206 protein-coding genes, 4 tRNA genes and 5 pseudogenes (2 of these 215 only partly in view) are annotated in these 221,017 nt (G+C 66.8%); 88 read left to right on the top strand and 127 right to left on the bottom strand.

From position 1 onward, the window contains the following. The 8 genes from ACEOAB_RS07475 to mnhG all read left to right on the top strand — a co-directional run. Window positions 1-832, top strand: partial view of a TRAP transporter large permease gene (locus ACEOAB_RS07475; protein ID WP_413748034.1) — the 3' portion only. It extends 470 nt beyond the left edge of the window; 832 of the gene's 1,302 nt are visible here — the last part of the coding sequence; the start codon falls outside the window, past its left edge; it ends in the stop codon at window positions 830-832. Window positions 833-863: 31 nt separating this feature from the next. After that, a complete protein-coding gene (crcB, locus tag ACEOAB_RS07470) occupies window positions 864-1,244 on the top strand; it encodes a fluoride efflux transporter CrcB (protein WP_056510364.1) in 381 nt (126 codons plus the stop codon). A 75-nt stretch (window positions 1,245-1,319) separates the two neighbouring features. After that, entirely contained in the window at window positions 1,320-4,259 is a 2,940-nt protein-coding gene (locus tag ACEOAB_RS07465) for a monovalent cation/H+ antiporter subunit A (protein ID WP_495653565.1), read from the top strand. After that, complete coding sequence (locus tag ACEOAB_RS07460) at window positions 4,259-4,609, top strand: Na+/H+ antiporter subunit C (protein ID WP_007829346.1); 351 nt, start codon at window positions 4,259-4,261, stop codon at window positions 4,607-4,609. The genes ACEOAB_RS07465 and ACEOAB_RS07460 overlap by 1 nt, the downstream gene beginning before the upstream one ends. A 41-nt stretch (window positions 4,610-4,650) precedes the next feature. After that, window positions 4,651-6,309, top strand: coding sequence for a monovalent cation/H+ antiporter subunit D (locus ACEOAB_RS07455; RefSeq protein ID WP_413748746.1), 1,659 nt, complete (start codon window positions 4,651-4,653; stop codon window positions 6,307-6,309). Beyond that, window positions 6,306-6,797 (top strand): Na+/H+ antiporter subunit E, encoded by a 492-nt coding sequence (locus ACEOAB_RS07450; RefSeq protein ID WP_056587230.1) that lies wholly within the window; start codon window positions 6,306-6,308, stop codon window positions 6,795-6,797. The genes ACEOAB_RS07455 and ACEOAB_RS07450 overlap by 4 nt, the downstream gene beginning before the upstream one ends. Next, window positions 6,794-7,072: a K+/H+ antiporter subunit F gene (locus tag ACEOAB_RS07445; RefSeq protein ID WP_007829342.1), complete on the top strand. Its 279-nt coding sequence runs from the start codon at window positions 6,794-6,796 to the stop codon at window positions 7,070-7,072. The genes ACEOAB_RS07450 and ACEOAB_RS07445 overlap by 4 nt, the downstream gene beginning before the upstream one ends. Continuing rightward, window positions 7,069-7,425 carry a monovalent cation/H(+) antiporter subunit G gene (gene mnhG / locus ACEOAB_RS07440; RefSeq protein WP_413748730.1) on the top strand — a complete coding sequence of 119 codons (357 nt, stop codon included), beginning with the start codon at window positions 7,069-7,071 and terminating at the stop codon, window positions 7,423-7,425. The genes ACEOAB_RS07445 and mnhG overlap by 4 nt, the downstream gene beginning before the upstream one ends. A gap of 166 nt (window positions 7,426-7,591) precedes the next feature. On the opposite strand, the gene ACEOAB_RS07435 is transcribed toward mnhG, so the two are convergent. The 7 genes from ACEOAB_RS07435 to ACEOAB_RS07405 all read right to left on the bottom strand — a co-directional run bounded on the left by ACEOAB_RS07435 (window position 7,592) and on the right by ACEOAB_RS07405 (window position 15,256). Continuing rightward, the gene (locus ACEOAB_RS07435; protein ID WP_056587226.1) at window positions 7,592-8,605 is read right to left on the bottom strand and encodes an XdhC family protein; all 1,014 of its coding nucleotides are present in this window, start codon (window positions 8,603-8,605) and stop codon (window positions 7,592-7,594) included. 16 nt (window positions 8,606-8,621) lie between these two features. After that, complete coding sequence (locus tag ACEOAB_RS07430; protein ID WP_413748731.1) at window positions 8,622-9,230, bottom strand: SRPBCC family protein; 609 nt, start codon at window positions 9,228-9,230, stop codon at window positions 8,622-8,624. A gap of 33 nt (window positions 9,231-9,263) precedes the next feature. Next, on the bottom strand, window positions 9,264-10,478 hold the full coding sequence (locus tag ACEOAB_RS07425) for a vWA domain-containing protein (protein WP_413748732.1): 1,215 nt from the start codon (window positions 10,476-10,478) through the stop codon (window positions 9,264-9,266). A gap of 30 nt (window positions 10,479-10,508) precedes the next feature. After that, window positions 10,509-11,411: an AAA family ATPase gene (locus tag ACEOAB_RS07420; RefSeq protein ID WP_007829333.1), complete on the bottom strand. Its 903-nt coding sequence runs from the start codon at window positions 11,409-11,411 to the stop codon at window positions 10,509-10,511. Between the two features lie 67 nt (window positions 11,412-11,478). After that, window positions 11,479-12,270 (bottom strand): FAD binding domain-containing protein, encoded by a 792-nt coding sequence (locus tag ACEOAB_RS07415; RefSeq protein WP_056587215.1) that lies wholly within the window; start codon window positions 12,268-12,270, stop codon window positions 11,479-11,481. Between the two features lie 24 nt (window positions 12,271-12,294). Next, the gene (locus tag ACEOAB_RS07410) at window positions 12,295-14,745 is read right to left on the bottom strand and encodes a xanthine dehydrogenase family protein molybdopterin-binding subunit (RefSeq protein WP_413748733.1); all 2,451 of its coding nucleotides are present in this window, start codon (window positions 14,743-14,745) and stop codon (window positions 12,295-12,297) included. Window positions 14,746-14,758: 13 nt separating this feature from the next. Next, entirely contained in the window at window positions 14,759-15,256 is a 498-nt protein-coding gene (locus ACEOAB_RS07405; protein ID WP_056587209.1) for a (2Fe-2S)-binding protein, read from the bottom strand. Window positions 15,257-15,435: 179 nt separating this feature from the next. On the opposite strand from ACEOAB_RS07405, the gene ACEOAB_RS07400 reads away from it, so the two are divergent. After that, window positions 15,436-16,575, top strand: coding sequence for a helix-turn-helix domain-containing protein (locus ACEOAB_RS07400; protein ID WP_495653564.1), 1,140 nt, complete (start codon window positions 15,436-15,438; stop codon window positions 16,573-16,575). A 39-nt stretch (window positions 16,576-16,614) separates the two neighbouring features. On the opposite strand, the gene ACEOAB_RS07395 is transcribed toward ACEOAB_RS07400, so the two are convergent. The 8 genes from ACEOAB_RS07395 to ACEOAB_RS07360 all read right to left on the bottom strand — a co-directional run bounded on the left by ACEOAB_RS07395 (window position 16,615) and on the right by ACEOAB_RS07360 (window position 24,569). Next, window positions 16,615-16,992, bottom strand: a complete 378-nt coding sequence (locus tag ACEOAB_RS07395; RefSeq protein ID WP_056587203.1) for a nuclear transport factor 2 family protein — start codon at window positions 16,990-16,992, stop codon at window positions 16,615-16,617. 92 nt (window positions 16,993-17,084) lie between these two features. Continuing rightward, window positions 17,085-18,581, bottom strand: coding sequence for a M81 family metallopeptidase (locus tag ACEOAB_RS07390; RefSeq protein WP_413748735.1), 1,497 nt, complete (start codon window positions 18,579-18,581; stop codon window positions 17,085-17,087). Beyond that, complete coding sequence (locus ACEOAB_RS07385; RefSeq protein ID WP_413748736.1) at window positions 18,578-19,834, bottom strand: Zn-dependent hydrolase; 1,257 nt, start codon at window positions 19,832-19,834, stop codon at window positions 18,578-18,580. Before ACEOAB_RS07385 ends, ACEOAB_RS07390 begins: the two co-directional genes overlap by 4 nt. Before the next feature lie 34 nt (window positions 19,835-19,868). After that, window positions 19,869-20,579 (bottom strand): ABC transporter ATP-binding protein, encoded by a 711-nt coding sequence (locus ACEOAB_RS07380; RefSeq protein ID WP_413748737.1) that lies wholly within the window; start codon window positions 20,577-20,579, stop codon window positions 19,869-19,871. A gap of 172 nt (window positions 20,580-20,751) precedes the next feature. After that, entirely contained in the window at window positions 20,752-21,519 is a 768-nt protein-coding gene (locus tag ACEOAB_RS07375) for an ABC transporter ATP-binding protein (protein ID WP_413748738.1), read from the bottom strand. Continuing rightward, the gene (locus ACEOAB_RS07370; RefSeq protein WP_413748739.1) at window positions 21,516-22,475 is read right to left on the bottom strand and encodes a branched-chain amino acid ABC transporter permease; all 960 of its coding nucleotides are present in this window, start codon (window positions 22,473-22,475) and stop codon (window positions 21,516-21,518) included. The genes ACEOAB_RS07375 and ACEOAB_RS07370 overlap by 4 nt, the downstream gene beginning before the upstream one ends. Window positions 22,476-22,480: 5 nt before the next feature. Further along, window positions 22,481-23,341, bottom strand: coding sequence for a branched-chain amino acid ABC transporter permease (locus tag ACEOAB_RS07365; RefSeq protein WP_007829315.1), 861 nt, complete (start codon window positions 23,339-23,341; stop codon window positions 22,481-22,483). A gap of 22 nt (window positions 23,342-23,363) precedes the next feature. Further along, on the bottom strand, window positions 23,364-24,569 hold the full coding sequence (locus tag ACEOAB_RS07360; protein WP_413748740.1) for an ABC transporter substrate-binding protein: 1,206 nt from the start codon (window positions 24,567-24,569) through the stop codon (window positions 23,364-23,366). A 209-nt stretch (window positions 24,570-24,778) separates the two neighbouring features. Between ACEOAB_RS07360 and ACEOAB_RS07355 the strand changes: the two genes are divergently transcribed. Then, on the top strand, window positions 24,779-25,543 hold the full coding sequence (locus ACEOAB_RS07355; protein WP_413748741.1) for a FadR/GntR family transcriptional regulator: 765 nt from the start codon (window positions 24,779-24,781) through the stop codon (window positions 25,541-25,543). 260 nt (window positions 25,544-25,803) lie between these two features. Here the strand turns inward: ACEOAB_RS07355 and ACEOAB_RS07350 are convergent, their stop codons facing one another. Beyond that, on the bottom strand, window positions 25,804-26,760 hold the full coding sequence (locus tag ACEOAB_RS07350) for a LysR family transcriptional regulator (RefSeq protein ID WP_413748742.1): 957 nt from the start codon (window positions 26,758-26,760) through the stop codon (window positions 25,804-25,806). 107 nt (window positions 26,761-26,867) lie between these two features. On the opposite strand from ACEOAB_RS07350, the gene aptA reads away from it, so the two are divergent. Beyond that, a complete protein-coding gene (gene aptA / locus ACEOAB_RS07345) occupies window positions 26,868-28,223 on the top strand; it encodes an omega-aminotransferase AptA (protein WP_413748743.1) in 1,356 nt (451 codons plus the stop codon). Window positions 28,224-28,257: 34 nt separating this feature from the next. On the opposite strand, the gene ACEOAB_RS07340 is transcribed toward aptA, so the two are convergent. Beyond that, window positions 28,258-29,118: a hypothetical protein gene (locus tag ACEOAB_RS07340; RefSeq protein WP_413748744.1), complete on the bottom strand. Its 861-nt coding sequence runs from the start codon at window positions 29,116-29,118 to the stop codon at window positions 28,258-28,260. A gap of 108 nt (window positions 29,119-29,226) precedes the next feature. Here ACEOAB_RS07340 and ACEOAB_RS07335 point away from each other — a divergent pair, with 108 nt between their 5' ends. Next, on the top strand, window positions 29,227-30,666 hold the full coding sequence (locus ACEOAB_RS07335; protein ID WP_413748745.1) for an MFS transporter: 1,440 nt from the start codon (window positions 29,227-29,229) through the stop codon (window positions 30,664-30,666). 10 nt (window positions 30,667-30,676) lie between these two features. Here the strand turns inward: ACEOAB_RS07335 and ACEOAB_RS07330 are convergent, their stop codons facing one another. After that, window positions 30,677-31,963, bottom strand: coding sequence for an SUMF1/EgtB/PvdO family nonheme iron enzyme (locus tag ACEOAB_RS07330; protein WP_495653563.1), 1,287 nt, complete (start codon window positions 31,961-31,963; stop codon window positions 30,677-30,679). 164 nt (window positions 31,964-32,127) lie between these two features. On the opposite strand from ACEOAB_RS07330, the gene ACEOAB_RS07325 reads away from it, so the two are divergent. Together ACEOAB_RS07325 and ACEOAB_RS07320 are read left to right on the top strand one after the other, a co-directional pair. Next, on the top strand, window positions 32,128-32,742 hold the full coding sequence (locus ACEOAB_RS07325; RefSeq protein WP_056587170.1) for a TRAP transporter small permease subunit: 615 nt from the start codon (window positions 32,128-32,130) through the stop codon (window positions 32,740-32,742). Between the two features lie 21 nt (window positions 32,743-32,763). Continuing rightward, window positions 32,764-34,596, top strand: coding sequence for a TRAP transporter large permease (locus tag ACEOAB_RS07320; RefSeq protein ID WP_413749257.1), 1,833 nt, complete (start codon window positions 32,764-32,766; stop codon window positions 34,594-34,596). A gap of 116 nt (window positions 34,597-34,712) precedes the next feature. On the opposite strand, the gene ACEOAB_RS07315 is transcribed toward ACEOAB_RS07320, so the two are convergent. From ACEOAB_RS07315 to xseB, 4 genes are all read right to left on the bottom strand, one after another. Further along, window positions 34,713-35,795: a TRAP transporter substrate-binding protein gene (locus ACEOAB_RS07315; RefSeq protein ID WP_056587164.1), complete on the bottom strand. Its 1,083-nt coding sequence runs from the start codon at window positions 35,793-35,795 to the stop codon at window positions 34,713-34,715. Window positions 35,796-35,905: 110 nt separating this feature from the next. Then, the gene (gene dxs / locus ACEOAB_RS07310; protein WP_413749258.1) at window positions 35,906-37,765 is read right to left on the bottom strand and encodes a 1-deoxy-D-xylulose-5-phosphate synthase; all 1,860 of its coding nucleotides are present in this window, start codon (window positions 37,763-37,765) and stop codon (window positions 35,906-35,908) included. 180 nt (window positions 37,766-37,945) lie between these two features. After that, a complete protein-coding gene (locus tag ACEOAB_RS07305; protein ID WP_056587157.1) occupies window positions 37,946-38,866 on the bottom strand; it encodes a polyprenyl synthetase family protein in 921 nt (306 codons plus the stop codon). Further along, window positions 38,863-39,129 carry an exodeoxyribonuclease VII small subunit gene (gene xseB / locus ACEOAB_RS07300; protein WP_413749259.1) on the bottom strand — a complete coding sequence of 89 codons (267 nt, stop codon included), beginning with the start codon at window positions 39,127-39,129 and terminating at the stop codon, window positions 38,863-38,865. The genes ACEOAB_RS07305 and xseB overlap by 4 nt, the downstream gene beginning before the upstream one ends. A 275-nt stretch (window positions 39,130-39,404) precedes the next feature. Between xseB and ACEOAB_RS07295 the strand changes: the two genes are divergently transcribed. From ACEOAB_RS07295 to ACEOAB_RS07260, 8 genes are all read left to right on the top strand, one after another. Further along, window positions 39,405-40,544, top strand: a complete 1,140-nt coding sequence (locus ACEOAB_RS07295; protein ID WP_056510304.1) for an aromatic ring-hydroxylating oxygenase subunit alpha — start codon at window positions 39,405-39,407, stop codon at window positions 40,542-40,544. A 22-nt stretch (window positions 40,545-40,566) separates the two neighbouring features. Beyond that, entirely contained in the window at window positions 40,567-41,484 is a 918-nt protein-coding gene (locus ACEOAB_RS07290; RefSeq protein WP_413749267.1) for a DMT family transporter, read from the top strand. Between the two features lie 40 nt (window positions 41,485-41,524). Beyond that, window positions 41,525-42,433: a sulfurtransferase gene (locus tag ACEOAB_RS07285; RefSeq protein WP_413749260.1), complete on the top strand. Its 909-nt coding sequence runs from the start codon at window positions 41,525-41,527 to the stop codon at window positions 42,431-42,433. Further along, window positions 42,430-43,029 (top strand): DUF2796 domain-containing protein, encoded by a 600-nt coding sequence (locus ACEOAB_RS07280; RefSeq protein WP_413749261.1) that lies wholly within the window; start codon window positions 42,430-42,432, stop codon window positions 43,027-43,029. Before ACEOAB_RS07285 ends, ACEOAB_RS07280 begins: the two co-directional genes overlap by 4 nt. Before the next feature lie 4 nt (window positions 43,030-43,033). Continuing rightward, complete coding sequence (locus tag ACEOAB_RS07275) at window positions 43,034-43,780, top strand: ABC transporter ATP-binding protein (protein ID WP_413749262.1); 747 nt, start codon at window positions 43,034-43,036, stop codon at window positions 43,778-43,780. A 55-nt stretch (window positions 43,781-43,835) separates the two neighbouring features. Then, on the top strand, window positions 43,836-45,098 hold the full coding sequence (locus tag ACEOAB_RS07270; protein WP_413749263.1) for an ABC transporter permease: 1,263 nt from the start codon (window positions 43,836-43,838) through the stop codon (window positions 45,096-45,098). Between the two features lie 6 nt (window positions 45,099-45,104). Beyond that, window positions 45,105-45,740 (top strand): DUF3299 domain-containing protein, encoded by a 636-nt coding sequence (locus ACEOAB_RS07265; RefSeq protein ID WP_413749268.1) that lies wholly within the window; start codon window positions 45,105-45,107, stop codon window positions 45,738-45,740. Window positions 45,741-45,907: 167 nt separating this feature from the next. Then, window positions 45,908-47,977, top strand: a complete 2,070-nt coding sequence (locus tag ACEOAB_RS07260) for a DUF3300 domain-containing protein (protein ID WP_413749264.1) — start codon at window positions 45,908-45,910, stop codon at window positions 47,975-47,977. 42 nt (window positions 47,978-48,019) lie between these two features. On the opposite strand, the gene ACEOAB_RS07255 is transcribed toward ACEOAB_RS07260, so the two are convergent. Further along, on the bottom strand, window positions 48,020-49,279 hold the full coding sequence (locus ACEOAB_RS07255) for a M20/M25/M40 family metallo-hydrolase (protein WP_056587143.1): 1,260 nt from the start codon (window positions 49,277-49,279) through the stop codon (window positions 48,020-48,022). A 100-nt stretch (window positions 49,280-49,379) separates the two neighbouring features. Then, window positions 49,380-50,093, bottom strand: coding sequence for a helix-turn-helix domain-containing protein (locus tag ACEOAB_RS07250; RefSeq protein WP_413749265.1), 714 nt, complete (start codon window positions 50,091-50,093; stop codon window positions 49,380-49,382). Between the two features lie 202 nt (window positions 50,094-50,295). Here ACEOAB_RS07250 and ACEOAB_RS07245 point away from each other — a divergent pair, with 202 nt between their 5' ends. The 8 genes from ACEOAB_RS07245 to ACEOAB_RS07210 all read left to right on the top strand — a co-directional run bounded on the left by ACEOAB_RS07245 (window position 50,296) and on the right by ACEOAB_RS07210 (window position 60,272). Beyond that, window positions 50,296-51,453, top strand: coding sequence for an NAD(P)/FAD-dependent oxidoreductase (locus tag ACEOAB_RS07245; RefSeq protein WP_495653562.1), 1,158 nt, complete (start codon window positions 50,296-50,298; stop codon window positions 51,451-51,453). A gap of 48 nt (window positions 51,454-51,501) precedes the next feature. Further along, window positions 51,502-52,953, top strand: a complete 1,452-nt coding sequence (locus tag ACEOAB_RS07240) for a M81 family metallopeptidase (protein ID WP_056587134.1) — start codon at window positions 51,502-51,504, stop codon at window positions 52,951-52,953. A gap of 48 nt (window positions 52,954-53,001) precedes the next feature. Further along, window positions 53,002-54,594, top strand: coding sequence for an ABC transporter substrate-binding protein (locus ACEOAB_RS07235; RefSeq protein ID WP_413748606.1), 1,593 nt, complete (start codon window positions 53,002-53,004; stop codon window positions 54,592-54,594). Window positions 54,595-54,612: 18 nt separating this feature from the next. Next, entirely contained in the window at window positions 54,613-55,548 is a 936-nt protein-coding gene (locus tag ACEOAB_RS07230) for an ABC transporter permease (protein WP_007831166.1), read from the top strand. 24 nt (window positions 55,549-55,572) lie between these two features. Continuing rightward, a complete protein-coding gene (locus tag ACEOAB_RS07225) occupies window positions 55,573-56,466 on the top strand; it encodes an ABC transporter permease (RefSeq protein ID WP_413748607.1) in 894 nt (297 codons plus the stop codon). A 10-nt stretch (window positions 56,467-56,476) separates the two neighbouring features. After that, a complete protein-coding gene (locus ACEOAB_RS07220) occupies window positions 56,477-57,517 on the top strand; it encodes an ABC transporter ATP-binding protein (RefSeq protein WP_413748605.1) in 1,041 nt (346 codons plus the stop codon). Continuing rightward, window positions 57,514-58,509, top strand: coding sequence for an ABC transporter ATP-binding protein (locus tag ACEOAB_RS07215; protein WP_413748604.1), 996 nt, complete (start codon window positions 57,514-57,516; stop codon window positions 58,507-58,509). The genes ACEOAB_RS07220 and ACEOAB_RS07215 overlap by 4 nt, the downstream gene beginning before the upstream one ends. A 308-nt stretch (window positions 58,510-58,817) precedes the next feature. Next, the gene (locus ACEOAB_RS07210) at window positions 58,818-60,272 is read left to right on the top strand and encodes an N-acyl-D-amino-acid deacylase family protein (RefSeq protein WP_413748603.1); all 1,455 of its coding nucleotides are present in this window, start codon (window positions 58,818-58,820) and stop codon (window positions 60,270-60,272) included. Between the two features lie 10 nt (window positions 60,273-60,282). Here the strand turns inward: ACEOAB_RS07210 and ACEOAB_RS07205 are convergent, their stop codons facing one another. From ACEOAB_RS07205 to ACEOAB_RS07185, 5 genes are all read right to left on the bottom strand, one after another. After that, window positions 60,283-60,495, bottom strand: a complete 213-nt coding sequence (locus tag ACEOAB_RS07205) for a hypothetical protein (protein ID WP_056587114.1) — start codon at window positions 60,493-60,495, stop codon at window positions 60,283-60,285. 118 nt (window positions 60,496-60,613) lie between these two features. Continuing rightward, window positions 60,614-61,504, bottom strand: a complete 891-nt coding sequence (locus tag ACEOAB_RS07200) for a ZIP family metal transporter (RefSeq protein ID WP_413748602.1) — start codon at window positions 61,502-61,504, stop codon at window positions 60,614-60,616. A 108-nt stretch (window positions 61,505-61,612) separates the two neighbouring features. After that, the gene (locus tag ACEOAB_RS07195; protein WP_413748601.1) at window positions 61,613-62,509 is read right to left on the bottom strand and encodes a dienelactone hydrolase family protein; all 897 of its coding nucleotides are present in this window, start codon (window positions 62,507-62,509) and stop codon (window positions 61,613-61,615) included. Between the two features lie 103 nt (window positions 62,510-62,612). Further along, complete coding sequence (locus ACEOAB_RS07190) at window positions 62,613-63,362, bottom strand: aspartate/glutamate racemase family protein (protein WP_056587102.1); 750 nt, start codon at window positions 63,360-63,362, stop codon at window positions 62,613-62,615. 112 nt (window positions 63,363-63,474) lie between these two features. After that, entirely contained in the window at window positions 63,475-64,365 is an 891-nt protein-coding gene (locus tag ACEOAB_RS07185) for a transporter substrate-binding domain-containing protein (protein WP_413748600.1), read from the bottom strand. Window positions 64,366-64,551: 186 nt separating this feature from the next. Between ACEOAB_RS07185 and ACEOAB_RS07180 the strand changes: the two genes are divergently transcribed. Continuing rightward, window positions 64,552-65,763, top strand: a complete 1,212-nt coding sequence (locus tag ACEOAB_RS07180; RefSeq protein WP_413748599.1) for a D-amino acid dehydrogenase — start codon at window positions 64,552-64,554, stop codon at window positions 65,761-65,763. 1 nt (window position 65,764) lies between these two features. On the opposite strand, the gene ACEOAB_RS07175 is transcribed toward ACEOAB_RS07180, so the two are convergent. The 3 genes from ACEOAB_RS07175 to polA form a co-directional block, all read right to left on the bottom strand. Beyond that, window positions 65,765-66,667 carry a LysR family transcriptional regulator gene (locus ACEOAB_RS07175; RefSeq protein WP_007831195.1) on the bottom strand — a complete coding sequence of 301 codons (903 nt, stop codon included), beginning with the start codon at window positions 66,665-66,667 and terminating at the stop codon, window positions 65,765-65,767. A gap of 125 nt (window positions 66,668-66,792) precedes the next feature. Next, window positions 66,793-68,070, bottom strand: a complete 1,278-nt coding sequence (locus tag ACEOAB_RS07170) for a M20/M25/M40 family metallo-hydrolase (protein WP_413748598.1) — start codon at window positions 68,068-68,070, stop codon at window positions 66,793-66,795. Between the two features lie 37 nt (window positions 68,071-68,107). Continuing rightward, window positions 68,108-70,924 carry a DNA polymerase I gene (polA, locus tag ACEOAB_RS07165; RefSeq protein WP_413748597.1) on the bottom strand — a complete coding sequence of 939 codons (2,817 nt, stop codon included), beginning with the start codon at window positions 70,922-70,924 and terminating at the stop codon, window positions 68,108-68,110. 97 nt (window positions 70,925-71,021) lie between these two features. Between polA and ACEOAB_RS07160 the strand changes: the two genes are divergently transcribed. The 3 genes from ACEOAB_RS07160 to ACEOAB_RS07150 all read left to right on the top strand — a co-directional run bounded on the left by ACEOAB_RS07160 (window position 71,022) and on the right by ACEOAB_RS07150 (window position 73,359). Beyond that, complete coding sequence (locus ACEOAB_RS07160) at window positions 71,022-71,393, top strand: hypothetical protein (RefSeq protein WP_413748596.1); 372 nt, start codon at window positions 71,022-71,024, stop codon at window positions 71,391-71,393. A gap of 64 nt (window positions 71,394-71,457) precedes the next feature. Continuing rightward, the gene (locus tag ACEOAB_RS07155) at window positions 71,458-72,516 is read left to right on the top strand and encodes a homoserine kinase (protein WP_413748595.1); all 1,059 of its coding nucleotides are present in this window, start codon (window positions 71,458-71,460) and stop codon (window positions 72,514-72,516) included. A gap of 9 nt (window positions 72,517-72,525) precedes the next feature. Then, window positions 72,526-73,359 (top strand): BPSS1780 family membrane protein, encoded by an 834-nt coding sequence (locus tag ACEOAB_RS07150; protein ID WP_413748594.1) that lies wholly within the window; start codon window positions 72,526-72,528, stop codon window positions 73,357-73,359. 36 nt (window positions 73,360-73,395) lie between these two features. Here ACEOAB_RS07150 and ACEOAB_RS07145 read toward each other — a convergent pair whose 3' ends face one another. Continuing rightward, window positions 73,396-75,810 carry a UvrD-helicase domain-containing protein gene (locus ACEOAB_RS07145; RefSeq protein WP_413748593.1) on the bottom strand — a complete coding sequence of 805 codons (2,415 nt, stop codon included), beginning with the start codon at window positions 75,808-75,810 and terminating at the stop codon, window positions 73,396-73,398. Between the two features lie 206 nt (window positions 75,811-76,016). Here ACEOAB_RS07145 and ACEOAB_RS07140 point away from each other — a divergent pair, with 206 nt between their 5' ends. Then, window positions 76,017-76,994, top strand: a complete 978-nt coding sequence (locus ACEOAB_RS07140; RefSeq protein ID WP_413748592.1) for a GMP reductase — start codon at window positions 76,017-76,019, stop codon at window positions 76,992-76,994. A gap of 16 nt (window positions 76,995-77,010) precedes the next feature. Here ACEOAB_RS07140 and ACEOAB_RS07135 read toward each other — a convergent pair whose 3' ends face one another. Further along, window positions 77,011-77,877: an alpha/beta hydrolase gene (locus ACEOAB_RS07135; protein WP_413748591.1), complete on the bottom strand. Its 867-nt coding sequence runs from the start codon at window positions 77,875-77,877 to the stop codon at window positions 77,011-77,013. A gap of 88 nt (window positions 77,878-77,965) precedes the next feature. Here ACEOAB_RS07135 and ACEOAB_RS07130 point away from each other — a divergent pair. Then, window positions 77,966-78,041: transfer RNA gene (locus tag ACEOAB_RS07130), tRNA-Ala, on the top strand. Between the two features lie 52 nt (window positions 78,042-78,093). On the opposite strand, the gene ACEOAB_RS07125 is transcribed toward ACEOAB_RS07130, so the two are convergent. Continuing rightward, window positions 78,094-78,801 carry an SDR family NAD(P)-dependent oxidoreductase gene (locus ACEOAB_RS07125; RefSeq protein ID WP_413748590.1) on the bottom strand — a complete coding sequence of 236 codons (708 nt, stop codon included), beginning with the start codon at window positions 78,799-78,801 and terminating at the stop codon, window positions 78,094-78,096. A 139-nt stretch (window positions 78,802-78,940) separates the two neighbouring features. Between ACEOAB_RS07125 and ACEOAB_RS07120 the strand changes: the two genes are divergently transcribed. Beyond that, window positions 78,941-79,016: transfer RNA gene (locus ACEOAB_RS07120), tRNA-Lys, on the top strand. Between the two features lie 465 nt (window positions 79,017-79,481). Beyond that, window positions 79,482-79,652: a hypothetical protein gene (locus ACEOAB_RS07115; protein ID WP_157609921.1), complete on the top strand. Its 171-nt coding sequence runs from the start codon at window positions 79,482-79,484 to the stop codon at window positions 79,650-79,652. 92 nt (window positions 79,653-79,744) lie between these two features. Here ACEOAB_RS07115 and ACEOAB_RS07110 read toward each other — a convergent pair whose 3' ends face one another. From ACEOAB_RS07110 to ACEOAB_RS07095, 4 genes are all read right to left on the bottom strand, one after another. Further along, window positions 79,745-80,308, bottom strand: a complete 564-nt coding sequence (locus tag ACEOAB_RS07110; RefSeq protein ID WP_413748589.1) for an HNH endonuclease — start codon at window positions 80,306-80,308, stop codon at window positions 79,745-79,747. 51 nt (window positions 80,309-80,359) lie between these two features. Then, window positions 80,360-80,433 (bottom strand) — tRNA-His (locus ACEOAB_RS07105). Between the two features lie 28 nt (window positions 80,434-80,461). Then, the gene (locus tag ACEOAB_RS07100) at window positions 80,462-80,668 is read right to left on the bottom strand and encodes a short-chain dehydrogenase (RefSeq protein ID WP_413748588.1); all 207 of its coding nucleotides are present in this window, start codon (window positions 80,666-80,668) and stop codon (window positions 80,462-80,464) included. Window positions 80,669-80,709: 41 nt separating this feature from the next. Further along, window positions 80,710-80,786 (bottom strand) — tRNA-Arg (locus tag ACEOAB_RS07095). 479 nt (window positions 80,787-81,265) lie between these two features. Between ACEOAB_RS07095 and ACEOAB_RS07090 the strand changes: the two genes are divergently transcribed. After that, window positions 81,266-81,430: a hypothetical protein gene (locus ACEOAB_RS07090; protein WP_413748587.1), complete on the top strand. Its 165-nt coding sequence runs from the start codon at window positions 81,266-81,268 to the stop codon at window positions 81,428-81,430. Window positions 81,431-81,507: 77 nt separating this feature from the next. After that, window positions 81,508-81,900, top strand: a complete 393-nt coding sequence (locus ACEOAB_RS07085) for a hypothetical protein (RefSeq protein ID WP_413748586.1) — start codon at window positions 81,508-81,510, stop codon at window positions 81,898-81,900. A gap of 5 nt (window positions 81,901-81,905) precedes the next feature. Here the strand turns inward: ACEOAB_RS07085 and ACEOAB_RS07080 are convergent, their stop codons facing one another. The 22 genes and pseudogenes from ACEOAB_RS07080 to ACEOAB_RS06975 form a co-directional block, all read right to left on the bottom strand. After that, complete coding sequence (locus ACEOAB_RS07080) at window positions 81,906-82,367, bottom strand: acyl-CoA thioesterase (RefSeq protein ID WP_056587063.1); 462 nt, start codon at window positions 82,365-82,367, stop codon at window positions 81,906-81,908. 2 nt (window positions 82,368-82,369) lie between these two features. Continuing rightward, the gene (locus ACEOAB_RS07075) at window positions 82,370-82,903 is read right to left on the bottom strand and encodes a MarR family winged helix-turn-helix transcriptional regulator (protein WP_007831218.1); all 534 of its coding nucleotides are present in this window, start codon (window positions 82,901-82,903) and stop codon (window positions 82,370-82,372) included. Continuing rightward, window positions 82,900-83,676: an SDR family NAD(P)-dependent oxidoreductase gene (locus ACEOAB_RS07070; protein ID WP_413748585.1), complete on the bottom strand. Its 777-nt coding sequence runs from the start codon at window positions 83,674-83,676 to the stop codon at window positions 82,900-82,902. The genes ACEOAB_RS07075 and ACEOAB_RS07070 overlap by 4 nt, the downstream gene beginning before the upstream one ends. A 104-nt stretch (window positions 83,677-83,780) precedes the next feature. After that, window positions 83,781-85,370, bottom strand: a complete 1,590-nt coding sequence (locus ACEOAB_RS07065) for an ATP-dependent acyl-CoA ligase (RefSeq protein ID WP_413748584.1) — start codon at window positions 85,368-85,370, stop codon at window positions 83,781-83,783. Continuing rightward, a complete protein-coding gene (locus ACEOAB_RS07060; RefSeq protein ID WP_007831224.1) occupies window positions 85,360-86,091 on the bottom strand; it encodes an ABC transporter ATP-binding protein in 732 nt (243 codons plus the stop codon). Before ACEOAB_RS07060 ends, ACEOAB_RS07065 begins: the two co-directional genes overlap by 11 nt. Then, on the bottom strand, window positions 86,088-87,875 hold the full coding sequence (locus tag ACEOAB_RS07055; protein WP_495653561.1) for a branched-chain amino acid ABC transporter ATP-binding protein/permease: 1,788 nt from the start codon (window positions 87,873-87,875) through the stop codon (window positions 86,088-86,090). Before ACEOAB_RS07055 ends, ACEOAB_RS07060 begins: the two co-directional genes overlap by 4 nt. Continuing rightward, window positions 87,872-88,927: a branched-chain amino acid ABC transporter permease gene (locus ACEOAB_RS07050; RefSeq protein WP_413750784.1), complete on the bottom strand. Its 1,056-nt coding sequence runs from the start codon at window positions 88,925-88,927 to the stop codon at window positions 87,872-87,874. Before ACEOAB_RS07050 ends, ACEOAB_RS07055 begins: the two co-directional genes overlap by 4 nt. A gap of 34 nt (window positions 88,928-88,961) precedes the next feature. Next, window positions 88,962-90,125 (bottom strand): ABC transporter substrate-binding protein, encoded by a 1,164-nt coding sequence (locus ACEOAB_RS07045; protein WP_413750783.1) that lies wholly within the window; start codon window positions 90,123-90,125, stop codon window positions 88,962-88,964. Window positions 90,126-90,165: 40 nt separating this feature from the next. Then, window positions 90,166-90,630: an aromatic-ring-hydroxylating dioxygenase subunit beta gene (locus tag ACEOAB_RS07040; RefSeq protein ID WP_413750782.1), complete on the bottom strand. Its 465-nt coding sequence runs from the start codon at window positions 90,628-90,630 to the stop codon at window positions 90,166-90,168. Then, window positions 90,627-91,946: an aromatic ring-hydroxylating dioxygenase subunit alpha gene (locus ACEOAB_RS07035; RefSeq protein WP_413750781.1), complete on the bottom strand. Its 1,320-nt coding sequence runs from the start codon at window positions 91,944-91,946 to the stop codon at window positions 90,627-90,629. Before ACEOAB_RS07035 ends, ACEOAB_RS07040 begins: the two co-directional genes overlap by 4 nt. 22 nt (window positions 91,947-91,968) lie before the next feature. After that, window positions 91,969-93,114, bottom strand: a complete 1,146-nt coding sequence (locus ACEOAB_RS07030; RefSeq protein ID WP_413750780.1) for an ABC transporter substrate-binding protein — start codon at window positions 93,112-93,114, stop codon at window positions 91,969-91,971. A gap of 351 nt (window positions 93,115-93,465) precedes the next feature. Next, entirely contained in the window at window positions 93,466-94,632 is a 1,167-nt protein-coding gene (locus tag ACEOAB_RS07025) for an ABC transporter substrate-binding protein (protein WP_413748558.1), read from the bottom strand. A gap of 161 nt (window positions 94,633-94,793) precedes the next feature. Further along, window positions 94,794-95,528 (bottom strand): SDR family oxidoreductase, encoded by a 735-nt coding sequence (locus tag ACEOAB_RS07020; RefSeq protein ID WP_413748557.1) that lies wholly within the window; start codon window positions 95,526-95,528, stop codon window positions 94,794-94,796. Between the two features lie 139 nt (window positions 95,529-95,667). Next, complete coding sequence (locus tag ACEOAB_RS07015; RefSeq protein WP_413748556.1) at window positions 95,668-96,483, bottom strand: cyclase family protein; 816 nt, start codon at window positions 96,481-96,483, stop codon at window positions 95,668-95,670. A 16-nt stretch (window positions 96,484-96,499) separates the two neighbouring features. Then, window positions 96,500-97,752: pseudogene (locus tag ACEOAB_RS07010) on the bottom strand (SDR family NAD(P)-dependent oxidoreductase). Beyond that, window positions 97,749-98,921, bottom strand: a complete 1,173-nt coding sequence (locus ACEOAB_RS07005) for a thiolase family protein (RefSeq protein WP_495653560.1) — start codon at window positions 98,919-98,921, stop codon at window positions 97,749-97,751. The pseudogene ACEOAB_RS07010 and the gene ACEOAB_RS07005 overlap by 4 nt, the downstream one beginning before the upstream one ends. Next, window positions 98,918-100,543 (bottom strand): AMP-binding protein, encoded by a 1,626-nt coding sequence (locus ACEOAB_RS07000; protein WP_413748553.1) that lies wholly within the window; start codon window positions 100,541-100,543, stop codon window positions 98,918-98,920. The genes ACEOAB_RS07005 and ACEOAB_RS07000 overlap by 4 nt, the downstream gene beginning before the upstream one ends. A 7-nt stretch (window positions 100,544-100,550) precedes the next feature. Continuing rightward, on the bottom strand, window positions 100,551-101,033 hold the full coding sequence (locus tag ACEOAB_RS06995) for an aromatic-ring-hydroxylating dioxygenase subunit beta (RefSeq protein ID WP_413748552.1): 483 nt from the start codon (window positions 101,031-101,033) through the stop codon (window positions 100,551-100,553). Window positions 101,034-101,152: 119 nt separating this feature from the next. After that, on the bottom strand, window positions 101,153-102,466 hold the full coding sequence (locus ACEOAB_RS06990; RefSeq protein ID WP_413748551.1) for an aromatic ring-hydroxylating dioxygenase subunit alpha: 1,314 nt from the start codon (window positions 102,464-102,466) through the stop codon (window positions 101,153-101,155). 16 nt (window positions 102,467-102,482) lie between these two features. Beyond that, the gene (locus tag ACEOAB_RS06985; RefSeq protein ID WP_413748550.1) at window positions 102,483-103,475 is read right to left on the bottom strand and encodes a PDR/VanB family oxidoreductase; all 993 of its coding nucleotides are present in this window, start codon (window positions 103,473-103,475) and stop codon (window positions 102,483-102,485) included. A gap of 16 nt (window positions 103,476-103,491) precedes the next feature. After that, the gene (locus tag ACEOAB_RS06980; RefSeq protein WP_413748549.1) at window positions 103,492-104,988 is read right to left on the bottom strand and encodes an indolepyruvate oxidoreductase subunit beta family protein; all 1,497 of its coding nucleotides are present in this window, start codon (window positions 104,986-104,988) and stop codon (window positions 103,492-103,494) included. A gap of 4 nt (window positions 104,989-104,992) precedes the next feature. Continuing rightward, entirely contained in the window at window positions 104,993-107,185 is a 2,193-nt protein-coding gene (locus tag ACEOAB_RS06975) for a thiamine pyrophosphate-dependent enzyme (RefSeq protein WP_413748548.1), read from the bottom strand. A gap of 144 nt (window positions 107,186-107,329) precedes the next feature. On the opposite strand from ACEOAB_RS06975, the gene ACEOAB_RS06970 reads away from it, so the two are divergent. Continuing rightward, window positions 107,330-107,812, top strand: a complete 483-nt coding sequence (locus tag ACEOAB_RS06970) for a MarR family winged helix-turn-helix transcriptional regulator (protein WP_007831268.1) — start codon at window positions 107,330-107,332, stop codon at window positions 107,810-107,812. A gap of 18 nt (window positions 107,813-107,830) precedes the next feature. Here ACEOAB_RS06970 and ACEOAB_RS06965 read toward each other — a convergent pair whose 3' ends face one another. From ACEOAB_RS06965 to orn, 6 genes are all read right to left on the bottom strand, one after another. After that, window positions 107,831-108,715: a quinone oxidoreductase family protein gene (locus ACEOAB_RS06965; RefSeq protein ID WP_413748547.1), complete on the bottom strand. Its 885-nt coding sequence runs from the start codon at window positions 108,713-108,715 to the stop codon at window positions 107,831-107,833. Further along, complete coding sequence (locus tag ACEOAB_RS06960; RefSeq protein WP_413748546.1) at window positions 108,712-109,509, bottom strand: alpha/beta fold hydrolase; 798 nt, start codon at window positions 109,507-109,509, stop codon at window positions 108,712-108,714. The genes ACEOAB_RS06965 and ACEOAB_RS06960 overlap by 4 nt, the downstream gene beginning before the upstream one ends. Continuing rightward, window positions 109,506-110,510 (bottom strand): 3-hydroxybutyryl-CoA dehydrogenase, encoded by a 1,005-nt coding sequence (locus ACEOAB_RS06955; protein ID WP_495653559.1) that lies wholly within the window; start codon window positions 110,508-110,510, stop codon window positions 109,506-109,508. The genes ACEOAB_RS06960 and ACEOAB_RS06955 overlap by 4 nt, the downstream gene beginning before the upstream one ends. After that, the gene (locus ACEOAB_RS06950) at window positions 110,500-111,573 is read right to left on the bottom strand and encodes an NAD/NADP octopine/nopaline dehydrogenase family protein (RefSeq protein ID WP_495653558.1); all 1,074 of its coding nucleotides are present in this window, start codon (window positions 111,571-111,573) and stop codon (window positions 110,500-110,502) included. Before ACEOAB_RS06950 ends, ACEOAB_RS06955 begins: the two co-directional genes overlap by 11 nt. Window positions 111,574-111,785: 212 nt before the next feature. Then, on the bottom strand, window positions 111,786-113,699 hold the full coding sequence (locus ACEOAB_RS06945; RefSeq protein ID WP_056586992.1) for a DEAD/DEAH box helicase: 1,914 nt from the start codon (window positions 113,697-113,699) through the stop codon (window positions 111,786-111,788). A 253-nt stretch (window positions 113,700-113,952) separates the two neighbouring features. Continuing rightward, window positions 113,953-114,549 (bottom strand): oligoribonuclease, encoded by a 597-nt coding sequence (orn, locus tag ACEOAB_RS06940; protein ID WP_413748542.1) that lies wholly within the window; start codon window positions 114,547-114,549, stop codon window positions 113,953-113,955. Window positions 114,550-114,608: 59 nt separating this feature from the next. On the opposite strand from orn, the gene ACEOAB_RS06935 reads away from it, so the two are divergent. The 3 genes from ACEOAB_RS06935 (at window position 114,609) to rsgA (ending at window position 117,285) form a co-directional block, all read left to right on the top strand. Further along, window positions 114,609-115,862 (top strand): M48 family metallopeptidase, encoded by a 1,254-nt coding sequence (locus tag ACEOAB_RS06935; RefSeq protein ID WP_413748541.1) that lies wholly within the window; start codon window positions 114,609-114,611, stop codon window positions 115,860-115,862. A 106-nt stretch (window positions 115,863-115,968) separates the two neighbouring features. Then, window positions 115,969-116,322: a 4a-hydroxytetrahydrobiopterin dehydratase gene (locus tag ACEOAB_RS06930; RefSeq protein WP_413748540.1), complete on the top strand. Its 354-nt coding sequence runs from the start codon at window positions 115,969-115,971 to the stop codon at window positions 116,320-116,322. 12 nt (window positions 116,323-116,334) lie between these two features. Next, window positions 116,335-117,285 (top strand): ribosome small subunit-dependent GTPase A, encoded by a 951-nt coding sequence (gene rsgA, locus ACEOAB_RS06925; RefSeq protein ID WP_413748539.1) that lies wholly within the window; start codon window positions 116,335-116,337, stop codon window positions 117,283-117,285. Between the two features lie 12 nt (window positions 117,286-117,297). Here the strand turns inward: rsgA and ACEOAB_RS06920 are convergent, their stop codons facing one another. The 8 genes from ACEOAB_RS06920 to rpsP all read right to left on the bottom strand — a co-directional run bounded on the left by ACEOAB_RS06920 (window position 117,298) and on the right by rpsP (window position 123,431). Then, window positions 117,298-118,323: a hypothetical protein gene (locus ACEOAB_RS06920; protein ID WP_413748538.1), complete on the bottom strand. Its 1,026-nt coding sequence runs from the start codon at window positions 118,321-118,323 to the stop codon at window positions 117,298-117,300. 13 nt (window positions 118,324-118,336) lie between these two features. Beyond that, a complete protein-coding gene (hisC, locus tag ACEOAB_RS06915) occupies window positions 118,337-119,428 on the bottom strand; it encodes a histidinol-phosphate transaminase (RefSeq protein WP_413748537.1) in 1,092 nt (363 codons plus the stop codon). 9 nt (window positions 119,429-119,437) lie between these two features. Beyond that, window positions 119,438-120,439 (bottom strand): CobD/CbiB family protein, encoded by a 1,002-nt coding sequence (locus ACEOAB_RS06910; protein ID WP_007831297.1) that lies wholly within the window; start codon window positions 120,437-120,439, stop codon window positions 119,438-119,440. A gap of 41 nt (window positions 120,440-120,480) precedes the next feature. Next, window positions 120,481-121,221, bottom strand: coding sequence for a CoA pyrophosphatase (locus ACEOAB_RS06905; RefSeq protein ID WP_056586972.1), 741 nt, complete (start codon window positions 121,219-121,221; stop codon window positions 120,481-120,483). Between the two features lie 124 nt (window positions 121,222-121,345). Further along, a complete protein-coding gene (gene rplS, locus ACEOAB_RS06900; RefSeq protein WP_413748536.1) occupies window positions 121,346-121,723 on the bottom strand; it encodes a 50S ribosomal protein L19 in 378 nt (125 codons plus the stop codon). 110 nt (window positions 121,724-121,833) lie between these two features. Beyond that, window positions 121,834-122,580: a tRNA (guanosine(37)-N1)-methyltransferase TrmD gene (gene trmD / locus ACEOAB_RS06895; RefSeq protein WP_413313476.1), complete on the bottom strand. Its 747-nt coding sequence runs from the start codon at window positions 122,578-122,580 to the stop codon at window positions 121,834-121,836. A gap of 16 nt (window positions 122,581-122,596) precedes the next feature. Beyond that, window positions 122,597-123,151, bottom strand: a complete 555-nt coding sequence (gene rimM / locus ACEOAB_RS06890) for a ribosome maturation factor RimM (protein WP_056586966.1) — start codon at window positions 123,149-123,151, stop codon at window positions 122,597-122,599. Window positions 123,152-123,167: 16 nt separating this feature from the next. Further along, a complete protein-coding gene (gene rpsP / locus ACEOAB_RS06885) occupies window positions 123,168-123,431 on the bottom strand; it encodes a 30S ribosomal protein S16 (RefSeq protein ID WP_007831311.1) in 264 nt (87 codons plus the stop codon). A 180-nt stretch (window positions 123,432-123,611) separates the two neighbouring features. On the opposite strand from rpsP, the gene ACEOAB_RS06880 reads away from it, so the two are divergent. After that, on the top strand, window positions 123,612-124,136 hold the full coding sequence (locus ACEOAB_RS06880) for a GNAT family N-acetyltransferase (protein WP_007831312.1): 525 nt from the start codon (window positions 123,612-123,614) through the stop codon (window positions 124,134-124,136). Between the two features lie 7 nt (window positions 124,137-124,143). Next, window positions 124,144-124,590 (top strand): TM2 domain-containing protein, encoded by a 447-nt coding sequence (locus ACEOAB_RS06875; RefSeq protein ID WP_413748535.1) that lies wholly within the window; start codon window positions 124,144-124,146, stop codon window positions 124,588-124,590. A 3-nt stretch (window positions 124,591-124,593) separates the two neighbouring features. Here the strand turns inward: ACEOAB_RS06875 and ACEOAB_RS06870 are convergent, their stop codons facing one another. The 6 genes from ACEOAB_RS06870 to hda form a co-directional block, all read right to left on the bottom strand. After that, window positions 124,594-125,604 carry an inorganic phosphate transporter gene (locus ACEOAB_RS06870; protein ID WP_056586956.1) on the bottom strand — a complete coding sequence of 337 codons (1,011 nt, stop codon included), beginning with the start codon at window positions 125,602-125,604 and terminating at the stop codon, window positions 124,594-124,596. A 14-nt stretch (window positions 125,605-125,618) separates the two neighbouring features. Continuing rightward, the gene (locus ACEOAB_RS06865; RefSeq protein ID WP_007831315.1) at window positions 125,619-126,263 is read right to left on the bottom strand and encodes a DUF47 domain-containing protein; all 645 of its coding nucleotides are present in this window, start codon (window positions 126,261-126,263) and stop codon (window positions 125,619-125,621) included. 125 nt (window positions 126,264-126,388) lie between these two features. Further along, window positions 126,389-126,997, bottom strand: a complete 609-nt coding sequence (locus tag ACEOAB_RS06860) for a trimeric intracellular cation channel family protein (protein WP_413748534.1) — start codon at window positions 126,995-126,997, stop codon at window positions 126,389-126,391. 13 nt (window positions 126,998-127,010) lie between these two features. Next, on the bottom strand, window positions 127,011-127,667 hold the full coding sequence (folK, locus tag ACEOAB_RS06855) for a 2-amino-4-hydroxy-6-hydroxymethyldihydropteridine diphosphokinase (RefSeq protein WP_413748533.1): 657 nt from the start codon (window positions 127,665-127,667) through the stop codon (window positions 127,011-127,013). Further along, a complete protein-coding gene (gene pcnB, locus ACEOAB_RS06850; RefSeq protein ID WP_413748532.1) occupies window positions 127,664-129,289 on the bottom strand; it encodes a polynucleotide adenylyltransferase PcnB in 1,626 nt (541 codons plus the stop codon). Before pcnB ends, folK begins: the two co-directional genes overlap by 4 nt. 26 nt (window positions 129,290-129,315) lie before the next feature. Beyond that, window positions 129,316-130,002, bottom strand: coding sequence for a DnaA regulatory inactivator Hda (gene hda, locus ACEOAB_RS06845; protein WP_235505650.1), 687 nt, complete (start codon window positions 130,000-130,002; stop codon window positions 129,316-129,318). Window positions 130,003-130,142: 140 nt separating this feature from the next. Here hda and purM point away from each other — a divergent pair, with 140 nt between their 5' ends. The 5 genes from purM (at window position 130,143) to ACEOAB_RS06820 (ending at window position 134,597) form a co-directional block, all read left to right on the top strand. Continuing rightward, entirely contained in the window at window positions 130,143-131,183 is a 1,041-nt protein-coding gene (gene purM, locus ACEOAB_RS06840) for a phosphoribosylformylglycinamidine cyclo-ligase (RefSeq protein WP_413750610.1), read from the top strand. Between the two features lie 50 nt (window positions 131,184-131,233). Further along, window positions 131,234-132,319 (top strand): AI-2E family transporter, encoded by a 1,086-nt coding sequence (locus ACEOAB_RS06835; RefSeq protein WP_413750611.1) that lies wholly within the window; start codon window positions 131,234-131,236, stop codon window positions 132,317-132,319. Between the two features lie 120 nt (window positions 132,320-132,439). Next, complete coding sequence (locus tag ACEOAB_RS06830; RefSeq protein ID WP_413750612.1) at window positions 132,440-133,012, top strand: cysteine hydrolase family protein; 573 nt, start codon at window positions 132,440-132,442, stop codon at window positions 133,010-133,012. After that, window positions 133,009-133,632: a DJ-1/PfpI family protein gene (locus ACEOAB_RS06825; protein WP_413750613.1), complete on the top strand. Its 624-nt coding sequence runs from the start codon at window positions 133,009-133,011 to the stop codon at window positions 133,630-133,632. The genes ACEOAB_RS06830 and ACEOAB_RS06825 overlap by 4 nt, the downstream gene beginning before the upstream one ends. After that, window positions 133,593-134,597 carry a GlxA family transcriptional regulator gene (locus ACEOAB_RS06820; RefSeq protein ID WP_413750614.1) on the top strand — a complete coding sequence of 335 codons (1,005 nt, stop codon included), beginning with the start codon at window positions 133,593-133,595 and terminating at the stop codon, window positions 134,595-134,597. The genes ACEOAB_RS06825 and ACEOAB_RS06820 overlap by 40 nt, the downstream gene beginning before the upstream one ends. Window positions 134,598-134,624: 27 nt before the next feature. Here ACEOAB_RS06820 and ACEOAB_RS06815 read toward each other — a convergent pair whose 3' ends face one another. The 7 genes from ACEOAB_RS06815 to murJ all read right to left on the bottom strand — a co-directional run bounded on the left by ACEOAB_RS06815 (window position 134,625) and on the right by murJ (window position 141,516). Beyond that, complete coding sequence (locus ACEOAB_RS06815) at window positions 134,625-136,232, bottom strand: M14 family metallopeptidase (RefSeq protein ID WP_495653557.1); 1,608 nt, start codon at window positions 136,230-136,232, stop codon at window positions 134,625-134,627. Between the two features lie 47 nt (window positions 136,233-136,279). Continuing rightward, window positions 136,280-137,578 carry an RNA polymerase sigma factor gene (locus ACEOAB_RS06810; protein WP_495653556.1) on the bottom strand — a complete coding sequence of 433 codons (1,299 nt, stop codon included), beginning with the start codon at window positions 137,576-137,578 and terminating at the stop codon, window positions 136,280-136,282. Then, a complete protein-coding gene (locus ACEOAB_RS06805; RefSeq protein WP_413749761.1) occupies window positions 137,575-138,000 on the bottom strand; it encodes a YciI family protein in 426 nt (141 codons plus the stop codon). Before ACEOAB_RS06805 ends, ACEOAB_RS06810 begins: the two co-directional genes overlap by 4 nt. A gap of 32 nt (window positions 138,001-138,032) precedes the next feature. Beyond that, a complete protein-coding gene (locus tag ACEOAB_RS06800; protein WP_413749762.1) occupies window positions 138,033-138,464 on the bottom strand; it encodes a YciI family protein in 432 nt (143 codons plus the stop codon). Window positions 138,465-138,606: 142 nt separating this feature from the next. Continuing rightward, on the bottom strand, window positions 138,607-139,035 hold the full coding sequence (locus ACEOAB_RS06795; RefSeq protein ID WP_413749763.1) for a bleomycin resistance protein: 429 nt from the start codon (window positions 139,033-139,035) through the stop codon (window positions 138,607-138,609). A gap of 1 nt (window position 139,036) precedes the next feature. Next, the gene (locus ACEOAB_RS06790; RefSeq protein ID WP_413749764.1) at window positions 139,037-139,888 is read right to left on the bottom strand and encodes a SirB1 family protein; all 852 of its coding nucleotides are present in this window, start codon (window positions 139,886-139,888) and stop codon (window positions 139,037-139,039) included. 74 nt (window positions 139,889-139,962) lie between these two features. Further along, window positions 139,963-141,516, bottom strand: a complete 1,554-nt coding sequence (murJ, locus tag ACEOAB_RS06785) for a murein biosynthesis integral membrane protein MurJ (RefSeq protein ID WP_413749765.1) — start codon at window positions 141,514-141,516, stop codon at window positions 139,963-139,965. A gap of 119 nt (window positions 141,517-141,635) precedes the next feature. Between murJ and rpsT the strand changes: the two genes are divergently transcribed. Further along, entirely contained in the window at window positions 141,636-141,950 is a 315-nt protein-coding gene (gene rpsT, locus ACEOAB_RS06780) for a 30S ribosomal protein S20 (RefSeq protein ID WP_007831346.1), read from the top strand. A gap of 146 nt (window positions 141,951-142,096) precedes the next feature. On the opposite strand, the gene ACEOAB_RS06775 is transcribed toward rpsT, so the two are convergent. Then, on the bottom strand, window positions 142,097-142,420 hold the full coding sequence (locus ACEOAB_RS06775) for a DUF3579 domain-containing protein (protein ID WP_413749766.1): 324 nt from the start codon (window positions 142,418-142,420) through the stop codon (window positions 142,097-142,099). Window positions 142,421-142,581: 161 nt separating this feature from the next. Here ACEOAB_RS06775 and ACEOAB_RS06770 point away from each other — a divergent pair, with 161 nt between their 5' ends. The 8 genes from ACEOAB_RS06770 (at window position 142,582) to ACEOAB_RS06735 (ending at window position 149,901) form a co-directional block, all read left to right on the top strand. Further along, window positions 142,582-143,790, top strand: a complete 1,209-nt coding sequence (locus ACEOAB_RS06770) for an aspartate aminotransferase family protein (RefSeq protein ID WP_413749767.1) — start codon at window positions 142,582-142,584, stop codon at window positions 143,788-143,790. Continuing rightward, the gene (argF, locus tag ACEOAB_RS06765) at window positions 143,787-144,752 is read left to right on the top strand and encodes an ornithine carbamoyltransferase (RefSeq protein WP_007831352.1); all 966 of its coding nucleotides are present in this window, start codon (window positions 143,787-143,789) and stop codon (window positions 144,750-144,752) included. Before ACEOAB_RS06770 ends, argF begins: the two co-directional genes overlap by 4 nt. Before the next feature lie 124 nt (window positions 144,753-144,876). Continuing rightward, window positions 144,877-145,191, top strand: a complete 315-nt coding sequence (locus ACEOAB_RS06760) for a YkgJ family cysteine cluster protein (protein ID WP_413749768.1) — start codon at window positions 144,877-144,879, stop codon at window positions 145,189-145,191. Between the two features lie 78 nt (window positions 145,192-145,269). Further along, window positions 145,270-145,920, top strand: coding sequence for an arylformamidase (gene kynB / locus ACEOAB_RS06755; RefSeq protein ID WP_413749769.1), 651 nt, complete (start codon window positions 145,270-145,272; stop codon window positions 145,918-145,920). 10 nt (window positions 145,921-145,930) lie between these two features. After that, window positions 145,931-147,217, top strand: a complete 1,287-nt coding sequence (kynU, locus tag ACEOAB_RS06750) for a kynureninase (protein ID WP_413749770.1) — start codon at window positions 145,931-145,933, stop codon at window positions 147,215-147,217. 13 nt (window positions 147,218-147,230) lie between these two features. After that, entirely contained in the window at window positions 147,231-147,716 is a 486-nt protein-coding gene (locus ACEOAB_RS06745) for a hypothetical protein (protein ID WP_056510128.1), read from the top strand. A gap of 19 nt (window positions 147,717-147,735) precedes the next feature. Next, window positions 147,736-148,572 (top strand): tryptophan 2,3-dioxygenase, encoded by an 837-nt coding sequence (kynA, locus tag ACEOAB_RS06740; protein WP_413749771.1) that lies wholly within the window; start codon window positions 147,736-147,738, stop codon window positions 148,570-148,572. Between the two features lie 90 nt (window positions 148,573-148,662). Then, on the top strand, window positions 148,663-149,901 hold the full coding sequence (locus ACEOAB_RS06735) for an SMI1/KNR4 family protein (protein ID WP_495653555.1): 1,239 nt from the start codon (window positions 148,663-148,665) through the stop codon (window positions 149,899-149,901). A gap of 183 nt (window positions 149,902-150,084) precedes the next feature. Here the strand turns inward: ACEOAB_RS06735 and ACEOAB_RS06730 are convergent. The 7 genes and pseudogenes from ACEOAB_RS06730 to ACEOAB_RS06700 all read right to left on the bottom strand — a co-directional run bounded on the left by ACEOAB_RS06730 (window position 150,085) and on the right by ACEOAB_RS06700 (window position 157,885). After that, window positions 150,085-151,268, bottom strand: a pseudogene (locus tag ACEOAB_RS06730) (FAD-dependent monooxygenase). A 4-nt stretch (window positions 151,269-151,272) separates the two neighbouring features. Continuing rightward, window positions 151,273-151,563: a DUF6587 family protein gene (locus tag ACEOAB_RS06725; protein ID WP_056586862.1), complete on the bottom strand. Its 291-nt coding sequence runs from the start codon at window positions 151,561-151,563 to the stop codon at window positions 151,273-151,275. 28 nt (window positions 151,564-151,591) lie between these two features. Then, complete coding sequence (gene feoB / locus ACEOAB_RS06720; RefSeq protein WP_413748275.1) at window positions 151,592-153,487, bottom strand: ferrous iron transporter B; 1,896 nt, start codon at window positions 153,485-153,487, stop codon at window positions 151,592-151,594. Then, on the bottom strand, window positions 153,480-153,782 hold the full coding sequence (locus tag ACEOAB_RS06715; protein WP_413748276.1) for a FeoA family protein: 303 nt from the start codon (window positions 153,780-153,782) through the stop codon (window positions 153,480-153,482). Before ACEOAB_RS06715 ends, feoB begins: the two co-directional genes overlap by 8 nt. Window positions 153,783-153,932: 150 nt before the next feature. Beyond that, window positions 153,933-154,394: a metallophosphoesterase family protein gene (locus ACEOAB_RS06710; protein ID WP_413748277.1), complete on the bottom strand. Its 462-nt coding sequence runs from the start codon at window positions 154,392-154,394 to the stop codon at window positions 153,933-153,935. A gap of 37 nt (window positions 154,395-154,431) precedes the next feature. Further along, window positions 154,432-157,296: an aconitate hydratase gene (locus ACEOAB_RS06705; protein ID WP_413748278.1), complete on the bottom strand. Its 2,865-nt coding sequence runs from the start codon at window positions 157,294-157,296 to the stop codon at window positions 154,432-154,434. A gap of 154 nt (window positions 157,297-157,450) precedes the next feature. Further along, window positions 157,451-157,885: a hypothetical protein gene (locus ACEOAB_RS06700; protein WP_413748279.1), complete on the bottom strand. Its 435-nt coding sequence runs from the start codon at window positions 157,883-157,885 to the stop codon at window positions 157,451-157,453. A gap of 134 nt (window positions 157,886-158,019) precedes the next feature. On the opposite strand from ACEOAB_RS06700, the gene ACEOAB_RS06695 reads away from it, so the two are divergent. Continuing rightward, on the top strand, window positions 158,020-158,865 hold the full coding sequence (locus tag ACEOAB_RS06695; protein ID WP_056586842.1) for a helix-turn-helix domain-containing protein: 846 nt from the start codon (window positions 158,020-158,022) through the stop codon (window positions 158,863-158,865). A gap of 18 nt (window positions 158,866-158,883) precedes the next feature. Here ACEOAB_RS06695 and ACEOAB_RS06690 read toward each other — a convergent pair whose 3' ends face one another. The 4 genes and pseudogenes from ACEOAB_RS06690 to ACEOAB_RS06675 all read right to left on the bottom strand — a co-directional run. Beyond that, window positions 158,884-159,498 (bottom strand): hypothetical protein, encoded by a 615-nt coding sequence (locus ACEOAB_RS06690; protein WP_413748280.1) that lies wholly within the window; start codon window positions 159,496-159,498, stop codon window positions 158,884-158,886. 8 nt (window positions 159,499-159,506) lie between these two features. Then, window positions 159,507-160,655 (bottom strand): DUF2827 domain-containing protein, encoded by a 1,149-nt coding sequence (locus ACEOAB_RS06685; RefSeq protein ID WP_413748281.1) that lies wholly within the window; start codon window positions 160,653-160,655, stop codon window positions 159,507-159,509. Then, window positions 160,652-161,803, bottom strand: a complete 1,152-nt coding sequence (locus tag ACEOAB_RS06680; protein ID WP_413748282.1) for a DUF2827 family protein — start codon at window positions 161,801-161,803, stop codon at window positions 160,652-160,654. The genes ACEOAB_RS06685 and ACEOAB_RS06680 overlap by 4 nt, the downstream gene beginning before the upstream one ends. A gap of 84 nt (window positions 161,804-161,887) precedes the next feature. Continuing rightward, window positions 161,888-162,379 (bottom strand): annotated as a pseudogene (locus tag ACEOAB_RS06675) (YadA-like family protein); the annotation flags it as partial. Between ACEOAB_RS06675 and ACEOAB_RS06670 the strand changes: the two are divergent. Both ACEOAB_RS06670 and ACEOAB_RS06665 read left to right on the top strand, forming a co-directional pair. Beyond that, window positions 162,324-162,497 (top strand): hypothetical protein, encoded by a 174-nt coding sequence (locus ACEOAB_RS06670; protein ID WP_495653554.1) that lies wholly within the window; start codon window positions 162,324-162,326, stop codon window positions 162,495-162,497. The pseudogene ACEOAB_RS06675 and the gene ACEOAB_RS06670 overlap by 56 nt on opposite strands. 18 nt (window positions 162,498-162,515) lie before the next feature. Next, window positions 162,516-162,932, top strand: coding sequence for a hypothetical protein (locus tag ACEOAB_RS06665; protein ID WP_478178568.1), 417 nt, complete (start codon window positions 162,516-162,518; stop codon window positions 162,930-162,932). Here the strand turns inward: ACEOAB_RS06665 and ACEOAB_RS06660 are convergent. Together ACEOAB_RS06660 and ACEOAB_RS06655 are read right to left on the bottom strand one after the other, a co-directional pair. Beyond that, window positions 162,890-169,195 (bottom strand): annotated as a pseudogene (locus ACEOAB_RS06660) (beta strand repeat-containing protein); the annotation flags it as partial. The gene ACEOAB_RS06665 and the pseudogene ACEOAB_RS06660 overlap by 43 nt on opposite strands. Window positions 169,196-170,209: 1,014 nt before the next feature. Next, a pseudogene (locus ACEOAB_RS06655) lies at window positions 170,210-170,341 on the bottom strand (ESPR domain-containing protein); the annotation flags it as partial. A 470-nt stretch (window positions 170,342-170,811) separates the two neighbouring features. On the opposite strand from ACEOAB_RS06655, the gene ACEOAB_RS06650 reads away from it, so the two are divergent. Together ACEOAB_RS06650 and ACEOAB_RS06645 are read left to right on the top strand one after the other, a co-directional pair. Further along, the gene (locus ACEOAB_RS06650) at window positions 170,812-171,948 is read left to right on the top strand and encodes a DUF2827 domain-containing protein (RefSeq protein ID WP_413748283.1); all 1,137 of its coding nucleotides are present in this window, start codon (window positions 170,812-170,814) and stop codon (window positions 171,946-171,948) included. Between the two features lie 18 nt (window positions 171,949-171,966). Next, on the top strand, window positions 171,967-172,827 hold the full coding sequence (locus ACEOAB_RS06645; RefSeq protein ID WP_413748284.1) for a hypothetical protein: 861 nt from the start codon (window positions 171,967-171,969) through the stop codon (window positions 172,825-172,827). A 68-nt stretch (window positions 172,828-172,895) separates the two neighbouring features. Here ACEOAB_RS06645 and ACEOAB_RS06640 read toward each other — a convergent pair whose 3' ends face one another. The 5 genes from ACEOAB_RS06640 to ACEOAB_RS06620 all read right to left on the bottom strand — a co-directional run bounded on the left by ACEOAB_RS06640 (window position 172,896) and on the right by ACEOAB_RS06620 (window position 178,926). Next, on the bottom strand, window positions 172,896-175,481 hold the full coding sequence (locus ACEOAB_RS06640; protein ID WP_495653553.1) for a bifunctional aconitate hydratase 2/2-methylisocitrate dehydratase: 2,586 nt from the start codon (window positions 175,479-175,481) through the stop codon (window positions 172,896-172,898). 76 nt (window positions 175,482-175,557) lie between these two features. Next, entirely contained in the window at window positions 175,558-176,106 is a 549-nt protein-coding gene (locus ACEOAB_RS06635; RefSeq protein WP_056586807.1) for a hypothetical protein, read from the bottom strand. A gap of 35 nt (window positions 176,107-176,141) precedes the next feature. Continuing rightward, window positions 176,142-177,140: an HpcH/HpaI aldolase/citrate lyase family protein gene (locus ACEOAB_RS06630; protein WP_413748286.1), complete on the bottom strand. Its 999-nt coding sequence runs from the start codon at window positions 177,138-177,140 to the stop codon at window positions 176,142-176,144. Continuing rightward, complete coding sequence (tam, locus tag ACEOAB_RS06625) at window positions 177,137-177,925, bottom strand: trans-aconitate 2-methyltransferase (protein WP_413748287.1); 789 nt, start codon at window positions 177,923-177,925, stop codon at window positions 177,137-177,139. Before tam ends, ACEOAB_RS06630 begins: the two co-directional genes overlap by 4 nt. 14 nt (window positions 177,926-177,939) lie before the next feature. Beyond that, a complete protein-coding gene (locus ACEOAB_RS06620) occupies window positions 177,940-178,926 on the bottom strand; it encodes a malate dehydrogenase (RefSeq protein WP_413748288.1) in 987 nt (328 codons plus the stop codon). 181 nt (window positions 178,927-179,107) lie between these two features. On the opposite strand from ACEOAB_RS06620, the gene ACEOAB_RS06615 reads away from it, so the two are divergent. The 19 genes from ACEOAB_RS06615 to accD all read left to right on the top strand — a co-directional run bounded on the left by ACEOAB_RS06615 (window position 179,108) and on the right by accD (window position 198,605). Further along, window positions 179,108-179,866, top strand: a complete 759-nt coding sequence (locus tag ACEOAB_RS06615; protein WP_413748289.1) for a GntR family transcriptional regulator — start codon at window positions 179,108-179,110, stop codon at window positions 179,864-179,866. A gap of 233 nt (window positions 179,867-180,099) precedes the next feature. Next, complete coding sequence (sdhC, locus tag ACEOAB_RS06610) at window positions 180,100-180,546, top strand: succinate dehydrogenase, cytochrome b556 subunit (RefSeq protein ID WP_413748290.1); 447 nt, start codon at window positions 180,100-180,102, stop codon at window positions 180,544-180,546. 13 nt (window positions 180,547-180,559) lie between these two features. Beyond that, complete coding sequence (gene sdhD / locus ACEOAB_RS06605) at window positions 180,560-180,925, top strand: succinate dehydrogenase, hydrophobic membrane anchor protein (RefSeq protein ID WP_007830510.1); 366 nt, start codon at window positions 180,560-180,562, stop codon at window positions 180,923-180,925. A gap of 7 nt (window positions 180,926-180,932) precedes the next feature. Beyond that, window positions 180,933-182,741 carry a succinate dehydrogenase flavoprotein subunit gene (gene sdhA / locus ACEOAB_RS06600; protein WP_413748291.1) on the top strand — a complete coding sequence of 603 codons (1,809 nt, stop codon included), beginning with the start codon at window positions 180,933-180,935 and terminating at the stop codon, window positions 182,739-182,741. Window positions 182,742-182,757: 16 nt separating this feature from the next. Next, window positions 182,758-183,459: a succinate dehydrogenase iron-sulfur subunit gene (locus ACEOAB_RS06595; protein WP_056510083.1), complete on the top strand. Its 702-nt coding sequence runs from the start codon at window positions 182,758-182,760 to the stop codon at window positions 183,457-183,459. 23 nt (window positions 183,460-183,482) lie between these two features. Next, window positions 183,483-183,797 carry an FAD assembly factor SdhE gene (locus ACEOAB_RS06590; protein WP_007830507.1) on the top strand — a complete coding sequence of 105 codons (315 nt, stop codon included), beginning with the start codon at window positions 183,483-183,485 and terminating at the stop codon, window positions 183,795-183,797. 24 nt (window positions 183,798-183,821) lie between these two features. Further along, window positions 183,822-185,132: a citrate synthase gene (gene gltA, locus ACEOAB_RS06585; RefSeq protein WP_056586793.1), complete on the top strand. Its 1,311-nt coding sequence runs from the start codon at window positions 183,822-183,824 to the stop codon at window positions 185,130-185,132. A 121-nt stretch (window positions 185,133-185,253) separates the two neighbouring features. After that, window positions 185,254-185,394: an entericidin A/B family lipoprotein gene (locus ACEOAB_RS06580; protein ID WP_056586789.1), complete on the top strand. Its 141-nt coding sequence runs from the start codon at window positions 185,254-185,256 to the stop codon at window positions 185,392-185,394. Between the two features lie 116 nt (window positions 185,395-185,510). Beyond that, window positions 185,511-186,464 carry a LysR family transcriptional regulator gene (locus tag ACEOAB_RS06575; protein ID WP_413748292.1) on the top strand — a complete coding sequence of 318 codons (954 nt, stop codon included), beginning with the start codon at window positions 185,511-185,513 and terminating at the stop codon, window positions 186,462-186,464. A 45-nt stretch (window positions 186,465-186,509) separates the two neighbouring features. Then, on the top strand, window positions 186,510-187,931 hold the full coding sequence (gene leuC / locus ACEOAB_RS06570) for a 3-isopropylmalate dehydratase large subunit (RefSeq protein WP_413748293.1): 1,422 nt from the start codon (window positions 186,510-186,512) through the stop codon (window positions 187,929-187,931). Between the two features lie 16 nt (window positions 187,932-187,947). Then, the gene (leuD, locus tag ACEOAB_RS06565) at window positions 187,948-188,598 is read left to right on the top strand and encodes a 3-isopropylmalate dehydratase small subunit (protein WP_056586781.1); all 651 of its coding nucleotides are present in this window, start codon (window positions 187,948-187,950) and stop codon (window positions 188,596-188,598) included. A gap of 43 nt (window positions 188,599-188,641) precedes the next feature. Then, entirely contained in the window at window positions 188,642-189,730 is a 1,089-nt protein-coding gene (gene leuB / locus ACEOAB_RS06560) for a 3-isopropylmalate dehydrogenase (RefSeq protein ID WP_007830501.1), read from the top strand. 88 nt (window positions 189,731-189,818) lie between these two features. Beyond that, window positions 189,819-190,961, top strand: a complete 1,143-nt coding sequence (gene asd / locus ACEOAB_RS06555; RefSeq protein WP_056586775.1) for an aspartate-semialdehyde dehydrogenase — start codon at window positions 189,819-189,821, stop codon at window positions 190,959-190,961. Window positions 190,962-191,130: 169 nt separating this feature from the next. After that, window positions 191,131-193,956, top strand: a complete 2,826-nt coding sequence (locus tag ACEOAB_RS06550; RefSeq protein ID WP_495653552.1) for a FimV/HubP family polar landmark protein — start codon at window positions 191,131-191,133, stop codon at window positions 193,954-193,956. Between the two features lie 29 nt (window positions 193,957-193,985). Continuing rightward, window positions 193,986-194,807 carry a tRNA pseudouridine(38-40) synthase TruA gene (truA, locus tag ACEOAB_RS06545; RefSeq protein ID WP_413748693.1) on the top strand — a complete coding sequence of 274 codons (822 nt, stop codon included), beginning with the start codon at window positions 193,986-193,988 and terminating at the stop codon, window positions 194,805-194,807. Further along, window positions 194,804-195,496 (top strand): phosphoribosylanthranilate isomerase, encoded by a 693-nt coding sequence (locus tag ACEOAB_RS06540; RefSeq protein ID WP_413748692.1) that lies wholly within the window; start codon window positions 194,804-194,806, stop codon window positions 195,494-195,496. The genes truA and ACEOAB_RS06540 overlap by 4 nt, the downstream gene beginning before the upstream one ends. A 47-nt stretch (window positions 195,497-195,543) precedes the next feature. Beyond that, window positions 195,544-196,821, top strand: a complete 1,278-nt coding sequence (gene trpB, locus ACEOAB_RS06535; RefSeq protein WP_413748691.1) for a tryptophan synthase subunit beta — start codon at window positions 195,544-195,546, stop codon at window positions 196,819-196,821. Beyond that, window positions 196,821-197,666 (top strand): tryptophan synthase subunit alpha, encoded by an 846-nt coding sequence (trpA, locus tag ACEOAB_RS06530; protein WP_413748690.1) that lies wholly within the window; start codon window positions 196,821-196,823, stop codon window positions 197,664-197,666. The genes trpB and trpA overlap by 1 nt, the downstream gene beginning before the upstream one ends. A gap of 66 nt (window positions 197,667-197,732) precedes the next feature. After that, the gene (gene accD, locus ACEOAB_RS06525; RefSeq protein ID WP_007830494.1) at window positions 197,733-198,605 is read left to right on the top strand and encodes an acetyl-CoA carboxylase, carboxyltransferase subunit beta; all 873 of its coding nucleotides are present in this window, start codon (window positions 197,733-197,735) and stop codon (window positions 198,603-198,605) included. A gap of 64 nt (window positions 198,606-198,669) precedes the next feature. On the opposite strand, the gene ACEOAB_RS06520 is transcribed toward accD, so the two are convergent. After that, entirely contained in the window at window positions 198,670-199,230 is a 561-nt protein-coding gene (locus tag ACEOAB_RS06520; protein ID WP_007830493.1) for a YggT family protein, read from the bottom strand. 49 nt (window positions 199,231-199,279) lie between these two features. Between ACEOAB_RS06520 and ACEOAB_RS06515 the strand changes: the two genes are divergently transcribed. From ACEOAB_RS06515 to ACEOAB_RS06500, 4 genes are all read left to right on the top strand, one after another. After that, entirely contained in the window at window positions 199,280-199,924 is a 645-nt protein-coding gene (locus ACEOAB_RS06515) for an LON peptidase substrate-binding domain-containing protein (RefSeq protein WP_413748689.1), read from the top strand. A 123-nt stretch (window positions 199,925-200,047) separates the two neighbouring features. Next, a complete protein-coding gene (gene lysS / locus ACEOAB_RS06510) occupies window positions 200,048-201,610 on the top strand; it encodes a lysine--tRNA ligase (RefSeq protein WP_413748688.1) in 1,563 nt (520 codons plus the stop codon). Between the two features lie 2 nt (window positions 201,611-201,612). Next, window positions 201,613-202,884: an Hsp70 family protein gene (locus ACEOAB_RS06505; protein WP_413748687.1), complete on the top strand. Its 1,272-nt coding sequence runs from the start codon at window positions 201,613-201,615 to the stop codon at window positions 202,882-202,884. After that, window positions 202,881-203,402, top strand: a complete 522-nt coding sequence (locus ACEOAB_RS06500; RefSeq protein ID WP_413748686.1) for a M48 metallopeptidase family protein — start codon at window positions 202,881-202,883, stop codon at window positions 203,400-203,402. Before ACEOAB_RS06505 ends, ACEOAB_RS06500 begins: the two co-directional genes overlap by 4 nt. A 113-nt stretch (window positions 203,403-203,515) precedes the next feature. On the opposite strand, the gene ACEOAB_RS06495 is transcribed toward ACEOAB_RS06500, so the two are convergent. The 19 genes from ACEOAB_RS06495 to fabG form a co-directional block, all read right to left on the bottom strand. Beyond that, window positions 203,516-204,382, bottom strand: coding sequence for a DUF7164 domain-containing protein (locus ACEOAB_RS06495; protein ID WP_413748685.1), 867 nt, complete (start codon window positions 204,380-204,382; stop codon window positions 203,516-203,518). A gap of 21 nt (window positions 204,383-204,403) precedes the next feature. After that, window positions 204,404-205,750: a glycosyltransferase family protein gene (locus ACEOAB_RS06490; protein WP_413748684.1), complete on the bottom strand. Its 1,347-nt coding sequence runs from the start codon at window positions 205,748-205,750 to the stop codon at window positions 204,404-204,406. Between the two features lie 3 nt (window positions 205,751-205,753). Further along, window positions 205,754-206,848 carry a beta-N-acetylhexosaminidase gene (nagZ, locus tag ACEOAB_RS06485; protein WP_413748683.1) on the bottom strand — a complete coding sequence of 365 codons (1,095 nt, stop codon included), beginning with the start codon at window positions 206,846-206,848 and terminating at the stop codon, window positions 205,754-205,756. Continuing rightward, entirely contained in the window at window positions 206,845-207,237 is a 393-nt protein-coding gene (acpS, locus tag ACEOAB_RS06480) for a holo-ACP synthase (protein ID WP_413748682.1), read from the bottom strand. The genes nagZ and acpS overlap by 4 nt, the downstream gene beginning before the upstream one ends. A 13-nt stretch (window positions 207,238-207,250) precedes the next feature. Continuing rightward, a complete protein-coding gene (locus tag ACEOAB_RS06475; protein ID WP_413748681.1) occupies window positions 207,251-208,027 on the bottom strand; it encodes a pyridoxine 5'-phosphate synthase in 777 nt (258 codons plus the stop codon). Next, window positions 208,024-208,797 carry a DNA repair protein RecO gene (gene recO, locus ACEOAB_RS06470; protein ID WP_413748680.1) on the bottom strand — a complete coding sequence of 258 codons (774 nt, stop codon included), beginning with the start codon at window positions 208,795-208,797 and terminating at the stop codon, window positions 208,024-208,026. The genes ACEOAB_RS06475 and recO overlap by 4 nt, the downstream gene beginning before the upstream one ends. A gap of 1 nt (window position 208,798) precedes the next feature. Next, on the bottom strand, window positions 208,799-209,764 hold the full coding sequence (gene era, locus ACEOAB_RS06465) for a GTPase Era (RefSeq protein ID WP_413748679.1): 966 nt from the start codon (window positions 209,762-209,764) through the stop codon (window positions 208,799-208,801). A gap of 7 nt (window positions 209,765-209,771) precedes the next feature. Next, on the bottom strand, window positions 209,772-210,458 hold the full coding sequence (rnc, locus tag ACEOAB_RS06460) for a ribonuclease III (protein WP_007830481.1): 687 nt from the start codon (window positions 210,456-210,458) through the stop codon (window positions 209,772-209,774). 17 nt (window positions 210,459-210,475) lie between these two features. Then, window positions 210,476-210,844 carry a DUF4845 domain-containing protein gene (locus ACEOAB_RS06455; protein WP_413748678.1) on the bottom strand — a complete coding sequence of 123 codons (369 nt, stop codon included), beginning with the start codon at window positions 210,842-210,844 and terminating at the stop codon, window positions 210,476-210,478. Between the two features lie 34 nt (window positions 210,845-210,878). Then, a complete protein-coding gene (lepB, locus tag ACEOAB_RS06450; protein WP_056586727.1) occupies window positions 210,879-211,844 on the bottom strand; it encodes a signal peptidase I in 966 nt (321 codons plus the stop codon). Between the two features lie 6 nt (window positions 211,845-211,850). Continuing rightward, the gene (gene lepA / locus ACEOAB_RS06445; RefSeq protein WP_007830478.1) at window positions 211,851-213,662 is read right to left on the bottom strand and encodes a translation elongation factor 4; all 1,812 of its coding nucleotides are present in this window, start codon (window positions 213,660-213,662) and stop codon (window positions 211,851-211,853) included. Between the two features lie 521 nt (window positions 213,663-214,183). Further along, window positions 214,184-215,665 carry a DegQ family serine endoprotease gene (locus ACEOAB_RS06440; protein WP_413748677.1) on the bottom strand — a complete coding sequence of 494 codons (1,482 nt, stop codon included), beginning with the start codon at window positions 215,663-215,665 and terminating at the stop codon, window positions 214,184-214,186. 94 nt (window positions 215,666-215,759) lie between these two features. Continuing rightward, entirely contained in the window at window positions 215,760-216,842 is a 1,083-nt protein-coding gene (locus tag ACEOAB_RS06435; protein WP_413748676.1) for a MucB/RseB C-terminal domain-containing protein, read from the bottom strand. Between the two features lie 29 nt (window positions 216,843-216,871). Then, on the bottom strand, window positions 216,872-217,546 hold the full coding sequence (locus tag ACEOAB_RS06430; RefSeq protein ID WP_413748675.1) for a sigma-E factor negative regulatory protein: 675 nt from the start codon (window positions 217,544-217,546) through the stop codon (window positions 216,872-216,874). Between the two features lie 17 nt (window positions 217,547-217,563). Continuing rightward, on the bottom strand, window positions 217,564-218,238 hold the full coding sequence (gene rpoE, locus ACEOAB_RS06425) for an RNA polymerase sigma factor RpoE (RefSeq protein WP_413314991.1): 675 nt from the start codon (window positions 218,236-218,238) through the stop codon (window positions 217,564-217,566). 10 nt (window positions 218,239-218,248) lie between these two features. Further along, window positions 218,249-218,590, bottom strand: coding sequence for a hypothetical protein (locus tag ACEOAB_RS06420; RefSeq protein ID WP_235507828.1), 342 nt, complete (start codon window positions 218,588-218,590; stop codon window positions 218,249-218,251). 157 nt (window positions 218,591-218,747) lie between these two features. Continuing rightward, window positions 218,748-219,992, bottom strand: a complete 1,245-nt coding sequence (gene fabF / locus ACEOAB_RS06415; RefSeq protein WP_007830472.1) for a beta-ketoacyl-ACP synthase II — start codon at window positions 219,990-219,992, stop codon at window positions 218,748-218,750. Window positions 219,993-220,091: 99 nt separating this feature from the next. Further along, window positions 220,092-220,331 carry an acyl carrier protein gene (acpP, locus tag ACEOAB_RS06410; RefSeq protein ID WP_007830471.1) on the bottom strand — a complete coding sequence of 80 codons (240 nt, stop codon included), beginning with the start codon at window positions 220,329-220,331 and terminating at the stop codon, window positions 220,092-220,094. A gap of 98 nt (window positions 220,332-220,429) precedes the next feature. Continuing rightward, on the bottom strand, window positions 220,430-221,017 hold the 3' portion of the coding sequence (gene fabG, locus ACEOAB_RS06405; protein ID WP_056510018.1) for a 3-oxoacyl-ACP reductase FabG. Its footprint extends 156 nt past the window's final position; only the last 588 of its 744 coding nucleotides appear in the window; its start codon lies beyond the right edge, outside the window; its stop codon occupies window positions 220,430-220,432.

Raw genomic sequence — 221,017 nt, 5'->3', positions numbered from 1 at the left:
GTCGATCATCATGATCGTCTACGGGGTGAGCGCGGATGTGTCGATCGCTCGGCTGTTCATCGCGGGCGTCATCCCGGGCATCATGCTTGCACTGCTGTTCTCGGGCTACATCGTGTTCTGGGCGCTGCGCCATCCCGACCGCGTCCCGCCGGCCGACGCGAAGCTTCCTTTCATGGAAAAGCTCAAGGCCTCGATGTCGCTGATCCCGGTGGCCCTGCTCATCCTGTCGGTGCTCGGCTCCATCTATGCGGGCATCGCCACCGCGACCGAAGCTGCGGCGGTGGGCGTGGTCGGCGCGATGATCATCTCGGGCGCGCAGGGCTCGCTCACCTGGCAAAGCTTCAGGGACGCGCTGCTGGGAGCCACGCGGCTGTACTGCATGATGGCGCTGATCCTCGCGGGCGCGGCCTTCCTCACGCTGGCCATGGGCTACATCGGCCTGCCGCGGCACCTGGCCGAATGGATCGGCTCACTGGGCCTGTCGAAGTTCCAGCTCATCCTGGCGCTCGCTGCCTTCTACGTCGTGCTGGGCTGCTTCCTCGACGGTATCTCGATGGTGGTGCTGACCATGGGCGTGATCATGCCGACCGTTACGGCGGCCGGCATCGATCCGGTCTGGTTCGGCATCTTCGTCGTGCTGGTGGTCGAGATGGCGCAGATCACGCCACCCGTGGGCTTCAACCTGTTCGTGCTGCAAGGCATGACCGGCAAGGACCTGCTCTACATCGCGCGCGTCACCTTGCCGATGTTCTTCCTGATGGTCGCGGCCGTGCTGATCATCTACTTCGTGCCGCAGCTGGTGACCTGGCTGCCCCAACAGATGGCGCCCTGATACCGCGGGGCGACGCGCCGACAATAGACGCATGCTTCTTCTCCCGATTCTTGCCATCTGCATCGGCGCCTCGATCGGCGCCCTGGCCCGCTGGGGCCTCGCCCTCTGGTTGGGCATGGGCGGCCTCATGCCCTGGGGCACGCTGGCTGCCAACCTGATCGGCGGCTACCTCATCGGCGTGGCCGTTGCCACCTTCCAGCTGCTGCCAGACCTGGATCCGGTCTGGCGGCTCGCGCTGATCACCGGCTTCCTCGGCGGCCTCACCACCTTCTCGAGCTTCTCCGTCGAGGTCACCACCATGCTGCTCGAAGGCCGGCTGGGCGTGGCCATGGTGACGGCCTCGGCCCATCTGGGCGGCTCGCTCTTCTTCACCTGGCTCGGCATCCGCACCGTGCGGATCTTCTCGGCTTGAACGGGCAAAAAGCGCCTTATGTCTTGCGGTTATAGATAGGGCTTCCCAAAGGGTCGATCGATAGAATCGGCCCCAATGCCCCTGGTCTTTCTCGTCGCACTCCCCTTCATTGCCAGCGTGCTGGCCGCGTTGATGCCATCGAACGCGCGCAACAGGGAGTCGACGCTCGCGGGGCTGGTCGCACTGGGCTGTGCGATACAGACCGCATGGTTCTTTCCGCGGGTCGCACACGGCAATGTGCTGCGGCAAGAGATCGAATGGCTCCCGGCCCTCGGCCTCAACCTCGTGTTCCGCATGGACGGCTTCGCCTGGCTGTTCTGCATGCTGGTGCTGGGCATCGGCGCGCTGGTGGTGCTCTATGCGCGCTACTACATGTCGGCCTCCGACCCGGTGCCGCGCTTCTTCTCGTTCTTCCTCGCGTTCATGGGCGCGATGATGGGCGTGGTGCTCTCGGGCAACCTGATCCAGATGGTGCTGTTCTGGGAACTCACCAGCCTCTTCTCCTTCTTGCTCATCGGCTACTGGCACCACCGCCGCGATGCGCGGCGCGGCGCGCGCATGGCGCTCACCGTCACCGGCGCGGGCGGGCTGTGCCTGCTGGCTGGCGTGCTGGTGCTGGGCCGCATCGTCGGAAGCTACGAGCTCGACGTGGTGCTGGCCTCGGGCGACCTCATCCGCGCGCACGCGCTCTACCCGGCCGTACTGGTGCTGGTGCTGCTCGGCGCCTTTACCAAGAGCGCGCAGTTCCCGTTCCACTTCTGGCTGCCGCGCGCCATGGCCGCGCCCACGCCGGTGTCGGCCTACCTGCACTCGGCCACCATGGTGAAGCTCGGCGTGTTCCTGATGGCACGGCTGTGGCCCGTGCTCTCGGGCACCGAGCAGTGGTTCTGGATGGTGGGCGGCGCGGGCGCGGTCACGCTGCTGCTCGGCGGCTTCATTGCCATGTTCCAGCGCGACCTGAAGGCACTGCTGGCCTACTCGACCATCTCGCATCTCGGGCTCATCACGCTGCTGCTGGGCCTGAACAGCCCGTTGGCGGCAGTGGCGGCGGTGTTCCACGTGATGAACCACGCGACCTTCAAGGCATCGCTGTTCATGGCGGCCGGCATCATCGACCACGAGAGCGGCACGCGCGACATCCGCAAGCTCAGCGGCCTGCTGCGGCTGATGCCGATCACCGGCACGCTGGCCATCATCGCCAGCGCCTCGATGGCCGGCGTGCCGCTGCTCAACGGATTCCTGTCGAAGGAGATGTTCTTCGCCGAGACGGTGTTCATCCAGTCCACGCCATGGATCGACTGGAGCCTGCCGATCATCGCCACCGTCGCGGGCGTCTTCACCGTGGCCTACTCCGCCCGCTTCGTGTTCGACGTGTTCTTCGGTCCGCCCTGCGGCCCCGACGTGCCCAGGCAGCCGCATGAGCCGCCGCACTGGATGCGCGTGCCGGTCGAATTGCTGGTGCTGCTGTGCCTGGTCGTGGGCGTGGCGCCGGCCTGGTCCATCGGCCCGCTGCTGGCGGCGGCCGCGACGCCCGTGGTGGGCGGCACGTTGCCCGAGTACAGCCTGGCCGTATGGCACGGCTTCAACCTGCCGCTCGCGATGAGCTTCGTGGCGCTGGCGGGCGGCGCCGCGCTCTACCTGCTGCAGCGCAGCCGGCGCGCGGACGGCGGTCTCGCACACACGCCACTGCTGCACCGCTTCGACGGCCAGGCCATCTTCGAGCACCTGCTCGCGCTGCTGAGCGAGGCGGGTCGGCGCAGCCGCCGCCTGCTCGGCACGCGCCGCATGCAGTGGCAGTTGCTGCTGCTGGTCGTGGTGGCCGTCGCGGGCGCCGCGGCCTCGCTGTGGGCCACGCCCGCCGCGCCCGGCACGCGCGAGCTGCTGCCCTTCTCGCCGATGTTCGCCATGACCTGGATCATCGGCGGCACCTGCGCGCTGGCCGCCGCGTGGCAGGCCAAGTTCCACCGGCTCGCGGCGCTGATGCTGGCCTCGGGCGCCGGGCTGGTCTCGTGCGTGACCTACATCTGGTTCTCCGCGCCCGACCTCGCGCTGACGCAACTGGTGGTCGAGGCCGTGACCACCGTGCTGATCCTGCTGGGACTGCGCTGGCTGCCGATGCGCAGCAAGGACGCCGTGCAGCCCGCGCGCGCACGGCTGCGGCCCTGGGGCCGGCGCGGGCGCGACCTGCTGGTGGCCACTGTTTCCGGCGGCGGCATGGCGATGCTGGCCTGGGCCATGATGACGCGCGAGTTCCCGCAGAGCATCTCGCCCTTCTTCCTCGAACGCGCGCTCACCGAAGGCGGCGGCACCAACGTGGTCAACGTGATGCTGGTCGACTTCCGGGGCTTCGACACCTTCGGCGAGATCACGGTGCTCGGCGTGGTGGCGCTCACCGTGTATGCCCTGCTGCGGCGCTTCCGCCCCGCGATCGAGTCGATGGCCCTGCCGATACAGCAGCGCCTGCAGGTCGACGACGGCAGCAGCGACCTGCTGAACCCGCGCCGCGCCAAGGACACCGCCGTCGGCTACCTGATGGTGCCGGCCGTGCTGGTGCGGCTGCTGCTGCCGCTGGCGGTGCTGGTGTCGGTCTACTTCTTCATGCGCGGCCACAACGCGCCGGGCGGCGGCTTCGTCGCGGGGCTGGTGATGTCGGTGGCGCTGGTGCTGCAGTTCATCGTCTCGGGTACCGAATGGGTCGAAGAGCATCTGCGCATCTATCCGCGCCGCTGGATCGCCATCGGCCTGCTGTTCGCGCTCGCCACCGGCAGCGGGGCGGTGTTCTTCGGCTACCCCTTTCTGACCACGCACACCGCGCACGTTCACCTGCCGCTGCTGGGCGAGGTGCATGTGCCCAGCGCCCTCTTCTTCGACATCGGCGTGTTCGCGCTGGTGCTCGGCGCCACCATGCTGATCCTCACCGGGCTGGCCCACCAGTCGATACGCAGCCACCGCTGGGCCGACGAGCAGGCAGAGAGAGAGGCCGAAGCCAAGGCCGCCGCAGAGGGAGCTCGCTGATGGAAATCGTGCTCGCACTGGCCATCGGCGTGCTCACCGGCTCGGGCGTGTACATGCTGCTGCGCCCACGCACCTTCCAGGTCATCATGGGCCTGACGCTGATCTCGTACGCGGTCAATCTCTTCATCTTCAGCATGGGCCGGCTCAAGGTCGACAGCGAGCCGGTGCTCGTCCAGGGCTTCACCGCCACGCTGGCCAACACGGCCGACCCGATGCCGCAGGCCCTGGTGCTGACGGCCATCGTGATCGGCTTTGCGATGACGGCGCTGTTCCTCGTGGTGATGCTCGCCTCGCGCGGCCTCACCGGCACCGACCATGTGGACGGTGAAGAGCGGCAGGAGGCAGAGTGAAGGAATTCTTCCACCTGCTCGACCAGTTTCTCGAGTTCAGCATGCCGCACCTGGTGGCGGTGCCGATCCTCGTGCCCATGCTCACGGCTGCGCTCATGCTGCTGCTGGGCGAGCGCCGACGGCGCACCAAGTCGGCATTGAGCGTGATCTCGGGCCTCGTCGGCCTGCTCGCCGCACTCGCACTGCTGCGCTGGGTCAACGCGGCCGACACCGGCGGCGGCCCCGGCTCCATCGGCGTCTACCTGCCGGGCAACTGGCGCGCGCCCTTCGGCATCGTGCTGGTGGCCGACCGGCTCTCGACCATGATGGTCGCGCTCACCGGCGTCATCGCCTTTGCCGCTTCGATCTACTCGACCTCGCGCTGGGACCGCGCTGGCGTGCATTTCCATCCGCTGCTGCAGCTGCAGCTCATGGGCCTGAACGGCGCCTTCCTCACGGGCGACCTGTTCAACCTGTTCGTCTTCTTCGAGGTCATGCTCGCGGCTTCGTACGGCCTGCTGCTGCATGGTTCGGGCCGGCTGCGCGTGCAGGCGGGACTGCAGTACGTCGCGATCAACCTCGCGGCCTCGTCGCTGTTCCTGATCGGCGCGGCCATCCTCTACGGCGTGACCGGCACGCTCAACATGGCCGACCTCGGCGTGCGCATCGCCGAACTCGCGCCGGGCGACCGCGGGCTGGTGCATGCGGCGGCGGCCATCCTCGCGACCGCCTTCTTCGCCAAGGCCGGCGCGTGGCCGCTCAACTTCTGGCTGGTGCCGGCCTACAGCGCGGCGGTGTCGCCCGTGGGCGCGGTGTTCGCGCTGCTGACCAAGCTCGGCATCTACACGATCCTGCGGCTGTGGACCGTGCTCTTCGCGCCCGACACCGGTGACTCGGCGGCCTTCGGGCAGGCCGCGCTGGTGGGCACCGGGCTGGCCACGCTGTTCGTCGGCGCCCTCGGCATCGTCGGCACCCAGCGGCTATCGAACCTCGCGGGCTTCAGCGTGCTGGTGTCGGCCGGCACCTTGCTCGCGGCGCTCGGACTTGGACGGCCGGCCGTGTGGGCGGGCGCGCTGTACTACCTGCTGAGTTCCACGCTCGCGGTCAGCGCCTTCTTCCTGCTGACCGACATGATCGAGCGCTGGCGCAACGCCGGCATGAGCGTCGCGCCGCATGAAGCGGCCGGCAACGCCCCCTTCCTCGCCGAAGACCTGCGCACGCTCGACAACGTGAACCTCGACGACGAAGCACAGGCGCTCTACGGCCGCGCGATTCCCGCCGGCGTGGCCTTCCTCGGCCTGAGCTTCGTGGGCTGCACGCTGCTGCTCGCGGGCCTGCCGCCACTGTCGGGCTTCATCGGCAAGTTCGCGATGCTCTCGGGCTTGCTCGGCGCAAAGGCGCTCGGCACCGCCAGCTGGATCTTCCTCGCGCTGCTGATCGTCTCCGGTTTTCTCTCGTTGATCGCCCTGAGCCGCACCGGCATCCGCCATTTCTGGACGCAGCTCCACCCCACCATGCCTTCGCTGCCCGCGCTCGAAGTGCTGCCAGTGGCCGGACTTCTCGCGGCCTGCGTGGCGCTGACCGTGTGGGCCGAGCCCGTGATGCAGCACGCCAGGGCCACGGCGGAAGGCCTGAAGACCCCCACGGCGTACCGCAACGCGGTGCTGGGCGCCAGGCAGATACCGAACCCGGTGAAGAAGAAGGAAGGCACGGCCCCATGAAGCGCCTTCTGCCTTCCCCGCCGCTGTCGTTCGCGCTGTTCGTCGTCTGGCTGCTGCTCAACCAATCGCTCGACGCGGCCACGCTGCTGGCAGCCCTGATCCTCGCCATCGCCGTACCGTTGCTCACCGAGGGCCTGCGCCCGGCGGCGGTGCGCATGCGCCGGCCTGGCGTCGCGCTGCGGCTGTCCTTCGTCGTGACCTTCGACATGCTGAAGTCGGCGTACGACGTGGCCCGCCTGCTGCTCACGCGACGCACCTCGCGCATCGGCTCGAAGTTCGTGCAGATTCCGCTCGACATGCGCGACCCCAACGGGCTCGCGGTGCTGGCGATGATCATGTGCCTCACGCCCGGCACGGCCTGGGGCGAAGTGTCGTTCGACCGCAGCACGCTGCTGATCCACGTGTTCGACCTCGACGACGATGCCGCCTTCATCGCGTTGATCAAGCAGCGCTACGAACGCCCCCTGATGGAGATCTTCGAGTCATGACACCCATCCTCTTCTGGGCCCTGAAATTCGCGCTCTTCCTGCTGGCCGTGGCCATGCTGTGCGCGCTCTCCCGGCTGCTGATCGGCCCGAGCGCCCAGGACCGCGTGATGGCGCTCGACTGCCTCTACATCAACGGCATGCTGATGATGCTGGTGCTCGGCATCGTCTACGCGAGCAACGTCTACTTCGAGGCGGCGATGCTGATCGCGCTGTTCGGCTTCGTGGGTTCCACGGCGATGGCCAAGTTCCTGCTGCGCGGGGAGGTGATCGAATGACGGACTTCATCGTAGGCCCGCTGCCGCTGTGGGCCGAGATCGTCACTGCCGTGTTCGCCGTGCTGGGTGCGGCTTTCGCAGCCATCGGCTCGTTCGGCCTGATCCGGCTGCCCACCTTCTTCCGTCGCATCCATGCGCCCACATTGGGCGCGACGGTAGGCGTGTGGTGCATGACCGTGGCCACCATCGTGTACTTCTCGGTGCAGGGCTTCAGCCTGTTCCTGCACGCGGTGCTGATCGTGCTGTTCATCGCACTCACGGCGCCGATCACCACCATCTTCCTGATGCGCGCGGCGCTGTTCCGCGAGCGGCAGAAGGGTGCCGATGTGCCGCCTGAGGCGAAGTCGGGATGACGTGCCGTCGATCGGCTGTACACCAGCAGCGCGTCCAGTGCACAGGGCACCGGGTGCTCCCCGCAGCGAAATAAAGGAGGAGGCCGAAGGCCGGGGGACATTCGCGGAGGGGAGTACCCGGTGCCCTGAGCACGCACCCCGAATCCCCCAAAAGACATCAGCCAGGCTACAACTGCTGCATCTCCTTGGCCCGAGCCACTTCGACCTCACGCGGCAGAGTCACCGCATTCTTCACTGCAAGAATTTCCGCCATCACGCTCACCGCAATCTCCGGCGGTGTCTTGCTGCCGATGTAGATGCCGATGGGCCCGCGCAGCCGCGCGAGCGACTCCTCGGTCTGGTCGAAGTGCTCGATCATGCGGTCGCGCCGTGCGTCGGCATTGCGGCGCGAGCCGATGGCGCCGACGTAGAAGGCCTCGCTCTGCAGCGCCTCGAGCAACGCCAGGTCGTCGAGCTTCGGGTCGTGCGTGAGCGCGACCACGCAGCTGCGGCGGTCGGGCTTGAAGGCCAGCACCGCGTCGTCCGGCATCTCGGTCGTGATGTGCACGCCAGACAGCGACCACGCCGTTCGGTATTCGGCGCGCGGATCGCACAGCGTCACCGCGAAGCCGCTGAACTTGGCCATCGTGGCGAGGTACTCGGCGAGCTGGCCGGCACCGATCAGCAGCATGCGGTATTCGGGGCCGAAGGTGTTGGTGAGTTCGGCGTCGTTCACCGTGAGCTCGTCGGGCGCCGTCGCTTCGGCGAGCCGCACCGCGCCCGTGGCGAGCGTCACCGTGCGCTGCATGAGCTTGCCCTGCTCCAGCTGCGCGACCAGCAGGTCGAGTGACCCGGCGTCGGGCGCGTATTCGAGCAGCAGCTCCAGCGTGCCGCCGCAAGGCAGCCCGAAGCGATGCGCCTCGTCGGCGGTGATGCCGTACTTCACGAGCGCGGGCGGCGCGCCCAGCGGCACATCCTCGCCCTTGCCGTGGGCGTGGCTGTAGCGCGCGATCAAGTCGTCCTCGATGCAGCCGCCGGAGACCGATCCCACCACAGCACCGTCTTCGGCCAGGGCCATGATCGAACCCACCGGCCGGGGCGACGAGCCCCAGGTGCGCACGACGGTTGTCAGCAGCGCGCGTTTGCCGGCACGCCGCCAGTCACGCAGCGTGCGCAGCACCATGACGTCGAGATTTTCCATAGCGCGGTTCGCCCCCTCAGCCGGCGTCGCCGGTCGCGGCGGTGTCGTCTTTCTTGCCGAGGCCGATCTTCTTCATGAGGCCGGACATCATGCCGGCCTTCTCGGCCGGCGCCTCGGCGCTGGCGGCCTCCTCGGCCGGTGCAGGCGGGGGGCCATAGCGGCTCTGCATCTCGGCCTCGAAGCGCTTGAAGAAATCGTCTGCGGTCGACTTGGCAGCGCCGTCGATCAGGCGCTGGCCCAGTTGGGCAATCTTGCCGCCGACCTGTGCCTGCACGGTGTAGTCGAGCTCGCAGCCGGCAACCGGCGGCGTCGCGGCCTCCGCTTCGGCCACCGGCTTGAGCGTGACGCTCGACGAGCCCTTGGCAAAGCCCGCCACACCGCCCTGCCCCTCGAAGGTGAGCTTGTAGCCATCGGGCGCGACGATGTCCGACAGCACCACCTTGCCGTTGAACTTGGCCGAGACCGGACCGATCTTGAGCGCGAGCGCAACGCTGTACTGGTTGTCGCCCGTGAGCTCGAACTTGTCGCAGCCGGGGATGCATTTCTTCAGCGTCTCGGGATCGTTGAGCGCGTCCCATGCCTGTTGTTGGGTGATGCCGAGGCGGCGGTTTCCGAGCATTTCCATGGTGGGTTTCCTTTTGCTTCTTCCTGGGCAACGCTAACGGCCGGACCGCATCAAGGCGGCCAGGCTCGCGGCGAGCTGTTCGAGTGCGCTGAGATTGTGAACCGCCAGCATCGCATCTGCTTGCCGGTGCAGCACGCCGGCCCCACGCGCCAGAGGGGCGTAGCCCTCGAAGCGCAGCAAGGGGTTGAGCCACAGCAGGCGGCGCGAATGGCGCTTGAGCCACAGCACCTCCTGCTCCAGCAGCGATGGCTCGCCGGTGTCGAGCCCGTCGCTGATCACCAGCACCAGCGTGCGGCGCCCGGTCAGGCGGCGGGCGTGGGCGCGGCGCAGTTCGGTCAGGGAGCTGCCGAGCCGGGTGCCGCCTGCGAAGTCGTCGATGGCGAGGCTGGCCGCATCGAGCATGGCATCGGTGTCGGCGAGCCGGAAGGCGGGGGTCAGGTCGGTCAGGCGGGTACCGAAGGCGAACACGTCGCGGCGCCCCGCCCGGCGCGTCGCCGCATGAAGGAACGCCAGAAGCAGCCGTGCATAGCGCTCCATCGAGCCCGACACATCGACCAGCACCAGCAGCGGCAGGGGCTGCTGGCGCCGCGCAAGCCTGGGCAGCCGCAGGATCTCGCCACCGGTGCGCGCCGCCTCGTGCAGCACGCCCGGCCAATGCATGCGCGCATGCTGCTGGCCCGCATCGCCGGCCACGCGCAGGCGGCGTGACGGCAGTTCGGGAATCGGCAACCGGATGTCGCGCGCCAGCCGTTCGACGAGGCGGTATTCGGACGCGCCGAGCGCGTTGAAGTCCGCATGCTGCAGGCGCTGGCGATCGCTCGACGTCATGGCGGCGTCGAACTCGATCTCGCGGTCGGGCTTTGCCGGCTCGGCTGGCCTGGCAGGGCTGCGCGGTGCGGTAAGCGCTTCGCGCACGCGCGGCCGGCGCTTCGAGGGCTCGGCCTTACCTTCGGCACTCGGCAGCATCTGCGCGAGCAGCTTGTTGGCCAGTTCCGGGTCGCGGAACCAGGCGTCGAAGAGTTCGCGGAACACCATGCGGTCCTGCTCGCGGCTCACCATCACGGCTTCCATCGCGGCGCCCAGGTCGAGCCTGTCGTCCACGCCCACCAGCGTGGCCGCCTCGGCCGCCAGCGCGATGCGCATGGCATCGGTACGCACGCCGGCACGGCGCAGGGCACGGCCAAAGGCGGCGATGTTGCCGGCGAGCTTTCCGCCGCGGACATCGCCGAGTTGCTGGATGCCGGCCATGCGAAATCGCTGTCTGGAACGGGGACGCGCTCAGCGCGCGACCGGCTCCTCGGGTTTGAGCAGGTCCGAAGCCAGCTCCCGCGTGAGCGCCGCCACGTCGTCGCGCTGCTTGAACAGGATGCCGGCGGTGTCCACCACCACTTCGGGATCGAGCTCGACGGTGTCGAGCGCGATCAGCGCCCTCGCCCACTCGACGCTCTCCGCAATGCCGGGCGCACGCTGGAAAGCGTTGACGAAGGGCGCATCGCGCAGCCGTGCAACGAAGGCCGCCACCTGCGCCGACAGCTTCTCGCCGGCCTGCGGCACCTGCGCGCGCACGATGGCCAGCTCGCGCTCGCGCTCCGGGTAGTCGAGCCAGTGATACAGGCAGCGGCGCTTGACCGCGTCGTTGAGCTCGCGCGTGCGGTTGCTCGTGAGGATGGTCACGGGCGGCACCACGGCGCGCACCGTGCCCAGTTCGGGAATGCTCACCTGGTACTCGCCGAGGTATTCGAGCAGAAAGGCCTCGAAGGGCTCATCGGCGCGATCCACCTCGTCGATCAGCAGCACGGCGCCGGGCAGCGGCGTCTGCAGCGCCTGCAGCAGCGGGCGGCGGATCAGGTAGTGCGGCTGGTAGACCTCAGCCTCCACGTCGCGCGCCGCGCCGGTGGCCTCGGCGGCGCGCATGTGCAGCAGCTGGGCGGCGTAGTTCCATTCGTAGAGCGCCTCGCGCTGCTCCAGGCCGTCGTAGCACTGCAGGCGCAGCAGCTCGCGGCTCAGCGCAGTCGACAACGCCTTCGCCAGCTCGGTCTTGCCGACGCCGGGCTCTCCTTCGAGCAGCAGCGGGCGCTGCAACTTGAGCGCTAGGAAAACGGCCGTGGCCAGCCGGCGGTCGGCAAAGTAGCCGGCCTGCATCAAACCTTCGGAGAGGGAATCGATGGTGGGGAAGATCATGGCGAAGCGTAGCGGAAGACGCGAGGCTGTCGCGTCTTCCGTTGGGGGAACAACAACCCCGGCTTCTTCAGCCCAGGGCCTTGGTGACTGCGCGCTGCGTCAGCACGCTGATCAGGTTCGCGCGATACGCGGCCGAGGCGTGCAGGTCGCTGTTGAGATCGCTCGCGTCGATCTTCACGGCTGCGGCAGCGGCCGCCGTGAAGCTCTTGTTGAGCGCGTCCTCGAGCCCTGCATGGCGGAACACGCCGTTGCCCGCGCCGGTGATCGCCACGCGCACGCCGCTGTCGTATTGCGCGAGGAACACGCCGACCAGCGGGAAGTTCGACGCCTTCTGGCGCAGCTTTTCGTAGACCGCGCGCTTGGGAATGGGAAAGCGGATCGCGGTGATCAGTTCGTCTTCTTCAAGTGCCGTGGTGAACAGGCCCTGGAAGAAATCGTCCGCTGCGATCTCACGCTTCGAGGTGATGACCGTCGCGCCGGAGCCCAGCACCGCGCTGGGATAGCAGGCTGCGGGGTCGTTGTTGGCCACGGAGCCGCCGATGGTGCCCATCGCGCGCACTTGCCGGTCGCCGATGCGCGCGGCCAGGTCGGCCAGCGCCGGGAAGGCGGCCTTCACGTCGGCGTTGTTCGCCACATCGAGATGGCGCGACATGGCTCCGATGGTGATGGCGTTGCCGTTTTTCGCGATGCCGGTGAGTTCCTTGATGCCGCTCAGGTCCACCAGCTGATCGGGGGCCGAGAGCCGCAGCTTCATCGAAGCCAGCAGAGTCTGGCCGCCCGCCAGCGGCTTGGCGCCTGCGGCAACGAGTTTGGCCGCATCGGCCACGGAAGTGGGCCGTTCGAGTGTGAAGGCGTACATGGTGTGTGGTTCCTTCTTTGTTGTTCAGGGGGCCGGACGGCCTTGGGTGCTTGCAGCAAGCGAAGGCTCCTGCGGCATCGCGTCTTTCGCGGCGCTGCCGCTGCCCTTCTGCATCGCTTCCCAGACGCGGCTGGGCGAGGCGGGCATGTCGAAGTCCTTGACGCCCAGCGGCGCCAGCGCGTCGAGCACGGCATTGATCACGGCCGGCGGCGAGCCGATGGCTCCCGCCTCGCCGCAGCCCTTGGTGCCCAGCGGGTTGTGCGTGCACGGCGTGCACACGGTGTCGAGCTTGAACTGCGGGAAGTCGCCGGCGCGCGGCATGGCGTAGTCCATGAAGCTGCCGGTGAGCAGCTGGCCGGTTTCGTTGTCGTAGACGCAGTTCTCGAGCAGCGCCTGGCCGATGCCCTGCACCAGCCCGCCGTGCACCTGGCCCTCGACGATCATCGGGTTGATGATGGTGCCGAAGTCGTCCACCGCGGTGAAGCGGTCGACCTTGACCTCGCCGGTCTGCTTGTCGACCTCGACCTCGCAGATATAGGTACCGCCCGGGAAGGTGAAGTTGGTCGGATCGTAGAAGGCGGTTTCGTTCAGGCCCGGCTCCAGCTTGTCGAGCGGGTAGTTGTGCGGCACGTAGGCCGTGAGCGCCACCTGGCCGAACGGGATCTTCTTGTCTGTGCCCTTGACCGTGAACTCGCCGTTGGCGAACTCGATGTCGGCGTCGCTTGCCTCCATCAGGTGCGCGGCGATCTTCTTGGCCTTGGTCTCGATCTTGTCGAGCGCCTTCATGATGGCCGCCCCGCCCACCGAGATGGAGCGCGAGCCGTAGGTGCCCATGCCGAAGGGCACGCGGCCGGTGTCGCCGTGCACCACGTCGACGTTCTCGACCGGAATGCCCAGCCGCGCCGCCACGACTTGCGCGAAGGTGGTCTCATGCCCCTGGCCGTGGCTGTGCGAGCCGGTGAACACCGTCACGCTGCCGGTCGGGTGCACGCGGATCTCGCCGCATTCGAACAGGCCGGCCCGCGCACCGAGCGCGCCCGCGATGTTCGACGGCGCGATGCCGCAGGCCTCGATGTAGCTCGAATACCCGATGCCGCGCAGCTTGCCCTTGGCCTCGGTCGCCGCCTTGCGCGCGGCGAAGCCGTCGACCTCGGCCAGCACGCGGGCCTTGTCCATGCAGGCGTGGAAGTCGCCCGTGTCGTACTGCAGCGCGACCGGTGTCTGATAGGGAAAGGCGGTGATGAAGTTGCGCTTGCGGATCTCGTCCTGGCCCAGGTTCATTTCCCAGGCGCAGCGCGACACGAGGCGTTCCAGCAGGTAGGTGGCCTCGGGCCGCCCCGCGCCGCGGTACGCGTCGACCGGCGCGGTGTTGGTGAACCAGGCATCCACCTCGACGTAGATCTGCGGCGTCGTGTACTGCCCTGCCAGCAGCGTGGCGTAGAGGATGGTCGGCACCGCGGTCGAGAAGGTCGACAGGTAGGCGCCGAGGTTGGCGTCGGTGTGCACGCGCAGCGCGAGGAACTTGCCTTGGCTGTCCATCGCCATCTCGGCGTGGCTCACGTGGTCGCGGCCGTGCGCGTCCGACAGAAAGCATTCAGAACGGTCGGCCGTCCACTTGATGTTGCGGTTGAGTTGCTTGGCGGCCCAGGTCAGGCACACGTCTTCGGCGTACAGGAAGATCTTGGAGCCGAAGCCGCCGCCCACGTCGGGCGCGATCACGCGCACCTTGTGCTCGGGCAGGCCGAGCACGAAGGCCGTCATCAGCAGGCGCTCGACGTGCGGGTTCTGGTTGGAGACGTAGAGGGTGTAGTCGTCGGTGCCGCGGCTGTAGCTGCCGATGGCCACGCGCGGCTCGATCGGGTTGGGCACCAGCCGGTTGTTGACCAGGTCGAGCTTGGTGACGTGCGCGGCATTGGCAAACACCGCATCGACCGCCGCCTTGTCGCCCAGTGCCCACTTGTAGCACTGGTTGTCGGGCGCCTCGTCGTGCAGCGTGACGCCGCTCGCCTTCTTCGCCGCATCGGCCACGCTCACGAGCGCGGGCAGCACCTCGTAGTCGACCACCACCGCCTCGGCGGCATTCCGGGCCTGCTCGACCGTCTCGGCCACCACCATCGCGACGTGGTCGCCGACGTAGCGCACCTTCTTGATCGCGAGGATCGGGTGCATCGGCTCCTTCATGGGGGTGCCGTCGGGGTTGTTGATGAGCCAGCCGCAGGGCAGCCCGCCCATCTTTCCTTCGATGTCCTTGCCGCTGAAGATGCCGACCACGCCGGGCATCTTCAGCGCCTCGGCAATGTCGATCGACTTGATGGCGGCATGGGCATGCGGCGAGCGCACGAAGACCGCATGGCTCTGGTTGGCCAGCGTGATGTCGTCCGTGTAGTTGCCGGCGCCGGTCAGGAAGCGATAGTCTTCCTTGCGCCGCAGGGCCTCGCCGATGTGCGGCAGATTCGAGAAGTCGGAAGCACCCATGATGTTGCTCCTTTCACGCCGTGACGGTTGTCTTGACCGGCGTGCCCGAGGCCATGGCCTCGCCGCCCATCTTCACGGCCTTCACGATGTTCTGGTAGCCGGTGCAGCGGCACAGGTTGCCCTCGAGCAGCTCCCGGATTTCCGACTCGCTCGACTTGGGGTGGTGGGTGCAAAGGTCGATGGCGCTCATGACCATGCCCGGGGTGCAGAAGCCGCACTGCAGGCCGTGGCACTCCTTGAACGCAGCCTGCATCGGATGCATGGTGCCGTCGGCCTCGGCGATGCCCTCGATGGTGGTGATGTCCGCGCCTGTGGCCTGCGCGACCAGGATGTTGCACGACTTGACTGCCCTGCCGTTGAGGTGGACGGTGCAGGCGCCGCACTGGGCGGTGTCGCAGCCGACGTGGGTTCCGGTGAGGTGGAGGTGCTCGCGGATGGCGTGGACGAGGAAAGTATTGGGAGGAGCGTCGACCGTGACCTGACGGCCGTTGACCTTGAAAGCGACCTGCATTTGGCTGTCTCCGTGAAAGGTGATGGCTGGTTCAGCAAAAAGCATCTTGGATGCCCACCTTTCGCACTATCCTAGGCAAAACCCTCGACTCTTGCACAGAGCGAACGAAATTCTCAAAATGAAACAGCTTGCCGTCCGGCGAGCCGGGAAAAGCCGCCCCACACGCGCGAAAAACCACGATGCCCGCCACTGTCGTTTCGCCACCGCCTGAGCGTTCCCTGGCCATTGCCCAAGCCCGCCGCGAACTGATCGAGGGCGAGTCGTCGCCCCGTGCGCGCGGTGCCGCGTGCGTCGATTCGTGGATCACCCGTTCCTGGCAGCGCTGCATCGAGGCCGGCCGCCGGCCGCAGCAGCGAGTCAGCTTCGATCCGGTGAGCCGGGCTGCCGGCTGCGATGTCGCCGAACGCAACCGGGCGCTGGTTTCGGCGGCCCGGCCGGTGATCGACCGACTTTCGCGCGCCATCGCCGATACCCGCTATTTCGCCATCCTGACCAATGCCGACGGCGTCGTGATCGACGTGGGCAACCTGCCCGGCGGCGTCGACGCCGCCAGCCGCCATGCGCGCGACATCGCGCGCGTCGGCGTCGACCTGTCGGAACGCGCCATCGGCACCAGCGCGATCGGCACCGCGCTGGCCGAGCAGGAATCGGTGTGGCTGCACCGCGGCGAGCATTTCTTCGACGACACCAGCGTCTACAGCTGCGCCGGCGCCCCGCTCTTCGGCCCCCGGGGCGACTGCATCGGCATGCTCGACCTGACCGGCGTGCAGGTGGTCGAGCGCCCGGAGCTGCGCCACCTGGCTACCCTGTCCGCGCGCAGCATCGAGAACATGCTGCTGATCCGCGAGCCCTGCGAGCTGCTGTTGCATCTGGCCTGGCCGGGCAGCCCGAGCAGCGAAGCCACCGAAGGACTGTTGTGCATCGACGCTGGCGGCGGCATCACGGGCGCCAATGCGGCGGCCCGGCAGATGCTGCACCAGCCGCTGGCACGCTGCGAGCACGCATTGAATTTCAACGACCTGTTCGCGCTGCCCCTGCACATGATGTTCGACGCGGCCCGGCGCGGCGACGCGGTGCTCGAAGTGCCGCTCTGGTCGGGCCTGCGGGTGCAGGCGCGGCCCCGGCGCGGCGGCAGCCCCGAGGGTGCTTCCGCATCCAGCACCCGCCCGCGATTGCGCGACGTCGAAACCGAGCTGATCCGCAAGGCGGTGGCCGACGCGCGCGGCAACGTGGCGGAAGCCGCGCGGGCCCTGGGCATCAGCCGTGCCACCGTCTATCGCAAGCTGTGGCGCGGCCGCTCGGCCGGCATGCCGGACTGAGCGCACGGCGTTCAGCTTTCATTCAGCCTTCCCGCTGCTTCAGGCCCCCACGGGCACCTTGTCCAGGAAGCCCGTGACCGAACGGAGCTTGCCGGCATCCAGCTGGGCGAAGTCGGTGCCCTGGATCAGGTCTTCCGCCCCGCTCGGCCCCAGCGTCCACGAGAAGCGCAGGTGGTCGCCATGCGCGTCCGCCTTGCCCAGCAGGTTGAAGCGGAAGCCCGGGTAGCGCTGGTGCACCGCGCCGACCAGCGCGCTGATCTGCTCATGCCCTCTGGCCTGCGCCATCGGGTCCACGTAGTGCGCGTTGGCGGCCCACCCGGCTTCGATCAGCGCGGCGCGGCGCGCGGCGTCGGTTTCGTTCCAGACGGCGATGTAGCGTTGGGCAATCGCAGTGGCATCGTGTGCGGCGGTGTTCATGATGACGATTCCTTTCGAGGGGTTCGACCCGCAACATCGCGGGGTGAAGGAATGGTCGCGCCGCACGCGATTCGCGTCGATGACCTGGCAGGTTATGCGGCAAGGTCCATCGAGGCGTTCGCATCCAGCGGAAACACCGGCCGGCGCACCTTGCTGAACGGGAACAGGCCGTAGTCCGAACTGGTCACGCCCGGGCTGTCGCACTCCACCAGCGCGGCCGACAGCGGCTCGAACACCGGCCGGCAATACATGCGCGACTTGAGCAGCAGGAAGCGTTCCCTGCGCGGATCGAGCCCCGCGCACTCGAAGACGCCGATGTCCCACGGCTCCTGCGTGCGCTCGGTCACCACGATGCGCGCGGCGCCAATGTCGAACAGCACCGTGCGGCCCATGCTGCTGCGCTGACCGGTGTAGGTGGGGCCAGTGATCACGTACTCGCCGTTGCCGATGGTGCGCACGGTGCCCGTCAGGCGCACCGGCGTTTTCTTCAACCCGATGCCTTCCAGCGAGACCTTGTTGCCAAGTGCGACGGTCGCCTCCGCGCCCTCCCCCGCCGCAATCAGTTCAGCCACCGCTTCGGGGTCGCACAGCGGCCCCACGCCGATGCCGTGCAGCCCTTGCGCCAGCGCTTCCTGCAGCACGTCCATGGTGTCGCAGCTGCCGCCCGACATGCAGTTGTCGCCGTGGTCGAGCAGCAGCACCGGGCGCGTGGCGCCTTGGGCGATGAGCTTTGCGCGGGCCACCGACTGCGTGAGCGGCTCGCTGCGGTAGATGAAGGCTTCGCGCTCGCTCCACATCTGCATCGCGATGCGGTCGGCCGTGGCCTGCGCGCGTTCGGGCGATTGCGCGTCGACCGCGATCACGCTCATGCACGGCGCCTCGATGTCCGACAGCGAGAAGCCCGCCAGGATCGACACCGCGAGCGACTCCGACGATTTCTCGGCTTCCCGCGCAGCCTCGATGGCGCGCTGCATGGCACCGGTGAACGAGGCGCTGCGCAGCGTGTGCGCCATCAGCGGCAGCTGGCGCCAGCGCATCGCCGGCCTGCTGCGCCCGGCCAGCAGGTCGAACAGCAGGCGGCCGGCATGCTCGCCGGTTTCGTACATGTCGATGTGCGGATAGGTCTTGAAGCCGACGATCACGTCCGCGTTGCCGACCATCGCGGGTGTGACGTTGGCATGCAGGTCGAGCGCCACGCCGATGGGCACGCCCGGCGCCGCCGCGCGCAGGCGCACGAGCAGGTCGCCTTCGCCGTCGGCACTGTTCTGCGCGACCATCGCGCCGTGCAGGTCGAGCAGGATGGCGTCGCAGCCCGGCGCCGCATCGACGATGCACTGCGTGAGCGTGGTGTAGGCCTGCGCGTCGACCGGCCCGCTCGGGTTGGCCGAGGCCGACACCGGCGTGACCAGCGTGGCGCCGGCCTGCTCCGCCAGGTCGATGAAGGCCGACATCGCCGTGCGCATGCCCTTGTTGTCCCGGTAGGCCTGCTCGCCGAAGGTCGGGCCGTCGGGTCCGAAAGCCGCGAGCGGCGTGGGCACGGGCGAGAAGGTGTTGGTCTCGTGGTTGAGACGTGCGATCAGCACCTTCATGACGACGCCACTCCCGCGCTTTGCAGCATCGCCTGCAGCAGCACGTTGCAACCGGCTTCGAGGTGGTCGGGCTGCGCGTCCTCGATCTCGTTGTGGCTGATGCCGTCGAGGCAGGGCACGAAGATCATGGCCGTGGGACACACGCGTGCGAGATACACCGCGTCGTGGCCGGCACCGCTGATCACGTTCATCCAGCTCATGCCCTGCGCCTGTGCGGCCTCGCGCACGGCGGACACGAGCTTGGGCGTGAAAGGCTGCGGCGGGAAGTAGACGACCTGCTCCACCGACATCTCGACCTTGCCCTTCGTCGCGATGCGCCGCACCACCTCTTTCAGCTCGGCATCCATGGCCGACAGCACCACGTCGTCGGCCGCGCGCAGGTCGACGCTCATCTTCACGCGGCCCGGGATCACGTTGCGCGAGTTCGGATAGTTGTCGATCCAGCCGACCGTGCCGCGCGCATGCGGCGCGTGCGCCAGCGCGATGCGGTTGACCTCGATCACGAGCTCGGAGGCGGCCAGCAGCGCGTCCTTGCGCAGCTCCATTGGCGTGGGGCCGGCATGCGCCTCCATGCCCTGCACCACCACGTCGTACCAGCGCTGGCCCAGCGCCCCTTCAACCACGCCGATCACGCGCTCGTTGGCTTCGAGCACCGGGCCCTGTTCGATGTGCGCCTCGAAGTACGCGCCCACCGGCGATGCGGCCACCGAAGCAGCCGTGCTGCCTGCATAGCCGATGGCGGCAAGCGCGTCGGACACGCTCACGCCATCGTTGTCGCGCTGCGCCAGCGCATGCTCCAACGTGAAGGCACCGACGAACACGCCGGAGCCCATCATCACGGGCACGAAGCGCGAGCCCTCCTCGTTGGTCCACACGGCCACTTCGAGCGGTGCTTCGGTTTCGATCTTCGCGTCGTTGAGGCTGCGGATCACCTCCAGCCCCGCGAGCACGCCATAGTTGCCGTCGAACTTGCCGCCCGTGGGCTGCGTGTCGATGTGGCTGCCGGTGGTGATGGGCGGCAGCGCATTGTTGCGGCCGGCGCGGCGCGCGAAGATGTTGCCGATGGCGTCCACGCGCACTTCGCAACCCGCCTCGCGCATCCAGCGCGTGAACAGGTCGCGACCCTGGCGGTCGAGGTCGGTCAGCGCGATGCGGCAGACGCCGCCTTTCTCGGTGGCGCCGAGCTGCGCCAGTTCCATCAGCGAGTTCCAGAGCCGCTGGCCGTCGATGCGGAGTTCGGTGTGTGAGTTCATGGCTTTGCGATAAGGAAGGGTGTTGCGGGGAGCCTCAAGCAAGGCCCACGCCCAGATAGCGATCTTTCACTTCATGGTCGGCCATGAAGTCGTCGTTGCCGGCCTCGTGCACGATCACGCCCTGCTCCACGATGTAGTGGCGGTCGGCCAGCTGCACGCAGACTTCGAGGTTCTGCTCGACCAGCAGGATGGCCACGCCAGCCGCCTTGATGGTCTTGAGCTGCGCGACGATCTCCTCGACGATCACCGGCGCCAGGCCTTCGACCGGCTCGTCGAGGATCAGCAGGCGCGGATGGTTCATGAGCGCGCGGCCGATGGCCAGCATCTGCTGCTCGCCGCCCGAAAGCTGCCCGCCGCCGTTGCGCCGCCGCTCCTTCAGCCGCGGAAAGATGCGGTAGATGTCGGCCAACTGCCAGGGCGATTCGCGTCGCAGGCCGAGCAGCAGGTTTTCTTCCACCGTGAGCAGCTTGAAGACGCCGCGGTGCTCGGGCACCAGGCACACGCCGCGTGCGGCGATGCGGTGCGGCGGCAGGCCCGCGATGTCCGCGCCCTGGAAGCGCACGCGCCCACCCGTGGGCGTGACCGCGCCGGCAATGCTCTTGAGCGTGGTCGACTTGCCCGCGCCGTTGCGGCCCAGCAGCGTGACCAGTTCGGCATCGCCAACGCGCATCGAAACGCCCTGCAGCACATGGCTCTTGCCGTAGTGGGCGTGCAGCCCCTCGACTTCGAGGATGGAATGGGTCATTGGCGAACCTCTGTTCTTGAATGGCCGCTCGCGGTGCGGCTTTTGCTCCCTCTCCCCTCGGGGAGAGAGCTGGGGTGAGGGCCGACGGCGATGGCAAAGGCAGCACATCTGCGAAGGCCCATGCCCTCACCCCCACCCTCTCCCCAGGGGGAGAGGGAGCAAGAGACGGCGCTCATGCTTTTCCTCCAGTGATCATGTTGCCCAGGTAGGCCGTGCGCACGCGCGCATCGGAGCGGATGTCGCCCGGCAGCCCTTCGGCAAGCACGCGGCCCAGCTGCATCACGGTCACGGTGTCGGAGATGTCCATCACGATGTTCATGTTGTGCTCGATCAGCACCACGGTGTGCTGGTCGCGCAGGCCGCGGATCAGCTGCTTCATGTCGTCGAGGTCGTCGATGCCCATGCCCGAGGTCGGCTCGTCGAGAAAGATCGCCTTCGGCCTGGCGGCCAGCGCCATGCCCACTTCGAGGCGGCGCTGCTGGCCGTGCGACAACTCGCTGACCGGCGTGTTCGCCAGCCGTTCGAGCCCCACGCGCTGCAGCACCTCGTCCACCGTCCGCGCGCAGGCGAGTTCGCCGACCGGCGCGCGCCAGCAGTTCATGGCCTGGCGCGGCGAAACGCCCTGCGCCGCCACCCGCAGGTTCTCGCGCACCGAAAGGCTCGCGAATAGTGCCGTGACCTGGAACGAGCGCGCCATGCCGCGCTGCACGCGTTGGTGGTCGGGCTCGCGCGTCACGTCGTGGCCGTCGAACAGGATGCGGCCGCCCGTGGTGGTTCCGGTGCCGGTGAGCATGTGGAACAGCGTGGTCTTGCCCGCGCCGTTCGGGCCGATCACCGAGTGCACGGTATTGCGCCTGATCTTCAGGTCGACGCCGCCGAGCGCGGCGAACTTGCCGTAGTGCTTGGTGACGCCGACGGCTTCGATGAGGATGTCCGTCATGCTTTTTCTCCCAGGGCCGCGGGCACTTTGGCGTCGGGCGATGTCTTGCGGAAGATGCGGCGCCAGGCGCCCTCGCCCAGCCCCCAGAGCCCGCGCTGCATGCCGATGCTCACGCCGATCAGCAGCAAGCCCAGCAGCAACAGCCAGCGCGGCCACAGCGTGGACAGCCAATCGGCAAGCAGCACGTAGAAGGCCGGGCCCAGCACCGAGGCGAACAGGTTGCCGGTGCCGCCGATCACGGTGATGACCAGGATCATCTCGCTCGTGTGGTACTCGGCGTTCGACAGCGGTGCGATGCCGGTCATCATCGCGTGCAGCCCGCCCGCGAGGCCGGTGACGGCGCCCGAGATAACGAAAGCCAGCAGCTTGAAGCGCTTGAGGTCGTAGCCCACGGCGGCGGCCCGGTCCTCGTTGTCGCGGATGGCCAGCAGCGTGCGACCGAAGATCGAATCGGTCACGCGCAGCAGCAGCCCAAATGCGATCAGGAAGATCACCGCGACGAAGGCGTAGTACTTCCACGGCGTGTCCATGAAACCGGGGCGCGGCACGTCGAGCAGGCCGTTGTCGCCACCTGTGAGGTCGGTGGCGGTGTAGGCGATGAAATAGAACATCTGCGCGAAGGCCAGCGTGAGCATCACGAAGTAGGTGCCGCGCTGGCGGATGGCGACCCAGCCGACCAGCGCCGCGCCGAGCGCGCCCATGGCCACGGCCGCGAGCAAGGCGAGCGGCATCGGCAGGTGCAGGCGCGTGAGCAGGATCGCGATGGTGTAGCTGCCCAGCCCGAAGAAGATGCCCTGACCGAAGGACAGCAGCCCCGTGTAGCCCAGCAGCAGGTTGCAGCCCAGGGCCGCGAGTGCATAGATCAGCACCTCGCTCGCGAGCGAGCCCGAGCGCAGCACCAGCGGCAGGCCCAGCGCGGCGATCAGTGCCAGAAGGAAAGTGATTTTTCTCGGCATGGCGTTCATCCTTTTCGGCCGAGCAGGCCATGCGGGCGCAGCAGCAGCACGGCCGCCATCGCGATGTAGATCATCAGGCTCGCCCCCGGCGGCCAGATGGTGCTCATGAGGCTCTGCACGATGCCGATGAGCAGCCCGCCCACGAGCGCGCCGCCGAAGCTGCCGAGCCCGCCGATCACCACCACCACGAAGGCGACGCTCAGCGCCTCGACGCCCATGAAGGGTTCGGCGCCGCGGATCGGCGCGGCCAGCACGCCGGCCAGCGCTGCCGTGGCCGCACCCAGCGCGAACACCAGGCTGAACACCCGGAACACGTTGATGCCGAGCAGCGACACCATCTCGGTCGATTCGCTGCCCGCGCGCACCGCGCTGCCCAGGCGCGTGCCTTCGAGCACCCACCACAGCAGCACCGCGAGCACGGCGGTGAAGCCGATCACGAACAGCCGGTACTTGGGATAGACGAAGGCGCCCCACATGACCACGCCCTGCAGCAGGTCGGGCGTGGCCACGCTGTTGCCCAGCGGGCCCCAGAACACGATCACGATCTCCTGCACCGCAAGCGCGAGGCCCACCGTCACGAGGATGTGGAACTCGTGTGCCTTGGCGTACACGCGGCGCAGCAGCAGCTTCTCGGCCAGCCAGCCCAGTGCGCCCACGGCGAGCGGCACCACGACCAGCGCGACCCAGAAGTCCAGGCCCCACTGCATGGCCTGGTAGCAGAGATAGGCGCCCAGCAGATAGAAAGCGCCGTGCGCGAAGTTCACGAAGCGAAGCAGGCCGAACACGATGGACAAGCCAACGGCCAGCAGGAAATACAGCATGCCGATGCCGATTCCGTTGATGGTCTGGAGCAGGTAGACGGTCATGGGCTCGTTGGCTTGCGTTGCGTCAGGCCAGCTTGCAGCCGCTCTTGTCGATCGGGAGGAACGACTTGCCGGAACTGACCACGTCGACGTAGTCGGCCGCGTTCGCCATCTTCGACTTGGCCTTGCCCTTGAGCAGGTAGTAGTCCTTGATGACCTGGTGGTCGGCCTTGCGGATTTCTTCCGTGCCCGTGAGGCCCTCGAACTTCATGCCTTCGAGCGCGGCGATCACCGCCTTCTGGTCCACCGAGCCCGCCTTCACGATGCCGTCGATCAGGATCTTGGTGCAGATGTACGAGCCCGCGAGGCTGTAGTTGGGCACGATCTTGAGCTTGTCGGCCGTGCGCTTCACGAGGTCCTTGTTGAGTGCGGTGTCGGCCGTGTGCCAGTACTGCGCACCGAAGTACACGCCGTCGCACAGGTCGGCGCCCAGCTCGTCGAACTGCTCGAGCCCCGAGGCCCAGGCGATGAGGATCGTCATGTTCTTGTGCATGCCGAAACTCACTGCCTGGCGCAGCGCGGCCGAAGACTGCGCGCCGAAGTTCAGCAGCAGCAGCACGTCGGGCTTGGCCGCCATGGCGTTGGTGAGATAGCCGCTGAACTCCTTCTCGTTGAGCGAGTGATAGCTGTTGCCCACGTGCTCGATGCCCTTCTCTTGGAAGATGTTCTTGGCCGCGCCGAGCAGGCCCTCGCCGAACACGTACTGCGGCGTGATCGTGTACCAGCGCTTGGCCTTGGGCATCGACGCGATCAGCGGGCGCACCGTCTGCTCGATGGCGCCGAAGGTGGGCACCGACCAGCGGAAGGTGGCGGGGTTGCAGTCCTTGCCGGTGATCTCGTCGGCGCCCGCGGTGGTGATGAACAGGCCGCCGGCCTTCTCGGCCTCTTTGCCCATGGCCAGCGCTTCGGACGACAGGATGCCGCCCGCGAAGAACTTCGCGCCCTGCTGCTGCGAGGCTTCCTGCACCTTGCGCACGGCGGTCGCCGGCTTGCCTTCGGTGTCGAGCACCGTGTAGGCCAGCGGACGCTTCAGCACGCTGCCGTATTGCTCGATGGCCAGCTTCATGCCCAGGTCGGCGAACTTCCCATTGGCAGCGAACGCGCCCGACATGGGCACCGGGCAGCCGAAGCGGATCGCATCGGCCGATTGGGCGAAGGCGGCGCGACCGGCCAGGAGCGAGGCGGGAGCGGCCGAGAGGGCGGCGAGTTGAAGAAGTTGTCTGCGTTGCATGGAGGAACTCCGGTCGTAATGAGGGGTAGGAAAAGAAGCGGCGGGGACAAGCGCCGGCAAATTTAAGCGGATAAATAGGATTAATATGCTGGTAAAAACCCGCTAGCAAGCCCTGTGCCCAAAACCAGACCAACCTCCTGCATCACGCCGTTTAAGATCGCGCGCTGTTGCGCATCCCGCGCATCTCCCGATGGGCATGGAGCGTTTCAATGAGAGTGGGAGAGAACCGTCCCAAGCGGCAGAAGCTCTCGGACGTCATCGTCGAAGACGTCAAGCGCTGGATCGTGGCGGAGCGCAAGCAGCCCGGCGACCGGCTACCGAACGAGAAGGAACTGATCGAGCTCTTCGGCTATTCGAAGAGCACGGTGCGCGAGGCACTGAAGGCGCTGGAGGTGCGCGGGCTCATCGCCATCCGCACCGGCCCCGGCGGCGGCGCGTACCTGCAGCAGGTGTCGGTCGAGCATGCCTCGGAGCCGCTGCGCAACTTCCTGCACTTCCATCACCTCGACGGGCATCACATCTACCAGCTGCGCAAGGTGCTGGAGCCTGAGCTGGCAGTGAGCGTGATCGGCAAGCTGACGCCCGCGCAGTTCGAACGGCTCGAAGAAAACGTGCGCCTCTGCACCATCGAGCCCACCAACGAGGACGAATTGCGCACGCAGCGCGAAGCCGAACTGGCCTTTCACACCATGCTGGCCGAGGCTTGCCCCAACCCGGTGCTGTCCTTCATGTGCCGCTTCCTGAACGACCTGCTGCGCGACCTCGTGGTCTACAAGAAGGCGCTGGACCATCACCACTTCGGCGAGACGAACGTCGACTACCACACGCAGCTGCTCGCGGCCTATCGCAAGGAAGATGCAAACGAAGTGCGTCGGCTGATGGCGGAGCACATGGTCGATGCCGAGCAGCACATGCACGAGATGGAGGCGCACATCGGGGCGAAGCATCTGTTGCTGCCAAGCGGGCAGCGTTAGATTTTTCAGGGCGCGTGCACAGGCCACCGGGTACTCCCCTCCGCGAATGTCCCCCGGCCTTCGGCCTCCTCCTTTATTTCGCTGCGGGAAGCACCCGATGCCCTGTGCACGATGGGCGCAGCGCTTGTGCTGGCCGATCAACCAGTGCTCTGAACGATCCCGCCGATGCGGGGGCCTTTTTCGCGAAATAAAGGAGGAGGCCGCAGGCCGGGGGACATTCGCGAAAAAGGTCACCGCGTCGACGGGATCACACCGCCGTTTCAGGCATGGGCCTTTTCCAGACACGCCTGAAACGCCAATACCGCCCGTGACGGTTTCGGCGACCGCCGCAGCAGGCTCACGAACCGGCACGCGTAATTGAAGCGCGCCGGCAGCACCGCCTTCATGAGCCCGCGCTGCTCGAAAACCTGCGCATAGTGGTCGGGCAGAAAGCCGAGGAAGCGCCCCGAGAGGATCAGCGTCGCAATCGCCTCCTGATCGAAGCCGGTCGCCTTGCGCGACAGCTTGGCGCGGTGGCTCAGCTCCATGTTGGGCGAGTGGTAGCCCAGCCCCGCGAAATGATGCGCGCCAAGCTTCGACCAGGTGAGCTTGGCATGCGGGCTGTCGAACAGCGGATGGCCCCTGCCGCAGTAAAGCAGCATCGTCTCGTCGAACAGGTCCGCATACACGAGGCTCTTCGAAGTGCGGTGCGCCGGGATGATGCCGATCTGGAAGTTGCCCTCCAGCACGCCCTGCTCGATCGCGTTGATCGAGCCGACATGCACCGCCAGGCTCACCTCCGGTGCGATCTCGGTGAAGCGCGCAATCGCCTCGCCGATGCGCGCCTTCGGGTTGGTCGCGGTCTTGTCGAACAGGGCCACGTCCAGCTGTCCGCCCATGCGGTTGTGGATGTCGTCGATGCTGCCGCGGAAGGCGTCGACCGAGGCAAGCAGCCGCAGCGTCTCGTCGTACACGCGCTGCCCCTCGGCCGTGAGCGCGAAGCCCGCCCGGCCGCGCCGGCACAGCACCAGGCCGAGCCGCGTCTCCAGGTCTTTCACATGGCGGCTCACGGTGGAGGTGCCGATGTTCAGCTCCAGCTCGGCCGCCGCCATCCCGCCGCAGTCGACCACGCTCTTGAACACCTTGAGCAGGCGCAGGTCCATGTCGCTGAGCTGCCCCAGAACGGCGCGGCTGCGGGTGCTCTGGGCACTGTTCCGGGTCTTCTCTTTTACTTGCATGAACTGTCAAGTGAACATTGATATTGCGCCATTCTCCACACTGAAGGCTCTGCGAACAATCGGCACATCCCATCACCCCCCGGAGCCCGCCCCGTGCGGGAAGCGCCATGACCCTCGCCACGCCCGCCATCGAACCGACGCCCGCCCTGCGCACCGACGCCGCCTGGCTCGACGCGCACTGGATGCCCTACACCGGCAACCGCAACTTCAAGGCCGATCCGCGGATCATCGTGGAGGCCAAGGGCGCCTACTTCACCGACGCCGACGGCCGCAAGATCTTCGACGGCCTCTCGGGCCTGTGGTGCTCGGGCCTCGGTCACGGCCGCCCCGAGATCACCGAGGCGGTGAGCCGCCAGATCGCGAAGCTCGACTACTCGCCGGCCTTCCAGTTCGGCCACCCGCTCTCGTTCGAGCTGGCCAACAAGATCAAGGAACTGACGCCCGCAGGCCTCGACTACGTGTTCTTCACCGGCTCGGGCTCCGAAGCCGCCGACACCTCGCTGAAGATGGCGCGTGCCTACTGGCGCACCAAGGGCCAGGCGAGCAAGACGCGCCTGATCGGCCGCGAGAAGGGCTACCACGGCGTCAACTACGGCGGCATTTCGGTCGGCGGCATCGCGGCCAACCGCAAGCTCTTCGGCCAGGGCGTCGAGGCCGACCACCTGCCGCACACGCAGCTCGCATCGAACGCCTTCACGCGCGGCATGGCCGAGAACGGCGCCGAGCTGGCCGACCGCCTGCTCGACCTGATCGCGCTGCACGACGCCTCGAACATCGCGGCCGTGATCGTCGAGCCCTTCGCGGGCTCGGCCGGCGTGGTGATTCCGCCGAAGGGCTACCTGAAACGCCTGCGCGACATCTGCACCGCGAACAACATCCTGCTGATCTTCGACGAGGTCATCACCGGCTTCGGCCGCTGCGGCGCGCTCACGGGTGCCGAAGCCTTCGGCGTGACGCCCGACATCATGAACATCGCCAAGCAGGTCACCAACGGCGCGCAGCCGATGGGCGCCGTGGTCGCGAACAAGGACATCTACGACACCTTCATGGCCGCCGGCGGCCCCGACTACATGCTCGAGTTCCCGCACGGCTATACCTACGGCGCACACCCGGTGGCCTGCGCCGCCGGCATCGCCGCGCTCGACGTGCTGCAGAAGGAAGACATGATCGGCCGCGTACAGGCGCTGGCACCGCACTTCGAGAACGCTGTGCACAGCCTCAAGGGCAGCAAGCACGTCGCCGACATCCGCAACTACGGCCTCGCCGCGGGCATCACCATTGCCGCACTGCCGGGCGAACCCGCGCGCCGTCCGTACGAGATCGCGATGAACTGCTGGAAGAAGGGCTTCTACGTGCGCTACGGCGGCGACACGATCCAGCTCGCTCCACCTTTCATTGCGGAGAAAGCGGAGATCGATCGCATGGTCAACGCACTGGCCGACGCACTGGCCGAGACGGCCTGATCGAAGACAAGGGGAGATCTGGCGGAGCAGCCCCTCAGATCCGCCCCGACTTGATCTTGATGTTGGACGCGCGCACTGCGTAGATGCCGTCGAAAGTCCTGAACCACACCAGATCTTCCGACCGTGCGATGAAGCGCCCGCGCATTTGGATCTCGAAACGCGGCGTCAGCAGATCCGAGACATAGGTGAATTCCTTTTCCGGCGCGGTCTTCCCCGGTCCATCTTTTGGCTGCCCTTCCTTCGCCATGAAGGCCGCAAGCTCCGAGAAGCCTCGTGCGGCCTCCGTACTCAGCTGACGCTGGATCTCCTCGGTAGGCTTGGCCAGATCGTCCAGCGAGTAGGAAAGTGGCAGTTGGTACAAGTAGAGGCCGGCCCACTGGTCGGCACCGGTGCCCTGCTCCAATCGGACCGCCACGGCTGTGAGCAACCGTCCGTTGCTGGCCTTGCTGATGTGCAGATAGGGCGTTGCGCCGGTTTGCCCCGCCGCACCCGCGCTGGCCACATCCAGCCCCTGGCGAATCGCGGCATCGAGGAACAGTTGCCGGGGCTCCAGCGTGAGCTTACCTTTCAGGCGCTGCGCGTCTAGCTCGGTTCTGTTGTCGATCATGCCGGCATTGGCCGCCGCGCCCAATGGACCGAACAGCAGCCCGACCGCAACGCCGCCCCCGCCCTCGGATTGCGTATAGACAACGCTCCTGGCTTCATCCAGGTGACGCATCGCATGCCGCGGCTCCTCTACCGCCTTTGCATGCGCTAACGCAAAAGTCCCGGGCGAATCCCCGGAAACCGGACGATTCTTGTAGGTGGGCGGCGCGCCGCAGCCCGCCAAGCTGGCGATTGCCAGAAATGCACAAAGCCAGAACGCGCGGCGATGCGCGCCATCGAGACCAGTCATGTTTCCCCTCGCTGCATTGATGTAGTCGCCGCTCCCTCGCGGCGCGCGGATCATAGACCGGCACGGTCCTACAGGCGGCGCGCCGGCCGCCTTCCAATAATCGGCGCAATGACGGCATTGCGCAGCGACATCCCCGCCCGCCTCGACCGCCTGCCATGGTCCCGCTGGCACTGGCGCGTGGTGATCGCACTGGGCGTTGCCTGGGTGCTCGACGGGCTCGAAGTCACGCTCGTGGGCTCCATCGGCGCCGTGCTCGAGCGGCCCGACACGCTTGGACTCACGGCCGGCGAGATCGGCCTCTCGGGTTCGGTGTACGTGGCGGGTGCGGTGCTCGGCGCCCTGCTCTTCGGGCGGCTCACCGACCGGCTCGGACGCAAGAAGCTGTTTCTCGTCACGCTGGTGGTCTACACCATCGGCACGCTGGCCACCGCGTTCTCTCCCGACTTCGCCTTCTTCGCGCTGTGCCGCTTCGTCACGGGGCTGGGCATCGGCGGCGAGTACGCGGCCATCAACTCTGCCATCGACGAACTCATTCCGGCGCGCGTGCGCGGGCGCGTCAACCTCGCGATCAACGGCAGCTTCTGGATCGGTGCTGCGCTGGGCGCGGCGCTGAGCCTCGTGCTGCTCGACGCGCGCGTGATCGGCCCGGTGTGGGGTTGGCGCGCGGGCTTCGCGCTGGGCGCGGTGCTGGCGGTGGCAATCCTGCTGGTGCGGCGTCACGTACCCGAGAGCCCGCGCTGGCTCGTTGCGCACGGGCGGGCCGATGAAGCCAGGCGCATCGTCGAGCAGATCGAGGCCGAGGTCGAGGCGCAGCACGGACCGATGCCCGCGCCGCAAGGCCACGTGAACTACACGGCCGCGCGCCCCAACAGCCCGCCGATGCGGGAAGTGGCGCGCGTGCTGCTCAGGCGCTACCCGCAGCGCAGCGTGGTCGCGCTGGCGCTGATGATCTCGCAGGCCTTCTTCTACAACGCGATCTTCTTCACCTATGCGCTGGTGCTCACGCGCTTCTATGGCGTGCCCGAAGGCGACGTGGCGCTCTACATCTTTCCGTTCGCGCTGGGCAACGTGCTCGGGCCGCTGCTGCTGGGGCCGCTGTTCGACAGCGTGGGACGGCGACGGATGATCGCGCTGACCTATGTGCTCGCGGGCGTCGGCCTCGCGCTCACGGGCTGGGCTTTCATGATGGGCTGGCTCGATGCGCGCAGCCAGGCGCTGTGCTGGTCGGCGGTGTTCTTCCTGGCTTCGGCGGCGGCGAGCTCGGCGTACCTCACGGTCAGCGAGGTGTTTCCGCTCGAGATGCGGGCCATCGCCATCGCGATCTTCTATGCGGTCGGCATGGGCGCGGGCGGCTTCGCTGCGCCGCTGCTGTTCGGCCTGCTGATCGAGACCGGCAGCCGGGGTGCGGTGATGGTGGGCTACGGCATCGGGGCGGCGCTGGTCATCGTCGCGGGGCTGCTGGCCCTGCGCCATGCGGTCGACGCGGAGCGCAAGCCGCTGGAGGAGGTGGCGCCGCCGCTGTCGTCCGAAGCCGGCGGCGAGCGCTGACCATCAGTCTCTACAGCGCGCAGGTGCGAAAACCGAAGAAACCGTCGTCGCGATGAGGCAGCGCAAAGCCGCGGCGGCGCGGCGAACGCAGGCGCGCACGCGTCGCGAACGACGCTCCGCGCAGCACGCGCGCGCGGCCGAAGGCTGCCGCGGGATCGAATTCGCCTCCCGCGCTCCATGGGTCGGGCCGGTAGCCCGGCCACGGCTGCAGCGTGCCCGCCGTCCATTCATGCACGTCGGCCCAGCGGAAGCCGCGCCGCGCGGCCGTGTGCGCCGCGATCTCCCACTCGACCTCGGTCGCGATGCGACGTCCGGCCCAGCGTGCCCAGGCATCGGCCTCCCACCAGCTCAGGTGCACCGCGCTGTGATGGCCGGCCGCGCGCACCGTCGCGCCGAAGCGCTGCTGCAGCACCGAACCGCCGGTGCCGCTGCGCGCCCCGCCGATCTGCTCGACATAGCGCGGCCCGCGACGGCCCTCGACTTGCGCGGCCAACCAGCGCCAGCCTTCGCCGTGCCACAGCTCCTCGCGGTCGTAGCCGCCGTCGTCGACGAATTCGGTGTACTGGTTCCAGGTGACGGGCTGCGCGTCGATCTCGAACTCGGGCACGTCGACGCGATGCGCCGCGCGTTCCTGCGCGAAAGCGAAGCCGCCCTCGGGCATGCCCAGTTCCCAGCGCGTGGCCGGCAGCAGCAGCGGCTCGCGCGTGACGGCGATGGGCGCCTGCTCGAAGCCCAGCGGCAGCCCCAGCGTCTGCGCCATCACCACGAACTGCTCGCCGCGCAGGTCTTCGTGGAACAGCGCGAGGCGATAGAAATACAGGCCGGCATCGGTCTCGGCCGCGTTGTCGAGCAGCTCGAGCGTGCTCTCCAGCGTTTCGAGCAGATAGGCCTTGGTCTGCGCGAGGTCCGGCAGGTCGGGCGTCCAGCGCCGGTTCGGCGCACTCTGCGCGGGATTCCACCAGCCGTCGGCACCAGGGTCGATGGCCGCAAGGCGCGTGGGCCGCACCGGGCAGTCGGCCCCGAAAGCGCGCTGGGTGTTGCGTCCGATCCACCATTCGGCGAACCAGCCGATGTGGCCGGCCAGCCAGACCGGCGGCACGACATCCGGCGCGGAGGGCACCGGCATGCCCTCGCCGAGCGCCTGCTCATAGAGCGACAGCAGGTGCAGGGTATGGTTGCGCGCATCGATCAGTGCCAGCGAAAGCAGGTCGCGGCCCGCCCGGCAGATGTCGGGAGAATCGATCGACTGAGACGTCGCCTCGGCGGGGGCTGGCGGTGGGCGCGGTGTCTGGGCCATCGGCCATTATGGCCACTCGCCAGGCCCCGGGTACGCCCCGAAAGACACTTTCCATTACATCGATAGAATTCGTTCCGCCTCCCGCACCCGACCCGCTGGCACACAAGGCCAGTGCGTCGGGTGCCGTCGTATCGGGGGGCATCCAATACAAAAATGGAGATGAAATGCAAGGCTTGCTCAAGCTGTCCCGGGCCATCGACTGGCTCAATGCCCAGGTGGGCAAATACGCCATCTGGCTGATCCTGGCCGCCACGGTGATCAGCGCCATCAACGCGATCGTGCGCAAGGTGTTCAACACCAGTTCCAACGCATTCCTCGAAGTGCAGTGGTACCTGTTCGCGTGGTCGTTCCTGATCGCCGCAGGCTTCACGCTGCTGAACCGCGAGCACGTGCGCATCGACGTGCTCAACAGCCGCCTGTCTAAGCGCAAGCAGGTGTGGATCGACATCATCGGCTTCGCCTTCTTCCTGACGCCGCTTTGCATCGCGGTGCTCTGGCTGTCGACGCCCGTGGTGATCCAGATGTATCAGTCGGGCGAGATGTCCGGCAACTCGGGCGGGCTGATCCGCTGGCCCGTGTGGGCGGCGCTGCCGGTGGGCTTCGTGCTGCTGTTGCTGCAGGGCTGGTCGGAACTGATCAAGCGCATCGCATTCCTGCGCGGGGAAGGGCCTGACCCGATGGGCCGGCTGACGGACAAGACAGCCGAGGCCGAACTCATCGAAGCCCTGCGCCTGCAAGCCGAGGCGGATGCCGCCAAGGCCGCAAAACCGCAACACTGAACGGCCAAGCAGACAAACACCATGGAATTCATTGTTGCCAATTTCGCCCCGATCATGTTCGCGGGGCTGATCTGCTTCCTGCTGCTTGGCTTCCCCGTGGCATTCAGCCTCGGGGCCTGCGGCCTGTTCTTCGGTCTCGTCGGCATCGAGCTCGGCGTGTTCCAGTCGTCGGTGATGGCATGGCTGCCCCAGCGGCTGATCGGCATCATGGCCAACGACACGCTGCTGGCGGTGCCCTTCTTCACGCTGATGGGGCTCGTCCTCGAGCGAAGCGGCATGGCCGAAGACCTGCTCGACACGGTCGGCCAGGTGTTCGGCCCGATGCGCGGCGGCCTGGCGCTGGCGGTGATCTTCGTCGGCGCGCTGCTGGCGGCCACCACCGGCGTGGTCGCGGCCTCGGTCATCTCGATGGGCCTGATCTCGCTGCCGATCATGCTGCGCTATGGCTACGACCGGCGGCTTTCCAGCGGCGTCATCGCGGCCTCGGGCACCCTGGCGCAGATCATCCCCCCCTCGCTGGTGCTGATCATCATGGCCGACCAGCTCGGCCGCAGCGTCGGCGACATGTACAAGGGCGCCTTCCTTCCCGGCTTCATGCTGATGGGGCTGTACGTGCTCTACGTCGTGTTCCTCGCGATCTTCAAGCCGGCGCAAGTGCCCGCGCTGCCGGCCGAGGCGCGCACCTTCCGCGAACCCAACGGCAGTGGCGGCTACACGTCGCTCGTGGCCCTCACCGCCCTGTCGGCCCTGGTGGCCGCCTGGCTGGCGCGCAACATGGAAGCGGTGCACACCTGGTTCCAGGGCGAGCCCGTGACCTTCGTGGCCACCGACGAGAAAGTGGTGGTCGCCATGTGCGGCGGCGTGTTCGTGGCGCTGGTGATCGCACTGATCAACAAGGGCTTGAAGCTCAACCTGCTGTCGCGGCTGGCCGAACGGGTGACCTTCGTGCTGATCCCGCCGCTGCTGCTGATCTTCCTGGTGCTGGGCACCATCTTCCTGGGCGTGGCAACGCCCACCGAAGGCGGCGCCATGGGCGCCATGGGCGCGCTGGTCATGGCCTGGGTGCGCCGGCGCATGAGCCTGTCGCTGCTGAAGCAGGCGCTGGCCTCGACCACCAAGCTGTCGAGCTTCGTGATGTTCATCCTCATCGGTGCCACGGTGTTCAGCCTGGTGTTCCAGGCCGCCGACGGCCCGATCTGGGTCGAGCACCTGCTCTCGTCGCTGCCGGGCGGACCGGTGGGCTTCCTGATCGCGGTGAACGTGCTGGTGTTCTTCCTGGCGTTCTTTCTGGACTACTTCGAGCTGTCGTTCATCGTGGTGCCGCTGCTGGCGCCGGTGGCACACAAGCTCGGCATCGACCTGATCTGGTTCGGCGTGCTGCTCGCGGTGAACATGCAGACCTCGTTCATGCACCCGCCGTTCGGCTTCGCGCTGTTCTTCCTGCGCTCGGTGGCGCCTGAAAAACAGTACGTCGATCGCGTGACCCAGAAGGTCATGGAGCCGGTGACGACGATGCAGATCTACAGGGGCGCGATCCCGTTCGTGCTGATCCAGCTCACGATGGTCGGCGTACTCATCGCCTTCCCGCAGATCGTGACGGGCAGCCTCGACAAGGAAGTCAAGGTCAACCTCGACGACATCGGCGCGCAGATGCGCGACAGTCTCAAGCCGGAAGGCGACGCCACGCCCGCCGATCCCTACGGCACGCCGGAAGAATCCGCACCGAAGGTCGAGCCTGGCGCACCAGGTGCGAGCGCCGGTACGGCGCCGGCCACGCCGGAGCCGCCAGCCGAAGGCGGCGAAAGCGATCCCATGAAGGCCATGCAGGACGCGCTGAAGCCGCAGAAGCCCTGAGGTGGCGCGAAACCGGGGCTCGCCCAGCCCCGGAAGGCCCATGAAAAAAGGCCGGCCTGCGAAAGCAGACCGGCCTTTTTACTGGCTGGCCGCGAAGGGCGGCCCGGAGCGGATGCTCAGATCTTGACCGAGTTCATGTACTGGTTGAACGGGTACTCCGAGAAGCGATTCCACAGGATCTGGTCGCGCTGGAACGCACGCATGTCCTGGTGGATCTTCTTGAAGTCGGCCGACTTGGCTTCATGCTCGGCGAACACTTCCATCGAAGCCTTGAAGCCCGCGTCCATCACGGCCTTGGGGAACGGCTTCAACTGGGTCTTGGCGGCCACGAGGCGCTTGAGCGCGACCGGGTTGAACGCGTCGTACTTGGCGATCATGTCGCGCGCGGCAACCTTCGTCGCCGCATCGAGGATGGCCTTGTTCTCGTCCGACAGCTTGGCAAACGCCTTGTTGTTGATGAAGAACTCGAGGTCGGCGCCGCCTTCCCACCAGCCGGGGTAGTAGTAGTAAGGGGCGACCTTGTTGAAGCCCAGCTTCTCATCGTCGTAGGGGCCGACGAACTCCGCCGCGTCCAGCGTGCCCTTTTCGAGTGCCTGGTACACGTCGCCCGCGGGCATGTTCTGCGACACCACGCCCAGCTTGGCCATGGCCTCGCCGAACACGCCGCCGCCCATGCGCATCTTCAGGCCCTTGAGGTCTTCGACCGTCTTGATTTCCTTGCGGTACCAACCGCCCATTTGCGTGCCGGTGTTGCCGGCGCTGGCGGTGCGGAAGTTGTATTGCGCAAAGAAGGCGTCGAGCAGCTTGCGGCCGTTGCCGTACTCCTTCCAGGAGTCGGTCTGGCGCGCGGTCAGGCCGAACGGCACTGCGCAGCTGAAAGCGAAGATCGGGTCCTTGCCGGTGAAATAGTAGGCCGCCGTCTGCGCCATCTCGAGGGTGTCGGCCTGCAGCGCATCGACCACGCCGAACGCGGGCATCAGTTCACCTGCGGGATGGACCGAGATCTCGAACTTGCCGCCCGACAGCGCCTTGACCGTCTTCGAGAGCATTTCGGCGCTGCCGAAGATGGTGTCCAGGGACCGGGGAAAGCTCGACGCCAGGCGCCAGCGAATCGCGGCTTGCGCGTGAACGGCCGGCGCAATGCCAGCGGCCAGAACGCCCGCGATGCCGGCGTTTTTGATGAGGGAACGACGATCCATTGATAGCTCTCCGAGTTCTTGGAATAAAACAAAACGCGGCTTGTGGCCGCGTTGGGGACTGTGTAAGTCTTCTTGATTGTAAAAACGCGCTTACAGGGCCCGGCGGGGGTTTACCCTGCGCGCGAAACGAAGCGCTCGCGGATCGAGGCTTCGATGCCGGGCGCGTCGAGCCCGATGCTCGCCAGCAGCTTCGCCGGATCGCCGTGTTCGATGAAGCGGTCGGGCAGGCCGAGCTGCAGCACCGGCTTCTGGATGTTGGCAGCCTGCAGCGCTTCGAGCACCGCACTGCCCGCGCCGCCCATGGTGGCGCCCTCTTCCAGCGTGACGATGGCGTCGTGCGTGCCCGCGACCTTCAGCAGCAGCTCGACATCGAGCGGCTTGGCCCAGCGCATGTTGACCACCGTGGCATCGAGCGGCTCGGCCGCGGTGAGCGCGGGATACAGCAGCGTGCCGAACGCGAGGATGGCGATGCGCCTGCCTTCGCGGCGGATCTCGCCCTTGCCGAAGGGCAAGGCCTCGAGCGTGAGGTTCGGCGCGACGCCGGCGCCCGCGCCGCGCGGATAGCGTACGGCCACCGGGTGGTTCTGCTCGTAGGCGCTGGTCAGCAGCTGGCGGCATTCGCGCTCGTCGGCCGGACAGGCGATGCTCATGTTCGGAATGCAGCGCAGGAACGGAATGTCGTACGCACCCGCGTGCGTGGCGCCATCCGCACCCACGAGGCCCGCGCGGTCGAGCGCGAACACCACCGGCAGGTTCTGGATCGCCACGTCGTGGATCAGCTGGTCGTACGCGCGCTGTAGGAAGGTCGAGTAGATCGCGACCACCGGCTTGAGCCCCTCGCAGGCCAGGCCGGCCGCGAAGGTCACAGCGTGCTGTTCGGCGATGCCGACGTCGTAGTAGCGGTCGGGGAAGCGCTTCTCGAACTCCACGAGTCCCGAGCCTTCGCGCATCGCGGGCGTGATGCCCACCAGCCGGCCATCGGCGGCGGCGGTATCGCACAGCCACTGGCCGAACACCTGGGTGAATGTCTGCTTCGCCACCGCAGCGGGCTTGACCAGCCCGACCTGCGGATCGAACTTGCCGGGGCCGTGGTAGGCGACCGGATCGGCCTCTGCGAGCTTGTAGCCCTGCCCCTTCTTCGTGACCACGTGCAGGAACTGCGGGCCCTCGAGGTGCTTGAGGTTCTCGAGCGTGGGCACCAGCGAATCGAGGTCATGGCCGTCGATCGGGCCCACGTAGTTGAAGCCGAACTGCTCGAACAGCGTGGCCGGCACGACCATGCCCTTGGCATGCTGCTCCAGCCGCTTGGCCAGCTCGAACAGCGGCGGCGCGTTGCGCAGCACGCTCTTGCCGACGCTCTTGGCGGCGGCGTAGAAATTGCCGCTCATCAGCTGCGCGAGATAGCGGTTGAGCGCGCCCACGGGCGGGCTGATCGACATGTCGTTGTCGTTCAGGATGACGAGCAGCTTGCAGTCGCACACGCCCGCGTTGTTCAGCGCCTCGAAGGCCATGCCGGCCGTGAGCGCGCCGTCGCCGATGATGGCCACGGCATGGCGGTCTTCGCCCTTCTGCTTGGCGGCCATGGCCATGCCGAGCGCGGCCGAGATGCTGGTCGACGAATGGGCGGTGCCGAAGGTGTCGTACTCGCTCTCGGTGCGCTGCGGAAAGCCCGAGATGCCGCCGATCTGCCTGAGCGTGGGCATGCGCTCGCGCCGGCCCGTGAGGATCTTGTGCGGATAGGTCTGGTGGCCCACGTCCCACACCAGCCGGTCGTGCGGCGTGTTGAACACGTGGTGCAGCGCGACGGTGAGTTCGACCGTGCCGAGGTTGGAGCTCAGGTGGCCGCCGGTGCGCGAGACGTTGTCGAGCACGCAGGCGCGCACCTCGTCGGACAGTTGGCGCAGCTGGGCCCGGTCGTATTTGCGGATCGGCGAGGGGTCGTGGAGTGTGGGAAGCAGCGGAGCAGCCATGGGAGGTATTTTCTTTTCTCAGTGTTCGATCACGCTTCGTGTGGCCCGCGACACACGAAACTGCCGCGATTCAGTCGGGAGACACCGCGGAACCGGCTTTGCCGGGCCGCTGGTGTCGCCCCCTGGAAGGGGGTTGGCGAAGCGACACGAAGTGCGCGAAGACTGGGGGCAAGTTTCATCCTAGCGATCGCGATCGACCACCATGTGGGCCAAAGCGCGCAGCGCCGCGGTGTCGGGCAGGCCGCTGCGTGCCAGCGCGGCCAGCGCGTCGGCCAACAGCTGGCGGGCCTGGGCGCGCGCGCCGTCGAGGCCCAGAAGGGACACGTAGGTGGGCTTGTCGGCCGCGGCATCCTTGCCGGCGGTCTTGCCCAGAGTGTCCGAGTCGGCCGTGACGTCGAGGATGTCGTCGATCACCTGGAACGCCAGGCCGATGGCCGCGCCATAGTCGCGCAGCGCGGCCAGTGCCGGCCCGGCAAGGGAACCGCAGGCAGCGCCCATCTCGACGCTGCCCTGCAACAGCGCGCCGGTCTTCAGGCGGTGCATTTCGCGCAGCTGTGCTTCATTCAATGCAATGCCGACGCTGGCCAGGTCGATGGCTTGGCCGCCGGCCATGCCCTGGCTGCCCGCGGCCCGGGCAAGCAGCCGGCACAGCTGGGCCTGCGTGGCAGCAGGAATCTCGTCGCCGTCGGGCGTGAGCAGTTCGAAGGCCAGGGCCTGCAGCGCGTCGCCGGCCAGCAGGGCGTCGGCCTCGCCGAATTTCACGTGCACGGTGGGCTTGCCGCGGCGCAGCACGTCGTTGTCCATGCACGGCAGGTCGTCGTGCACCAGCGAATAGGCGTGGATCAGCTCGGTGGCGCAGGCCGCGCGCAGGGCGGCGGCCTGGTTGCCGCCGACGGCCTCGCTGGCCGCGAGCACCAGCAACGGCCGCAGGCGCTTGCCGCCATCGAGCACGGCGTAGCGCATGGCATCGCCCAGCAGCACGGGCGCATCGACGCCGACCCAGCGCGACAAGGCCGCTTCGACGTTCGCCAGATGGGGGTCGCTCCAGCCGGCGAGCGTGCGGGCGTCCCAATGGCTGGAATTCAGCGCGGCGGCGCTCATTCAGGCGTCCAGATCTTGAGGCTGCCCGAATCGAGCACCTTGATCTGGTCTTCGACCGCCTGCAGCTTGTCGCGGCAGAAGGCGAGCAGCGCCGCACCGCGCTGGTAGCTCACGAGCAGTTGGTCGAGGGGCAGCTGGCCCGATTCGAGTTCCGCCACCAGCTGCTCCAGTTCCTGGAGTCCGGCTTCGTAACTGGCAGGCAGCGGGCCCGTATCGGGCGTTGCCGCCGGGCTGGACGAGGAAGGGGGAGGCACCTTGGGCATGCAAGCGAAACGTGGGTGAAACCGGGCATTTTAGGACTGGGAGCAGAACAACCGGGCGGCCGTCCCTCCGGACGAGTCGCCACCGCCTCGAGCGGCGCCCGATTGCACGCAGCCAAGCCGGGTGAAGAGCCAGGGGACAAAAGATGCCCCCCGGGTACAATGCGAACTTCTCTCGTTGGCGACGTCAACACACTCTTCGGGCCGTCGAGCCTCCCGGACGGCGCCTTTCCGTTCTTTTCTTTTTTCTCCCTGTGGGGAGCTTGGTCAGGTCCTCCATGTCTGATTTAAGTCTTCAACTGCAGCAGGCCGCGAGCCAACTTCCAGTTTCCGCGTATTTCGACGAGGCACTCTATGCCCGCGAAATGCAGAACCTTTTTTCGCGAGGGCCCCGCTATGTCGGCCATCGCCTGGCCGTGCCCGAAATGGGCGACTTCCACACCCTGCCGCAGGAGCACCAGGGCCGTGCGCTGGTTCACACGCCCAAGGGCGTGGAGCTGATCTCCAACGTCTGCCGCCACCGCCAGGCCCTGATCCTGCAAGGCCGGGGCCAGCTCGACAACCAGGCCGGCGGCAACATCGTCTGCCCGCTGCACCGCTGGACCTACGCCGCAAGCGATTCGCGCACCACCGGCACGCTGATCGGCGCCCCGCATTTCGAGCAGGACCCCTGCCTGAACCTGCACAACTACCCGCTGACCGAATGGAACGGCCTTCTGTTCGAGAAGAATCCGGATGGCTCGGGCCCCGACGTGGCGGCCGACATGGCCGGCCTCGGGCCGCAGGCCGATCTCGATTTCAGCGGCTACGCGCTCGACCGCGTCGAGCTGCACGAGTGCAACTACAACTGGAAGACCTTCATCGAGGTCTACCTCGAGGACTACCACGTCGGCCCGTTCCATCCGGGACTGGGCAGCTTCGTCACCTGCGACGACCTGCGTTGGGAGTTCAAGCCCCGCTATTCGGTGCAGACGGTGGGCGTGGCCAACCGCCTGGGCCGCGCGGGCAGCCCGATCTACCAGAAGTGGCAGGAGCAGCTGCTCAAGTACCGCGACGGCAAGCCGCCGAAGTACGGCGCCATCTGGCTCACCTACTACCCGCATGTGATGGTCGAGTGGTATCCGCACGTGCTCACGGTGTCTACCCTGCACCCGGTGAGCCCGACGAAGACGCTCAACATGGTCGAATTCTTCTATCCCGAGGAGATCGTCGCGTTCGAGCGCGAGTTCGTCGAAGCCCAGCAGGCCGCCTACATGGAAACCTGCGTGGAAGACGACGAGATCGCCGAGCGCATGGACGCCGGGCGCCGCGCGCTGATGCTACGCGGCGACAACGAAACGGGCCCCTACCAGAGCCCGATGGAAGACGGCATGCAGCAGTTCCACGAGTGGTATCGCAGCGCGATGCAGAACGCCTGAGTCGATAGTGCAAGCGCTCTGGATGGTGCTCGGCGCCTTCTTGTTCGCCACGATGAGCGTGGTCGTCAAGGTGGCCTCGGCGTGGTTCAACAGCGGCGAGATGGTGCTGGGCCGCGGCCTCATCGGCATCGTCTTCCTCTGGCTCCTGGCCCGCAACCGCGGCGTCTCCCTCGCCACCCGCTACCCCGGCATGCATGCCTGGCGCAGCACCATCGGCGTGGTCTCGCTGGGCGCGTGGTTCTATGCCATTGCCCACATGCCGCTGGCCACAGCCGTCACGCTCAACTACATGAGCAGCGTGTGGGTCGCGGCCTTCCTCGTCGGCGGTTCGCTGCTGGCGTGGGTGCCGGTGCCCGGGCGCGACGGCCGCGTGGAACGCCCGCCGCTGCAGGGCGCGCTGGTGCTGACCGTGCTGGCGGGTTTCGCGGGCGTGGTGCTGATGCTCAAGCCCAGCGTCAACGCCAACGAAGGCTTCGCGGGCATGCTGGGCCTGCTGTCGGGCCTCACGGCCGCCTTTGCCTACATGCAGGTGGTGGCGCTGTCGCGCATCGGCGAACCCGAACTTCGCACGGTCTTCTACTTCGCGGTCGGCTCGGCCGTGGCCGGCGGCATTGCCACGGCGACCACCGGGTTTTCGGACGGCGGTGCATGGACGTGGCAGCATGCGCTGTGGCTGCTGCCCATCGGCCTGCTGGCTGCCCTCGGACAACTCTGCATGACCCGCGCCTACGCCACCGCCAAGACCGCTGCCGGTACGCTGGTGGTAGCCAACCTGCAGTATTCGGGCATCGTGTTCGCTGCGTTCTACAGCGTGGTGCTGTTCAACGACCGCATCGATGGCACTGGCTGGGCCGGGATGGCGCTCATCATCGCGAGCGGCATTGCCGCAACCGTGTTGCGACAGCGGGCGGTGCCCAAGGCGCCGGCCGAAGAGCACTGAACGACACAACGACATTCTCGATTTCGAAGGAGCACACGCCATGTACACCACCCTCATCTCCGTCGAACAACTCCAGCAATTGCAAGCGGGCGACACGCCCTTGATGGTGTTCGACTGCAGCTTCGACCTCATGAAGCCTGAAGCGGGCGCGCAGCAGTACGCCGCCGCGCACATTCCGGGCGCCCTGTACGCCAACCTCGACACCGACCTCAGCGCCAGGCACGGCGCCCCGGGCGCACACGGCGAGGTGGTGGTGGCGCAGGAAGACGGCGTGCCCGCATCGGGCGGGCGCCACCCGCTGCCCAGCCGCGAAAAGTTCGCGGCGTGGCTGTCGAGCATCGGCTTCGCCAACGGCATGCAGGCCGTGGTGTACGACCGCAACGGCGCCAACTACTGTGGCCGCCTGTGGTGGATGCTCAAGTGGATGGGCCACGAGGCCGTGGCCGTGCTCGACGGCGGCCTGCAGGCCTGGCAGGCCGCGGGCGGCGAAGTCACCGACCGCGAGGAGCCCGCGCGCTTCCAGTCGAACTTCGTCGCGGGCGAGCCCATCGCGAAGCTCGTGACCACCGACACCGTGGTGCGCCGGCTCGGCCAGCCTGACCAGAACCTGATCGATGCGCGCGCCGGCGCACGTTACCGCGGCGAGGTGGAACCTCTGGACCCGATTGCCGGTCACATCCCCGGGGCCCTCAACCGGCCCTTCGCCGACAACCTCGGCCCCGACGGCAAATTCAAGCCGGCATCGCGATTGCGTGCCGAGTTCGAAGCGCTGCTCGCGGGACGCGACGCGGCGACTGTCGTCCACCATTGCGGCAGCGGCGTGAGCGCCGTGCCGAATCTGCTCGCCATGCAGATCGCGGGGTTCGGGACGACCGCGCTCTATGCCGGCAGCTGGAGCGAATGGAGCAACACGCCGGGGCTGCCGACCCGGCAAGGCACTGAACCATGACATTGATGACGACGAGTCGACGTTTGAGGAGCTTCCAACGCACCACGGGACTCGCAATCGCCGCCGCGCTCTTCGCGGCAGCCCCGTTCCTCGCCGCGCAGGCCCAGCAGCAGCACGCCCACGTGCACGGCCAGCTCAAGCTCGACGTGGCCGTCGACGGCCCCACGGTGGTGATCGACATGGAGTCCCCGCTCGACAACATCGTCGGCTTCGAACGCGCACCCAGGACCGATGCCGAGAAGAAGCTCGTCGAAGAGGCCGTCGCCCAGCTGCGCGCGGCCGACAAGCTCTTCATCGTCGACCCCGCCGCCAACTGCAAGCTCGGCCCGGTCGACCTGCGCTCCGGCGCGCTGGGCCTGGGCAATCCCGACCCCGCCGAGCCCGTCGGCCACGCCGACCTCGACGCCACCTTCTCCTTCAACTGCACCAACGCGACTGCCGCGAAGTTCATCGACCTCAACCTGTTCGGTGCATTCAAGGGCCTGCGCCAGATCGACTCGCAGATTGCCACGGCCCAGGGGCAGTTCAAGCGCCAGCTGAAGCGCCCTGCCGGTGCGCAAGCCACGCAGCCCGTTCGCCTGAGCTGGGGCAAGTAAGGCTGTGAGTACCTCCCTGCAAGCCGAGCCGTCGGCCTTGCGCGTCGTGCTCGCAGCCGAAGCATTGCGCTTCGCATGGCCCAGCGTGAAGAAACCGTGCATCGACATCGAGGCCTTTCGCATCACGGCCGGCGAATCGGTGTTCCTGCACGGCCCGAGCGGCTGCGGCAAGAGCACGCTGCTGTCGCTGCTGGCCGGCGTGCTGGTGGCCGACGAAGGCCGGGTCACGCTGCTCGGGCACGACTGGTCGAAGCTCTCGGGCGCCGCACGCGACCGCAGCCGCGTGGCCCATGTGGGCTACATCTTCCAGCAGTTCAACCTGCTGCCGTACCTGAGCGTGATCGACAACGTGCTGCTGCCCTGCCGCTTCTCGCAGCGGCGCGAGGCGAATGCATCGCGCAACGGCAGCTCGCGCGACGAGGCCGAGCACCTGCTCGGCCAGATGGGCCTCGACCGCAACCTGTGGAAGCGCCAGGCCGTTCAGCTGTCGGTCGGGCAGCAGCAGCGCGTGGCCGCCGCGCGCGCACTCATCGGCCAGCCCGAGGTGGTGATTGCCGACGAGCCCACCTCCGCCCTCGACGAAGACCGGCGCGAAGCCTTCCTCGACGTGCTGCTGACGGCCTGTGCCGAGCACCACAGCGCGCTCGTGTTCGTGAGCCACGACCAGCGCATCGCGCAGCGCTTCGCGCGGCATGTGCTGCTGCCCGAGATCAACCGTGCGGCCACCAGCGCGATGGCGGCGGACGCATGAGCCGCCGGGCCGCTCCCAAGGCGAATACCGTTGCGCGACGCGCGGAGGTTTGCCAATGAAGGCGCTTTTCTCCATTGCATGGCACAGCGCCTGGAACCGGCGCTTCACGCTCGCGCTCACCGTGTTCTCGATCGCGCTGTCGACCTTTCTTCTTCTGGGTGTCGAACGCATCCGCACCGAGCTGCGCGAGAACTTCTCGTCGTCCGTCTCCGGCACCGACCTGATCGTGGGCGCACGCACCGGCTCGACGCAGCTGCTGCTGTACTCGGTGTTCCGCATCGGCGCGGCCACCAACAACATCTCGTGGAAGAGCGTGCAGGCGCTGTCCGCGCACCCGGGTGTCGACTGGGTGGTGCCGCTGTCGCTCGGCGATTCGCACCGCGGCTTCGCGGTGCTGGCCACGTCCACCGACTACTTCACGCACTTCCGCTACGGCGACAGGCAGACGCTGAAGCTGCGCGAGGGCAAGCCCTTCAGCGAGCTGTTCGATGCGGTGGTGGGCGCCGAAGTGGCCGACAAGCTCGGCTACCGCGTGGGCCAGAAGATCACGTTGGCGCACGGCAGCGGCGAACTCAACGTGGCCGAGCATGCGGACAAGCCCTTCACCGTGGTGGGCGTGCTCGCGCGCACCGGCACACCGGTCGACCGCACGGTGCACATCGGCCTCGCGGCGATGGAGGCCATCCATCTCGAGTGGGTAGGCGGCGCGCCGATGCCGGGCGTGCACATTCCGGCCGAGCAGGTGCGCAAGTTCGACCTCACGCCCAAGAACGTGACGGCCGCGCTGGTGGGCCTGAAGAACCGCGCCGCCGTGTTCGGCGTGCAGCGATGGATCTCGACCTACACCGGCGAACCGCTGATGGCCATCCTGCCCGGCGTGGCACTCGACGAGTTGTGGAGCGTGATCGGCATCGGCGAGAACGCGCTGCTGCTGATGTCCGCGCTGGTCGCGCTGGTCAGCCTCGCAGGGCTGGTCTCGGTGGTGATGGCCGGCCTCAACGAACGCCGCCGCGAACTCGCCGTGCTGCGCGCCGTGGGCGCTGGCCTGCGCCATGTGCTGGCGCTGCTCGCGCTCGAAGGCGCGATGGTCACCGTGCTCGGCGTGGCCTTCGGGGTGGTGATGGCTGTGCTCGGCATTACCCTGCTCTCGCCATGGCTGCAGTCGCAGTTCGGACTGACACTGAGCCTCTCGGAACCTACACTGAACGAATGGCTGCTGATGGCAAGCCTGCTGGCGGCCGGATGGCTGGCAAGCCTCTTGCCCGGCATCCGCGCCTACCGCCTCTCCCTTGCCGACGGCCTCTCACCGAGAATTTGAATCATGATGCCCATCGCACACACGACGTCCAAGAGCAAAGCTTTCATCCGGCTTTCGATGCTGCTCGCAGGCACCGGCCTTGCCGCCGCCGCCTGGGCCGCGGAGCCCGCGCCAAAGGACACCACCGCCACCAACCCGCTGGGCGGCAAGGCGACGCCGGCCGCGCCCAAGGCCGTGCCGGGCCAGCCGCGCCAGATCACCTGGGAAGAACTGGTGCCCAAGGATTGGGACCCGGCGAAGGAGTTCAAGGGCATGGACCTGAGCGCGCTCGACGACGGCGACCCGCGCGCCAACGAGATGCTCATGAAGATGCAGGAGGTGTCGAACAACGCGCCGACCAATCCCGCGATGAACGGCACCGAAGTCAGGATCCCCGGCTTCATCGTGCCGCTCGAAGAGGCCAAGGGCGAAGTCACCGAGTTCCTGCTGGTGCCCTACTTCGGCGCCTGCATCCACACGCCGCCGCCGCCTGCCAACCAGATCCTGCACGTGGTGCCGCAGAAGGGCGCCAAGTTCCGCGCCATGGACACAGTGTGGGTCACCGGCAAGCTGCAGACCCTGCGCAACGATTCGATGATGGGCGTGAGCGGCTATCACGTGAGTGCCACCAGCGTCACCAAGTACACGGGCGGCGCCAAGTAGCCGCAGCAAGGCAGCGGCCTCCTGGCCGTGTGGTTCTGCGCCGACAGGCTTGACCGCGCAGAACCGACACAGACCGTTGCATCCGGGGCGCAGGCTTTGTCATCGCCTGCCGCCGCGCACCGTTGAAAGAGTTCCGGGCCGACGCCGGCGCCCACATGGAACTCCAGATGACAAAAACCCATCGCCCAACGGTCCCGCGGCTCCTGACGATTTCGGTGTGCATCGGCGCACTCGCCATTGCAGGCTGCGACAAGCCAACCAGCACGCCGACCGCTGCCATCGACCCCGCCGCATCGTCCATTCCTGCGCCGTCGGTGCCGCAGAACAACGCGCCTGCGGCCGTGCCAGTGGCCTATGTGCCACCCTCGGCCGACCAGCTCTACCAGATGGTCGCGCCCATTGCGCTGTACCCCGACAAGCTGGTCGCGCAGATCCTGGCCGGCGCCACCTACCCCGAGCAGATCACCGCCGCGCACGACTGGCTCGCGCAGAACCGCGGCCTCAAGGCCGGCCCGCTGGCCGATGCGGCCAACCAGCAGCCCTGGGACCCTAGCGTGAAGTCGCTCACCGCCTTTCGCAGCGTGGTCGACCAGATGGCCGGCAACATCCCGTGGACCGAGTCGCTGGGCAAGGCCTACTACAACGACCCGACCGACGTGATGAACGCGATCCAGGTCATGCGGCAACGCGCGGCCAAGGCCGGCCGGCTCAAGAACAACGACAAGCTGCGCGTGGTCAGCGCGGCGACGCCCCAGAACTACGCGCCCGCGCCCGATTCACAAGCCGCGTACTACAGCGGCCCCGCAGTGATCGAACCGCCGCCGCAGTACATCACCATCGAGCCCGTGCAGCCCGACGTGGTGTATGTGCCGGCCTATGACCCGCAGGTGATCTACGGCACGCCGCAGCCGGTGTACCCCGGCTATGCGTATGCGCCGCCGGTCGAGGTGGCGCCGGGCTACAGCCAGGGCCAGATGATTACGGCCGGCGTGCTCGCGTTCGGCGCTGGCGTGGTGGTCGGTGCGGCGCTGGAGCGGCACGACTGGGGCTGGCATTCGTGGAACGTGAACTGGGGCGCACCGGGTTGGCGCGCCCGAGACCGCGGCGCACCGCCGCCCCCGGCCTACCGCCCGGCCGTGGTCTACAACAACAACACCTACATCTCGCGCTCGACCACGGTGGTCAACAACGTGAACAACGTGCGCACCGTCTACAACAACAATGGCGGCGCACCGCGCGGGCTGCCGGCCGGCGCCGCGGCACCCAACTTCGCGACCGCTCCGGGCTTCGCGCCGCAGCAGCAACAGCAGATGCAGCAGCAAGCCGCGCTGGCCCAGCAGCAGCAGCAACAGCAGGCCCGCCAGCAGGAGGCCCTGCTTCGCCAGCAGCAGATGCAGCAACAGGTGCAGCAGCGCTCGCAGCAGCAGGCGCAACAACAACAGGCGCAGCAGCTTCACGCGCAGCAACTGCAGCAGCAACTGCAGCAGCAGGGGCGGCAAGCACAGCTCCAGCAGCAACAGCAACAGCAGCAGGACCAATTGCGTCGACAACAAGCGCAGCAGGCAGAACAACAGGCGCATCAGCAGCAGCACCCGCCGGCGCGCCTCGCGGGCCAACCGCCGGGAGCACAGCAGCCGCAGCCGCAGCAACAGGCGCAACTGGAGCAGTCAAGACGCCAGCAGATGCAGCAACAACAGCAGGCACAGCAGCAAGCGCGAGCGCAGCAGCAGGCCCAGTTGCAGCAACAGCAACAACAGGCGCAGGTCCAGCACCAACGGGAACAGCAGCAACAACAGGTGCAGAACCAGGCGCGCCAGCAGCAACAGGCACAGATGGAGCAAATGCGCCAGCAACAGGCGCAGAACCAAGCGCGCCAGCAACAGCAGGCGCAACAGCAAGCCGCGCACCAGCAACAGCTGCAACAGCAGCAACAACAGGCCCAGATCCAGCACCAACGGGAACAGCAGCAACAGGCGCAGAACCAAGCGCGCCAGCAGCAGCAGGCACAGATGGAGCAGATGCGCCAACAGCAGGCGCAACAGCAAGCCGCGCATCAGCAACAGCAGCAACAGGCGATGCAGATGCAACAGCAACGCCAACAACAACTGGCGCAGCAGCACGCCCAGCAACAGGCGCAACAGCAACAACAGCGCGTGGCCGCGGCAGCAGCGGCTGCGGCAGCGGCCCATCGCCCACCCCGTCACGGCGAACCAGGGCAGCCGCAAGAGCGTCCCTGAGCGGCGAGCCGGCTAACGCATGCCGGCTCTTTTCAGAACCTGTCAGTTCTTGCCGATTTCGGTCAGCAGCCGCGTGACGAGGTAGATGCGCGGCACGATCGAATCGACTTCGATGTACTCGTCGCGTGCGTGATAGCCGAAGCCCGCGAGGCCGAAGCTCTCGACCACCGTGGCCTTGCCCGAGCGGCCCGCGTAGCCCGCATCGGTGCCGCCGCCGGTCATCGGCGTCAGCGCGAGGTCGCGGTCGATTTCCTTGTAGATGGCCTGCGCCGTCTCGGCCAGCGCGCGGCCCTTGTCGCCCGCGATGAAAGCCGGGCGGCCCACTTCCACCTTCACCGTGGTCTCGGTGTCGGGGATCAGCTTGCCGGCGGCGATCTTGGCCTGCAGCGCTTCGTTGAGCTTCTTCTCGGCGCCCGGCTGCGTGATGCGGATGTCGCCCAGCGCCTGCGCCTTCTCGGTGATCTGGTTGATGGGGCCGGTGGCGCGTGCCACGGTCCAGTTGAGCGTCACGCCGGGAATGTCCTTGGCGAGGTCCTTGGTCTGCAGCATCTGGTACGACAGTTCGTACAGCGCGTTGCGGCCCAGTTCGGGCGCGGCGCCGGCGTGCGCGGCGCGGCCTTTCACCTCCATCGTTGCCTGTGCGATGCCGGCCGCGCCCAGGAGCAGCGACTCGCCCTTGACCACCGACTTCGCCACCGTGGGCTCGAACGACAGCACCGTGTCGTGCTGGTCGGCCATGGTGGCGATCAGCTCGCCCGAGCCGACCGAGCCCACTTCCTCGTCGGGGTTCATCAGCACCGTGAGCGTGTCGTAGTCGCGCCAGCCGGCGTCGGCCAGGATCTTCAGCGAGGCCAGCATCACCGCGAGGCCGCCCTTGTCGTCGGCGATGCCGGGGCCGTAGATGCGGTTGCCGTCAACCTTGTAGGGCTGGCTGTTGAGGATGCCGGGCGCGTACACCGTGTCCATGTGGCCCTGCAGCATGATCCTGCGCTTGCCCGCGCCCTTGATGGTGCCGATGACGAGATCGGCGCCCGCGCCGGCCGTGGCCTTGCGGCGCTCGGTCTTGAAGCCGGCGGCCTTCAACCGCCCTTCCACCACGTCAGCCATCTTGAGCAGGCCGTCGACGTTGAGGCTGCCCGATTCGATCAGCACCATCTCCTTGAGGTTGTCGATCACGGCGGGCTGCGCCTTCTCGGCGGCGGCGAGCAGCTTGGCATCGGGTGCGGCGTGCGCAGCGCCGAGCGCGAGGCTGCAAGCCACGGCAATCGAGCAACGGGTGAAGAAGGAAGAACGCATGGTCATGATGATTCGGTCTCCGAGTGAATGGCGGCGGCAAGCATAGCGGGGCAAGGCGCCGGCCGCGCGCAAATCGGAGACACCCGGCGCCGTGCGGGAACGGTGCTCAGCGCTTGGCGCGAGCCGCGGTCTTCTTCGCGGCCCCGGTCTTGCGAGGCGCCTTCAACGCAGGCGCCTCGCGCGCAGATTGCATGTGCCCGCTCTCGCCGATGGTCATGCCCACGATGCGCGCGAGCTGCCGGCTCACGCTGATGTAAGCGTGGCCCAGGCGGCTGTCGAAATACAGCGAGTCGCCGCGCGCCATGCGCACCACTTCGCCGTTGTCGAAGTGCACCTCGATCTCGCCCGAGAGCACATAGGCGAACTCCTCGCCGCCATGCCGCACGAAGTCTTCCGGACCGTGGATCTTCCGCGCGTGCACCGTGCCGACGATGGGGCTCATCTGCTTGCCCGCGGCGGTGGTGCCGAGGAACTCGTAGGCGATGGAAAGGCCCTTGTATACGACGCCCTTGCCGGCGCGCGTGACCACCGGCCCGTCGAGCTGCGCGGGCTTGACGCCGGCGCCCGCGAACATGGCGTTCATGTCCATCTCCAGCGCGTGGCCCAGCGCGGTGAAGTTCTCGTAGCCCAGCGCGAGCTGGCCACGCTCCGCGCGCGAGATGGTGGTGATCGACACGCCCGAGCGCTCCGCGAGCTGCGCCAGCGTCCAGCCGAAGCGCTTGCGCGCGGTGCGCAGGCGGTTGCCGAAAGTGGCGCGATCCAGCGTGGGTGGCTCGTCCCCGGGCTTCGTTCGCGTCTTGGTCCCTGTGTGTGGATTCACGCTTGGCTTTCTCCTGTGGTGCCGAGGATTCTGCCAGCCGGGGCGCGCGCCATCCATGCCAACCCGCGTGACCCGGGCGCGGAAGTTGCGTATACGCAAATTGCGCGAACGCAAATTTCACCACCTCGGGGCATCATGGTTTCCCCTTGGAACCCTTGAATAAATTTGCGTATCCGCAAAATTGTTCCTACACTTTTCATCAATGACCTCCAGCACTGCAGAGCCCATCGTGGCTGACTTCCTCGTGATCGGTGGCGGTATCGCCGGGGCCTCGGTGGCCCATTGGCTCGCGCCGCACGCACGCGTGATCCTTCTCGAACGCGAATCGCAACCCGGCTACCACTCCACCGGCCGCTCCGCCGCCCTCTTCATGGAAAGCTACGGCACCGCGCAGGTGCGCGCCCTCACCATGGCGAGCCGGGCCTTCCTCGAACATCCGCCCGAAGGCTTCAGCGAGCATCCGCTGCTCACGCCGCGCGGCGCGATGATGGTCGCGGGCGCCGACCACATGGCCGAGCTCGAAGCCCACTGGCAGGTGCTGCGCGACATGAACACCGGCGCCTCGCGCCTGAGCGGCGAAGAGGCGCGCGAGATGGTGCCGGCGCTGCGCCCCGATCAGGTGCTGGGCGCCGTCTACGAGCCCGATGCCGCCGACATGGACGTGCACGCCATCCACCAGGGCTATCTGCGCGGCATGCGGCGCGCGGGCGGCCAGCTGGTGTGCGATGCGGGCGTGACGGCCATCGAGCGCACGGGCGAACGCTGGCGCGTGGAAGCCGGCGGCACGGTGTACGAAGCGCCGGTGGTGCTCAACGCAGCCGGCGCATGGGTCGACACCATCGCGCGCATGGCCGGCGTGCCGTCACTGGGCATCGAGCCGCGCCGGCGCTCGGCATTCATCTTCGCGCCGCCCGAGGGCCAGAGCGTGGCGCGCTGGCCCATGGTTTTCGGCGCCGACGAAGGCTGGTACATCAAGCCCGACGCCGGCATGCTGCTCGGCTCGCCGGCCAATGCCGACCCGGTTGAGCCGCAGGACGTGCAGCCCGAGGAGATGGACATCGCCATCGCCATGCACCGCATCGAGGAAGCGACCACGCTGGCCATCCGACGCCCCACGCGCACCTGGGCCGGCCTGCGCTCCTTCGTGGCCGACGGCGACCTTGTCGGCGGCTTCGAGCCCGGCGTGCCCGGCTTCTTCTGGGTGGCGGCGCAAGGCGGCTACGGCATCCAGACATCGGCCGCCATGGGCGAAGCCTGCGCCGCGCTGGCGCGCGGGCTGCCGCTGCCCGAACGCATCGCCGCCTTCGGACTCACGGCGGAAATGCTGGGCCCGCAGCGGCTGCGCGCGGCGGCCGGCTGAACCCGGCCTGCCCCACAACGAACACAACCCACCCCACGAGGTCTGACCATGCGCGTCTTCAGTGCTTCCCTTGCCACCGAAACCAACACCTTCGGCCCGATGCCGACGGGCCTCGCCTCCTTCAAGGACCGTGGCTACTTCCCCGCCGGCAAGCACCCCGACGCGATGACGCTGTTCTCGGGCCCACTGTGGGCTGCGCGCATGCGCGGCGCCGACAAGGGCTGGACGCTGTTCGAGGGCATGGTGGCCGGCGCGCAGCCCAGCGGCACCACCACGCGCCACGCCTACGAGACGCTGCGCGACGAGTTGCTGGCCGACCTGCGCGCAGTGCTGCCCGTGGACATGGTGCTGCTCGGCCTGCACGGTGCGATGGTGGCCGACGGCTACGACGACTGCGAAGGCGACCTGCTGGCACGCGTTCGGCAGATCGTCGGGCCCGACGTGGTGGTCGGCGCCGAGCTCGATCCGCACAACCACCTCACGCCGGAGATGATCTCCAACGCCAACGTGATGGTCTCCTTCAAGGAATACCCGCACACCGACGTGCTCGAACGCGGCCTCGAGCTGGTCGACATCTGCGCCGCCACGGTCGAGGGCAAGCTCAAGCCCGTGCCCGCGGTGGTCGACTGCGACATGATCGTCACCGTGCACACCTCGCGCCAGCCGGCACGCGGCTTCGTCGAGCGCATGCAGTCGCTCGAGGGCAAGAACGGCGTGCTTTCCATCTCGCTCACGCACGGCTTCTCGTGGGGCGACGTGCCCGAGATGGGCACCAAGGTGCTGGTCTACACCGACGGCGACAAGGCCCAGGCCGACCTGCTGGCGCGCCAGCTCGCCGACGAGGTCATCGCCATGCGCGACGGCCTCACCGTGAACTACCCCGGCATCGATGCGTCACTCGACGAGGCACTGGCCTTCGACGGCGGCCCCGTGGTGATCTCCGACGGCGCCGACAATCCCGGCGGTGGCGCGGCCAGCGATTCGACCTTCATCCTGCGCCGCATGGTTGAGCGCGGCATCACCAACGCGGCGCTGGGCCCGCTGTGGGACCCGATCGCGGTGCGCATCGCCTTCGACGCGGGCGTGGGCGCAAAGCTGCCGATGCGCATCGGCGGCAAGATCAGCCCGCTGTCGGGCGACCCGCTCGATGTCGAGTGCACCGTGAAGGCGCTCAAGCACGACCTGGTGATGACCGGCCTGGCGGGCACGCCCACGCTGATGGGCGACAGCGCGCTGGTCGAGGCCAACGGCATCGAGATCGTGCTGATCACGCTGCGCAACCAGGCGATGGGCACCGACCTCTTCACGCAGCTGGGCTGCGACCTCGCGACGAAGAAGATCATCGTCGTGAAGTCGTCGCAGCATTTCTACGCGTCGTACTCCAAGGTTGCGAAGCACGTCATCTACGCGGGCGCGCCGGGCGCCGTCACGCTCGACCTGAACACGCTGCCGTATCGCAAGGCCCGCCTGCCCAAGTGGCCGATCGGCGTCGCGGCCTGAGCTTTTCCTTCCTTCTTTTTGCTGCCTTCCCTCACCGGAGAACCGACGATGAAACGACGGACGCTTGGCGCTCTCGCCGCCCTGGCCCTTTCCACCGCCTTCGCGGCGAGCCTTCCCGCGCACGCTCAGACGCCGCAGCCCAAGACGCTGAAGGTGGTGGCGCACGCCGACCTGAAGATCCTCGACCCGACCTTCACTACCGCCTACATCTCGCGCAACTTCGGCTACATGGTGTACGACACGCTCTTCGCGCAGGACGCGAACGGCAAGCCGCAGCCGCAGATGGTGGAGAAGTACACCGCCTCGAAGGACGGCAAGCAGTGGAGCTTCACGCTGCGCCCGGGTCTCAAGTTCTCCGACGGCAGCGCCGTCACCTCGGCCGACGCCGTCGCCTCGCTGCAGCGCTGGGCCGCGCGCGACAGCCTGGGCCGCGCGATGACAGCCAGCGGCGCCGAGTGGAAGGCCACCGACGCGCGCAGCTTCACGCTCACGCTCAACGAGCCCTTCGGCATGGTGCTCGACGCGCTGGCCAAGCCCTCGGGCTTTCCGCCGGTGGTCCTGCCCGAGCGGCTGGCGAAGATGCCGGCCACCGCGCCACTGACCGAGGTGCTGGGCTCCGGCCCCTTCATCTTCAAGCGCGACGAATGGGTGCCGGGCAACAAGGCGGTGTTCGTGCGCAACCCCAACTACGCGGCGCGCAGCGAGCCGCCGAGCGGGCTGGCCGGCAGCAAGAAGAGCAACTTCGATCGCGTCGAATGGCTCTACCTGCCCGACGCCAACAGCGCCGTGGCGGCGCTGAAGCGCGGCGAGGTCGACATCATCGAGCAGCTGCCGCCCGACTACATCGCGCCGCTGCGCACCGACACGGGCGTGAAGATCGGCTCGGGCGGCGCCTACCAGGGCTTCCTGGTGATGAACCAGCTGCATGCGCCCCTCAACAACCCGAAGGTGCGCCAGGCGCTGCTGCAGGCCGTGAGCCAGGAGCGCTTCATGGCCGCCATGGGCTTCCCGCTGGACATGCGCATGGCCTACTGCGCCACCTACTTCATCTGCGGCAGCCCCAACGACACCGCGGCCGGCGCCGAGCCCTACCGCAAGGCCGACGTCGCCAAGGCGAAGAAGATGCTCGCCGACGCCGGCTACAAAGGCGAGAAGGTGGTGCTGCTGGTGCCCAGCGACGTGCCCTACCTGAACGCCGAGGCGCTGATGGCCGCGCAGACGATGAAGAGCATCGGCCTGAACGTCGACGCCCAGACCATGGACTGGGCTTCCATCGGCGCGCGCCGCGCCAAGCGCGACGCACCGGATGCCGGCGGCTGGAACATGTACGTCACCGTGGCCGGCGAGTTCGATGCCAACTCGCCCATCAGCAACGCCTACCTGAGCGCGGCCTGCGGCAACACCCTGCCCGGCTGGCCCTGCGACAAGCCGCTGGACGAGCTGCGCACCGCATGGCTGAAGGAAACCGTGCCCGCCAAGCGCAAGGAGCTGCTCGACGCATTCCAGGCCCGCGCCTACGAGGCCGTGCCGTACATCAACGCGGGCCAATACTCGGCAGCCTTCGCGGCGCGCACCAGCCTGAAGGGGCTCGACAAGCTCTGGTCCGGCATGCCGACGGTCTGGGCGCTCGACAGGCAATAGGGACTCAAGGGCATCGCCATGGGCTACATCGTTCGACGCTTCATCGCGACCCTGCCCGTCATGGCGGTGGTGGCCGTGGTGGTGTTCCTGCTGATCCACCTGTCGCCGGGCGACCCGGCAGCGCTCATCGCGGGCGACCTCGCCACCACCGAGGACATCGAGAAGCTGCGCGCCGCCCTGGGCCTGAACCTGCCGCTGTGGCAGCAGTTCGGGCTGTGGATCGGCAAGCTCTTCACCGGCGACCTGGGCACTTCGATCTTCACGCAGATGCCCGTCACGCAGCTGCTGGGTCAGCGGCTGGAGCCCACGGTGTCGATCGCGGCGCTGACCATGCTCATCACGCTGGTGGTGTCGGTGCCGCTGGGCACGCTCGCGGCCTACCGCGCGGGCAGCTGGATCGATAGGCTGGTGATGCTGTTCGCGGTGCTGGCCTTCTCGGTGCCGGTTTTCCTGGTGGGCTACCTGCTGGTCTACAGCTTCGCGATCCAGTTGCCGTGGTTTCCGGTGCAGGGCTACGTGCGCTTCGCCGAAGGCCCGGGCGAGTGGCTGCGCTCGCTGGTACTGCCCTGCGTGAACCTCGCGCTGGTCTACATCGCGCTGGTGACACGCATGACGCGCGCCACCGTGCTCGAAGTGCTGCACGAGGACTACATCCGCACCGCGCGCGCCAAGGGCCTGGGCGTGCTGCCGGTGCTGGGCCATGCGCTGCGCAACGCGGCCATTCCCATCGCCACCACCGTGGGCGCGGGCATCGCGCTGCTGATCGGCGGCGTGGTGGTCACCGAGACGGTGTTCGCCATTCCCGGCGTGGGCCGGCTGGTGATCGACTCGGTGCAGCGGCACGACTACCCGGTGATCCAGAGCGTGCTGCTGCTGTCGGCGGGGGTGTACGTGCTGATCAACCTGCTGATCGACCTGAGCTACCGCTTGTTCGATCCGCGCATCCAGTACTGAACAAACATGTCCACGGTCCTCCCCATGAGCGAGATCGACGCGCCCGCCCCCACGGTGCCGGATGCACACGACGACACCCCCTTCGTGCCGCCACGCAGGCGCTGGGCGCGCAAGCCCCCGACGCTGATCATCGGCGCGCTGCTGCTGATCCTGATGGCGGCCCTCTCCATTGGCGCCCCGTGGGTCGCCACGCACGACCCGCAGGACATCGACCCGCTGATGCGCATGCAGCCGCCGTCGGGCGAGCACTGGTTCGGCACCGACTCGCTCGGCCGCGACGTGTTCAGCCGCGCCGTGTGGGGCGGGCAGGTGTCGATGATCGTGGGTGCCACGGTCGCGGTGCTGGCCACTTTCTTCGGTGTCGTGCTCGGGCTGGTGTCGGGCTTCGTGCGCTGGGCGGACGGCCCGATCATGCGGGTGATGGACGGGCTCATGGCCATCCCCGGCATCCTGCTGGCCATCGCGCTGATGGCCGTGACGCGCGCCAGCCTGACGACGGTGATCGTCGCCATCACCGTGCCCGAGATCCCGCGCGTGGTGCGGCTGGTGCGTTCGCTCGCGCTCACGCTGCGCGAACAGCTGTATGTGGAGGCCGCGCACGCGGTCGGTACGCGGCTGCCGATGATCCTGCTGCGCCACGTGCTGCCGAACATCGTGGCGCCGCTGGTGGTGCAGGCCACCTTCGTGGCGGCGGCGGCGGTGCTGACCGAGGCGGCGCTGTCGTTCCTCGGCGTGGGCGTGCCTTCGCAGACGCCGAGCTGGGGCAACATGATGGCCGAGGGCCGCAACTTCGTGGCGGTGGCGTTCCACATCATCCTGTACCCGGGGCTGCTGCTGGCGGCCACGGTGCTGGCCATCAACCTGCTCGGCGACGGCCTGCGCGATGCGCTGGACCCTCGCCTGGCGCGGCAACTGTGAAGGGCATGCCATGACGATCACCATGTCCCACACCACGCTCGCTCCGGGCGAGCCGCTGCTCGAAGTCGACAACCTGCGCACCCACTTCCACACGCTGGCAGGCGTGGTGCGCTCGGTCGACGGCGTCTCATACACCGTGCGCGCGGGCCGCACGCTCGGCGTGGTCGGCGAATCAGGTTGCGGCAAGAGCGTGACCGCGCTGTCCATCCTGCGGCTGGTGCCCACGCCGCCGGGCCGCCACATGGGCGCCGTGCGGCTGCGCGGCACCGACCTGATGCAGCTCAGCGAACGCGAGATGCGGCAGATCCGCGGCAACCGCATCTCGATGATTTTCCAGGAGCCGATGACATCGCTCAACCCGGTGCTCACGGTGGGCCGGCAGATCGCCGAGACGGTGCAGCTGCACCAGAAGGCCAGCCGCGCCGACGCGCTGAAGCGCGCGGTCGACATGCTGCGCGTGGTGCAGATCCCCGAGCCCGAGCGCCGCGTGAACGAGTACCCGCACCAGCTCTCGGGCGGCATGCGCCAGCGCGTGATGATCGCGCTGGCCCTGGCCTGCAACCCCGAGGTGCTGATCGCCGACGAGCCGACGACTGCCCTGGACGTGACCATCCAGGCGCAGATCCTCGACCTCATCAAGCGGCTGCAGAAGGAGCTGGGCATGGGCGTGGTGATGATCACGCACGACCTCGGCGTGGTGGCCGAGAGCTGCGACCGCGTGGTGGTCATGTACGCCGGGAAGAAGGTGGAGGAAGCCGACGTGATCGACCTGTTCGACCGCCCGCTGCATCCCTACACGCGCGCGCTGATGGCCTCGATGCCCGCGATGAACACCGCGAGCACGCGACTCACCGAGATTCCGGGACTGGTGCCGGCCGCGCACGAGCTTGGGCGCGGCTGCGCCTTCGCCGCGCGCTGCAGCCATGCGCGCGAACGCTGCCGCGTCGAAACGCCACGGCTCGTGCCGCAGGGAGGCGACCACGTGGTGGCCTGCTTCGCCGTCGAGGAACACTGGGAACAACCGGCCGGCGCCGAGGAGATGGCCGCATGACGACAGCAGCAACAACGACCGCACCGCTGCTGCAGGTGCGCAACCTGCGCAAGCACTACACCACGCCCAAGCGCTGGCTGCGGCCGGCCCGGCCGGCGATCCAGGCGGTGGATGGCGTTTCGTTCGACGTCGCTCGCGGCGAAACGCTATCGCTGGTGGGCGAATCGGGCTGCGGCAAGACGACCACGGCCAAATCGGTGCTGCGGCTGGTGGAGCCCAGCGCGGGCTCGGTGCAGCTCGAGGGCGAGGAACTGTTATCGCTCTCGGCCGAAGACATGCGCATGCGCCGACGCAACCTGCAGATCATTTTTCAAGATCCCTACGCTTCGCTGAACCCGCGCCTCACGGCCGGCGACATCGTGGCCGAGCCGCTGCGCAATTTCGGCATGGGCGCGGCGGCCGAGCGGCGCGAGCGGGTGCAGTGGCTGTTCTCGCGCGTGGGGCTGCGGCCGGAAGCGGCGAAGAAGTTTCCGCATGAGTTCTCGGGCGGGCAGCGCCAGCGCCTGGGCATCGCGCGGGCGCTGGCGCTGAACCCGAAGCTCATCGTGTGCGACGAGCCGGTGTCGGCGCTCGACGTGTCGGTGCAGGCGCAGGTGGTCAACCTGCTGATGGACCTGCAGGCCGAGTTCGGCATCGCCTACCTGTTCGTGGCGCACGACCTCGCGGTGGTGCACCACATCAGCCACCGCGTGGCGGTGATGTACCTGGGCCACATCGTGGAGATCGCCGACCGCGACACGCTGTTCTCGGCGCCGCTGCATCCGTACACCGAGATCCTTCTCTCGGCCGTGCCCGTGCCCAACCCGCGCACGCCCGCGCGCCGCATGTTGTTGCAGGGCGACCCGCCGAGCCCCGCCAACCCGCCCTCCGGTTGCCGCTTCCACACGCGCTGTCCGATGGCGCAGGCCGTGTGCAAGGAGAAGGCGCCTGAGTTGAGCGAGCGGCCGGCCTCTTCCAACGGCAGCCATTTGGTTGCTTGCCATTTCCGTTGAGATGGTGGAGCGCAGCGGTTCAGGGTGCGCTCACGTCGACGGGGTACCTTGCTCCGCGAATGTCCCCCGGCCTGCCGCCTCCTCCTTTATTTCGCTGCGCAAGGCACCCCATCGACGTGATCGTTCAGCAGAGTGGTTGAACTGCCGGCATAAGCAGAGCGCCCATCGTGCACAGGGCACCGGGTGCTCCCCGCAGCGAAATAAAGGAGGAGGCCGAAGGCCGGGGGACATTCGCGGAGGGGAGTACCCGGTGGCCTGTGCACACGCCCTGAACACAACCGCCCAAGACAACACATGAAAGGACCGAAATGAACAACGCCCCCCACTACGATCTCCTGATCCAAGGCGGCACCGTCATCGACGGCACCAAGGCCCCGCGCTTCAACGCCGACGTCGGCATTGTGGGCGACCGCATCTCCGCCATCGGCAACCTCGCGGGCCACACGGCAGAACAGACGCTCGACGCCACCGGCCGCATCGTCGCGCCCGGCTTCATCGACTCCCACACGCACGACGACCAGGCCGTGCTTTCGCAGGCGCAGATGCCCTTCAAGGTGTCGCAAGGCGTGACCACCGTGGTCGCGGGCAACTGCGGCATCAGCGCTGCGCCACTGCGCGTGGACATGGACCTGCCCATGCCGCTGAGCCTGCTCGAGTCGCCCGCGGAAGGCCGCTTCACGAGCTTCGCGGCGTACCTCGACGCGCTGCGCGCCACGCCGTCGTCGGTTAACGTGGCCGCGATGGTCGGCCACTCGACCCTGCGAGCCGTGGTCATGGCCGACCTCGACCGCCCCGCGAACGACAGCGAGATCGCGGCCATGCAGGCGCTGGTCGAAGAAGCGATGCAGGCCGGCGCCATCGGAATGTCGACCGGCACCTTCTACCCGCCCGCCGTGAAGGCGACGACCGAGGAAATCATCGAGGTCGGCCGCCCGCTCACCGCGCGCAAGGCGCTGTACGTGACCCACATGCGCGACGAGAGCGACCGCGTGATGGAGTCGCTCGAAGAGACTTTCCACATCGGCCGCGCGCTCGACGTCCCGGTGGTGGTGTCGCACCACAAGGTGCAGAACACGCACAACTTCGGCAAGACGAAAGCCACGCTGCCCTTCATCAAGGAGGCGATGCAGCACCAGTGCATCGGGCTCGACTGCTATCCGTACACGGCAGGCTCCACCATGATCCGCACCGACCGCGGGATGATGGAAGGCCGCGTGCTTATCGCGTCGAGCGTGCCGCATCCCGAGTGCGCGGGCCGCGACCTGAAGGACATTGCCGCCGAATGGGGCGTGTCGGGCGAAGAGGCAGCGAAGCGGCTGCAGCCCGGCAGCGCCATCTACTTCATGATGGACGAGGACGATGTGCAGCGCGTCCTCGCGTTCGACGACACCATGATCGGCTCGGACGGCATTCCTTTGGGCGACAAACCGCATCCGCGCCTGTGGGGCACCTTCCCCCGCGTGCTGGGCCACTACAGCCGCGATGTCGGCCTGTTTCCGCTGGAGACGGCGGTGTGGAAGATGACCGGGCTCACGGCCCGCAACTTCGGCCTGCACGAGCGCGGCACGCTGAAGCCGGGGCACCACGCCGACGTGGTGATCTTCAACGCCGCGACGGTGCGCGACACGGCGAACTACGAAACGCCGACGCGGGCGGCCGAAGGCATCGATGCGGTGATCGTGAACGGCGCCGTGACCTGGCGCGCTGGCGTGCACAGCGGGGCACGCAACGGACAGGTGATCACGCGGCGCGACGCAGCCTGAGCGAGCGAGGTCAGTCGGGCGCGTTCATGACGCGATCGAATTCCTCGTCGGCCGGCACGTTGTCTGCATCGAGCTCGCTCGCATCGGTGAGGTCGATACCCGTTTCCTCCGACAGGTCGTCGGACACGTCGGCATCCTGCTCCTCGAAGTCATCGGCGGGCGTGTCGTCCTCCTCGTCTTCGGCGGGCGCAGCGGATCGCGCGGTGGCGTCGATGGTGTTCATGATCGGTTCCTAGGCAGATTTCTGACAGCCCCCCTATGGTGCGCCTGTTTCGACCGTTGCGGTTCATCCGGCGCGCAGCATCGGTGTCGGGAAGTTTCCTGCAGGATCTGGCGGACCGTCAGTCCTTGTGCACGTGGCCGTGCTCCCCGTGGCCCGGGTCGTCGTGGCCATGTTCGTGCCCATGCTCGCCGTGTGCCAGCCGGCTCACGAGCGTGACCAGCACGATGCCCGCGGCCAGCCACAGGATCTGCGCGGCGGTCTGGCGCGCCGGCAGGCGCTTTTGCAGTTGCGGAATCAGGTCGGCCAGTGCCACGTATACAAAACTACTACCAGCCAGCACCAGGAAGTACGGCAGCCAGCTGTGCAGTTGATCGACCAGCCACCAGCCCGCGATGCCGCCCAGCGCGGTCATGGTGCCGGCGAGCGACACCTTCACCAGCGCCGCGCGCTGGTTGGCCGAGCTCTGGCGCAGCACGACAAGGTCGCCGATGTGATGCGGAACTTCGTGCGCCAGCACCGCGATGGCGGCGACCAGGCCCAGGCGCAGGTCGGCGGTGAAGGCCGAGGCGATCAGGATGCCGTCGCCGAAGCAGTGCACGCTGTCCCCGGTGAGCACGGCCCAGCCGCCGGTGCGGGGCCCGTGGTCGTGTGCATGAGCGTGCGAGTGCGCGTGGCCATGGTCGTGCCCGTCGTGCCCGCCCTTCTCCTCGCCATGGTGATGCTCGTGCCCGTGGTGCCACAGCTCGGCCTTGTCGAGCAGAAAGAAGAACACCAGCCCGAACAGCAGCACGGCGAACAGCAGCGCCGGCTCGATGCGGCTTTCGAAGGCTTCGGGCAGCAGGTGCATGAACGCGGTAGCCAGCAGCGCGCCGGCCGCCAGGCTCAGCAGGTGCTGCGGGTTCACGCCGCCCGACCCGCTGCGCACGCCCACCTTCAACAACAGGGCCGCGAGCCAGACGCTCCCGATACCGGCAACCAGGGTCGCCGCGATGATGACTATCAAATTCATAGCTGGGCTTGCGCAAGAAGAGCGGCCGTCAGGGCCGCATACCGTTCATAAAAAGAGAAAGGCCGTCACGCGGACGGCCTTCGGCGGGGTGGCTACAAGGCGCCGTCTTCAGGCGACGCCATTGGCTTTGAACCAGGCCGTGGCGCGTTGCCAGCCGTCTTCCGCCGCGCTCTTGACATAGCTCGGGCGGTAGTCGGCATGGAATGCATGGCCTGCTTCGGGATACACGACGAAGCTCGACGCCTTGGCCGCCGGGGTTCCGGTGGCCAGAGCCGCTTTCATCTTATCAACCGTGTCAAGAGGGATGCCCTGGTCTTTTCCGCCATACAGGCCGAGCACCGGCGCCTGCAGGCCGGCGGCGATGTCGATCGGATGCTTCGGCGTCAGTGCGCTGGCCTGCCCGACCAGCCGGCCGTACCAGGCCACGCCCGCCTTGACCTTGCCGGTGGCTGCATAGAGCCAGACGATGCGCCCGCCCCAGCAGAAGCCGGTGATGCCGGCCTTGTCGGTGTCGCCGCCGTTGGCCTTGGCATAGGCCAGTGCGCCGTCGAGGTCGGCCATGACCTGCGCGTCGGGCACCTTGCTGACAACGTCGGCCTGCAGCTTCGGAATGTCGGTGTAGCCGCGCGGGTCGCCCTGGCGCGCATACAGCTCGGGAGCGATGGCCATGTAGCCAAGTTGGGCGAAACGGCGGCAGGTGTCGGCGATGTACTCGTGCACGCCGAAGATTTCCTGGATCACCAGGACCACCGGCAGGCCGGTCTTGCCTTCGGGCGCGGCCGCGTAGGCGGGCACCTCGAAGCCATTGACGGTGTACTTGATGGGGCCGGCCTTCAGGCCTTCGGCCGTGGTGCTGATGGCGGTCTGCGCCATCACCGGCAACACGGCGGCCGCGTAGCCCATGCCGATGGCGGCCTTGAGCGCGGTGCGGCGCGTGGCGCCCTGCCCGGTGCTCTCACCGGGGCGAAGCGAATCGAAGTCGGAACGGCTGTCGTCGAGGGACATTGGAAGGGCTCCAGTTGAATCGTCGAACAATGGGGCGTGGCGCCATGGAAAACGCACGCCGCAATGTAGGCGAAATCAGCCCTGCCCCTCCAAGCCCTGAAATTCAGTGGGGTTGGTGCGACGCGTACGCCCGGCGCGCCAGCGCAGCGGCCAGCACCTGCGCGGGATCGACCAGGTCCAGCCCGGCCACGGCCGCAGAGCCCTGCAGCCCCAGCGGCACCTCGGTGCAGCCCATGATGATGGTGACGGGGCCGTGGCGTTCGGCGAGCTTCAGGGCCACCTCGGAGAAGCACTGCTCGGCGAGCGGCATGTTGCCGGCCTTCACGCCGTCGAAGATGCCCCGCATGATGGTCCGGCGCTCCTCGGGCAGCGGCACGTGGCAGCCCAGGCCCGCGTCGGCCAGCGCCTGTTCGTAGAGCCGCACGCGGTAGGTGCCTTCGGTGGCCATCAGCGCCACGCCGGCCGCGCCCTGCTCGGCCACGTGGCGCGCCGTCTCGCGCGCCATGTGCAGCAGCTCGACCTGCGGAAAACGCTCCTGCAGGTTGGCGTGCCAGGCATGCGCGGTGTTGCATGCAATGGCGACGGCCCTGCTGCCCAGCGCGGCCAGCCGGCCCAGCGCCTGCAGCATCGGTTCGAGCGGCTGATGCGCGCCCTGCTCGGCCGAAGCCAGTGCGTCGGTGCGGTCGGGCACCGGCACCTGCGCGAGCCAGTGCTCGGGAAAGGACTGGTCGCGCACCGGCTCGCCGCGCAAGCGCATCTGCTGCGCGCAGGCCTGCACGAAGAGCCGCACGAAGTCGGCGCCCGCCGCGGGGCCCATGCCCCCCAAGATGCCTACAACGTTCGTCGAAGCCATGATCTTTCTCTTTTCAGGAATACCGCGGAACCGGCTTTGCCGGGCCGCTGGTATTGCCCCCGGTAGGGGGTTGGCGTGCGCGACCCGAAGTGCGCGCAGCCTGGGGGCGAGCTCAAGTAGCGGGCTTGTCGCTGAGGGCCTTCAGGTTTTCCTTCAGCTGCGGGCTCATCGGCAGGTTCAGCGGCGCGTTCTTCGGCGGGATCGGCTGCATGAACCACTTGTTGTAGAGCTTCTCGAACTCGCCGCTCTTCATCATGCCGGCGAAGGTGTCGTCGACCAGCTTCTTGAAGGCCGGGTCGTCCTTGGGCAGCATGCAGGCATAGGGCTCGACCTGCAGCGGCTCGCCCACCACCTCGAAGTCGGCCGGCGTCTTGGAATTGGCGATCAGGCCGAACAGCAGGATGTCGTCCATGGCGAAGGCCACGGCGCGGTCGCTTTCCACCAGCAGGAACGAATCGGCATGGTCCTTGCCGAGCACGATGTCCATGCCCAGGTTCTTCTCGGTGTTGTACTTGCGCATGACCAGCGCGTTGGTGGTGCCGGTGGTGCTCGCCACGGTCTTCTTCGCGAGGTCGGCGTAGTCCTTGATCTTCGAGGACTTCTTCACCAGCAGGCGCGTACCGGTATAGAAGTGATTGATGGCAAAGGCCACGTCCTTGCCGCGTGCGGAGTTGTTGGTGGTGGAGCCGCACTCCAGGTCGACGGTGCCGTTGGTGATCAGCGGAATGCGGTTTTGCGAAGTGACGGGCATCAGCGCGACCTGCAGGTTGGGCTTGTTCAGCTTCTTCTTCACCGCCTCGACCACAGCGTTGGAGAGCTCCACCGAGAACCCGATCGGCTTGCCGGGGCCGTCGAGATAGCTGAAGGGCACCGACGACTCGCGGTAGGCGAGCGTCATCTTGCCGGACTCGGCGATCTTGGCGAGCGTGTCGGCGGCCTGTGCGCCCGTGGCGGTGAAAAGCACCGCGGCGGCCATCGAAGCCATCAGGACGGAAAGTTTCATTCGAGCCCTCATTCGGTTGGATTGAACAGGCGGCCAGTGTAGGAAGGAGTGACGCAAAACGACAATTCCAATAGAAATCCGACCCATGCCCAAAGGTTATGGGCGAGGCTTCTTTTGGCATTTCCGGCCGGGGCCGCGTGCTCCTACAGTCTTGGCTCTGATCTCAACCTCCGGAAAGTTGCCTCCATGCATGTGTGTGTGCTCGGTGCCGGCATCGTGGGCCTGGCCACCGCCTGGCAGCTCGAACGCCAGGGCCATCAGGTCACCGTGATCGACCGTGCCGGCCCCGGCGCAGGTGCAAGCGGCGGCAATGGCGCGCAGCTCAGCTATTCGTACGTGCAGCCGCTGGCCGATCCGTCGATCTGGAAGCAGTTGCCCAAGCTGCTGCTGTCGCCCACCTCGCCGCTGAAGCTGCGACCGCAGCTCGATCCGCTGCAGTGGCGCTGGGGCATGGCCTTTCTTGCCGCCTGCAACACGCAGACTTCGCGCGACACGACGGCCAGGCTGCTGGCGCTGGCCGCATCGAGCCGCACCGGGTTCGAGGCGATGCAGGCCGACATCGCGCCCGACTGCGATTTCTCGGCCACTGGGAAACTGGTGCTGTATGGCAGCTCGGCGTCGCTCGAGGGTGCGCGCGCACAGCTCGAACTGCAGCGCGCCATGGGCAGCGAACAGCGGTTGGTGACGCCCGACGAATGCATCGCCATCGAGCCCGCGCTCGCCGGCTACCGCGGCCAGATGGCGGGCGCCGTCTACACGCCGAGCGAATGTGCGGCCGACTGCCTCAAGGTGTGCGCCGAACTGATGCGCGCACTGAGTGCGCGCGGCGTGCGCTTCATGCTCGGCGCCGACGTGAATGGCTTTGCGCGCAGCGAAAACCGCATCGCCGCGGCACGGACCAGCAACGGCGACGTGGAAGCCGATGCTTTCGTGATGGCGCTGGGCTCGGCCTCGCACAAGCTCGGCCGCGCACTCGGCGCCTACCTGCCGGTGTACCCGCTCAAGGGTTACAGCATCACGGTCGACGTCGATCCAACGCCCGGCGCCGCCCCGCATGTGAACGTGACCGACAGCGCGCGCAAGGTGGTGTTCGCACGCATCGGATCGCGCCTGCGCGTGGCGGGCATGGCCGAGCTCGTGGGACACGACGCGAGCATTCCGGCCACGCGCATCGAGACGCTGGCGGCGGCGACCCGCGCCCTTTTTCCGCATGCGAGCCGGCTGGAAGAACTGAATCCCTGGACGGGCATGCGGCCCGCCACGCCGACGGGGCTGCCGATCATCGGGCGGCTGCCGAGCGCACCGTCGAACATGCTGTTCAACACGGGCCATGGCGCGCTGGGGTTCACGCTGGCGTTCGGCTCAGCGCTGCAGGTCGCACAGGACTTGCAGGCCTGAGCTAGATGTTTTCCTGAATCGCCTGCTGCATGCAGCGGGTGATGCCGCGCACCGCCACCGAATCGGGCCGTGCCGCGAAGCGCAGCGCGCGGATCGGCACCGGAATATGCGGCTCCAGCGTCAGCACGTCGACCTTCTCGCGGTCCGCCGAGCGCGCCGTGCAGCCGTCGACCAGCGCCACGCCGATGCCGTGGTGCGCCATGGCCAGCGCCGCGTGATAGGTCTGCACCGTGACCACCGCCTGCTGGAAACCCACGCCCGCCTGCCGGCAGGCCTGGCTCAGGCTGGTGCCGACGGGGTCGCGGCTGTCGAGACCGATCACCGGGCGGTTGACAAGGTCGTGCAGCGCCACCGACCCGTTGCGCACCAGCGCACGCGGCAGCATGCCCTTGGGCGCGACGCACACCATGCGGCTGTCGGCCAGCGTCTCCTGCGTGAGCGAGGGATGCACCGCGGGGCTGAAGGCGAAGCCCACGTCGGCCTCCTGCAGCAGCAGCGCCGACATGATCTGCGGCGAGTGCAGCGACTCGACGGTGATCGCATAGCCCGGATGCTTTTCGCGAAACGCCTTGAGCGCGCGCGGCAGGATGTCGTAGCTCAGCGCCAGCACGCTGAGGATGCGCAGCTCGCCCGTGTCGCCCGCGGTGCGCAGGTTGGCGGCCAGCCGCTGCACCTCGTCGAGCTGCGCGAACAGCCGCTCGATGTGCGGGTACAGCGTGAGCGCCTCGGTGGTCGGCGTGAGCCGGCCCTTGGCGCGCTGGAACAGCGGAAAGCCCAGTTGCAGCTCGGCATGCTGCAGCGTGCGGCTCACCGCCGGCTGCGTGATGTTGATGAGCCGCGCCGCCGCGCTCACGCTGCCCGTGAGCATGATCGCGTTGAAGACCTCGATGTGACGCAGGCGCATGATGAATCAGCGGCTCGATGACTTCTTCGCGGAACACCGTGGAACCGGCTTCGCCGGGCCACCGGTGTTGCCCCCGGCAGGGGGTTGGCGAAGCGACACGAAGTGCGCGAAGACTGGGGGCGAGTTCATTTCGCGCGCGCGATGTCCATGACCATGCGCGTGCCGAGGTAGAGGCGCGGTTCGATCGAGTCGATCAGCACGTATTCGGCATCGGCCGAGTGCGCGCCGAAGCCCTGCAGGCCGAAGCGCTCGATGACGGGCGCCTTGGTCTTCAGCGCCGCAAAGGCCGCGTCGGTGCCGCCGCCGGCGGCCTTGTCGTCGGCGCCCAGCGGCCGGCCGAGCTCGTCCTTGTAGATCTGCTGCGCATGGCGGGCCAGGGCTCGCGAGGCGTCGGTGGCTTCCAGCGGCGGACGGCGGCGCTCGAACTTCATCTCGACCTTGGCCTCGGGAATGAGCTGCTTCTTCACGCGCTCGTTCACCTGCTGCTCGATGCGGTCGTAGTCGCTGACCTTGAGCACGCGCACATCGGCACCCGCAGTGGCGCTGGCCGGAATCACATTGCGGTTGCTGCCCGACTTGGAGATGGTCCAGTTCATCTTCAGTCCCGTGGCCGGATCGGACAGGTCGCGCATCTGCAGGATCTGGTGCGACAGCTCGTACAGCGCGTTCACGCCCAGCTCGGGTGCCGAGCCCGCGTGCGAGGCCTTGCCCGTGACGTGCAGCGTGACCGAGGCGATGCCCGCCGTGGCGAGCGAAAGCTTGTCTTCCTTCACATAGGCGCCTTCGAAGGACAGCACCGCATCGTGCTCGCCGCCCATGCGCGTGATGAGAGCGCGCGCGCCGGGCGAACTGATTTCCTCGTCGCCGTTGATCAGCACGGTGAGCGTGCCGTACTCCTTGAATTTCATCGCCTGCAGCATCGACACGACGTGCGTGATGACCGCCACGCCCTGCTTGTCGTCGGCAATGCCCAGGCCGTAGGCCTTGTCGCCTTCGATGCGGAACGGCTGCTTGTCGAGCATGCCCACGGTGTAGACCGTGTCCATGTGCGCGATCAGCAGGATCTTCTTCTTACCCGTGCCCTTGAAGGTGGCGCGCACCACGCGGCCGATCTTCTCGGGCGTGTCTTCCATGCGGTAGGCCTCGGCGCTCGGATCGATCAGTTCAACCTCGCCGCCCAGCGCCTTGAACTTCGCGGCGACGAGGTTGGAGATCTTCTCGAGCCCGTCGAGGTCGCGACTGCCCGATTCGATGGAGACCAGCTCCTTGAGCGTGTCGAGCAGCGCGGGCTTTTCCTTGGCGGCAAGCGATGCGACGGCGGCATCCGGGGCGGCAAAGGCGGTGCCGAAGCAGGCCGCGCTGACGACGGCGAGCAGGACTCTGCGGTGTGGAAATCCGATCATGTGCGTGCGTTCTTCCCGAGTGATTGTTTCGTCTTCTTCAATGCGCCTTGTCCCAGTTGGGACCGACGCCGATCTCGGCCAGCAGCGGCACCTTCAGCGCGGCCACGCCGGCCATGAGACGCGGGATTTCGGTGCGTACCCATTCGATCTCCGCCTCGGGCACTTCGAACACCAGTTCGTCGTGCACCTGCATGATCATCCTGGTGCCGCGCTTCTCTTCGTCAAGCACGTTCTGTACCTTGACCATGCTCAGCTTGATCAGGTCGGCCGCCGTGCCCTGCATCGGCGCATTGATGGCCGCGCGCTCGGCGCCGCCGCGGCGCGGGCCGTTGGGCGAATTGATCTCGGGCAGGTACAGGCGGCGGCCGAACACGGTTTCCACATAGCCCTGCTCCTTGGCGAGCGCCTTGGTCTCGTCCATGTAGGCCTTCACGCCCGGGTAGCGCGCGAAGTAGCGCTCGATGTACGAAGCCGCGGCCTTGGTCTCGATGCCGAGGTTCTTTGCCAGGCCGAAGCTGCTCATGCCGTAGATCAGCCCGAAGTTGATGACCTTGGCGTAGCGGCGCTGCTCGCTCGACACCTGGTCTGGCGTGGAGCCGAACACCTCCGCGGCCGTGGCGCGGTGCACGTCGATGCCTTCGGTGAAGGCGCGCAGCAGCGATTCGTCGCCGCTGATGTGGGCCATGATGCGCAGCTCGATCTGCGAATAGTCGGCGCTCGCGATCACACTGCCGGCGGGCGCCACGAAGGCCTCGCGCACACGGCGGCCTTCGGGCGTGCGGATCGGGATGTTCTGCAGATTCGGGTCGTTGCTGCTCAGGCGCCCCGTGACGGCCACGGCCTGCGCATAGTGCGTGTGCACGCGGCCGGTGCGCGGGTTGGCGAGCTGGCCGAGCTTGTCGGTGTAGGTGCCCTTGAGCTTCGACAGGCCCCGGTGCTCGAGGATCTTGGCCGGCAGCGGGTAATCCTCGGCCAGTTTCTCGAGCACTTCCTCGTCGGTGCTGGGTGCGCCGCTCGGTGTCTTCTTGACCACGGGCAGGCCGAGCTTGGTGAAGAAGATCTCGCCAATCTGCTTGGGCGAACCGAGGTTGAAGGGCTGGCCCGCGATGTCGTAGGCCTCCTGCTCGAGCGCCATGATGCGCGTGCCGAGTTCGTGGCTCTGCGCGGCGAGCGTGGGTGCGTCGATCAGCACGCCATTGCGCTCGACGCGGTAGAGCGCCTCGCTCGAATCCATTTCGAGCTGGTAGACGAAGCGCAGCTTTTCGTTCTTCTCCAGCTGGGGCCACAGCGTGTTGTGCACGTCGAGCGTCTGATCGCTGTCCTCGCACGAATACTCGGCGGCCTTGGCGATGTCGACCTGGCTGAACGGGATCTGGTGCGCGCCCTTGCCGCACAGGTCTTCGTACGAGATGCCGCTGCGGCCCAGGTGGCGCTCGGCCAGGCTGGAGAGGCCGTGCGGCTTGTGCACTTCGAGCACGTAGCTCTGCAGCATGGTGTCGTGCGCATAGCCCTGCACCTCGATGCCGTGGTTGGCGAACACATGGCGGTCGTACTTGATGTGCTGGCCCAGCTTCTTCTTCGCGCCGTTCTCGAGCCAGGGCTTGAGCCTGGCGAGTACCTCGTCGATGGGCAACTGCTCGGGCGCATCGGGGTAGTTGTGGGTCAGCGGGATGTAGGCCGCTTCGCCAGGCGTGACGCTGAAGCTCACGCCGACGATCTGCGCGACCATTTCGTCGAGCGAGGTGGTTTCGGTGTCGATGGCCGCGAGTTCGGCGGCTTCGAGCTTCGCGAGCCAGGCGTCGAACTGCGCCCAGGTCGTGATCGTGTCGTACTTGAGGTTGCTTGCGGGGGAAGCGGCCTCCAGCGCTTCGATCTCGGAGGGCTCATCAAACAGGCCGCCCTGGTCGCTATCGGCGCGGGAGGCGGCCTTCTTCTTGAGGCTCTCCTCGATCAGCTCGGGCGGCACTTCCTGCGCTTCGAGCGCCTTGACCAGGCTCTTGAAGCCAAACCTCTCGTAGAAGGGCTTGAGCTCGGCGGTCTGCGGCGCACCGACGGGCAGCCCGTCCAGCGACGGCAGGCCGACAACGTGGCCATCGAGGTCGCAGTCGGTGCGGATGGTGACGAGGCGCCTGCTCAGCGGCAGCTTGTCGAGCGCCTTGCGCAGGTTTTCACCGGCCGCGCCCTTGACCTCGGCGGACCGTTCGACCAGCGCATCGAGCGAGCCGTATTCGAGCAGCCATTTGGCTGCTGTCTTGGGGCCGACCTTCTCGACGCCGGGCACGTTGTCGACCGAATCGCCGACCAGCGTCTGGTAGTCGATCATCAGGTTCGGCGGCACGCCGAACTCCGCCGTCACGCCCGCCACGTCTCGCTTCTTGCCGTTCATCGTGTCGATGATGGTGATGTGCTCGTCGACCAGCTGGCTCAGGTCCTTGTCGCCGCTGGACACGATCACCTCGACACCCTGCGCGGCGGCGATCTTGGCGAGCGTGCCGATGACGTCGTCGGCCTCCACGTCGGGCACGCTGAGCACGGGCCAGCCGAGCAGCTTCACCACTTCGTGGATGGGGTCGATCTGGCTGCGCAGGTCGTCGGGCATCGGCGAGCGATTGGCCTTGTACTCGGGGTACCAGTCGTCGCGGAAAGTCTTGCCGGGCGCATCGAAGATGCAGGCCGCGTAGTCCGCGCGCACCTCGCGGCGCAGCGCGGTCATCATGTTGATCATTCCCCGGATGGCGCCGGTCGCCGGGCTCTTGGAGTCGCCGGGCACGGCCCGCAGATCGGGCATGGCGTGGAAGGCGCGGTAGAGATAGCTCGAGCCATCGACGAGCAGCAGCGTTTTCTTGTCGGTCATCGGGCCATTTTGCCGTGCCCGCAGCAGCGCTCCGAACCACGACGGCACGAGGCGCCAACCGACGCCCAAGGATCGGGGGCGCGCCTACAATCGATGCATGCCTAGCTCCACACTCCTGGTCGCCCGCCGCATCCTGCTGGCGCTGGCTTTCGCAGCCCCCTTTGCCGCCGTGCAGGCGCAGCAGCCCGCGTCTGCCCCTGCGGCGGCTCCGGCCGATTCGCTACAAAACCAGGAGCAGGCCAAAGCCGAGGGGCGACGCAACCAGAAGGTCGAGAACATCCACACCGAGGACAGCGGCGCGTCGGTCGACGAAGTCCGCTACGGCGGCCGCACGCAAAGCATCAACGTCAAGCCCAAGTCGAACGTGCCGGGCTACGAAGTGCTGCCCGCCGACGCCGCCACGGGGCGCCAGGGCTCCTCTGAAACGGGCGCCAACGGCCCCCGCGTCTGGAACGTGATGAAGTTCTGACCGTGCTGCGCTCTTCCCTTTCCCTTTCCGTTTTCGAACCAGCAACCCGGCGCTGAGTACCGCCATGGCAGTTTTCACCGAAGTGGGTTTCGGCGAGGCAGACGCGCTCGTCCAACGCCTGGGCCTGGGCCCGCTGCGCGAACTGCGCGGCATCGAAGGCGGCATCGAAAACACCAACTACTTCGCGACCACCGAGTCCGGCGAGTTCGTGCTGACGCTGTTCGAACGCCTGAGCGCCGAGCAGCTCCCTTACTACCTTTGCCTGATGCAGCACCTGGCGGCCGCCGGCCTGCCGGTTCCTGCGCCAGTGGCGGCGGCAGAGCCCGTCGCCGCCGAGAAGCCCAGGAAAAGCCAGCCTCCCGTACCCGCCGAAGCCTCGTGCGACCTGCTGCACATCGTCGCCGGCAAGCCTGCGGCGGTGGTGCAGAAGCTCTCGGGCCGCAGCGAACTCGCGCCCGGTGCGGCGCATTGCGCCGAACTGGGTGCGATGCTGGCACGCATGCACCTCGCGGGGCGCGACTACCCCCGCATCCAGCCGAACCTGCGCGGCCTGCCCTGGTGGAACGAAACGGTGCCGGTGGTGCTGCCGTACATCGAGGAGCCGCAGGCTGCCCTGCTGCGCGCCGAACTGGCCTACCAGAACCACGTCGCCGAATCGTCGGCCTATGCGGCCCTGCCGCGCGGCCCGGTGCATGCCGACATGTTTCGCGACAACGTGATGTTCGCGACCGACGGCGACGCCGGTGCCGCGCCGCGCCTGACCGGCGTGTTCGACTTCTACTTCGCCGGCACCGACACCTGGCTGTTCGACCTGGCCGTATGCCTGAACGACTGGGCCATCGACCTGCCGACCGGCCGGCACGATGCCGAACGCGCCGATGCGCTGCTCTCGGCCTACGAAACCGTGCGAACACTGAACGCCGCCGAACGCGCCCTGCTGCCCGCAATGCTGCGCGCCGCGGCGCTGCGCTTTTGGATTTCCCGGCTCTGGGACTTCCATCTGCCGCGCGAGGCGAGCATGCTCAAGCCCCATGACCCCGCGCACTTCGAACGCGTGCTGCGCGACCGCGCCACCTACCCGCATGCCATGGCACAGGCCCTCGAGCCGCTGCTGGCTGCCTGATCCACACACATGAAACTCAACCTCGTGCCGGCGCGAACCGGCGTCGAATGGGTCCGCCTCGGGCTCCGGAATTTCTGGCGGCAGCCGCTGGCCTTCGTCTCGCTGTTTCTTCTGTTCATGGCAGTGATTTCCAGCGTGTCGCAACTGCCGCTGGTCGGCAGGTTCCTTCCGCTCATGCTGCTGCCGTTTTCCACGCTCGCCTTCATGGTCGCGGCGTCGGTGGCCGATTCCGCACCTGGCAACGGCAACGGCAATGCCACGGGCGACGTGAAAAAACCGACCGGCGCGCTCATGTTTCTGGCAGTGGCGCGCGCCATGCGGACGGAATGGCGTTCGCTGGTGGTGCTCGGCCTGATTTCCGCGGTGTATTTCTTCCTGACGGTGCTCGCGACAGCCGTCGTCGATGGCGGCCAGTTCGTGCGCAGCTACTTCCTCGGCGAAGCGCCTGCGAAGGAAGTGCTGGAAAGCAGCCGCTTCCAGGTGGCCAATATGCTTCAGCTGTGCCTCACGCTGCCGCTGGTCGCGGCGATGTGGCATGCCCCCGCGCTCGTTCACTGGCACAAGGTGGAGCCGGTGAAGAGCATCTTCTTCAGCCTGGTGGCGATGTTCCGGAATTTCAGCGCCTACGCGCTGTTCTGGCTCGTGTGGTGCGGCGTGGTCCTGATCAGCCTTGCCTGTGTAGCGCTGATCGCCACCGTCGTGATCGGGGTGGGCTCCCTGGGCTCGGATGCCGGCGCAATGGCCGTCGGCAACGTGCTGATGGTCGGCACGCTGCTGGCGCTCGCCGCCATGGCGCAGGCGTCGAACTGGTTCACCTTCCGCGACACCTTCAAGCCCGACTGAGCGCCGCAAGCGGCCGCTGCACCCGTGGCGGCCGGCTCAGATCGGCGTGAGCTTGGCCACCGACAGCGCCAGCCACTTCACGCCATGCCGCGCGAACTTGACCTGCGCACGCGCATCGTCGCCCGTGCCTTCGAGCGCGGTCACCGTGCCTTCGCCGAACTTGTTGTGGAACACCTGCATACCTGAACGCAGGCCGTGCGACGGCGCGGTCTTCTGTGGCGGCACGGGTGGGCTGGCGAAAGTTTCCTTGTCGCGGCTGTTGCTGCCGCCGCCATAACCACCGCCGTAGCCGCCACCACCGCCGCGCGTGCTCGCGTAGCCGCCGCCATAGCCGAAGGCCGACGGCGTGAAGCCCTGGTTCTTGGGCGTGAGCCACTTGAGCGCGCCCTCGGGCAGCTCATCGAAGAAGCGGCTCTTGACGTTGTAGCGGGTCTGGCCGTGCAGCATGCGCGTCTGCGAATGGCTCAGATACAGGCGCTTGCGGGCACGCGTGATCGCCACGTACATCAGGCGGCGCTCTTCCTCGAGGCTCTCGAAGTCGCTCATCGAGTTCTCGTGCGGGAACAGGCCCTCTTCCATGCCGGTGATGAACACGCAGTCGAACTCCAGGCCCTTGGCGGCATGCACGGTCATGAGCTGCACCGCGTCCTGCCCGGCCTGCGCCTGGTTGTCGCCTGATTCGAGCGCGGCGTGCGTAAGGAAAGCGGCCAGCGGGCTCAGGGTTTCGCCGGTCTCGGCGTCGGGCGCGAGCGGCTCATCGACCACCGGGCGGGTCAGGTCGATGCCCTGGCTCGCGGGCGACTGGCGCAGCTCGTCGACCGGCAGCGCCACGGCGTCGCGACCGAAGCCCTCCTGCGTGACGAAGCTCTCGGCCGCGTTCACGAGTTCTTCCAGATTCTCGATGCGGTCGGCGCCTTCGCGGTCGGCCTTGTAGTGCTCGACGAGGCCGCTGTGGTCGAGCACCAGCTCGATGATCTCGCGCAGGCTCACGCCCTGGGTCTGCTCGCGCAATACGTCGATCTTGGCGACGAAGCCCGTGAGGTTCGCGCCGGCCTTGCCGCCTACCACGCTCACTGCATCGTGCAGCGAACGGCCGGCCGCGCGCGCCGCATCCTGCAGGGTTTCGAGCGTGCGCGCGCCGATGCCGCGCGGCGGAAAGTTGACGACGCGCAGGAAGCTGGTGTCGTCGTCCTTGTTCTCGAGCAGGCGCAGGTAGGCCAGCGCATGCTTGATTTCGGCGCGCTCGAAGAAGCGCAGGCCGCCGTACACGCGGTAAGGCACCGATGCATTGAAGAGCGCCGTTTCGATCACCCGGCTCTGCGCATTGCTGCGGTAGAGCACGGCCATCTCTTTTCGATCGAAGCCATCGCGCACGAGCTGGCGCATTTCCTCGACCATCCATTGGGCCTCGGCAAGGTCTGTGGGCGATTCGTACACGCGCACCGGCTCGCCCGGACCCTGGTCCGTGCGCAGGTTCTTGCCGAGGCGCTTCTTGTTGTGGCTGATGAGTTCGTTGGCCGAGTCGAGGATGTTGCTGTAGCTGCGGTAGTTCTGCTCCAGCTTGATCTGATGCGTGACGTTGAACTCGCGCACGAAGTCGGTCATGTTGCCCACGCGCGCACCGCGAAAAGCGTAGATGCTCTGGTCGTCGTCGCCCACGGCGATCACGCTGTTGCGGCCCGGCTCGAACTGGCCCGCGGCGGTGTTGCCCGCGAGCATCTTGATCCACGCGTACTGCAGGCGGTTGGTGTCCTGGAACTCGTCGATCAGGATGTGGCGGAAGCGCCGCTGGTAGTGCTCGCGCACCGGGTCGTTGTCGCGCAGCAGCTCGTAGCTGCGCAGCATGAGCTCGCCGAAGTCGACCACGCCTTCGCGCTGGCATTGCTCTTCATAGAGGCGATAGAGCTCGACCTTCTTGCGGTCGTCGTCGTTGCGGACTTCGACAGCGTCGGGGCGCAGGCCGTCTTCCTTGGCGCCGGCGATGAACCATTGCGTCTGCTTGGCCGGGAAGCGCTCGTCGTCGACATTGAACTGCTTCATCAGGCGCTTGATGGCCGAGAGCTGGTCCTGCGTGTCGAGGATCTGGAAAGTCGATGGCAGGTTGGCCAGCTTCCAGTGCGCGCGCAGCAGGCGGTTGCACAGGCCGTGGAAAGTGCCGATCCACATGCCGCGCACATTGACGGGCAGCATCGCCGTCAGGCGCGTCATCATTTCCTTGGCGGCCTTGTTGGTGAAGGTCACGGCGAGGATGCCGCCGGCGGAGACCTGCCCCGTCTGCAGCAGCCAGGCGATGCGGGTGGTGAGCACGCGCGTCTTGCCGGAGCCGGCGCCGGCCAGGATCAGCGCGTTGCCCTCGGGCAGCGTGACCGCGGCGAGTTGCTCCGCGTTCAGGTTCTGGAGCAGCGGCAGCGCTGGAGGGTGGGCGTCAGCCGCAGGATCGTGAAACAACATCCTCCGATTGTAGAAACCACTGCGTATGCGGGTTATATGAAGAATCGGAAGACCTGCCTTTGCGAGGCGGCGTAAAATCAATCACCGGGCCCAAGATTCTTGCGCCCGGTTTTTTGTGGGCGTTTTCTTTGCGATACGCACCGCGAAAGCCGGCCGGACCAAGCGCTCATTCGTTTCTTTCAACGATTCCTTTCAGGAGCCTGGTCATGCAGATTTTCGACTACGACAACATTCTTCTCCTCCCGCGCAAGTGCCGCGTGGAGAGCCGCTCCGAGTGCGACACCAGCGTGACGCTGGGCGAGCGCAGCTTCCGCCTGCCGGTGGTGCCCGCCAATATGAAGACGGTGGTCGACGAATCGATCTGCCTGTGGCTGGCGCAGAACGGCTACTTCTACGTGATGCACCGCTTCGACCTCGACAACGTCAAGTTCGTCAAGGACATGCAGGGCAAGGGCGTGTTCGCATCGATCTCGCTGGGCGTGAAGAAGGCCGACTACGGCACCGTCGACCAGATGGTGGCGCAGGGCCTGGTGCCCGAGTACGTCACGATCGACATCGCGCACGGCCACGCCGACAGCGTGAAGAACATGATCGGCTACCTCAAGCAAAAGCTGCCGAAGGCCTTCGTGATTGCCGGCAACGTCGGCACGCCAGAGGCCGTGATCGACCTCGAGAACTGGGGCGCGGACGCGACCAAGGTCGGCATCGGCCCGGGCAAGGTCTGCATCACCAAGCTCAAGACCGGCTTCGGCACGGGCGGCTGGCAGCTGTCGGCGCTCAAGTGGTGCGCGCGCGTGGCGACCAAGCCGATCATTGCGGACGGCGGTATCCGCGACCATGGCGACATCGCCAAGAGCGTGCGCTTCGGCGCGTCGATGGTCATGATCGGCTCGCTGTTCGCGGGGCACGAGGAGTCGCCCGGCAAGACGGTCGAGGTCGATGGCGCGCTGTTCAAGGAGTACTACGGCTCCGCCAGCGACTTCAACAAGGGCGAGTACAAGCACGTCGAGGGCAAGCGCATCCTCGAACCCATCAAGGGCAAGCTGGCCGACACGCTGGTCGAGATGGAGCAGGACGTGCAGAGCTCGATCAGCTACGCGGGCGGGCGCACGCTGCTGGACATCCGCAAGGTCAACTACGTCACCCTGGGCGGAGACAACGCGGGCGAACATCTGTTGATGTAAGCCCGGGCATTGCCGGTCAGGCCTCGAGCAACTGCACCGCGTGCCGGTGCAGCGTGTGGGCCGGATCGGCGAGCGCATCGACCACGCCGAAATGGTCGAGCCCTGGAAGCACCTCGCACACCGGCACGGTGTTGCGCCCCCACGCCTCGCGGATCATCTCGTTGTGGCGGATGAACTCCTCGCTCTCCTCGCCGCCTGCAACTGCGTAGAGCTGCCCACGTTTTGGTGCTGGCCACAGGGCGGGGCTGGCGCGCAGGGCGTCCGCGTCGGTCAGCTTCAGTGTGTTTTCGAGGAACGGCGTGCGCTGCAGCGGGCGAAGGTCATAGAGGCCCGAGATCGACAGCGCATTGCGCACGAGCTGCGCAGGCAGGTCGGAGGCGACCGTTTTCCAGTCGCAGGCCAACAGCGCCGCCGCCATGTGCCCACCAGCCGAATGGCCAGCGACGGTGATCCGCGACGGATTGCCGCCGTGGGCCGCGATGTGGCGCCATGTCCACTCGAGCGCGCGCACCATCTGCAGCAGGATGCCGGGCACCGTGACGGGCCGCTGCGGCGTGCCGGGACACAACGCGTAGTTCGGCTGGACCACGCAGATGCCGCGGTCATTGAACGCGGGCGCGATGAATGAATGGTCTTTCTTGTCCATGGCGCGCCAGTAGCCGCCGTGGATGAAAACCAGCACGGGGGCGTCGGGCACGGGTGCCGGGAAGATGTCGAGCGTTTCGTTCACGCCCTGGCCATATGGCACGTCGATCCGCGCGGGCAAGGCCTCGCGCACTGCGGCGGATTCACGTGCCCAGCGCTCGAAGTAGGCGGGGTGGTCCTTGACCCGTGCGAGGTTGTTGTACATGCCCTCCAGCCAGGCGGGATCGAACGAGGCCATGCGCTTTTTCTCCGTGTTTTGCGAGGCGCGCATCTTGGCACGCCAGCGTGCGCCGAGACGGAGTTTTGGTTAAAATTCGACCTGTGTTGGGGGGGTAGCTCAGCTGGGAGAGCGCCGCGTTCGCAATGCGGAGGTCGGGAGTTCGATCCTCCTCCTCTCCACCAACCGACACAGAAAAGGCCTTGGCATCTGCCAGGGCCTTTTCTTTTTTCAAGCTCAGGTATCGAGTGTCAGATGCTGTCCATGCAGCGCCGAGGCCGCCGGCGACGCGAGGAAGCCAATGGTCTGCGCCGCGACCGAGGTGGACACCCAGTCGGCCGGGTTCGCATCGGGCATCGCCTGCCGGTTGGCTGGCGTGTCGAGCACGCTCGGAGCCACGCTGTTGATATTGACGCCATGAGGCGACGCCTCGGCTGCCATGGCTTCCACCAGGCGCTGCAGCGCACTCTTCGAAGCGATGTACGCGGCCATGGCCGGCACGCCGCGTGCCGCAACCTTCGCCGTCACGGCGATGACGCTGCCGGAGCGGCGCGCGATCATCGAGGGCAGCACCGCCTGCGTCACGGCGACGAACGACCATGCGTTGAGATTCATCATCCGGTCCCAGCTCGCGCGCGTGAGCGCATGCGTCGCTTCGCCCATTTCGAATCCGCCTGCGATGTGGACCAGCGTGTCGATGCGGCCGAAGGACTTGAGCGCCTGCTCCGCGAGGGCGGCCATCTCGGAGGTGGAAGTCACGTCACCCGCCAGCAGGAGATGCTGCGAGTTGTCCAGGCCCGGAAAGACTTCCGCAAGACGGCCCGCATGGTGATCGACCAGCGCCAGGCGCGCGCCCTGGTCGATGAAATGCCGAGCCACGGCGCGGCCCAGTGCGCCAGCGGCGCCGGTGATCAAGACATGGGGCGTGGTGTTCGCATCGCTCATCGAAATTCTCCTGGTTGAAGGGCCCTGCCCTCTCGGGCGTGGTGAATCCTAACGCTGCGGCCACAAAAATTTTGGCCATGCAGAAATTCTGGGATATACTCGTGGTCTTGCCAGAAAACGCCAAAGGTTTTCAACGCAAGGGCTCTTAGCTCAGTTGGTAGAGCAGCGGACTCTTAATCCGTAGGTCGAGTGTTCGAGTCACTCAGGGCCCACCACCAACACCGAAAATAGCGCGTTCTTCGCGCTATTTTTTTGTCAAAGCCTCCTCACGGTCCACGCGAGGAGGCTTTTTTTTTGGCTCGCTGGCCACCCGATTGATGCACTGCCAGAGCTGCGTTGCAGAAGCACTGCGAACCCAGCCCTCAAGTGCACACGTCAAACCTTCGAGGATGATTTCCCTTCTCATGCGGGAATATTTCACGATTTGTGCGCCACTTACAAGCTGCTCTGGACCCAACCTGCAAAAGGTCCCCATCCGGCATGGCATCTTGTACTGGCTGTCACGCAGCACAACAACAATGACACAGGGAAATCAACTTCGAAGCCATAAAGCTCGTTCAACCCGCTCAGGCGGGTATTTTTTTGTCCAGCCGCAGCCAAGGTCGAGAACGATGCTCAGAGGCCACAGGATGCGACCAGGCCCCGGACCGCGCCTTCACGCGTGAGCTATATTTCCTCCCATGGAAAAGGCGTCCGACATAGGCAAACCCACCGTCCCCATCGACCTGATCGGGCCGGACCACTGGCCCCGCTCGAAACGCGGTTCGGGTCGTGCCACCAAGGTGATCCTCGCCATCGCGAGTGGCTTGGCGGCCGCCGGCCTGATCGCCTACCGCTTCTTCGGACGCTGAACACCGGCGCCTCACAGTTACAAAAGCCCGCCGCCTGGGAGACAGGCAGCGGGCTTTTTTCATGGACGAAGACCAGGGTCACGGCCCTGCCCTCACTGAAGCCGCGAGCCCTTGGGCAGCCGCTTCGCCAGCCACTCGTGCACATCCGCGCGGATGTTGCGTCCTTCGAGCAGGAAGTTCTCGTAGCGGCTCGGCACATAGGGCAGATAGACCAGCGGCATGCCCGCCTCCTCCGGCGTGCGTGCTGCCTTGCGGTTGTTGCAGACCCCGCATGCGCTCACGAGGTTGGTCCAGGTCCACGGACCTCCGCGGGATTCGGGCAGCACGTGTTCGCACTGCAGTTCGCGCTCGTGGAACACCTCGCCGCAGTAGGCGCAGGTGTGGCGGTCGCGGCGCAGCAGTTTGCTCTTGGTGACGCTCGGAATCACGTCGAAGAGGTTGATCTTCGACGCACCGCGCAGTGCAACGATCGGCGCCACGTCGATGCGCGACTGCATGCCGCGCGCCACGTTGAAGCCACCACGCAGCGTGGCGAGCGGCAGGCCGCCGTCTTCCCATGCGACCGAGCCGGTCGCGTAGTGCAACACCGCCTGCTCCAGCGAAATCCAGGCTTGCGGCGTGCCCTGAATATCGAGTTGCAGGACGTGAGGATGCATGTCTCGCCTCCTTTTGCGGCGATGGTTGTGATGAGGTCGAATGAAACGAAGTGGGGTGCACGAACGGGATCGAACCGTCGTCAGCGGGACCACAACCCGCGGCTCTGCCATTGAGCTACGCGCACCATGAAAAACAAGGAACAGGCGGCCGGCCTACCATTCGCCGACTGCGCGAACGCGCTGGTCGGGGTCGAGCCCCTCCGGCAGCGGCTCGCGCCCCAGGGAGTCCGCCGCGCATTCGCCTGTGCGACGCGCATCGACAGCAATGCCGAACCTGCGGGCCAGGGCCATCACCATGCGGCTGCGTGGCTGTGCCGGACGCACGGTGATCATCCGGATCGGGGTGTTGCGCTTGCGCATGGTGGCTCCTTGGTTGGCGTGACAGCTCGAACAAACAAAAATGGCCCCACGTGCACGACTCGAACGTGCAACCCCTTGCTTCGTAGGCAAGTGCTCTGATCCATTGAGCTAACGCGGGTCGAAAACAAAAAGTGTCCGGTTACGGGTTCCGGCGCCGCCCAATCTTTGCGGCCGGTTTCCGCGGGAGGGCCATCTGCATGGCCCGGTCCCGCTCGGGTTCGGTGTGGTTCGAAAAACGGTGGCCCGCTTTCCATTTCGGTTGTGTCCTCACGCGACGGACAGCGCGCTGGGCGCTGTCCCGTACGACGTCGCTGCACAGGAGTGATCGGTTCCTGCACATCCCGCCAGACCGTCTACGCGGTGGGCTCTGGCGGTGTGGTGAAGGCACACCCGAAATGGCAAACAAGCACGACAGACAAAAAAAAGGCCCGGAACCTTGCGGTTTCCGGGCCTCTGCATGAGAGAGCTTGGGAGGTGTGCGCCTATGCGCAACCTCCACCCGGTAGCACCTGATCCTCGACTTTTCCAACGCGCAGGCTGGCTGCGGCTTTCGTGGAATACACGTGGCTCTGGTGCTGATTCGGTCGGAGCGACGGCATGCTGTCGAAACCACCGCACGACCAGACGCGCACGAGCGATCGGCCCGAGGCGGGTCGAATGCTGGTGAGGTTCAAGGCGGTGTTCACGATGGTTCCTGAGTCAAAAATTGCCGCTGTCGGCTGTAAGGGGTTGGAAAAAAGGGACGGCCTGGGCCGCGAATGAAGGCAACTGTAAATAGTGTTTACGACGGCGTCAACAACCGGGACAATCTTTTCTTGTCTTGTTGTTGTTTTTGAACAGTGCCCAATATCACCGTCGCGCGCCGCCGCAATGCCCTTGCGTTGCACCGCCGCTTTCTCGAAGAGGCCGTCGCCGCGGGCCTGCCAGCCAAGGGGCTGGACCAGGCGTTCGCGAAGAAGCTCGAAATCTCTCCGAGCATGTGGAGCCAGATCAAGAGCTCGCGGCCCATCGGCGACAACCTGGCACGGCAGATCGAACGGCATTGCAACGTCGAGCCCGGCTGGCTCGACGAAGAAGACCGCCCCAGCGAAGTACCCGATGCAGCGGAAGAGCGCTTCATTGCGGCCGCGCGCAACGCATGGCGCACCGCCAATGCCAAGGGAAAGAAGGAGCTCGGCGGCTGGCTGAAGAAGCGCGCGCAGGACGCGGCGGGCAGCGAGCCCACCCCCTAGGATGCTCAGCCCAGCTCGGGCGCGTTGCGCAGGATAGCTGCGCGCATGTCGTCCGGAATGGCGACGGCGCGATGGGTTTCGAGCGACGTGGTCACGAGCACCTGCTGCATCTGCATGCGCAGTTCGCCGGTCGCCGGATCGAAGCAGCGCACAAGCAGCGTCATCGAGCGCGACCCCAGCCGCTGCACGGTGAGGCCGAGCGCGACCTGGTCGCCCATGCGGCTCACCGCGCGGAAGTCGGCTTCGAGCTTCACGGTGGGCAGGCCGATGCGCCGCACGGCCACCAGCCCGTGGTAGCTGAGCCCCAGGCCTTCGTTGACCCAGTCTTCGACGAGCCCGTTGAGCATCACGAAGTACTGCGGGTAGAAAACAATGCCCGCCGGGTCGCAGTCCGAGAAGCGGATCAGCCGCGCGCGGCGGAACTCGCTGCCCTGGGCCGGGAGATCGACAGGGGTGCCCACGCTCATGCTCAGCCCTCCTCGGCCGGCGGCTCGCCGCGCATCACGTGCACACGCAGCAGGCCCAGTTGGGTGTGCATCTGCTTGACGGTCTTCATGTCGAGCCCCGAGAACATCTCGAGGATCCATTGTTCGTGCTCGCTCGCCATCGTCTCGAAGGTGCGGCGCCCTGTCGGCGTGAGGCTCACGATCCATGCGCGGCGGTCGTCGGGGCTGGGCGCGCGCGCCACCATGCCTTCGCGCTCGAGCTCGTCGGTCAGGCCTGTGACGTTGCCGCCGGTCACCATCAGGTAGCGCGAGAGCACGCGCATCTTGAGCCCGTCCTTGTAGCGATGGAGCTGCGCCATGTAGTCGAAGCGCGCGAGCGAAATGCCGAAGCGCTCGCGCAGCCGGCGCCGGATCTCGGCCTCGATCTGCGTGGTGCTGGCCAGCATGCGCAGCCAGAGCTTGAGCATCGCGTGGTCCTCGTGGCCCGCGCGGGCTTCGTGGCCCAGTTCTTCCGCATCGCTCAGGACGGCGTGCGAGGCATCGTTGTCGCGCGTCATGTCACCTCTCCCCCTGAAACCGAGATCGACTGGCCGGTGACCGACGCAGCGCCCGCGCCGCACAGCCAGCGCACCGCATCGGCGACTTCGGCCGGCTGCACGATGCGCCGCTGCGGATTGACGCTGGAGAATTCGGCCAGCGCGTCGGCCTCGCTGCGCCCGGTCTTGCCGACCACGTTGGCGACGCTGTTGCGCAGGATGTCGGTGTCGGTGTAGCCCGGGCACACGGCATTCACCGTGATGCCCTTGCGCGCCACTTCGAGTGCCAGCGAACGCGTGAGCCCGACCACGCCATGCTTAGCCGCGGTGTAGGCCGCCACGTAGGCGTAGCCCTTCTGTCCCGCCGTGCTGGCGATGTTGACGATGCGGCCCCAGCCGGCATCGAGCATGTCGGGCAGCGCAGCCTGTGCGCACAGGAAGCTGCCGGTGAGGTTCACCGACAACATGCGCTGCCAGAGCTCGAACGAGGTCTTGAGGAAGGGCGCGCTCTCAGCGGCACCCGCATTGTTGACGAGCACGGCGACAGGGCCGCGCGCCGCTCGGGCCTCCGCGAAGGCCGCCTGCACCGCCTGCGGATTCGCCACATCGGCAGCGGCCACGCCGTGACCGCTGCCCGCGAGCGAATCGGCCACACGCTTCAGCGCTTCGCGGTCACGCCCCAGCAGTGTCAGAACGGCGCCTTCGTCGGCCAGGGTGCGCGCGATCTCGGCGCCGATGCCGCGCGCCGCGCCCGTGACGAGTGCATGGCGGCCGGTCAGTGAATTTGATTGCATACCTGAATGTTTTAGTTCTGAATCATTTTAGCGAAGTGTACCGACGAAGCTGTCAGCGCATGAAACAGCCGGAAAGAAGGAGCGCGTTGTGTCTGCCGGGAGCCTCAGGCCCTCACAGGCCGGCCGTCCCAGGTCTGCGGACTCACGCCGCGCTCGCGCAGCTTGAACTTCTGCACCTTGCCGTTCTCGGTGCGCGGCAGGTCGGCCAGCACGTCGATGTAGCGCGGCACGGCGAAGTAAGGCAGCCGGCTTTCACAGAAGCGCACGAGTTCGGCCGGGTCGATCGGCACGCCGTCGCGCGCCACCAGCGCGGCCATCACCTCGTCCTCGGCCAGTTCGGATTGCACCGGGTACACCGCGCACGAAGCCACGCCCGGATGGCTCAGCAGCACCTGCTCGACCTCGAACGACGAGATGTTCTCGCCGCGCCGACGAATCGCGTCCTTGATGCGGTCGACGAAGCGGAACGCACCGTCGGCGTCCTGCACCACGCGGTCGCCGGTGTGGAACCAGAGATTGCGCCAGGCCTCGACCGTCTTCTCCGGCATGTTGAAGTAGCCGCTTGCGAAGGCATGGGGCTCGTCCGCGCGCAGCAGCAGTTCGCCGGCGTCGCCGGGCGGCAGGGCCGCGTCGTCTTCATCGGCCACGCGCGCCTGGAAGCCTGGGCGCAGCCAGCCCATGACACCGCCGCGCGGCGAATTCGGCGCGGTGGCGATGGCGAAATTGGTCTCGGTCGAGCCGTAGCCTTCGAGCAGTTGCACGCCGGTGCGCGCCTTGAACGCCGCACACGCGGCGGACGGCACGCCCGGACCGAGGCCGATGCGCACCCGGTGATCGCGCTCGCCGGGCCCTTCGGGCTGCGCGAGCAGGATCGGCACCATCGCGCCCAGCAGATAGACCACCGTCGCCCCGCTCGCGCGCATCGCCGGCCAGAAGCCCGAGGCCGAGAAGCGCGGCGCGAACACCGCCTCTGCGCCCGTCAATGCGGCCTGCGCGAAGGTATTGAGCGCATTGATGTGAAAGAGCGGCAGTGTGGTGCACAGCACGTCGTCGGCGCCGACATCGAGCACCTCCGCACTGTTCACGCCCCACCAGAAATACTGCGCATGCGGACAGACGACGCCCTTGGCTGGCCCCGTCGTACCGGAGGTGTACAGAATCGCGAGCGGGTCGCCGGGTTGCACCGCCGCAGGCATCAGCGCCTCTCCGCTCTCGGGGTAAGCCGTTACGCGCACGCCCTGGGGCGCCTGCCAGCCGGAGGACTCCGCCTCGCCCACCACCCAGACCTCGCGCAACGCGGTGTGCGCCAGATCCGCCGTCGCGAGCCGCTCAAGAAAGCCCGCCTCGATCACCAGCAGCTTCGCCTCGCTGTTCGCGAGGAAGTACTCGATCTGCGGCCCCATCGACGCGGTGTTGACCGGCACCATCGATGCGCCCAGCCAACCCGCGCCGAGGAAGCTTTCGAGAAACTCGATGCGGTTGCCACACATCACGGCAACGCGGTCGCCACGCACCACGCCGGCCGCGGCCAGCGCACCGGCGCGAACGGCTGCAGCCTGCGCAGCGTCGCGATGCGTCCACTCGTCGCCACCGATCCGAAGCAACGGACGCGAGCCGAACGGCCCGGCCTGCCGCTGCAGCATCGCCGGCAACGTGCGCTGCACGGGCGGCACAGCCCGCGGGTCACTCGTCATCGTGCGTGCCCCCGCCGAGATAGGTCGCCTGCACGCGCGGATCGCTCGCCAGCTCGGCCGAGGCACCCGACAGCGCGATCTCGCCGGTCTCCAGAACATAGCCTTCGTCCGAGCTTTCGAGCGCCGCACGCGCGTTCTGCTCGACCAGCAGGATCGAGACACCGTCTTCGCGCAGCTTGCGCACGATGGTGAGGATGTCGCGCACGATCAGCGGCGCGAGGCCGAGGCTCGGCTCATCGAGCATCAGCAGACGCGGCGCCGACATCAGCGCGCGCCCCACCGCCAGCATCTGCCGCTCGCCGCCCGAGAGCGTGTCGGCGCGCTGCGAACGCCGTTCGGCCAACCGCGGAAAGCGGTCGTACACCGACTGCAGCCGCTTCTTCATCGCATCGCCGCGCAGCCGCTTGGCATAAGCGCCGAGCTGAAGGTTGTCGAGCACGGTGAGTTCGCCGAACAGCTCGCGCTTCTCGGGCACGAGGCACAGGCCGCGCTCCACGCGCGCTTCCACGTCGAGCCCCTGCAGGTCTTCGCCCTCGAAGCGCAGCGTGCCCTTGCAAGGCAGCAGGCCCATCGCGGCCGCCAGCAGCGTGGTCTTGCCTGCGCCATTGGGACCGATCACCGAAATGATCTGCCCCGGCTGCAGGTCGAGCGACACGCCGCGCACAGCCTCCACCTGCCCGTAGGACACATGCAGGTCGCCAATTTCCAGCATCGCGGTCATACAACGCTCCCCAGATACGCCGCCTGCACGCGCTCGTCCGCGCGCACCGCCGACGGCACACCCTCCACGAGCTTGGAGCCGAAGTTCATCACCACCAGCCGGTCCACCAGTTTCATCACGAAGTCCATGTCGTGTTCGACGATGAGGATGGTCACGCCCTCCTCGCGCAGCTTGCGCAGCAGGTCGCCGAGCGCCATCTTTTCCTTGCGGCGCAGGCCGGCGGCGGGCTCGTCGAGCACCAGCAGCACCGGGTCGGCGGCCAGCGCGCGCGCGATTTCCAGAATGCGCTGCGTGCCCAGCGGCAGGCTGCCCGCGAGCTCGTGCGCGCGGTCGCCCAGGCCGATGCGGTCGAGCTGCCGCTGCGCCTCCTGCAGGATCTGGCTTTCCTCCATGCGGTCGAGCCGCAGCCCCGCCTTCAGGATGCCCGAGCGGGTGCGCGAATGCGCGCCCAGCGCCACGTTGTCGAGCAGGCTCATGTGCGGGCGCAGCTTCACGTGCTGGAAGGTGCGCGCCAGCCCCAGCCGCGCCACCTCGCGCTGCGGCTTGCCGGCGATGTCGTGCGCCAGGAAGCGCACCTGGCCCGCGCTCATCGGCAGCGTGCAGGTCAGCAGGTTGAACATGGTCGACTTGCCCGCGCCGTTGGGCCCGATCAGCCCGACGATCTCGCCGGCCTTCACGTCGAAGCTCACATCGTTGACGGCCACCAGCCCGCCGAAGCGCTTGACCGCGCCGTTCACCGACAGCACCTGCGAGCCACGCTCGGGCAGCATGCGGTGAGGCAACGGATCGACCGGCGGGGCCTCGTGGCGCGAAGGCTCCTGCGAGCCGCCGCGCCGGTGCGTCCAGCGGCGCAGCAGGCCCATCACGCCGCCGCGCGCGAAGTGCAGCAACAGAATGAAGAGCGCGGCGAAAGCCACGGCCTCGAGCTGGCCGGCGCGCTGTGTGAGCATCGGCAGCACGTCCTGCAGCCCGTTCTTCAGCACCAGCACCAGCGCGGCGCCCACCAGTGCGCCCGCCAGCTGGCCGAGCCCGCCGGCCACAGCCATCAGCAGGTACTCGATGCTCGCGCGCACGTCGAAGGGCGACGGGCTCACGAAGCGGTTCATGTGCGCGTAGAGCCAGCCCGCCAGTCCCGCGAACAGCGCTGCCGTGACGAACAGCGACAGCCGCACACGGTAGGCATCCGCCCCCACGCTCGCCAGCAGCGTGGCACCGCCGCGAAGCCCGCGAATCGCGCGCCCCGGCCGTGACTGCAGCAGGTTGTGGCTGAACAGGCAGGCCAGCCCGACCACCACCCAGATCAGGTAGTACATCGAACGCGGATCGGCCAGCGACCAGCCCGCGACCTGCAGCGGTGGAATGTTCGACAGCCCCGTGTGCCGCCCAAGCGCATCGACATTGCCGAACAGCATTGCGATCGACAGTCCCCAGGCGATCGTGCTGAGCGGCAGGAAGTGCCCGCCAAGGCGCAGCGTGAGCATGCCGATGGCCAGCGCCGAGAGGCCGGTGAGCAGCAGCGCGAACAGCAGTCCGATCCACGGCGACATGCCCTGCGTGGTCGTGAGCCACGCCGTGGCGTAGGCCGCGATGCCCACGAAGGCCGCCTGCCCGAACGAGGTCGCGCCGCCCACGCCGGTGAGCAGCACGAGGCCCAGCGCCACCAGCGCGCCGATGCCGATGTCGTTGAGCAGCGAGACCGTGAAGCTCCCCGCCACCACCGGCACCAGGGCCAGCACGACCACCACCGCGGCGATCCACGTCATGCGTTTGCGGTTGGCGCTCATTGGTCCACCTCGTCTTCTTCCTCTTCGGCATGCGTGGCCATGAAGGAGCGCAGCATGAGCACGGGGATCAGCAGGCTGAACACGATCACGTCCTTCAGCGCACCGCTCCAGAACGAGGCGAAGCTTTCCACCACGCCGACTGCGAGTGCGCCCACCGCAGTCATCGGGTAGCTCACGAGCCCGCCGATGATCGCGGCCACGAAGGCCTTCAGGCCGATGATGAAACCCGAGTCGTAGTACATGGTCGTCACCGGTGCGATCAGCACGCCGATCAGCCCCGCCAGCAGCGAGGCGCACCCGTAGGCCAGCAGTGCGGTGCGCACCGGCCGGATGCCGACCAGCCGCGCGCCCACGCGGTTGACCGCCGTGGCGCGCAGCGCCTTGCCGGCCACCGTGCGTTCGAACACCAGGAAGAACAGCCCGCTCAGCACGATGGCCGCGCCCACCATCAGCACCACCTGGCCGCTGACGGTGAAGCCGTCGCCCAGCGTGAACATTGCGCTGGTGAGCGGCGTGGTGCGCGAGCCTTCAGGTCCGAAGAACAGCAGGCCCAGGCCCGACAGCAGGAAGTGCAGCGCCAGCGACACGATCAGCAGCACCAGCACCGAGGCGTCGGCGATGGGCTGGAACACCACGCGCGCCAGCAGCGGTGCGATGGGCACCACCAGCAGCACGGCCACCGCGATGTGCACCGCGACCGGCACACCGGGCCGTGCCGCGAGCCACGCGAGCACGCAGGGAATCGCGGGCAGCACGCCCCACATCAGCACCGCCTTGGGAATGCGTGCGGCCTCGCCGCGCCGTAACAGGCTGCCGATTTCCGTTGCCAGCGCCAGGGCAGCGAGCACGGCGACCATGCCGATGGTCGGCGGGACGCGGCCGGTTTCGAAGGCCGCGAGCGACAGCGCCGCAAAGGCCGCGATGTCGCCGAAGGGCACGAACACCACGCGCGTGACGGAAAAGATCAACACCAGCCCCAGGCCGGCCAGCAGGTAGACGGCACCGTTGGCCAGGCCGTCGGTGAGGAGGATGAGCGCCACGTCCCAGGTCATCGCGCGGCCCTCCGGAAAATCAAAGGCGAGCGGTTCAAGGTGCGAGCTTCCATTGGCCGTTGTCGAGCTTGACGATCACGCGGGCGCGTTCGTCCACGCCGTAGAGGCTGCCGGGCTTGAAGGTGTAGACGCCGTGCGTGCCCACCACTTCCTTGGTGCTGAAGATGGCGTCGCGCAGCGCCACACGGAACTCGGGCGTGCCCGGCTCGGCCTTCTTCATGGCGCGCGATGCGGCGTCCGCAAACACCAGCCAGCCGTCGAACGAATAGGCCGAGTAGGCGTCGCCAGTCGGCGCGTTGTTCGCCTTCTGGAACACGGCGCGGAACTCGGTCGCGATCTTCTTGGTCGGGTAGTTGTCGGGCAGTTGCTCGGCCACGATCACCGGGCCGGTGGGCATCAGCGCGTTCTGGCCGGCCGCGCCGACCACGCGCACGAAGTCGGGGTTGATCAAGCCGTGCTGGCCGTACACGCCCCCCTTGAAGCCGCGCTCCTGCAATGCGAGGAACGGCAGTGCGCCCGGCGTGCCGGCGCCGCCGGTCATCACCGCGTCGGGCCGCAGCGCCACGATCTTCAGCACCTGCCCCGTCACCGAGGCGTCGGCGCGCGCATAGCGCTCGTTGCTCAGCACCTTGATGCCGGCCTCGGGCGCGGCCTTCATCAGTGCGTTGTAGACCAGATCGCCCCAGGCATCGGAGAAGCCGATGTAGCCCACCGTCTTCACGTTGTTGCGCTTCATGCGCTCGACGACTGCATCGATCATCAATTGCGTGGGCTGGGCCACGGTCATGACCCAGGGGTTCTCGTTCGCGTCGAGCAAGATGGGCGTGAGGCCGATCATCGGCGTCTTCGCTTCCTTGCCCACCTGCGCCATCGCGATGGCGGCGGGCACGCCCGAGGTGCCCATGAGCACGTCGACCTTGTCCTCCTCGATCAGCTTGCGCGCGTTGCGCCCGGCCGTGGTCGGGTCGGAGCCGTCGTCCAGCACGATGAGCTGGACCTTGCGGCCGTTCACCTCCGGCTTGTACGCCAGCGCGGCCTGCATGCCCTTGGCATAAGGCACGCCCAGCGAGGAATTCGGCCCTGAGAGCGACACGCTGAGACCGACCTTGAGGTCGGCCGCCAGCGCGCTCCCAACACCACAGGCAATCAGCGCCGCGGCGAGCGCACCGCGCGTCAAGGTCTGCATCAGGCTCTTCATGTCGTAGCTCCGGTGAGGATGGTTGGAATGGACAGGTAACTCAGATGAACAACTGGATGGCCGGCAACGCACGCGTGGCGTTGAGCAGGTCGATGCGTTTCTCGCGGATGCGCCAGCCGGCCGGCGTGCGAACGAGGTGATGGCGCGCGGTGCCGCTCAGCAGGATCTGGGATTCGCCTCGCGCTTCGACGTACAGGAATGGCGTGCGCAAGCGCACTTCATCGGCGTTCTCGTGCTCGATGCGCGAGGGCTGCAGCACGTGCTGGCTGTGGCTGGCCGGATGCTGCGAATGCGCGCGCGGGTTCTTGAGGCGCTCCACGCGCAGCTGCAGCAGCAGCCGATCTTCGTAGGCCAGCGAGTTGTGCGAGAACGGATCGGCCTGCGCAGCGCCGAGCAGCGGCACCCAGTAGTGGCCGTCGCCGGCAAAGAGCGCCAGCCAGTCGTCGAAGCGCCGCTCGTCGAGCAGGGCCGCTTCGTGGGCGGCGAAATCGCGCGGATCGGTCATGGCGCGGCCTCCACGGCCATCGACTTCGCCCAGGCGCGGAACTGATTGCGCATGAGCAGCTCGTTGGTGCCGTTGGTGGTGATGGTCGACTGCGCGAGCTCGGCCGCATCGAAGTTGCGGTGCAGGCTCACCCATTCGTTGCCGCCCGCGCGCAGGCCCTGCTGGATGCTCTCGAACAGGTGCACGTCGTCGTGTGCCACCACCGACATCGGTGAGAACACGAGCCGGTTGTAGCTCATGGCGCGCTCGAACAGCAGCGCGGGTGCGCCGGCCGCGCGGAAGCTCCACGCCTCGATCAGCGTGCGGTCGGCGGCCAGCGGACGGATCACGCGGATGGCCTGCGGCGAGCCCTTGACCGACAGGCTCGGATAAAAAACGGAGTTCTGCGGCGATCGCTGCAGAATTTCGGTGGCGCGCCCAATGCCGTGCGCCGCCTGCATCGCTGCCTCGTACTCCGGCAGCTGCGCATAGTTGGAGTGGATGCTGAAGTTCACGCCCAGCACGCTGTGGCCATTGGCGAACACGCGCCCGCCCATCTTGTCGAAGAACTCGTAGCCCGAGCCGAAGGGCAGGATCTGCTCCATCGCCATGGGCTTGGGGTCGGTGGGCGCATGGCCTTCCCACAGCGCTTCGGCCGCCTTGGTGGCCGACTCGTGCGTGGACATCGGGTGCACCGTGTCGTTGATGTTCTCGAGGTACATCTTCCAGTTGCAATGGACGATGTTGCGCAGCACGCCGCCGCCCACGGTGAGCTTGCCCTCGGGCGAGCGGTCGACCATGTTGTCGATGGCGCCCAGCACCTCGCCGAAGTAGTCCTCGAACGATGGCCCCGTGTCGGAGAGGCGCACGAACACGAAGTCGCGGTACACCTTCACGTGCCTCACCACCGACAGCCCCTGCCCCGACTCGCACGCCTTGAGCTGCGTGCCCTCGTAGCCGTTCTTCAACGGTACGCCGAGCGGCGCGCCGTCGAGCTTGTAGGTCCACGCGTGATACGGGCAGCGGAAGAAGCGGCCGGTGTTGCCGCTCTCGTCCGTCACCAGTTGCGTGCCCTTGTGGGCGCAGCGGTTGTAGAGCACATGCACCGCGCCGTCGGGCTGCCGCACCATCAGCAGCGGCCGGCCCGCGATGTCCTGCGCCACGAAGTCGCCGGGCTCGGGCACCTGGCTCGCATGGCCGAGGAAGACCCAGGTGTTCGCGAACAGGCGCTCCTGCTCGAGCGCGAAGATCTCCTCGCTCAGGTACAGGTCGCGGTGCACGCGGTCGTGCTGCACGAGGGCGGCGACGCGTTCGGGATGATGGCGGTAACTGGTCATCGACGTGGGCCCGGGTCTTTTTTCAGGGAACCAGCTTCCACTGCCCCTTGTTCATCTGCACGATCACCACGCCGCGCCGGTCGGAGCCATAGCTATCGCCGGGCTTGAAGGTGTAGATGCCGTGCGTACCCACCAGCTCCTTGGTGCTCACGATGGCGTCGCGCAGGGCGGTGCGGTATTGCGGCGTGCCGGGCTCGCCCTTGGCGCGCGAGGCGGCATCGGCCAGCAGCAGGTAGGCGTCGTAGGTGTAGGACGAGAAGGCGTCGGTCGGCACCGCGCCGTTCACTTTCTGGTAGGCGTTGCGAAAGCCCATCGACACCTTCTTGATCGGGTTGCTGTCGGGCAACTGGTCGGCCACCAGCACCGGGCCGCTGGGCACCTGCAGGCCTTCGACGGAGACGCCGCCCACGCGCACGAAGTCGGCGTTGATGAGGCCGTGCGTGCCGTAGATCTTTCCCTTGTAGCCGCGCTCGGCCAGTGCGATGTAGGGCAATGCGCCGGGCGTGCCGGAATTGCCCGCGAACACGGCGTCGGGCCGAGCCGCGACGATCTTCAGCACCTGCCCGGCCACCGAGGAATCGCTGCGCGCATAACGCTCGTTGGCCACCACCTTGATGCCGGCGGCATCGGCGCTCTTCACGAGCGAGTCGTAGGCCAGGTCGCCCAGTGCGTCCGAGAAGCCGATGAAGGCGACCGTCTTCACGCCGGACTTCTGCATGCGGTCGACCACGCCCGCGACCATGAGCGGGAATGGCTGCGACACCGTCACCGTCCACGCGCCCTCGGGGCCGGCGATGGTCACCGGCGTGGGCGAGATCAGCGGGGTGTTGAGTTCCTTGGCCACCGCGGCGATGGCCATGGCGCCGGGCACGCCCGAGGTGCCGATGAGCACGTCGACCTTGTCCTCGGTCACGAGCTTGCGCGCGTTGCGTCCGGCAGTCGTAGGGTCCGAAGCATCGTCGAGCACGATCAGCTGGACCTTGCGGCCGGCAATTTCCGGGTGCTCGGCAATGGCGGCGCGGATGCCCTTTTCGTAAGGAATTCCGAGTGCTGCCACGGGGCCCGAGAGCGAACTGATGAAGCCGATCTTCAGGTCGGCTGCGGTGGCTTGCACGGTTGCCAAAGTGAGCGCGGTGGCGCCGAGGATGTGGGTCAGTTTGTTCTTCATCTCAGGTTTCCAATGCTGGGTGCTCTTGTTTCGGAGGTGCTTTGAGGACGCATGCTTTCGGGGGGCGTGCACAGGCCACCGGGTACTCCCCTCCGCGAATGTCCCCCGCCTTCGGCTCCTCCTTTATTTCGCTGCGGGGAGCACCCGATGCCCTGTGCACAACGAGCGCTGCTCTTGTGCTGGCCGATCAACAAGTGCTCTGATCGATCACGCCGGCGGGGTGCCTTGCGCAGCGAAATAAAGGAGGAGGCCGCAGGCCGGGGGACATTCGCGGAGCAAGGCACCCCGTCGGCGTGAGCGCGTCCCGAACAATGCCCCCCGCGCATCGAAGTGAGAAAACAGCGCGTCATCTCAAGGCACCAACTTCCACTGCCCCTTTTCGAGCTTCACGACAACGCGCGAGCGATCGTCCGACCCATATCGGTCTGTCGGCTTGAAGTTGTAGACAGAGTGCGTACCCACCAGCTCCTTGGTGCTCACGATGGCATCGCGCAGCGCCACGCGAAACTGCGGCGTGCCCGGCTCAGCCTTGCTCGCCAGCGCGCGCTGCGCTGCATCGAGGTAGATCAGCCAGGCGTCGAAGCTGTAGGCCGAGAAGGTGTCGGTCGGCGCCGCGCCGTTGGCCTTCTGGTAGGCGGCGCGGAAGTCCATTGCGGTCTTCTTCATCGGATTGCTTTCGGGCAACTGCTCGGCCACCACGACCGGGCCCGTAGGCGCCAGCAGGCCTTCGACCGACGGACCACCGACACGGATGAAGTCGGGGTTGATCAGCGAGTGCATGCCGTAGATCTTTCCCTTGTAGCCGCGCTCGGTCAGCGCAAGGTAGGGCAACGCGCCGGGCGTGCCCGAGGCGCCGGTAATGACCGCATCAGGCCGCAGCGCCACGATCTTCAGCACCTGCCCGGCCACCGATGAATCGCTGCGCGCATAACGCTCGTTCGACACCACCTTGATGCCGGCCGTGGGCGCCGACTTCATGAGCGCGTCGTACACCAGGTCGCCCCAGGCGTCGGAGTAGCCGATGTAGGCCACCGTCTTCACGCCGGCCTGCTTCATCTTCTCGACCATCGCGCCCATCATCAACGGTGCGGGTTGCGGCAGCGTCACCATCCAGGCGCCGTCTTCGCCGGCCAGGTCGGCATTGGCGATGGAGATCAGCGGCGTTTTCGTCTCACGCGCCACGCCGGCAATGGCCAGCGAGCCGGGTGCGCCGGCCGTGCCGATGATGACGTCGACCTTGTCTTCCTCGATCAGCTTGCGCGCATTGCGCGCGGCCGTGGACGGGTCGGACGCATCGTCGAGCTGGATCACCTGCACCTTGCGGCCGCCGACTTCCGACTTGTAGGCCAGCGCGGCCTTCATGCCCTTGTCGTAGGGAATGCCGAGCGACGACACCGGCCCCGACATCGAGGTGATGAAACCGACCTTGAGATCGGCGGCCCATGCGCCCGCGGCGCTCAGGGCACCGAGGCCCGCGGCGATGGCCGCAAGCGTGCGAATTCGGTTCAGGACTTTCATGGCGATGCTCCAGAGGTTGTCAAAGGGACGACGAAAAGGAAAACGAGGCTGCGATGCCACTTCGCGGAACACCGCGGAACCGGCTTTGCCGGGCCGCTGGTGTTGCCCCCTGGAAGGGGGTTGGCGTAGCGACACGAAGTGCGCGAAGACTGGGGGTCATTTCAAAGTGCCAGGCTGCCGACGCTGGTACCGCCGCACACGTACAGCACCTGGCCGGTGACGAAGCTGTTGTCGGCATCGGCAAAGAAGCGCACGGCGCGTGCCACGTCGGCCGATTCGCCGAGGCGTCTGACGGGCACCGAGGCAGCGAGCGCACGTTCCTTCTCGCTGCCGGCCTCGACCACGTCGTAGAACATGTCGGTGCGAATAGGCCCTGGGGCCACCACGTTCACCGTGATGCCGTCGGCCGCAAGCTCCAGTGCCCAGGTGCGCGCCATGCCCAGCATGCCGGCCTTGGTGGCCGAATAGCTGGTGCGCGTGGCCAGGCCCAGCGCGGCGCGCGACGACAGCAGCACCACGCGGCCGAAGCGCTGTGCGCGCATCGCGGGCAGTGCGGCTTGCACGAGCTGGATCGCACAGCCGAGGTGCAGGTCGACCAGCGCATCGAGGTCGTCGAGCTTCACGTCGGGCAGCAGCGCGGCGCGGATGACGCCGGCGTTGTGGACGATGGTGGTCGGCGCAAAGCGTTCGACCAGTTCGCGCACCGCTGCGCCCGTGGCGGCGCGGTCGCTCAGGTCGACCTCGAGGCTGTGCAGCTTCGGATGGTCGATCTCGGCCTTGCGGCGCGCGAGCGACACCACCTCGTAGCCCTGTGCCAGCAGGTCTTCGCAGATGGCCTTGCCGATGCCGGCGCTGCCGCCCGTGACGGCAGCGACCTTGGGTGCTCCGCTGCTCATGCCCGGCCTCCGCGTCTTGCTCCCTCTCCCGCGCGCGGGAGAGGGTTGGGGTGAGGGTGCGCGCAAGGCGAAGAGCCCTCATCCCCCGCCTTCTCCCGCGAGCGGGAGAAGGAGCCAAAGCCAATGCGGGAACAGCGAGTCATAGCGACGCTCCCACCAATGCCAGCACGCGCAGCGGACTGCCGCTGCCCTTCTCGATCTTCAGCGGCGGGCAGATCAGCACCGCACCCGCCGGCGGCAGCAGGTCGAGGTTGCTCAGGCACTGCAGCCCATAGCGCCCCGCGCCGTGCATGTAGTAGTGGCACGGGTACGGCGGGCGCAGGTGATAGCCCTGCCCGGCATCGGTGCCGATGGCCTCGGAGCCGAAGCCCAGCACGTCGCGCTGCTCGACCAGGAAGCGCACGGCCTCGGTGCTCGGGCCGGGCGTGTGCTGGCCCGTTTCGTCGAAGTTCTGGTACGCCTCGGGGTCGGTGCGCTTGGACCAGTCGGTGCGCATCAGCACCCACGCGCCCTTCGGGATGCGGCCGTGCGCCGCCTCGTAGGCCTCGATGTCCTCCAGGGTCAGCAGATAGTCGGGGTCGTCCTTGACCTGCGGCGAACAGTCGATCACGCAGGCCGGCGCCACGAAGTGCTGCACCGGGATCGTGTCGACCGAGTTGTTCGGCAGGTCGCGGCCCGAGATCCAGTGGATCGGCGCATCGAAGTGCGTTCCGGTGTGCTCGCCGCAGGAAAAATTGTTCCAGTACCAGCCCGGGCCGCGCTCGTCGTACTTCGACACTTCCTCGATGCGAAAAGGCCAGCACTGCCCCATCTCGGGCGGCAGCGCGATCTGCGGAAACTCGGGCGTGAGCGTCTGCGTGAGGTCGATCACGCGGATGCGGCCGCTGGCCATCGCGGTCACGAGGCTGCCGAGGATTTCGGCGGCGGGCATCAGTTCGGTTGTGCTTGTGGTCATCGTGTGGCTCCTGATCTCAGCCGCCTGCGGCCAGCTCTCGTTCGAGCACCTTGGGGTTGTCGCGCCAGCGCTCCAGCCACTCCTGCGCCACGTCGCCGGGGTACACGTCTTCCACGCCGTCGCGCAGCGCCTTCACGATGGCGTTGGCCAGCGCGGTGGGCGCCAGCTTGGGCGGCGGCGTGTGCTGATTCCATTCATCGTCGATGGGGCCGGGGAACACGTTGATCACGCGGATGCCTGCGGGCCGCATTTCAGCGCGCAGGCATTGCGCGAGCGAATGCGCAGCAGCCTTCGAGGCGCTGAAGGTGCCGTGCGGCGGGAAGTTGCTGAGCGCGTAGATCGACAGCAGGTTGACCCACGCCGTCGCGCCGGTCGCGCCGTCGGCCGATCGGCCCTTGAGCGCGGGACCGAACTCCTGCGCCAAGCGCAACAGGCCGAAGTAGTTGATGTCCATCTCGGCCTTGGCCACGTCGGTGCCGCGGCGCGCGCCGATACCGAAGGTGCGGTGCACTTCGGCGTTGTTGATCACGATGTCGACCTTGCCGCCGATGGAGCCCGCGAGCTCGGTCACCTGGCGGCCGTTGGTCAGGTCCAGCGGCACCAGCGTGACCTGCGGCAGCGCCGAGATGTCGTCGAGCCCGTCGCCCATCTTCTTCCAGGGCTCGGCGTGGCCGACCCAGACGATGTCGGCCCCGGCCTTCACCAGCGCACGCACGATGGCCTGCCCGGTCTCGGTTTTGCCGTCGGTCACCAGCGCCTTGCGGAACTTGGGGTCGCTGGTCATTTCTCGCAGCATCTTGTCGTCGGCCATGTGGGCACTCCCTTCATTCGGAAAACCAATGAGAACGGCTTGTCCGGCGCGGTCGAGCCGGGCGCAGACACGCACGCGCTGCGGTGCGTCGCCGACTTCGCCATGCAGGTGGACCATGAGCGTCGGGCCGGCATCCAGGTGCACCAGGCCCAACCGCCACGGCAGCCGCTCGCGGAAGAGCAGGTCGTTGCTGTGGTGCAGCGTGGTGCTGCCGAGCAGCTCGCCCTCGCCGCTCTGCTGGCGCCAGCGCAGCGCGGCCGACAGGCACTTGTGGCAGACCTCGCGCGGCGGGTACTGCACCGTGCCGCAGTCCTCACAGGTCTGCAGCTCGAAGCGGCCTTCGGCGGCTGCAGCCGTGAGACCGAGCGCCACGCGGCCGCGCGCGCCGGGCGGCAGGTTCATCTGCCGGGTGCGCAGCACCGGGTTCTTGCGCGGGGGCGCATCAGGGGCATCGTCATGCCGGTCTCCCCAGTATGACCGCGCCGGTACAGAGGCAGCGGTCGTAAGTCACCATTCCGACGCCGGCGACGAGGCCCATCTGGGCGTTGGGCACGGCGCGCGCGCCGGCCTGGTTCGTCAGCTGCCGGATCGCCTCGACCATGCCGAGAAAGCCACCCGCCGCGCCGGCTTGCCCGGCCGAGAGTTGCCCGCCGCTCGTGTTGTTCGGGAAGCTGCCGTTGAAGGTCATGGTGTGCGACTGCACGAAGGCCGAGCCTTCGCCTTTCTCGCAGAAGCCCAGGTCCTCGAACTGCATCATCACGATGACCGGGTAGTCGTCGTAGGTCTGCACGAAATCGAGCGCGGCGGGTTGCACGCCGGCCTGCGCATAGAGGTCGTCGCGGTCCTTGCGCCAGCCGCCCTGCACCATCACCGGGTCTTCGGCATAGGCGTTGTGGCGCTCGATGGCACCGCGGATCACCACGTGCGCCAGGCCCAGGTCGCGTGCGCGCTCCTCGCTCATCACGAGGAAGGCGTCTGCGCCGGCGCAGGGCATCACACAGTCGAACAGGTGGATCGGGTCGGAGATGGGCCGCGCGGCCATGTACTCGTCGAGCGTCAGCGCCTTCTTGAACATCGCGTTCGGATTGCCGAGCGCGTTGGTGCGCTGGTCCACGCAGATGCGGCCGAAGTCTTCGCGCTTCGCGCCGTAGGTGCGCATGTAGTTGGCGGTGATGAAGGCGAAGATCGAGTTCGGTCCGCCCGAGCCGTAGGGGTAGCTCGCATCGCGCGCGAAGTTGCTGAAGCTGCCGAGCGTCTGGCGGAAGGAGTCGACGTGGTTGGTGTCGGCACCCACGCAGGCCACGATGTCGGCATCGCCCGCCTGCACCGCCCGCGCGGCGCGGCGCAGGCACATCACGCCCGAAGCGCCGCCGGTGGGCACGTGGTCGAGCCAGCGCGGCGACAGACCCAGGTGCTGCGTGACGCCCACGGCCGTGTCTGGCGCGAGCGAGAAGCTGCTGAGGCACAGGCCGTCGATCTGTTCCTTGGCAACGCCGCTGGCCTGGACCAGCGCCTCGACGGCCTGGCCGATGAACCAGTGCGCGGTGCGCGTGGAGTAGCGCACGTAAGGCACGGTGACGGGCACCGCGACCGCGACGCCTTCGTAGGAAAGCCGTCGCTTCGTCATGCTTGCCTCTTCTTCATGGCGCGCGTGTCGATGCAGTGGCCCTGCCCCGGCAACGACTGCGCCATCTCGCGCAATTGCCCGCGCTGGATCTTCTGCGACGGCGTGAGCGGCAGGGCATCAACGAATGCCACGTAGCCGGGCGCCTTGTAGTACGCCAGCTGGTCCAGCGCATGCGCGACGATGCTGGCTGCGATCTGTTCACGCTGCGATGCGTCGGCGCCTTCGCGCATCACGATGCAGGCCAGCACCTCGTCGCCGCGCACCGCATCGGGTGTGGCGGCCACGGCCGAGGTCTTCACGGCCGGATGCTGGTTGAGCACGCTCTCGACCTCGACGGCCGAGATGTTCTCGCCGCTGCGGCGGATCACGTTCTTCTTGCGGTCGACGAAGAAGAAGTTGCCTTCAGCATCGCGCCGCACCAGGTCGCCGGTGTGAAACCAGCCGTCGGCCCAGGCTTCGCGCGTGGCTTCCTCGTCTTTCAGGTAGCCGGAGAAGAAGTAGCGCTTCGGGTCGTCGCCGGCCGAACGCACGAGCAGTTCGCCCGGCGCATCGACGCCGACATCGTTGCCGTCTTCGCCCATGAGGCGGATCTGCACGAAGTCTTCCTGCCGCCCGAAGCAGCTGGTGCCGACGAGGCGCGGTTCGCGGTTGGCCATGATGCAGGCGGCCGCGCCGGTCTCGGTCATGGCCCAGGCCTCGACCAGCGGGAAGCCGAAGCGCTCTTCGAAAGGTGCGTGGTTCTTGCGGTCCACACCGGCGCCGAAGCCCCAGCGGATTGCATGGTCCCTGTCGGCCGCAGACGCGTTGGCCGACAGCAGCATCGCCGGCATCACGCCGAGGTAATGCACGATGGTCGCGCCGCTTTCGCGCGCGCTGGCCAGCCAGGTCTTCGGATGGAAGCGGTCCAGCTGCACCAGGCAGCCGCCCGCCACCAGCACCACCATGGTGGAGAACGCCATCGCATTCATGTGGTTGAGCGGCAGCGGCGTGATGACGCGCTCGGCGTCGGGCCGGATGCTGCAGACGCCGTCGAGCGCGGCGTACCACTCGCCGGCACGCAGGAAGTAGGCATTGCTCAGGATGCAGCCCTTGGGTCGCCCCGTGGTGCCCGAGGTGTAGAGCAGGCCGCACTCGGTATCGATGCCGATGGGCTCATGGGCGCACGGTGCAACTGTCTTCGCGCTGGGCACCGCGTCGTCGGGCCCCATCGTCTCGAAGGCCACGCCGGCCTGCGCAGCCGCAGCGCGCAGGTCACCCGCACGCTCGGGCAGCGTCACGGCCAGGCCGATTTCGCTGTGGCCGATCAGGTAGACCAGTTCGGCCGAGCGCATCTCGGCGTTGATCGGCACCACGCTCACGCCCAGGGCGTTCAACGCGAGCCAGTGGAAGATGAATGCCGGCCGGTTCTCCAGCAGCAGGCCGACCCGGTGGCCGTGCCCATAGCCGGCTTGCGCGTAGGCCGCGCGCAGGCGCTCGACCTGTTCGGCGGCTTCGCCCCAGCGGATCGCGCCGGGCGCGATGCCATAGGCGGCGGCCGTCACCGATTCGGTGAACAGGAACTCGGCCTGCGGCGTGCGCGCCGCGGTGGCCGCGAAGACTTGATGGACGGTCGCGTATGTCATCGCGTCCCTAGATGAAAAGCTGCACGGCCGGCAGCGCCGCGTCGCAGTTGAGCAGGTTGACGCGCTTGAGCGTCATGCGCAGCGCGCCGTCCTGCACCGTGAGGTGGTGGAAGAAGGTGCCGACGTAGAACTGCAGTTCGTCGCCCTGCGACTCCGTGTAGTGGAACCCGGTGCGCACCACGTAGCGGTTCGCCTCGTCGTCGAATTGCTCGACCACCGGCATCTGCAGCAGATGGTGGCAGCGGCTCGGCGGCTGCTGCGAGAAGGCGCGCGGACTCTTGAGACGCTCGATGCGCAGGTCGCGCAGCAGCTTGTCTTCGTAGAGGTGCGAGGTGTGGTTGAGGCCGTCTTCCTGGTCGGGGACCAGCGGAATCCAGTAGAAGGCATCGTCGGTGAAGAGCGCGTTCCATTCTTCAAAGCGGCGCGTGTCGAGCAGGTGCGCTTCGTTCACGACGAAGTCGATCAGGTCCTGATGCGTCACCGATGTCATTTGAGTACCTCTTCATTCGAGGAACACCGCGGAACCGGCTTTGCCGGGCCGCAGGTGTTGCCCCCTGCAAGGGGGTTGGAGAAGCGACACGAAGTGCGCGAAGCCCGGGGGTTAGCCATTTACATCGTCTCCGTCATGCGCTCGACCCAGCTGCGGTACTGGTTGCGCATCGGCAGCTCGTTGGTGCCGCCCGTGGTGATCTCACCGCCTTTCAACTCCGACGCGTCGTAGTCACGGTGCAGGCTGACCCACTCGTTGCCGCTCGCGTGCAACCCGGCCTGCATGCCCCGGTAGGCCTGCAGGTCGTCATGCCCGACCACCGAGAACGGCGAGTTGATGAGCCGGTTGTACATGGTGGTGCGCTGCAGCAGCTCGGGCGGCGCGCCCTTCAGGCGGAAGGTCCAGCTCTCGATCAGCGTCCTGTCGGCCGAAATCGGCTTCACCACGCGGATCGCCTGGATCGCGCCCTTGATCGTGAGGTTCGGGTAGTACACGGTGTTGTGGCGCGCCATGCCGAGGATCTGCGCAGCCTTCTCTTCGCCGTAGCGCGCCTTCATCGCATCGTCGTACGCGGGGATCGCCTTGTACTTGCTATGGATGCTGAAGTGCACGCCCGTGAAACTGTGGCCGTTGTCGTAGGTGCGGATGCCCATGTCCTCGAAGAACTTGTAGTCGGACATGAAGGGCGCGAACTGTTCCACGGCCATGGGCTTGGGTTCGTCCTCGGGCTTGTCGGCCCACATGCGCTTGGCGGTGCCGGCGGAGGACTCGTGCGCCACCATGGGGTGCATGGTGTCGTTGAGGTTCTCGACGAACATCTTCCAGTTGCACTGGTGCATGAAGCGCAGGCAACCGCCGGCGATTTCCAGCTCGCCTTCGGGCGAACGGTCGGCCATGTTGTCGATGGAGCTCAGCGAATCGCCGAAGTACGCGTCGAAGTCCGGCCCGGCGTCGTTGATCTTCACGAAGATGAAGCCGCGATGGCTGCGCACGTGCTTGAGCGTGGTGAGCCCCTTGGCCGATTCGCACTCGTGCAGCTCGGTGTTCTCGTAGCCGGTCTTGAGCGGAATGGCGAGCAGCGAGCCGTCGGTCTTGAAGGTCCAGGCGTGGTACGGGCAGCGGAAGAACTTGCCGGTGTTGCCGCACGGCCCGTTGACGAGCCGCGAGCCCTTGTGGGCGCAGCGGTTCATCATGGCGCGCACGCTGCCGTCGGCGTGGCGCACGACGATCAGCGGGCGGCCCGCGATCTCGTTGCTGATCCAGTCGCCCGGCTTGGGCAACTGGCTCTCGTGACCTACATAGTTCCAGGTGTTGGCGAAGAAGTGCTCCTGCTCCAGCTCGAACAGTTCCTGGCTGGTGTACAGGTCGCGGTGCACCCGGTCGTTGCGCACCAGCGCGCGGACGGCTTCAGGGTTGTCTCGGTATGAAGGCATGGTTCTCGTGGCTCCTTCAAAGGTCGAGCACCAGGCGCGCACCCTTGGCGCGCGAGATGCAGATCTGGATGACGTTGCCTGCCGCTTTCTCGCGGGCGGTGAGCACGTAGTCGCGATGCTCGATCTCGCCTTCGATCACGGGCACGGCGCACACACCGCATTCGCCGCGCTTGCAGTCGAACATCGGGTCGCAGCCATGCTCGATCAGGCAATCGAGGATGCTCTGGTCGGCCGGCACGGTGAAGCGCTGGCCCGACTGGGCGAGTTCCACCTCGAAGGGCTGGTCGCCCGCTTCCGCGACCGGCTCGGTGAAGAGCTCGAAGTGCACGCGGTCGTGTTCCCAGCCGCGCGCCTGGGTGCGGGCCAGCACGGCGTCCAGCATGACCTTGGGGCCGCAGACGTAGAGGCGATCGCCAGCGGGCACGCCGTCGAGCAGCGCGTCGATATCGAGAGGCGCGCCGGTTTCGGCATCGGCGTGCACGCGCAGCTCGTCGCCGAGCAGTGCGTGCAGCTCGGGCAGGAAGGCCATCAGCTCGCGGCTGCGGCCGGCGTAGTGCATGCGCACCGGCGCCTCTTCGGCGCGGCGGCGCGCGGCCATGGTGGCAAGCGGCGTGACGCCGATGCCACCCGCCACCAGCACGGTGCCGCCGGGACCGGTGTGCAGCGGAAAGTCGTTCTTCGGCGCCTCGATGGCGACCGTGTCGCCCTCTTTCAACTGCTCGTGCATGAAGCGCGAGCCGCCACGGCCTTCGGCCTCCTTGCGCACGGCGATCACGTACTCGGTTGGTGCGTTGGTGGCGTTGCGCGCGGTCGCGAAGTTGATGAGCGAGTAGTGGCGCCAGTCGGTCTTGCCATCGGGCAGCGACACCTGCACGCGGATGTGGGCGCCGGCCGCGAAGCCGGGCAGCGCGCGGCCGTCTTCGGCGCGCAGGCGCAGCATGCGGATCAGCGGATTCAGTGCCCGCGCTTCGACAACGCGCAGCGAGAGGGTGGCGGAGGGTGCGGTCATCTTCGATGTCTCTTCGTCAGGCCAGTGCGTGCTGCGCCAGTGCAGCCTGCAGCTTGTGGCCGTGTTCGTCGGCCAGCGCCGCGTCGCGCAGTTCGCGCAGCGTGGCCGGTGCCAGCGCCGCGCCGGCGCGCTCTACGGCGCGCATCACGGTGTCGTAGTTGCGAACGCCGCGCTCGTGCGTGTCGCTGTAGCCTTTCACGAGCCGCTGGCACTGGGCTAGTTCGACGGCGAGCTCCGGGTTGCGCTGCGCAGTCGCGGCGATGCGCTGCAGCCATTCCTCGATGCGGCGGTTCTCTTCGGCATAGCGCAGTGTCGACAGGCGCCAGCGCTTCATGGCTGCCACCGTGCGCAGCATGAGGTAGCCGCGCAGCGAGCTGGTCCGGATCACGCGACCGTGCTGCGTGAAGCGCTCGACGAGCTTCTTCGGCAGCGTCGAATCCATGAGCCAGCGGCCGATGCCGCCGGGCAGCGTCTCGCAGATTTCCTGCAGGCGTGGGTGCATGTATTCGTTGATGGCCAGCACCTGCCCGGCTTGCACGCGGGCCTCGCCGCGCACGCGCTCGAAGCGGGTGGCGCGGGTCTTCAGCGCGGCGACGCGGGCGGTGTCTTCATAGGACATCCAGAGCGCAAGGTGGCGCGCGGTTTCACGCAGCAGCCGGTGGTCGCCGGCCGGCAAGGCCGCCATGCGGTCGAGGTACAGGCCGGCGTAGGCCGGGTCTTGGTAGTCGATGAGGCGGCGCACGCCTTCGAGCAGGAAGTCTTGTGCGGCAGCCGGAAATTCACGCTGCACGCGCTCGACCAGCGCACGCACGGCCGGGTGGCGGGGTTGCGGTGCCGGCGTGGCGAGCGGAGCCTCTTTCACCGGCTCGCCGTCGTCGCCGCCCTGCGCGCGGGTGAATGCGGCACCGAAGGCCTTGAGGCTGGGCTTCACACCTACGCCGCCGCGTTCTATCGTCGCCTCGAACTGCGCACGGCTGAAAGGCAGCACGCCCGATCCTGCCAACGCACCAAAGAGCACAGCACTGATCACACTGCCCGAGGCCTCGGCCGCCTGCGCCATGTCGAAGCGGATGAAGCGCTTGGCGGCCCGTGCCGTGTGCGCGAGCAGCTGGTCGCTGTCGACGCGGCCGTCACCCAGCGCACTCTTCTCCGCGATCGAGAACACGCGGTGCGTGGAGGCGATCAGCGTGGTGCGGTCGTTCGTGACCAGCCCGCGCTGAACCGCGCGTCCAGCCTCCATAAGCTCCGACGCCAGCACCACATCGACATCGCCCGGCAATGGCATCAGCGCCAGCACAGGCTTGCCACCGTCGGCGTCTGCCCGTGCCGTCGGATAGAGCTCGACGTAGTAGATGGTTGCGCCCGTGCGCTGCGCCACGCCCGGCACCGACGTGGTCTGCGCCACGTAGCCATTGGCCTCGCCCATGTCGACGATCCAGTCGGCCAGAACGCCGCCGCCCTCCCCGCCCATGGCGAGGATCGCGATCTTGATCGGTTGTGCGCCGTTCGTCATCGCTTCAGAACGCATAGGCTTCACGACGGCGTGCTTCGCCGCGCTGCAGCCAGCCGATGACGGCAGCGCGCACACGCTCGCGCAGCAGGTCCCAGCGGCTCGGGTTGCTCACGATCTGCGCCTTGTAGAACGACGGGCACAGCACGGCGGCGTGCGAAACCTCGCCGCACACACCGCAGCCCACGCAGCTGTCGAGCACCGTGGCGACCGGGTCGGTGCGTAGCGGATCGGGGTTGGGCTTGATCGACAGCGACGGGCAGCCCGACAAGCGGATGCACGAGTGGTCGCCGGTGCAGGTGTCGGGATCGACACCGAACTTCTCGCGCACCATGCGCTTGCCGTCGGCGATGGCCTTGCGTATCAGCGGCTTCTCGCGGCGCTGCTTGTTGAGCATGCATTCCGACTGGGCGATCAGCACCTTCGGGCCTGGGGTCTTGGTGGTGAGCGCTTCTTTCAGCGCATCGCGCATGCCAGCGACGTCGTAGGTGCGGCGCAATGTCTTGACCCATTCGACGCCCACGCCGCGCACGGCGCGTTCGATCTCGTGGCCGGTACTGCGCGTCTTGTTGACGGCGTTCGACGAGAGGATGTCCTGCCCGCCCGTTGCCGAGGTGTAGTTGTTGTCGACGACGATGGTGAGGTTGTCGCTCTTGTTGAAGACCGCGTTGGCAACGCCGCTGGTCAGGCCGTTGTGCCAGAAGCCGCCGTCGCCCATCATCGAGATCGCGCGCTTGCCGGCCGGCGCGTTGAGCGCGGAAGCACCTGCGCCGCCGAGGCCGTAGCCCATGGTGGTGTTGCCGATGTTGAACGGCGGCAAGATGGAGAACAGGTGGCAGCCGATGTCGGCGCTCACGTGGTGCGGGCCCAGTTCGCGCTCGACCAGCTTCATGGCGCTGAAGATCGGGCGCTCGGGGCAGCCGGTGCAGAAGCCCGGTGGGCGGGCGTGGACCACTTCGCCCAGCGCTGTGGACGGCAATGCGGGCTCGGGTGCGGCATCGACGCCGATCGCTGCGACCTCCACCAAAGGGATCACCTTGCGCACGGGGGCGGGCACCGGCAGCGGCGCGAGCCGGTCGTAGCGCTCGCAAAAGCTGCGCGCGCCCTTCAGCAGTTCGGCGGCGGTGTATTCGCCGGCCACCGGCAGCATGTCCTTGCCATGCAGCGCCGTGGTCGAACCGGCCTGCCGCAGGATGGTCGCAAGATTCTGTTCGACGAAGTTGGGCTGGCCTTCTTCCACCACCATCACCGCGCGCTTGCCTTCGCAGAAGCGGATCACCTCGCTCTCGATGACGGGGTAGGCCACGTTCATCACGTAGAGCGGCACCTGCGTGTTGCCATACACGTCGGCCAGGCCCAGGCGCTCGAGCGCGCGCAGCAGCGTGTTGTAGCTGCCGCCCTGCACGATGATGCCGATGTCGTCGGCGTCTTCGGAGAAGAACTCGTTGAGCTTGCGCTCCTCGATGAAGCGCACGGCGGCGGGCCAGCGGTCCTTCACCTTTTCCTGCTCGTGCACGAAGCTCGCGGGCGGCAGCACGATGCGGCCGACGTCGCGCTGCGGGTTCTCGAGCGCGTCCTTCAGCGTGAACTTCGCGCGCTTGTTGTCGCCGGCGATGAAGTGGCCGTGCACATGGCAAGCGCGGATGCGCAGCTGCAGCATCACGGGCGTGTGGCTGGCCTCCGACAGATCGAAGCCCTGCTTCACCGCATCGACGATGCTCGGCAGGTTGGGCCTCGGGTCGAGCAGCCAGATCTGCGACTTCATCGCGAACGCATGGCTGCGCTCCTGCATGATCGACGAGCCTTCGCCGTAGTCCTCGCCCACGATGATGAGCGCGCCGCCCGTCACGCCGCCCGACGCCAGGTTGGCCAGCGCATCGGACGCCACATTGGTGCCCACGGTGGCCTTGAAGGTGACGGCGCCGCGCAAGGGGTAGTTGACCGACGCCGCAAGCGTGGCTGCAGCAGTGGCTTCGCTTGCACTGTTCTCGAAGCGGATGCCCTGCTCGGCAAGGATGTCCTGTGCGTCGGCCAGCACATCCATCAGGTGCGAGATGGGCGCGCCCTGGTAGCCCGCCACATAGGAAACTCCGGATTCGAGCAAGGCCTTGGTGACGGCCAGAATGCCCTCGCCACGAAAGACATCTCCGCCAGAAAGCCTCAGCTTCTTGACTTCTTCGACGAACGAACGCTCAGCCATTGGGGTCCTTCTTCCTTCGCGTGGGAGGATGCGCTTCAGGTGCCACATCACGCTTCCTATAATGTTGACAAATGAATGTATCCACAATCATGAATTACCCTAGACATGCAAGCTGCGTGCCCGCGGCGACTGTGAGGTGCCTTCATGGCTGAACCAGATCCATCCACCGAATCGCATCGCTTCGTCGACGACTACCTGCCGGCGCTGCTGGCACAGGCCAGCCAATTGATCTCTTCGGAGTTCCACGAGGTCGCGCGCCAGCAGGGCTTCTCCGTGTCGGAATGGCGCGTGATGGCATCGCTTGCGGGCAGCGAGCCAATCAGCATCGGCCAGCTCGCCCAGGTGACTGTCACCAAGCAGCCGACGGTGACGCGGCTGCTCGACCGCATGGAAGCGCGCGGACAGGTCGAACGCCTGCCCCACGAAAGTGATCGCCGCATCACGCTGGTGCGCATCACGCGCAAGGGGCTGAAGGCGGTGGAGCACCTGATGGAACTCGCGCGCGACCACGAGCGGCGCGTGCTCGAACCCTTCGGGCTGCGGCGCGCCGAAGAGCTCAAGCAGACGCTGCGGCAGATGATCGACCTGCATGTGCATGTGCCGGTCGAGGGCCCGGAAGAAGACTGAGTCTTCGCGCCTCGCCGGTCAAAGGCGGGGCACGAGAACAGCCCGCCCGCGGTGGCCGCGTTGTGCAATCCAGTCGAGCGCGCCGGCCGCATCGTCGAATGCGAAGGGCCGAACGTCCAGATGCAGGCGACCGTCGGCCAGCCTTGCAAGCAACTCGGGGACAGCGGCGCGGCCGGCCGATTCACGCCGGAACATGTTGAGCGGCAGAAGCGCGACATCGCGTTGCAGGAAATGTGCAATGTCCAGTTGCAGCGTCGGGCCGGCGGTGTAGCCGATCAGCACCGCGCGCCCACCGGGACGCACCGCGGGAAGGACTTTCGCAAGGACGTCGCCGCCGACGGTGTCGATGAGCAGGTCGGCGCTGGCCGCGGGCGGTGCTTCGGCATTCGCATCGACGGCCGTCGCTGCGCGGCCCAGGCTGCCAGCCAGCTGCATCACGAGCGAGCCGACGGCACCGCTCGCGCCGGTCACCAGCACCTGTTCACCAGGCTGCAGCTTCGCGACGTCGTGCAGCGCCACCCAGGCCGAGGTGCATGGGGAAAAGAACGCGGCACCGAGCGTCATCGGAACGCCGTCAGGCAAGAGTCCCAACGTTTCGTCGGGCGCATCGACAAGTTCGCACCAGGTGCCATCGAAGAGCGTGCCCAGTCCGCCGCCGCGCAGCCACACGCGCTGGCCGACGTCGTAACGTTCGCTCGCCATGACGGTGCCCGCAGCCTCCACGCCGGGCGTGTAAGGCAGCGGCGGGTGCCGCAGGAAGCTGCCGCGCCACACGGTGCGGTCGATGTGGCCGACCGTCGCGGCTTCCATGCGCACGATGGTGCGGCCCGGCCTTGCGACGGGATCGGCCACCTCTTCCAGCACGGGGACTGCATCGAAGCCGTGGATGCGCACGGCCTTCATGGCAGCGTCCCCAGAAAGTCGAGTACCGTGCGCGCGAAGGCATCAGGCATCTGATCGGGCAGCGGCACCATGCCGCCTTCGATGTCGACGATGCGCGCGTGCGGCAAGTGATGCAGCAACTCCTGCGCATGCGGCGCCGCGAACGGATCGTCGGTGGCACGCACGATCAGCGTGGGCTGCGCGACAAGGCCGATGCGTTCTTCCATGCGGTACGACGCGACGGCGCGATGGCCCTCTTCGACGCGTTCGACCTTCAACGCATCGCGCACGAAGGCCTCGAGCAGTTCGGGCCGCCCCGGTGGATAGAAGCCCTGGCGCTTCTGCCATAGCGCAGCGAGATGGGAGCCATCTTCGCTTGGCGTGACTTCGTCGATGGGCGGGCGCTGCGCACGCGCGCGGCGAAAAGCTTCGTCGGTGCAAGGCGTCGAAGACAGCACCAGGCTGCGCACGCGATCGGGAAACGCAGCTGCAAGCTCCACTGCCACGACGCCGCCGGTGTGGTGGCCCACCACGTCGGCCCGCGCGATGTTCAACACGTCCAGCAGTTCGCACGCCACGCGCGCCCATTGCCCAATGCTCGCGGGCACGCCGCCGTCCGCGGAGTCGCCGAAGCCGGCGGTGTCCATCGCGATGGCCCGGCGCTGCGCGCCGATCAGCGGCAGCACGGCGCGGTACTCGGCCCAGCTGCGCGGCGACTGGTGCAGCAGCAGCACCACCGGCGCGCTGCGGTCGCCGCATTCCGCATAGTGCACCTGCCCCACCGAGAGGTCGGCAAAGGCGCGGCGGATGCTCATGGCAAGGTCTCGTCGGCCGGCGCGCGCCACAGGCCCGCGTGCCGCAGTTCGCCGAGCGTGCGCGAGAGCACGTCGCGCCGGTAGGCTGCGACGTCGCGGCCCGCGTAATCGTAGAAGCCGCTGCCGCTCTTGAGGCCGAGCCGCCCCTGCTCGACCATGCGCCCGACGATGGCGGGCGCGGTGTAGCGGCCTGCGTCGAGCGAGGCCGACATCTCGCGGCTCGCGTGATGCAGGATGTCGCAGCCGCCAAAGTCGATGAACTCGACCACACCGAGCGCCGCGAAGCGCAGGCCGAGGCCGTAGCGCGTGGCCTTGTCGATCTCCTCGGCGGTGGCGGCGCCCTCCTCGATCATTCGCGCGGCTTCGTTCATCACCAGCGCCTGCAGGCGCGGCACGATGTAGCCGGGCGAGGCACCGCAGACCACGGGCAGCTTGCCGATCTCTTCCATCAACGCCTTGGTGCGCGCGAGCACGGCGGCGTCGGTGCCCGGATGGCAGCTGAGCTCCACCACCGGGATCACATAGGCCGGGTTGAGCCAGTGCATGTTGAGGAAGCGCTCTGGCAGCCGCACGAGCGCGGCCAGCTGCGTCACAAGGATGCTGCTGGTGGTCGAGGTGAGGATGGCGTCGTCGCGGCAATGGCGGTTGAGATGCTCGAAAGCCTCGCGCTTGGCCTCCATGGTTTCGGGCACGCCTTCGAACACGAGTTCGGCGGCGGCAAGCGCCTGCGGCGCGCCAGCGGCGTTGACGAAATCGACGCGCGCGGCGATCCGTTCGACCTTCGAGGTATCGATCACGCCAAGCTGCGCGAGACCCGAAAGACTGGCTTCGATCTCCGCCCTGGCCTCGTCGCGCAGGCGCTGCCACGCGTCGTCGCTGCGCGGGCGCAGGTCGATCAGCGAGATGCGCCGGCCGGCATAGGCGAACGCGATGGCGATGCCGCGTCCCATGCGGCCCGCGCCGACGGCGGCGAAGCGCGGGAGCACGGCCTCATTCGCCATCGTGCAGCCTCTGCTTGAGTTGGGCCGCGCTCAGGCCGGCAAGGCCGAGGCTTTCGAAAGTGCGAGGCCCGCGCCGCAAGTCGCGGCCGAGAAAGCCGCCGACGATGGCCAGCAGGCCATGCGCGATGGGCGCGTCCACGCCCGCATGGCGCGCGGCCGAGGCCAGGAAGGCAAGGCCGAGTTCGGTGTCCTCGGTGATGTAGCGGTGCGTGTGCAGGTCGATGTTCTCGCGCCAGTCTCCCGACTTCACGAGCTGCTTGTGCGCGTCGCCGTACATCCACTGGTCGTTGTTGTAATGGTCGGCCAGCGGATAGTGCGGCGCGCCCTGCCCGAAGGCTTCGCGCACGGCGATGCGCTCCCGGTCGAGCCTGTCGGTCACGTCGCGCACGGCGCGCTGCGTGCCTTCGTTGTGGATGTCCCAGCGCTCGAAGTGCTGCAGCGGCGCGGCGTTCATCACCATCAGCGGCGGATGGATGACGGGGCCGGCATTCATCAACGCACCCGAGAGCGCGTCGCCGCAGCCGTGCACGGCCGGGTAGGCCTTGCGGATCACCTCGATCACCTCGGCTTCCTTGCGCGCCGGGTAGACGCCGGTCGGCAGGCGGATGGCGCGGATGGTGACGTTCACCTCGCGTTCGCCGTGCTTGCGCGCGAGGTACGGCAAGGTGCCGGTCTCGGCCCAGGCGACATCGGCGCGGCTGCCGGCCTCTTTCACCGTCCTCGCCATCACGTAGCTGCCGAAGGTGCCCGGCGGCAGGAACACGACCTGGCCATCGACCAGATGCGGCGCCATCGCGAGCGCGATGTCGTGCTGTGCGATGGCGGGCGTGGGAATGACGATCAGCTCGGCGCCCTTCAGGGCGGCGCCGATGTCGGCGGTGGCCAGCGCAATGGGCACCTCGCGGGCGCCTGCGGCGTCTTTCAGAGTGATCGCGCCGACGTGGACGACGGGCTCCAGCGCTGCGGCATCGCGGCGCCACAGGCGCACCTCGTGGCCGGTTTCAGACAGGTCGGCGGCGGCCGCATAGGCGCCATGACCACCCCCAAGAATCGCAATTTTCATGTCGAAAGTCGAAAAGCAGGTGTCGATGAACCGGCGGCCGCAGGACGGACCCGGGGGAAGCAATGCGCTATTACATTACTTTTCATCGATTCAGGTGTCAATCAAAATCGAGCGACACCGCACTGCTCGGAAACCCGAAATGAAAAAGCCCGCGTTCGTGAGAAGCGCGGGCTTTCGAGGGGCGAGGCGGCTGTCAGGCCGCTCGGCAAGGATCAGCGGCTGGGCTTGAACGAGCGCTTCTGCGCATCGCGGGGCACGAACACCTTGCCCTGGCCGCCATGGCCTGCGCCATTGCCGCGGGGCGCGAAGCCTTCACGCGGAGCGAAACCTTCGCGGGGAGCGAAGTCACGGCCACCGCCATTGCCGCCGCCGCGCGGGGCGCTGTCGCCCCAGCCCGGCTTGCGACCGTAGCCGCCTTCGTCACGGCCGCCGCCGAAGCCGGCGTTGTGACCGCCGCCATGGCCGTGGCCCTGGCCGCCGAAGCCACCGCCGCGCGGTGCCGGGGGACGCGAACCGCGGTCGTTGAAGCCGCTGGCGCCTGCGTAGTTGCTGTTGCCGCCGCCGAAGCCGCCGCCATTGCCACCGCGATGACCGCCGCCGCCGCCGAACTTGCGGTCACGCGAATGGTTGTCGCCGCGGCCGCCGCGGAACTCGCCTTGCGGCGGGCGCGATTGCGGCATGCGCTGTTGCGGCTCCATGCCCGGCACCACTTCCGCCTTGAACTGCTGGCGGCTGTAGTGCTCGATGTCCATGATCTTGCGGCGATCGCGGAATTCGGCGAACGTGACGGCAATGCCGTCGCGGCCGGCACGGCCGGTGCGGCCGATGCGGTGGGTGTAATCCTCGGCCTTCATCGGCAGGCCGAAGTTGAAGACGTGGGTGATGGTCGGCACGTCGATGCCGCGGGCGGCAACGTCGGTGGCCACCAGGATCTGGACTTGGCCCTGGCGCAGCGCCATCAGGCGGCGGTTGCGCAGGCCCTGGCTCAGGGCACCGTGCAGCGCCACGGCGCTGAAGCCGTCTTGCTGCAGGTCGTTGGCGAGGCCGTCGCACTCGACCTGCGTGCTCGCGAACACGATGGCCTGGTTGATGGTGGTGTCGCGCAGCCAGTGGTCCAGCAGCTTGCGCTTGTGCTGGCTGTTGTCGGCCCAGAACAGCACTTGCTTGATGTTCGCGTGCTTCTCTTGCGGGCTGTCGATGGTCACGCGCTGCGGCTCGCGCATCACGCGCTGGGCCAGTTGCTGGATGCGCGGCGCGAAGGTGGCGCTGAACATCATCGTCTGCTGGCGCTCGATGGTGAGCTGGTTGACTTCGGCCAGGTCGTCGGCAAAGCCGAGGTCGAGCATGCGGTCGGCTTCGTCGACCACCAGGAACTTGACCTGGTCGAGCTTGATCTGCGACGAGCGCTGCAGGTCGAGCAGGCGGCCCGGCGTGGCGACGACGAGGTCGGCGTTCTGCAGGCGGGCAATCTGGAGCTGGTAGGGCATGCCGCCCACCACGTTCGCGATGCGCAGGCCGCGGCAGTGGCGAACCAGTTCGATGGCGTCATGCGCGACTTGCTGCGCGAGTTCGCGCGTCGGGCACAGGATCAGCGCGCCGGGGGTGGCGGGCTTGAAATGACGGGCGTTGGTCGGGTCCTTGCGCTTCGGCTTCTTCGGCACGGCTTCGCCGCGGGCAGCGGCTTCGGCGGCGAGGCGCTGGAATTCGGCCTTGGCTTCGGCTTCGGCTTCGGCCTGGCGCTTCAGCAGCGTGTGCAGCACGGGCAGCAAGAAGGCGGCGGTCTTGCCCGAACCGGTCTGGCTCGAAACCATCAGGTCGACGAAACGGGCGGTCTGGGCGGCGCCCTCTTGCTCGCCCATGGCGATCGGGATGACCTTTTCCTGGACGGTGGTGGGCTGGGTGAAGCCCAGGTCGGCCACGGCGGCGATCAGCTCGGGCGCGAGGCCCAGCTTGATGAAGCCGTTGGGTTGGGCAGGCTCTTCGGCCGCGGCCACTTCGGGAGCGGCTGCATCCAGCGCTTCGAGGATGTGCGATTCGGACACGGTGTCCGAAACAGCGGTGAATTCGTTATGGGTAGCGGATTGCACAGGCGCGAACTCGCCCTGCGCTTCAAAAGCGTCGGTCATGAATATCAATCTCAAACGCGAGCGCTGCCGTAGGCGGCGCCCCGTTGGTGGTTAAAAACATCAACCATCCAACGACATTCAACTTCGGGCTGGTGCCCAAGGCTGCGGCCCTTTTTGATCAGCGAATGCGATCGGGCGCGGTGTGCAAGATAGGGAGATGCAAGAGACGCTGGCCGGGCTTGAAATACCCGCCCGATCAGCGAAGCCTACGATTATGGCACGGACTCGGGTTTTTACCTAATTCCCGAGTTTCTCAATCCGTGAGGCGCAGGAAGGTCTCGCGGTAGTGCGCCAGTTCCTCGATGGATTCATGCACGTCGGCCAGCGCGGTGTGCGCCTGCTGCTTCTTGAAACTGTTGTAGGCCGTGGGTTTCCAGCGCTTGGCCAGCTCTTTCAGCGTGCTGACGTCGAGGTTGCGGTAGTGGAAATACGCCTCGAGCTTGGGCATGTACTTGACCAGGAAGCGGCGGTCCTGCCCGATGGTGTTGCCGCACATGGGCGAGCCGCTGCGCGGAATGTACTTGGCGATGAATTCCAGCAGTTGCTGCTCGGCGGCGGCTTCGTCGAGGGTCGAGGCCTTCACCTTGTCGATCAGGCCGCTGCGGCCATGGGTGCCCTTGTTCCAGGCATCCATCGCGTCGAGCACGGCGTCGCTCTGGTGGATGACAAGCACGGGGCCGTCGATGCGGGGCGTGAGGTCGGGGCCGGTGACGACCACGGCGATTTCGAGCAGGAACTCTTTTTCAGGGTCGAGGCCGCTCATTTCGCAGTCCAGCCAGACCAGGTTCTGGTCGCTTTTCTTCAGGGTGGGCACTGCGGCGGGAGGCGTCAGGTCAATGGATTCGGGCATCGCAGGATTGTCGTCGAAGGCCCGCAGCGCCAGATACCGAGGGCTAAACTCACTGCTTCATGTCCTATTCGCTCATCTTCACCATCGCCTTTGCGGCCGCACTGGTTGCAGGCCTGCTCGTGAAGTTCTGGCTCGCCTCGCGGCAGGTGCGCCATGTGGCGCTTCACCGCGGCGCCGTGCCAGCCGCTTTCGCCCAGACCATCACCCTCGCCGCCCACCAGAAGGCGGCCGACTACACCATCGCCAAGGCACGCTTCGGCCTGGTCGAGATGGCCTGGAGCGCGACGCTGCTGCTGGGCTGGACCTTGCTCGGAGGACTCGATGCGCTCAACAAGCTGCTGCTGGCGTGGATCGGCGGCGGCATGGTGCAACAGCTGGCGCTGCTGGCTGCCTTCGCAATCATCGGCGGCCTGCTCGAACTGCCCTTCACTCTCTGGCAGACCTTCAGGCTCGAAGAGCGCTTCGGCTTCAACAAGATGACCTGGAAGCTCTGGCTTGCCGACACGCTCAAGTCGACGCTGCTGGGCGCGGTGATCGGCCTGCCCATCGCGGCGCTGATCCTCTGGCTCATGGGCGCGGCCGGCCAGCTGTGGTGGCTCTGGGCCTGGGGCGCGTGGATGGGCTTCAACCTGCTGCTGATGCTGATCTACCCGACCTTCATCGCCCCCCTGTTCAACAAGTTCAAGCCGCTCGACGACCCCACGCTCAAGGAGCGCGTGACGGCTCTCATGAAGCGCTGCGGCTTCGCAGCCAAGGGCCTTTTCGTGATGGACGGGAGCACGCGCAGCGCGCACGCCAATGCCTACTTCACGGGCTTCGGTGCCAGCAAGCGCGTGGTGTTCTACGACACGCTGCTGCGCCAGCTCAACGCGGGCGAGGTGGAAGCCGTGCTCGCGCACGAGCTGGGCCACTTCAAGCATCGCCATATCGTGAAGCGGCTGGTCGCGATGTTCGCCCTCAGCCTGGCCGGCTTCGCGCTGCTGGGCTGGGTGTCGACGCAGGTCTGGTTCTACACGGGCCTGGGCGTGCAGCCCAACATGACGGCGCCCAACAGCGCGCTGGCGCTGCTGCTGTTCATGGTCGCCGTGCCGGTATTCGGCTTCTTCGTTGCTCCGCTGCCCGCACGGCTGTCGCGCAAGCACGAGTTCGAGGCCGACGCCTATGCGGTGGCGCAGACCAGCGGGGCCGACCTGTCGGCCGCTCTGCTCAAGCTCTACCAGGACAACGCTTCGACGCTCACGCCCGACCCGGTGTTCGTCAAGTTCTACTATTCGCACCCGCCGGCTTCCGAGCGCCTTGCGCGCATGACATGACTCACCCCCAGCCTTCGCGCACTTCGTGTCGCTTCGCCAACCCCCTTTGCGGCCCGGCAAAGCCGGTTCCGCGGTGTTCCGCGATCTGCCCCAAACAGGAACAACCATGAATCAGAGCATGTTCAAGCCCAAAGACTGGAAGAACCTTCCTCCCCGCAAGTCGCTGAGCGCCACCGAGATCGTTTCGGGCCTCGCAAAGCTCGACGGCTGGAAGCTCACCGGCGACGGCGCCAATGTCGCCATCGAGAAGACCTTCACCTTCGCCAACTACTTCGAGACCATCGCCTTCGTGAACGCGCTGGCCTTCGTGGCGCACACGCAGGACCACCACCCCGACCTGTCGGTGCACTACAACCGCTGCGTGGTGCGCTTCAACACGCACGACGTGGGCGGCCTGTCGGTCACCGACTTCGACTGCGCGCGCCAGGCCGACGCGCTGGTCGCCAGCCCCGCCGCATGACGGACCACGCCCTTGGCTAAGCCCGGCCGCACCGCGCCCACGGCAACCGCTGCGAAGGCACTCCACGAGGGCCTTGTCGTTGCCAGCCATGGACGCCACTGCCTGGTCGAAACACCCACGGGCGAACGATTGATCTGCCATCCGCGGGGCAAGAAGAGCCAGGCCGTGGTCGGCGACCGCGTGCATTGGCAGGCCAGTGAGGACGAAGGCACCATCGAGCAGGTACTGCCGCGGCGCAACCTGTTCTACCGGCAGGACGAGATCCGCACCAAGTCGTTCGCGGCCAACCTCGACCACGTGCTGATCCTGATCGCGGCCGAGCCGGAGTTTTCCGAACATCAACTGGCACGTGCGCTGATCGCGGCGCAGGCCGAGCGCATCACACCGATCATCGCGCTCAACAAGAGCGACCTGGTCGAGCCCTTCGAGCGCGCGTGGAACAAGCTGGCGCCCTACCGCCGCATGCACCACGGCGTGCTGCCACTGTCGCTCAAGGCGTCGGGCGAGGCGGACTACGCGTCGCTGATGAAGCTCCTGGCCGGCAAATCCACCCTCGTGCTCGGTCCGTCCGGATCGGGCAAGAGCACCTTGACCAACCTGCTGGTGCCGGGCGCCACCGTGTTGACGCAGGAGATTTCGCAGGCGCTGAACTCGGGCAAGCACACGACCACGAGCACCACCTGGTACTGGATCGACGAGGCCCGCACCACCGGCCTGATCGACTCGCCGGGCTTCCAGGAATTCGGCCTGAACCACATCGCGCCGATGCAGCTCGCGGGGCTCATGCCCGACATCGCCGAGCATGCGAACGACTGCAAGTTCTACAACTGCACGCACCTGCACGAACCGGGCTGCGGCGTGATCGCGAACGTGGAGACCGCGAGCAAACCGGGCGTCATCAGCGCGAGCCGCTACAGGATCTACGGCGAGCTGTTCGCCGAGCTGAGCCAGAAGCGGTACTGACCAACGGCTGCCTCAGCCGACCCAGATCCGGTATGACTTCCAGGTCGGATCGAAGGCAAGGTCCAGCGTCGACGGCAGGTCCATGTCATCCTGCAACGATTGCGCATGCGAGATCGCCGTCTCGGGATCGGCCACCTGGAAGTGCACGGTGCGAACGCCCTCCTCCAGCACCACGTGCGTGCAGCAGCCTGCTTCGTGCGTCTGCAGCCGCGCTGTCAGCCGGTCTTCGTAGGTGCGCGCTTCTTCCAGCTCCTCGCCCGATTCGACCGGCGTGGCGACCGACAGGCGGTGGCACAGGTCGGCGCGCCCCACCAGTGCGGTGGCCGCGTCGTTGCGCATGACGATCACCTCGACCTCGCGGCCGTCTTCGGCCTCGCGCGTCGCGCTCACGCCCGACCACGCGTGCTCGCCCGGAGGAAACACACCGGTGTGGCCGAGTTCGTCGCGCCAGCAGGCGTCGAACAATGGCACGAAATCGTCGAGTGGCACGCCATCGAAATCCGCCTGCGCATCGACCTCGACGTGGTCGACCGCCCCGACCTTCACCGCAAAGTCGTACTCGCCCAGGATGTGGTCGAGCATGATGAGGCTCATGTGGCGCGCGTGGTCCTGCATGTCCATCGGAATGGGCTTGGCGAAGCCGATCTCCAGCGCCACCCGGCCCCGGTAGGGCTCATGCTTCACGAGGACTTCGGAGCTCGCCAGTTCGAAATCGTTCATGCGCATGCCGAAACCGTCGCTCGAACGCTGACGGAAAGCTTCCACCTCCACCTGCGGCAGCCTGGGGCTGCTTTGCACCAGCGCCATCAGGTCCTCGAAGTCGTCCACCGAACCGTGCGCCGTCAGCACGAGCTTGAACGCAGGCGGCTCGCCCGCCACCTCGACCGACAACCGAGGAAAGAAGGGCTCCAGCAGTGCATTGAGCCCTTCCATCAGCTCGCGTGCGGGCAAGGTGCACAGGCTCTCTAGCCGGTCGCTCACTGCCTGCCAGAAGCCTGCGCAGACCGCCGCGCGCGTGTCGGTGTCATGGGTTGGCATCGCCAAAGTTCCTTCAAGGAGTCAGGTCAAGAATGTCCTGCAGGCGCTGCACGAGCGTGCTGCATTGCTCGCGCGTGCCGATGCTGATGCGCAGGTACTGTGCGATGCGCGGCTGCCTGAAGTGCCGTACCAGCACCGCGCGCTCGCGCAGCAGCGTCGCCAGCTCGGCCGCATCGCGCTGCGGATGGCGTACGAAGATGAAATTAGTCTGCGACGGCAGCACCTCGAAGCCCAGGTCTTCGAGCTGTAAGGCGAGGCCCTCGCGGGTGTCGACGACCTTGTCGCAGGTGCCGCGAAACCAGTCTTCGTCTTCCAGCGCGGCCACGGCACCGGCCGAAGCCAGACGGTCGAGCGGGTACGAGTTGAAGCTGTCCTTCACGCGCACCAGCGCGTCGATCAGGTGCGCCTGGCCGCAGGCAAAGCCGACCCGCAGGCCGGCCAGCGAGCGCGATTTGGAAAGGGTCTGCACCACCAGCAGGTTCGGGTACTTGCCAACTAGCGGCAGCGCACTCTCGCCGCCGAAATCGACGTACGCCTCGTCGACCAGCACCACGCGATCGGGGCAGGCTTCGAGCAGTTGCACGATGCGCGCGAGCGGCAGGCCGATGCCGGTGGGCGCATTCGGGTTCGCGATCACGACGCCCGCACACCCCTTGCGGGCACGCGCCGCGAGGGCATCGACGTCGATGCGCAGGCCGTCGTCGACCGGCTGCAGCTCGCACGCGATGCCATAGAGCTGCGCATAGACCTTGTAGAAGCTGTAGCTCACGTCGGGCATCAACAGCGGCTCGGCCTGCTGGAAGAATGCGAAGAAGGCGTGCGCGAGCACCTCGTCCGAGCCATTGCCCGCGAACACCTGGTCGGCTTGCAGGCCGTGCCGCCGTGCCACCGCTTCGCGCAGCACGAGCGAGGCGGGATCCGGATACAGCTCCAGGCCGTTCTCGGCCGCACGCCGGATGGCCTCGATGGCGAGCGGCGACGGCGGGTACGGGTTCTCGTTGGTGTTGAGCTTGACGAGGTTCGCGATGCGCGGCTGCTCGCCGGGCACATAGGGTTCGAGCGCGCCGATGCGCGGGCTCCAGAAAGCCGGAACGGGATTTGCCATTTTTTTCGCTCAGCCCAGCAGGCGAGCCAATGTGAGCAAGGCCAGCAGCACCATCCACATCACGACCGAGCGCCAGACCAGGCCCACCACGCTGCGCAGATGGCCGGGCTCGGGCTCGCGCCCCGGCGTGCTGCCGCTGTCGATGCGGCGGCCATCGGCCAGCGATTCGCCGGCCTGTGCGCGGGGCAGCGGATCGGCAACGGGGATCGGGCTCAGCGAACCGCCGCCCAGGCGCACGTTGACCGCACCCGAGGTGGCCGCGAGGATCACGCCGTCGTTCTCGTTGGGAAAGCGCTGTGCGTCATTGCGCCAGCAATCGATCGCTTCCTCGAAGCTGCCGACCACCGCGAAACCCAGCGCCGTGATGCGTGCGGGCAGCCAGTCGATCGCATGCCAGGCGCGATCCGCGGCCTCCTGCACAGAGACGCTCGACGGCTGCACCGCGGCGCCGTTCTTGTGCGCCCAGTAGCGCGAGACGAACTCGCTCATGCGATAGAACACCGCGCCCGCCGGCCCGAGGCCGATGGCCGCGACGATCGAGAACCACGCGAGCACGCCGAACACGTGGCGATGCGCGGCGATCACCGAATGCTCGATGACGTGGCGCACGATCTCGCTGCGCGGCAGGTCGGCCGCATCGACGCCCTGCCAGTGCGCGAGCAGCGAGCGCGCGAGCGGCTCGTCGCCTTCGTCGAGCGCATCGCGGATGTCGGTGAAGTGGTGGCTGAACTGCCGGAAGCCCAGCGTGACGTAGAGCACCGCGATGCTCCAGAGCACCGCGAAGGGCAACCCCAGCGTGAGCACAAGCAGCCAGTGCACGCCCAGCGCGCCCAGCGTGGGCACGAACACCGCGAGCCCCCAGGCGATCCATCCGTGATGCGGCTTGCCCGCGTCGAAGTTGCGGCTGGTCCAGCGTGTCCACGCCAGCACCGCGCCATACACGGGGTTGTGCGGGCCCAGCGGCCGCACCTGCTCGATCAGCAGCGCGCACAGGATGGCAAAAAAGCTCATCCTTCGATGATAGCGAGGGCGCCTGGAGATTCAGGCGGGATTCAGGCGCTCAGGAAACGGTAAAGATTGCGCAGCATGCCGGCGGTCGCGCCCCAGACGAAGCGCTCGTCGGCACCGTCCTGGTAGGGCATCGAATACCACTGGCGCCGGGTGCCATCGGGCGCGGGCACGGTGTGGTGGCGGTGGTTGGCGGGGTCCATCAGCCACGCGAGCGGCACCTCGAAAGCCTCCGCCACTTCGTAGGGATTGATGGTGAGCTCGAAGTCCGGTTGCACCAGCGCGACCACGGGCGTCACGATGAACGAGGTCACCGTCGTGTAGGTCGGCAGGTTGCCGAGCACTTCGATGTATTGCGCAGAAAGGCCAACCTCTTCCCAGGCCTCGCGCAACGCGGCGGCCGCGATGTTGGCGTCCTCCGGATCGACACGGCCGCCGGGAAACGCGACCTGCCCCGAATGGGTCGACAGGTTCGAGGTGCGCTCTGTCAGCAGCACGGCCGCGCCCTGCGGTCGCTGCACGATCGGCACCAGCACCGCGGCCTGCGCGGGAATGCGATCGGTCATTCGCGGTTCGTGGCGCAGCTCGGGCGTCCAGGCGGGCGGCGTGGCGAAACGCGCCCGCAGCGCCTGCGCAGTAAGTTGCGCAGGCGGCACTGCCGGCAATCCCTCGGGTCCGGCTACGAAAGGCACCTGGCGCGGGTCGAACTGCAGCAGTGCGGGCGGCACCACGGCATTGACGGGTTCGACGGAGGTGGCCTGCAGGGGAGCGGATGAGGTGGTCAAGAGATGAAAGGTACCGGAGCCGGATGGAAGAAGTAGAGCGGAAAAATGAAAAGTTGTCTTCGAGCGGGAGCAACAATGCAAAAAGCCGCCAGAGCGGCGGCTTTCTTGCACGAAGGCGAACTGCTTACTTGGCAGCAGCCGTCGACTTGCTCGGCAGCTTTTCCTTGATGCGTGCCGAACGGCCGCTGCGGTCGCGCAGGTAGTACAGCTTGGCGCGGCGCACATCGCCGCGGCGCTTGACTTCGATGCCGGCGATCAGCGGGCTGTAGGTCTGGAACGTACGCTCCACGCCTTCGCCGCTGGAGATCTTGCGCACGGTGAAGCCGCTGTTGAGGCCACGGTTGCGCTTGGCGATCACGACGCCTTCGTAGGCCTGCACGCGCTTGCGGGTGCCTTCGACGACGTTCACGCTGACGATGACCGTGTCACCGGGCATGAATTCGGGGATGGTCTTGCCGAGACGGGCGATTTCTTCCTGCTCGAGGGTCTGGATGAGGTTCATGATTTCCTGATGTTCGATCGTGCCGGGCTACACAAAAGGCGCCTTGGACTTTCGCGGGACAACCGCAAGAAGACCGGGCGCGGCCGGGCAGAGGATCGGGGAACCCGGGATTATAGCTTTTTTTTCAGCGCGGCCTCATCGGCCTTGCCAAGACGGCCCGCCGCCCGGGCCGCATCGATCAGTTCGGGGCGTCGCGCAGCCGTGATGGCCAGCCGCTGATCGCGGCGCCAGCGCTCGATCTGGGCATGATGGCCCGAGAGCAGCGGCGCTGGCACGCCCTGCCCGTTCCACTGCTCGGGCCGCGTGTAGTGCGGGCAGTCGAGCAGGCCGTCGAGCGCCGGGTTGAAGCTGTCCTGCACGTGGCTGGCCTCGTCGCCGAGCACCCCGGGCTGCAACCGCGCGACGGCATCGAGCAGCGCCATGGCGGCGATCTCGCCGCCCGAAAGCACGAAGTCGCCAAGACTGACCTGATGGGTGACGCGTGCGTCGATGAAGCGCTGGTCGATGCCTTCGTAGCGACCGCAGATCAGCACCGCACCCTCGCTTGCCGACCAGCGCTCGACCGATTCATGGCGCAATGCCTCGCCGATGGGCGAGAACAGCACCACGGGAGCTTCCGCGCCGCGCGCCGCCAGCGCCGCATCGAGGCAGGCCGCAAGCGGCTCCGCCATCATCACCATGCCGGGACCGCCGCCGAAGGGGCGATCGTCCACGCGCTTGTAGTTGCCCTGCGCGAAGTCGCGCGGATTCCACAGAACGACTTCGACCTGCTTCGACTCGTAGGCACGGCGCGTCACGCCGCTGGCCATGAAGGGAGCGAACAGTTCGGGGAAGAGCGTGAGGACGTCGAAGCGCATGCGCGCAGGCCTCGGATCAGAAATCGGGTTGCCAGTCGACCGTGATGAGCCGTCCGGGCAGGTCGACCTTGTCGACGAAGACCGAGACGAAAGGCACCATCCGTTCGATGGCCTTGCCGTCTTCTTCGGCGGTCAGCACCAGCGTGGTCTGCGGACCGGTGGCGAGCAGCTCGCGCACCGTGCCAAGCACGACGCCTTCGCGATTGACCACCGACAGGCCGATCAGGTCGACCCAGTAGTACTCGTCGTCGCCGGCCGTTGGAAAGCTCGAACGCGGCACGAACACGCGCGCACCGCGCAGCGCCTCGGCTGCGTTGCGGTCTGGCACATCGTCGGACGTGGCGACGATGCAGTCGGAATGTTCTTTGGCTTCGCGGATCGCGAGCCGGAAAGCGGCGTTCGCAGCAGCTCCGGGAGCTTGCAGGAACCAGCGCTTGGAAGAAAAAAGCGCCTCGGGCTGGGCGCTGTGGGGCAGGACCTTGAACCAGCCCTTGATGCCCCATGCATCGGCGATGCGCCCTACTTCAATCGCATCCGCCGGCAATTCGGCGGTTTCGAGTGCGGGCAGCATCGCCGTGCGGGACGGCTTAGGCCGCCGCCTTGGGAGCCGCGGCAGCGGCTTGCTTGATCAGGCGCAGAACGGTGGGCGAAGCTTGTGCGCCGACGCTCTTCCAGTACGCCAGGCGGTCCTGGGCGATACGGATGCTTTCTTCGTTTTCCTTGGCGGTCGGGTTGTAGAAACCCAGGCGCTCGATGAAACGGCCATCGCGGCGAACGCGCTTGTCCGACACGACGATGTTGAAGAACGGACGGCCTTTGGAGCCGCCGCGGGAGAGTCGAATGACGACCATGATTTATCCTTGGGTGGTCAGCAGGCCTTGTGGATGAAGAAAAGGCCCGCTCACAATGTTCTTCCAGCGTCGAGACACGCGACATGGCCACCCGGCCAGCGACACGCTGAAAAGCCCGCGATTATAGCCCGTCCCGCGTTTTCTCCGAATTCCGGCCTTGCGCCACCCGCTTCCACACGCATGCCCCTCACCATCCGCCCCAGCCGCGAAGAAGACATCGCAGCCATCACCTCCATCTACGCCCATCACGTGCTGCACGGCACCGGCACCTTCGAAACGGAGCCACCCTCCCCTGCCGACATGAGCGCGCGCCGTGCCGACGTGCTGGGCAAGAACCTGCCGTACCTCGTGGCCGAAGAAAATGGCGAAGTGTTGGGTTTTGCCTACTGCAACTGGTTCAAGCCGCGCCCGGCCTACCGTTTTTCGGCCGAGGACTCGATCTACATGTCGGAGTCAGCACGCGGCAAGGGTCTGGGCGCCAAGCTGCTCGCAGCGCTGTCGCAGGCGGCCGAAGCGGCCGGCGTGCGCAAGCTGATCGCGGTGATCGGCGACTCGGCCAATGCAGGCTCGGTCGGCGTGCACCGCAGCCAGGGCTTCACGCACGTGGGCGTGCTGAAAGACTGCGGCTGGAAGTTCGGCGAATGGCGCGACGTCGTATTGATGGAGAAAGTGCTTGGCGAAGGCAGTACCACCCGCCCCGAGTGACACCCGAATGAAAAACAAGACCACCGCCGCCTGGCTCTCTTTCCTCGGCGGCCCGCTGGGTCTGCACCGCTTCTACCTGCGCGGCATGGGCGACTGGCTCGGCTGGCTGCTGCCCATTCCCACGGCACTGGGCATCTACGGCATCGAGCGCGTGCGCATGTACGGCGTGGACGACGGGCTGAGCTGGGCGCTGATCCCGCTGCTGGGTTTCACCATCGCGGGCTGCGCACTGACGGCCATCGTCTATGGCCTGATGACGCCCGAGAAATGGAACACCCGCTACAACGCCGGCGCACCGGCCGACGCCGAACCGGGCCGTACGAACTGGTTCACCATCGGTGCAGTGGTGCTGGCACTTTTCTTCGGCAGCACGATCCTGATGGCCAGCATCGTGTTCAGCTTCCAGCGCTACTTCGAACACCAGATCGAAGAGGGCCGGAAAATCTCCCAGTAGCCGTCAGAACACCTGCAGGCTGATCCAGTAGGCGATTGCGGCGACGAAGGCCGAAGCGGGGATCGTGAAGATCCACGCCCACACGATGTTGCCCGCCACGCCCCAGCGCACCGCGCTCGCACGCTGCGCGGACCCGACGCCGACGATGGCGCCGGTGATGGTGTGCGTGGTCGACACCGGAATGCCCAGCGCCGTCGCCAGGAACAGCGTCAGCGCTCCACCCGTTTCGGCGCAGAAGCCGCCGACGGGCTTGAGCTTGGTGATCTTCTGGCCCATCGTCTTCACGATGCGCCAGCCGCCGAACATGGTGCCCAGCGCGATCGCGGTATAGCAGCTCACGATGGTCCAGGTCGGCGGGCTCGCGTCCCCGGCGTTGGCATAGCCGGTGGCGATCAGCAGCATCCAGATGATGCCGATGGTCTTCTGCGCATCGTTGCCGCCGTGGCCCAGGCTGTAGGCGCCGGCCGAAACCAGCTGGAGCCGCCGGAACCAGCGGTCCACCCGCGAAGGCGTGGCACGCCGGAAGCCCCAGGCGACCAGCACCATCATCATCGAACCCAGCACGAAGCCGAGCAGCGGCGAAACGAAGATGAAAGCCACCGTCTTCCAGATGCCCCCGGCGACCAGTCCGCTGGTGCCGGTCTTGGAAATCACCGCGCCCACGATGCCGCCGATCAGCGCGTGCGACGAGCTGCTCGGGATGCCGTAGTACCAGGTCACGAGGTTCCAGCTGATGGCGCCGACGAGCGCGCCGAACACCACATGCACGTCGACCACTCCCGGCTGGGCAATGCCCTTGCCCACGGTCGCGGCCACGCTCAGGTGGAAGATGAAGATCGCGATCAGGTTGAAGAAGGCCGCGAACACCACAGCCTGCCCCGGCTTGAGCACCCCGGTGGACACCACCGTCGCGATCGAATTGGCGGCGTCGTGGAACCCGTTCATGAAGTCGAACAGGATCGCGAGCACGACCAGCACTATCACCACCCAGAGGGCGACCTGAACCGTTGCCATCGGTCGCTACCCGCTCAGGAATTCTCGAGGACGATGCCCTCGATCACGTTGGCCACGTCCTCGCACTTGTCGGTGATCGTTTCCAGCAGCTCGTAGATCGCCTTGAGCTTGATCACCTCGCGCACGTCGGGCTCCTCGCGGAACAACTTGCTCATGGCGCTGCGCATCACGCGATCGGCGTCGGATTCGAGGCGGTCGATTTCCTCGCAGGTCTTCAGCGTGGCCTCGGCCACGGCCGGGTCGGCGATCTTGCCGAGGAACTTGACGGCGTCCTTCAGGCGGTCGCAGCACTTCACGCTCAGGGCCGTGAGGCGCACGATCTCTTCGGTCATGTGGCGCACGTCGTACAGCGCCATGGTCTCGGCAGAGTCCTGAATCAGGTCGGCCACGTCGTCCATCGTGTTGATGAGCTTGTGGATCTGCTCGCGGTCGATGGGCGTGATGAAGGTCTTGTGGATCAGCCGGTTGACGTCGTGCGTCACGCGGTCGGCGGCTCGCTCGGCGTTGTCGACGTCGCGGTTGTACTGCTCGCGCAGGTGCACGTCGTTGTAGTTGGCGACCAGTTGCTCGAACGCGCGCGCTGCCTCGACGATGCGCTCGGCGTGCTGGTTGAACATCTCGAAGAAATTGCCCTCGCGGGGCAGCAGCTTGCCGAACATGGAAACTCCTGGGGTGCGTCAATCACGATTTCATGACGCCTTCATGAAAAACCGGCGAAGTTTAACGGGCGCGCGGGTCCGGTCCGGCCGGACCGGGTTTTCAAAGCCGCTGAAAGGCCCGAAATTCAGGCCGGCAAGCGCAGCACCGGCAGGTGCCAGCCGCCGTAGATGCCACCCAGGCGAAGCGCCACGATCAGCAGCACGCCGGCATGAAAAGCCCAGCGCCGCGGGGTTCCGGCCGCCTGTAGCAGCAGGTAGGCCGCAATGCCCGCAATGGCGGCGGAGCCGTAGATGCCGCTGCTCAGCAGCAGAGGAACGCGGGCGGTGAACACGTCGCGCAGCAGGCCGCCGGCCGCACCGGTCATGGTGCCGACCAGCATCACGATGACGGCCGGCAGGCGCCGCTCTTCGGCCACTTGCGCACCGGTGATGGCGAACAGGCCGAGCCCCAGCGCGTCAGCCACGGCCAGCGCGTGCTCGGGCAGCGGCATCAGGTGTGCCCACGCAATGGTGAACACCGCCGCCGCCAGGATCACGTAGCTGTAGCGGGTGTCGCGAATCCAGAACACCGGGTGGCGGTCGAGCAGCAGGTCGCGCAACGTGCCGCCGCCCACCGCGGTGACCGAAGCGATCACCACCACGCCGAGCCAGTCGAGGCCCGCGTGGCCGGCCGCCAATGCCCCACTGACCGCGAAGACCGCCACACCGGCGAGATCGAGGACGTAGAGCAGCACGGCCTTTGCGTCGTCAGACGATGCGCTTGACCACCTGGCCCGTGACCCGTGCCAGCGCCGCGCGCGGCACCTTGTCGGGCGCGATTTCGGCAAGCGGCTTCAGCACGAAGGCGCGCTCGCGCATGCGAGGGTGCGGCAGGGTCAGTGCCGGCGTGTCGATCACCGAATTGCCGTGCATCAGCAGATCGAGATCGAGCGTGCGCGGCGCATTGGGAAAGGGCCGCTCGCGGCCGGCCAGCGTTTCCAGGCGTTGCAACGCCACGAGAAACTGCTCGGCGTCGAGGCCGGTGCGCACGGCCACCACGGCGTTGATGAAGTCAGGCCCCTCGGCGTCCACCGGCTCGCTGCGATAGAGCGATGATCGGGCAGTGACCTGGGTGCGCTGCAGCGCACCGATCGCGGCCATGGCGGCTTTCACGGCCGCTTCGGCATCGCCCAGATTGGCGCCGATGGCGACGAAAGCCTGTACGGTCGGGTAGTCCTCGCGCGGACCGCGCGGGCGACGAACGGGAGCACCGGCAGGCGCACGGCGCGCGGGCGGGCCACTCCTGGCACCGGCCGGTGAGGATGGCGGCCTGGCGCCAGCACGCGGCGCCGGCGCGGGCTTCTTGCCCGTTGTCTTGGCTGCGGAGCTCTTCTTGCCGTCCTTCGGCCGGTCGGACGTGCTCATTCGCCAGCAGCGTTGCCGCCGCCTCCGCCACCACTACCGCCTGCGGGACGCGGCTTGCGGCGGCGCCGGCGCTTGCGCGGCGCGGCAGCTTCACCATCGGGCGGCACGGCACCGGCTTCGACTTCGACCTCGTCGTCCGAGTCGGCATGGTTGTTCAGGCGGGCGGCCGGCTCGTTGCGGGGCCTGGCCGGTGCGGGTGCTGGCGCGGGGTCGCGCACCCGCACGCGCTGGCGCACCTTCTGCTCTTCGCGCACCTGCTCCAGCAGGTCCTGCCGGCGCACGTCGTCGGCGGTGCTGAATTCCTGCCACCACTCGGCAATCGCCTCGCCGACTTCACCCACGTCGGCGCGCAGGCGCATGAAGTCGAAGGCGGCGCGGAAGCGCGCCTGCTCGACCAGGCTGTAGGGCGTGGAGCCGGTGCGCTTGTCGAAGCGCGGCTGCATCATCCAGATCTCGCGCATGTCGGCGGCCAGCTTGCCACGGCCCGAGACATCGCCGATACGCGCGTTGAACACGTCGTCGATGGCGTCCTGCAACGCCGGGAACGGCGGTTGCGCGCGCTGGCCGTGCCGGCCCTCCTGGCGCTGGGCCCAGCCGTCGCGCACGTCGGCCCACAGCACGCAGGCCAAGAGGAAGCTGGGCGCCACGGGCTTGCCCTCGCCCACGCGGCGGTCGGTGTCCTGCAGGGCAGCCTTCACGAAGGGCTGATCGGCGCGCTCGACCACCACGTCGAGCAGCGGGTAGATGCCACGGGCCAGGCCGAGCTTGTTCAGTTGCTCGACCGTCGCGACGGCGTGGCCGGTCTGCAGCAGCTTGAGCATCTCGTCGAACAGGCGGCTCTGCGGCACGTCGGCCAGCAGCTTGCTCGAGTCGATCAGCGGTGCCGCCGTCTTGGCTTCCATCTTGAAGCCCAGGGCTGCGAGCTTGGCCGAGAAGCGGATGGCGCGAATGATGCGCACCGGGTCTTCGCGGTAGCGCGTGGCCGGGTCGCCGATCATGCGCAGCGTGAGCTTCTGGGCGTCCTTGATGCCGTTGTGATAGTCGACCACGACCTGGTTGGCCGGGTCGTAGTACATCGCGTTGACGGTGAAGTCGCGGCGCGCCGCGTCTTCATCCTGCGGGCCCCAGACGTTGTCGCGCAGCACCCGGCCACTGGCGTCCACGGCGTGCTTCATGCTCGCGAGCTCGCCCTTGCTGGTGCGCTCGTTGCCGGCCACCTGCTCGGCGGCGGCGTTGTCCATGTAGGCACGGAAGGTCGAGACCTCGATCACCTCGTGCTCGCGCCCACGGCCGTACACCACGTGCACGATGCGAAAGCGCCGCCCGATGATGAAGGCGCGGCGGAACAGCGACTTGACCTGCTCGGGCGTGGCGTTGGTGGCCACGTCGAAGTCTTTCGGTCGCAGCCCCAGCAGCAGGTCGCGCACCGCGCCGCCTACCACGTAGGCCTCGTAGCCGGCCTGCTGCAGCGTGGTGACCACGTTCTTCGCGCGTTCGTCGACCAGGGCCGGATCGATCTTGTGAACCTCTGCCGGCACCTCCTGGCGCTTGCCGAAGCGGCTCTTGCCCTGTGCGCTGCCGGCGTTCTTGCCGAGCAGCTTGTCGATGAATTTCTTGATCATTGTTGGTTGAAAGCCTTGTTCGCTCTTTATTCGTTCTCGAGCATGGAGCGGATCAGCGGAATGGTGATCGCGCGTTGCGTTTGCAGGGCATAGCCGTCGAGCTGCGTGAGCAGTTCCATCAGGCTGCCGAGGTCGCGGCTGAAGCGGTGCAGCATGTAGTCGAGCACTTCGTCGGACAGCATCACGCCGCGCGCGTCGGCGGCCTGGCGCAGCACCGCGCGGCGTTCGCTTTCGCTCAGCACCTGCAAGTGGAACACGTGGCCCCAGCCGAGGCGGGTGCGCAGGTCTTCGCGCAGCGGCAGGTCGGCCGGCGGCAGGGCGCCGGCGGCGACCACGCCGCGCTGCAGGGTCTGGGCGTTGACAAACCAGTTGAAGGCCGCGTGCTGCTGCACGGCGGTATAGAGGTGGACGTCGTCGAGCAGCACGGCGCCCCAGCGCTCGTCGAACTCGGGCGGCTCCAGCAGGCCCGCGTGCAGCCAACCCACGCTGGCGCCCTGCTCGCGCAGTGCGACACGCACCGATTCGAGCAGATGGGTCTTGCCACTGCCGCCTTCGCCCCACAGATAGGTGGGCACCGGCGAGTGCAGCGCAGGGCTGCCGGCGCCGCCCACCCACACTTGCAGGTGCCGCAGCGCCGCCTCGTTGGGGCCGGCAAAAAAGGCGTCGAAGCTGGGGCCCGTCGCAATGCCGATATCGAGCGCGAGCTGTTTCATCCCGGGAAGGTTCATGGAGGGGGCCGCGAGGGCCCTTAAAATCGTGAGGAATTCTATCGGCCCGGCCAACATGGTTACCGGAGCCGCCTTCCGCTCCTACTCTCCGCATCCTTTCGCGTCCCTCCCGACCTCGACCACCCATGACCTCCTCCACGCCCACCCCGCTCAGCTACAAGGACGCCGGTGTTGACATCGATGCCGGCGATGCACTGGTCGACCGCATCAAGCCGCTGGCCAAGAAAACCCTGCGCGAGGGCGTGCTGGCCGGCATCGGCGGCTTCGGCGCCCTGTTCGAGGTGCCCAAGCGCTACAAGGAGCCGGTGCTGGTGAGCGGCACCGACGGCGTGGGCACCAAGCTCAAGCTGGCCTTCGAATGGAACATGCACGACACGGTCGGCATCGACCTCGTGGCCATGAGCGTCAACGACGTGCTGGTGCAGGGCGCCGAGCCTCTGTTCTTCCTCGACTACTTCGCCTGCGGCAAGCTCGAAGTCGACACGGCCGCGGCCGTCATCGGCGGTATCGCGCGCGGCTGCGAGCTGTCGGGCTGCGCCCTCATCGGCGGCGAAACCGCTGAAATGCCCGGCATGTACCCGGCCGGCGAATACGACCTCGCGGGCTTCGCGGTCGGCGCAGTCGAGAAGTCGAAGATCCTCACGGGCCAGAACGTCAAGCCCGGCGACGTCGTGCTGGGCCTGGCCTCGGCCGGGGTGCATTCCAATGGTTTCAGCCTCGTGCGCAAGGTGATCGAGCGTGCCGGCGCCGATTTGCCCGCCACGCTCGACGGCAAGCCTTTCCGCCAAGCCGTGATGGAACCCACCCACCTCTACGTGAAGCCGGTGCTCGAGGCGCTGGCCAAGCACCCGATCAAGGCGCTGGCCCACATCACCGGCGGCGGCCTGCTCGAGAACATCCCGCGCGTGCTGCCCGAAGGCACGGCCGCCCACCTCAAGAAGGGCAGCTGGCCGCAGACTGAACTGTTCGCCTGGCTGCAGAAGGTGGCCGGCATCGACGACATCGAGATGAACCGCACCTTCAATAACGGCATCGGCATGGTCGTGGTGATCGATGCGGCAGAAGCCGCCGCCTGCGCCGCCACGCTGCGCGCCGCCGGCGAATCGGTGCACGAGATCGGCGTGATCGCCGCGCGCGGCGAAGGCGCCGCGGTGATCGTCGGCTGAGCGGCGGCCGCACCTTCCACTTTCCCGAACAGAGCGCCTGACCCCCCCGGATGGCCAAGAAGCCGCAACCCGTCACCACCGCCGTTCCGACGGTCCCCATCCACCGCGCCACAGCCTCGCGCGGCGTGACCATCGCAAGCTACTTGCTGATGCTGGGAACGCTGATGCTGGTGATGTGGGAGCACCTGCTGCCAGGATTGCTCTGCGTGTGCATCGGCTTCCTGGCCACGCGGTGGTTCGCGCGGCTGCTGGCTGGAGACACGCGGCGCATTCCGGCATCCAGCAGCCAGCGCACCGATGGCTGGGCCGGCGTGCTGGCCGTCGTCCTCGTGCTGGTGGGGCCGATAGCGCTGATCACGCTGCTGCTGTCGCAGGCCCGCGAATACATCGTCGACGCGCCCGACCAGTACCGCGATCTGCTCGACTACACGGCGCGCACGGTGCTCGAGCTGCGCTCCAAGCTGCCGGTCGAGATCGCGGTCTACCTGCCCGAAGGCGCCGCCGAGATCCAGCGCGTGATCGCCAACTACCTGCGCGCGCAGGCCGGTTCGCTGGCCGTGGCCGGGCGCGCCTGGCTGCATGGCATCTTGTTTTCGTACGTGGGCCTGATCGTGGGCAGCCTGGCCGCCGTGTCGCACGCGCCGCTGCGCCGGCTGCCGCTGGCCGAGCAGCTGCACCAGCGCGTGCAGACCTTCGGCGAGGCCTTCGGCCAGATCGTGGCGGCGCAGTTCTGGATCGCAGCCTTCAACACGCTGCTGACCGCCATCTTCCTGCTGTTCGTCATGCCGCTGTGGGGCGCGCACCTGCCGTATACGCCGGCGCTCATCACCCTCACCTTCCTGGCCGGGCTGGTGCCGATCGTGGGCAACCTGGTGTGCAACTCGGTGATCACGCTGGTGGGTCTTTCGGTGTCGCCGGTCACGGCGCTGGCCTGCCTGATCTTCCTGATCGTGATCCACAAGGCCGAGTACGTCATCAACGCCAAGGTAGTCGGCGCGCGCACGCAGATGAGCGTGTGGGAGCTGCTGGCCGTGATGTTCGTGGCCGAGGCGGTGTTCGGGCCGGCCGGACTGGTGGCGGCGCCGCTGTACTACGCGTACCTGAAAAAAGAGCTGCAGGCGGCGGCGCTGGTCTGAAAAGACGGCGCCTGGCGATGTCCTGATCTGATCGATTCTGGTCCGCTCCCGAACGGCCCCTGGGCTGGCAACGCACAAGAATAGGCGGCATCATCCATTCCGCCCTTGCGAGCCACCACCATGAAAACCTGTCTGATTGTGATTGACGCCCAGGCGTCGTTTCGCCAGCGCCCCTACTGGGACGAACGCCAGGCCGCTCCCTACTTCGCCGCGCAGAACGCGCTCATCGCAGGCTGCGCCGCCGCCGGCACGCCGATCGTGCGGGTCTTCCACGTCGACGAACCGGCCGACGCGAGCAACCCCTTCGCGGTCGAATCGGGCCACATCCGGCCCATCGAGGGCCTGGCTGATTTCGAGGCCGCGGCCACCTTCACCAAGCACCGGCACAGCGCGCTGGTCAACAGCGGACTCGACATCTGGCTCACGCAGAACGGCATCGGCCGGCTCATCGTGAGCGGTATCCGCACCGAGCAATGCTGCGAAACCACCACACGCCACGCCTCGGACCTGGGCTGGGAAGTCGACTACGTGACCGACGCCACCCTGACCTTCGACATGACCCAGCCCGACGGCCGGCCGCTGGCCGCCGCCGACATCAAGGCGCGCACCGCCACCGTGCTGCACGGCCGGTTCGCGACGGTCTGCGGCGTGGCGCAGGCGCTGGAACGCGCCGGCGCAGAGGCAAGCGCATGAGCCTGCGCGTTCTGATCCTGGCCTACGACGGCGTCGAGGCCCTCGACTTTGCCGGCCCCTTCGAGGTGTTCACCACCGCCAGCCGCGTCAGCCAACGGATGCAGCCCGGCACGGCCGCGCCGTTCGACGTGGCCTCGGTCGCACAGGCATCGCCCGTGCAGGCGCGCGCGGGCCTTCGCCTGCTGGCCGACCACACGCTTGAAGGCAGCCCGAAAGTCGACGTATTGATCGTTCCCGGCGGCGTGGTCGATGTGCCGATGGCCAGCCCCGACACCTTGCGCTGGATCGCGAAAAGCGCAGCCGACGCGCAGCTCGTGGCCTCGATCTGCACCGGTGCCTTCCTGCTCGCGAAGAGCGGCGTGGTCACGCACGAAGCGGTCACCACGCACTGGGAAGACATCGCCGACCTGCGCGAGCAGTTTCCGCGACTCGAGGTGCGCGAAAGCGTGCGCTGGGTTGACAGCGGCCGCATCGTCAGCTCGGCCGGCATCAGCGCGGGCATCGACATGAGCCTGCACCTGGTCGAACGCCTGGCTGGACGCGAACTGGCCGAGCGCACCGCGCGCCAGATGGACTACGCATGGACCCACAACAACAGCAGCAACAGCCCATCCGTGTAGTCTTCGCGCTCCTGCCCGGCAGCCTGGTGCTCGACTGGGCCGGGCCGGCCGAGGCCCTGCGCATCGCCAACCAGCGACTGCGCGCAATGGGCCAGCCTGAGCGCTTCACGATCGAGTTCGCGAGCCCCCGGCCCGATTCCCTCAGCTCGGTCGGCGTTGCGCTCACCGGGCTGGCGTCGCTGCCCACGCAGTGGGACGGCCCGGCGTGGGTGGTGCTGGTCGGCCTGCCCGGGAACAGCATCGCCATCGACAATCCCGAGGCACAAGACCTGTTGCACTGGCTGCGCGGCCTGCGCTTCGAGCGCGGCCGGCTGGAGCTGGTGACGATCTGCGCCGGTGCCGTGCTCGCGGCGCATGCCGGCGCGCTCGCGGGCCGGCGCGCCACCACACACCACCATCACCTGGACGAACTGCGCACGGCGGAGCCAGGCTGCGACGTGGTGGCCAACCGCGTCTTCGTGATCGACCCACCGCTCTACAGCAGTGCGGGCGTCACGACCGGCATCGACCTCGTGCTGCACCGCATCGGCGAGATTTGCGGCGAAGCCCTCGCGGCCCAGGTGGCGCAGACCATGGTGGTGGCGCTGCGGCGCGGCCCGAACGATCCGGAGCTGTCGCCCTTTCTCGCCTACCGCAACCATCTGCACGCCGCGCTGCACCGGGTGCAGGACGCGGTCAGCGAACAGCCTCAGGCCGAGTGGAGCGTGCCGCGCATGGCGGAGGTGGCGCACACCTCGGCGCGGCATCTCACGCGCCTGTTCGTCGAGCATGCGGGCGTGGCGCCGCTGGCGTACCTGCGCCGGCTGCGGCTGGCGGCCGCGCAACTGGCACTGGCTTCGGGTGCGAACGTCACGCGAGCGGCGGAACTGTCGGGCTTCGGCTCCGATACGCAACTGCGTCGCGCGTGGCACCAGTTCGGCTTGCCGGGTTCGCCGTCCGAGGCGAATGCACCGCTGAAAACCTGACGGGTGTTCGAGATGCGCCCGGGGCGCTCAGTGCCAGACGTTCGCAGGCGCGGGACCGGGCACGCGCAGCAGCTTGTCGTCGCCGATCTCCAGCAGGCGGTTGGCCGCATAGCTGTTCTGCGAATCGGGCTCCAGCGCGGCGCTGACCAAGGGCGACAGCGGCTGCGCCAGCGACACATAGAAGCTGCCCGGCGGCATCACGGCACGCCCCATCCTTGGCCGCACGCGGAAGGCGCGGATCGCCTCGCCGTCCTCGATGGCGCCGCGCGCGTCCTGGCGCTGGCCGTCGCTCTGCGACAGGATCTCGTAGCGCTCGACCTGCCACGGCGCGGCGCTGTCGATGCGCTCGACGCGCACGCCCAGCATCTGCAGGCGCTGCACGGCCACCGTTTCACTGGCCGCCAGCAGATAGCCGCACGGACGCGGGCGCGCATTGGCGACCTTCAGCGGCTCGGCCGCGCGCCACTCGACATCGACCGCTTTTTCTTCCCCGCTCTTCTCGTCGAGAAAGTCCAGGCGCTGCCGCGTCGTCGTCTGCCAGGCCTCGACCACGAGGTCTCCGTGGCAGGCGTCGGCCTTGGCGCGCTGGCCGGCCTGCGCGGTGAGTTGCATCAGCGCCGGGCCCTGGCGCGCCGCCGTCTCGATGACGGTGGTGGCGGCCAGCACCTGCGTGTACACGCGACGGGCGAAATGCGCGCGGCCCAGCCCCACGCCCCGCACTTCCAGCAGCAGGCTCACGGCCTGATGCAGGCCGCTCACATTGCGGCCGGTGTCGGGCTGCACGCCGCCCATCGAGACGGTGCGATCGGCACTCTTGCCGCCGGAAGTGGTGTGGTACTTGAAGCCCTGCAGCCCCGCCTGCGTGAACGCGGCCTGGATGGCGTCGATGTAGTCGCGCTGCGCGCTCGCGGCAATGGCGGCATCAAGGTTGCCCACGGTGGCGGGCTGCAGCAGGCCGTCGTACTTCATGACCGCGCCGAACTTGTCGATCCAGCGGCCGCCGACGGTGAACTCGTGCAGGTCGAGCACCACCTGCGGCCGAAAGCGCAGGGTGGCGGCCGCGATCGAGCGGGCCTCGGGCGTGCGCAGCAACAGGTGGTCGCGATTCACGTCGACGCCGTTGGCGGTGACGCGGGTGAAATGCTCCGCGCCATCAGGGTTGCCGCGCGGCAGCAGCACGAGGTTCACCTTCTGCAGCAGCGCCGCGCCCGGCCCTCTGGCGAACTGCTGCGCCAGGGCCAGCACCGCTTCGCCGCCGGCTGGCTCGTTGCCGTGTTGCTGGCCGATCACCATGACGGTGGGCCGCGCTGGATCGACGCGGCCCTGGTCGGCAAGCAGCACCAGCGGCATCTCGCGCCCCTGTTGTGACACGCCCAGGCGTTCGACGCGCACGTTCGGCGACTGGCGCGCCAGATCATCGAGAAAGGCCAGCACCTCGGCGTGCGAAGCGAAATCGGTGCGGCCGGCGCGAAAGCCCGGCGTGGCGTAGCTCACGGGTGGATCGGGAAAGCGCGCCGCGATGGCCGGCGGTTCGACCCACACCTTGGCAGGATCGAACTGGGCACAGGCCGGTGCGGCCGACAGCAGGGTCAGGCCAAGGATGCACAGGAAGCGGAAGGGAGGGATGCGGCGCATGGCGCGCATTTTCCTCTCGCCCAGGCTGCCGCAGCTTCGGCAACCGTTCAGTTCAGGGTGCACGCCCGCGCACGTGCCAGCAGGAGCGCCCGTTCGCGCGTGTTGCGGGTGAGCGAAGCCGCGCGATCGAATTCCTTGCGCGCCTCGTCGAGGCGGCCGAGCTTGAAGAGCAGGTCGCCGCGCACGGTCGGCAGCAGGTGGTAGCCCTTGAGTGCGGGCTCGTCCACGAGCGCGTCGACCACCTCGAGCCCCGCGGCCGGCCCGAAGGCCATCGACAGCGCCACCGCGCGGTTGAGCTCGACGATGGGCGACGGCGTGAGCTCGGCCAGCGCGTCGTACAGCGCGGCGATGCGGCCCCAGTCGGTTTCGTCGGCGGTGCGCGCGCGGCCGTGGCAGGCGGCGATGGCGGCCTGCAGCGCATAGGGGCCGAGCGCGCCGCCGAGCGACTCGGCGCGCGCGAGCGCCGCGAGGCCGCGGCGGATCAGCATCTGGTCCCAGCGCGCCCGGTTCTGTTCGAGCAGCAGTACCGGTTCGCCCGAGGCACCCGCGCGCGCGGCGGTGCGGGAGGCCTGGATTTCCATCAACGCCACGAGGCCGTGCACCTCGGATTCGCCGGGCACCAGCTCGGCCACGATGCGGCCCAGGCGCATCGCCTCGTCGCACAACGCCGGACGCATCCAGTCGTCGCCGGCGGTGGCCGAATAGCCTTCGTTGAAGATCAGGTAGAGCACTTCGAGCACCGAGGCGAGCCGTGCCTCGAGCTCATGCCGGCGCGGCACCTCGAAAGGCACGCGCGCCTCGGCCAGTGTGCGCTTGGCGCGCACGATGCGCTGCGCCACGGTGGCTTCGGGCACGAGGAAGGCACGGGCGATCTCGTCGGTGGTGAGGCCGCCCATCAGCCGCAGCGTGAGCGCCACGCGCGCCTCGGTCGACAGCACCGGGTGACAGGCGGTGAACACCAGGCGCAGCAGGTCGTCGCCGATGTCGTCGTCCAGCGCGGTGTCGACCGCCTCGGCGAAATCGTCCTGCGCCATCTCGTGCCGGGCGTCGAGCTCGCGGCCGATCTCGCCGGACTTGTGCTCGGCCAGCTGCAGGTGGCGCAGTCGATCGAGGGCGCGGCGCTTGGCCACGGCGGTGAGCCAGGCCGCGGGGTTGTCGGGCATGCCCGATTTGCTCCATTGCTCGAGGGCCGAGACCAGCGCATCCTGGGCCAGCTCTTCGGCCAGCCCCACGTCGCGCACCATGCGCGCGACGGTGGCGATGATCTTCGCGGACTCGATGCGCCATACCGCCTCGATGGTGCGGTGGATGGCGGCGGTGTCCGCACGGCCCTCGCCCTGGCTCATGCGTCGGTCTTCTTGACCGTCTGCATCGACGTGAATTCGGTGGCCACCGCCTGCACGTCGGCCGGGAAATCGCCGATCTCCTGGATCTGGCGCACCTCGATGACTTCGTTGTCGCTGCCGGGGCAGCGGCTGGCCCATTCGATGGCGGCGGCGCGCGAGGGCACGTCGATGATCCAGAAGCCGCCGAGCACTTCCTTCGCCTCGGCGAAGGGGCCGTCGACCACGGTGGGCTTGCGGTCCTTGAAGCTCACGCGCGCGCCCATCGAGGGTGGATGCAGGCCGTCGCAGCTGATCAGCACGCCGGCTTTCTGCAGCGACTCGTTGTAGGCCATCATGGCCGACACCGCCTCGACGTCGTCGGGCATGGTGCCGGGCGCGGCGGTCTCGTAGCCGTGGGGAATCATCAGCAGCATGAATCGCATGGCAGGTCTCCTTCGGTCCGGTTGCGGTTGCTTCAGTTGCCGGCCTTGGCGCGGGCTTCAGTCTCGGCCCGCAGGCGGCCTTCCTGGGCGAGCAGCTCGGGCGTCATCGAGTCGCCGAAATCGGCCGCCTCGAACACTTGGCGGATCTCGATCTCGCCTTCCTGGAACGGGCTGCGCTTGATCCATTCGATGGCTTCTTCCTTCGACTTGACCTGGAACAGCCAGAAGCCGGCCAGCAGCTCCTTGGTTTCGGCAAACGGTCCGTCGATGACGGTGCGCTTGGTCGGGCCCTCGCAGCGTACGCGCACGCCCTTGGAGCTGGGGTGCAGCCCTTCGCCGGCCAGCAGCACGCCGGCCTTGACCAGTTCCTCGTTGAACTTGCCCATGGCGGTGAGTATTTCGGTGCTGGGCATCACGCCGGCTTCGGAATCGGCGTTGGCCTTGACCAGAATCATGAATCGCATGTCGTTTCTCCTGAAGGTTGATGAGCTCGGGAGCGGCTCGATGAAATTTGCCTGCTCCTGTTCACACGTCGGACGAGCGGAAGATGGATCGACACGCTCGCGTCGATCTATTTGTAATTTTGTGTTTCAGAAACTCGAGGCTTCAGGGCAGGTAGCCGCAGAAGCGCAGCACATGCCCGTCTGGCTCGCGGATCGCGAATTCGCGCAGGCCCCAGGGCTGGGAGACAGGCGGCTCGATGACCGTCACGCCGCGCTTCAGGTACGCGGCATGCAGGCCGTCGATGTCCTTGCCCACGTGGATCACGATTTCGCCGCGCCAAGGTTTGGCCTCGCGCGCGTTGCACTGCCACAGCCGCAGGTAGACCGGGTCGCCGTAGCTGCGGTCGCCCTTCTTCACGCGGGCGTAGCTGGGCGGCTCCCCCGCGATGAAATCGAGCTCGAAGCCCAGCACGTCGCGAAACCACCGCGCGGCGCGCGAGACATCCGACACCGGCAGCACCGGCTGAACGCCATGGAATTCATGCAGGGTGCCCAGATCGGGCGCCGGGCTCACACCTGCCTTCGCGTCCATTTCAATTGGCCGTACGGCGAAGGGTGGCGACGCGCTCGGCGATCGCGTCGATGTCGAGGGCGTCCTCGGCCTTCGCCAGGTAGATTTCCAGGTCGCGCACGGCCTGCGCCGTGTTGCCCTGTTCGGCATGCGCGACGCCGCGGTCGCGGTACTCGCCCCAGGCGCTGGGCAGCAGCGCGATCAGGCGGTCCTGCACGGCGATGACGCGCTGCCAGTCTTCCTGCGCGTGGTGCACTTCCTTCAGGTTGCGCAGCATGCGGGCGATGATTTCGCGCGGACTGGCAGGCTGCAGGTACAGGCCCAGCGGCACGTCGAAATCACCGACCAGTCCGTTGCTGCGCTTGTAGGGCTCGAGCCGCTCGCCCAACTCCTCGCGCGAGAGCGACTTGCCGGTGAAAGGATCGATCACCACCTGCCCCTTGGGCAGCGTCACCTTGAGCATGAAATGCCCCGGAAAGCCGATGCCGCGCGCCTGCAGGCCCAGGCCCTGCGCCAGCTCCATCCACAGCACGGCCAGCGAGATCGGAATGCCGCGGCGGGTGCGCAGCACGGCGTTCAGGTAGCTGTTGTCGGGGTCGTAGTAGTCGTTGACGTTGCCGCCGAAGCTCAGGTCGTTGAAGAAGAACTGGTTCAGGGCGCGCAGGCGGGCCAGTGGCGCAGCGTCGGCCGGCAGGCGGCGCTTGAGGCGGGCGAGGAGCTGGTCGACATCGCCCAGCACCTGCTGCACGTCGAGTTCGGGGTATTCGTCCTGCGCCAGGCTGGCGGCCGCTTCGAGCAGCGGAAAGTGATCGTCGCTGCAAACCAGCGATTCGAAATACTCCAGTGCGGTGGGAACCTGAAAGCTGAACGTCATGTGTCTTTGTAGAGGAGCCCGTCAGGGGCGTCAAGGCGGGACACGTGCGGATTGCGGCGCCCGCGCGCGGGGGCTCAACGGCGAACGAAGCTGCGCAGCCGCACACCCACCGCCGCCAGCACGGCGAAATAGAGCAGCGCGGCGCCGGCGATCAGCGCGGCGAGCAGGCCGATGCGCAGCAGGCGCTGGTCGCGCAGGGCGATCCAGTCGAAATGCGCCGAGCCCCAGACCAGCAGGCCCGCCAGCACCAGCGTGCCGGCCAGCACCTGCAGCACGAACCTGGCCCAGCCCGGCTCGGGCCTGTAGCTGCCGCGGCGAATCAGGCCGACCAGCAGCCAGGTCGAATTGACCAGCGCGCCGATGGCGATGGTCAGGGTCAGCGCTGCGTGCTGCAGCACCGGCACCAGGAAGATGTTGAGAATCTGCGTCAGCACCAGCACGCCCACGGCGATGAGCATCGGCGTGCGCGTGTCGTGCTTGGCGTAGTAGCCGGGTGCCAGCACCTTCACGGCCACGATGCCGACCAGCCCGACGCCGTAACCCATCAGCGCCAGGGTGGTGCGGCCCACGTCCTCGCCCGAGTAGGCGCCGTTGTGGAAGAGCACCGCCACCAGCGGTTTTGCGAACAGCAGCAAGGCGACCGCGCACGGCGCCGACAGCAGCACCACGAGGCGCAGGCCCCAGTCGAGCAGCGAGGAATAGCGCGCGTCGTCCTTGGCGGCGCGGGCGCCGGCCAGCTGCGGCATCAGCACCACGCCCAGCGCCACGCCGAGCATGGCGGTGGGAAACTCCATCAGCCGGTCTGCGTTGGTGATCCAGGTGACGCTGCCCACCGCCAGGTGGGAGGCGATTTGCGTGTTGATGAGCAGCGATATCTGCGCCACGCTCACGCCCAGCAGCGCGGGCAGCATCAGCCTGAGCACCTTGCGCGTGTTCGGGTCGGTCCAGGCGGTGCGCAGCGCCCGAAGGCTGGTTCCCAGGCGCGGCATCAACCCCAGCTTGCGCAGTGCCGGAATCTGCAGCGCAAGCTGCAGCACGCCACCCACCATCACGCCCACGCACTGTGCATAGATCGGCTCGATGCCCCAGTGCCGGAAAAGCGGCGCCCCGACCAGGATCGACAGGATCAGCGCCACGTTGAGCAGCACCGGCGAGGCCGCCGGCACCGCGAACTTGCGCCAGGTGTTGAGAATGCCGCCCGCCAGCGCCACCAGCGACATGAAGCCGATGTACGGGAACATCCAGCGCGTCATGACGATGGCGGCATCGAAGCCGGGCAGACCGCTGGCCATGGCCCAGACCAGCAGCGGCGCGCCGGCCACGCCTGCCACGCAGACGATCACCAGCGTCCAGGTCAGCAGCGTGGCGACGTGGTCGATGAGCTGCCTGGCGCCCTCTTCCCCGTCTTCGGCCTTGCGCGCGGCCAGCACCGGCACGAAGGCCTGGCTGAAGGCGCCTTCGCCGAAGACCCGCCGGAACAGGTTGGGGATGCGGAATGCGACGTTGAACGCGTCGGTCAGCGCGCTGACGCCGAAAACCGAGGCAAACAGCACGTCGCGCACGAGGCCCGTGATCCGCGAGGCGAGGGTCAGCAGGGAGACGGTGGAGGCGGATTTGAGCAGGGACACGGGGGCCGAGTGTAGGGCCCGCCAAACCCCTGAAACGGGCCGATTCGGCGGAAAAGGCAACCCGGCCTATAATCGAGGGCTTTGCTGCATCATCCTCAGACACCTAAGGAACATTAAATATGGCATCCGCCAAGCCCAAGAAGAAGAACCCGCGCCTCGCCTCCGGCCGTAAGCGCGTCCGCCAGGACACCAAGCTCAACGCTGCGAACACCTCGCTGCGCTCCAAATACCGTACCGCTGTCAAGAACGTCGAAAAGGCTGTTCTGGCTGGCGACAAGACCAAGGCAAGCGAACTGTTCGCGAAGGCCCAGAGCATCGTCGACACCGTCGCCGACAAGGGCATCTTCCACAAGAACAAGGCCGCCCGCGACAAGAGCCGCCTGTCGGCCAAGGTCAAGGCCCTCGCCCTCGCGCCTGAAAAGGCCGCCGCCTGACACCTGTCAGGCAAGCCCGGACCGGAATCCTCCGGTCCGCCGTTTGATCGGGGTGCGCTGCAGCAAAGTGAAAAAACCGCCTTCGGGCGGTTTTTTCATGCCCGGTTGGTTCATGAAGCCAGGCGACGGGCAAGAAAAAAGGCCGGTCAGGCCTTTGGGGGTGGGGTGTCGGGAACCAGACAGGCTTCGGCAACCTGCAGATCGTTGTCTTTGGCGAAGTTCACGCAGAAATCCCATGCCATCGGCTCCGCGTCGCGCAGCGCGCGGTTCACGACCACGCACTTCACGCCATTGATGGTCGTCGGGATGCACCAGGGCGAATAGCTCAGGTGGCTGCCCGGATAGGCGCCGCCGGGGCGAAAAGAGCACATCACGCCGGCCAGGCGCTCGGCCCAATCGCTCGGGCGAAAGGTCCGGCCATCCTTGGTAATTCCCTGGATGAAGATTTCTTTGGCAGTGGAGGAAATCATCGTTGAATGAGGCGACCGGAGCAGGTGCTGCGGTGCAGCAAGCGATTCTATCCGCGGCACTTTTTGCATCCTGAACACGGGGCATTGCTGTAATGCGCAATCCTCAACGAAGCCGTCAAACCGCACGCCTAGAATCCGCGTTCCCTATCTGGAGAACCCGAATGAGCGCTACCGCCCAGCCCACCTCGCCCCACGTCATGAACACCTACGGTCGCCTGCCGATCGCGCTGTCGCACGGCCAGGGCTGCCGAGTCTGGGACACCACGGGCAAGGCCTACATCGACGGTCTCGGCGGCATCGCAGTGAACACCCTGGGCCACAACCACCCCGAACTGGTGCCCGCCCTGCAGGACCAGCTGACCAAGCTGATCCACAGTTCCAACTACTACCACGTGACCGGCCAGGAGCAGCTCGCCACCAAGCTGACCGAGATTTCGGGCCTCACCAACGCCTTCTTCTGCTGCACGGGCCTCGAAGCCAACGAAGCCGCCCTGAAGCTGGCCCGCAAGTACGGCCATGACAAGGGCATCGAGCGCCCCGAGATCGTCGTTTACGAAGCCGCCTTCCACGGCCGCAGCATCGCCACGCTGTCGGCCACCGGCAATCCCAAGGTGCAGGCCGGCTTCGGCCCGCTGGTCGAGGGCTTCATCCGCGTGCCGCTGAACGACATCGAGGCACTGAAGAAGGCCACCGAAGGCAATCCCAACGTGGTAGCCGTGTTCTTCGAAACCATCCAGGGCGAAGGCGGCATCAACCCGATGCGCGTGGACTACCTGAAGCAGGTGCGCCAGCTGTGCGACGAGCGCGACTGGCTCATGATGATCGACGAGGTGCAGTGCGGCATGGGCCGCACCGGCAAATGGTTCGCCCACCAATGGGCGGGCATCAAGCCCGACGTCATGCCGCTGGCCAAGGGCCTGGGCTCGGGCGTGCCGATCGGCGCCGTGGTGGCCGGCCCCAAGGCCGCCAACATCTTCGGGCCCGGCAACCACGGCACCACGTTCGGGGGCAACCCGCTCGCGATGCGCGCCGGCATCGAGACCATCCGCATCATGGAAGAGCACCAGCTGCTCGAGAACGCGGCCACCGTGGGAGCTCACCTGAAGGCCGCGCTGGAGCGCGAAATCGGCGGTCTGCCGGGCGTGAAGGAAATCCGCGGCCAGGGCCTGATGCTCGGCATCGAGCTCGACCGGCCCTGCGGCGTGATCCTGAACCGCGCCTGCGACGCCGGCCTCCTGCTGAGCGTGACGGCCGACAAGGTGATCCGCCTCGTGCCGCCGCTCATCCTGACCACGGCCGAAGCCGACGAGATCGTCGCCATCCTCGCGCCCATCGTGAAAACCTTCCTGTCGGAGCCTGCAGCGCAATGACGACCGCCGCCACGCCCAACGCCATCCGCCACTACCTGCAGTTCTCGGACTTCACGGCCGACGAATATGCCTACCTCTTCGATCGCATGGCGATCATCAAGAAGAAGTTCAAGACCTACGAGAAGCACCAGCCGCTGGTCGACCGCACGCTGGCCATGATCTTCGAGAAGGCCAGCACGCGCACCCGCGTGAGCTTCGAGGCCGGCATGTACCAGCTCGGCGGCAGCGTCGTGCACCTGACCACCGGCGACAGCCAGCTGGGCCGCGCCGAACCCATCGAGGACAGCGCCAAGGTGATCAGCCGCATGGTCGACCTCGTGATGATCCGCACGTACGAGCAGACCAAGATCGACGCCTTCGCCGCGCACTCGCGCGTTCCCGTCATCAACGGCCTGACCAACGAGTTCCACCCCTGCCAGATCCTCGCGGATATCTTCACCTATATCGAGCACCGCGGTTCACGCGACGCCGGCGGCGACGCGCTTTCCTGCCTCAAGGGCAAGACCGTGGCCTGGGTCGGCGACGGCAACAACATGGCCAACACCTGGCTGCAGGCGGCCGAGATCCTGGGCTTCACCGTGCATGTGAGCACGCCCAGCGGCTACGAGGTCGACCAGTCGATCGCCGGCATTCGCTCGGGCGACAGCTACAAGGTCTTCCAGGACCCGATGGAAGCCTGCCGCGGCGCCGACCTCGTCACCACCGACGTCTGGACCAGCATGGGCTACGAGGCCGAGAACGAGGCGCGCCGCAAGGCCTTTGCCGACTGGTGCGTCGACGAGGACATGATGCGCATCGCGCAGCCCGATGCCCTCTTCATGCACTGCCTGCCCGCGCACCGCGGCGAGGAAGTGCAGGCCGAAGTGATCGACGGGCCGCAGTCGGTGGTGTGGGACGAGGCCGAGAACCGGCTGCATGCGCAGAAGGCGCTGATGGAGTTCCTGCTCCTCGGCAAGTTATAGACACTCCCCCAGGCTCCGCGCACTTCGTGTCGCTTCGCCACCCCCCTCGCCGGGGGCAACACCTGCGGCCCGGCAAAGCCGGTTCCGCGGTGTTCCTGAGACAGATCGTCAACTGGGCCTTGCCATGAATGACTGCCAGCAATGCGGCGCCTGCTGCGCCAGCTACCGCGTCGACTTCAGCGTCCATGAGCTCGACGACAACGGCGGCAAGGTGCCCTCGGGCCTTGCCGTCGAGGTGAACGACGCCATCTGCCGCATGCGCGGCACCGACCACACGCCCATGCGCTGCGCCGCGCTCACCGGCAAGATCGGCCAGGCCGTGGGCTGCGGCATCTACGAATGGCGCCCCAATCCGTGCCACGAGCTGCAGGCCGGCAGCGACGCCTGCGAGCGGGCACGCGCCCGGCACGGACTGCCCGCGCTGTCGTCGCTGCATTGAGCCCCCGCTTCAACTCGTCACATAGGGTGTTGGAAATAACCGACACCACGACCCCTCGCCCGGCGCTACCTTCGCGCCATGGCTCCATCACATCAGCAACGCATCTGGGACATCTCGCCGCCCGTGCATGAAGGCACGCCGGTGTTTCCCGGCGACACGCCCTACCAGCAGCGCTGGGCAGCGACCATCTCGCCGGACTGCCCGGTGAACGTCAGCGAGATCAAGCTCTCGCCCCACGTCGGCGCGCACGCCGATGCGCCGCTGCACTACGACCCCGCAGGCCAGACCATCGGCAACGTCGACCTCACGCCCTTCCTCGGCCCCTGCCGCGTGATCCATGCGATCGACCAGGGCCCGCTGATCGAATGGGAGCACATCTCCCACGCCGTCGACAGCACCCTGCCCCAGCGCGTGCTGGTGCGCACCTACACCGCCATGCCGGTGGACCGATGGGACCCTCAGCTTGCCGCCTACGCCCCCGCCACTGTCGAGCGCCTCGCGGCCATGGGCGTGAAGCTCATCGGCATCGACACCGCCAGCATCGACCCGGCCGACAGCAAGACGCTGGAAAGCCACCAACGCATCCGCCGCCTCGACCTGCGCGTGCTCGAGAACCTCGTGCTCGACGACGTGCCCGAAGGCGACTACGAACTCATCGCGCTGCCGCTCAAGCTGGTCAGCGCCGATGCCTCCCCCGTTCGCGCGGTCCTGCGCGAACTTCCCCGCTGAAACCTCCAACATGACGACCCTTGCAGACTGCCGCGCGCTCGACGCGCAAGACCCGCTGCGCGCCCTGCGCGACCAATTCACCATTCCCGAGGGCGTGCTCTACCTCGACGGCAACTCGCTCGGCGTGATGCCCAAGGCCGCCGCGGCGCGCATCGCCGAAGTCGTGACGAAGGAATGGGGCGAAGGCCTGATCCGCTCGTGGAACACCGCGAGCTGGTTCGACCTGCCGCAACGCCTGGGCGACAAGGTGGCCCGACTGATCGGCGCCGCGCCCGGCGAAGTGGTGTGCACCGACAGCACTTCGGTCAATCTCTACAAGGTGCTGTTCGCTGCGCTGTCGCAGCAGAAGGACAGCGGACGCAAGCTGGTGGTGAGCGAACGCAGCAACTTCCCGACCGACCTCTACATCGCCGAGTCGCTGTGCCGCGAACGCGGCTTCACGCTCAAGCTGATCGATGCGAGCGAACTGCAAGGCCCGGATTCGGTGCTGACCGATGAAGTGGCCGTGCTGATGCTGACGCACGTGAACTACCGCACCGGCGCCATGCACGACATGAAAGCCGTCACCGCCGCCGCGCACGCCGCGGGCGCGCTTACGGTGTGGGACCTCGCGCACAGCGCGGGCGCGGTGCCGGTCGCACTCAACGAGTGCAACGCCGACTACGCGATCGGCTGCGGCTACAAGTACCTCAACGGCGGCCCCGGCGCACCGGCCTTCGCATGGGTGCACACGAAGCATGCGGGCCAGTTCGAGCAGCCGCTGTCGGGCTGGTGGGGCCATGCGGCGCCCTTCGAGTTCACGCCGCACTACCGCCCGGCCCCAGGCGTCGGCCGGTATCTCTGCGGCACGCAGCCGATCATCGCGCTCGCAGGCCTGGAATGCGGTCTCGACACCGTGCTCGCGGCCGAAGCCTTCAACGGCGATCACGGCGCGATGGCAGCGCTGCGCACGAAGTCGCTCGCGCTGACCGATCTCTTCATCAAGCTGGTGGAAGAACGCTGCGCCGGCCAGGGCCTCTCGCTCATCACGCCACGTGAGCACGCCCAACGCGGCTCGCAGGTCTGCCTGAGCCGCCAGGAAGGCGCCTACGCCATCGTGCAGGCGTTGATCGCGCGCGGCGTCATCGGCGACTACCGTGCCGGCGACTCGCAAATGCCCGACATCCTGCGCTTCGGCTTCACGCCGCTGTACATCGGCTTCGAGGACGTGTGGAACTCGGTCGAGCACCTCGTGCAGGTGCTCGAGACGGGCGAGTGGAAGCGCGAAGAGTTCAACCGCAAGAACGCCGTCACCTGAGCGGCGCCGCATCATGAAACACGCATTGTTCGCTCTTTCCGCCACGCTGCTGATGGCGGCAGCCCCCGCCCTTGCACAGCAGCCGAACTTCACGCTGCCGCAACTGAAGGCCTTCGTCGTCCTGTCGCCCGACGCCTTCCGCCAGGAGGTCAAGCGCCAGGGCTTCTCGTATGCCGACAAGACCGTGACCGACGAGGTCAGCATGATCGAGTACGAGAAGTTCGTCGACGGCCAGACCACGCATCTCATGAAGTCCACCTATGTGGAAAGCCGCGGCAGCGAGAACAGCATCCAGCTCTCGCTGACCGACAAGGCCGCCTTCGATCGCCTCGTGAAAGAAGTGCGCGACGCCGGCTACGCGCCAGCCGAGAAGGGCCGCATCCCGGGCGGCGAAACCTACCAGCAGTTCAAGCGCAAGGACGAAGCCGTGCGCTTCGTCTACCCCAGGAAAGAGTCCGGCATGGGCCTCCCCTCCTACACCGCCGTGGTCTGGCGATGACCACCAACCAGCAAACATCATGAGCACCGAAAAAATCGTCCACGAAGAAAAGGCGCAACTGGACTTCAGCAAGTCCATGAGCTACGGCGACTACCTGCACCTCGACGAGATCCTCAACGCCCAGCACCCGCTTTCGCCCGCACATGACGAGATGCTGTTCATCGTGCAGCACCAGACCAGCGAGCTCTGGATGAAGCTGATGCTGCACGAGCTGCGCGCGGCCATCGACTGCATCGCCGACGAGAAGCTGGCCGACGCCTTCAAGATGCTTGCGCGCGTGAGCCGCATCATGGAACAGCTGGTGAGCGCATGGACCGTGCTCTCGACCATGACGCCGCCCGAGTACACGGCGATGCGCCCCTACCTCGCCAACTCCAGCGGCTTCCAGAGCGCGCAGTACCGCTGCATCGAGTTCGCGCTCGGCAATAAGAACGCCGCCATGCTCAAGCCGCACGCGCACCGTGCCGACCTGCTGGCGCAGGTCGATGCGGCCTACCGCGCGCCTTCGCTGTACGACGAGTCGCTGCGCCTGCTGGCCCGACGCGGCCTGCCGGTGCCTGCCGATCGGCTCGAGCGCGACTGGACCCAGCCCTACGAGGCGAGCGACGGCGTCGAAGCCGCGTGGCTCACGGTTTACCGGAACCCGCACGATCACTGGGACCTGTACCAGCTCGGCGAAAAGCTCACCGACCTCGAAGATGCGTTCCGCCTCTGGCGCTTCCGCCACGTGACGACGGTGGAACGCGTGATCGGCTTCAAACGCGGCACCGGCGGCACAGGCGGCGTGAGCTACCTGCGCAAGATGCTCGACGTGGTGCTGTTTCCCGAGATCTGGAAGCTGCGCACCGATCTGTAGCCGCACAGGCCGCGCAAACGCCCCAATAAAGCTGGGGTTGCTCCGCTGGCGCAAAGCGCTACATTTTTGGAAACAACGGAGGCCACCGCCATGGACGACACCCGGTTCACACCTGACGAGCTTTCCACCCTGCGCGAACATGGCGTCGTGCTGTTCGCCGACCGCGTGATCTTCGACGCACAGCCGCCGATGCCGCGGCAGCAGATCGATGCCGTGCAGGCCCAATGCGCAGGCCCGATCCCCGAAGCACTGCTCGCGCTGTGGCAACAGACCGCAGGCGGGCGGCTCGACTACGACCTGTCGCTCGAGATGAACGGCAATCTCGAAGCCATCAGCTGGAACGAGCTGTTCTGGAACGGCAGCGACGGCTACCACGACCTGCAGGGCTGGATCGCGCACGAACTCGAACTGGCCGAGGAAGCCGCGCAGGAAGGCGGCACGCCGTGGAGCGGCAAGCTCACGCACCTGCCTTTTGGCGGCTTCGAATACACCGACCGCATCTACGCGGTGGTGGACCCCGGCGCCGGGCACGGGCAGGTCATCGCGTGGAAGAAGGGCCTGCCGCCGGCATGGACGCATGCGCTTCACGAAGACAGCGTGAACACCATCGCGCCCGACCTCATGGGCGCCTTCGCGGCTCTGCACCTGGAAGAAGACCCGCTGGTTCCCACCGGCGATTACTTCTCGGGGCAGACGCTGCTCGAATACCTCGACGACCGCCACGAGGAGCACGGGCTCGACCTCGACCTGATGGACAAGCTGGTGGCCTTCTATTCCCGTGCCGTGGCCGACTGGCGCTCGCCGCTGGCCGCGGGCACGCTGCGCCACCAGCCCTCGCTTGCACGCGTGGCGCTGCGCCATGCCATCGCGACCGACGATGCCGAACTGGTCGCCGAGCTCGCCGCCGCGGGCGTGGGCTTCGACGGGCCGTTGCAAGGCAGCGCGCTCGCGACCGACGTCGCAGTGGGGCACGGCGCTTTCGCTGCGGCCGCGGCGCTGGTGCGTGCGGGTGCGCCGGTGGCGGTCGATGCACTGCGCAACATCGACGGACAGATCGCGCCCGAACTCACGAGCGCGCTGCTGGCCAACGGCGCGGAGCCGAACGTGGCTGGCATCGTCAAGTGCGCGGCCTGCGGTGCGCCCGCGAGCGCGCACCTGATCGCTGATGCCTGTGCACGGGCGGGCATCGACGTGCAGCCGGCCTTCACCGCGGACCGCGATGCGATGCTGCTCGAACTGAAGACCACGCTCGCCGACAAGCACGGCCACTACCTGGGGCAGGAAGGGCTTGCAGAGCGCATCGAGCACCTGCAGACTTTTCGGCTGTGAAACGAACTCTCTCGGCGTGAGCGTTCAGAGCACTGGTTGATCGGCCACGAACCAGCAGCGTGCCCTCGTGCACAGGGCATCGGGTGCTCCCCGCAGCGAAATAAAGGAGGAGCCGAAGGCGGGGGACATTCGCGGAGGGGAGTACCCGGTGGCCTGTGCACGCACCCCGGGTGGACACAAGCATCAACCGCCGTACAGCCACGGCTGGTCGAGCAACCTGGCTCCCAATAAGCGCATCGCCATGTCGCGCCCCAACCGCATTGCGCCCGTGGCGTGGAAGATCTCGCCGTTGCGGCGCGCGCGCGCCTGCACCTGCGCATTGCGTGCCCAGCGCGCCTCGGCATAGCGCGTGAACGCGGCGGGTACGTCGGCGGCGCTGCCGTCGCCGAGCGCATCGGCCAGCGCCACCGCGTCTTCGATGGCCATGCCCGCGCCCTGTGCGAGGTACGGCACCATCGGATGCGCCGCATCGCCCACCAGCGCGATGCGCTCGTGCGCCATGTCGGCAGCGCCGGTCAGGGGTGCGCGGTCACCGAGCGACCACGCGCGCCAGCCAGGCATGGCGTCGAGCAGCGCCTGCAGGCCGGCACAGCTGCGGCCCATGGCCTGCTTCAGCGCGGCGACGCTGCTGGATTGGTCCCAGTCGCGCGCATCGCCGGCCGGAGCGGATTCGGCGATGACCACCACATTGAGCCAATCGCCGCCGCGCACCGGGTACGCCACCGCATGCAGGCGCGGCCCGAGCCAGACGTCGACTTGTCGGCGGCGCAATGCGGCGGGCAGGTCGGCTTGCCGGATCAGCGCGCGCCAGGCCGTGTGGCCGGTGACGCGTGGCGGTTGCGCGGCAGACGCGGAATCGAGCTGCTGCCGCACCATGCTCCAAAGGCCATCGGCCCCGACAACGGCTTCGCCTTCCCAGGCGCGTGCATCGGTGCTCGACAGGCACACGAGGTCGTCGCTGGTTTCCACCTGCGTGATGTGCGCCGCGGTGACGAGCGTGCCGGTGCCGCGCGCGCGCACGGCATCGAGCAGCAGGCCGTGCAGGTCGGCGCGATGCACGCAGAAATAAGGGGCGCCGTAGCGCTGCTGCATGGCGTCCCCGAGCGGCATGCGGGCCAGCTCCGAGCCGCTTTCGGCGCTGTGCACCGCGAGCGCATCGGGCCGCGCCGCGATGGCCGCGAGCCCGGAGCCCAGGTCGAGTTGCTGAAGGCGCCGCGTGGCGTTGGGGCCGAGCTGCACGCCGGCGCCGATTTCGCCGAAGGCCGCGGCCTGTTCGAAGACGTCGGCGCGGTGCCGTTGGCGGGACAGCGCCAGCGCAGTGGCCAGCCCCCGATGCCGCCCCCGGCGACGAGGATGTGCGCGGGCATCGGCTCAGCGGCTGTGCGTGGACGACGGCGCGATGGTGCCCTGGTCGGCTTCGGGTTGCTTCAGGGGAGTCTTGGGAGCGCAGCTTCCGCAGCTGTCGCACGAGCCACAGCCCGAGGTCTTGGCCAGCGAGGCGGCCAGCTCCTTCGCGCGGGCTTCGTCGACCCAGCCCGCGCGTTGCGTGCCGGCCGCGAACTTCTGCGCCGCGCCGCGGCGCCAGCCCGCGGGCATCCAGCGCCAGACCGCATAGAGCGCGGCTGCCGCGACGATCAATCCGACGATCAGTTGCTGTGCCATTTCTTCTTCAAACCTTTCGTGGCGGGTTTTAACCTGCTCCAAGTGCCAGTGCAACGCGGTAGGTGATGAAGCACGCCATGTAGGCCAGCGCAAAGAGATAGCCGGCCATGATCCAGACGTACTTCCACGAGCCTGTCTCGCGCTTCACGGCCGCGAGCGTCGAGATGCACTGCGGCGCGAACACGTACCAGACCAGCAGCGACAGCGCGGTAGCCAGCGACCAGCTGCTCGCGATCAACGGCTGCAGTTGCCCCGCCACGTCGTCGCCCGTGGCCGACAGCGCGTACACCGTGCCGAGCGCCCCCACGGCCACCTCGCGCGCTGCCATGCCCGGCACCAGGGCGATCGATATCTGCCAGTTGAAGCCGATGGGCGCGAAGATGTGCTCCAGCCCGCGGCCGATCATGCCGGCCAGGCTGTACTGGATGGCCGGCCCGGTCGCGCCTTCCGGCGGCGACGGGAAGGTAGACAGGAACCACAGCAGGATCGTCAGCGTGAGGATGATCGTGCCCACGCGCTGGATGAAGATCCAAGCCCGTTCGTACAGGCCCAGCGCCAGGTTGCGCGGGTTCGGCCAGCGGTAGGCGGGCAGCTCCATCAGCAGTGGCGATTGCGAGGTGCTGTCGCGAAAGCGCTTCATCACCCAGGCCACGGCCATGGCCGAGACGATGCCGAACACGTACAGCGCGAACAGCACCACGCCCTGAAGGTTGAACACGCCGCCCACCGTGCGCGCCGGAATGAAGGCAGCGATCAGCAGCGCATACACCGGCAGCCGCGCCGAACAGGTCATGAGCGGCGCGATCATGATGGTCGTGATGCGGTCGCGCCAGTTGCTGATGGTGCGCGTGGCCATCACGCCGGGAATGGCACAGGCGAAACTCGACAGCAGCGGAATGAACGAGCGGCCCGAGAGGCCCACGGTGCCCATCACGCGGTCGAGCAGGAAGGCCGCGCGCGGCAGGTAGCCCGAGTCTTCCAGCGCGAGGATGAAGAGGAAAAGAATCAGGATCTGCGGCAGGAAGACGATCACGCCGCCCACGCCGGCGATGACCCCGTCGACCAGCAGGCTCTGCAGCATGCCCTCCGGCATGTGCGCCTTGAGCAGGCTGCCCAGCCCCTCGGTGCCGGCCTTGATGGCGTCCATCGGCACATTGGCCCAGCTGAACACGGCCTGGAACATCAGGAACATGGTGACGGCGAGCACCAGCATGCCCCACAGCGGATGCATCACCACGCGGTCGATGCGGTCGCTGGTGGCGAGGCTGCCGGCCGGCTCCTTCACCGCCAGGCCGAGGATGCGGCGCACCTCGCGCTGCGTGGCCAGCACGTCGTCGAGGCCCGGTGCCTGCCAGGGCTGCGGCGCAGCGGCGGCCACGGGCGTGTCGAGCGCTTCGAGCAGGCCCTGCGCGCCACCGCTGTGCACACCGACCGTTTCGATGACCGGCACGCCCAGTTCGCGCGAGAGCACCGCCGCGTCGACCGCGATGCCCTGCTTACGGGCCATGTCGGTCATGTTGAGCGCCACCACCATCGGCAGGCCCAGCCGCCTGGCCTCGAGCACCAGCCGCAGGTTCAGGCGCAGGTTGGTGGCGTCGGTGACGCACACCAGCAGGTCGGGCAAGGTTTCCTTGCTCTGGCCGGTGACGACGTCGCGGGTGACGGCCTCGTCGGCGCTCAGCGCGTTCAGGCTGTAGGCACCCGGCAGGTCGAGCACGAACACGCGGCGGCCCGACGGCGTGCGCAGCGTGCCTTCCTTGCGCTCGACCGTCACGCCGGCGTAGTTGGCCACCTTCTGGCGGCTGCCAGTGAGCAGGTTGAACAGCGCGGTCTTGCCGCAGTTGGGGTTGCCCAGCAGGGCGATGCGGCCGGGCTGAGCGGTAGGCGCGAGGCGCCCGGGGCCCTGGATGACGGCTTCAACCATGGCTGGCGGCTCCGGGCGTGACGTGGATCAGCGCGGCTTCGTGGCGGCGCAGTGCGAAGGTGGTGTGGCCGAGGCGGACAGCCAGCGGTTCGCGGCCCGGAACGCCGCTGGCGACGATGCGCACGGCCTCGCCGGGCACGAAGCCGATTTCCGTCAGGCGCAGGACCAGTTCGCGGCCGTCCGCATCCTCCGGGCGCGCCACGTCGAGCACGGTCGCCCACTGGTTGTTCGGAAGCTGGTCGAGGCGCAGGGCAACGGCGGTGGTCGGCGCTGCGCCGAAATCGGTGGTTCGCACGGTGAGATGACGCCCGGGATATCGGGCGTGCCGGTAAGCAAAGGCTAGATGCTAGCAATTCTCACTCACAAAAACCTGACCAACCCCTCAAAAGCATGGAAGCCCGGCAAATCGGGGGGTTTTCGCTTGGTTCGGCCGCCCGTGCGGGGCTCAAACGGCCAGTTCGACGACGCGTGCGGTGACGGCATTGCCGTCGATCAGCAGTTCGGCCACGGCGATGGGCAGCTTGAACCGGCGCGGGCCGGCGCTGCCCGGGTTGACGTACAGCACGCCGCCGCGCTCCGCGATCTTCGGCTGGTGCGAATGGCCCGAGACGACCACGCGCACGCCGGCCAAGGGCGGGTCGATGCCGAGCTGCGCGAGGTCGTGGATGGCATAGAGCTGCACATCGCCGAACTCCAGCAGCTCGATTTCAGCGATCGCCTCGGCCCAGGGCTCGCGGTCGTTGTTGCCGCGCACGGCCGTCAGCGGCGCGATGGCCGCGAGCGCTTCGAGGATGCCGGCGTTGCCGATGTCGCCGCCATGCACGATGAAGTCGCTGCCTCTCAAAAAAGCGACGGCCTCGGGCCGCAGGAGCCCGTGGGTGTCGGAAATGAGGCCGATGCGGAGCATGGAAGAAGAAAGGCCTCTCAGGAAAACAAGCCCCGGTTTATTCCAGCAGCTGCCGCAGCACGAAGGGCAGGATGCCGCCGTGCTTGTAGTAGTCGACCTCGATCGGCGTGTCGATGCGCAGGCGCACCGTCACCTCCTGGTGCGTGTCGTCGGCGCGGTGCACGACCAGCTTCACGTCCATCTGCGGCTTCAGCTCGCTGCCGATCACCACGTCGATCTTCTCGTCGCCGGTGAGGCCCAGCGTCTGCCACGAATCGGCGCCGCGGAACTGCAGCGGCAGCACGCCCATGCCGACCAGGTTGGCGCGGTGGATGCGCTCGAAGCTGCGCGCCACCACGGCCTTGATGCCCAGCAGCTGCGTGCCCTTGGCCGCCCAGTCGCGCGAGGACCCGGTGCCGTATTCCTCGCCGCCGAACACCACCGTCGGCACGCCCTGCGCCATGTACTTCATGGCGGCGTCGTAGATGAACATCTTCTCGTTGCCGGGCTGGAACAGCGTGACGCCGCCCTCTTCCTGCGTGCCGTTGGCGTCCGGCGGAATCATCAGGTTCTTGATGCGCACGTTGGCGAAGGTGCCGCGCATCATCACGTCGTGGTTGCCGCGGCGCGAACCGTAGCTGTTGAAGTCGGCCTTGGCCACGCCATGCGCCTTGAGCCAGATGCCCGCGGGCGAGCTTTCCTTGATGGAGCCGGCCGGCGAGATGTGGTCGGTGGTGATCGAGTCGCCGAACAGCGCCATGACGCGCGCGCCCTTGAAGCCCGCGTCCGACGCGTGCGGCGTCATCCTGAAGCCCTCGAAGAACGGCGGCTCGGCGATGTAGGTCGACTTCGGCCAGTCGTACACCTGGCCGTTGGTGCCCTCGATGCTGCTCCAGAACTTGCCCGGGTCGGTCTTGACCTTGTCGTAGTTCTCGCGGAACGATTTCGCATTCATCGCGTAGCGCAGGTTCTCGTCGATTTCCTTCGGCGTCGGCCAGATGTCGCCCAGGTACACGTCCTTGCCGTTCCGGCCCTTGCCCACGGGCTCGGTCATCAGGTCGGTCATCACGTTGCCGGCGATGGCGAAGGCCACCACCAGCGGCGGCGAGGCGAGGAAGTTGGCCTTCAGGTTCGGATGGATGCGCGCCTCGAAGTTGCGGTTGCCCGACAGCACGGCCGCGCCGATCAGGTCGTTCTTCGTGATCGCCTCGTTGATCTCGGGCGTCAGGTCGCCGGCGTTGCCGATGCAGGTGGTGCAGCCGTAGCCTGCGAGGTAGAAGCCGAGCTTCTCGAGGTACGGCAACAGGCCGGCCTTCTCGAGGTATTCGGTGACGATGCGCGAGCCGGGTGCCAGAGAGGTCTTGACGTGCGGCTTGACCGTGAGCCCCGCCTCCACCGCCTTCTTCGCGAGCAGGCCGGCGGCCAGCATCACGCTCGGGTTCGAGGTGTTGGTGCACGAGGTGATGGCCGCGATCAGCACGTCGCCGTTGCCGATGGTGACATCGCCCTTGGCCGCCGGCGGTGCGGTGGCGCTGGTGTGTGCCGCGGCATGGGTCGAGCGGTTGGCCACCATCTCGACCACGTCGCGCGGCGCACCGGGCGGCGGCGCCGCGGCTTCGTCGTCCTCGCGCACGCCGTTCACGCTCAGCGGATAGCGCAGCTTGAGCTTGTCGGCCGGCTGGTTGAAGCCGTTGGCGTCGTTGGGCTTGCTGTAGAGCTCGGAGAACTTGGTGGCCAAGTGGCCAAGGTCGATGCGGTCCTGCGGGCGCTTCGGACCGGCCAGGCTCGGCGACACGGTGCCGAGGTCGAGTCTGACGATTTTCGTGTAGTCGATGTCGCCCGGGTTGGGCATGCCGTACAGGCCCTGCGCCTTGTAGTAGGCGGCGAAGCGCTCGACCTCCTCCTTGGTGCGGCCTGTGCCTTCGAAATACGCCACGGTCATGTCGTCGACCGGGAAGAAGCCCATGGTCGCGCCGTATTCAGGCGCCATGTTGCCGATGGTCGCGCGGTCGGGCACGGCGATCGATGCGGCGCCGGGGCCGAAGAATTCGACGAACTTGCCCACGACCTTCTCGGCCCGCAGGATGGACGTGACGTACAGCACGAGGTCGGTCGCCGTGACGCCCTCGCGCAGCTTGCCGGTGAGCTCGAAGCCCACCACGTCGGGCGTGAGCATGTAGACCGGCTGGCCCAGCATGGCCGCCTCGGCCTCGATGCCGCCCACGCCCCAGCCGACCACGCCCACGCCGTTGATCATGGTCGTGTGGCTGTCGGTGCCGACCAGCGAATCGGGGTAGTAGACGGGCACGTCGGCCTTGTCGTTCGGGCTTGTGTAGACGCCGCGCGCAAAGTACTCGAGGTTCACCTGGTGCACGATGCCGAAGCCCGGCGGCACGACGCGGAAGGTGTCGAAGGCCTGCATGCCCCACTTCATGAACTGGTAGCGCTCGTTGTTGCGCTGGAACTCCAGCTTCATGTTCAGGTCGAGCGCCTTGGGCGTGCCGTAGTAGTCGACCATGACCGAGTGGTCGACCACCAGGTCGACGGGCACCAGCGGCTCGATGGTCTTGGGCGACTTGCCCAGCTTGGCGGCCACGCTGCGCATGGCGGCCAGGTCGGCCAGCAGCGGCACCCCGGTGAAGTCCTGCAGCACCACGCGGGTGACGACGAAAGGAATCTCGTCGGTGCGCTCGGCGTTCGGCGCCCAGTGGGCCAGCTCTTCGACATGCTTGGCCGAGACCTTCTGCCCGTCGCAGTTGCGCAGCACCGATTCGAGCACGATACGGATGGAAACCGGCAGGCGGTCGATGGTCGGGTACTGCTTGGCCAGCTCCTTCAGGGACCAGTATTTGCCGGACTTGCCCGATGCGGTCTTGAAGGTCTTGAGGGTGGACGCAAAGGCATGCGCCGGCGCTTTGGCCATGGGGGAACTCCTGTTTGTTCGTGGAAGCCTCTCAAAGATATCAGGGTTCGATGTCAACGGCTGTAGTCGGTCTTCCCTGCCGACGCCTTGCCGGGCCATGTTCCTCATGGCGAAAAATGCCGGGGACGGGGGGTGTCGCCGGCATTCCGCGATCTCACCAGCGGCCAGCCGGCTCCAGGCTGGAAACCACGCGGGCACCGCCACGGGTGCGGCGCAGCCCGGTCCATTGCAGCTCGGCCAGCACGACCACGCAAGCCACCTGCGCCAGCACCCAGGCCATGCCCAGCGCAGTGACCGGGAAGACGCCGCTCACCAGCAGCGCGATGCAGGCCGCGGCCCAGCCGAAGTTGCCGGCGACGACCAGGCCGATGAGGGTACGCGGCGGCGTGCTGCGGCTGGCCATGAAAGCAGCGGCAGCCGCATAGGCCAGCAGAAAAACGCCCGTACCCGCGAGCAGCGGCGCCGGCAGGCCGGTCAACCTGGCCAGTGCGCCGGTGAACGCCACTTGCAGCGCGCCCGTCGCGGCGCAGGAAGCAGCATCGGCCCACATCACGTTGGGCAGGAAACGGGGGGATGCGAAGACGGACATGTGAATCTCCTTGGGTGGTTTACGCCGCAAGCCAGTCCTGCCGCGTTGGAGTCCATGATTCCGGCCGGCGTGGATCGCGTCGATGACCTGGGAGGTCATGGCGCCGCGCCGCCGGCGCGCCAGAATGCAGCCCCATGAACACCACCCGCTCCCACCTGTCCAAGGCCAGCCAGCCCGGCGCGCGCGACCCGTTCGGCGCCCACCTGCGGCACTGGCGCACCCACCGCCGCCTGAGCCAGCTCGACCTGGCGCAGGAGGCCGAGGTCTCGACCCGGCACCTGAGCTACGTGGAAACCGGCCGCGCCGCGCCCAGCCGCGAGATGGTGCTGCGCCTGGCCGAGCGTCTCGAGGTGCCGCTGCGGGAACGCAATGCGCTGCTGGTGGCCGCGGGCTTTGCGCCGATGTACCGGCAGCGCTCGCTCGACGATCCGGCGATGGCCGCCGCGCGCCGCGCTGTCGACCTGGTGCTGAAGGGGCACGAGCCCTTTCCCGCGCTGGCCGTGGACCGCCACTGGAACCTGGTGGCGCACAACGCGCTGGTGCCGATGCTGATGGAAGGCGCCGCGCCCGAGTTGATGCAGGCGCCCATCAACGTGATGCGGCTGAGCCTGCATCCCGACGGCGTGGCTCCGCGCATTGCCAATCTCGCCCAATGGCGAACCCATCTGCTCGAACGGCTGCAGCAGCAGATCGCCGCCACCGGCGACGCGGTGCTGCAGGAATTGCACGACGAACTGGAGGCCTACCCTCCACCCGCGGTCAGCCACGACCTGCCCGCAGTCGACACGGCACTGTCGGCCATTGCGGTGCCGATCCAGTTCGTCACGCCGAACGGGGTGCTGAGCTTCATCAGCACCACCACCATCTTCGGCACGCCGGTGGACGTCACGCTGCAGGAACTGGCGGTGGAATCGTTCTTCCCGGCCGATGAGCAGACCGCTGCTGCGCTGACGGCATTGGCGGCGCAGGCGACGGCTTGAAAACCGGGGACCGCTGGCTCAGCGCTTCTTCGGAGGCTGGCCCGCGGCACCGGCCGGGGCTGCGCCAGTAGCTGCGGCCGGGTCCCGCCAGCCGTATTCAACGTAGCGCCGGATGATCAGGCAGCCCGGCGGCGAATCGATCAGCGAGACCGCCGAGGTGGGCTCCTTCTCGTCGGTGTAGACCGCGTAGTTGGGCAGCAGCCGCGTCATCTTGTAGCTCGCCAGCTCTTGCTGGCCGACGCTCGCGCAGGTGAAGGGCGCGACCGAGATGCGCTCGGCCGACACGGTGCAGGCGCCGCTGTCGTCGGGAATGGCGGTGATCGACGCGGCCACGCCGGCGTTCGGAAACTCCATGCCGATCAGCGAGAACATCGGCCCGGCATCGGGGCGCTTGCGGTCCCAGTCGAGCAGCACGTCGTGGCTGCGGCTGCCCTGCACGGTGAGCGTGGAAAGCCGCGTGATGGCGGGCAGGCAGCGCTTGATGCCCACGCTGGTTGCCGCGCGGGTGAGCGTGTCCTGCGGCGCCGCCGGTGGCGCCTGGGGCACCAGCACGCCCTGCGCGAGTGCAACACCGGCAGCGCCCCACGACAGGGCGGCAAGCAGCAGGCGGGGGAATCGTCGGTTCGGCTTCATCCCGGTCCTCATGCGTAAAGGTTCTCGATGGCGGCGGTGTAGGTGCGCACGTTGTCCTCGCCCTCGGGGTCGAGCGTCGCGATGAAGCGGCGCGCACGTTCGAGGTAGGCCGGCAGGTCGGCGTCGTGTTCGGCAAAGGCACGCTGCAGGGCGCGACCGCCCTCCTCGCAGTCGAAGCCGTGATAGCGGTAGCCGCAGTCGCCGATAAGGTGCGAGTTGTGGATCAGCGGATAGCCGCCGTACAGGGCCTCGTAGTAGAGGTAGTTCTGCGCGTTCTCCCAGTGGTGCGCGAACACGGCGTCGATCTTGCCCGGCATCACCTGGTAGACCGGGAAGCGGCCCTCGAAGGTGGCCAGCCCGTGCTGCACGATGTCCAGGCTTTGCGCAAAGCCGATGAACAGCGGCTTGTCCTTCAGATGGAAGCTGTTGTAGACCCACATCTTCTCGATCAGCCGCGGCTGCGCGCGGTGCGCCGCTTCGCAGCCGAGCATCGGGATGAAGCTCGTCTTCACCATGCAGATGTTGGGCTCGAAGATGGCCACGCGCCACTGCTTGCGGCCGGGTTCGTAGGCAAACGGTGGGCTTTGCGGCGCGCGGGCCATGGCGCGCTCCAGCACCATCGGGCTCCAGAGATGGGGCATCAGCCGCACCGGCGCGCGGAAGGTGCTCTCGAAGTAGGGCTTGCACGACACCTCGTACTCGGGGATCGTCCAGACCTCGTCGTACGGCGCGCCTGAGACCAGCAGGCCGTGCGGCTTGTCGAAAATCATCCGCTCGATGTCGATCACGTAGTCGTTGCCCACGCGCATCGAGACGATCTTGCCGCCGCGTTCGCGAAACGCCACGGACCACGACATGGCCAGCTGGGCGCTCATCTCGATCATGAGATCGAGCTCCTGTGCAGCCGTGGCCATGTCGATGATGGGCACCGGCGAGTCGGCCAGGAAATTGGTTGCATCCGCAGGACCGCCGTCGCCGCCGCCGGCCACCAGCACGGCGCTTTCCACGCGCGGCGAACGCAGCAGCAGCATCACGAGGAACAGGCAGTTCTGGTAGACGCCGTTCTCCCACAGGCTCTGCTCGCCCTTGCGGATGAAGATGGAAACGCCGACCTTCAGCTTGGCCGGCATGGCGGTCTTTTTCTGCGCCTCGCTCATGCGGCGCTCCTCACGCCGTCGGCACGGAATGCGGTATTGCCGCCCACCAGGTTCAGCAGGCGCTGCGCATAGCCGTCGACGTTCGCCCGGTGGAGCGGATCGAGCGTCTCGAAGACCCGCAGGGAGCGCGCGCGGTAGTCGTCCAGTTGCCTGTCGTGGCTGCGCACCGCCTGCAGCAGTTGCGCCGCGCCGGCGGCGATGTCGAAGTCGGGGTAGTAGTAGCCGGCATCGCGCAGCCAGGGCGAGTTGTGCACCAGCGGGTAGTTGCCGTAGAGCGCATCGAGGTAGCTGTAGTTCTGGTCGTTCTGCCACTGGTGCGAAACCACCGCGTCGGCAAACTGCACCATGAAGCCTGCGAAGTCGTGCCGGCCGTGGAAGATCGCCTTGTGCTGGCGCACGATGTCGAGCGAGTTCGCCAGGTACAGCATCGTCGGGTGGTCCTTGACGTGCAGGGTGTTGAGCACCTGCATCGAGGCCACGGCGGCCGGGTCGGCGCGATAGGCCCCGTCGCAGATCAGCATGGGCACGCTGCTGGACTTCACCACCGAGATGTTGGGCTCGAAGATCGCCACCCGAAACCCCGGCTGCTCGGCCGTGCGCGGCGCGTAGCCGAAACGGTGGCCCGCGGCCTCGACTTCCGCGACGCGCTGGGCCAGGAACTGCGGCGACCAGAGATACGGCACCTCGAACACCGGGCAGCGGTGCATGGTGCGCATCATCGGGGCGAACACCGCGTCCTTGGGCAGAAGCCACACCTCGTCGCAGCGGTCGGGCTTGCTGAAGTGCCCCTTGTCGGTAAACACGATCGGCTCGGCCAGCGCCGCGAAGGGCTGGCCCACGCAATGGAACACCACGCGGCCGCCGCAAGCGCGGAAATAGGAGAGCCATTGCACGTCGAGCGCGCCGGCCATCTCGATGACCACGTCCAGCGCATCGGTCAGGTCGCGTGCCCGCCCGAAGGCCAGGCCCATGGCGGCCAGGTCGACCTGGGGCGGCATGCCCGGCTGGTCGCCGGCGTCGACCAGGGTCACGGATTCGACGAACTCGATGCGTTGCAGCAGCCGGGCGAGAAACAGGACGTTCTGCCCCATTCCGTTTTCCCAGATGTTCTGCCCCGCGTGGGTGAGGACTGAAATACCAATGCGCATGGGGGCGAAGTGTGTACCAAAAAAAAACGGCTCCCGCACCATCAGCGCGGGAGCCGCCCGGTCAAGGGCGATTCAGTGGCTTGCTTACTTCCACTTCCAACCGATGCCGGCGTTGATGCCCCACTCCTTGCCCGTGGTCGTCAGGCCCGCGCCCCAGGACATCTTGCCGTCGTCGGACAGCGCCTTGAAGGTCAGCGCCACGGCGCTGTAGCCCTTGTAGCTGCCGAGACCCACGCCCACGGTCTTTTCGCCGGGGTACAGCGTCGGCAGGTACGTGCCCGACATCGCGAAGGCCATGGCCGTGCCCGAGTAGGCGATGCGCGCCACGTCGCCGACCTGTCCCTTCACCTGGTTCAGCTGGTTCAGGTTCACGGCGTCCGTCGGCAGCACGCCCGGCGCCACGTTGCTGATGCGCGTGCCGCCCGGTGCCTGCCCGTTGCCCAGCGTGACCTGGTTGTAGTTGACCGAGCCGTCCGGGTTGGTCGCGTACTGCACGCCACCGGCCGCAACCGCATTGGCCGTGGCCCTCAATTGCGCCACGTTGGCGGCGTCGCTGTCGGCCGTACCTGCCGCCACACCGGTGATTTGGCGGTACTGGCCGGAGGCCGCATCGCCCACCGACATCGCGGCCTGCGTGCTGGTGGTTGCCCTGCTGGCCGACTCCTGCTGCGCCGTCGCGCTGCCCGGCACGTAGCCGGCCACACCCGCCCCGGTGGAGGCCACCGAGCCCGAGCCCAGCGCCACGCCGCCGCTTTGCTGCACGATGGCGCCGAAGCCGATGGCCGTGCCCTTGGAGATGTTCTGCGCCTGGCTCAGCGCCGTACCGCCTGCGTCGGCGTTGTCGCCCAGCGCCACGCCACCGCCGCCTGCGCGGGAGTTCACGCCGATGGCCTGCGAGCCCGTGGCCAGCGCCCCGGTACCGATGGCGATCGCGTTCGCACCCGTGGCCTGGGCGCCGAAGCCCACCGCCACCGCGCCGTCGGCCGTTGCCCGGGCGCCGTTGCCGGCTGCAAACGAGTTGGCGCCGCTGGCCACCGATTGCGGGCCGATCGCCACAGCTTCCTGGCCCGAGGCCTGGGCATCCGCCGCCGTCGAGTTGGCGTGGAAGTACTTGGTGCCGGTGTTGTAGATGTTGTTGACCGACGTGCTCAGGCTGTTGACGTTGACGTTGGTCGTGCTCAGGCTGGTCGACAGGCTGCCGACACCGGTCGACAGACTGGCGATGCCGCTGGTCGCGGTGCTCAGGCCCGACGAGGTCGAAGTCGACAGGCTTGCCACGCTGCTGTTCGTCGTGCTCAGGCCGGTGGACAGGCTGCCGATGCTGCTCGTCGCCGTGCTCAGGCCCGTCGAAGTCGAGGTCGACAGGCTGGCCACGCTGCTGTTCGTCGTGCTCAAGCCCGTCGACAGGCTGCCGATGCCGCTCGTCGTGGTGCTCAAGCCCGTGGACAGGCTGTCGACCGTGCTCGACACCGTGCTCAGGCCGGTGGACAGGCTGCCGATGCTGCTGGTCGCGGTGCTCAGGCCTGTGGAGGTCGAGGTCGACAGGCTGGTCACGTTGCTGTTCGTCGTGCTCAGACCCGTGGACAAGCTGCCGATGCTGCTCGTGGTCGTGCTCAGGCCCGTCGACAGGCTGCTGATGCTGCTCGTAGCGGTGCTCAGACCCGTCGAGGTCGACGTGGACAGGCTGTCGATGCTGCTCGTGGCCGTGCTCAGCCCGGTGGAGGTCGAGGTCGACAGGCTGGCAACGTTGCTATTCGTCGTGCTCAAGCCGGTGGACAGGCTGCTGATGCCGCTGGTCGCGGTGCTCAGGCCGGTCGAGGTTGACGTGGACAAGCTGTCGATGCTGCTGGTCGCCGTGCTCAGCCCGGTGGACGTCGAAGTCGACAAGCTGGCAACGTTGCTGTTCGTCGTGCTCAAGCCGGTCGACAGGCTGCTGATGCCGCTGGTCGCGGTGCTCAGGCCGGTCGAAGTCGACGTGGACAAGCTGTCGATGCTGCTTGTGGCCGTGCTCAGGCCTGTGGAGGTCGAGGTCGACAGGCTGGCCACGTTGCTGTTTGTCGTGCTCAGGCTGGTCGACAGGCTGCTGATACCGCCACCAAGCGAGGTCGACAGCGACGTCAGCTGACCGAAGTTCACTGCATCGGTGGGATTCACACCCGCGGCGACGTTCGTGAGGATGACCGGCGAGGTTGCACCCACGCCTCCCAGCGTGACCCTGGAGTGGCTTGCGTCGTCGTACTGGACCGAATTGGCAAGGCCGGTCGACAAGCTGCCGATGCTGCTGGTCGCGGTGCTCAGACCGCTGGACAGGCTGCTGATGCCGCTTGTTGCTGTGCTCAAGCCGGTCGAAGTGGAAGTCGACAGGCTGCTCACGTTGCTGTTTGTCGTGCTGAGTCCCGTCGAAAGGCTGCTGACGCCGCTGGTAGCAGTGCTCAGACCGGTCGAAGTGGAGGTCGACAGACTGGTTACGTTGCTGTTTGTCGTGCTCAGGCCGGTGGACAGACTGCTGATGCCGCTTGTAGCCGTGCTCAGGCCAGTCGAGGTCGACGTGGACAGACTGTCGATGCTGCTCGTGGCGGTGCTCAGACCGGTCGAAGTGGAGGTCGAGAGGCTGGCGACGTTACTGTTTGTCGTGCTCAAGCCAGTGGACAGACTGCTGATGCCGCTGGTGGCCGTGCTCAGACCCGTAGAGGTCGAGGTCGACAGGCTGCTCACATTGCTGTTGGTCGTGCTGAGGCCGGTCGACAGGCTGCTGATGCCACTGGTCGCCGTGCTCAAGCCGGTGGAGGTCGAGGTGGACAAGCTGTCGATGCTGCTTGTGGCCGTGCTCAGGCCAGTCGACGTCGAGGTCGACAAGCTGGCGACGTTGCTGTTCGTCGTGCTCAGGCCCGTGGACAGGCTGGTGATACCGCTGGTCGCCGTGCTCAGACCCGTCGAGGTCGAAGTCGACAGGCTGCTCACATTGCTGTTGGTCGTGCTGAGGCCCGTCGAAAGGCTGCTGATGCCGCTCGTCGCGGTGCTCAGACCCGTCGAGGTCGACGTGGACAAACTGTCGATGCTGCTCGTCGCTGTGCTCAGACCGGTCGACGTCGAGGTCGACAAGCTAGCCACGCTGCTGTTTGTCGTGCTCAAGCCGGTGGAGAGGCTGCTGATGCCACTGGTGGCAGTGCTCAAGCCCGTCGAAGTCGACGTGGACAAGCTGTCGATGCTGCTCGTGGCCGTGCTCAGACCGGTGGAGGTCGAGGTCGACAGGCTGGCGACGTTGCTGTTCGTCGTGCTCAAGCCGCTCGAGGTCGAGGTGGACAGGCTAGCCACGTTGCTGTTCGTCGTGCTCAAGCCGGTGGACAGGCTGCTGATACCGCTGGTTGCGGTGCTCAGACCCGTCGAGGTCGAGGTGGACAAGCTGTCGATGCTGCTCGTGGCCGTGCTCAGACCGGTGGAGGTCGAGGTCGACAGGCTGGCAACGTTGCTATTCGTCGTGCTCAAGCCGGTGGACAAGCTGCTGATGCCGCTTGTAGCTGTGCTCAGGCCAGTCGAAGTCGAGGTCGACAAGCTGGCGACGCTGCTGTTGGTCGTGCTGAGGCCCGTCGAAAGGCTGCTGATGCCACTCGTCGCGGTGCTCAAGCCGGTCGAAGTCGACGTGGACAAGCTGTCGATGCTGCTCGTGGCCGTGCTCAGACCGGTGGACGTTGAGGTCGACAGGCTGGCAACGTTGCTATTCGTCGTGCTCAGGCCGGTGGACAGGCTGGTAATACCGCTGGTCGCCGTGCTCAAGCCGGTGGACAAGCTGTTGATGCCGCTCGTTGCGGTGCTCAGGCCCGTCGAGGTCGAGGTCGACAGACTGGCCACGCTGCTGTTGGTCGTGCTCAGGCCGGTGGAAAGGCTGCTGATGCCGCTTGTAGCAGTGCTCAGACCAGTCGAAGTCGAGGTCGACAAGCTGGCGACGCTGCTGTTGGTCGTGCTCAAGCCGCTCGAAGTCGACGTGGACAAGCTGTCGATGCTGCTGGTAGCAGTACTCAGACCGGTAGACGTCGAGGTCGACAAGCTCGCCACATTGCTGTTGGTAGTGCTCAGTCCAGAAGACAGGCTGCCGATGCCGCTGGTTGCGGTGCTCAGACCGGTCGAAGTGGAGGTCGAGAGGCTGTCGACGTTGCTGTTCGTCGTGCTCAAGCCGGTGGACAAGCTGCTGATGCCGCTTGTAGCAGTGCTCAGGCCAGTCGAAGTGGACGTCGACAAGCTGGCGACGTTGCTGTTGGTAGTGCTCAAGCCGCTCGACAGGCTGGTGATGCCGCTGGTTGCAGTACTCAGACCCGTCGAGGTCGAAGTCGACAGACTGCTCACATTGCTGTTGGTCGTGCTCAGACCGGTCGAGGTCGACGTGGACAGGCTGGCGACATTGCTGTTCGTCGTGCTCAGGCCGGTGGACAGGCTGCTGATACCGCTCGTTGCGGTGCTCAGGCCGGTCGAAGTCGACGTGGACAAGCTGTCGATGCTGCTCGTGGCCGTGCTCAGGCCGGTGGAGGTGGAGGTCGACAGGCTCGCCACATTGCTGTTGGTAGTGCTCAGTCCAGAAGACAGGCTGCTGATGCCGCTTGTAGCTGTGCTCAGGCCAGTCGAGGTTGAAGTCGACAGGCTAGCAACGTTGCTGTTCGTCGTGCTCAGCCCCGAGGACAGACTGGTGATACCGCTCGTCGCAGTACTCAGCCCTGTCGATGTGGAGGTCGACAGGCTGCTCACGCTGCTGTTGGTCGTGCTGAGGCCCGTCGAAAGGCTGCTGATGCCGCTCGTAGCGGTGCTCAGACCCGTTGAAGTCGACGTGGACAAGCTGTCGATGCTGCTGGTAGCAGTGCTCAGACCGGTGGAGGTCGAGGTCGACAGGCTGGCGACGTTGCTGTTCGTCGTGCTCAAACCGCTCGACAGGCTGGTGATACCACTCGTGGCGGTGCTCAGACCGGTCGACGTCGAGGTCGAGAGTCTGGCCACGCTGCTGTTGGTCGTGCTCAAGCCGGTGGACATGCTGCTGATGCCGCTTGTAGCAGTGCTCAGCCCAGTCGAGGTCGAGGTGGACAGGCTGTCGATGCTGCTCGTGGCAGTGCTCAGACCGGTCGACGTAGACGTAGACAAGCTGGCCACGTTGCTGTTCGTCGTGCTCAGACCGCTCGACAGACTGGTGATGCCGCTGGTTGCCGTGCTCAGGCCCGTCGAGGTAGACGTCGACAGGCTAGTCACGTTGCTGTTGGTGGTGCTCAAGCCGCTCGACAGGCTGCTGATACCGCTGGTCGCCGTGCTCAGCCCTGTCGAGGTCGACGTGGACAGACTGTCGATGCTGCTCGTAGCAGTGCTCAGGCCGGTCGACGTCGACGTCGATAGGCTCGCCAACGAGGAATTGGTTGTGCTCAACCCCGTGGACAGGCTACCGAAACCACTTGTCGCTGTGCTGATGCCGGTCGACAGCGATGCCGTGACGGCCTTCAACTGGCCGATGTTGGGCGCATCCGTGTCCAGGCTGCCTGGTGCCACGCCCGTAATCACTCGGTTGCCGATGTTCAGTTCGCCAGATGCGCTTTGCTTGCCGACCAGCCCGAAAGCGTCGTAGCTGGCGAGCTCTGACGCGGTGCGGTTGGCCAGGGAGTTCGAGCCCAGCGCCACGCTGTTGTCGCCGGTGGCGATCGCGTTCTGGCCGATGGCCACGCTATCGAGCCCGTTGGCTTGGCTGTCCGCGCCGGTGCTGTTGGCGTGGAAGTACTTCGTCCCCGTGTTGTAGATCGAGCTGACCGACGAACTCAGGGTGCTGAGGTTACTGTTGGTCGTGCTGAGGCCGGTCGAAAGGCTGCCGATTCCACTCGTTGCAGTGCTCAGCCCCGTGGAGGTCGAGGTCGACAGGCTCGCCACATTGCTGTTCGTCGTGCTCAGACCGCTCGACAGACTGGTGATGCCACTCGTAGCGGTGCTTAGACCGGTCGAGGTGGAAGTCGACAGGCTCGCCACGTTGCTGTTGGTCGTGCTCAGGCCGCTAGACAGGCTGGTGATGCCGCTGGTCGCAGTGCTCAAACCCGTCGAGGTCGACGTGGACAAGCTGCCGATGCTGCTCGTCGCCGTGCTCAGACCCGTGGAGGTCGAGGTCGACAGGCTGGCCACATTGCTGTTCGTCGTGCTCAGCCCGCTCGACAAACTCGTGATGCCGCTGGTTGCAGTGCTCAGACCCGTCGAGGTCGAAGTCGACAGGCTGCTCACATTGCTGTTGGTCGTGCTGAGACCCGTCGAAAGGCTGCTGATGCCGCTGGTCGCGGTGCTCAGGCCTGTGGAAGTCGAGGTGGACAGGCTCGCCACGTTGCTGTTCGTCGTACTCAGCCCACTCGACAAACTCGTGATACCGCTGGTTGCGGTGCTCAGGCCTGTGGAAGTCGAAGTCGACAAGCTGGTGACGTTGCTATTGGTGGTGCTCAGACCAGAGGACAGGCTGGTGATACCGCTGGTCGCGGTGCTCAGGCCTGTGGAAGTCGAAGTCGACAAGCTGGCGACGTTGCTATTGGTGGTGCTCAGGCCAGAAGACAGGCTGGTGATACCGCTCGTCGCGGTGCTCAGACCCGTGGAGGTCGAGGTCGACAGGCTGGCCACATTGCTGTTCGTCGTGCTCAGCCCACTCGACAGACTCGTGATGCCGCTCGTTGCCGTGCTCAGGCCTGTGGAGGTCGAGGTCGACAGGCTTGCCACGTTGCTGTTCGTTGTGCTCAGGCCACTCGACAGGCTGGTGATGCCGCTCGTCGCGGTGCTCAGTCCTGTAGAAGTCGAAGTCGACAGGCTGGCGACGTTGCTGTTCGTCGTGCTCAGGCCACTCGACAAGCTCGTAATGCCGCTCGTCGCGGTGCTCAGACCGGTCGAGGTTGAAGTCGACAGGCTCGCCACATTGCTGTTGGTGGTACTCAGGCCAGAAGACAGGCTGGTGATGCCGCTGGTTGCGGTGCTCAGACCCGTCGACGTCGAAGTCGACAAACTGCTCACACTGCTGTTCGTCGTGCTCAAACCCGAACTCAAGGTGCTAGCGACAGAGAACAGTTGGCTGCCGTTGATCGCGTCCGTGCTGCTGGCGCCAACCAGGCCCGCCGCAACATTTTGGATCCGGCGCTCGGAGCCCGCGGCGCCGACGCTCACCACACCTGCAGCGGAATTGCCGCCCGCGAACGTGCCAAAAGTGGTAGTGCCGATCGTGGCGCTGGTAATGGTGCTGGTGCCGCCGGTTGAGCCCGACGCCGCGGCGGTGGTTGCGGCGTTCGAGCCCAGCGCGACCGATCCGGCCACGCTGGAGTTGGCGCCCGTACCGATGGCGATGCCCGAAGTGGCCGCAGCCCCAACGATGGATTGGCCGCCAATGGCAATACCATTGGTCGCCACGGCATTGGCGCCTGCGGTGGTGTTGCCGCCGATAGCGACAGAACCGTCGCCCTTGGCGTTCGCACCGACAGAACTGCCGGATGTTCCACCCCCGCCGAGCGCCGTGGCGTTGATTCCTGCTGCATTCGCAAAATTGCCGACAGCGGTGGCGCCGAAGTTCGATGCCTTGGCACTGTTACCCATCGCCATTGCATTGCTTGCCGTGGCGTTGGCAAAGTTACCGAATGCCAAGGCAAAGTTCGCTGTCGCTTGAGCGTTGTTGCCCAATGCGAATGCATCGCTGCCCGTTGCATTCGCCGAGAAGCCTATTGCGGCGGCTGAAAGTCCGGCACCGTTTGCGACTGAGTTCGGCCCGATCGCGATGTCACCTGCACCCAGCGCTTTCGATGCATCGCCCTGGGCGATGCCGGAAGCGCCGTTGACCGTCGCACCGCGGCCGATGGCAATGCCGGATGTCGCCCCGGTGGCTACCGACGACTCCCCGCCCATCGCGATGGCATCCGTTGCCGCAGCCTGAGCGCCCTTGGTCGCATTGCTGCCGATGGCAATTGCGCCCGCCGCAGAAGCGGTCGTGGAGTTTGCCGGCGACAGTGCGGTAGTTCCATTGCCGCCCGCTCCGCCGATCGCGACCGAATTGAGGCTCTGAGCTCTCGCGCCAAAGCCCAGAGCGGTGCTGCCTGTGCCGGTCGCGGTACTGGACAGCCCAAAAGCGCTTCCCCATTGGCCGGCCAGCGATAAGAAGCCGAAGGCTGCCGCCCCGTCCCCAGTCCCCTGAGCAAAGCTACCGAACACCGACACCCCGCTCTTGCCGTTGCCACTGGCGTTGCAACCCAGCACGTTCGACCAAGTTCCGCTTCCATCCACGGGAAAGGCATTGGTGTTGGACGGCGTTACCTGACCAAGCTGCGCTGTAGTACCTGTTGAGACACAGTTGTTGCCGTCGGGAGCGTATGTGCTTGCATACACGCTTCCCGATGGGACCTGCAATCCAGCAGCCAAGACTGCCGCTACCGCGGTCAGTTTCAGCCCGCCAAGCCTCCCCTGCGTGCGACTGCTTCCGAGTTTTCCGCGGGCCTTGGTGATTTCAGATGCGGCAACCCATGCACCTAGGGATTCGTTCCAGATGCTTCTATAAGACTTGTTCATTTGCTTTGACTCGGCTCGCGGTGAGAAACGGACAGGTTGAGATCGACCAAAAGTGCGATGCGCCTGCTCCAGGTTCCATCGCTGAAGGCACACGTGGGTCGCCTTGATTGCAGGAATGCTGGAATGTACGGACTTGTTTACATTTAGGAGTAATCCCCGGAGCCAGGAAAATTAATCCTGATGATTTAGTTCACAAAACTCGGAGAAGAGTTACTTTTCCCCGAGGCGGTAGTTGTCGGAGGACTACGGCCAGAAGAGCAACTTCTAGAATGCCAACAGGCAGGAACTTCGCCCATCGTCGCTCTTACTGCTGCGTTCTGAACGCTCGTTGCGCGGTTCTCTTTTTCACAAGATTCAAGGGTGACAACCCGGAAAAATATGAAATTCATCACGAAAATTCAGATGAATTCGATATGTGAATGCGCCTTCAATGGCCGGCCCTAGGCAATTAACATTTACGAAACAATTTAATGCCCCCCGCTTCCATGCTTCGCATCGGCATCACCATCGGCCTCCACCACGAGGCCGAAACCCTCTGGAACAACGGCATCAAGCAGAACGCCGTGTTCCTGGCGGAAGCGCTGAAGCACTGCCCCGGCGTGAGCTCAGTGGTATTGGTCAACACCACGGCCATCTCCATCACCCCTTCCCTGCCCTGGGACCAGACGCGCTGGCCCACCGTAGCCTTCGAGGCGGCCAAGGACAACGTGGACGTGCTGATCGAGCTCGGCGGCCAGATCGACCCGGCCCAGACCGACTACCTGAAGCGCCGCGGCGCGCGGCTGGTGTCCTACTGCTGCGGCTTCGAATACGTGCACGCCATGGAGTCGATGCTGTTCAACAAGCCGCTCTGGGGACAGAACCTGTTCGTGAACCAGCGCTACGACGACATCTGGATGGTTCCGCAGGTGGCAAACATCAGCCAGCCCTACTTCGAGGTGCTGCGCCGGGCCGAAGCGCGCCCCGTGCCCTTCGTCTGGAGCCCTGTGTTTCTCGACGAGCGCACGCGCGCCCTGCCCGATGCCGGCATCTATCAGCCGCACGCCGGGCCGCGCCGACTGAGCGTGATGGAGCCAAACATCAATGTGGTGAAGTTCTGCCTCTACCCCGTCCTGATCGCCGAACTGGCCTACCGCGCGCGGCCCGGCTCCATCGCACTGCTGCAGGTCACCAACGCCGAACGCCTGGCCAGGGAGAACATGGAATTCATCACGCTGATGAACCAGCTCGACCTCGTCCGCGAGCACAAGGCGGTGTTCCTCGGGCGGCACGAAACGCCTGTTTTCCTGGCGCAGAACACGGACATCGTGGTCTCGCACCAGTGGGAGAACCCGCTCAACTACTTCTACCTCGAGACCTGCTGGCAGGGCTATCCGCTGGTTCACAACGCGCACCTGTGCGCGGACCTCGGCTACTACTACGAGGGCAACGACGTAGCCAGTGGCAGTGCCCGCGTGCTCGAAGCCATCGACACGCACGACGCCAACGCAGCTGACTACCGTGCGCGCCAGCGCAGCCTGATCGACCGTTATCTGCCCGGCAACGCCGCGGCCACCGAGGTCTACAACACCCTGCTGCTCGGGCTGATGCAGCGCCCCGCCCGATAGAGCCCCACGGAACCCTGCATGCTTGCCCCGTCCGAACTCCAGCAGTTCTTCCCCGTGGTCATGACACCGAGCCACGACGGCAAGTTCTTCCAGAACTATGTCGCGTCGATGCTGAACTTCACTGTCCAGTCCGAGCGCGCCGGCATGCGGATGCAGGTGCTGATGCACCAGGGCGAGAGCCTGGTGACGCGCGCGCGGAACAACTGCGTGGCCCAGTTCCTCGCCAATCCGCAATGGACACACCTGTTCTGGATCGACGCGGACATCGGCTTCTCGGCGCAGGCAGCCTTCCGCCTGCTGCTCTCGGGCTACGACATTGCAGCTGGCGTCTATCCCCTGAAGCGGGAAAACTGGCCCGAGGGCGGCGTGGCCGCTGGCACCACGCAGCAGCAGTTCGAATCCACCTTCACGCGCTACACCGTCAACGCAAAGGCCTCCGAGACCAGCGCGCAGGTCGAACTCAGGATCCAGCCCGACGGCTTCATGGCGATGACCGAAGCGCCGACCGGCTTCATGGTGATCAAGCGCTCGGTGTTCGAGCGGCTTATTGCGAGCTACCCCGATCTCAGCTATGTGCCCGACAGCATCGGCGAGGCCGACCTGGGCCTGCACTACCGCTTCTTCGACGTCATGGTCGACCCCGTGACCCGCCGCTATCTCTCGGAAGACTACGGCTTCTGCCGCCTGTGGTCAGGGCTGGGCGAGTCGGTCTACATCGACGCCAACTCCAACCTGACGCACCAGGGGGCCAAGCTCTACCGCGGCGACTTCGCCAGTTCGCTGTTGGCGTCCCTGCCCCATGCCGTCGGGGGCCCGGCCGGCGCGGCCATGGTGCTCACGGGCCAGGAATACCTGAACCCCAACCCGCCTGCACTCTGAACCCTGCGCGCCGCCAATGAAAAAGCCCCGGCGAAGGGGCTTTTTCATAGAGCGGACCGAAGAGAGGATCAGGCCGCGACCGAATCCGCCACGCCCTTGTAGTCCTCGATCTTGTCGAAGTTCAGGTACTGGTAGATCTGCGCGCTGGACGCATCGAGCACGCCCGTGGCAGCCATGTATTCCTCGCGCGTCGGGATGCGACCCAGGCGCGAGCAGATGGCGGCCAGTTCGGCCGAGCCCAGGTACACGTTGGTGTTCTTGCCCAGGCGGTTCGGGAAGTTGCGGGTGCTGGTCGACATTACCGTGGCGCCTTCGCGCACCTGCGCCTGGTTGCCCATGCACAGCGAGCAGCCCGGCATCTCGGTGCGGGCACCTGCATTGCCGAACACGCCGTAGTGGCCCTCTTCGGTGAGCTGGTGTGCGTCCATCTTGGTGGGCGGCGCAATCCAGAGCTTGACCGGAATGTCGCGCTTGCCTTCGAGCAGCTTCGACGCTGCGCGGAAGTGGCCGATGTTGGTCATGCACGAGCCGATGAACACTTCGTCGATCGCGGCGCCGGCCACGTCGCTCAGCGTCTTCACGTCGTCGGGGTCGTTCGGGCAGGCCACGATGGGCTCGTGGATCTCGGCGAGGTCGATCTCGATGACCGCGGCGTATTCGGCGTCGGCGTCGCCCTTGAGCAGTTGCTGGTCGGCCAGCCATGCCTCTTGCGCGGCGATGCGGCGTTGCAGCGTGCGCGCGTCGGTATAGCCTTCGGCAATCATCCACTTCATCAGCGTGATGTTGCTGTTGATGTACTCGGCGATCGGCTCCTTGTTCAGGTGCACGGTGCAACCAGCGGCCGAGCGTTCGGCCGAAGCGTCGCTCAGCTCAAAGGCTTGCTCCACCTTCAGGTCGGGCAGGCCTTCGATTTCGAGGATGCGGCCCGAGAAGATGTTCTTCTTGCCTTGCTTGGCCACGGTCAGCAGGCCCGCCTTGATGGCGTACAGCGGAATGGCGTTGACCAGGTCGCGCAGCGTGACGCCGGGCTGCATCTTGCCCTTGAAGCGCACGAGCACCGACTCGGGCATGTCCAGCGGCATCACGCCGGTGGCAGCCGCGAAGGCCACGAGGCCGGAGCCGGCCGGGAAGCTGATGCCGATGGGGAAGCGGGTGTGGCTGTCGCCGCCCGTGCCCACGGTGTCGGGCGTCAGCAGGCGGTTGAGCCAGGAATGGATCACGCCGTCGCCCGGACGCAGCGAAACACCGCCGCGGTTGGCCATGAATTCGGGCAGTTCGTGGTGCATCTTGACGTCGACCTTCTTGGGGTACGCCGCCGTGTGGCAGAACGACTGCATGACGAGGTCGGCCGAGAAGCCCAGGCAAGCCAGGTCCTTCAGCTCGTCGCGGGTCATCGGGCCGGTGGTGTCCTGCGAGCCGACCGAAGTCATCTTGGGTTCGCAGTACGTGCCGGGGCGAACGCCCTGGCCTTCGGGCAGGCCGCAGGCGCGGCCGACCATCTTCTGTGCGAGCGAGAAGCCCTTCTTGGTGTCGACGGGGCTGGTCGGCAAGCGGAACAGCGTCGACACGGGCAGGCCCAGTGCCTCGCGCGCCATGGCCGTCAGGCCGCGGCCGATGATCAGCGGAATGCGGCCGCCGGCGCGCACTTCGTCGAACAGCACGTCGCTCTTGACCTGGAATTCGGCGATGACCTTGCCGTCCTTCAGCGCCTTGCCTTCATAGGGACGCAGCTCGACCACGTCGCCCATGTTCATCTGCGTGACGTCGAGTTCGATCGGCAGCGCGCCCGAGTCTTCCATCGTGTTGTAGAAGATGGGGGCGATCTTGCCGCCGAGGCAGACGCCGCCGAAACGCTTGTTCGGCACGAAGGGAATGTCTTCGCCGGTGAACCAGAGCACCGAGTTGGTGGCGCTCTTGCGCGACGAACCCGTGCCGACCACGTCGCCGGCGTAGGCCACGAGGTGGCCGCGCGCGCGCAGGTCTTCGATGAACTTCACCGGGCCGCGCTTGCCGTCTTCCTCGGGCACGATGCCGGGGCGCGCGTTCTTGTGCATCGCCAGGGCGTGCATCGGAATGTCGGGACGGGTCGTCGCGTCGGGGGCGGGCGACAGGTCGTCGGTGTTGATTTCGCCAGCCACCTTGAAGATGCTGACGGTGATGCTCTTGGGCACTTCGGGACGGCTCGTGAACCACTCGGCGTCGGCCCAGCTTTGCAGCACACCCTTGGCGTGCACGTTGCCCTTGTCGGCCTTTTCCTTGACGTCGTGGAACTGGTCGAACATCAACAGGGTTTTCTTCAGGCCTTCGGCCGCCACGGCGCCGACTTCGGCGTCGTCGAGCAGGTCGATCATGGGGCTGATGTTGTAACCGCCGAGCATGGTGCCGAGCAGTTCGGTGGCGCGGGCGCGCGACAGGAACTCGCTCTTCTCGGTGCCGTGGGCCACGGCCGCAAGATAGCTCGCCTTGACCTTGGCCGCGTCGTCGACGCCGGCAGGCACACGATGGGTGAGCAGATCGAGCAGGAAGGCGCCGTCTTTTGCGTTCGCGCTCTTGAGGAGCTCGATCGCTTCAGAGGTCTGCTTCGCGCTCAAGGGCAGCGGCGGGATACCGAGCGCGGCGCGTTCGGCAACATGGTCAACGTAGGCTTGCAACATCTTTTTTTCTCCGGAAACTGGGCTGGCGGGCGTGCAACGCAGCAAGCAAGAGCCGCGCCGCACGCCGTTTCGTTACTTACTTCTTGGCCGGGTCGGCGCCTTCGAAAAGGCTCTTCGGCGGGTTCTTCTTCATTTCTTCTGCAAACGCGACCTGGGCGGGCGTCTGGCATTCGTCGGCGATGCGCAGGCCGGCCTTCTGGTTCATCAGCATCGACTTGTTGCCGAGCTGCAGCCACATGGCGCCGGCACGCGGGTCTTCGAGGCGGATGGCGCCGGTGCGGCTTTCGACCGGGTGCATGCGGTACTTGAGGCCCTTGGTGGTCACGGTGAAGAAGCCGGGCTTCTTCTCGTCGGGCGTGACGGTCACATCGGCACCGAGTTCGCACTGGGCGCGGCCGGTCGACACGCGCTGGGCCACGGCCAGGTCGGCGTCGTTGAGCGTCACGTCGGTATCGGTGTTGACCGGCGTGACTTCCTCGACGGCCTTGGCGGCGCGGCGGGTGACTTGGTGCTTGGCCGGCGCCTTCTTGGCCGTCGTCTTGGCGGCGGGCTTGGCCGCATCCTGGGCCAGTGCGGCGAACGGCAGCGCCAGCGCGACGGCGGCAATCAGGGCAATTTTCTTCATGTGTGGGTTTCCTTGAGCTGGATTCAGGGGTGGTTTCAGGAGGCCGCGAGCGCAAACCAGGCTTTCGCCTCGGGGGGCAACGCGCGCCCTGTTGCGTGGGCACGCATCAAGACCTGCCAAAAGTGGCGGTAGCTCGCGCGGTCGTGCAATGTGCCATCAATTTGTGTCGGAGCCCAATCCGCGGCCGCGGCTTTTGCAATGATTTGTGAGGCGATCTGAATCTGCGCCTCGTCCGGCGCAAAGGCCTCGAGGATGGGGCGGATCTGGTTCGGGTGGATGCTCCACATGCGCGTGTAGCCGAATTCGTCGGCCGCCTTGCGCGCCGCCGTGCGCATGGCATCGGCGTTGTTGAACTCGGTGACCACGCAGTGCGACGGCACCTTGCCATAGGCATGTGCGGCCGACGCGATGGCCAGCTTGGCGCGCACCACCAGCGGGTGGCTGAACTGCCCTGCCGCACCCATGCCATCGGCGGGGATCGCGCCGGCATGCGCCGAGACGAAATCCATGAGGCCGAAGCTCAGGGACTGCACGCGCGGATGGGCGGCAATCTCGAAGGCGTTGTGCACGGCGAGCGGCGATTCGATCAGCACATGCAGCGGCAATGCGTCGGCATCCGCCGCCTCGAGCGCCGCAACAGCCTGCAACACATCGGCCACCGATTCGACCTTCGGCACCATCAGGTGGCTCAGGTGCTGGGCGGCACGGCCTGCAATGGTGATCACGTCGCCGGCAAAGGCGGGGTGGTCGACGGGGTGCACGCGCACGCCGACGCGCATGCCGGGTTTCGCGGCCAGCGCCAGTTCGGTGACGAGCGCGGCATGCTCGGCTTCGCCGCCCACGGGGGCGCCGTCTTCGCAATCGAGCGTGACGTCGAACACGCAGGCGCCGAACTCCTCGGCCATCTCGGCCTGGAGCGCGAGGCTCTTCTTCATGCGCGCTTCAACGCCGCTGTAGTGGTCGCACACGGGCAGCGTCACGGCGCCGGCCTGTGCACCCAGCAGCACTTCGGCGGGATGGACTGTGTGGGTCATGCCTTGCTCTTTTGCGCCACGATGAACATGCGCGGGAAGGCGAGCAGCCGCTTGCCGTCGGCGCGGGCGGGGTATGCCTCGTCCACGCGGCGCTGATACTCGGCAAGGTAGCTCGCCTGCAGGTCAGCCGGCAGGCGGTCGACGAAAGGCTTCAGGCCGGTGCTGCGCACCCATTCGACGATGGAGGCGGCATCGGCCATGCGGTGCTGGTAGATCGTGTGCCAGACATCGACGCTGGCGGCATGCGGCGCCAGCAGGTCGTAGTAGCCGCCGAGCGGCAGCAGCAGGGTGCGCAGCCTGTCGGCATCGCCGATGGGCTCGGCCCACGGCGCTTCGGCCGCCAGCGCGCGCATCAGGCGGTGCGTGGGTTCCTGGCGGTTGTCGGGCATCTGGATGGCGAGCACGCCACCCGGGGCCAGCGCGTCGAACAGGCGCGGGATCAGCTTTTCGTGATCGGGCACCCATTGCAGGGACGCGTTGGCGTAAATGAGGTCGGGCGCTTGCTCCGGAGACTGCGGCGCCCAGGTCGCGATGTCGCTCAACTCGAAGCCCGCCTTCGGCAGCCGCTCGCGCGCGCTGACCAGCATGGCTTCGGAGTTGTCGGTTCCGAGGACTTGTGCCTTCGGGAACCGCTGCACCAGCAGCTCGGTGGAATTGCCCGGCCCGCAACCGAGGTCGACCACGCGGTCGGCTTCGGTCAGCGGCACCCGCGCGAGGAGCTCCTGCGCGGGTCGTGTGCGCTCGTCCTCGTAGCGACGGTAGAGCGCGGGATTCCAGTCGAGCATGCTGAGCGGGTTGCTTACAGCAGGTGGGCGACGCCGGCGCGTTCGCCTTCGAGCTCTTCGAGCGTCTTGTTGATGCGTTCCTGGCTGAATGCATCGATCTCGAGGCCTTCGACCAGCTTGTACTCACCGTTTTCGCAGGTGACCGGGAAGCCGAACATCACGTCATTCGGAATGCCGTACTGGCCGTCCGACGGGATGCCCATCGTGACCCACTTGCCGTTGGTGCCCAGGGCCCAGTCGCGCATGTGGTCGATGGCGGCGTTGGCGGCCGAAGCGGCCGACGACAGGCCGCGGGCTTCGATGATGGCGGCGCCGCGCTTGCCGACGGTCGGCAGGAAGGTGTTCGCGTTCCATTCCTGGTCGTTGATCATCTTGGCGACGCTTTCGCCGTTGATTGTGGCGAAACGGTAGTCGGCGTACATCGTGGGCGAGTGGTTGCCCCAGACGGTGAGCTTTTCGATGTCGGCCACCGGCTTGCCGGTCTTGGCGGCGATCTGGCTGGCAGCGCGGTTGTGGTCCAGGCGCAGCATGGCGGTGAAGTTCTTGCGCGGCAGGTCCGGTGCGCTCTTCATGGCGATGTAGGCGTTGGTGTTGGCGGGGTTGCCGACCACCAGCACCTTGACGTTGCGGCTGGCGACGGCGTTCAGTGCCTTGCCCTGCGCGGTGAAGATGGCACCGTTGACGGCCAGCAGTTCGGCACGTTCCATGCCGGGGCCGCGGGGACGCGAGCCGACGAGCAGTGCGTAGTCGGCGTCCTTGAAGGCGGTCATCGGGTCGCCGTGGGCTTCCATGCCGGCCAGCAGCGGGAAGGCGCAGTCGTCGAGTTCCATCATCACGCCCTTGAGCGCCTTCTGGGCCTTCTCGTCGGGGATTTCGAGCAACTGAAGAATGACCGGCTGGTCTTTGCCGAGCATTTCACCGGAGGCGATACGGAACAACAGGGCGTAACCGATTTGACCGGCGGCACCGGTAACGGCAACGCGGACGGGCTTTTTGCTCATGGGAAGACTCCAGAAGGTGGTGAAACGGGGTAGCGCCCTCGTGGGGCGCCGCGGTCCAGCGGGGGGAAGCTTTCCCGCGGCGCGGGACCGGCCCGCATTTTAAGCCGATTCAACAAAGGCCGTCTTATGTCTTATATAAGATATCCTCTGGGGGTCCGCCACGGCGCACCCCACCGCTGCCATGAACACGCCCTCCACCCTCGACGAGCCCCCGACGCCGTCCTTCAGTCCGCTCTACCAGCAGATCAAGACCCTGATCCTGCAGAGCCTGCAGGCGGGCGAGTGGAAGCCGGGCGAGCCCATCCCGAGCGAGATGGAACTGGCCGTGCGCTTTCGCGTGAGCCAGGGCACGGTGCGCAAGGCCATCGACGAACTCTCGGCCGAAAACCTGGTGGTGCGCCGCCAGGGCAAGGGCACCTTCGTCGCCACGCATGCCGAGCAGCACGTGCAGTACCGCTTCCTCAAGCTCGTGCCCGATGCGGGCGACCCGAACACCGAAGGCCCCGCGGTGCGCACCATCGTCGACTGCAAGCGCCTGCGCGCATCGGCCGACGTGGCGCGTGCCCTCGGCCTGCGCACGGGCGACGCGGTGCTGCAGGTGCGGCGCGTGCTCGCCTACGGCGGCGTGCCGACCATCCTCGAAGACCTCTGGCTGCCCGGCACACCCTTCAAGGGACTCACCGCCGAGCGGCTGCGCGCATGGCCCGGCCCGATGTACGCACTGTTCGAAACGGAGTTCGGCGTGCGCATGGTGCGTGCCGAAGAAAAGATCCGCGCCGTGCTGCCCGATGCCGAACAGGCCGCGCTGCTCGACGTGACGCCGCAGATGCCCCTGCTGAGCGTGGAGCGCGTGGCGCACACCTACCATGACATGCCGATGGAACTGCGCCGCGGGCTCTATCGCACCGACACCCACCACTACAGAAACCAGCTGGGCTGACCCGATGCAGACGAAAGCCGGATACCGGTGCGCCAGCGTGCGCACACAACGCGTGCGAAGCGCTGCGAAGTCAAGAGCATCCGACTGCAACGGTGCACTGACTCGCACGCGTCCGCTGCCCGATGGTGCATTGCAATAGAATTTTGCGTTGTTTGCATTTCCGCAGAAGAAACAAAAGCGTTCGCTCTCAGAACAAGCCAACAAGTCACAAAGCCACGAAAGCAATCCCCCCAATGACAGAGCTTGCAACCCCTCCCCGGCCACCGCGTCGCGAATTCCGCAACATCAATGCCTTCACCGACCTCACGACCTATCGGCTGCCGCCGGCGGGCATCGTGTCGATCCTGCACCGCGTCAGCGGCGTGCTGATGTTCCTGCTGCTGCCGTTCATCATCTGGATGTTCGACACGTCGCTGTCATCTGACTATTCGTTCGCGAGATTCAAGAGCGCTTTCAACGTCGGCATCGGCTTCGCTCCGGGATGGTTCCTCAAGCTCGTCGCGCTCGCGCTCATCTGGGCCTACCTGCACCACTTCATCGCCGGCCTGCGCCATCTCTGGATGGACGTGAGCCACGCCGCGGTGACCAAGGAGTTCGGCCATACCTCGGCCGTCGTCACGCTGGCACTGAGCATCCTGCTCACCGTGGTGCTCGGCGCCAAGCTGTTCGGCCTGTACTGAGAAGGAGCCAACCATGTCTGTGAATTACGGCTCCAAGCGCATCGTCGTCGGCGCTCATTACGGTTTGCGCGACTGGCTCAGCCAGCGCATCACGGGCGGCCTGATGGCGCTCTTCACGATCATCCTGCTCGCACAGCTGATCTTCTCGCGCGGCCCCATCGGCTACGACCTGTGGGCCGGCATCTTCGCCGCGCAGTGGATGAAGGTGCTGACCTTCTCCGTGATCGCTGCCCTGCTCTATCACGTGTGGGTCGGCATGCGCGACGTGTGGATGGACTACGTCCAGCCCGTCGGCATTCGCCTCGCCCTGCAAATTTTCACCATCGTCTGGCTTGTCGGTTGTGCGGGTTGGGCCATTCAAGTGCTTTGGAAGATCTGACCCCACCATGACCTACACAAAAGAAAAAATCACCAAGCGCAAGTTCGACGTCGTGATCGTCGGTGCCGGCGGCTCCGGCATGCGCGCCTCGCTGCAACTCGCACGCGCCGGCCTCAACGTGGCCGTACTGTCCAAGGTGTTCCCCACGCGTTCGCACACTGTTGCTGCGCAGGGCGGCGTCGGCGCCTCGCTCGGCAATATGAGCGAGGACAACTGGCACTACCACTTCTACGACACGATCAAGGGCTCCGACTGGCTCGGCGACCAGGACGCGATCGAGTTCATGTGCCGCGAAGCCCCGAAGGTCGTGTACGAGCTCGAACACTTCGGCATGCCGTTCGACCGCAACCCCGACGGCACCATCTACCAGCGTCCGTTCGGCGGCCACACGGCCAACTACGGCGAGAAGCCCGTGCAGCGCGCCTGCGCCGCGGCCGACCGCACAGGCCACGCGATGCTGCACACGCTCTATCAAAAGAACGTCGAAGCACGCACCCAGTTCTTCGTCGAATGGATGGCGCTGGACCTCATCCGTGACGAAGAAGGCGACGTGGTCGGCGTGACCGCGCTCGAAATGGAAACCGGCGACCTGCACATCCTGCAGGCCAAGACCGTGCTGCTGGCCACCGGCGGCGCAGGCCGCATCTTCCAGGCCTCGACCAACGCCTTCATCAACACCGGCGACGGCCTCGGCATGGCGGCCCGCTCGGGCATTCCGCTGCAGGACATGGAGTTCTGGCAGTTCCACCCGACCGGCGTGGCAGGCGCGGGCGTGCTGCTGACCGAAGGCTGCCGCGGCGAAGGCGCGATCCTGCTGAACAGCAACGGCGAACGCTTCATGGAGCGCTATGCGCCCACGCTGAAGGACCTGGCGCCGCGCGACTTCGTCTCGCGCTCGATGGACCAGGAAATCAAGGAAGGCCGAGGCTGCGGTCCCAACAAGGACTACGTGCTGCTCAAGCTCGACCATCTGGGCGCAGACACCATCCACAAGCGCCTGCCCTCGGTGTACGAGATCGGCGTCAACTTCGCCAACGTCGACATCACGAAGGAACCGATTCCCGTGGTGCCGACCATCCACTACCAGATGGGCGGCATTCCGACCAACATCCACGGCCAGGTCGTCATCCAGAAGGGTGAAGAGAACAGCGCCGTGGTGAACGGTCTCTACGCCGTGGGCGAATGCTCCTGCGTGAGCGTGCACGGCGCGAACCGCCTGGGCACCAACTCGCTGCTCGACCTCCTGGTGTTCGGCCGCGCGGCCGGCAACCACATCGTCGAGTTCAACGACAAGCTCAAGGAACACAAGGAACTGCCCAAGGATGCGGCCGACCGCACGCTGGAGCGCCTGAACCGCCTCGAGTCGACCACCGGCGGTGAATACGCGCAGGACGTCGCCGGCGAGATCCGCGCCGTCATGCAGCAGCACGCAGCCGTGTTCCGCAAGCAGGCCTCGATGGACGAAGGCGTGACCAAGATCGCCGCCGTGCGCGAACGCGTCAAGGCCATCGGCCTGAAGGACAAGTCCAAGGTGTTCAACACCGCCCGCATCGAAGCGCTGGAAGTCGACAACCTGATCGAAGTGGCGCAGGCCACGATGGTCTCGGCCGCCGCCCGCAAGGAATGCCGCGGCGCCCACACCGTGGAAGACTACGAACGCCCGGCGGACGATCCGGTCGCGCCGCTCGGCCGCGACGACGCCAACTGGATGAAGCACACGCTCTGGTACAGCGCGGACAACCGCCTCTCGTACAAGCCGGTCAAGCTGCAGCCCCTGACGGTCGCATCGGTGCCCCCGAAGGTCCGGACATTCTAAAAATTAGGAACACACGATGAAGCGCACATTCCAGATCTATCGCTACGACCCGGACAAGGACGCCAAGCCCTACATGCAGACGATCGAGATCGAACTCGACGGCCATGAGCGCATGCTGCTGGACGCCCTGATGAAGCTCAAGGCGCAGGACCCGACGCTGTCGTTCCGCCGCTCGTGCCGCGAAGGCGTCTGCGGTTCCGACGCGATGAACATCAACGGCAAGAACGGTCTGGCCTGCCTGACCAACATGAACACGCTCAAGGGCACGGTCGTGCTCAAGCCGCTGCCGGGCCTGCCCGTCATCCGCGACCTGATCGTGGACATGACGCAGTTCTTCAAGCAGTACAACTCGATCAAGCCGTACCTCCAGAACGACAGCGTGCCGCCCGAGAAGGAGCGCCTGCAGTCCCCCGAGGAGCGCGACGAGCTCAACGGCCTGTACGAGTGCATCCTGTGCGCGAGCTGCTCCACGAGCTGCCCGAGCTTCTGGTGGAACCCCGACAAGTTCGTAGGCCCGGCCGGCCTGCTGCAGGCCTACCGTTTCATCGCCGACAGCCGCGACGAAGCCACCGCCGAGCGCCTGGACAACCTGGAAGATCCGTACCGCCTGTTCCGCTGCCACACGATCATGAACTGCGTGGACGTGTGCCCGAAGAGCCTGAACCCGACCAAGGCCATCGGCAAGATCAAGGAACTGATGGTGCGCCGCGCCATCTGACGCCCGTCCTGCAAGAAGTCACCATGCAAACCGCCGCCGACTCCGATCAGCCGCTCAGCGAACGTGCCCTGAGCAAGCTGAAATGGCGCTGCCGGCGCGGACTGCTCGAGAACGACCTGTTCATCGCCCGCTTCTTCGAGCGGCACGAATCCCGCATGACCGTGGGTCAGGCGGGAGCGATGGAGACATTGATGGACCTGTCGGACAACGATCTCCTCGACCTCCTTCTGCGCAGAAAGGAGCCCGAGCCCGAATGGGCCGGGGCCGAGGTGGTCGCATTGCTGCAGCTGATGCGAACCGACGGCGCACAGCGTCCCGCCATCTCTCCTTCGTCCTGAATCCACCTCTGAAAGTAAACCGAAATGAAAGCATCCGATACCAAGGCCACGCTGTCGTTCAGCAACGGCGGCGACAGCGTCGATCTGCCGATCTACAAGGGCACCGTGGGCCCTGACGTGATCGACATCCGCAAGCTGTATGCGCAGACGGGCATGTTCACGTACGACCCGGGCTTCATGTCAACGGCGGCTTGCCAATCGGCCATCACGTACATCGACGGCGACAAGGGCGAACTGCTGTACCGCGGCTACCCCATCGAGCAGCTCGCGACCAACTGCGACTTCCTCGAGACCTGCCACCTGCTGCTGTACGGCGAGCTGCCGGACGCCGCCAAGAAGGCCAATTTCACCAAGGTCGTGACCAATCACACGATGGTGAACGAGCAGATGCAGTTCTTCCTGCGCGGCTTCCGCCGCGATGCGCACCCGATGGCCATCATGACCGGCCTCGTGGGTGCGCTGTCGGCCTTCTATCACGACAGCACGGACATCAACAATCCCGAGCACCGCGAGATCGCCGCGATCCGCCTGATCGCGAAGATGCCCACGCTCGTGGCCATGGCCTACAAGTACACCGTCGGCCAGCCCTACATGTACCCGAAGAACGACCTGAGCTATGCGGGCAACTTCCTGCACATGATGTTCGCCACGCCGTGCGAGGAGTACAAGGTGAACCCGGTGCTCGAGCGTGCGCTCGACCGCATCTTCATCCTGCACGCAGACCACGAGCAGAACGCCTCGACTTCGACCGTGCGCCTGTGCGGCTCGTCGGGTACCAACCCCTTCGCGGCCATCGCAGCCGGCGTGGCCTGCCTCTGGGGCCCGGCCCACGGCGGCGCCAACGAAGCGGCGCTCAACATGCTCTATGACATCCAGAAGGAAGGTGGCGTGGAGAAGATCGGCGAGTTCATCAAGAAGGTCAAGGACAAGAACTCGAACGTCAAGCTGATGGGCTTCGGCCACCGCGTGTACAAGAACTACGACCCGCGCGCCAAGCTGATGCAGGAAACCTGCAACGAAGTGCTGACCGAACTCGGCCTGGAGCAGGACCCGCTGTTCAAGCTGGCCAAGGAACTCGAGAAGATCGCACTGGAAGACGAGTACTTCGTGTCGCGCAAGCTCTACCCGAACGTCGACTTCTACTCGGGCATCGTGCAGCGCGCCATCGGCATCCCGGTGCCGCTGTTCACCGCGATCTTCGCACTGGCCCGCACGGTCGGCTGGATCGCCCAGCTGAACGAAATGATCGGCGACCCCGAGTACAAGATCGGCCGCCCGCGCCAGCTGTTCGAAGGCTCGCCCAAGCGCGACGTGCAGCCCATCGGCAAGCGCTGATCGCGCTGCCCGCGCTCAATACGGAAAGCTGCCCTCGGGCAGCTTTTTTGCGTCTTGGCTGACATGCGACGCTCGGGAATCGGCGATAGCCTGCAACGCACCTAGTCGAAGGAGTTTCATCATGAAGTCGCTCGTCGCATTGTTCGCGGTCGCATTTACTCTTGCCGTGCCACTGTCGGGTTGCAACACCTGGAGAGGAGCCGGCCAGGACGTCCAGAAGGCAGGGGAAAAGATGGAGGATTCGGCCAAGAAGCGTCAGTGACGCCCCCTTCGCTCATCGCGCGACGACAGCAATGCCATCGCGCATGGCGATGACCAAGACCTGAAAACAAGGGGAAAATACGGGCTTCCATCTCCATATGAGATGCCAAGACCCGTATGACCTCTTCCGAACGCAACTTCGCCCGGCGCATCGACCTTACGTCGCTGCAGCTGTTCGTGGCCGTTTGCGAACTGGGCAGCATCGGGCGCGCGGCGGAACGCGAATTCATTGCCGCTTCGGCCATCAGCAAGCGGCTTTCGGACCTGGAAGCCACCCTGGGCACCACCCTGCTCTACCGCCACGCGCGCGGCGTGGATCTTTCCCCCGCGGGCGAGAGCCTGCTGCACCATGCGCGCTCGGTGCTCTACAGCCTCGAGAAAATGCAGGGCGAACTCAGCGAATACGCCGAGGGCGTGCGCGGCCATGTCCGAGTGCACGCCAACATCTCGGCCATCGTGCAGTTCCTGCCCGAGGATCTCGGCGCCTTCACGCGCGAGCACGACGCGATCAAGATCGACCTCGAAGAGCATCTGAGCAACGAGGTGGTGCGCGCGATCCAGGAAGGCGCCGCCGACCTCGGCATCTGCCATATTCCCGACGGCACCAACGAGTTGCAGACGCTTCCCTACCGCCACGACCGGCTCGTGCTGATCGTGCCGGCCGGGCACCCGCTGGCCACGCAGGAGCCGATCGATTTCTCCGCCTCGCTGGACTTCGACCATGTCGGCCTGCACACCAACAGCTCGATCTACGTGGCCATGCACCAGGCCGCGCTGGAGGCGGGCCGCAGCGTCAAGCTGCGCATCCACGTGACCGGGCTCGACGCCATGTGCCGCATGATCGACAACGGGCTGGGCATCGGCGTGATGCCGCAGCGCGCATTCGAACTGCTGCAGGCAGGCATCGGCAGCCGCCTGCGCAGCGTGGCACTGAACGACACCTGGTCCAGGCGCGAGATCCGACTGGTGGCACGCGACTTCTCCACCTTGCCGGTGGCCGCGCGCACATTGGTCAACCATCTGCGCACGTCGGCGGCAGCCGCCGATGCTGCCGAGCCTCTCGCCGCATAGAACACAAGACAATTCACCTCCCCACGAAAGACAGAAGAGACCGACATGGCACGCACGCTCTACGACAAGATCTGGGACGAACACGTCGTCCACACCGAGGAAGACGGCACCGCGATCCTCTACATCGATCGCCACCTGGTCCACGAAGTGACCAGCCCGCAGGCCTTCGAAGGCCTGCGCGAGGCCGGCCGCAAGCTGTGGCGCATCAGCTCGGTCGTGGCCACGGCCGACCACAACACGCCGACCACCGGCTGGGAGCGCGGCTACGAAGGCATTGCCGACCCGACCAGCAAGGAACAGGTCACCACGCTCGACCACAACATCGCCGAGTTCGGCGCGGCGGCGTTCTTCCCGTTCCTGAGCAAGCGTCAGGGCATCGTGCACGTGATCGGCCCTGAATCGGGCGCGACGCTGCCGGGCATGACGGTGGTGTGCGGTGACTCGCACACCTCTACGCACGGCGCGTTCGGCGCGCTGGCGCACGGCATCGGCACCAGCGAGGTCGAGCACGTCATGGCCACGCAGACGCTGCTCGGCAAGAAGGCAAAGAACATGCTCGTGAAGGTCGAGGGCAAGCTGCCTTTGGGCTGCACGGCCAAGGACATCGTGCTGGCCATCATCGGCAAGATCGGCACGGCCGGCGGCACGGGCTACACCATCGAATTCGCGGGCTCGGCCATTCGCGACCTGAGCATGGAAGGCCGCATGACGGTCTGCAACATGGCCATCGAGGCCGGCGCGCGCGCCGGGCTGGTGGCGGTCGACGAGAAGACCATCGCCTACGTGAAGGGCCGCCCGCTCGCGCCCACCGGCATTGAATGGGACCAGGCCGTGGCCTACTGGCGCACGCTGCAGTCCGACCCGGGTGCGAAGTTCGATGCCGTGGTCGAGCTCGACGCCACGCAGATCCAGCCCCAGGTGACCTGGGGCACCTCGCCCGAGATGGTGGTCGACATCAACGGCCGCGTGCCCGATCCCGACAAGGAAAAAGACGCCAGCAAGCGCAGCGCCATCGAGCGCGCACTCGTCTACATGGGGCTGGAGCCGAACAAGGCGATGAACGACATCTTCATCGACAAGGTGTTCATCGGCTCGTGCACCAACAGCCGCATCGAGGACATGCGCGAAGCCGCTGCCGTGGTGAAGAAGCTGGGCCAGAAGGTCGCGAAGAACGTGAAGCTCGCGCTGGTCGTGCCCGGCTCGGGCGTGGTGAAAGAACAGGCCGAGCGCGAAGGGCTCGACCTGATCTTCAAGGCGGCGGGCTTCGAATGGCGCGAGCCCGGCTGCTCGATGTGCCTGGCGATGAACGCCGACCGTCTGGAGCCCGGTGAGCGCTGCGCCTCCACCAGCAACCGCAACTTCGAAGGCCGCCAGGGCGCCGGTGGCCGCACCCACCTCGTGAGCCCGGCCATGGCCGCCGCCGCCGCGGTGCACGGCCACTTCGTCGACGTCCGTACGTTCGCCTGAACCCAGAGAGATTCACATGCAGAAATTCACCGTGCACAAGGGCCTCGTAGCCCCGATGGACCGCGAGAACGTGGACACCGACGCGATCATTCCGAAGCAGTTCCTCAAGTCGATCAAGAAGACCGGCTTCGGCGTGAACCTGTTCGACGAATGGCGCTACCTGGACGCTGGCTTTCCGGGCCAGGACCCGGCCAGTCGCAAGCCGAACCCCGACTTCGTGCTGAACCAGCCGCGCTACGCCGGCGCCTCGGTGCTGCTGACGCGCAAGAACTTCGGCTGCGGCTCGTCGCGCGAACATGCACCGTGGGCGCTCGACCAGTTCGGCTTTCGCGCGATCATTGCGCCGAGCTATGCCGATATCTTCTTCAACAACAGCTTCAAGAACGGCCTGCTGCCGATCGTGCTACCCGAAGCGCAGGTGGCCCAGCTGTTCGACGAGACCTTTGCCTTTCCGGGCTACACGCTGACCATCGACCTGGAGCGCCAGGTGGTCGTGAAGCCCGACGGCCAGGAGTTTGCGTTCGACGTGCAGGCCTTCCGCAAGTACTGCCTGATCAACGGGCTGGACGACATCGGCCTGACGCTGCGCCACAAGGACAAGATCAAGGCCTTCGAGGCCGAGCGCCTGGCATCGAAGCCTTGGCTGGCGCACACGATGATCTCGTGATCGACCGCATTTCCGTTTTCAAGAAAAAACCTCGGACCAACTTATGAAAATCGCAGTTCTCCCCGGTGACGGCATCGGCACCGAAATCGTGGCGGAAGCCGTCAGGGTGCTCGAAGTCCTCGACCTGAAGTTCGAGATGGAGTCGGCGCTGGTAGGCGGTGCCGCCTACGAGGCCCACGGCCATCCCCTGCCCGATTCGACGCTCAAGCTGGCAAAGGAATCCGACGCGGTGCTGTTCGGCGCGGTCGGCGACTGGAAGTACGACAAGCTCGACCGCCCGCTGCGCCCCGAGCAGGCCATCCTGGGCCTGCGCAAGAACTTGGGGCTGTTCGCCAACTTCCGCCCGGCCATCTGCTACGAGCAGCTGGTGGGCGCATCGAGCCTGAAGCCCGAGCTGATCGCAGGCCTGGACATCCTGATCATTCGCGAACTGACCGGCGACATCTACTTCGGCCAGCCGCGCGGCCGCCGCACCGCGGTCGACGGCCACTTCCCGGGCGCCGAGGAAGCCTTCGACACGATGCGCTACTCGCGCCCCGAGATCGAGCGCATCGCCCGCGTCGCCTTCGAGGCCGCCCGCAAGCGCAGCAAGCGCGTGACCAGCGTGGACAAGGCCAATGTGCTCGAGACCTTCCAGTTCTGGAAGGACGTCGTCACGGAGGTGCACAAGGACTATCCGGACGTCGAGCTCGACCACATGTACGTCGACAACGCCGCCATGCAGCTCGTGAAGGCGCCCAAGAAGTTCGACGTGGTCGTCACCGGCAACATGTTCGGCGACATCCTCTCGGACGAGGCCGCGATGCTCACCGGCTCGATCGGCATGCTGCCCTCGGCATCGCTCAATTCGAGCAACCAGGGCCTGTACGAGCCCAGCCACGGCAGCGCGCCGGACATTGCCGGCAAAGGGGTTGCCAATCCTTTGGCTACAATCCTGTCTGCTGCCATGATGCTTCGCTTTTCACTCAACCAGCCCGAAGCTGCCGACCGTATCGAGTCGGCAGTCAAGGACGTGCTCGCTTCGGGGCTGCGCACGGGCGACATCTGGTCGGAAGGCACGAAGCGCGTCGGCACCCGCGAGATGGGCGACGCGGTCGTTGCAGCAATCACCAAAAAGACGATTACCGGCTAACCGCAGCCCGCTTCGTCACGCCCCTCCCCGGCTCGACGAGTCGGGGGCAAAAAAGACAACTTTTCTTTTTTCATAAGGGCAAACTGAAATGGCGAACGCATCTCAACCTCTGGTCGGCCTCGTTGGCTGGCGCGGCATGGTCGGCTCGGTCCTGATGGACCGCATGCAGGCCGAAGGCGACTTCGGCCTCATCGAGCCGGTCTTCTTCTCGACCTCCAACGCCGGTGGCAAGGCCCCGGCCATGGCCAAGAACGAAACCGCGCTGAAGGATGCGAACGACATCGAGGCACTGAAGAAGTGCGACATCGTCATCACCTGCCAGGGCGGCGACTACACCAGCGAGGTCTTCCCCAAGCTGCGCGCCGCAGGCTGGGCCGGCCACTGGATCGACGCCGCCTCCACCCTGCGCATGCAGGACGACGCGGTCATCGTGCTGGACCCGGTCAACCTGCCGGTGATCCAGAACGCGCTCGCCAACGGCGGCAAGAACTGGATCGGCGGCAACTGCACCGTGAGCTGCATGCTCATGGGCGTAGGCGCCCTCTACAAGGCCGGCCTGGTCGAGTGGATGACCAGCATGACCTACCAGGCAGCCTCTGGCGGCGGCGCGCAGCACATGCGCGAACTGCTGACCCAGTTCGGCACCCTGAACGCCGAAGTGCGCGCGCTGCTGGACGACCCGAAGTCGGCCATTCTCGAGATCGACCGCAAGGTGCTGCACAAGCAGCAGAACCTGAGCGCAGCCGAAACGGCCAATTTCGGCGCGCCGCTGGGCGGCTCGCTGATCCCCTGGATCGACAAGGACCTGGGCGACGGCATGTCCAAGGAAGAGTGGAAGGCCGGTGCAGAAACCAACAAGATCCTCGGCCAGGGTGCGGGCTTCGGCACTGCCGCCGTGCCGGTCGATGGCTTCTGCGTGCGCGTCGGCGCGATGCGCTGCCACAGCCAGGCCCTGACCTTCAAGCTCAAGAAGGACGTCCCCCTGGCCGACATCGAAGCGATGATCGCCGCGGACAACCCGTGGGCCAGCGTGGTGCCGAACACGCGCGAAGCCACCGTGAAGGACCTGACGCCGGTGGCCGTGACGGGCACCATGAACATTCCGGTCGGCCGCATCCGCAAGCTGGCGATGGGCCCTGAGTACGTCGGCGCCTTCACCATCGGCGACCAGCTGCTGTGGGGCGCCGCCGAACCCCTGCGCCGCATGCTGCGCATCCTGCTCGAAGCCTGATGCAGGCAGCTCAGGGCCTTTTGAAACACAAACTGTTGCCTTTCAGCAACGGAAGATGTGATCGTAAGTATGCGCGCACTGGGTAGAACACGCGCACTGCCTTGTCAGTACCCGGTGATGGTGCTAACGTCCTCTTACAAATTCTGGGCCTGAGCCGCCCCCTATCAGCATGACAAGACATCTGTTGCCTGCGGCCAGCCCATCGGCCGCTCGCCCGCTTCTGCCATCGAATGGCTGGCGGCTTTCCATCCTCGGTGCGGCGGCAGCCGTGGCCCTGGGCATCGCCAGCACCGACGCCAGCGCTTTTGCGCTGGGTCAGCTGAAGGTGCAATCGGCCCTGGGCGAACCGTTGCGCGCCGAGATCGACGTGACCGAAATCGCCGCCAACGAGGCGGACGGTCTGAAGATCAACATCGCCACGGCCGAAGCCTTCAAGAACGCAGGCGTCCCGTACAACTCCGCACTGAGCGACGTCAAGGCGACGCTGCAGCGTCGCGCCGGCGGCCAGTACGTGGTGCGCCTGAGCGGCAACCGCCCGTTGAACGACCCGTTCATCGACCTGCTGCTCGAAGCCAACGGCGCCTCCGGCCGGATCGTGCGCGACTACACCGTGCTGCTCGATCCGCCGGCCACGCGCCAGCCAACGACCAGCGTGCCGGCCACGCCCATCGCACCCCAGATCGCCACGCCGACCGAACGCGCTGCCCCGGCAGCCCGTGCGCGCCGCGAGCGCGCCCCTGTGGCGGCGCCATCGGCAGCACCCGCGGCGCCTGCGCCGGCACCGGCCGCAGCAGCGCCCGCGCCGATCACTGCGGCCGCACCTGCTCGCAGCAGTGGCGGCGAACAGGTTACGGTGCAGCGCGGCGACACCGCCAGCAAGATCGCGGCCGCCCACAAGCCCGCCGACGTGTCCCTGGACCAGATGCTGGTGGCGTTGCTGCTCGCCAATCCGGATGCGTTCTCGGGCGGCAACATCAACCGCATGCGCGCCGGCGCCGTGCTCGATCTGCCGAGCGGCGCCGAGGCGGCCGCTGTCCTGCCGGACGAAGCCCGCCGCACGGTCACGGCACAAAGCCGCGACTTCGGCACTTATCGCCAGCGGCTGGCCGACAACGCGCCGACCTCGAACGTGGCGGCCGCGAGCCGCAAGGCGTCGGGCAAGCTGCAGGCCAACGTCGAAGACCGCAACGCAGCGGCCAGCACGCCCGACAAGCTCACGATCTCGCAAGGCAGCGCGGCCTCCCGCGCCGCCGACGAGAAGGTCGCCCAGAGCCGCCAGGCGCAGGACAGCAGCAACCGCGTCGCGGAACTGTCGAAGAACATCAACGAGCTGAATAAGCTCAAGGCCGCAACGGGCACCGGTTCGTCGGCACCTGCTGCCGCCGGTGCGGCTGCACCGGCACCGGCGAAGCCAGGCATCCCGGTTCCGACACCGGCCACCAGCGCGACGGTCGCGCCTCCAGTCGCCGCAAGCCCTGCCCCCGTTGCTGCGCCGGCGCCAGCCCCGACCCCGGCCCCCGCTCCTGTCGTCGCGGCCGCACCTGCCGTTCCTGCAGCAGCCACGGCCGCACCGAGCCCCGCCGCTCCCACGCCCGAAGCAACGCCTGCCGCACCTGCTGCTGCCCCGACGGCAGAGGCCGCCGCTGCCGCTCCGGCAGCAGCCGCAACCGATGCAGCTGCTGCCCCCGCAACCCCGGCTGCAAGCGCCGCCGTGGCCGCCACGGCACCCAAGCCGGCCGTGAAGAAGCCGGCACCGCCGCCCCCGCCGGAGCCCACTTTCCTCGAAGAGCTCCTGGACAACCCGCTGATGCTGGCCGGCGGAGCGCTGATCGCGCTGCTGATCGGCTTCCTGCTGTACCGCGTGCTGGGCCGCCGGCGCGAGGAAATGAGCGAGAGCGTGTTCCTCGAAAGCCGCATCCCGAAGGACTCGTTCTTCGGCGCCAGCGGCGGCGAATCGGTCGACACCAAGCATCGCGGCGACTCCACCGTCTCGTCGCTGTCGTACTCGCCGAGCCAGCTCGACGCGGGCGACGTCGATCCCGTGGCTGAAGCCGACGTCTACCTGGCCTATGGCCGCGACCTGCAGGCCGAGGAAATCCTGCGCGAAGCGCTGCGCCTGAACCCGGACCGCACCGCCATCCACCTCAAGCTGCTCGAAATCCACGCCAAGCGCCGCGACGTGCGTGCCTACGAAGGCCTCGCCACCGAAGTGCACAAGCTGACGGGCGGCCTCGGCTCCGACTGGAACCGTGTGGTCGACATGGGCAAGGATCTCGATCCGGGCAACCCGCTGTACGAATCGGGCGCTCCCCGCAGCGGCGGCGCCAGCGCGGCCGAGACGGCCGCCTTCGCGGGCGCCCTCGCCGCGGCCGCCAAGCCGGCAGCACCTGCGCCCGTCGCGCCGCCGGTTGCCGTTGCACCGCCCGCCTTCGTGCCTTCGGTGGCACCGCTGGACTTCGACCTCGACCTGACCACGCCGCCGGCACCCGCCCCTGCACCGGCCCAGCAACATGCACCGGTCAGCGCCAGCCTGCCGAAGTCGATCTACGCGTCCGCCCCGACGACGGCACGCCCCCCAGCCCCCCTGTCGAACGGCCACGCCGCAACGCCTGTCGATCTCGAAAACGATTTCGACACCGCCCCCGGTGCACTGTCGGCCGACACGCTCCCCGGTTCGCTGAGCGATGCAGACAACACCCGCCCCGCCATGCTGCGCAATGCGCTGCCGGCCGACTCGGGCTTCATCGAGTTCGACATGAGCGCGCTGGCAGGCCTGCCGGCCCGCCCTGCCGAAACCGCGAAGCCCGCCGCAGCCGCCACGCACGATGACGATGAAGGCGACGACAGCCCGCACGCCGTCAAGCTGTCGCTGGCTCGCGAACTGCAAGCCATCGGCGACGTCGAAGGCGCTCGTTCGCTGGTCGAGGAAGTCGAAGCCGAAAGCGCCGGCGATCTCAAGTCGCAAGCCCGTCAACTGCTCGCAGAACTGCGCTGAGCGGTTGTTGTTGTACCGTCCCTGAATTCGTGAGGCTGGCGCTCGGCATCCGGTACAACGGCCAGGCGTACGAGGGCTGGCAAAGCCAGCGCTCGGGCCGCACGGTGCAGGACAAGCTCGAAGCGGCCCTCACGAAGTTCGCCGCACAGCCCTCCGGCAAGATCGGCACGCTGTGCGCCGGCCGCACCGACGCTGGCGTGCACGCGCTGATGCAGGTGGTGCACTTCGACACCGATGTCGAGCGCGAACCCTTCTCCTGGACGCGCGGCACCAACCGCTTCCTGCCCGACGACATCGCGGTGCAGTGGGCGCACCCGGTGCCCGACGAATTCCACTGCCGCGCCAGCGCGCTGGCACGCCGCTACCTCTACGTGCTCTCGCAGTCGCCGGTGCGGCCCAGCCTGGATTCGGGCCGGGTCGGCTGGTCGATGCATGCGCTCGACGGCGATGCAATGCGCAAAGCCGCCGCCGTGCTCATCGGCACGCACGACTTCAGTTCGTTCCGTGCCTCGGCCTGCCAGGCCAAGTCGCCCGTGAAGAACCTGCGCCGCATCCAAATCACGCGGGTTGGCGAAGGCGAACGCTGCCGCTGGCATTTCGAGTTCGAGGCCGACGCGTTCCTGCACCACATGATCCGCAACCTGATGGGCTGCCTCGTGCGCATCGGCCGCGGCGACGAACGGCCCGAATGGATCGCCGAGGTGCTCGAGGCGCGCAGCCGCAAGGCGGCGGCGCCGACCTTCTCCGCGGACGGCTTGTACTTCCTGGGCCCGTTGTACGACGCCAAGTGGGGTCTGCCGGCCGAGGCGACGCTGCAGGCCGGTGGCGCTCCTTATGATGGACCTCCATGACGTCTCCCCGCACTCGCATCAAGATCTGCGGCCTCACACGTGAGGCCGATGTGGATGCCGCGGTCGAAGCGGGTGCCGATGCCATCGGCTTCGTGCTCTATGCGAAAAGCCCCCGCGCGGTGACGGTCGAACGCGCTGCCGAACTCGCCTCGCGCCTGCCCCCTTTCGTCACGCCAGTGCTGCTGTTCGTGAACGAGGATGCTCCTGAAGTCATAGCATCACTCGCCCACGTGAAGGGCGCCATCGCCCAGTTCCACGGCGAGGAAACGCCCGAGCAGTGCGAGGAAGCCACCGGCCCAGGCCGCTTCCGCTACATGCGCGCCGCCCGCATTCCACTGGGGACTGCCGGCGCCGGCTTCGACCTCGTAAAATACGCGTCCGATTACTCCCACGCCCAGGCCATCCTGCTCGACGCCCATGTCGAAGGTTATGGCGGTGGCGGCAAGGCATTCGATTGGTCACTTCTACCACCCGCCGTCGACGCTCACCTCGTCTTGAGTGGTGGGCTCACACCTGCAAACGTGAGCGATGGCATTCGCATCCTGCGGACGCGCTGCAAGACGCTGTCCGTTGATGTGAGCTCGGGCGTCGAAATCGACGGTCCCGGGAACAAGGGCCTCAAGGACGCCGGAAAGATCCGGCAATTCGTCGCAGCCGTCAGGGCGGCCGACGCGTCCTTCTCCAGTTAGCCGCCGCAGCCGATCGATGTCGGGCTGTGGCCCACCGATCGGAAATCATGCAAAGCAACTACCAGCAACCCGATGCCACCGGCCACTTCGGCAACTACGGCGGCACCTTCGCGAGCGAAACGCTCACCCACGCGATCAACGAACTGCGCGACGCGTACGCGAAGTTCAAGGACGATCCGGCATTCCTCGCCGAATTCCACTACGAGCTGAAGCACTTCGTCGGCCGTCCCTCGCCGATCTACCACGCCGCGCGCACCAGCCGCGAGATGGGCGGCGCGCAGATCTACCTGAAGCGCGAAGACCTCAACCACACCGGCGCCCACAAGATCAACAACGTGATCGGCCAGGCGATGCTCGCGCGCCGCATGGGCAAGCCCCGCGTGATCGCCGAAACCGGCGCCGGCCAGCACGGCGTGGCCACCGCCACCATCTGCGCGCGCTACGGCCTCGAATGCGTGGTCTACATGGGCAGCCAGGACGTGAAGCGCCAGAGCCCGAACGTCTACCGCATGAACCTGCTCGGCGCGACCGTGGTGCCCGTCGAATCGGGCAGCAAGACGCTGAAGGACGCGCTCAACGAGGCGATGCGCGACTGGGTCACGAACGTGGAAAACACCTTCTACATCATCGGCACCGTGGCCGGTCCGCACCCCTACCCGACCATGGTGCGCGACTTCCAGAGCGTGATCGGCACCGAGTGCATCGAGCAGATGCCCGCCATGCTCGCGGCCGACGGCATCACCGGCGAGGCCGAGGGCAAACAGCCCGACGTGGTGGTCGCCTGCGTGGGCGGCGGCAGCAATGCGATGGGCATCTTCCATCCGTACATTCCGTTCGCGGGCACGCGCCTGATCGGCGTCGAGGCGGCGGGCGAAGGGCTCGACAGCGGCAAGCACTCGGCCTCGATCCTGCGCGGCAGCCCGGGCGTGCTGCACGGCAACCGCACCTACCTGCTGCAGAACGACGACGGCCAGATCACCGAGACCCACAGCATCAGCGCGGGCCTCGACTACCCGGGCGTGGGCCCCGAGCACGCGTACCTGGCCGACATCGGCCGGGCCGAATACGTCGGCATCACCGACACCGAGGCGCTCGAAGCCTTCCATTATTTGTGCCGAACGGAGGGCATCATTCCCGCGCTCGAATCCAGCCATGCCGTGGCCCACGCGATGAAGCTCGCGAAGACCATGCGCCCCGACCAGTCGATCCTGGTGAACCTCTCGGGCCGCGGCGACAAGGACATCGGCACCGTGGCCGACCTGTCGGGCGTCGACTTCTATGACCGCCCCTCGATGCGCGGTCTGAGCGTGAAGGGAGGCAAGTGATGAGCCGCATTGCTACCGCCTTCGACGCCCTGAAAAAAGACGGCCGCCGCGCCCTCATTCCCTACGTCACCGCAGGCTTCCCGTTCGCCGACATCACGCCCGAGCTGATGCACGGCATGGTCGAGGCCGGCGCCGACGTGATCGAGCTGGGCGTGCCCTTCTCCGACCCCATGGCCGACGGCCCCGTGATCCAGAAGGCCGGCGAGGCCGCGCTGGCGTTGGGCATCGGCATGAAGCAGGTGCTGGCCATCGTCGCCGCCTTCCGCCAGAAGGACGCGACCACGCCCGTGGTGCTGATGGGCTATGCCAACCCGGTCGAGCGCTACGACCTCGTGCACGGCAAGAAGGCCTTCATCCGCGATGCGGCCGCGGCCGGCGTCGACGGCCTGCTGGTGGTCGACTACCCGCCCGAGGAATGCGAAGCCTTCGCTGCGGACCTGAAGGCGGCCGGCATCGACCTGATCTTCCTGCTCGCGCCAACGAGCACCGACGAGCGCATGGCGCAGGTCGCGCGCATTGCGAGCGGCTATGTCTACTACGTGTCGCTCAAGGGCGTGACCGGCGCCGGCCACCTCGACACCGAAGCGGTCGGGCAGATGATTCCGCGCATCCGCCAGCACGTGAGCATTCCGGTCGGCGTGGGCTTCGGCATTCGCGATGCGCGCACCGCGCAGGCGGTCGGCTCGGTCGCCGATGCGGTCGTGATCGGTACGAAGATCATCCAGCTGATCGAAGACCAGCCCCGCGAAAAGGTCGTGCCGGCGGTGCGCGAATTCCTCGCCGGCATCCGCGAGGCGCTTGACGCGCTGCCGGCGGCTATCCCGAAAAATGCGGCTGGCCGATAATCACGGCTGCCCCTCACCCCCAGCCCCTCTTCCGCATGCGGGAGAGGGGAGCTAATTCGGAGTCCTATGAGCTGGCTTGAAAAACTGCTACCCGCCAAGATCGCACAAACCGACCCATCGGAGCGCCGCCAGGTGCCCGAGGGCCTGTGGATCAAGTGCCCCGCCTGCGAGACCGTTCTCTACAAGACCGACCTCGAGCACAACCAGAACGTCTGCCCCAGCTGCAGCCACCACCACCGCATCGGCGCCCGCGCGCGGCTCGACGCGTTCCTCGACGCCGAGGGCCGCTACGAAGTCGGCCAGGAAGTGCTGCCGGTCGACGCCCTGAAATTCAAGGACAGCCGCAAGTACCCCGAGCGGCTCAAGGAAGCGCTGGAGAACACCGGCGAGACCGACGCGCTGGTCGTCATGGGCGGCTCGGTGCACAGCATCAGCGTGGTCGTGGCCTGCTTCGAGTTCGAGTTCATGGGGGGCTCCATGGGCAGCGTGGTCGGTGAGCGCTTCGTGCGCGGCGTCGAAACCGCCATCGAGCAGAAGGTGCCCTTCATCTGCTTCACCGCCACCGGCGGCGCGCGTATGCAAGAAGGCCTGCTCTCGCTGATGCAGATGGCCAAGACCAACGCCGCGCTCACGCGCCTGGCGAAGAAGGGCCTGCCCTACATCAGCGTGCTGACCGACCCGACCATGGGCGGCGTCTCGGCCGGCTTCGCCTTCGTGGGCGACGTGGTCATTGCCGAGCCCAAGGCGCTGATCGGCTTCGCCGGCCCGCGCGTGATCGAGTCGACCGTGCGCGTGACGCTGCCCGAAGGCTTCCAGCGCGCCGAGTTCCTGCAGACCAAGGGCGCCATCGACTTCATCAGCGACCGCCGCGAACTGCGCAAGACCATTGCCAGCTCGCTGGCCATGCTGCTGCGCCAGCCGGCCGACGCGGTCAGCTGATCGAACAACAAGCCAATGCAAAGAGCCCGGGTGCGATGCACCCGGGCTCTTTTGCTTGTGAGATTCAGAACGTCAGTTGATAGGCAAACACCAGCAGGTTGCCCAGCACGATCGCGATCACCTGCAGCACCACGATGGCCGCCAGCGGCGAGAGGTCGACGCCGCCGATCAGTGGGATGAAGCGCCTGAAGGGCCGCACCAGCGGCTCGGCCAACCGGGAGATCAGGTCAAGCAGCATCGGCGACGCGCCCGGAATCCAAGACAGCACCGCATAGACCACCAGCAGCGCGGTCAGGCCTGAGACGGCCAGCTGCATCAGCCCGACCAGCGACACCAGTGGAAGGGTCGCGATCCGTCCCAGGTTGCCGGCAAGCAGCCACAGCAGCAGGAACTTCAGCAACACCAGCAGCCAGGCCGCTATCAGGCTGGCCAGGTCCCAGCGTTTCACCGACGGCACGATGCGCCGCAGCGGCAACACGATCCAGTCGGTGATGGCGAACACGAAGCGCCCGAGCGGATTGCCGAACGGCACCCGGTGGTACTGCATGTAGAGGCGCAGCAGGCAGGCGCCGCCGAGCAGGCCGACGATCACGTCGAGGAGGAACGAGGGAATCTGATAGAGCATGGGGCGCAGCCGTGAGCGGAATGCGATGATAGCCACGCAAGGCTCTTCGATGACGACACTACCCCTTTTGCATTCACTGCCATTGTTCCCGCTCGGTACGGTCCTGTTTCCGGGCGGCCTTCTTCCGCTGCGCATCTTCGAGGTCCGCTATCTCGACATGATCGGCAAGTGCCGCAAGGCCGACGCGCCCTTCGGCGTGGTGAGCCTCACCAGCGGCAGCGAAGTGCGCAAGGCCGGCGCCGATGCGGAGAGCTTCGCCGCCATCGGCACGCTGGCGATGATTCGCGAGTTCGAATCGCCGCAAAGCGGGCTGCTGCAAATCGAATGCGTGGGCACGCAACGCTTCCGGGTGCGCGACACCGAGTTGCAGAAGCACGGTCTGTGGGTCGCCGAAGTGGAGGCCGTGGCCGACGATGTCGCGCTCGAAATTCCCGACGACCTGAAGCACACCGCCACGGCGCTGCAACGCCTGATCGACACGCTCGAGGAGCGGCGCCGCGAACAGGGCGAATCGGTACGGTTGCCCATCGGCATGCCGTACCTGCTCGACGATTGCGGCTGGGTCGCGAACCGGTGGTGCGAGTTGGTGCCGATGCAGCTCGAACTGAAGCAGCGCCTGATGGAGCTCGACAGCCCGCTGATGCGCCTCGAACTGGTCAGCGATCTGCTCGCACGTACGGGCATTGCTCAATAGATCGCTATATTTTTCGTAGCGCATTACGCAGGATCGGCGGGCATTGGACAGCGGCTTCGCCTGAATTCGATCGGCTAAAATGCCGGGCTCGCGCACGCTCCCGTTGCGCCTCACCCGCTCCCCATGTCCGATCACCTGACCCCTCCCATTCCCACGCCCGCTGCAGCGCCCGCCTCTGCGCCAGCCGTCGACGACAACCAGCTCATCGCCGAACGCCGCGAGAAGCTCAAGCTGCTGCGCACAGCGCAGACCGAGGGCAAGGGTGTCGCGTTCCCGAACGACTTCAAGCCAGGCCACCGCGCCGCGGCACTCGTCGAGGCACACGGCGCCACCGAGGCCGAGGCCCTCGAAGCGCAAGCCGTTTCCGTGAGCGTGGCCGGCCGCATGATGCTCAAGCGCGTGATGGGCAAGGCCAGCTTCGCGACCGTGCAGGATGCCACCGGCCGCATCCAGCTGTACGTGACGCGCGACGCGGTCGGCGAAGACGTCTACGCCGATTTCAAGCGCTGGGACCTCGGCGACATCGTGGGTGCCGAAGGCACGCTGATGAAGACCAAGACCGGCGAGTTGTCGGTCAAGGTCACGAAGCTGCGCCTGCTTACCAAGAGCCTGCGCCCGCTGCCCGACAAGTTCCACGGAATGGCCGACCAGGAGCAGAAGTACCGCCAGCGCTACGTCGACCTGATCACCGACGAAACCGCCCGTGTGCGCTTCACCGCGCGCAGCAAGGCAGTGAGCGCGCTGCGCGAGTTCATGGTGGCCAACGATTTCCTCGAAGTCGAGACGCCCATGCTGCACCCGATTCCGGGCGGCGCGAACGCCAAGCCTTTCAAGACGCACCACAACGCGCTCGACCAGGAAATGTTCCTGCGCATCGCGCCCGAGCTGTACCTCAAGCGCCTGATCGTCGGCGGCTTCGAGCGCGTGTTCGAAATCAACCGGAGCTACCGCAACGAGGGCATCTCGGTGCGGCACAACCCCGAGTTCACGATGATGGAGTTCTACGCGGCCTACTGGAACTACCGCGACCTGATGGACTTCACCGAGACGCTGATCCGCACCATCGCCGACAAGGCCGTGGGCACGCAGCAGCTCACTTACGGCGGCAAGGCAGTCGACCTCACGCAGCCCTTCGAACGCCTGACGATCCGCGAAGCGATCCTCAAGCACACCGACGCCGGCGACGGTGTGGACGACAGCGCCTGGCTGATCAATGCATTGCGCAAGATCGGCCTCAGCGAAGAGAAGGACAAGCTCTCGCAGCGCAGCCTCGCGAGCCTGCAGGTGATGTACTTCGAGGAAACTGTCGAAGAGAAGCTCTGGCAGCCGACCTTCATCATGGAGCACCCGACCGAGATCTCGCCGCTGGCGCGCGCCAACGACGAGCGCCCCGAGGTCACCGAGCGCTTCGAGCTCTACATCACGGGCCGCGAATTCGGCAACGGCTTCAGCGAGCTGAACGATGCGGAAGACCAGGCCGCACGTTTCAACGCGCAGGTCGCAGCCAAGGACAGCGGCGACGACGAAGCCATGTATTACGACCATGACTTCGTGCGCGCACTCGAATACGGCATGCCGCCCACCGGCGGCTGCGGCATCGGCATCGACCGGCTGATGATGCTGCTGACGGATTCGCCGAGCATCCGCGACGTGATCCTGTTCCCGGCGCTGCGCAGGGAATCTTGAGCGTGCAGTTACCGTCGTCGCTGCCGACGATCGGCATCGACTTCGGCACCTCCAACTCCGCCGTGGCCTGCCGGGTCGACGGCGAGGCCCGCTTGCTGCCCATCGAAGGCGCGGCCACCACCCTGCCCACCGCGATCTTCTTCAACGCAGAAGACCGAACCACGCATTTCGGCCGCGACGCCATCGGCCAGTACCTCTCGGGCACCGAAGGCCGGCTCATGCGCTCTCTGAAGAGCCTGCTCGGCAGCGCCCTGATGCAGGAGAAGACCGCCATTTACGACGGCCTCGTGAGCTTCGAGGACATCATTGCGCGCTTCTTGCGCGAGCTGGCCGTGCGCGCCAGCCGTGAACTCGGCCAGGTGCCCGAGCGCGTGGTGATCGGGCGACCTGTGCACTTCGTGGACGACGATCCGAAGCGCGACGAGCGTGCCGAGGAAAGCCTGCGCCACGCGGCACGCGCAGCGGGGTTCCGCGAGATCGCCTTCCAGCTCGAGCCGATCGCAGCCGCGTTCGACTACGAGCAGCGCATCGCCAAGGAATCGATCGTGCTCATCGTCGACATCGGCGGCGGCACCTCCGACTTCACCGTGGTGCGCGTCGGACCCGAGCGCGCGACGCGCGAGGACCGCAGTGACGACGTGCTGGCCACCAGCGGCGTGCACATCGGCGGCACCGACTTCGACCAGCGCCTGAACCTGGAGCGCGTGATGCCGCAGTTCGGCTTCCGGCACCACGGCCCGCAGGGGCGCGAAGTGCCCAGCAAGGTGTTCTTCGAACTCTCCTCCTGGCACCTGATCAACTGGCTCTATGCCGCCAAGGCCGTGCGCCAGGCGAAAGACCTGCGCACGAGCTACAGCGACGCGCGGCTGCACGACCGGCTGATGACCGTGCTCGAAGAACGGCACGGGCATCGCATCGCAAGTGCGGTGGAAGCGGCCAAGATCGATGCGTCGATCACCGACGCCGAAACTGCCATCGACCTCGGTTGTGCCGAGCGCGGGCTGGTGGCCTCGCTCACGCCGGCCGACATGGCTCAACAGTTGGCCGGTTCGCTCGAGAACGTGATCGCCTGCGCGCACGCCTGCGTCAAGCGCGCGGGCCTGCGCAGCGGCGACCTCGACGCGATCTACCTCACCGGCGGCTCTTCCGCACTTCGGCCGTTCCAGCACGCCCTGCGCAGGAGCTTCGCGGGCGTGACCCTGGTCGAGGGCGACCTGTTCGGCGGCGTGGCTACGGGGCTGGCCTGCGCGGCGCGCACTGGGTACCGGGCATGAAATACCTGGCGGGCTATCCGGCGCCCCTGCTGGATCAGGTCCGCCAGCTGATGGCCGAGGACAAGCTGGCCACGATGCTCGTCAAGCGCTATCCCGACGGGATGCACAGCGTGCAGACCGACCGCGCGCTCTACGACTACGTGAGCGACCTCAAGAGCGAGTTCATGCGCAAGGCCGAGCCACTGTCGAAGGTCATGTTCGACAACAAGCTGCACGTGATCCGCAACGCGCTCGGGACACACACCACGGTTTCGCGCGTGCAGGGCGGAAAGCTCAAGGCAAAGCGTGAAATCCGGGTGGCGAGCCTGTTCAAGGGCGTGCCGTTGGCTTGGTTGCGGATGATCGTTGTGCACGAACTCGCACATACCAAGGAAAAGAGTCACGACAAGGCCTTCTACGCGCTATGCGCGCACATGGAGCCCGACTACCATCAGCTCGAATTTGACCTGCGGCTCTACCTGACCCACTTGGACACCGGCGGCGAACCGCTCTGGTCGACGGCCTCGAAGGCGCCGTGACCGCCCGCCTTTCCCTTTTCCACGGATCGACCGCACCCATGTCCACCCCGCCGACCGAAGCCATCTGCGAGACGCTGGCGCGCATCGGGCGCTGAAGACTTCCCGCGTCTTCCTCAGTCCACCGCGGCCCTGACCTGCTCGACGTCGGCGACGGCCAGCCAGTGGCAGTAGCCGCCCGAGGTGCGCCGGTCGATTTCGTCGAGCGCCATGCCGGCATATTTGCCAGCGCGGTACTGGTGCTTGGACCAGTACTGGTCGGTGTGCCACGCATGGATGTGCAGCACGTCGCTGCCCAGCGCGCGGCTCGCATAGGGCAGATGGTCAAGCAGCCCCAGTGAACATTGCTGGGGGTAAGTGCGACGCAGGGCCAGTTCGCCCGCGTACATCGTGACGACGTTCTTGCACCAGCCCGGCCATGTACCCTGGAAATGGCGAAACTCCTCGTCGAGCAGCTTGTTGCAGTAGTCGAGTTGGGACTCCACGAAATTGCAGACGAACTCGGACGGCCCGAGCACCGAAGCGCCGACGTTGTGCAGGCCGGAATGCGGGAAGCCCCAGCGCTGGCTGCACTCGGACAGCTTGCGGCGAACCTCTTCTTCATAGGCGTATGCGCCGAAGCCGAAGCACAGGCCGGTCGGCGTGAAGTTCGTGAGCGCCGGCGTGACGAAGGTATCGCAATCGGTCTTCAGCAGGGTGTCGTACTTCCGGCACTCCTCGATCACGGCCGGCTCGCACAGGTTCGCCACGGAATTGATGTAGCCGTAGCCGTTCCAGTCGGCATTGCGCTGCGCGTAGGGCTCGCTCGGAATCACGACGATCCGCTCGTCCTGGGGCAGTGCGCCGACCGCGTCCGGATGGCAGACGGCGATGATCCTTGCACGCGAGAACAGGTTCGAGAAGATCATGCTTTTGTAGAGCCATGAAAACTCGTCGATGATTTCCCGTTTGTTGTCGATGTAGACCAGCACGCCCATCGTCATGTCGTTTCCTTTCGCCAGCTGCTATCGGATCCGTTGCGAGCGGGCATCCATCGCTGCCATGTACACGGAGCGGTAAGGCTCGCCAAGATTGATGAAATGCACCAGCAGGGTGTCTTCGCTGGCCAGATGCGGCGGCGTGTTGATGCTGAGGTTGTCAAGGATGTTCTGCTCGCCGACGAGGCCCTCCTCCATCAGCACCTCGTTCGTGTAGTACTGGTCGCCCTGGCTGCTGTAGACCGCCGACTTGTCAGCCACGCCGCCGATGCGCTCCCAGATGCGGTCGAGCAGGCGCGCGTTGCCGGGCGTGTTCCGAAAGCCCATGACGCCAGAGTTGAACTGCCAGGCGCCGACGTCCTTGGCGAGCAGCAGGTCGCGGCCTTCGAGCAGTGGCTCGATGCGTTTCGCCTGGTTGTAGAAAACGACATCCGCATCCACCCAGATGACCCACTCATGACGGGCCAGGTGCTGGTTGATGAGCCAGCTCCGGATCCAGGAGCCGTTGATGTTTGGACCGATGGATGCGGGAATGTCGCGGTACACGTGGTACGCATGGCCATGCCTGTCGCAATAGCGGCGCACATTGTGCTCGGACACGCGAGCGTAGCTCCGGATATGCGGCGTATAGAGCGTCAGAAAGGCGATGGACGCCTCCGGGTTGTAGCTGTCCACCGCCGCCGGCGATACCTCCGGGTACGCCGGCTCCTGCAGGACCGGGCGCCCCTGGGTCAGCGCCTCGTTGACCTGCTCTGCCAGCAAGCGCTGCAGGTTCAGATCGTGCAGCATGTCCTCGCGCAGTTCGCCCTCCACTTCGACCGGCAGCGGTCCCAGGTTGACCACGAAGATCGACGCCTGGTACCACTGCGCAATGCGCCAGGACACGTTGACGTAGAGCCCCTGCTCCATGGCATTGCACCCCAGCAGGCCGGCAGGCCGCAGGCGCGCGGCCTCGTCGATGCGTTTCGCCGCCAGCGCGATCACATGCCCTGAATCGACGATCAACTGGTGCAGCATCGACCGGTTGGCAGCCGTGTTGCGCACGACCATCATGTTGGTCATGGCCAGGCCCGTCTGGCTGCCCACGGGAGGACTCTCGACCGCGAGCAGGTCACGTCCCTGCATCAGGACGTCGATCGCCACCGGGTGGAAGACCACCGAATCGCCATCGATGAAGAGCAGCCAGTCTCCTTCAGTCAGCGTGCGCAGATGGCGCAGGATCTCGCTGTACTTGGCGCTGGCGCGAAGCGCCGGGTGAAGGATGCGGTCGCTCTCGATCCATTTGTGGGGATAGCCATAGAGCCTGCAGTAGTGCGCGTGGTTGCGCAGCACCGCTTCGTCCTGGCGCTGAAGGATACTGAGGCACAAGGGCATGGCTTACTCCACAAGGCCGGGCTGGGCCAACGCGCGCTTGGCGTCACGGTAGGCCGCGGAAGCCAGCAGTGCGTCCCAGGCAATCAAGGGGCCGCTTGGCAACAGGCCCCTGCGGCGCGCTTCGCTGCGCATGTCGGGCTTCCAGCGCTCAGTGCGCGCCGCGAGAGCAAAGCCGTCGAGCATTTCATCCAGCGGCGCGCCGTCGCCAACGCTCTGGTTGCACAGCATCGCCAGATCGCACCCGGCTTCGAGCGCAGCGAGCGCCGCATCGGCATAGCTGAGCAGCCGGCCGTCGATGTAGCGGCCCGCCTCCATGCTCAGGTCGTCGCTGAACACGGCGCCGTCGAAGGCAAGGCGCTGCCGCAGGATCGCCTTGAGCCATTTCGGCGAGAAGCCCGCCGGCCTTTTGTCGACCTTCGGATAGATCACGTGCGCAGGCATCACCGCGGCGAGCGTGCCCGACAGCCAGTCGTACGGCTTGGCATCGTCGTCCAGGATGGCCTTGAGGCCGCGCTTGTCTACCGGAATCTCGACGTGCGAATCCGCATGCACGAACCCATGCCCTGGAAAGTGCTTGCCGCAATTGCGCATGCCCATCTGCAGCATGCCGTGCATCACGCTCTTGGCCAGCAGCGCGACCACGCGCGGGTCGCGGTGAAAGCTGCGGTCGCCGATGACGCTGCTGCCACCGTAGTCCAGGTCGAGCACCGGTGCGAAGCTGAAGTCGACGCCGCAGGCGCGCAGCTCGCCCGCCAGCACCTGTCCGGCAGCGGTCGCGGCCTGGGTGGCGCGCATGGCGTCGCGCATCCACAATTCGCCCAGCGCACGCATCGACGGCAGACGCGTGAAGCCGTCGGTGCGAAAGCGCTGCACGCGGCCGCCTTCGTGATCGACGCAGACCAGCAGATCGGGGCGGATTGCCTTGATCTCGGCGTTGAGCGCGGTCATCTGGGCGCGATCCCGCCAGTTGCGGGCGAAATGGATCACGCCGCCGACCAGCGGATTGGCGAGGCGCCGGCGGTCGGCGTCGTTGAGTTCGGTGGCCGCCACATCGATGATCAGCGGCGCGTGGGGGCGATCGGCAAGCCCGGCAGTCATGTTTTCTCCACCACCACGAAGCTCGCGGCGTATTCGGTTTCGTCGGTCACGGTCACGTGGGCCGTGAGGCCCTGTGCCTCGAACCAGTCCTTCAGGTCGCCATGCAGCACGATGACGGGCTTACCGCTGCGCAGGTTCGCGATTTCGCACAGCCGCCAGCTCATGGGCGAACGCATGCCCAGGCCGATAGCCTTGCTGAAGGCCTCCTTGGCGGAGAAGCGGGTCGCGAGATAGCTCAGGCCGCGCTTGGGCCAGCGAGCGCGGCGGGCTTCCCAGACCTTGAATTCGGCTTCGCTCAGCACCTTGCGGGCAAAGCGTTCGCCCTGCCGCTCGAAGGTCGCTGCAACGCGACGCAGGTCGCAGATGTCGGTGCCAATGCCGTAGATCATGCGGCGCCGGTGTTCATTGCTGCGCCTCGTCGATGCAGCGCAGGTAATCGCGCGTGGCGGCTGTGTAGCCAAGCTCGAGCGCGTCGGCCACGAAGGCATGGCCGATCGAGACTTCCTGCACGCCGGGCACCGCGCGCAGGAAGGCGGCGAGGTTGTCGCGGCTCAGGTCGTGCCCGGCATTGACGCCCAAACCCGCGGCCAGCGCCGCGCGCGCCGAATCGGCATAGCGCGCCAGCACGGCCTGCTCGTCGGGCGTGCCGCGTGACGCCGCGTAGCCTTCGGTGTAGAGCTCGACGCGGTCGGCGCCCACGGCCTTGACCGCGGCCATCATCTCGGGAATCGGGTCCATGAACAGGCTGACGCGCACACCCAGCGCCTTGGCTTCGGCGATCAGCGGGCGCAGGCGCTCGGCGTCGTCGGGGAAGGTCCAGCCGTGGTCGCTGGTCGACTGGGTTTCGCTGTCGGGCACGAAGGTGGCCTGGTGCGGCTTCAGCGCGCGCACGAAATCCATCAGGTTCTGGAACGGGTTGCCTTCGATGTTGAACTCGACGGCCGGCCAATCCTTGGCGAGCAGCGCCGACAGGTCACTGACGTCGTGCGCGCGGATGTGGCGGGCATCGGGCCGCGGATGCACCGTGATGCCGTGTGCGCCGGCGGCGAGGCAGGCCTGGGCGGCCTTCACCACGCTCGGAATGCCCAGGTGGCGCGTGTTGCGGACCAGGGCGACCTTGTTGAGGTTGACCGACAGCGAGGTGGCAGTGGCGGTGCCGGCGTGGCCTGAAGTGCTCATAGTGCTTGCAGATCTCTCATCATTTGCCGCGTGCGCAGCGTGGACACGCCGCAATGGTAGTTGAGCAAGGCGCGCAACTGGTTGCGCAGGGCACTGTTGCTACCGGCGTTCATGGTGGCAATTTCACGCAACGTGGCGGTAAATGGAGCCCGGTCGTCGAGAATGGCCTGCAGGGCCTGCCACTCGGCCCCGGTCAGTGCAGCCTCGTCGGCGGCAGCCTGGCACAATCCGGCTTCGGGCACGAGGCTGTAGCGCTCGCGGGCGGCGAGCGGTTCCAGCGTGAGGGTCTGCGTGTCAAGCGATGGCAGCAGGCCGACCCCGCGCAGCAGCAGCAGCTCGAAAGCGCGCAGCGCCGCCGCCTGGGTGGCCGCCTGGGCCTCGGCGTGGTCGCCCGCCAGCACCTGAACGACCCCGGCGTAGGCATCGAACAGCGCTTCGTGGGCGTCGTCGCGCGCCAGCAGTCGCAGCAGCAGTTCGTTGACGTAGTAGCCCGACAGCAGCGCCTCGCCGGTCGGCATGACGTGGCCGCCCATCCATTCGGCGCCCTTGAGCGTGCGGATCTCGGCGTCGCCGCCGTAGTTGAGCTGCAGCGGCTGCAGCGGCAGTAGCACGGGACGGAAGTTGGAGCTCGGCCGCTTCGCCCCCTTGGCCACGAGCGCGATGCGCCCGTGGTGGCGGGTGAAGACCTCGAGGATCAGGCTCGACTCGCTCCAGTCGTAGCGATGGAGGACGTAAGCCGGCTCGTGAGAGACGCGGTGGGCAGCGGCCACTTCATTCGTAGCCGAAGGAGCGCACGCGGGCTTCGTCGTCGGCCCAGCCCGAGCGCACTTTCACCCACAGTTCGAGGAACACCTTGGCGTCGGCCAGTTTCTCGAGCTCGACGCGGGTTTCCATGCCGATGCGCTTGATGCGCTCGCCCTTGTCGCCGATCACCATCGCCTTGTGACCATCGCGCTCGACCACGATGGTCGCGGCAATGCGCAGCAGGCGTTTCTGGCCCTTCTTCTGGGGCGGCTCTTCCTCGAACTTGTCGATGATGACAGTCGAGGTGTAGGGCAGCTCGTCGCCGGTCAGGCGGAACAGCTTCTCGCGCACCAGCTCGCCGGCGAGGAATTTCTCGCTGCGGTCGGTCAGCTCGTCCTCGTCGTAGAACCAGGGCTGTTCGGGCAGGTATTTCTCGCAGATGCCGAACAGGCGCTCGACATCCTTGGCGTTCTTCGCCGACATCGGCACGAACTCGGCGAAGCTGTGCTTCTCCTGCATGGTCTTCAGCCAGGGCGCGATGTCGCCGCGGCGGTGCACGTTGTCGAGCTTGTTGGCCAGCAGCACGGTCGGGATGCCCTTGCCGAGCAGCTTCAGCACGCGCTCGTCGGCCGGCGTGAAGCTGCCGGCCTCGACCACGAACAGGATCAGGTCCACGTCGCCGACCGCGCCTTGCACGGTCTTGTTGAGCGACTTGTTCAGCGCGTTGGCGTGCAGGGTCTGGAAACCCGGCGTGTCGACGAACACGAACTGCGTGGCGCCCAGCGTGCGCATGCCGGTGATCCGGTGGCGCGTGGTCTGCGCCTTGCGCGAGGTGATGCTGATCTTCTGGCCGACCAGCGCGTTGAGCAGCGTCGACTTGCCCACGTTGGGCTTGCCGACGATGGCGATGAGCCCACAGTGCTGGGGACCGCCGGCACCCGCGCCGCCTTCTGCGTCTTCGGGTCCGGCTACGGGATTGATAGCATCGTTCATAGTGATTTCACGCGGCACCGCGTGCCTTGAGCCGGATCAACATGGCAGCCGCGGCCGCCTGCTCGCCGGCGCGGCGCGAGCCGCCGATGCCGCGTTCGCGAAGCCCCAACTCGGGCACCTCGCACTCGACATCGAAAGTCTGCTTGTGCGCCGCGCCCAGTGTGGCAGCCACGCGATACACCGGCAGCTTCATTTTGTGGCCCTGCAGCCATTCCTGCAATTCGGTCTTCGGGTCCTTGGCCGCGGCTTCCATGCGCGGGTTGATTTCGACCGACTCGTAGAGCCGGTGCACCAGGGCCTCGGCGGCGGCAAAGCCGGCGTCCAGATAAACCGCGCCGATCAGCGCCTCGAGCGCATCGGCCAGGATCGACGGCCGGTTGGGCCCGCCGGAGCGCGCCTCGCCCTCGCCGAGCCGCAGCAGCGGCGACAGCGCCAGCCCTACCGCCAGGCGATGCAGCGTGTCCTGCTTGACGAGGTTGGCACGCACGCGCGACAGATCGCCTTCGGGCAGAGCCGACAGGCGCATGTAGAGCAGGTGCGAGACCGCCAGGTTCAGCACCGAGTCGCCGAGAAACTCGAGGCGCTCGTTGTGGTCGGCCGAGAAACTGCGGTGCGTAAGCGCGAGCTGGAGCAGCCGCGGATCGGAGAAGGTGTGCTGGAGGCGCGCCTGCAACGCGGCGAGGCTGCCGTCCACCTTTTTTGGCGCCGTGTTCAGCGGGTTTCGCCCTTGTACTTGAGCGTCAGGAAGGCGGGGCCGAACAGGGGGATCTCGCGCTCGTACGAGTACGACACGACCACCTTGTCGCCGACCTTCTTGATCTCGAGGTCCCTGCCGCTGACCGACTTGAAGTCGTCGATGGCCTGGGCGCGATCGAAAATCGCGCGCACTTCGGGCACGGTTGCCCCTTCCTTGGCCTTGTTGGCGGCCTTGTCGATGGCCTGCCATTCGATCAGCGTCGGAATGACCTGCGCGACGACGATGCCCAGGCAGCCGAGCACGGCCGCGACGAACACCAAGCCGATGAACGAAATGCCGCGTTGTTGCGCAGCCCTGCCGCGAACGAACCGATGTGTTCTCATGCCCTCATACCCCTCGAACTATGCTGATGAATGCTTATTGAAATGGACCGATGCGACCCAGATCGCCGAAGTTCATCCAGACGAAGAACGCCCTGCCCACGATGTTCTTGTCCGGAACGAAGCCCCAGAAACGCGAGTCCGCCGAATTATCGCGGTTGTCGCCCATCATGAAATAGTTGCCGGCCGGCACCTTGCAGACCACGCCTTCGACCGAGTAGCGGCAGTTTTCGCGAAACGGAAAGTCGCTGGCGCCCGGAACGAAGGACGGCGCGGCTTCGTCGTTGAGCAGCTTGTGCTGCTTGCCGCCGAGGTCTTCCCCGTATTGCTTGAGCAGGCGCATCGATTCGCTGTCGAGGTAGTCGGCATCCGCCACCTTGGATACCGGCTGGCCGTTGATCGTGAGCTTCTTGTTCAGGTAGGCCACTTCGTCGCCGGGAATGCCGACCACGCGCTTGATGTAGTCCATGCTCGGCTTGGGCGGGTAGCGGAACACCACCACATCGCCGCGCGCCAGCGGCGTTCCGTCGGTGATCTTGGTGTTGATCACGGGCAGGCGCAGGCCGTAGGTGAATTTGTTGACCAGGATCAGGTCGCCGGTCAGCAGCGTGGGCATCATCGAGCCCGAGGGAATCTTGAAGGGCTCGTAGAGAAACGAGCGCAGCAGGAACACCACCAGGATCACGGGGAACAGGCCCGCGGTCCAGTCGAGCCACCAGGGCTGCATCAGCAGCCGCTCGCTCGCCTTCGCGTCGGCCGTATCGACCTGCTTGATGCCCTGTTCGGCCAGGCGCGCATTGCGCTCGGTCAGCGAGTCTTCGAGCCTGGCGGCGGCCCGTTCGCGCCGGGGCAGGAAATAGAAGCGCTCGGCCAGCCAGTACAGCCCGGTGACCACCGTGGCCAGGAACAGCAGCAAGGCGAAGTTGCCTTCGATCGCGTTGAAATACCAGGCGCCGACATAGGCGGCAAATGCCGCGAGGACCAGGGAGGTGAGGAATGCCATTTTTGATCAGTCTTCGACTTGCAGAATCGCGAGGAAGGCCTCTTGCGGGACCTCGACGGAGCCGATCTGCTTCATTCTTTTCTTGCCCGCCTTCTGCTTCTCGAGCAGCTTCTTCTTGCGGGTGATGTCGCCGCCATAGCACTTGGCCAGCACGTTCTTGCGAAGCGCCTTGATTGTCTCACGCGCAATGATGGTGACCCCAATGGCCGCCTGGATCGCCACGTCGTACATCTGGCGCGAAATGATCTCGCGCATCTTCGACACCACCGCCCGGCCGCGGTACTGCGACTGGCTGCGGTGCACGATGATCGACAGCGCGTCGACCTTGTCGCCGTTGAGCAGGATGTCGACCTTGACCACGTCCGACGCGCGGTACTCCTTGAACTCGTAGTCCATCGAGGCGTAGCCGCGGCTCACTGATTTCAGCTTGTCGAAGAAGTCGAGCACGATCTCGCCGAGCGGCATCTCGTAGGTCAGCATGACCTGGCGGCCGTGGTAGGCCATGTTCATCTGCACGCCGCGCTTCTGGTTGGCCAGCGTCATGACGGAGCCGACGTATTCCTGCGGCATATAGAGATGCACGGTGACGATGGGCTCGCGGATCTCCGCCATCCTGCCGACGTCGGGCATCTTGGACGGGTTCTCGACCATGAGCACTTCGCCGTCGTTCTTGACCACCTGATAGACCACGCTCGGCGCGGTCGTGATCAGGTCCTGGTCGAACTCGCGCTCCAGGCGCTCCTGCACGATCTCCATGTGCAGCAGGCCGAGGAAGCCGCAGCGAAAGCCGAAGCCGAGCGCCTGGCTCACCTCGGGCTCGTAGCGCAGCGACGAATCGTTGAGCTTGAGCTTTTCGAGCGCGTCGCGCAGCGAGTCGTACTCGCTCGCTTCGGTCGGGTACAGGCCCGCGAACACCTGCGGCTGGATCTCCTTGAAGCCGGGTAGCGCCTCGGTGGCCGTGGCCGCCGCGCCACCGCTGCCGGGCTTGATCAGCGTGACCGTGTCGCCGACCTTGGCCGCCTGCAGTTCCTTGATGCCCGCGATGATGTAGCCCACCTCGCCCGCCTCGAGCGACGCACGCGCTTCGTTGGCGGGCGTGAAGACGCCGACGCTGTCGGCGTTGTACATCGCTCCGGACGCCATCATCTTGATGCGATCGCCCTTCGCGAGCCGGCCGTCGACCACGCGCACCAGCATGACGACGCCGACGTATGCATCGAACCAGCTGTCGACGATCATCGCGCGCAGCGGACCGTCGGGATTGCCGCGCGGCGCGGGCATTTTGGCGACGATGGCTTCGAGAATGTCGTCGATGCCCACGCCGGTCTTGGCCGAGCACGGGATCGCATCGGTCGCGTCGATGCCGATCACGTCTTCGATCTCGGTGCGTGCGTTGTCGAGATCCGCGTTGGGCAAATCGATCTTGTTGAGCACGGGCACCACTTCGACGCCGAGGTCGAGCGCGGTGTAGCAGTTGGCCACTGTCTGCGCTTCGACGCCTTGCGATGCATCGACGACGAGCAACGCGCCTTCGCATGCCGACAGCGAGCGGCTCACTTCATACGAGAAGTCGACGTGGCCCGGCGTGTCGATCAGATTGAGGTTGTAGACCTGCCCGTCGCGTGCCTTGTAGTGCAGCGCAGCGGTCTGTGCCTTGATGGTTATCCCACGCTCTTTTTCGATGTCCATCGAGTCGAGCACCTGCGCTTCCATCTCGCGTTCTGCGAGGCCGCCGCAACGCTGGATCAAACGGTCTGCGAGCGTCGACTTGCCGTGGTCGATGTGCGCAATGATCGAAAAGTTTCTGATGTGATTCATCAACGGGAACGCTTAAGTACTTGAATTGGCTCGTGCGCAGAGTGCGACAGGCAAGAAAAAAGGGCGCGTCTTCTGGAGACGCGCCCTGAACCAACAAGCAATGGCAACTGCAGTAGTTGGAACTTCATTGTAGGCAAAAAGGGAAGCACGTACATCCGGGAACAGGGTCCAAAGGGGTCGTTGCAGGTCCACAACATTAAAGATACGAACAGGTTATCCACAGGATCGGTGGAGCAGTTGCTGAACAACTTGTGGGCGATCTGTGGAGCACCGGTGGACTGCTGTCTGACATCTCGCATCGTGAAGGTCAGGGCACTCCTTATGCGCTGACCGCCCGACGAGGGTGCCCTATTCTACCGAAATCCGTCCTTAGCCTTCCAATAAGTTAGTGGCTGCAAACAAATATTGGCATTTCCAGGCCGTCAGATTTTTTTCGAGGCTGGCGTCAGAACGTCGCAAACACCTCAAAAAATGGCCCCAAACCCGACTACCGGGTGGGGCCACTTGACGCAAACGCCGGATCAGCGTGCGGGACGAATCAGCGCGTACTGCGCCCAGTCGCCGCGCCGGAACAGCACGCTGAGCGGCTTGCTCTTGTCGGCCTTGCCGACGGCCGACTCGAATTCGCGCACGCTCGAAACCTCGACATTCGCCACCGCCAGGATGATGTCGCCTTCGCGCAGGCCCGCACGAGCCGCGGCGTCGTTGGCGGCATCGACCTTCACGCCGCCCTTCAGCTTGAGCTCTTTCTTCTGCGCGTCGGTGAGATCGCTCACGGCCAGGCCGAGCGACTTGAGGGCAGCGGATGCCGACGGCTTCGGCGCCGGCTCGTCGCGGTCGCTCGCGCGCTTGCCGGGCTTGTCGGGCTCGATCTCGGCAATGGTCACGTTGAGATCGCGCGAAGCACCGCGGCGAAACACCGTGAGCGTGCTCTTGGTGCCCGGCTTGGTGTTGCCCACCAGGCGCGGCAAGTCGCTCGGCTTCTCGATGGCCTTGCCGTCGAACTTGGTGATGACGTCACCCGGCTCCACGCCGGCCTTCTCGCCCGGCGAACCGGCTTCGACGCCGCGCACCAGTGCACCCTGCGCCTTGCCCAGCCCGATGGCTTCGGCCACGTCCTTAGTCACCTGGTCGATCTGCACGCCGATGCGGCCGCGCGAAACGCGCCCCGAGGTGCGCAGCTGCTCGCTCACGCGGATCGCCTCATCGATCGGGATCGAAAACGAGATGCCCATGAAACCGCCCGAGCGCGAGTAGATCTGGCTGTTGATGCCAACCACTTCGCCGCGCATGTTGATCAGCGGGCCACCCGAGTTGCCGGGGTTGATGGCCACGTCGGTCTGGATGAACGGCAGGTATTCGCCGGTGTCGCGCTGCTTGGCGCTCACGATGCCGGCGGTGACGGTGTTCTCGAGACCGAAGGGCGAGCCGATGGCCATCACCCATTCGCCGACGCGCAGCTTGGAGATGTCGCCGACCTTCACCGCGGGCAGGCCCGTGGCCTCGATCTTGACGACCGCGACGTCGGTGCGCTTATCGGCGCCGATGATCTTGGCCTTGAACTCGCGCTTGTCGGTCAGCGTGACCAGCACTTCGGAGGCGTCCTCGACCACGTGCGCATTGGTCATCACGTAGCCGTCGGCCGTGAGAATGAAACCGGAGCCGACGCCGCGCGGACGCTCCTCTTCCTGCGGCTGCTGCGGCCGGTTCGGCCGCGGGGTCGAGCGCGGTGCGCCGGGCAGCGGCTGGCCGAAGAAGCGGCGGAAGAACTCCTGCATTTCCTCGTCCATCTCGCCGTTGCTGCCGCGCTGTGCGACCTTCTCGACGGTGCGGATGTTGACCACGGAGGGGCCTACCTGATCGACCAGGTCGGTGAAATCGGGCAGTGTGCGCGTCTGCGCATGGGCCGGCTCGACCGGCAGGAATGTGGCGCCAGCTGTCACTGCGAGCGCAAGAGCCAGCAGGCCGGAACGAAACTTGTGTCCCTCGACTTTGAAGATCATCGGTTTTCTTTCAAAAGAACAGAGCGGCTGAAAAACAAGTGCTGTGAGTCTGCACCGTGCGCTTGGTTCAGCGCAACTGGGCTTGTGCGGCCCGTCAGCGCGTACGCGCGAGGCTTTGGGCGAACGCATTGAGCGTCTGCTGCGGCACCTCGCCGACCGCGGTCAGCCACCAGTCGCTAGCCGGTTCGGGCAGACGCCGGCGGATGGCATTGGTCGCGCCGATGGTCAGCACGCCGTCGCGCGGCGCGCGCGCCGGGTCGTAGCGCTCGATGAAGAGCGACACCGAGGCCAGGCCATCGGAGAAGGTCCACTGGACCGTGGCCGCGTCCTGCTTCGGCTTGCCGCTGCTGCCTTCACCGCCTGCCGTCGGACGGCGGAAGAAGCTTCGGGGCTTGAATCCGGCCACGGGTGTTCGCAGCATCCAGCCTTCGTCCTGCGCGTTGCTGCGCTCGAGCTCCAGCTTCTCGACGCGGTAGCCCGAGGTGTTCGACATCATCTGCGAGAGCGCCTGCGCCTTCACCGGCGCGTCGAGCTGCAGTTCGGAGAAGGCCGATTGCTCCACCACGCGGGATTCGCTGTCGATGGTCTGCAGTTTCACCACCAGCCCCGAGCGGCGCTCGCTCCAGATGCGATAGCCGAAGCGCAGTCCGTCGTGCGGCACCAACTGCACCACGTCGGCGTCGAAACCGGCCACGCGGTCCTTGCCGATCGCGCGCACGTCGTAGAAATCGCCGATCGATGAATCGGGCTGGTCCGGCAGGTTCGGGAAGAGATCGAGGTTCTCGCGCTTCTCGACCTTCACAACTTTTGCTTCCGGCAGGAAGGTCATGACATTGCGGTTGCGCCGGAAAGTCGAGCGCTGCGGCCCCGACAGGGCTTCGATGCGTTCGATCTGGTGCTCACCGTCGCGCACATGCCAGATACGCGCGCTCGACAGATCGCCGCCCGGCGCCGACACCACGAAGGTGCCCACGTAGTTGCGCTGCCGGGCCCCCGCGTGCATGCGCTGCAGCCACTCGGTCACGCCCATGGCCGGCGGCTCGTCCGTCTGTGCGGTGGCCGCACTCTTCGCATTTGCAGCGCCCGAGCGGGTCTGCGCGGTGGCAGCCTGCGCAAGGCAGAAAGCGGCAAACACAAGCACGCAGGCGCGTGCGGAGATCGGCATCTGAACGGTCATTGCGGGCGGCGGGTAGGAGTTGCGCGCACTCAGCGCGTCGGTCCCTCGAAAGTGGCATTGCGCAGGAAACCCGAAGGCATTTGCGATGCGCCGCCGGCCTGCTGGTGCGCCTCGAGCAGTTGGTCGAGCCGCGGATCGCGCAACATGACTTGAGGATTGCCATTGCCCACGAGCACACGCGTCGGGGTCAGCACGCTGCCGGCGGGCTGCGGGCTGTTGATCGCTGCTGCCGCCAGCACCGAATTCACCGCCGGCTGCTGTTGCTGCGGGACCGACGCCAGCTGCGCGCCTCCCTGCGGAACCGCGGCGCCGTTGCCGACCAGGGTCCAACTGATGGCGGCCACGGCCATCAGCGACGCCGCACCGGCCACCAGCTTCCAGCGGAACACCGGCTCGTTGGCCGCTTCCGCCCTGCGCTGCACAGGCTGTGTCACCGATGCGGCAACCGGCGTCGACGCAGGGGCGACCATCACGGGCTCCGCCGCCAACCGCTGTTGGAAGCGCGCCAAGAATGTGGAGGTGTCGCTGCACGGCGAATGCGAACCCGAACGCAGCACGTCGCCCGCGACGTGGAAGGCCTGCCATGCCGCCCGCGCCTCGCCATCGGCGCAGATTGCCTCGATCGCCTGCGCGAACACCTCGCCCTGCAAATGACCATCCGCAAGTGCGGACACCTGTTCCCGAACCGTCATCGTCTGATTCATTTCATTCACCTGCTTACTTACCAACGCTTGCCGGACTGGTTGTCCAGCAGTGGCTTGACCCTGGCCGAAATGGCCTCGCGCGCCCGGAAAATACGCGAACGCACCGTACCGATGGGGCAATCCATGACCTCGGCAATCTCTTCGTAACTCATGCCCTCGATCTCACGCAGCGTGACCGCCTGGCGCAGCTCGACAGGGAGCGCTTCCATGGCTGCCTCGACGGCACTGGCGATTTCGTTCGCTGCCATGACCGATTCGGGGGTTTCGTCGGTGGTTGGTTCGTTTCCGGGACGGTAAGTTTCATCGTCGTCCTCAGAAGAAGGCCTCAGGGCAGCCTCGGAAATGGTTGGATCGCGCTTCATGTCCACCAGCGCCTTCTTGGCGGTGTTGACGGCGATCCGGTAAAGCCAGGTGTAGAACTGCGCCTCGCCGCGGAACTGATGCAATGCGCGGTAGGCGCGAATGAAGGTTTCCTGCGCGATGTCCTCGATCAGGTCGACGTCGCGCACCATCCGCCCGATCAGGCGCTCGATGCGGCGCTGGTATTTGATGACCAGCAATTCGAACGCCTTTTGGTCGCCCGCGACGGTACGTTGGACCAGTTGGAAATCGACCTCGCCCGGACGCGGCGCCGCGGCGGGCACATCGGTCAGGCCGGATTCCGGCGGCACGGGAGGCACGGAAGTGGTCATCGACGAGAGTTCAGGGCGCGTCGGCCGGCGCCGTCGCGCGCCAGGGATCGCCAGCAGGTGCCGCCGACGGGGCGCGCGCATATAGCGCGCGGCGCACGTCGCGCCAGCGCTCCGGCATGGCCCTCTGCTCGATCCAGAGCCAGCGCCTGGCGCGGCCCGGTTCGGTCAGGCCGACCAGCATCAGCGACTGGAAATCGAGCGCCGCGAATGCCCGGGCGGCATGCACGGTGCGGGAGGCAGGGCCTCCCGTCAGCGACCAATGGAGACCGTCGAAATGCAGCACGCCCGCGCCATCGCGCCGCAAGCCGAAGCCCGCGGCGACGCCTGCGAATACGACACTGAAAACCAGCAACAGCTGGCGCCATCCAGCGCTATCGAAGAGATAGCAGGACGCGCCCGCACAGCAAGCGCCCAGGGCCCAGAGAACAACGAGAATCCGGGTTGCGCCACGCGAGCGCCCCGCCGGATAGGTCACCGACGGCGCGCTGTGCATGAAAGAGCAATGCTGCTCAAGCGCGCTTGAACACCAGCGTGCCGTTGGTGCCGCCGAAGCCGAAGTTGTTCTTGACCGCGACATCGATCTTCAGATCGCGCGCCTCGTTGGCGCAGTAGTCGAGATCGCACTCCGGATCCTGGTTGAAGATGTTGATGGTCGGCGGGCTCTTCTGCTCGTGCAGCGCCATCACCGTGAACACCGATTCGATGCCGCCCGCGCCGCCCAACAGGTGGCCGGTCATGGACTTGGTCGAATTCACGACGAGCTTCTTCGCGTGATCGCCGAATGCCAGCTTGACCGCGTTGGTCTCGTTGAGGTCGCCGATCTGCGTCGAGGTGCCGTGCGCGTTGAGGTACTGCACCTGGTCGGCATTGACGCCGGCATTGGCCAGCGCCATGGCCATCGAGCGGCGCGGGCCGTCGACGTCGGGCGCGGTCATGTGGTACGCGTCACCCGTCAGGCCGAAGCCCGCGACTTCGGCGTAGATCTTGGCGCCGCGCGCCTTGGCATGCTCGTACTCTTCGAGCACCAGCACGCCAGCGCCCTCGCCCAGCACGAAACCATCGCGGTCCTTGTCCCACGGACGCGAGGCCGTGGCGGGATCGTCGTTGCGCGTGCTCAACGCGCGAGGCGCGGTGAAGCCGCCGATGCCGAGCGGGGAAATGGTCGATTCCGCACCGCCCGCGATCATCACGTCGGCATCGCCGTACTCGATCATGCGTGCCGACGTGCCGATGGCATGCAGGCCGGTGGTACAGGCCGTGACGACAGCGATGTTCGGGCCCTTGAAGCCGTACTTGATCGAGACGTGGCCCGAGATCATGTTGATGATCGACGCCGGCACGAAGAACGGCGAAATGCGGCGCGGGCCGCGATTCGCGTATTCGCCGTGCGTTTCTTCGATCATCGGCAGACCGCCGATGCCGGAGCCGATGTTGCAGCCGATGCGCACGGCTTTTTCATAGGACAGCGCTTCGCCGGTCGGCAGTCCGCTGTCCTGCACCGCCTGGATGGCAGCGGCGAGCCCCAGATGAATGAAGCGGTCCATGTGACGCGCTTCTTTCTCCGAGATGTATTGGGTGATGTCGAAACCCTTGACCTCACCGGCGAACTTGCAGGCAAAGGCGCTTGCATCGAACGCGGTGATGTTCGCAATACCCGACTTCCCGGCCAACAGGTTGGCCCAGGATTCGGTTGCGGTGTTTCCGACAGGAGCGATGCAACCGAGTCCGGTCACGACGACGCGGCGTTTGGTCATGCCGGCAAACCTTTCTGGAAGCGCTGAACAGTTGCCTGTCGGCGCGAGCGGTTCAAGTAAAAGCCGCCGGCCGCAGTTGCAGTGTTGTCAGCTGGCCTATCAGGCCTTTTGATTCTTGGTGGCGTAGTCGACGGCGTTTTGCACCGTGGTGATCTTCTCGGCATCTTCGTCGGGAATTTCGATGCCGAATTCGTCTTCGAGTGCCATCACGAGTTCGACCGTGTCGAGCGAGTCCGCGCCGAGGTCGGCCACGAAGGCCTTTTCATTCGTCACTTGGGACTCTTCCACGCCGAGCTGCTCGGCGATGATTTTCTTGACACGTGCTTCGATATCGCTCATTTGGTTCCCTCTGAGGGTTGTAGGTAATCGGTGGATTTTAGCCGGGCGCATTGTGGCATTTGCCGTGCACCCGGTACGGGGAAATTTGCGCCTTGCGGCTACATGTGCATGCCGCCGTTGACGTGCAGCTCCTGCCCCGTGACGTAGGACGCCTGGGGCGATGCGAGGTAAGCCACCGCGTGCGCGATATCGGCCGGCTTGCCCAGATGGCCCAGCGGAATCTGCTGGAGCAGCGCCTGCTGCTGGGCCTCGGGAAGGCTGGCCGTCATGTCGGTTTCGATGAAACCGGGTGCGACGCAGTTGACGGTGATGTTGCGGCTGCCGAGTTCGCGAGCCAGCGCGCGGGTCATGCCCGCAACGCCGGCCTTGGCCGCCGCGTAGTTGGCCTGGCCTGCGTTGCCGGAAGCGCCGACCACGCTGGTGATGCTGATGATGCGGCCGTAGCGCTGCTTCATCATCGGCCGGATCACCGCGCGCGAGAGCGAGAAGACGGCCTTGAGGTTGGTGTCGAGCACCGCATCCCAATCGCTGTCCTTCATGCGCATGGCGAGCGTGTCGCGCGTGATGCCGGCGTTGTTCACCAGCACATGGATTGCGCCGTAGGCCTGCACGATCTCGTCGATCAGGGCCTCGACGGCGGCGCCGTCATTCACGTCGAGTGCACGGCCGCGGCCGTCGAAGGCGCT

The organism is Variovorax sp. Varisp53 (genome assembly GCF_059491555.1).
The sequence above is the reverse complement of the archived record's forward strand: the minus strand, read 5'-3'. Positions and strand labels throughout refer to the sequence as shown.

What these genes read in the sequence shown, in the direction of transcription:
- ACEOAB_RS07280 (WP_413749261.1), top strand. Translation starts at nt 42,430, where the DNA reads ATGACATTGATGACGACGAGTCGACGTTTGAGGAGCTTCCAACGCACC.
- ACEOAB_RS07340 (WP_413748744.1), bottom strand. Translation starts at nt 29,118, where the DNA reads ATGACTGGTCTCGATGGCGCGCATCGCCGCGCGTTCTGGCTTTGTGCA.
- ACEOAB_RS07410 (WP_413748733.1), bottom strand. Translation starts at nt 14,745, where the DNA reads ATGGGTGCTTCCGACTTCTCGAATCTGCCGCACATCGGCGAGGCCCTG.
- ACEOAB_RS07005 (WP_495653560.1), bottom strand. Translation starts at nt 98,921, where the DNA reads ATGACGAAGCGACGGCTTTCCTACGAAGGCGTCGCGGTCGCGGTGCCC.
- rpsP (WP_007831311.1), bottom strand. Translation starts at nt 123,431, where the DNA reads ATGGTCGTCATTCGACTCTCCCGCGGCGGCTCCAAAGGCCGTCCGTTC.
- ACEOAB_RS07040 (WP_413750782.1), bottom strand. Translation starts at nt 90,630, where the DNA reads ATGACCGATCCGCGCGATTTCGCCGCCCACGAAGCGGCCCTGCTCGAC.
- polA (WP_413748597.1), bottom strand. Translation starts at nt 70,924, where the DNA reads ATGACCGACAAGAAAACGCTGCTGCTCGTCGATGGCTCGAGCTATCTC.
- rplS (WP_413748536.1), bottom strand. Translation starts at nt 121,723, where the DNA reads ATGAACCTCATCCAGACCCTCGAGCAGGAAGAAATCGCCCGTCTCGGC.
- ACEOAB_RS06965 (WP_413748547.1), bottom strand. Translation starts at nt 108,715, where the DNA reads ATGAAGGCCGTGCGCATCCACGGCTTCGATGCAGTCCCCGTGCTGGAA.
- nagZ (WP_413748683.1), bottom strand. Translation starts at nt 206,848, where the DNA reads ATGACTGCCGGGCTTGCCGATCGCCCCCACGCGCCGCTGATCATCGAT.
- ACEOAB_RS07045 (WP_413750783.1), bottom strand. Translation starts at nt 90,125, where the DNA reads ATGAAGAGCCTGATGCAGACCTTGACGCGCGGTGCGCTCGCCGCGGCG.
- rpsT (WP_007831346.1), top strand. Translation starts at nt 141,636, where the DNA reads ATGGCATCCGCCAAGCCCAAGAAGAAGAACCCGCGCCTCGCCTCCGGC.
- ACEOAB_RS06695 (WP_056586842.1), top strand. Translation starts at nt 158,020, where the DNA reads ATGAACACCACCCGCTCCCACCTGTCCAAGGCCAGCCAGCCCGGCGCG.
- ACEOAB_RS06495 (WP_413748685.1), bottom strand. Translation starts at nt 204,382, where the DNA reads ATGACGATGGGCGTGCTGGTCTACATCGACAACAAACGGGAAATCATC.
- ACEOAB_RS06700 (WP_413748279.1), bottom strand. Translation starts at nt 157,885, where the DNA reads ATGTCCGTCTTCGCATCCCCCCGTTTCCTGCCCAACGTGATGTGGGCC.
- ACEOAB_RS07260 (WP_413749264.1), top strand. Translation starts at nt 45,908, where the DNA reads ATGACAAAAACCCATCGCCCAACGGTCCCGCGGCTCCTGACGATTTCG.
- ACEOAB_RS06635 (WP_056586807.1), bottom strand. Translation starts at nt 176,106, where the DNA reads ATGAAGAAAATTGCCCTGATTGCCGCCGTCGCGCTGGCGCTGCCGTTC.
- ACEOAB_RS06590 (WP_007830507.1), top strand. Translation starts at nt 183,483, where the DNA reads ATGCAAACCGCCGCCGACTCCGATCAGCCGCTCAGCGAACGTGCCCTG.
- kynU (WP_413749770.1), top strand. Translation starts at nt 145,931, where the DNA reads ATGACGACCCTTGCAGACTGCCGCGCGCTCGACGCGCAAGACCCGCTG.
- ACEOAB_RS07305 (WP_056587157.1), bottom strand. Translation starts at nt 38,866, where the DNA reads ATGAGCGCCGCCGCGCTGAATTCCAGCCATTGGGACGCCCGCACGCTC.
- accD (WP_007830494.1), top strand. Translation starts at nt 197,733, where the DNA reads ATGAGCTGGCTTGAAAAACTGCTACCCGCCAAGATCGCACAAACCGAC.
- mnhG (WP_413748730.1), top strand. Translation starts at nt 7,069, where the DNA reads ATGACGGACTTCATCGTAGGCCCGCTGCCGCTGTGGGCCGAGATCGTC.
- ACEOAB_RS07435 (WP_056587226.1), bottom strand. Translation starts at nt 8,605, where the DNA reads ATGGAAAATCTCGACGTCATGGTGCTGCGCACGCTGCGTGACTGGCGG.
- orn (WP_413748542.1), bottom strand. Translation starts at nt 114,549, where the DNA reads ATGCCCGAATCCATTGACCTGACGCCTCCCGCCGCAGTGCCCACCCTG.
- rpoE (WP_413314991.1), bottom strand. Translation starts at nt 218,238, where the DNA reads ATGACCACTTCCGTGCCTCCCGTGCCGCCGGAATCCGGCCTGACCGAT.
- ACEOAB_RS07225 (WP_413748607.1), top strand. Translation starts at nt 55,573, where the DNA reads ATGAGCGAGATCGACGCGCCCGCCCCCACGGTGCCGGATGCACACGAC.
- ACEOAB_RS07110 (WP_413748589.1), bottom strand. Translation starts at nt 80,308, where the DNA reads ATGCATCCTCACGTCCTGCAACTCGATATTCAGGGCACGCCGCAAGCC.
- ACEOAB_RS07295 (WP_056510304.1), top strand. Translation starts at nt 39,405, where the DNA reads ATGTCTGATTTAAGTCTTCAACTGCAGCAGGCCGCGAGCCAACTTCCA.
- ACEOAB_RS06970 (WP_007831268.1), top strand. Translation starts at nt 107,330, where the DNA reads ATGGCTGAACCAGATCCATCCACCGAATCGCATCGCTTCGTCGACGAC.
- dxs (WP_413749258.1), bottom strand. Translation starts at nt 37,765, where the DNA reads ATGGCTGCTCCGCTGCTTCCCACACTCCACGACCCCTCGCCGATCCGC.
- ACEOAB_RS07425 (WP_413748732.1), bottom strand. Translation starts at nt 10,478, where the DNA reads ATGGCCGGCATCCAGCAACTCGGCGATGTCCGCGGCGGAAAGCTCGCC.
- ACEOAB_RS06945 (WP_056586992.1), bottom strand. Translation starts at nt 113,699, where the DNA reads ATGACCGACGCTTTTGAAGCGCAGGGCGAGTTCGCGCCTGTGCAATCC.
- lysS (WP_413748688.1), top strand. Translation starts at nt 200,048, where the DNA reads ATGTCCGATCACCTGACCCCTCCCATTCCCACGCCCGCTGCAGCGCCC.
- ACEOAB_RS07050 (WP_413750784.1), bottom strand. Translation starts at nt 88,927, where the DNA reads ATGACCTGGGACGTGGCGCTCATCCTCCTCACCGACGGCCTGGCCAAC.
- trpA (WP_413748690.1), top strand. Translation starts at nt 196,821, where the DNA reads ATGAGCCGCATTGCTACCGCCTTCGACGCCCTGAAAAAAGACGGCCGC.
- aptA (WP_413748743.1), top strand. Translation starts at nt 26,868, where the DNA reads ATGACCCTCGCCACGCCCGCCATCGAACCGACGCCCGCCCTGCGCACC.
- ACEOAB_RS06550 (WP_495653552.1), top strand. Translation starts at nt 191,131, where the DNA reads ATGACAAGACATCTGTTGCCTGCGGCCAGCCCATCGGCCGCTCGCCCG.
- ACEOAB_RS06810 (WP_495653556.1), bottom strand. Translation starts at nt 137,578, where the DNA reads ATGAGCCAGGGCGAGGGCCGTGCGGACACCGCCGCCATCCACCGCACC.
- ACEOAB_RS06815 (WP_495653557.1), bottom strand. Translation starts at nt 136,232, where the DNA reads ATGCGCCGCATCCCTCCCTTCCGCTTCCTGTGCATCCTTGGCCTGACC.
- ACEOAB_RS07390 (WP_413748735.1), bottom strand. Translation starts at nt 18,581, where the DNA reads ATGAAGGTGCTGATCGCACGTCTCAACCACGAGACCAACACCTTCTCG.
- ACEOAB_RS06955 (WP_495653559.1), bottom strand. Translation starts at nt 110,510, where the DNA reads ATGGCGAATGAGGCCGTGCTCCCGCGCTTCGCCGCCGTCGGCGCGGGC.
- ACEOAB_RS06575 (WP_413748292.1), top strand. Translation starts at nt 185,511, where the DNA reads ATGACCTCTTCCGAACGCAACTTCGCCCGGCGCATCGACCTTACGTCG.
- ACEOAB_RS07445 (WP_007829342.1), top strand. Translation starts at nt 6,794, where the DNA reads ATGACACCCATCCTCTTCTGGGCCCTGAAATTCGCGCTCTTCCTGCTG.
- ACEOAB_RS06640 (WP_495653553.1), bottom strand. Translation starts at nt 175,481, where the DNA reads ATGTTGCAAGCCTACGTTGACCATGTTGCCGAACGCGCCGCGCTCGGT.
- ACEOAB_RS07460 (WP_007829346.1), top strand. Translation starts at nt 4,259, where the DNA reads ATGGAAATCGTGCTCGCACTGGCCATCGGCGTGCTCACCGGCTCGGGC.
- ACEOAB_RS06540 (WP_413748692.1), top strand. Translation starts at nt 194,804, where the DNA reads ATGACGTCTCCCCGCACTCGCATCAAGATCTGCGGCCTCACACGTGAG.
- ACEOAB_RS07150 (WP_413748594.1), top strand. Translation starts at nt 72,526, where the DNA reads ATGAAACTCAACCTCGTGCCGGCGCGAACCGGCGTCGAATGGGTCCGC.
- ACEOAB_RS07230 (WP_007831166.1), top strand. Translation starts at nt 54,613, where the DNA reads ATGGGCTACATCGTTCGACGCTTCATCGCGACCCTGCCCGTCATGGCG.
- ACEOAB_RS07205 (WP_056587114.1), bottom strand. Translation starts at nt 60,495, where the DNA reads ATGAACACCATCGACGCCACCGCGCGATCCGCTGCGCCCGCCGAAGAC.
- ACEOAB_RS07350 (WP_413748742.1), bottom strand. Translation starts at nt 26,760, where the DNA reads ATGCAAGTAAAAGAGAAGACCCGGAACAGTGCCCAGAGCACCCGCAGC.
- ACEOAB_RS06775 (WP_413749766.1), bottom strand. Translation starts at nt 142,420, where the DNA reads ATGATTTCCTCCACTGCCAAAGAAATCTTCATCCAGGGAATTACCAAG.
- ACEOAB_RS07400 (WP_495653564.1), top strand. Translation starts at nt 15,436, where the DNA reads ATGCCCGCCACTGTCGTTTCGCCACCGCCTGAGCGTTCCCTGGCCATT.
- ACEOAB_RS06630 (WP_413748286.1), bottom strand. Translation starts at nt 177,140, where the DNA reads ATGACCCACACAGTCCATCCCGCCGAAGTGCTGCTGGGTGCACAGGCC.
- ACEOAB_RS06455 (WP_413748678.1), bottom strand. Translation starts at nt 210,844, where the DNA reads ATGAGAACACATCGGTTCGTTCGCGGCAGGGCTGCGCAACAACGCGGC.
- ACEOAB_RS07220 (WP_413748605.1), top strand. Translation starts at nt 56,477, where the DNA reads ATGACGATCACCATGTCCCACACCACGCTCGCTCCGGGCGAGCCGCTG.
- ACEOAB_RS07015 (WP_413748556.1), bottom strand. Translation starts at nt 96,483, where the DNA reads ATGACCACAAGCACAACCGAACTGATGCCCGCCGCCGAAATCCTCGGC.
- ACEOAB_RS06705 (WP_413748278.1), bottom strand. Translation starts at nt 157,296, where the DNA reads ATGGCCAAAGCGCCGGCGCATGCCTTTGCGTCCACCCTCAAGACCTTC.
- ACEOAB_RS06430 (WP_413748675.1), bottom strand. Translation starts at nt 217,546, where the DNA reads ATGAATCAGACGATGACGGTTCGGGAACAGGTGTCCGCACTTGCGGAT.
- ACEOAB_RS06865 (WP_007831315.1), bottom strand. Translation starts at nt 126,263, where the DNA reads ATGTTCGGCAAGCTGCTGCCCCGCGAGGGCAATTTCTTCGAGATGTTC.
- ACEOAB_RS06935 (WP_413748541.1), top strand. Translation starts at nt 114,609, where the DNA reads ATGTCCTATTCGCTCATCTTCACCATCGCCTTTGCGGCCGCACTGGTT.
- argF (WP_007831352.1), top strand. Translation starts at nt 143,787, where the DNA reads ATGACGACCGCCGCCACGCCCAACGCCATCCGCCACTACCTGCAGTTC.
- acpS (WP_413748682.1), bottom strand. Translation starts at nt 207,237, where the DNA reads ATGATCTACGGCATTGGCACCGACATCTGCGACCTGCGTCGCGTTGCA.
- leuC (WP_413748293.1), top strand. Translation starts at nt 186,510, where the DNA reads ATGGCACGCACGCTCTACGACAAGATCTGGGACGAACACGTCGTCCAC.
- ACEOAB_RS06620 (WP_413748288.1), bottom strand. Translation starts at nt 178,926, where the DNA reads ATGAGCAAAAAGCCCGTCCGCGTTGCCGTTACCGGTGCCGCCGGTCAA.
- ACEOAB_RS07415 (WP_056587215.1), bottom strand. Translation starts at nt 12,270, where the DNA reads ATGTACGCCTTCACACTCGAACGGCCCACTTCCGTGGCCGATGCGGCC.
- ACEOAB_RS06835 (WP_413750611.1), top strand. Translation starts at nt 131,234, where the DNA reads ATGGCCAAGAAGCCGCAACCCGTCACCACCGCCGTTCCGACGGTCCCC.
- ACEOAB_RS06650 (WP_413748283.1), top strand. Translation starts at nt 170,812, where the DNA reads ATGCCCCCCGCTTCCATGCTTCGCATCGGCATCACCATCGGCCTCCAC.
- ACEOAB_RS07245 (WP_495653562.1), top strand. Translation starts at nt 50,296, where the DNA reads ATGACCTCCAGCACTGCAGAGCCCATCGTGGCTGACTTCCTCGTGATC.
- ACEOAB_RS07240 (WP_056587134.1), top strand. Translation starts at nt 51,502, where the DNA reads ATGCGCGTCTTCAGTGCTTCCCTTGCCACCGAAACCAACACCTTCGGC.
- ACEOAB_RS07030 (WP_413750780.1), bottom strand. Translation starts at nt 93,114, where the DNA reads ATGAAGAACAAACTGACCCACATCCTCGGCGCCACCGCGCTCACTTTG.
- hisC (WP_413748537.1), bottom strand. Translation starts at nt 119,428, where the DNA reads ATGGCAAATCCCGTTCCGGCTTTCTGGAGCCCGCGCATCGGCGCGCTC.
- ACEOAB_RS07385 (WP_413748736.1), bottom strand. Translation starts at nt 19,834, where the DNA reads ATGAACTCACACACCGAACTCCGCATCGACGGCCAGCGGCTCTGGAAC.
- ACEOAB_RS07200 (WP_413748602.1), bottom strand. Translation starts at nt 61,504, where the DNA reads ATGAATTTGATAGTCATCATCGCGGCGACCCTGGTTGCCGGTATCGGG.
- kynB (WP_413749769.1), top strand. Translation starts at nt 145,270, where the DNA reads ATGGCTCCATCACATCAGCAACGCATCTGGGACATCTCGCCGCCCGTG.
- ACEOAB_RS07075 (WP_007831218.1), bottom strand. Translation starts at nt 82,903, where the DNA reads ATGACGCGCGACAACGATGCCTCGCACGCCGTCCTGAGCGATGCGGAA.
- kynA (WP_413749771.1), top strand. Translation starts at nt 147,736, where the DNA reads ATGAGCACCGAAAAAATCGTCCACGAAGAAAAGGCGCAACTGGACTTC.
- ACEOAB_RS07190 (WP_056587102.1), bottom strand. Translation starts at nt 63,362, where the DNA reads ATGGCTTCGACGAACGTTGTAGGCATCTTGGGGGGCATGGGCCCCGCG.
- gltA (WP_056586793.1), top strand. Translation starts at nt 183,822, where the DNA reads ATGAAAGCATCCGATACCAAGGCCACGCTGTCGTTCAGCAACGGCGGC.
- ACEOAB_RS07255 (WP_056587143.1), bottom strand. Translation starts at nt 49,279, where the DNA reads ATGACCATGCGTTCTTCCTTCTTCACCCGTTGCTCGATTGCCGTGGCT.
- trpB (WP_413748691.1), top strand. Translation starts at nt 195,544, where the DNA reads ATGCAAAGCAACTACCAGCAACCCGATGCCACCGGCCACTTCGGCAAC.
- ACEOAB_RS07450 (WP_056587230.1), top strand. Translation starts at nt 6,306, where the DNA reads ATGAAGCGCCTTCTGCCTTCCCCGCCGCTGTCGTTCGCGCTGTTCGTC.
- ACEOAB_RS07395 (WP_056587203.1), bottom strand. Translation starts at nt 16,992, where the DNA reads ATGAACACCGCCGCACACGATGCCACTGCGATTGCCCAACGCTACATC.
- ACEOAB_RS07455 (WP_413748746.1), top strand. Translation starts at nt 4,651, where the DNA reads ATGCCGCACCTGGTGGCGGTGCCGATCCTCGTGCCCATGCTCACGGCT.
- feoB (WP_413748275.1), bottom strand. Translation starts at nt 153,487, where the DNA reads ATGGTTGAAGCCGTCATCCAGGGCCCCGGGCGCCTCGCGCCTACCGCT.
- ACEOAB_RS06995 (WP_413748552.1), bottom strand. Translation starts at nt 101,033, where the DNA reads ATGACATCGGTGACGCATCAGGACCTGATCGACTTCGTCGTGAACGAA.
- ACEOAB_RS06500 (WP_413748686.1), top strand. Translation starts at nt 202,881, where the DNA reads ATGAAATACCTGGCGGGCTATCCGGCGCCCCTGCTGGATCAGGTCCGC.
- ACEOAB_RS07215 (WP_413748604.1), top strand. Translation starts at nt 57,514, where the DNA reads ATGACGACAGCAGCAACAACGACCGCACCGCTGCTGCAGGTGCGCAAC.
- ACEOAB_RS07135 (WP_413748591.1), bottom strand. Translation starts at nt 77,877, where the DNA reads ATGGCCTCGTTCGATCCCGCCTGGCTGGAGGGCATGTACAACAACCTC.
- ACEOAB_RS07070 (WP_413748585.1), bottom strand. Translation starts at nt 83,676, where the DNA reads ATGCAATCAAATTCACTGACCGGCCGCCATGCACTCGTCACGGGCGCG.
- ACEOAB_RS07055 (WP_495653561.1), bottom strand. Translation starts at nt 87,875, where the DNA reads ATGAGCGCCAACCGCAAACGCATGACGTGGATCGCCGCGGTGGTGGTC.
- ACEOAB_RS07290 (WP_413749267.1), top strand. Translation starts at nt 40,567, where the DNA reads ATGGTGCTCGGCGCCTTCTTGTTCGCCACGATGAGCGTGGTCGTCAAG.
- ACEOAB_RS06980 (WP_413748549.1), bottom strand. Translation starts at nt 104,988, where the DNA reads ATGACGAACGGCGCACAACCGATCAAGATCGCGATCCTCGCCATGGGC.
- ACEOAB_RS07365 (WP_007829315.1), bottom strand. Translation starts at nt 23,341, where the DNA reads ATGACCGTCTACCTGCTCCAGACCATCAACGGAATCGGCATCGGCATG.
- ACEOAB_RS07270 (WP_413749263.1), top strand. Translation starts at nt 43,836, where the DNA reads ATGAAGGCGCTTTTCTCCATTGCATGGCACAGCGCCTGGAACCGGCGC.
- ACEOAB_RS07080 (WP_056587063.1), bottom strand. Translation starts at nt 82,367, where the DNA reads ATGAGCGTGGGCACCCCTGTCGATCTCCCGGCCCAGGGCAGCGAGTTC.
- ACEOAB_RS07060 (WP_007831224.1), bottom strand. Translation starts at nt 86,091, where the DNA reads ATGACCGCGATGCTGGAAATTGGCGACCTGCATGTGTCCTACGGGCAG.
- ACEOAB_RS07020 (WP_413748557.1), bottom strand. Translation starts at nt 95,528, where the DNA reads ATGAGCAGCGGAGCACCCAAGGTCGCTGCCGTCACGGGCGGCAGCGCC.
- ACEOAB_RS07325 (WP_056587170.1), top strand. Translation starts at nt 32,128, where the DNA reads ATGCAAGGCTTGCTCAAGCTGTCCCGGGCCATCGACTGGCTCAATGCC.
- ACEOAB_RS07210 (WP_413748603.1), top strand. Translation starts at nt 58,818, where the DNA reads ATGAACAACGCCCCCCACTACGATCTCCTGATCCAAGGCGGCACCGTC.
- ACEOAB_RS06735 (WP_495653555.1), top strand. Translation starts at nt 148,663, where the DNA reads ATGGACGACACCCGGTTCACACCTGACGAGCTTTCCACCCTGCGCGAA.
- ACEOAB_RS06520 (WP_007830493.1), bottom strand. Translation starts at nt 199,230, where the DNA reads ATGCTCTATCAGATTCCCTCGTTCCTCCTCGACGTGATCGTCGGCCTG.
- sdhA (WP_413748291.1), top strand. Translation starts at nt 180,933, where the DNA reads ATGACCTACACAAAAGAAAAAATCACCAAGCGCAAGTTCGACGTCGTG.
- ACEOAB_RS07155 (WP_413748595.1), top strand. Translation starts at nt 71,458, where the DNA reads ATGGCAGTTTTCACCGAAGTGGGTTTCGGCGAGGCAGACGCGCTCGTC.
- purM (WP_413750610.1), top strand. Translation starts at nt 130,143, where the DNA reads ATGACCTCCTCCACGCCCACCCCGCTCAGCTACAAGGACGCCGGTGTT.
- ACEOAB_RS06435 (WP_413748676.1), bottom strand. Translation starts at nt 216,842, where the DNA reads ATGACCGTTCAGATGCCGATCTCCGCACGCGCCTGCGTGCTTGTGTTT.
- sdhC (WP_413748290.1), top strand. Translation starts at nt 180,100, where the DNA reads ATGACAGAGCTTGCAACCCCTCCCCGGCCACCGCGTCGCGAATTCCGC.
- ACEOAB_RS07430 (WP_413748731.1), bottom strand. Translation starts at nt 9,230, where the DNA reads ATGGAAATGCTCGGAAACCGCCGCCTCGGCATCACCCAACAACAGGCA.
- lepB (WP_056586727.1), bottom strand. Translation starts at nt 211,844, where the DNA reads ATGGCATTCCTCACCTCCCTGGTCCTCGCGGCATTTGCCGCCTATGTC.
- ACEOAB_RS07335 (WP_413748745.1), top strand. Translation starts at nt 29,227, where the DNA reads ATGACGGCATTGCGCAGCGACATCCCCGCCCGCCTCGACCGCCTGCCA.
- ACEOAB_RS07160 (WP_413748596.1), top strand. Translation starts at nt 71,022, where the DNA reads ATGCCTAGCTCCACACTCCTGGTCGCCCGCCGCATCCTGCTGGCGCTG.
- ACEOAB_RS07420 (WP_007829333.1), bottom strand. Translation starts at nt 11,411, where the DNA reads ATGATCTTCCCCACCATCGATTCCCTCTCCGAAGGTTTGATGCAGGCC.
- ACEOAB_RS06960 (WP_413748546.1), bottom strand. Translation starts at nt 109,509, where the DNA reads ATGAGCATCCGCCGCGCCTTTGCCGACCTCTCGGTGGGGCAGGTGCAC.
- ACEOAB_RS07065 (WP_413748584.1), bottom strand. Translation starts at nt 85,370, where the DNA reads ATGACGAGTGACCCGCGGGCTGTGCCGCCCGTGCAGCGCACGTTGCCG.
- ACEOAB_RS06725 (WP_056586862.1), bottom strand. Translation starts at nt 151,563, where the DNA reads ATGGCACAGCAACTGATCGTCGGATTGATCGTCGCGGCAGCCGCGCTC.
- ACEOAB_RS07145 (WP_413748593.1), bottom strand. Translation starts at nt 75,810, where the DNA reads ATGTTGTTTCACGATCCTGCGGCTGACGCCCACCCTCCAGCGCTGCCG.
- ACEOAB_RS06790 (WP_413749764.1), bottom strand. Translation starts at nt 139,888, where the DNA reads ATGACGTTCAGCTTTCAGGTTCCCACCGCACTGGAGTATTTCGAATCG.
- ACEOAB_RS07000 (WP_413748553.1), bottom strand. Translation starts at nt 100,543, where the DNA reads ATGACATACGCGACCGTCCATCAAGTCTTCGCGGCCACCGCGGCGCGC.
- ACEOAB_RS06475 (WP_413748681.1), bottom strand. Translation starts at nt 208,027, where the DNA reads ATGAGCACTTCAGGCCACGCCGGCACCGCCACTGCCACCTCGCTGTCG.
- tam (WP_413748287.1), bottom strand. Translation starts at nt 177,925, where the DNA reads ATGCTCGACTGGAATCCCGCGCTCTACCGTCGCTACGAGGACGAGCGC.
- asd (WP_056586775.1), top strand. Translation starts at nt 189,819, where the DNA reads ATGGCGAACGCATCTCAACCTCTGGTCGGCCTCGTTGGCTGGCGCGGC.
- pcnB (WP_413748532.1), bottom strand. Translation starts at nt 129,289, where the DNA reads ATGATCAAGAAATTCATCGACAAGCTGCTCGGCAAGAACGCCGGCAGC.
- ACEOAB_RS07025 (WP_413748558.1), bottom strand. Translation starts at nt 94,632, where the DNA reads ATGAAAGTCCTGAACCGAATTCGCACGCTTGCGGCCATCGCCGCGGGC.
- ACEOAB_RS06440 (WP_413748677.1), bottom strand. Translation starts at nt 215,665, where the DNA reads ATGATCTTCAAAGTCGAGGGACACAAGTTTCGTTCCGGCCTGCTGGCT.
- ACEOAB_RS06615 (WP_413748289.1), top strand. Translation starts at nt 179,108, where the DNA reads ATGAACACGCCCTCCACCCTCGACGAGCCCCCGACGCCGTCCTTCAGT.
- ACEOAB_RS06920 (WP_413748538.1), bottom strand. Translation starts at nt 118,323, where the DNA reads ATGCCAACCCATGACACCGACACGCGCGCGGCGGTCTGCGCAGGCTTC.
- ACEOAB_RS06645 (WP_413748284.1), top strand. Translation starts at nt 171,967, where the DNA reads ATGCTTGCCCCGTCCGAACTCCAGCAGTTCTTCCCCGTGGTCATGACA.
- ACEOAB_RS07035 (WP_413750781.1), bottom strand. Translation starts at nt 91,946, where the DNA reads ATGACCAGTTACCGCCATCATCCCGAACGCGTCGCCGCCCTCGTGCAG.
- rimM (WP_056586966.1), bottom strand. Translation starts at nt 123,151, where the DNA reads ATGCTGCCCGCACTCGAAACCGCCGAATTGCCGGCGGATGCGATTGAA.
- ACEOAB_RS06875 (WP_413748535.1), top strand. Translation starts at nt 124,144, where the DNA reads ATGAAAAACAAGACCACCGCCGCCTGGCTCTCTTTCCTCGGCGGCCCG.
- ACEOAB_RS07090 (WP_413748587.1), top strand. Translation starts at nt 81,266, where the DNA reads ATGCTGTCGAAACCACCGCACGACCAGACGCGCACGAGCGATCGGCCC.
- ACEOAB_RS07320 (WP_413749257.1), top strand. Translation starts at nt 32,764, where the DNA reads ATGGAATTCATTGTTGCCAATTTCGCCCCGATCATGTTCGCGGGGCTG.
- ACEOAB_RS06820 (WP_413750614.1), top strand. Translation starts at nt 133,593, where the DNA reads ATGGACCCACAACAACAGCAGCAACAGCCCATCCGTGTAGTCTTCGCG.
- ACEOAB_RS06580 (WP_056586789.1), top strand. Translation starts at nt 185,254, where the DNA reads ATGAAGTCGCTCGTCGCATTGTTCGCGGTCGCATTTACTCTTGCCGTG.
- ACEOAB_RS06595 (WP_056510083.1), top strand. Translation starts at nt 182,758, where the DNA reads ATGAAGCGCACATTCCAGATCTATCGCTACGACCCGGACAAGGACGCC.
- ACEOAB_RS07140 (WP_413748592.1), top strand. Translation starts at nt 76,017, where the DNA reads ATGCAGATTTTCGACTACGACAACATTCTTCTCCTCCCGCGCAAGTGC.
- ACEOAB_RS06690 (WP_413748280.1), bottom strand. Translation starts at nt 159,498, where the DNA reads ATGAAGCCGAACCGACGATTCCCCCGCCTGCTGCTTGCCGCCCTGTCG.
- ACEOAB_RS07370 (WP_413748739.1), bottom strand. Translation starts at nt 22,475, where the DNA reads ATGCCGAGAAAAATCACTTTCCTTCTGGCACTGATCGCCGCGCTGGGC.
- ACEOAB_RS07170 (WP_413748598.1), bottom strand. Translation starts at nt 68,070, where the DNA reads ATGATCGGATTTCCACACCGCAGAGTCCTGCTCGCCGTCGTCAGCGCG.
- ACEOAB_RS07125 (WP_413748590.1), bottom strand. Translation starts at nt 78,801, where the DNA reads ATGAGCGATGCGAACACCACGCCCCATGTCTTGATCACCGGCGCCGCT.
- ACEOAB_RS07315 (WP_056587164.1), bottom strand. Translation starts at nt 35,795, where the DNA reads ATGGATCGTCGTTCCCTCATCAAAAACGCCGGCATCGCGGGCGTTCTG.
- ACEOAB_RS07355 (WP_413748741.1), top strand. Translation starts at nt 24,779, where the DNA reads ATGAGAGTGGGAGAGAACCGTCCCAAGCGGCAGAAGCTCTCGGACGTC.
- ACEOAB_RS07405 (WP_056587209.1), bottom strand. Translation starts at nt 15,256, where the DNA reads ATGCAGGTCGCTTTCAAGGTCAACGGCCGTCAGGTCACGGTCGACGCT.
- fabF (WP_007830472.1), bottom strand. Translation starts at nt 219,992, where the DNA reads ATGACCAAACGCCGCGTCGTCGTGACCGGACTCGGTTGCATCGCTCCT.
- ACEOAB_RS06985 (WP_413748550.1), bottom strand. Translation starts at nt 103,475, where the DNA reads ATGACCGCACCCTCCGCCACCCTCTCGCTGCGCGTTGTCGAAGCGCGG.
- ACEOAB_RS06770 (WP_413749767.1), top strand. Translation starts at nt 142,582, where the DNA reads ATGAGCGCTACCGCCCAGCCCACCTCGCCCCACGTCATGAACACCTAC.
- ACEOAB_RS06490 (WP_413748684.1), bottom strand. Translation starts at nt 205,750, where the DNA reads ATGCCCTTGTGCCTCAGTATCCTTCAGCGCCAGGACGAAGCGGTGCTG.
- ACEOAB_RS06685 (WP_413748281.1), bottom strand. Translation starts at nt 160,655, where the DNA reads ATGAGCGAGGCGCAGAAAAAGACCGCCATGCCGGCCAAGCTGAAGGTC.
- ACEOAB_RS06975 (WP_413748548.1), bottom strand. Translation starts at nt 107,185, where the DNA reads ATGGCTGAGCGTTCGTTCGTCGAAGAAGTCAAGAAGCTGAGGCTTTCT.
- leuD (WP_056586781.1), top strand. Translation starts at nt 187,948, where the DNA reads ATGCAGAAATTCACCGTGCACAAGGGCCTCGTAGCCCCGATGGACCGC.
- ACEOAB_RS07185 (WP_413748600.1), bottom strand. Translation starts at nt 64,365, where the DNA reads ATGAAACTTTCCGTCCTGATGGCTTCGATGGCCGCCGCGGTGCTTTTC.
- leuB (WP_007830501.1), top strand. Translation starts at nt 188,642, where the DNA reads ATGAAAATCGCAGTTCTCCCCGGTGACGGCATCGGCACCGAAATCGTG.
- folK (WP_413748533.1), bottom strand. Translation starts at nt 127,667, where the DNA reads ATGAGCACGTCCGACCGGCCGAAGGACGGCAAGAAGAGCTCCGCAGCC.
- lepA (WP_007830478.1), bottom strand. Translation starts at nt 213,662, where the DNA reads ATGAATCACATCAGAAACTTTTCGATCATTGCGCACATCGACCACGGC.
- sdhD (WP_007830510.1), top strand. Translation starts at nt 180,560, where the DNA reads ATGTCTGTGAATTACGGCTCCAAGCGCATCGTCGTCGGCGCTCATTAC.
- ACEOAB_RS06910 (WP_007831297.1), bottom strand. Translation starts at nt 120,439, where the DNA reads ATGAGCTTTTTTGCCATCCTGTGCGCGCTGCTGATCGAGCAGGTGCGG.
- trmD (WP_413313476.1), bottom strand. Translation starts at nt 122,580, where the DNA reads ATGCGCTTCGACGTCCTCACGCTCTTCCCCGAACTGTTCGCTCCCTTC.
- ACEOAB_RS07180 (WP_413748599.1), top strand. Translation starts at nt 64,552, where the DNA reads ATGCATGTGTGTGTGCTCGGTGCCGGCATCGTGGGCCTGGCCACCGCC.
- ACEOAB_RS07115 (WP_157609921.1), top strand. Translation starts at nt 79,482, where the DNA reads ATGGAAAAGGCGTCCGACATAGGCAAACCCACCGTCCCCATCGACCTG.
- hda (WP_235505650.1), bottom strand. Translation starts at nt 130,002, where the DNA reads ATGAAACAGCTCGCGCTCGATATCGGCATTGCGACGGGCCCCAGCTTC.
- ACEOAB_RS06930 (WP_413748540.1), top strand. Translation starts at nt 115,969, where the DNA reads ATGAATCAGAGCATGTTCAAGCCCAAAGACTGGAAGAACCTTCCTCCC.
- ACEOAB_RS07380 (WP_413748737.1), bottom strand. Translation starts at nt 20,579, where the DNA reads ATGACCCATTCCATCCTCGAAGTCGAGGGGCTGCACGCCCACTACGGC.
- ACEOAB_RS06950 (WP_495653558.1), bottom strand. Translation starts at nt 111,573, where the DNA reads ATGAAAATTGCGATTCTTGGGGGTGGTCATGGCGCCTATGCGGCCGCC.
- ACEOAB_RS07360 (WP_413748740.1), bottom strand. Translation starts at nt 24,569, where the DNA reads ATGCAACGCAGACAACTTCTTCAACTCGCCGCCCTCTCGGCCGCTCCC.
- ACEOAB_RS06515 (WP_413748689.1), top strand. Translation starts at nt 199,280, where the DNA reads ATGACGACACTACCCCTTTTGCATTCACTGCCATTGTTCCCGCTCGGT.
- era (WP_413748679.1), bottom strand. Translation starts at nt 209,764, where the DNA reads ATGAACGATGCTATCAATCCCGTAGCCGGACCCGAAGACGCAGAAGGC.
- ACEOAB_RS07285 (WP_413749260.1), top strand. Translation starts at nt 41,525, where the DNA reads ATGTACACCACCCTCATCTCCGTCGAACAACTCCAGCAATTGCAAGCG.
- ACEOAB_RS06795 (WP_413749763.1), bottom strand. Translation starts at nt 139,035, where the DNA reads ATGGACGCGAAGGCAGGTGTGAGCCCGGCGCCCGATCTGGGCACCCTG.
- ACEOAB_RS07235 (WP_413748606.1), top strand. Translation starts at nt 53,002, where the DNA reads ATGAAACGACGGACGCTTGGCGCTCTCGCCGCCCTGGCCCTTTCCACC.
- xseB (WP_413749259.1), bottom strand. Translation starts at nt 39,129, where the DNA reads ATGCCCAAGGTGCCTCCCCCTTCCTCGTCCAGCCCGGCGGCAACGCCC.
- ACEOAB_RS06805 (WP_413749761.1), bottom strand. Translation starts at nt 138,000, where the DNA reads ATGCGATTCATGCTGCTGATGATTCCCCACGGCTACGAGACCGCCGCG.
- ACEOAB_RS06710 (WP_413748277.1), bottom strand. Translation starts at nt 154,394, where the DNA reads ATGCTCCGCATCGGCCTCATTTCCGACACCCACGGGCTCCTGCGGCCC.
- acpP (WP_007830471.1), bottom strand. Translation starts at nt 220,331, where the DNA reads ATGAGCGATATCGAAGCACGTGTCAAGAAAATCATCGCCGAGCAGCTC.
- ACEOAB_RS06880 (WP_007831312.1), top strand. Translation starts at nt 123,612, where the DNA reads ATGCCCCTCACCATCCGCCCCAGCCGCGAAGAAGACATCGCAGCCATC.
- ACEOAB_RS06800 (WP_413749762.1), bottom strand. Translation starts at nt 138,464, where the DNA reads ATGCGATTCATGATTCTGGTCAAGGCCAACGCCGATTCCGAAGCCGGC.
- ACEOAB_RS07100 (WP_413748588.1), bottom strand. Translation starts at nt 80,668, where the DNA reads ATGCGCAAGCGCAACACCCCGATCCGGATGATCACCGTGCGTCCGGCA.
- ACEOAB_RS07195 (WP_413748601.1), bottom strand. Translation starts at nt 62,509, where the DNA reads ATGTCCCTCGACGACAGCCGTTCCGACTTCGATTCGCTTCGCCCCGGT.
- ACEOAB_RS06760 (WP_413749768.1), top strand. Translation starts at nt 144,877, where the DNA reads ATGAATGACTGCCAGCAATGCGGCGCCTGCTGCGCCAGCTACCGCGTC.
- ACEOAB_RS06680 (WP_413748282.1), bottom strand. Translation starts at nt 161,803, where the DNA reads ATGCGCATTGGTATTTCAGTCCTCACCCACGCGGGGCAGAACATCTGG.
- ACEOAB_RS06830 (WP_413750612.1), top strand. Translation starts at nt 132,440, where the DNA reads ATGAAAACCTGTCTGATTGTGATTGACGCCCAGGCGTCGTTTCGCCAG.
- ACEOAB_RS06990 (WP_413748551.1), bottom strand. Translation starts at nt 102,466, where the DNA reads ATGCCTTCATACCGAGACAACCCTGAAGCCGTCCGCGCGCTGGTGCGC.
- ACEOAB_RS06825 (WP_413750613.1), top strand. Translation starts at nt 133,009, where the DNA reads ATGAGCCTGCGCGTTCTGATCCTGGCCTACGACGGCGTCGAGGCCCTC.
- ACEOAB_RS07465 (WP_495653565.1), top strand. Translation starts at nt 1,320, where the DNA reads ATGCCCCTGGTCTTTCTCGTCGCACTCCCCTTCATTGCCAGCGTGCTG.
- ACEOAB_RS06745 (WP_056510128.1), top strand. Translation starts at nt 147,231, where the DNA reads ATGAAACACGCATTGTTCGCTCTTTCCGCCACGCTGCTGATGGCGGCA.
- ACEOAB_RS07175 (WP_007831195.1), bottom strand. Translation starts at nt 66,667, where the DNA reads ATGCGCCTGCGTCACATCGAGGTCTTCAACGCGATCATGCTCACGGGC.
- ACEOAB_RS07375 (WP_413748738.1), bottom strand. Translation starts at nt 21,519, where the DNA reads ATGACGGACATCCTCATCGAAGCCGTCGGCGTCACCAAGCACTACGGC.
- crcB (WP_056510364.1), top strand. Translation starts at nt 864, where the DNA reads ATGCTTCTTCTCCCGATTCTTGCCATCTGCATCGGCGCCTCGATCGGC.
- ACEOAB_RS06870 (WP_056586956.1), bottom strand. Translation starts at nt 125,604, where the DNA reads ATGGCAACGGTTCAGGTCGCCCTCTGGGTGGTGATAGTGCTGGTCGTG.
- ACEOAB_RS07265 (WP_413749268.1), top strand. Translation starts at nt 45,105, where the DNA reads ATGCCCATCGCACACACGACGTCCAAGAGCAAAGCTTTCATCCGGCTT.
- ACEOAB_RS07330 (WP_495653563.1), bottom strand. Translation starts at nt 31,963, where the DNA reads ATGGCCCAGACACCGCGCCCACCGCCAGCCCCCGCCGAGGCGACGTCT.